The following is a 176404-nucleotide window of genomic DNA, read 5'->3' on the forward strand; positions in this document are numbered from 1 at the left end:
ATCGCGGCGCAGTCGCTGGCGGGGCAGCGCATCACGGCGCTGCGCCGGCGCGGCAAGTATCTGCTGCTGCACACCGAGGCGGGAGTGCTGATCGTGCATCTGGGCATGTCGGGCTCGCTGCGCTGGACGCCAGCGGCACAGGCACCCGCGCCACTGGCGCCGCACGAGCATGTGGAACTGCAGACCGACCGCGGCGTGCTGCGGCTGCGCGATCCGCGCCGCTTCGGCGCAGTGCTGTGGCATGCTGGCGCCGACGTGCAGACGCACCCGCTGCTGCGCACGCTCGGGCCGGAGCCGCTGGACGCCTGTTTCGACGGAGCCGCGCTGTACCGGACGTTGCACGGGCGCAGTGCGGCGATCAAGCCGCTACTGCTGTCGCAGCAGATCGTTGCGGGCGTCGGCAACATCTACGCCTGCGAGGCGCTGTTTCGCGCCCGTATCGACCCGCGCACCCCGGCCTCGCTGCTGCGGCCCGCTGACTGCGCGCGGCTGGCGGCCGCGGTGCGCGACACCCTACGGCAGGCGGTCGCGCTGGGCGGCAGCAGTCTGCGCGACTTTGCCCACAGCGACGGCGAGCTGGGCTATTTCCAGATGCAGGCGCAGGTCTATGGTCGTGCCGGGCAACCCTGTCGCGTCTGTGCAACACCAATCCGTCTGCTGACCCAGGCACAGCGCAGCACGTATTTCTGCCCCAAGTGCCAAAAAATGCGCAAAGTCCGGCCGCGCTAGGCCGCGGTGCGTCCAAATTCGGCGGAGGCTGTGCTTTACTTTGGGCGTGTCCGTCTTCCCAAGCAACGCCCGCCGCGATGAATCCACAGGTCGAAGCCCCCATCCTCACCACCGGTCTGTTCGACTATGCCGAGTGGCGCAGCGAGCGCGTGCAGCGCGTCAAGGCTGTGCTGGCCTGGCTCGAGGACAGCGGACTGCAGCTCGAACAGGCGCGCGCGCTGCTGCAACAGCAAATCGCCCGCCTGGAAAACGACCGTATGACCCTGGCCTTCGTCGCCGAGTTCTCGCGCGGCAAGTCCGAGCTGATCAACGCCATTTTCTTTTCCGGCCACGGCCAGCGCATCCTGCCGGCAGGCGCAGGGCGCACCACCATGTGCCCGATGGAGTTGTTTTCCGACCCCACGCAGCCACGCGGTCTGCGGCTGCTGCCGATCGACACCCGGCTGCAGTCGCAGACCCTGGCACAATGGAAAGCTAGCCCGCAGGTGTGGACGCAGTTTGATCTGCCCAGCCAGGATGCGCACGGCCTGGCGCAAGCGCTCACCCATCTGTCGGACACCCAGCGCGTGCCGCTGGCCAAGGCCCAGGAACTGGGCTTTTTCCAAGACACCGACGAACTTGCGCAGATCGATCCAGGCGCAGATGGCGAGGTCGAGATTCCGCTGTGGCGGCATGCGCTGGTTAATTTTCCGCACCCGCTGCTCGACCAGGGGCTGACCATCCTCGACACCCCAGGGCTGAACGCGGTGGGCGCCGAACCCGAGCTGACCCTGTCGCTCATTCCCTCGGCCAATGCGGTGGTGTTCGTGCTCGCCGCAGACACCGGGGTGACACGCAGCGATCTGGACATCTGGCACCGCCACATCGCACCCACCAGCGGCGCGCAGACCCTGGTGGCGCTCAACAAGGTCGATGCGCTGTGGGACCCGCTGCTCAGCGCAGCGCAGATCGCCGCGAGCATCGCGCGTCAGGTGCAGTCCACCGCGCAGACCCTGCACCTGCCGGTGGAAAAAGTCTTTCCAGTGTCGGCGCACAAGGCGCTGCTGGCGCGCATCCAGTCCGACGGCGCGCTGCTGGCGCGCTCGGGCATGGGGCAGCTGGAAAGCGCGCTCAACCGCGCCGCCAATATCGACCGCCGCAGCATGCTGCAGGGCGCACTGCGCGAGGCGGTGCAGCAGGTGCGCAATGACCTGTCGCAGCAGCTCGGCCAGCAGCTCGCCGACGCCCAGGGCCAGCTCGACGAACTGCTCGGCCTGCGCGGCAAGAATGCTGGCATGGTCGTGCTGATGCTGCAGCGCCTTGCCGCAGAGCGTAGCGAATTCGATGCTGGCATGGCGCAGGTGCTGGCGCTGCGTGCGGTGAATCACCGCATGCTGGAACAGCTGCGCGAGCGCTTCGACGCTAAATCGGTGCTGCGCGACCTCGAGCAGCTCGAAGCCCGCATGGGCAGCGCGCTGCTCAAAGTCGGCCTCAAGGGCGAGCTGACCCGCATCACCGCCGAGCTGCGCACCCGACTGGTGGACGCAGAAACACAGATCGAGGAAATCCGCCAGATGCTCGCTGCGGCCTTCATGCGCGCCAACAGCCAGTTCGGCTTCACCGTCTCGGCCCCGCGCGTGCTGCGGCTAGCCGGCCTGATCCAGGAGTTCGACCGCGTGGCCGCCGCCTACACCGCGCATTTCTCCGGGGTGAACTGGCTCAAGCTGCAGAACAATGCCTACATCCGCCGCACTCTACGCGCACTGGCCACCCGGGTGCGCGATGTGTTCGAGCGTGCGCTGCGCGACATCGAAAACTGGGATCGCTCCTCGATCGCCCAGCTCGACAGCCAGGTGCGAGAGCGCAAGAAGCAGCTCAACCGCCGCCTGACCACGCTGCAGCGCATCGAAGACACCAAGGACAGCCTGCAAGACCGCATCGACGAGCTGCGCGCGCAGATCGCACACATCCAGTCGCTGCAGCGCGGCCTGGCCGAACAGATGCAGCGCCTGGACGCCTGAGCAGCTGCCGTCTGCGCCACGCGCACGCCGCCGTGTCCACAACATCGCCCGCCACCGCCGATCCGCCCGCCGAGCAGGGGCCGGCGGATTTTGCGCGCCGCCTGGTGCAGTGGCAGCGCCAGCACGGCAGGCACGACCTGCCCTGGCAGGTGCGCGACCCGTACCGCGTGTGGCTGTCCGAAATCATGCTGCAGCAAACACAGGTCGCGGTGGTGCTCGACTACTTTTCCCGATTTCTCGCCCGCTTTCCCACGGTACAGGCACTGGCTGCAGCCCCGCTGGATGCGGTGCTGTCCGCCTGGAGCGGACTGGGCTATTACCAGCGCGCGCGCCATCTGCATCGCTGCGCACAGATGGTGGTCGAGCACCACGCAGGCACCTTTCCGCAGACCGCACGGGAGCTGGCCACGCTGCCGGGCATCGGGGCGTCCACCGCGGCGGCGATCGCGGCATTCTGCTTTGACGAGCGCGCCGCCATCCTCGACGGCAATGTGCAGCGCGTGCTCTGCCGCACCCACGGCATCGACGACCCGGTTCCGGCCGCCGCTACCACCCGTCGGCTGCAGGCGCTGGCAGACAGGCTGTTGCCCAAGGCCGTGCACATGCCCGCCTACACCCAAGGGCTGATGGATCTGGGCGCCACGGTGTGCAAACCGCGCCAGCCGTCGTGCCTGCTGTGTCCGTTCGAGGCCGACTGTCGCGGACGGCTCGGCGGCGATCCGCAGCGCCTGCCGGTGCGCAGGCCAGCACGCGCCGTCCGCCCGCGGCGCAGCACCGTGATGTTGTGGCTGCGCCACGCGGATGACGGCCGAACCTGGCTCGAGCAGCGGCCACCGCAAGGCGTCTGGCCCGGACTGTGGAGCCTGCCACAGTTCGACACGGTCGAGCAAGCAGTGGTCCATGCGGCCCGGCTCGGCCGGGTGCGCGCGCAGTGCGCGCTGCCGGGTTTCCGTCATGTGTTCACCCATTTCGAGTTGAGCGTGCAGCCGGTCCTGATCACCCTCGACCCCGCGCCGCATGCCGCCGAGCAGGCCGGAAGGTGGCTCGGCCCGGAGCAGATTGCGCAACTGGGCATGCCCGCACCGGTGCGCAAACTGCTGTTGCAACCTGCGCCGCAGGGAGCTGCAGCCTCAGCCAAGCGTGCCTTGTACGAGACATGGCGCCCGCCGATCTGACACTGCACGGTATCGACTTCACCAGCGCGCCGAGCCGGCGCAAACCCATCGTCATCGCGCATGGGGTACGGCACCCGGACGCCTGCGGTGACGTGACCCTGAGCGGTTTTACCTGCATCGACTCTCTGGACGGATTCGCCCGGTGGTTGGCGCAGCCCGGGCCGTGGCTCGGCGTATTCGACCTGCCTTTTGGCCTGCCGCGCGAACTGGTCGACACCCTGCGCTGGCCCGGTCACAGCGGCGACACCGCCCCGCAGCCCTGGGCGCGGCTGATCGCGCATCTGCGCGGGCGCAGCCGCGAGGAGTTGCGCGCGGTGCTGCGTCGGTTTTGCGCCGCCCGCCCGGCGGGAGCGAAATTCGCCCACCGCGCCTGCGACCGGCCGGCCGGATCGTCGCCGTCGATGAAGTGGGTCAACCCGCCGGTGGCCTGGATGCTGCACGCAGCCACGCCGCTGCTGCTTGACGCCGGCATCGATCTGCCCGGTCTGCACCGCGGCGATGCGCAGCGCGTGGCGCTTGAAGGCTATCCGGGGTTCATCGCGCGTGCGGTGCTCGGGCGGCGCAGCTACAAGAGCGATGCGCACAGCCGGCAGACCGTCGAGCGCGAAAACGCACGCAACACCCTGCTGCAGGCGCTGCAGGCAGGCCGGCATCCGCTTGCGCTGCGGCTGCAGTGCAGCCCGGCACTGCGCCAGACCATGCTGCAAGATACCCGTGGCGACCATCTGGACGCCGCACTGTGCCTGCTGCAGGCCAGCTGGGCCAGCGCGCGGCGCGCAAGCCGCTGGGGTCTGCCGCCGCGGATCGACCCGGTAGAGGGTTGGATCGTCAGTGTGCCTCAGGAGGTAGGCTGCTGAGCCAGCCCGCGCACTTCGGTCAGCAGCCCGCCCATCCCGGCCTCCGCCGCAAGCGGGGGCATGGTGCGGGGTGAGCGGGCCGTCAGGCGGGGGTTGCAGGGCGGGCTTCAGACGATGGCCAGATGGCCGGTGTCGCTGCCGAGGTCGGCATTGCGGGCGCGCTTGCTGTCGAGCTTGATGCGCAGCCGTAGATCGTTGACCGAGTCGGCGTTGCGCAGCGCGTCCTCGTAGCTGATTTTGTCGGCGTCGAACAGGTCGAACAGCGACTGGTCGAAGGTCTGCATCCCCATCTCCCGCGAGCGACGCATCACGTCCTTGATCTCGGTGAGCTTGCCTTCGAAGATCTGATCGGCGATCAGCGGCGAGTTGATCATGATCTCCACCGCAGCCACCCGGCCCTTGCCGGTCTGCAGAGGAATCAGCCGCTGCGACACCAGCGCGCGCAGGTTCAGCGACAGGTCCATCAACAACTGCGCGCGGCGTTCCTCGGGGAAGAAGTTGATGATGCGGTCCAGCGCCTGGTTGGCGTTGTTGGCGTGCAGCGTGGCCAGCACCAGGTGGCCGGTCTCTGAAAACACCACCGCGTGCTCCATGGTCTGGCGGTCGCGGATCTCGCCCATCAGAATGACATCGGGCGCCTGGCGCAGGGTGTTTTTCAGCGCGGCTTCCCAGCTCTCGGTATCCAGCCCGACCTCGCGCTGGGTGACGATGCAGTTCTTGTGCGGGTGGACGAATTCAATCGGGTCTTCGACCGTGATGATGTGGCCGTGCGAGTTCTCGTTGCGGTAGTCGAGCATCGCCGCCATCGAGGTGGACTTGCCCGAGCCGGTGGCACCGACGAAGATGATCAGCCCGCGCTTGTGCATCGCCAGCGTCTTGAGCACCTGCGGCAGACCCAACCCGTCGATCGACGGCAGCTCCTGCGGAATCTGCCGCAGCACGATGCCCACCTTGCCCTGCTGCAAGAAGGCATTGCAGCGAAAGCGGGTCAGCCCCGCAGGGGAGATGGCAAAGTTGCATTCCTTGGTGCGCTCGAACTCGGCGGCCTGCTTGTCGTTCATGATCGCGCGCGCCAGCGCCAGGGTGTGCTGGCTGGTGAGCGCCTGCGACGACAGCTTGGTGACTGCGCCGTCCACCTTGATCGCCGGCGGAAAGTCGGCGGTGAGAAACAGATCCGAGCCGCCGCGGCTGACCATCAGCTTGAGCAGATCGTTGATGAATTTGGATGCCTGATCACGGTCCATGTCGTCCCCCGTTTGCCGTGTGTTGTGCGCCAGTGCCGCAGGCCCAGGCCGGGGCGGTCTCAGCCGCCGGGTGTGGTGGCGGCCACGCGCGCACTGAGCTTGCGCAGCCGCAGCGACAGCCGTCGCGCCAGCGAGCCGATCAGCCGGCAGGCCGCAGCCGGATCGTGCGCGATCATGCTGTCGAGATCGGCGGCTTCGAGCACCGCGATCTCGCAGTCGGTCAGCGTGGTGCAGTAGGACCAGCGCGGCGCCGCATCGACCAGCGACATCTCGCCCAGCATGCTGCCGGCACGCACCTCGGTCAGACGCAGACGGTCGCCCCAGGGCTGCAGCCGGTCCACGGCCACCGCGCCGCGCAGCAGCACAATCATGAAACTACCGGTCTCGCCCTGCGCGATCAGGTCGGCAGCAGCCTTGACCGTGTAGTAGTGAAAATACTTCGCGCAGCGCTGACGGTCGACCTCGGTGAGCCCGGCCATGTACTTGTCCTGCTGCCACAGTTCGAGCAGGCGCTGCGCCCCAGCGCTGCGCGACAGCTTGGTCGCACCGATCTCGCTGGCACGTTGCGCCCAGCCCACCACGGTATCGAGGCTGGCGACCTCGGCATCATGAAAGCCGGTGGTGAAGAACTGCGATTCCGGTGCGTCGTCCACCGTGTCCTTGCGCGAGGCGCCGATGAGTTTGTCAAAGAGTTTCATGGCCGGGGCTGGGATGAGACAGAGGCGTTCTGCGCTGACGGTCAGGCGCCGGGGAAGTTTTCGGGCTGCTTGGCCTTGGCGCGCGCCTCGGATGCGGAAATCACGTTGCGGCGCACCAGATCGGCCAGGTTCTGGTCGAGGGTCTGCATGCCGAAGGCCTGGCTGGTCTGGATCATCGAATACATCTGCGCCACCTTGTTCTCGCGAATCAGGTTGCGGATCGCCGGGGTGCCGATCATGATCTCATGCGCCGCCACCCGCCCGGAGCCGTCTTTTTTCTTGCACAGGGTCTGCGAAATCACGCCGACCAGCGCCTCCGACAGCATCGCGCGCACCATCTCCTTTTCTTCCGCCGGAAACACGTCGACGATGCGGTCGATGGTTTTGGGCGCCGACGAGGTGTGCAGCGTGGCGAACACCAGGTGCCCGGTCTCGGACGCGGTGAGCGCCAGGCGGATGGTTTCCAGATCGCGCATTTCGCCCACCAGAATCGCGTCCGGGTCTTCGCGCAGCGCCGAGCGCAGGGCGTTGGAAAAGCTCAGGGTATGCGGACCGACCTCGCGCTGGTTGATCAGCGCCTTCTTGGACTGGTGGACGAATTCGATCGGGTCTTCGATGGTGAGAATGTGCCCGTACTCGGTTTCGTTGTAATGGTTGATCATCGCCGCCAGGGTGGTGGACTTGCCCGAGCCGGTCGGCCCGGTCACCAGCACCAGCCCACGCGGCTTGAGCGCCAAGTCGGCAAAGATCTTGGGTGCGCTCAGATCCTCGAGCGTGAGCACCTTGCTCGGAATGGTGCGGAACACCGCTGCGGCGCCGCGCGCCTGATTGAAGGCGTTGACCCGAAAGCGCGCCAGTTGCGGAATCTCGAACGAAAAATCGACTTCGAGAAACTCCTCGTAGTGCTTGCGCTGCGAGTCGCTCATGATGTCGTAGACCATGGCGTGCACCGCCTTGTGGTCCAGCGGCTCGACATTGATGCGCCGCACGTCGCCATGCACCCGGATCATGGGCGGCAGCCCTGAAGACAGGTGCAGATCGGATGCGTCGTTCTTGACGCTGAAGGCCAGAAGTTGCGTGATGTCCAAGCGTCCTTTCCCCCGAGCAGACTTGTGCGTGAATGATTCGGCTATCTTAAGGTCAGAACGCCGTTTTCCGACAATTCGCCGTCCGTGCACGGCCGGTTTTGTTGCAGCCCGTCCCTTCGATGCCTTCGATGACCCTGAATGATCGATTCGCCGCGGTGCGCCAGCGGCTGGCCGCCGCCGCTGCCGCTGCAGGCCGCGACCTGCAGTCCATCACCCTGCTGGCCGTATCCAAGACCTTCCCAGCGCAGAGCGTGGCCCAGCTGGCCGCGCTCGGCCAGACCGCGTTCGGTGAGAACTATGTCCAGGAAGCGCTGGACAAGATCACCGCGCTGCGTCCGGACTGGCCTGCGCTGCAGTGGCATTTCATCGGCCCGTTGCAAAGCAACAAGACCCGCGATGTCGCCGCCCAGTTCGACTGGGTGCACAGCATCGACCGGCTCAAACTCGCCCAGCGCCTGAGCGCCCAGCGCCCACCCACCCTGCCGCCGCTGCAGATCTGCATTCAGGTCAATCTGGACGGCGAAGCTACCAAGAGCGGTGTGGCACCAATGGAGGCCGGCGCACTGGCCGCCGCGGTGGCCGCGCTGCCCAATCTGCGCCTGCGCGGGCTGATGTGCATCCCCGAACCCAGGGTCGGCTTTGCCGCGCAGCGCGAACCCTTCGCCCGGCTGCGCGAGCTGCGCGATGCCATCGCTACCGAACACGGTTTGACCCTCGACACCCTGTCGATGGGCATGAGCGCCGACCTGGAAGCCGCCGTGCTCGAGGGCGCGACCATCGTGCGCGTCGGCTCGGCGCTATTCGGCCCGCGCACAGCCGCCAGGCCGAACCCCGGCGCGCAGGGAACCGTCTGCCGGCGCTTTCGCGTGCGCGGTCGGGTGCAGGGCGTGTCCTACCGCGCCCACACCCAGGCCGAAGCACTGCGCCTGGGTTTGCAAGGCCACGCGATCAACCGCGCCGACGGCACGGTCGAAGTGCTCGCCTGCGGTGCACCCGCCGCGGTCGCCGCGCTGCAGCGCTGGCTGTGGCAAGGCGCACCCGCCAGCCGGGTCGAGTCGGTCGAGGCCGAGGACACCCCGGCTGCGGCGTGCGGCAAGGGGTTTCGGGTCGGGTAAAGCACCCCACCCCAGCCCTCCCTACGCGTGGGGAGGGAGAAAACCCTTCTCTTTCCTTGCCCTGCCGTGCCTCTCCCGCGCAGCGAGGGAAGCCGGGAGGAGGCGGCAAGCCGAGTCAGAGCAACCGCCGCAAGTCCGGTAACGAAACGCCCTGCGCGGCCAAGCGCGCCGCCTGCTCCCGCGCCGCGGCGGCGTCGAGCGCGGCCAGTTGGTTGATCAGCCGCAGCCACAGCGCAGGCTGCTGCGGCACGGTGGCGCAGTACAGCAGATCGCCGCCGCGCTGCACCGCGAGCACCGGAAAGTTGTCCGGCTCGTAGTCGCCAAGCAGATCGGCCGCGTCCTCCACGTCCACCCAGAGCAGATGCACCGCGGGAAGCTGCGCGGCCAGCGCGTCGAACCCGGCGTGCCACAGGCGGCACACGCTGCACCACTGCGCACACAGACAGGCGACCAGTAGCGGCTCCATTTGACATCCTCCCCGGCCTGAAGGCAGAAGATTCCTACTGCGCCCAGGCACGGCATGAGACCGTCCCTGAGTCGCTTCGGTGGGTTCCTGCTCCCGACCGCCAACGCGGTTCGATCCATAGGCCATCCGGGCTGCTTTGCGGCCCGGGCAAGCGTCGCCCGCGTCCAGCGCGGCTCATATTCTGCGGCGGCACAGCAATGAGCCAGCCGCCCCGCCATGCCAGCTTGTCATCCAGTTGGCGGCGGAACTCGAACCAGCCTTGATCGAGGATGGACTTGTTCAGGCCGGACTTGGCTCGAACGTTTCTTCCCGGCTTCTCGGTCGTGCCCGCCGCCCACCTGGACATGTTCCGCACCTGCAAGTCCTCGATACACACGAGCGCGTGGTTTTTGCTGATTGCAGTCGAGATCTTGTGCAGGAAGTCGCGGCGGGCGTTAGCGATGCTGGAATGAATGCGCTGAACGCCGTTTACACTGCCACTTTCAACCCGGTCAACCTGTATGACGATTGATGCCAAACCAGCTTCGCTTCAGGCTCATACCTGAATTGGAAAATACTCACGTCTCGCGCCGACCTGCTGGATGGATTTCGACACACCGGTTTGCGATTCGACAAGGATCAAGCTTGATTTTTGTGTGATAATTTCCCACACCTCAACGCATCGGCTTTTCCTGTCCGTTGCATTACCCTTAGTCCACCTCGCGCGAGATCCGTCCAATATGGTCCTTCGTCCCACCATCATCGCCACACTGCTTGCTCTGGGGAGCGCTTGCACCGCACAAGCTGAACCCGCACTCACGGTCGGCAACACGCTGTCCTTTTTCCAGGGCAAATTCGGCACCAACAACAACATCAACATCCGCTACGACGCCACCGACATTCAATACGGCAATAGCAACTGGCGCGTCAAACTCACGATACCCTATGTTTCTGAAAGCGGGCTGCCCGTCGGTTCCACTATAGCCGGAAATACGGTTGTAGGCGGCTCCAGTTCCACGCAAACCCGTTCCGCCAGCGGTCTGGGCGACGTGTGGCTGGCTGGGCATTACAAGATTTTCCAGGGCGGCGGTCTCACGCCCTCCATCACACCCTACGCCAAAGTCAAATTCGGCACTGCTTCTTCCGACAACGGTCTGGGGACGGGCAAGAACGACTACGAGCTGGGGGTCGGCCTACAGCAGATCGTGGGCAAAAGCTGGTTTCCGTTTGCCAATCTGGGCTACCGCTTCGTGGGCAACCCAGCCGGACAGAATCTGCGCAATATCGCCATCTATCAGTTTGGCGCCAGCTATGCGGCAAGCCAACAGCATATTTTCACCTTGATGTACACCGGTCAGCAGTCGATGGTGGCCGGGGCGTCCGCTCCCTCAGACCTGATTGCGGCGTGGAATTACAACCTCACCTCAAATGGCAGCGGGTTCCAGGTCTATGTGGACAAGGGCCTGAGCAACGGCAGCGCCAATTTTGGCGTCGGCATAGGCGGCCAGATCGTGTTCTGACCTCCGTTCTCACCTCGCCATCTGATGAAAAAGGCCTGCGCAAGCTGGCCTTTTTTCATGGATGCGGCACAGTGGGAATCTGCAGTCCGCTGGGCAAGGCGGGCGTCGTCACGCCGGGAGGGTTCACAACCGGCGGGGCCACTACTTGTGGCACTTGCGGCACTTGCGGCACGGCGGGCGCTGCGGGAATCGGAGGTGCCGTGAACCCCGGCTGGATCACCATAGGCACTGTCGGCGCAACAAAGGCCGGACTCGACAGGTTCAGCCTCGCACCGTTCGACATGAACTGGGGCGCCGTTCCGGTCATCGAGCCCATATCACCGGCTTTTGCGGGAGGCGTCTGCGCACCGGCCAGGGGCGGCAGCGCAAATTGCAGCGCGTTCACATTCGGGATCACTCGCTCGACCGTCACCGTCTGTGCCGCTGTCAAGGTGCCGACGATGAACACCGGCGCGGCCTGGGACCGGGCGGCAGACTGCAGTTGCGCCTGCACCAGCGCGTCTGCGCCCCTGACCTGTAAGCCTTGTAACTCCCAGCCTGGCCTGCCCTGAGAGCCGGCCTGCAAAAAACCCACCATCGCCACGCGCGTGCCGATGGGTGCTGCCAAGGGCGCTATCGCCCGAAGAGAATCAATCACATTTCCCTGGCTCTGCTGACTGCCGCGCACCACGACCTCGGCGCCGACCGCCAACCCGGTTTGCGCCGCATCGCTGCGTACCGATAGCCAGACGCCATTGATCTTGACCCGCTGCGGTTCAGCGCTGATCGCCTCGACTTTGCCGCGCAGCAAGAACGGCGAACTGTGTCCCCCAGGCGGAGCCGAGAGCAGGGTCAGCCGCATCGCCTGCCAATGCCCCTCGCCTTGATCGAGCGCGCTAATGCGCACCTCGTCGCCCACCTTTAGGCGCGATAGCGGCAAAGGCTGATCTTTAGCGGTGCGCAACAAAGTGCCCGGCAGGATTTGCACGGTCTGGCCCAGCACCACCAGTCGCCCCTGAGATTGATCGATCTGCGACACGCGACCGATCACCGCATGGCTGATGTCCACCGCGAGCGCATGCAGCTGCCCGCCCTGCTCTACGGCATGAACACGCACCAGATCGCCCAAATGCAGGCTGTTCTCGGACACGGGCTGATCATCCGCGCGATAGCGTGTCTGCGCGGACAGTTCATATTCGCCGCCGTTGACGAAAATGCTGCCGAAGCGCTGAACCGGGCCGATGGCCACGATTCCCGTTCCGCCGATTCCACCAGGGCTGATGCCGGTGCCTCCGATGCCGCCGGGGTCGATACCCGTACCGCCGATCCCGCCTGGCGTCGCTGCAATCGAGCCCGCCAAACCCAGCATCAACCCTAAGCAGGCCACGCCCACGAAGCGCAGCCCCGGAAACCAGGTACGAACGACTGCTTTCAAGGCGGCTTTCACGGCTGTTCCCCGGCTGAGTTCGAAGCGGGCATATCGTCCTCGTAGTAATACACCCCAAGGCGCAGGCGCTTCTTGGTGGTTTGCGGCGCACCGAGACCTTCAGATTGCGCGGATTGAGCCGTCTTTTCCGCACGCGCGACGCGCTGGTAAGCCTCTTGCAAAACCTGTTCACCAAACTGACGCAGATCGTCGCGCACCTCTCCCGGCACGATGGGTGGCAGGTCGTCGAAATAGACCGATTGCTCTAGATAAGTCGGCGTGCGACCTTCAAGGTTGTGCACCGCGGCCCGCAGATGATCGCCGATATGCGCACCCATGAAAGCCAGCCTGTCCTCGGGCAGATCGGAGACATAGCTGCCGCGAACCAGCCTCACCAAGTCATCCTGCTGCTCTACAACGCCAGCGCGCAGCAGTTCATCCAGCACGGTACGCGGCCGCATGTCGGCCTTCACCAGCCGCACCAGATTTTCAAAACTGGCCGAGCCGCCCGCAGCGCGCAGCGGCAGGGCAAGCGGTTCACCTTGCGGGTCGCGATACGCCTCGCAAGCCACCCAAGCCGCCACCACCTGCGCCGACATATTGGCGCCATGCCGCAGGGCAATCTCACCCGATCCGCTCTGCAATTCTTCGCGCAGACGCCGCACTTCCTTGCGATGGATGCCGCTGAGCAGACTCACACGGCTATCGGTCGGTGCGGGTTTGCCGTCGCGCTGATCGAGCGCAATGACTTCGCCCACATAGACAAATTTGAGCAGCTCGGCCAGAGCGCCATAAGTCCATCCTTGCGTAATGAGATAGCGCACGAATGGGCGCAAGATGGACAGGGCGGCAGATTTGAGAGCGGCGGACATGGCGAAAGGATAAACGAAGCGATTCAGCTTGACGTGGGAAATTTTTCCACTATCATACACGCAAGCGCTTCTGTGGGGATGTTTACCACATCGCGTGAGTCATCCTTCCTTCTTTCAGGAGAAAATCATGTCCAAGACCCGTACCCTCGCCGTTCTGTCCGCCGCTGTTGCAGCCGCTTCGCTCTCCATCGGCCTCGCTTATGCCCAAACCGCCGTGAATGCCGCTCAGGACGGTCAACTCTCGGCGACAACCTCGACGCCGACACGCACGGACGATCAACAGGTCGAGACCACCACTTCGGCAAACGCCCGGGCTGAAAACCGCACCACCACCCAGAGCCACACACGCACATCAACCGGAGAATCGGTTCGTCATACATCCGGTCAAACCGGTAAGCAAACTCGCACCGAAGCGCAGCATCGCAACACGGCGCAGACACGTACCGCTACGCAAGGTCAGACGGACGCCGCCGGAAGCGCCGCCCCCGCGCTGCCCACACGAGACGCGGGCGTTGACCAAGGACTAGGCGCGCGCGCAGAGGCGCAAGTCAAGGCGCAAGTCACCACACAGGTACCCTCGGTGCAAACTCCTTCAGTGCAAATCCCCAATACGCCTGCCGTTGCCTCGCCTGCGGTCACCGTTCCCGTGATCAATAGCCCAGCGGTCAACGTGCCTTCGGTCAACACGCCGTCGGTCAACGTTCCCGCGGTGGCAACGCCGCAAGTCAACATCCCCGCAGTGGCAACGCCCTCGGTCAACGTGCCGGTGGTGACAACTCCGAGTGTGAATATTCCGGCAGTACAGACCCCCACGGTCAATGCGCCCGTGGTGAACGCCCCGTCGGTCAACATTCCAAGTGTGACGCGTCCGCAGATGTAAGTCGCTGCGGCAGTCGGCTACTCGCCGACTGCCGCGCTCATCCGTGCTGGGCGAGAAATTCCTGCAGTTCCGCGACGGAATGCACTAGGGAACTTCTGCAAAACTTATCCCATTGACGGGCTCATGCGTTGACAGGTACGGCTCGTGTTCTGCGGCGGCACGGCAATGAGCCAGCCACCCCGCCACTGGAGCTTGTCATCCAGTTGGCGGCGGAACTCGAACCAGCCTTGGTCGAGGATGGATTTGTTCAGGCCGGACTTGGCCCGAACGTTTCTTCCCGGCTGCTCGGTGCTGCCCGCCGCCCACCTGGACATGTTCCGCACCTGCAAGTCCTCGATACAAACAAAAAGCGTGGTTTTTGCTGCAACGCCAGCGCCTCATTGAACACCACCTGGCACGCGCCCGCGAAGCGGCGCATCTGTGCCACCGCTGTTCGCCGGTCGGCATGAGTTCAAATTTGAAAGCTTGGGGGCGCTGCATGCCTGGATGAATCTACGGCGTTATCAGGACGCTTTCAGCGCCCGCGCGCGCCAAACCCGCCCTGAACGGCGGGGCTTGTCGCGCACCGGGTCATGCAGCACCTGCCCCCGGCGTTTTCAGCGCAGCGGCTTGAAGCGCAGGCGGTGCGGGCGGGCGCCTTCCTCGCCGAGGCGGCGTTTTTTGTCTGCCTCGTACTCCTGGTAGTTGCCGGCGAAGAAGGTCCACTGCGAGTCGCCCTCGGCGGCGAGGATGTGCGTGGCGATGCGGTCGAGAAACCAGCGGTCGTGACTGGACACCATCACGCAGCCGGCGAACTCGAGCAGCGCGTCCTCGAGCGCGCGCAGCGTCTCCACGTCGAGGTCGTTGCTTGGCTCGTCGAGCAGCAGCACATTGCCGCCAGCGATCAGGGTCTTGGCCAGATGCAGCCGCCCGCGCTCGCCGCCGGAGAGCTTGCCGACGATCTTTTGCTGATCGGCGCCCTTGAAGTTGAACCGTCCGCAATAAGCGCGCGATGGCACTTGGAACTTGCCGACGTTGAGAATGTCCAGGCCGTCGGAAATCGCCTCCCACACGGTCTTGTCGTCGGGCAGCGCCTCGCGGCTCTGGTCTTCGTACACCAGCTTGACCGTGGGGCCGATGACGATCTCGCCGGCATCGGGCTTGTCCTTGCCCGCGATCATGCGAAACAGCGTGGACTTGCCCGCGCCGTTCGGGCCGATGACCCCGACGATCGCCCCCGGCGGCAGCTTGAAGCTCAGATCATCGATCAACAGACGGTCGCCATGCGCCTTGCGCACATGCCTGAACTCGATGACTTCATTGCCCAGGCGCTCGGCCACCGGAATGAAAATCTCGTTGGTCTCGTTGCGCTTCTGGTACTCGATGCTGGAGAGCTCCTCGAACCGCGCCATGCGCGCCTTGCTCTTGGCCTGCCGGCCCTTGGGGTTCTGCCGCACCCATTCGAGCTCCTGCTTCATCGCCTTGAGGTGTGAGGCCTCGCTGCGCGCCTCCTGCTCCAGCCGCGCCTCTTTCTGCTCCAGCCAGCTGCTGTAGTTGCCCTTGAACGGAATGCCGTGGCCGCGGTCGAGTTCGAGTATCCACTCGGCGGCGTTGTCCAGAAAATAGCGGTCGTGCGTGACCGCCACCACGGTGCCGGGAAAGCGGTGCAGATACTGCTCGAGCCACTCCACGCTCTCGGCGTCGAGGTGGTTGGTCGGCTCGTCGAGCAGCAGCATGTCGGGCTTAGAGAGCAACAGCCGGCACAGCGCCACGCGGCGCTTTTCTCCGCCCGACAGCGGGCCGATCTTCGCCTCCCACGGCGGCAGGCGCAGCGCGTCGGCGGCCACCTCCATCTGCAGATCGGTGTTCTCGCCCTCGCCCGCGGCAATGATGGCCTCGAGCTGCGCCTGCTCCTCGGCGAGTTTGTCGAAATCGGCCTCGGGGTTGGCGTACTCGGCATACAGCTCCTCCAGCCGCTTCTTTGCCGCAAGCACCCCGCCCAGCCCCTGCTCCACCGCCTGCCGCACGGTCTGCTCCGGGTCGAGCTGCGGCTCTTGCGGCAGATAGCCGATCTTGATGCCTGGCATCGGCGTGGCTTCGCCCTCGAAATCCTTGTCGACCCCGGCCATGATGCGCAGCAACGTGGACTTGCCCGAGCCGTTCAGCCCGAGCACGCCGATCTTCGCGCCGGGAAAAAACGACAGCGAAATGTCCTTGAGAATCTGTCGCTTGGGCGGCACGACCTTGCCGACCCGGTTCATGGTGAAAACGTATTGAGCCATCTGGATTTCAGACCTGTTGGAGTTAAATCAGCACGCCCACATCCCGTGGGGCAAGGCGCTATTGTCGCTGCAAGCACACCGCAGCAGCGCATGACGGCAGGAATTCCACTACCATGTGCGCTTGCGGCATTGTCCAGTCTCCCAGCCGCAGTCAATCCGACTCCTGCCGAGTCTCTCGGCCCACTCCATCTGTTGCAGACTGGCGCACTTCTCCAAGCGCGGTGGCAGAGTCCTGGGGCGGTTCTCACACCGCCCCTGAAAGTTCCTCACATGTCGTTTCAAGATCTGGGCTTGATCCCGCCCCTGGTGCGTGCCGTTGCCGAACAAGGCTACACCGTTCCCACCCCCATCCAGCAACAGGCCATTCCGGTGGTGCTGGCCGGCCACGACCTGCTGGCCGCCGCGCAGACTGGTACCGGCAAGACCGCCGGCTTCACCCTGCCGCTGCTGCAGCGCCTGAACGGCGGGCAGCCCGCGCGCAACGCCAAGGGCAAGGCCATTGCCCGCGCGCTCATCCTCACGCCCACCCGCGAACTCGCCGCGCAGGTGCATGAAAACCTCGCCGCCTACGGTCGGCACCTGCCGCTGCGCAGCATGGTCATGTATGGCGGCGTCGGCATGCAGCCGCAGATCGACGCCCTGGCGCGCGGCATCGACATCGTCGTCGCCACACCCGGCCGTCTGCTCGACCATCACGGCCAGCGCAACATCGACCTGTCCGCCGTACAGATGCTGGTGCTCGACGAAGCCGACCGCATGCTCGACATGGGCTTCGTGCACGACATGCGCCGCATCGTCGCCCTGCTGCCCAAACAGCGCCAGAACCTGCTGTTCTCCGCCACCTTCTCCGACGACATCAAGCGCCTGGCCGGCGACTTCTTGGTCAACCCGCAGCAAGTCTCGGTGGCGCGGCAAAACGCCACCGCCGATCTGGTCGAGCAGATCGTCTTCCCGGTGGACCGCGAGCGCAAGCGCGACTTGCTGGTGCACCTGATCCGCGAGCGCAACTGGCAGCAGACCCTGGTGTTCACCCGCACCAAACACGGCGCCAACCGCCTGGCCGAACAGCTCGGCAAGGACGGCATCGTCGCCACCGGCTTTCACGGCAACAAAACCCAGTCTGCCCGCCTGCGCGCGCTGGCCGACTTCAAGAGCGGCAAGCTGCAGGTGCTGGTGGCCACCGACATCGCCGCACGCGGCATCGACATCGACCAGCTGCCAGTCGTGGTCAACTACGAACTGCCCAACATCCCCGAAGACTATGTGCACCGCATCGGCCGCACCGGCCGCGCCGGCAGCAACGGTCAGGCCATCTCGCTGGTCTGCGTCGACGAACTCGGCTTCCTGCGCGACATCGAAAAACTGGTGCGCACCCCGATCACACAACAGATCATCCCCGGCTTCGAGCCCGACCCGAACGCCAAGGCACAACCCATTGTGATGGGCCGCACCGTGTTGCACGGCGGCGAGCGCCGCGGTGGCAGTGTGGGCGGCGGTCAAGGCCAGCGCCGGAGCAACACTGGTCACCGCAGCACCAGTCGAAACGGCGCCAACAGCGGCCGTCCCCACGCCTCCTCCAACGCCCCGGCCAGCGCCAAGCCCCCCGCGCAGCGCACCTCCGGCCGCAGCGCAAAACCCGCCACCGGCAACGCCGCCAAACTCCCCCCAGAACAACGCGCCGACGCCTGGCAAGGCACCTCCTGGGTCGAACTCGACCTGCCGCCGCACATGCGCAGCGGTCAGGGGAGGGGGCAGCGGACGGGACAAAATACGCTCGGCAGCTCCAGAACCGCAGCCGCTGGTGATCATGGCTTCAACACCAGCCAGCGACGCGGCAGTGGGCGACAAGGGCGATAAGCCCAAAGTCAACCACCCCGCCCTAACAGGCCGTTGAAAAACGTCGCGAGGATGGCCAGATGCAAGGCGCACGGCGCGCAGCGACCAAGACATATCAAATAGATAGGCGAGGCAGCGCGCACCGCGCAACGCCCCAGATGGCCCACCGCAGTAGTTTTTCAACGGCCTGCTACAGCCTGTTCGGTCTGGTGAATCTGGCGCTGGCCAAAAGAAAACTGTTGGTCCCCCAAGGCACACCTGCGCCCTGAAGACGCAAAACAACGGGGAAAACCCCACAACTTCGAGAAACACCGCACAGAAATCACCAAATCGACCGCCATTGCGCAAAAATCTTGCGCATCATGAAATGAACGCAACGGATGATCGATGCGGCGCAGAAGGCAGCGAGCTGATCAGCGGTTCTCTTGCGAGGTCTCTATGAAAATCATTCAATTCCTCACCCTCAATGCGCTTGTTTTGCTCTTGAGTTTGGGCTTGGCTAGCTGTGGCGGAGGCGGACAAGCGCCAGCATCAAGTGATTTCGGGCTCTTGGTGCCCGCCTATTTTGATCCCAATCAATCTCCGGCTGATTGGCAAAGTCTGAACGCTGCGGCAGCCAAAGTACCACTGGTCGCGATTGCAAATCCCAGTAATGGCCCAGGCAGCCAGGTGAATTCTGCGTATACCCAGGCCATCAGCGCGTTGCAAGCCAAAAAGGGGCGGGTGATTGGTTATGTCAGCACAGGTTATGGCGCCCGCCCATTGGCCAATGTCGAGGCTGATATTTCCAATTGGTATCGGTTCTACCCCAATCTCAACGGCATTTTCCTCGATGAGATGGCCGCAGCGGCAACTGCGGCGAATTTGAACTATTACCAACAAGTCGCGGCATTTATCCGTCAGCAATCGGCCTCATCTCTGATTGTGGCCAACCCCGGCGGCGCGTTTGATGAGGCATTCATCAAAAACGATGTGGCCGATGTCTTTGTGAACAATGAAAACCCGGCGACGACCGTCAACGGCACATCAGATCCCACTTGGGTTGCCAAATATCCGCGCCGACAATTTTCCCAAATAGCCACAGCGAGCGCCAATGACGTCAGCGAAGCGATCTTTTTGGCCCATCGACATGTCGGATGGATTTATGCCACCACTGCGCCCTGGCAACCAGAACCTTACCGCAAACTCCCCTCTGACTTTGCCGCCGAGGTGGATGCAGTCGCAAGCCTGAATGCAAAAACCATCAGCCCATCGACGAACAAAATGTGCTTTGGCTTGGGAGATCGCCTGAACTGGATGGTTGATCCCACAACACTCGTGTCCACGATGACTTTGGCGGCTGCGCAAGGCTTCTCTCCTGAGAATCAGATGAATGCCGTTTGGTTGACACAAGGTTGGGACAACAGCCATTTGCTCAACATTCAGAACGCGATCAACCAGGGCATCGTGCCAGTCATCATTTATTACTATGCAGGCGATCTCGCTCAATACGGCACCAGTGCATGGGCGCATGTGCAAAGCATCGAAGCCAATTGGCTTCATGACGCCCAGCGCCTAGGACAAACCTTATCGACCCTACAAGGGACGGTCATGGTGGTGCTGCAACCAGAGTGGAATATCCCCACCCTACAAGACAATCCTCAATTTGGGAGTTTGCTTGCGAAACTGGCAAGCACGATCAGGCAAAGTGCCATCACAAACAATTCCAACTTACGCTTGCGTATCGGCACAGCAGTGGGTGATTTTGGCACCTACACCCTGACTCAAGACCCTTACTGGCAGCAGTTCGACCCCGCCATGCAGGCTGCCGCACCGAACCTCGACTTTATTGGTTTTCAAGAAATGCGCGCAGCCCTTCGGCGCAATGCCCAAGGTGGCATGGATACGGTGAATGCTGCTCAGGAGGGCTTGAGTCAGATGCCTGTGCGGATGGTGAATTTGACAAAATACCTGAACTCCACCTACCACAAACCTATCCTCATTCCTTACATCACCATTGCGACCTATACCCCTAGTGGCGCTCCCGATAACTGGGAAACACTGAGTGCCTCAAGCTACAAGGCCGTGCTCGCTCAAGCGGGAAATCTGCAACAAGCTGGTGCTTTTGGCATGATGGCAATGAGTTTGTTCGATGACAAGTCGCACAACAATGGCAACACGGATTATTTCGGCGATGCTTCGACCACCTTTGGCCTGGTGTATTCCAACGGCGCGACTGGGTCTGCGCTGATTGGACAACCACCTTACCAAACCAAAGCCGCAGGTTTTGCCTGGATCAACGGCACGACATCGGCCGCCACTCATAACGCCGTGTGCGCTATCCCATAAATAGTCACCCCTGATTTATTCGTAACCATTTGATTTTGTTATATATTTCTTGATTTTCCGGGTAAAATTTCTCCCGATTTAACAGGCCGTTGAAAAACGTCGCGAGGATGGCCAGATGCAAGGCGCACGGCGCACATCGACCGAGACCTATCAAATAGATAGGCGAGGCAGCGCGCACCGCGCAACGCCGCAGATGGCCCACCGCAGTAGTTTTTCAACAGCCTGTTAATAGGCTTCACAGCCCTTTTTCCGGGAGTTTTTCGATGTTTGCCTGCCCCGCCACCGACGATTTCTTCCGCTCGCGCATCGACCACATGATCGACCTGCGCCATCCGCTGGCTGAACCGTACCGGGTTTTGAACCGCCCCGGGTTTCGCGGAGGCCTGTTGGCTTGAGTCAGACCGGATGGGTCTGAGGGTCAAGTGGGTTGCTTGGGTATTGAAATCATCTCTTTTTTTAGCCCCCCGCAGGGGCCGCCGGAGGCCCCCCGGTTGGGCCATGGACTCATGGCCCAACCCTCCGTTGCGCTGCATCCTGGGCACAAGGCCACGCCGGCGATCCGTGCGTCGATCCGGCGGAGATGCCCCCGCACAACCCGCAAGCAGGCACACCCAAGCCACACACCAAGATGTGTCGGCATCCAGATGTCTGAAGCTTTCTTCACATGAAATGAAGATGAAAAAGCACGCAACGGTTCATGTCGTTTCGACGCCTGGCATTCTCATGCCTCAAGCGCCCGCGAGGTGGATGCGCCTTGTAAGCGATCGGCGCGGTGTGCCCTTACACGCTCCGATACAGCGCCAGCGTTTCGCGAATGACCTTTTCCGACGAAAAGTCCTCGACCGCCCTGCGCCGCCCGTTTTCGGCTAGGCAGTGGCGCAGTGTTTCGTCGCGTAGCAACGCGACGATGGCTTCAGCCAACGCCGTTGCGTCTTTGGGCGGCACGAGCAGTCCGCTCACGCCATGTTGCACAGCTTCTCGACAACCGACGGTGTCGGTCGTGATCACCGCGCGCCCGCAGGCCATGGCCTCGAGGATCACCTTGGGCATACCCTCGCGGTACCAAGTTGGCAGGCAGAAAATCGTGCACAGCGCCAGCACCTGGGGCATGTCGTCACGATAACCCCACCATTCGACGACGCCTTCGGAAACCCAGCGATTCATCTGCTCCAAGGACACTGCGGTCGAACTGCAGTGGTCGATTTCTCCGACGATGAGAAAACGCGCCTGCACGCCTTTTGCCCTCACCTGTCTGGCGGCATCGACGAAGACGCCAACGCCCTTTTCCCAGATCAGCCGAGCCGCGAATAGGACGACCGGCGTACCGACCGGCTCCAGTCTGGGCACGAACTTGTGGACGTCCACGCCAGCGCCGCGGATCACCACCGCATCCGCGGCGCGAGCCGCGCCAAGGCGGATCATTTCGTCGCGATCCTCGGCATTCTCGAACACCACGCGGCTGCCGGGCGGATTTTGCACGACGCGCAGCAGCGCGAGCAACGGATAGCGAATCAGTCGCGCCTTCCAGCTCGACGACGCAAACGCGAATCCCATCCCGACCGGCGCATTGACGATCTTCGGCCCGGCCTTGAACCGGGCGGCCAGCGTCCCGACGACGATGGGCCGCAGACCGAAGTGGTGCACGATGTCGGGCCGGATCCGCCGGTACAGCGCGCGCATCGATCGGACTTCGGCCCAGAGCTGCAGCAGACTGGTGCCGTGGCGATTCATCGCCACCGGGACGTACTGCAGCCCGGCGGCTTCGATCGCCCTGCCCGCGCCGGTGTCGGGCGCCAGCACGACGACATCGTGCCCGGCGGCACGCACGCTTAACGCCCGCTCGAGGAAGTGCGACAGGAAGAATCGATCCCGATTGACGACGAATGCGATGCGCATGGATGTCAATGCGCCGCCGTGCCCGATTCGACGCCAGAGGCACCGAACAGCGCATCCATTCGCTGCAGGAACACGGCGCGGCCGAACTGCGCCGTCACGCGTTCGAACGCCGCTGCGGCGCGCAGCCGCCGCTGCTGCGGATCGGATAACGCCTGCTCAACGCGCGCCACGAATTCCGCGCCGTCGCGGGCGTCGGCGACGAGGAACGCAGTCTGCGCATCGACGAAATCGGCCAGACCGCCGACCGAGGCCGGCGCCACGATCGGGATGGCATCCCGCCCGGCGTATTCGGCCGTGCGCCCCAGCTCGACCAGGCAGACGCCCTCCGGTAGCCGGTCGGCCCAGGGCGAATCATGCGGGAGGGTAGTCACGACCGCCTCTTGGCGACCGCGGCTGCGGGAGTAGTTGGCGAATTGCAGGATGCCCTTGTCGGCACCGCCGGCGCGCACCCAAGGCACGATCAGCACGACGTCCACTCCGCCAGCTCGGCCGGCACCAGCGCAGCCGGGGCTTGCGGCGCCAATCTCCCATTCTCCATTTGCAGCGCGACAACCAGCGCATCCATGCCTCGTTCGAATCCCTGCTCGGAGAATTCCGTGGCAAGGCGAGCGCGGGCGTTTTCCGCAAGTTGCCGTGCTGCGCCGCGATCGGCGAGAAAGCGACCGATCGCGGCGACGTAGGCGTCGACCGAGCGGTTGTCGGCAACGCAAAGCACCGTCGAATCGTCGGCAAAATCGGACAGGCCGCCGACCGATGGCGGAGCGATGATCGGAAGCCCCTCGGCCGCCGCCTCGAGCAGTACGTTTGGCATGCCGTCGAACAACGTCGTGTAGAGAAAGGCGTCGAAGCGTTCGCGCTGTGCCAATTCGTGGAAGTTCCGGAACGTCCCGTGCATCTTCACGTTCGGCTCCTGCCGCAGCGCCCTTTCGATACTGGCCACCTTGGCATCGACCTGGCCGTACATGTGGAACTCGATTTCCGGCAACCGCCGCGCCACCGCTAAGACGATCTCGGGCAGTTTCTGCTCGCAGACCCGCCCCGCCCAGAGGATGCGCACACGTTCGCCGTTCCTCGCGCCGCTGCGCGCCGCATTGGCCACGCTTGCGGGAACATAGAAGTGAATCGGGAACAGTGCGCCCGGAGCAATGCCGTACTGGTGTTCAAGGTGGGCGGCCATTGGCCTGTTGTCGGTCACGATGGCGTTGAGCAAACTCCGGCAGTGCGGCACGAAATCGACGGCGTAGCCAAGGCGCTCGCCAGCAGTGGTGCGCTCCTCGCAAAACAGGCTCGCAGCCAGCCTGATCGACACCGATCGCAGCGCCTTGCCATGCACGCGGTAGGTCCGCCAGCAGAGTTCGGACTGGACGTTGTGGATCAGCGTCGGGCGCCACTGAAGGAACAGCCGCGTCAGCAGCAGCACCTGATCGTCTTGCTGCAGCCGCTGCACGCGGTGGCCGATCTCGAGAACCCGCACCTTCGGCGGGACGGCGTCGATCCACGACGAGGCCGTCGGATAGGTCGTGATCAGCAGCACCGACGCGAAGCGACGCGAGTAGTAGCCCAGGTACTGCAGGATGCCCTTATCCGCCCCGCCCTCGCGCAGCCACGGCGCCACGACGACGACATCCCAGCGCCGTTCTCCGGCCTGCGCCAGCAGTTCGGCGTACAGCGTGCCGAGCTCCGGGGCGACATGGGCAGACCAGTGGTGAAACTTCGCGTAGAAGTCGCCTTTCGGGAACAGCGCGGCCTCAATTTCGGCAAGATGACCGAGATCGGCGCGCAGCCACGCCGGGAAGTCATCCGCCCCGAGTCCGACTTGTCCGCACGTCGATGCCGCATCGACCTCGAGGAATTTCCACACCCCCGGCAGAACGTGCTTTCCGCGATGCAGCCTCAACACGTAGAACGCGCCGTAGATCCGGTAGCGAACCGCCATGGGCAGCAGCCGCAGCGGGAAATGCAACGCCTTCGGCGAGCGGGCGCGATCCACCAGCCACTGTTCGAGCTGGCCGCGCACCACGAAACGGTGAAACTCGTAGAAGGTCGTGAGCCATCGCGCCCGCAGGTTCGGTGCAAGCCATTCCGTTGCCCGCAGGGCAATTTTCTGCAATCGGTACTGCATATCAGCTTTCGGCGACAGGCATCCGCGGCGATTTTGCCTCGGTCGCCGGATCGATCTTTGCGTAAGTCTTCAGTTCGTCGATCAGAGAAAATCCACCGTTCCAGCATTCCGGCCGGTCGAAGAACGCCGTCGGCCGGATGACGGCGCGTTGCGCCGACTCGGACGTGAGCACCGAGGTTTTCTTGCGCCGGTAGTACAGCGCGGTGTCTTGCGCCAGCACATGCCAGACGCCTTTGGCCAGCACCTCCAGATTCCAATGCCAATCCTCGAAGCCAAATCCGGTTTCTCGGACATTGGTCGGAAGATAGGGCGTGGTCTTGAAAATCGCCGAATGGGCGATGGCGGCACAAACCCAAGGATGAACCAGCAGGCAGCTTGCCAGCGGGTAGGTGCCGTCGCGCTGGTCGACCAGCCGCGCCAGGACGTGCTGGGATTCGAACGAAACGACATATTCGGGATGGACCACGACGGATGCGCCGTACCGGCTTGCCAGCGCATGGCCAGCGGTGACCCAGCGTTCGCTGTAATAGTCGTCGCCGTCCGCTACGCCGATGTATTCGCCGCCAGCGTAGGCAACCCCGATGTTCCGGTTGGTCCCGGGATCGCCGGTTTGCGTTTTCAGCACCCAATCGTTGTGGACGAGGATGGAATGGTTGCAGACGAGCCCGAGCGTGTCGTCGTCGGGGTTGTCGAGGACTAGCACCAACTGCGTCCGGAGGCCAGCATTCTCGGCATGCGCCCGCACCCGCCGGAAGCCATCGAGCATCCATTTGGCGAGTAGGCCTTCGCGGTGAAAGGTGATCACGATCGAGACGTCGATGCTCGCCTTGCCGTCACCGTATCGAAGGATGGTCACGGCAGAGCGCTGGGCAGAGGGGTTTGTCATGATGCGCAGTTCGCTGTGGGAGAGACGCCGCCGTTCACCGTGCCCGGGCACGTCGCAGGAGTGCACCCAGGTAGCGCAGTGGCGCTGTTAACGTCCAAGACCGCGATTGCCGCATCGCAGCCAATTCGCGCAGCAGCTCGGGAAGCTGCGCGGAGGCGTCGCAGGCCTGGCGCAATCGGTCTTCCCAGCGATGTCCCGCCAGATTGGGCTGATCGGCGAGCAGGCGCTGTGCCAAGACCATTTCCTGGTAAGCCTGGGCCGCGCGCCGGACACGCTCTTCGACGTCCAGTCCGGGAATTCGATGGCGATCGAGCAGGTCGACCACGGCATTGCGCTGCGCGGCCTGCTGTGCAGCGACCCGGACACGCTCTTCGACGTCCAGTCCGGGAATTCGATGGCGATCGAGCAGGTCGACCACGGCATTGCGCTGCGCGGCCTGCTGTGCAGCGACCCGGATGCGCTCCAGCAAGGTGCGCCCGTCGATGTGGTTGGCATCGAGAACCGCAAACATCCATGGGACGCAGAGTCCATCGTAAATCACCTCGATCACGCCGCGTGACAAGGGATCCGTCATTGCTGAGACAAACGCCGCAAGGGCCGCTCCGGATAGTTCTGCTTGCCGCGCCGGCGACGCCGAATCGCCACGCGAAACAGGAATCCAACGCACCTCGGCCAAACTCAACGCCCCCCTGGCAAACAGTTCCAGCCATACCGCCCTGTCCGACGACCGCGACCCGCGCAGAGCGCGGGCCGTCAGCGCCGCGTCCAGCAAACCCCGGCGGAACAAGGCGAGTGGCGCATGGTTTGGATTGAGAAGCAGGCGCAATTCGTGGCGCCATTGCCGCAGCGGATCAGCCGCTGCCTCGTCAGGCGGCCCGTCGTCTTGCTGGCTGCGGCACAGCAACACAGCCGTGGCGGACGAGGGCGATTTCGTCAGCGTCCGGACGGCCTCGTCCACGGCGTTCGCAGGAATCACGTCGCCCGCGTCGAGGAAGAGCACCAGGTCACCCGCGATGGGTTGCGACCGTGCCGTCGTTGCCGCGCCCAGGTCGACGGGGCGCATCGGAAATCGTCCGCACCAAGGCGGAAGAGGCGGCTGCGACGCCTCGGCGGAACCCACGGCAACCACCACGACCTCGATCCGCCCCCAGGTCTGTACCGCGATGGAGTCGAGCGTGTCGGACAATCGCGACGCGCCGTCCGCGCAGCGCACAGCGACGCTGACCAGCGGCATCTCCGCCGGCGTCAGAATCAAGCCGGCGTCGCGTTGACGCCGGTATTCGGAATGGAAAAACTCCAGCGCGGCGTCATTGATCCTCCCGGCCGGGATGTACTCGAATGCCTCCGCCGCCTGCACATGGGGAGGCAGCGTATAGGTGCGGTAGCGGTTGAGTCCCTCCATCTGCAGGTCGTAGCGCTGCCGCCCGAGTTGCGAAGCAAAGCATGCGACGGCGCGCCGCTTGGCATCGAGGACGGGGGTAATGTCGACCAGGCGATTGGGCCGCAGCGGCGCGCCCACCTCGTATGCCATCAGGTCGCACGCGCCGTGGCGGCGCAAGGCCTCGATCGTCGCGAGAGCCGCCGCCCGATGGTCGGGATGGACCTCCCAGAGCGAAGGTGCGAGCAACACGGTCGCCCCGAAATACGAAACCGCCTCAACGATCTGCTCGACGAGACGTTCGCCGTATCGCACTTCGCGATCATCGAGATGCCAGCACACCGGCGGTGGGAGACCCAGGATTTCCGCTGCTGCCGCACTCTCCGCCAACCTGGAGACCTGATCACCGCCGGCACCTCCGGCAGTCAACAAGACGACATGTGCCTCGCCCCCGTGGGCCGTGTGCAGCGCGATCGTCCCACCACAGCCGAAAACCTCGTCGTCCGGATGCGGCGCGAGAACGAGGACAACCGCATCCCGAGGCAGGCTAAGGCATTCAAAAGGGACGAGTTGATGTTCCATAAAACAGCCAATTCTAAAACGCCCCTCTTGAATTCCGTGTGGATGGATTCGGTGGTGTTTTGGCTGGCGGACGGGGTCAATGGCGGGCGTAGCCCGGCGAAGCGAACCCTTGACGCCGGCTGCCAGCCCGTACGCTGGCCGTCATGGCCGATGCGGCATGCTGACGCATCGGCCATGACGAGCAGGAGCGATTGGTATGCATGACAGGTTGTTCGAAGCGGCACTGGGCATCGCGCCCCCTTGGTTCGTCGCCGGCGTTCGTTTCCACGAGGCCAGCAAGGTCTTGACGGTCGGCGTCGACTTCACGGCGGGGACCCGGTTCGCGGTCGAGGGCGCCAGCGGCGAGCATCCGGTCCACGACACGATCACCAAGACCTACCGGCACCTGAACTTCTTTCAGCACGAGTGCGTGCTCCAAGTGCGTACACCGCGCGTGAGGCTGCCCGACGGCACGGTGCACCTGGTCAAGCCGCCGTTTGCCGGCAAGCTCTCGGGCTTCACGCTGCTGTTCGAGGCTCTGGTGCTGATGTTGGCGCCCCAAATGCACGTTGACGGCGCTGCGTTCTGCTGACGCAGATGCCTGCAACCGTCTGGTGCCTTTCGTCGTCGCGCACCGGGTCTGGAATCGGGTGGCCTTGCACAACCTGGCGTACAACGCGCTGCGAGCGGCCACGCCGCTGGGCAGCCAGATGGGCTGCAATGCGATCTTCTCGGTGTGCAAAGCCGACAAGGCACAAAAGGCGCTGGGGCGCATCCGCAAAGATCAGCCGCCTCCCGCGATCCGTTTCGACCGCGCCAGCGTGCATTTCGACCAACGCACCTACACACTCAGGGGCGACGGCGTCTCGCTCTACACGGCTCAGGGGCGCATGACCATTCCCCTGCGCCTGGGCGCGCATCAGCGCCGCATCCTCGAATCCGGAAAGCCAAAGGAAGCGGAACTGGTCTTGCGGCAGGGCAAGTGGTTTTTCAACCTCGTCGTCGAATCCGGCGACGTGAAGCCGCTGGCATCCGGCCCGGTCATGGGCGTGGATGTCGGAGAAAACAACCTCGCCGCCGTGAGCACGGGCAAGGTCTTCGGCGGCGGGCATCTGCGCGATCGGCGCGACCGTTCCAAGGCGGCGGGCATCGTGGTCGAGTACGCCAACCCGGCCTACACGAGCCAGACGTGCGCGTGCTGCGGCGGCCTGGGCAAGCGGCTCAAGCATCGTTTCGTGTGTGACAAGTGTGGTCTGCGGGCGCACGCCGACTGCAACGCCAGTCGAAACCTTGCCCGCATCGGCAGCGGTGCCCCGCTGCCGAGGGCGGTCGTCAATGCGCCTGATGTTGGGGGTGTGGATAGGGGCAACCATGTCTGCGCTTCACAATAAAGCCTGCGACTGAAAAGTCGCGGGTGATTTACGCTTTTCACAGGCAGCCAGTCGCGCGTCTTCACCCTCAACGATAGTCGCTGTCCCCAGCCGTCAGCCACCAGCGATCCACGAGTTCCTGTGCCCGCGGAGAGCCGGTCCATCCGTCTGTCGGAATGTCGAGATCGATCTCCCGCTGAACTGCGCCGTGCACCTGGAAATGCCCGGCGTGCGCGTCGCCGATCCAGAGATAGAGCGAGCGGCGGCCGCGCAGGGCGCAGATGCGCCTGGCCTGGTCGATCAGCGTCGGGATGTCGGCGAGCCTGCCGATCAGGTCGAGCAGCTCGCATTCCTCGGGATGCAGCCGCATCGCGAGTACGCCCAGCAACCGCCCGGACCAGCGGGCGCGCACGGCCACGACCTCGTACTGGAAACTCGGATGTCGCAGATAGCGCCGCTGCAGCCATTGCCAGTCGCGCACGCAGACCGCAGCCTTACCGAGATCCGCGGCCATGGCCGACCAGAGCGCGTCGATCTCCTGCCCAATCGCAACCGCGTCAGCGTCAACAGCCTGCAGCCGCGTGCCGGCGCGCGGACGTGTCGATTCCGCAGGCGTCCAGCGGGATTCGAGAACCTTCCCGGCCTGCACGTAGATGCCGAGCTTTTCGGCAAGCCGCATACTGCGGCCTGACGGGAAGCCGAAATCGAGCGGACCATACATTTCCGCCCAGGTCGAGCAAGTCAGGAAGAACGCGCCCTGGCGCGTCCAGACCGCGCGCTGCGCCGGATGCACCATGACGTCGCCGACCTGCATCGCCCATTCGCGCTCGCCAGCCAGCAGGATGTCGCGATACATTCCGCCGTAATGTGCCACGAGTTCGTCGCCCTTGAAGGCAAGCACAGCATGGCCGCGCCCCTCGCCGTATTTCCACGCCCACAAATCGAGATTGAACGGCTGCCGATAGATCGTCTCGAATAACGTGCCGATCTGCGGCCAGTCGCGCTCGCTCGCCAACGCCAGCCGCCAGCGCGGTTGTGCGCCATCCAGTTTCAGGACCAGGTGCGCAGGCCCTTGGTCACGGACGGCGAAACCCAGCCGCAGCCCGATCGAAACCCAGAACTCGCGCCAGCGCGGCAGCCGTGGCGGCTGCGGCTCGACACTGAAGGTCACCAGCACGATGCCCCCCAGCGCGAGCCTGTCCCGCGCCCGCTGCAAGCATGCCAGTGTGTTGGCTGCCGGAGTCACACCGGTGAGCCAAAAGGCGTCGACGGTCTCGGTAATGTCCGTGGTCGACAGCGCGAGGCGAGAGATCGGCCAGCGGTCGGTGAGGACTTCGGTCGCCGCGATGCGCGCGGCGCGACCCCGGGCGCGCAACGACCGCTCCGCCTCCCTGCCGCCCGGGCTCCAGACGACGATGCGCGCGGGAGGCGGGGGCAAATAGAGGTCATCCGGCGCGACAAGCGCACCTGACTCCGCATCGGAAAGAGGAGCCGCAAAAGTCACCGACGACATGTTGGGGGCGACGTAGGTTCGAAATCAGCGCCTGCTCACCAAGCGCCAGGGTAAGGGGATAGGAAAGCGGCCATTGTGCCCTGTCTCAGAGCCTGGGCATCGGAATCAGCCGGCCGGTCCGACGAAATCCCAGTTATGCGGCAGACTGACCACGCCCTGTTGCAGGTCACGTTGCGAAACCCGCAACTCGGCGACCGCGCTGGCCTGGTCGTAAACATGCACCGCCTGTTCGCACAGCAGGAACACATGCACCCAATAGCTCCCTTTGAGCAAGGGCAAATGCGGAAACGTCAGTCGCGCCCCACCTGAGCCGTCGGCCTGGCGCTGCAACACGAGTCCGTCGTTGAGTGTGCCGGCGCTGCAGACGAAGCGCCCGTCGGCACCGACGATGGCCACGCCCAGCGTCGGCGTCGGAAGCGCGGGATCGGACGCGAAGTCGACATCGACATGCAGGTCGGACTCGCCGCACACCAGGTCGAGCACCGTGGCTGGTTCCGCACCCGCGCTCACTCGCACTTTGACCAGCCGGGCATGCCCCTTCATCGCGCCCAGGGGCACGTCGCCGGCCTGCGCGACTCCGGCGGCGAGATGCTGGATGTCGTCCTTGGCCGACTCGCTGCCGAGAAAAGCGTTGTATGCCGCAGTCACTTGCCCTGGGTCGCCGTCCATCATCACCCGCCCCTGGTGGATCCAGAGCACGCGTGTGCAGATCGCCTCGACCTGGTAGAGCGAGTGCGAACAGAACAGGATGGTCTTGCCCGCTTTCTTGAACCCCATGATGCGGTCAAAGGACTTGCGGGCGAATGCACCGTCCCCAACAGAAAGCGCCTCGTCGACGATCAGCACGTCCGGATCGACACTGGTGGCCACAGCGAAGGCCAGGCGCACGAACATCCCCGACGAATACGTCTTCACCGGCTGATCCATGAAGTCGTGCAGCCCGGAAAAGTCGACGATCTGAGCGTACAGCGCATCCATCCGCGCCTTGGGTATTCCCATGACCGCCGCGGCGAGGTAGACGTTGTCGCGCCCGGTCATTTCCGGATGAAACCCGGTGCCGAGCTCGAGCAGCGCGGCGATCCGCCCACGCACGGCGACCCGTCCGGTGCTCGGAGTCAGCGTCCCCGCGAGCAGCTTGAGCAAGGTGCTCTTGCCGGCACCATTCATGCCGATGAGCCCCACCACCTCCCCTTCGGAAATGCGCAGCGTCAGCGGCTGCAGCGCGACGAACTCGGTATGGCGCTTGCGCCCGAGCGCCGCTTCGAGCAGCCGGTCCACGCCGTGACGATAGAGGGCGTAGGTCTTGCCGGCGTGATCGAGTTCAACGATGACCGTCATTTTGCCGCCCCGCTGCGCGCGCCCCCTCCGCGAGGAGTTTCGTCCGTCTTCGGGCGGACGCGCGGCAGGCTCATAGCGCCTCCCGCATATGCGGTTGTGAACGGCGGAACAGCGCCAGAGAAGGGAGCAAAACCAACATCCAAATCGCGGCGGGTATAGCAAGGCTCGGCCATGTCCAGCCTTGCCCCTGCACCAAGGCATGGGCCAGCACCATCAAGTGCGCGAATGGATTGACCTGAAGCCACCACTTCAAACTTTCAGGAAAGGCCGAAGGCAGATAGAGAATCGGCGTGACATACATCAACATCGTCAGAATAAAGGGCGCCAGCTGCTGTAAATCGCGAATAAACAACCCGATGACTGCCAGCAAATAGCAAAACGGCAAGAGCCACAGCAACAGACCTGTCATGAACACGGCGGCGCCGAGCGCGCCCGTCCAGCCAGCGACAGCGCCGGCAACAAGAACGAAAATCGCGGTATAGATCGCTCCGCTGACGATCGCCGGAATCAGCGGCAGCAGGTACAAGGGAAACACCGCGCGCTGATACAGCGCCGCGTACTCGGGCATGACGCCGAGGCTGCGCTGGATGATTTCACTCATCATCAGCCAGGGCAGCATCCCGGTGAGGTAGTAGCCGACGAAGCCACCCTCCATGCCCGGGAAGCGCACTTTCAGCACGATGTCGAGCAGGAACCACAAGGCGGCAACCTGCAGTGCCGGCTGCACCAGCATCCACAGGCCACCGAGCACCGTGCCCGAAGTGCGCGCGGCAATGTCACGGCGCACCAGCAAGAACAGTAGTTCGCGGTGCCGCAGCGGCGCTCGCAGCAGATTGCCGAGATTCAAAGCCACGATGGCACCATCATGAAATGCGGGTGCGAGAGCCTTGCGCTCGCGTGTCTGGGAAGACGACGAAAACCGCCGACCGTGGCGAGACGGACCGGCGGCTGCCCGAGCGGGTCAATATTGCAGGTAAGGGTCGCCCATTGGTGGCTGATAGACCTGGTACCAATTATCGTAAATCCACACCCACGGCGTCTTGATGTCAGCGGTGGTTGGCGGGATCTTCACCTCTTGGCCCGCGATGAACGTTGGCTTGACCTCGTAGTTGACCTTCACGGTCACCTCGGCGACGTTGCCCTGGATGTCGATCTTCTCCGTCTTGGCCGAGTGGTAGATGAAGTTGCCTTGGTACTTGTTGAATTCCTTTTCTGGCGTGGCGTTTCTGAACGCGGGGTCGAAATAGGCGTAGGTCTTGGCGAAATCGCCGTCGGTGCGCAGCTTCCAGAACGTATTCACGCGATCCTTGAGCATGGCCTCCTTGTCGGCCGCGCTCTTGACTTTCGGCTCGGGTAATCCGGAAAAGCCGGTCTTCTCGTCCAGCTTGATGTCGCGCACCAGCGCCTGACGCGTCTTGTGGTCGTCGGCAGTGAAGCGCTCGTAGGTCAGCAGCACCGAGTTCTTGCGCGGCGTCAGGTCGGAGAACAAGCTGGAGTATTCGCCCGGTTGCTCGACGTCCTGCGGCGCAGTCCAGCTCTTGCCGTGATCGAACGAGGCGCTCAAGTAGATGTTCGGGCGGATGTTACGGAAGTCCGTCCAGGTGATGACAGCAGCGCCGGAACCGGTCACCGTCACGTCAGGTTCCAGCGACAGCGTCACGCCTTCGGGCTTGCCAATATCGATCTGCTGCGGTGTCGCCCATTTCCCGGTGGCGAGGTCGATCGCGCTGGCATATATCTTGGCTTTACTCTTGGCGTCCTTCTGCGCCATCCACACGACGTAGGCCGTCTGCCCTTGACCAGCCAGGCGGATCCCACTGTTATTGGTTGCCTGAGTGCCCGGAGCCGCACCGAGAGTCGTCCAGGTCTGGCCGTGGTCAGCCGACTTGAGCGCCACCACGCCCTTGAGGGTGTCCTGGAAGGTCACAACGACGTCATTGCCGATGGCATGTGCGTGGAGCGAGGACAGCATGCTCGGCCCCTGATAGATCACCTTTTCGGGCGCCCACTGCTTGCCGCCGTCACTCGACACACGCGCCAGAATGCGGCCGCTCACCTGACCGTCGACCTTGGCCGTGTCGGTCCACACGACGACCCAGTTGTCGCCGCTCTGCACCATGTCGGGGAACATCGCACTGCTTTGTTCCGGCGGCTGCGGCGCCGTGTCGAGCCGCTGATCCTGCTTGTCCCAGGTCTTCCCACCGTCGGTGCTGCGGTTGAAATAGATCTCGTATCTGGGCGTGCGCTCGTCCATGTACACCACACCGACAACGCCGTCCTTGTGGGTGAGCAGGGTGAACGGCGGCAACACGCCATGGTCGCTGTTGACGATTTGCGCCGGCGCGAAGGTCTTGCCGCCGTCGGTCGAGATCGCGCAATACAGCGCCTTGGCATTCTCGTGACTCCACCACAGCGCAAACACGGTATCGCCTTGCTGGTGGAGTTGGAAGAATTTGCCGCCCTTGACCTTGAGATTGGCGTCGAGCAGGGTCGTCTTGTCGCCCAAGCGGAAGGCAACCCGGTTCTGCGGCGTTGCGAACAGCATGGCGAGCTTGCCGTCAAGGTCAGCGAGCGCGGGCTTGGCGGAGAGGTCGCCCTGATAGATGCTGTCGATTTGCAGCGCAGGGCCACTGCTTGCGTAAGGGTTCGATGTGGAGCAAGCAGACAGGCCTGCGATCAGCAGGCCGATGGCAGCCAGGTGGAGCGTTTGACGGATCAGGCGCATAGGGTCAAGACGGAAAGGAAAAAACGGCCGGCGCGACACGCGCCGGGAGGGAGGACCAAAAGGTCGCGCAGGCGGTACGAGGCGCCTGCAGGCAAAAAATTCCCTTGGTCCGCCGCAGGCCGTCAACAACAGCGGCTCGCGGCGGCGAAAAGCGGAAAACAAAAAATGGCGCCGAAGCGCCATTTCGGGAAGAACCCCAAAACAAGCCTGGATTACCAGCCTTGACCGACAGTCGCCTTCTCGGGGGTAATGAAGGTATTGGTGCCCCCCAGGGCGGTCGTGGTTTCCAGCTTGGTCAGAATCACGCCTGTCGCGGGAGCAGCCGGGGTGAACGTGACGTTGACCAGTCCGCCGTTCGTCACGGACGCCATTTGCGCCGCGTTCATGAAAGAACTCGGAGTCAGCGATCCCGCGCACGTGACGGTGCCGGTCACAGCGCCGGAGTAGGCGTCTTCATCGCGGCCGTACACTTGGCCACCGTTGGTGTAGGTCGCCGTACCGCCCCAGTTGCTGCCCGCTGCGATTGCGCCGGACATGTCGCCAGTCACGACGGCATACCAGGCCGTGGGGTTGACCACAGACGAGGGATACCAGCTCAGGCGATACTGGGTGGCGTTCAGACCAGAGAAATTGCCCTCATTGCCCGCAGCGGTTTGCGGGATGCCGGAATAGGAGGTCACAATGCCGGCGGATGCCGATGCGATGACCATCTGGCCACGCAGGGTACCCAAGTTACCAGCAGCGGTACCAGCAGTGCCCACAATATCGCTAACGACCAGGAAGCCGTATGAACCGCCAGAGATTGGCGGGAAGTAGGCCGGGGTGGATTTGTCACCGAACAGCGGGGGGGTGCCAGCCGGAGCGGACACGAACTGCTGGATCAGGTCGTTGGAGGTCAGCGCGCCGTAGTTGTCGTAGTGGGTGCAAGAACTTCCGTAGTTCCACACATAGTGGATTTTGGCGCCGGGAGCAAGTGTACCAGCGCTCAGCGACAGAATGCTGGTCGTGCCGTTTTGGGTGCTCCAGTAGGGGAACAGCAGCGACTCGGCGTTGGCAGCGGTGATGCCGGCAGCCAGTGCAGCGCCCACAGCGACAGCCATCAGGCTTTTCTTCATTTGTTTGTTCATTGAGAACTTCCTTTCAGAACGGGTTGAAAACACAGATAGCGGTGATGACGAAGTTGTTGCGATCACTGCGCTGAAACCAATACTAGCATGTGAAGAAGTCAGATCGTCAAGAGTTTGAGCATTTGTGCGTGCGGTTGTTGGAAGGATGACTCAAAAGCCTTGACGCCTTGCCCTCCTTCGCGGCATTGACAGCGAACCGCAATGCCACTGCCTACCCCCTCATGCCCTCTCTTGCTGATGGTGACATTCCACCCAAGCAAGTATTGTGCCAAACTGTTGCATCCGCCCTGCTTCGGCTCGGGCTTCTGTAACAGGAAAAAGTATAGCCATCGCGGCAGACGCGGCCAGCGTCTTTGCGCGCCATCGCGGGTGAGTGTTGTTTTTTTTTAACGTCATGGCCTTGCGTGTTCAGGCTGCGAAGGCTTGATTGGCTCTGCGGCAATGGTTTTGGGCAGGACGCCCTTGATCTGTTGCCTGAGCTCATCCACTCGCTTGCGGTATTCCTGCGTCACGTCTGCGGCCTCTTCAGGGTTGTTGATGACGCGCGGGGTGATGAGCACCACCAGCTCGGTGCGCGCTTTGGTGACGCTTTGGGTGCCGAACAGGGCGCCCAGCACGGGAATGCGCGAGAGGAAGGGCAGGCCGGTGTTGCCACCGCCGTCCTGATCTTGAATGAGGCCGCCGAGCACCAGGGTTTTGCCGGACTGCACGGCCACATGGGTTTGAATGGAGCGCTGGCTGACGGTCGGCGAGTTGATGGCGGAGGTGGTGGTGGCGCCGGGGGTGCTGACAACCTGCGAAATGTCCATGGAGACGAGCCCCCCGGCGTTGATGCGCGGGGTCACTGTGAGCTGCACACCGGTGTTGATGTAGTTGACGCTGGTGATGGTGCCGGCCGTGGTGGTCTGGGTGTTCCCCAGAGTGGGAATTTGGTCACCCACCTGAATTTGTGCAGTCTGGTTGTCTGTGACCATCAACTGCGGCGTGGACAGAATTTTGAGATCGGAGTCTTGCGCCAGGGCGTTGAACAGCACGCGAATGTCACCGGCGCTGCCAAGTTTGTAGACCGAGAAACCATTGGCCAGGGTGCTGGGGGTGGAGGGGATGGCCCCACCCGCCGATGACAGGTTGCTGACGAGCTGGCCATTGACAGTGCTGTTGTTGCTGTTGAAAAACCACTCCAGCCCGTACTGCATATTGTTGTTGAGGGTGATCTGGGCAATGGTGACCTGGATGAGCACCTGGCGGGGGCTGGTGTCAAGACGACGTAGGGCGGCCTCGATTTTTTCGTACTCTTGCGCGGTGGCGAGAATGAGCAGGGAGTTGTTGTCTTTGTCGGCAATGATCTTGACGCCGCCCTCGGCCTTGAGGGTGACGTCCTGGTCGCCGCCAGTGGTGACGGCGCTGCCCTTGTCTGCCTGACTGCTGGTCAGGCTGGGCACGGTGAGCCCGCTGCCCAGGCCCGGCGCTGCGGCAGTGGAGCCTGTGCCCGTGGTGAGCGAAGACGTGGCGCCTCCGGTTGTGGTGTTGGAAAAAATGCTGCTGCCAGTCAGGCCCGGCGCCACGCTGGCCGGGCTGGATGAGGCCGCCGGTGTTTTGGAGGAATACAGTGCGCTCAGCACCGTGGCCAGCTTGACGGCATTGCCGTTTTTAACGGGGTAAACAAAGAGCTGGGTGCCACCGTAGCCCGCCTGGTCGATGCGGTGAATCCAGAGCTTGGCTTTTTCGAGGTAGTCGGGTTGGGACGTCACCACCATGAAGGCGTTGAGCTCCTGCAGCGGAATCACGCGCACCAAGCCGGTGAGGGGGCTGTTGGACTTGTCGCCAAAGAGTTTTTCTACCGCAGGCTCGGCGCTCTTGACATCCATGTTGGCGAGTTTGTATATGCCCACCGACATGCCGGCCATCCAGTCAACATCGAACATGTCGATGGTGTCGAGCATGTGGCGAAGTTCACCCTGCCCTCCGGCCAGGATGAGCAGGTTGCGCACGGGGTCGATCCGCACAATGCCGCCATCGGGCGTGAGAGGCTGCAGAATTTTGGCCATATCGGCCGCGCCGATGTATTTCAGAGGCACGACCAGCACACTGAAGCCGGGGCGCAGCGGGATGTTGGCCCCGCCTACCTGCGGATCAACCGAGCCTTTGATGGCCACCGAGAGTGGCACCACTTTGTAGAGGTTTTCGCGCGGGTCGTGCACCAGCGCGGCACCGTTCATGCGCAGGGCGGTATCGAGCGTCGCCACGAGCGCATCTTTGGGAATGGGGCTGCTGGTGCGGATGGTGATGTTGCCCTGCACCCTGGGATCGACGACATAATTGACCTTGAGGATGTCGCCCAGAATGACATGGGCGACTTCGCGGATATCTGCACCTTCGAGGTTGAGGGTGGTGCCCTCGGCCGTGGAGGCGTGGGTAGGCAGGGCCGATGAGGGTTGTTTGACAAATTGCCCGGTACCCGGATAGATGTAGGACTTGGATTTGTTGTCTTCACTGGCCTTTTTTTCTGCTGCACTGGCGCTGCTGGCCGGGGCTGCGGGTGCGGTCGCTGCAGACGCCGAGCTGGTAGGGAAGTGGGTCGGCAGCGATGAGATGTCGGGCATCAGCGGGCGACTGGATTGCGGCGAAGCGCAGCCGCCCAGGATCAGTGCAGCGCTGACAAGAGCCGCCAGCGGGCGAAGACGGGGAGTCTGTTCAAAACGAATGCTCATATTTGGTGCAATCCTTCATCTATCAAAGCTGCCAGTGCCCCACTTTGGTGACGGAGCAGCGGGGATGTCATCGGCTAGGCCAGCAAGCGAGCGCGGCATTTGCAATGGGCGTGCGGCACTGGGTATTGAATCTGTGCATTATCGTTGACGACCCTTGGCTGCCGTCCCAATGCGAGATGATCAACCGCATCTGATCATCAACAAGGAGTCAAGCTCTGGTACGCCCCAAAAAAACGGCGCACTTGCTGGGGCTCGCGCATCACTGCAATGGCGGCAGGCCTAGCTTTGCCCTCTGCAGGTTGAGTTGCTCCAACCCAGGATCGACCGTGGGCTTGGCTGCGCTTGCTTTTTTATCCCCTGCAGGGGGGGGCGGCGCTTGCGCAGGCTTGGCTGCAGACGCAGGTTGAGGCGGCTGCACTGGCGCCACAACGCGATTGCCACTCAAAACGACATTCAGATCAAGCGTGACTTTCTGACCATTTTGGTCGATCGTCGCACTGTCTGGCTTGGCGGAATCGAGCGCCAGGCCGTCTTTGGTCTTTTCGCCCGTTTTTAGCCGTTCGGTCTTGCCGGTTTGGGCATCGCGCAGCAATACGACGGACTCTTTTGAAGTTTGCGCTACGCCGGTGAGCGCAAATTGCCGCGGCGGGGGGGCAGTTGCCGTTGCATCCTGCTTGGTGGGGGTGCGTGAGGCCACGAACAGGGGCTGCTCGGTAATGGCCGAATAGCTTGACAGCGTTTGCAGATGAAACGGCGGCGCAAGTTTCAATGCGGGAGGCGTGGCCGATGGGCGGGTTTTGAGGGCCAAAACACTGTCTCGCAGGGCGATGCCCTGCTGCGTCTCATAGGCCAGAAGACCGACGAGTGCCGCCGCGCCAATCAGCAAAAGTGCGCTCAGGCGTTTTTGCCCATTGATCTGAAGTGCACTCATGCAGCCCCCTTCTTGCGCACATAGCCAGTGAGGTCGAACTGCACCTGAAGTTGCAAGGGGGGCGCCGTACCGTTGGGCGGGGTATATGCGTTGATGGAACGGATGTTGAGGTTGTTGATAAACAGGTAGGGAACGGCGGTTTCTAGGCTGTAAAGCAGATTGACCACGCCATCGAGCCCACCGGTGAGCTGGACGTTGATGCCCACACGGGTGAGTTGGTTCTCGTCCTTGGGCGGGAGGATGTTCATGCTGAGGAGCTTGCCACCATTGGCGTCAATCAGGCGCTTGGCATCCTCTTGGATTTCGGCAGCAGCAAGGACGGGGTTGGGGTTGCGCAAATAAAACTGCGCCGGGTTGAGGCGCTGGAGTTCGAGCATTTGCTGCTGCAGCTTAGGCGCCATGGAGATAATGCGTTGTTCACGGGTGAGGCGATCGACACGTTGGTCAATGGCCGATTGATAATGAGCGTTGAGCTGCAGGGCGGGAATGGCCACAGCGACCACGCCAACTGCCAACACGGCCAGCAGCAGCAGGAGGGCCAGGAGCCGGCTTTGCCTGGGCGTCATGGGTGCCAGGGTGAGGTTCATGGGGTTTTGGGTGCAGAGGAGGCGGATTGAGGCGCGCTGGCTGAAGGCACTTTTTTCGGGTTTGCAGTACTTGCAGTGGAAACGGGGGGAGAGACCGCAGCGCTTGCGGGCACAGCGGGCTTGGCAGGTTGCGACGCGGCTGGCTTGGGGGGCTGCGCCTTAGCGGCAGCAAGCACCTGGGCCTGCTGAGTTGGCACCAGAGCGGCGGTATCGACTTGCGCGCTGAGCTGGAAATGCTCGGTGTTTTCGCCTGCGCCTTTGGTCAGCGGGGCGGTGAAGCTGGCGCCGCTGAGCACGCGGGAATTTTCGATCAGACCGATGAGCTTGGAGGCCGATCCGGTGTCGCCCTGTATCTGCAGGGTGTTGCCGTTGAGATCGATCTGCTGCACCCAGGTGTCTTTGGGCAGTAGGCGGGTGAGTTCATCGAGCAGGAGAATGACCGATGGCTGGGTGCGTTTTTTTTCGCTGAGCAGGTTGTAGGTCTGTTGCTCTGCCTGAACGCGGCCGCGGAGTTGTTCGACTTTCTCTGTGGCCCTGGCCGCCTGTTCCACGATAGGAATCAACCGTATAGATACCTCGCGCTTGATCCAGATGGGATACAGAATGGCGGCAAAGCCGAGCACGGCCACCAGAACAAGGAGCACCATATTGGTTTTGCTCAGACGCAGGCTACGCTTGGGCCGCGCGGCATCTGGCAAAAAGTTGAGCGGTGTGACGTTAGGCGAAAGATCGTCTAGCGTGACAGCTGCTGCAGGCTTGATCCCCCATTGGCGCAGGTGTAGCACAGCCTGGTCGACAACCTCGCGCGGCACCACCCCAACGAGCAGGGTGATTTTCCCCAAGGCGGCATCTTTGTGCAGCACACGGTAATCCACATAAACCTGATCAGCCCGAAACGGGGTGTAGCGATCGATTTCGTACTGAAGGACTGCTCGCAGGTTTTCTTCTGCAGCGAGGGGCAGAGCGATTTTTTTACGCAGCACCTGCCGGGGCGGCAGCGCCAGCAGGTAAGGCTGATCAGGCCGAAGATGTGCCGCCTTGAGCACCGCATTGATGGCCTGCTGTTGCGTGGGTGAGTCGCCCCCTTCCAGGCTTTTGCGAGCGACTTCAACCCATCGTCCCCCCTGATGCCGACGCACCGAGAAAACGCCCTCATCGATACTGCACAGGCAGGCCTCGAAAGGATCGATCTCGCCAGGCCGCCATGAGGCCGGCAGGAGCGCGACCAGTTCAGTGCCCCACCAATTGAGAAAGGCGCGCCACTGCACGGAAAACGTTTGCCGAAAATCGACCGAACGAGGGGATGTTGTTGCCATCAGGGAGTTGTTCAATGCGAGCGGGAGACTTCCGCCAAACGTAGAAGTGTATTGGATCGATGCGCTCCAGAAGTCCTTGACCACCGAGCTCGCCTGCGGCTTGCAGGCCGCGGATCTGGCGCTCGCCTCAGCCTGGGGAGTTGGCCGGGGTCGATGCCGGGTATACCTCGCGCCAAGACAGAATCTGATAGGGCTTAGCTGGCTGGCCGGTGATCCGCACAACGGCTTCCCGGGAAAAACTCACCCCGTTGGCCAGACTGGCTTGGGCAAGCACGCCGACCACACCCGAAAGGGTGGCTACGTTGTAAGTGCCCGCTTGCGCCAGGGCAGGAACGGCCTGCCTGGTTTGCCATAGGGCCACCCGCTGCTGTGCATACGCACTCGCGATTGCGGGGCTGACTCCGGGCAGGGCTTGCAGCACCGCTTCAGAAGCAATTTGCGTGTTGACACCTGGCTGCCCGGTATAAACAGTGACCAAAGGGGCGAGACGCTGGAAGAGCTGCGGTGTCACTCCGGGCACTTGTTGCAGCTCCTCGATGCTGCGAAAAGGGCCATGTGCGGCGAGGGCGCCTAGCTGGGGCTGCAAGCCTGCCCCTGTGGGAGGTGAGGCGCGCCAGCCGACCAATGTTTGAGCAAGCAACCCGGCATGATCGGGATCCACGCCGACGGACTGCAGCATGCTGGCAAGAAGGGCGGGAGGTGCGCCGTTGAGGTCAATCTTGCCGGATTCGTCGGTGAGGGTCACGGCGATGTCGTGGCCGTCTAGCTGCATCAGGTGCGTCTGTCCATTGGCCTTCCAGGCTGTCGATGCGGCCTGCCCGCTCAGCAGTTCGAATATGCCACGAGACACTCCAGCATCGGCGAGAGACTGCGCCTGGGCTGTTTCGATGGCGTTTGCTGCCATCAGGGTGCTACTGTGCACACTGTAGGCGAAGCTGCCCGCAATAATTGTGAGCAGCACCAAAACCCAGAGCACGAGAATCAGTGCAATGCCGTGCTGCCGGGTTTGGGGGCCATGAGCCGATTTGTCGGTCATTGCAGGTTTGACGCAGCGGCCATGTCCACGCGCGGCGCCACGACAAGATCTGGCCAACGGGTGCCTCCATCAAACGCTATTTTCATTTTGATGAGCTGAGGAGCGTTATGGCTGTCCGGCCAGTCTGGAAGCCAGGTTGCGGGCTGACTGCTGCCCGTAGGTACGCCGTAGTAGGAAAACTCGAGCTGCGACACGTGACGCGCCAGAATGACCGGGGCATTGGTGGATTCATTTTCCGGATTTGCCAGCGATGAGGAGCCCGCCTTGTCAGTCGGCTCGCGCCACAAGGTGAGTGCCTGCCCCCCCCCTTCTTGCTGTGACAGCCCAAAGGTCAGAACATATAAGCCGCCCTTGGCGGCAGCCTGCGGCATGGGAGCGACAAAACGTAGGCGGTGGACGCTGCCCTTATAGCCCAGCAAGACCGCTTTCGGGTCTTGAGGGTCTTGTTGCAAGCGGTAGGCTACGGCCTGAGAAATTTCGCGGCGCATAAAGTTCTCGACCAGTTGCATCTGAGAGACTTGGTCGGTAAAGGCGCTGCCTCGATCCCAGCTGCTGGATGCCAGGCGCAAACCGCCAAACAACAGCATGAGCAGCATGCTCAGCAGGAGCAGGGCGATCATCATTTCCAGCAAGGTCAGGCCGCGCTGCGTGACGTGGGTTTTTTGCTTCATGAAGTTGGCGGGCCGATCTTGAGTGTCTGAAGGCGAACGGCTCGCGCTGCGCTTGCCTCGCCCCATTTGACGGTGAGGTCAACCTGGTAAAGCGTGACCAGCCCCCCTGGCGACAGGGCAAGCGGACTGATGCGCGCTGACCAGCGATAGCCATCGTCAATTTCGCCGGAAATCTCGCCCGGCACCAGCGGCTGCGAAACGCCAATTTCAGCAAGTTTGGACTGTGCATCGAGCAAGGCGCGGGTGTAGTGCTGGCCATCACCGAGGTTGCGCAATCCCCCTGAGAAGATGTTCAACAGCACACCCAAGGTCAGGGCCAGGATGGCAAAAGCGACGAGCACTTCGAGCAGAGAAAATCCGCGCATGGATGCGGGCGTCGGCATTCGGCGAAGACGCCTTTGCGGTCGCAGGGAAGGCCTTGTAAAAACTCTGGAGGGCAACATTTCAGTGCGCGGTTTCATGCTGATCCAGAAGGCGGGCCACACCGGTCAGCCAGTCGACATCGATGGTATTGGTCTGCCCATCGAGCGAGACCGCCACCCTACCGCCCGTGGAACTTCCGTCGGGGTAAAAAACGAAAGACCCCAACTTGCCGTTGTCTTCGACAGCAGCGACAAAAAGCCCGATCTGCAACTTGCCGGGCAACTGAAAAGCGCGCTTGTTGCCAGAAATCTGAAACCTGCGATCGTCGACGTTGATGGTCAACGTGGCGGGCTGTCTTGTGACGATGGCTTGCTCGCGCGCCTGTCTCAGCCCGACCAGCAACTCCCGGGTGGCGGCCTTGATCTGCGCGCCAGGCGTACCGGCTGAGATCAGCGGAATGGCCAATCCGGTCATCAAGGCCATCAGTACGAGCACCACCAGCAACTCCAGCAGAGTAAAACCAGCGTTGCTGCGCTGCTTGTTTACCAACTTTTTACATCCTCGTTCTCGCCGGTACCGCCCGGCTGCCCATCGGCGCCATAAGACTCAATGTCGTAAGCGCCGTGTTTACCTGGACTGGTGTAGACGAACGGATGCCCCCAGGGGTCCTTGGGCACATCGGGGCTCTTGAGGTAGGGGCCATGCCAGTTGGTTACACCGGGCGGGGCTTTGATCAGCGCCTCTAGCCCCTGTTGCGTGTTGGGATAACTACCGACATCAAGACGATAAAGGTCGAGCGCAGCTTCAAAATGTTTGATCTGCAGACTCGCCGTCTCGGTTTTGGAAGTGGAGAGATAATGAATGACCCGCGGAGCAACCAGGCCAGCCAGCAAGCCAAGAATCACAAGGACGACAAGCAGTTCGATCAAGGTGAGACCACGCATGGTCGTCGCACGTCGTTGTTTGACTAAAACCATTGAAAACTCCTATTAATTCAGCTGAATCAATCAACTGAAGGCAAGATTGTTGACGCTGAGAATGGCCAACAGAATCGACATGATGATGCCACCGATCATCAGGCCCAAAGTAAGAATCAAAATAGGCTCCATCAAGGCCAGAAGGCGCTTGATTGTGGTCTGCGCCTCACGGTCATAGACGTTGGCGACCTGGATCAAAAGTTCTTGGAGACGCCCAGTTTCTTCACCCACCATCACCATGTGCACGGCCAGTTTGGGAAACAGGCCGGTCTGCATGAGCGGTTTACCCAGTCCTTTGCCTTCGCGCAAGCTGGCGGTCACTTGGTCAAGACTCTCTCGCAAAACCGCATTGCCGACGGTTTCTTTCGCAATGGACAAGCCCGACAGCAGAGTGACACCATTCTCAATGAGCGTGCCCAAGGTGCGGGTCAGTCGGGCCACATCCAACTTGAGAATCATCTCGCCAAACAGGGGCAGCCCGAGAAACCAGCGATCCCAGCGCAGACGGCTCACGGGGTGACGCAGTTGGGCGCGCATCAGCCAGACAACAGCCGTGATGCCGATCAAAATCATCCACCAGTCTTTGCGCACAAAGTTCCCGGCAGCAATCACCACCTGCGTAGGCACCGGCAAAGATTTTCCTGCCTGATCAAACATTTGTGTAAACTGCGGCACCACAAACATGAGCAGCAGAAGAACCGACAGCACCGAAACGCATGCGAGGATGATGGGGTAGATCATGGCCGAGGTGATGGTTTCACGCAATTCCTTGGCGCGCTCCATGAAGTCGGCCAAACGGAACAAGACCACATCCAACGCCCCCCCTGCCTCGCCTGCTCGGATCATGTTGAGATAGAAGCGGTCAAACAGATTTTTGTGTTTTTCCAGGGCAACCGACAAAGGCGCCCCGCTGCGCACCTCTGCCTGGATGCTGGCCAAAAGCTGGGCAACCGGCGCCCGGGACGCCATGCCAACCATGATGTCGAGACACCGATCCAAAGGCAATCCGGCGTGAAGCAAAGTCGCCAGTTCGCGAGTGAGTTCCATGACTTCGCCGCGATGGACGCGCTTGCTCTGAAGCAAACCACCCGATGACTTTGCGGCAGCTTGTGCACCGGCGACCGACTCCGTCACACGGATGGGCAAGTGACCCGTACTTTGCAAGCGCTCGATCACAACGGAATCTGTGCGAGCGTCCATCGTGCCTTCGACGACCTCGCCCGCGCCGGTCACCGCCTTATACGCATAGATCGGCAAATCTCACTCCTCGCGCGTGGCGCGCAAAACTTCTTCGAAGGTGGTCAGACCCGCCGCAACCTTGCGCAAACCATTTTCATACATCGTTTCCATGCCCTGCTCCACCGCGACACGACGAATTTCCCCGGAGGTGGCATGCGTCATCACCTTTTGGCGCACCGTATCGTTCATGAGCAACACTTCGACAATACAGCTTCTGCCTATGAAGCCCGTGCCACCACAAAGTTCACAGCCTTTAGGACGGTACAGCACAGAATCAGGCTCGGGAAGATAGCGCTGGAGGCCGGTTTCTTCGAGGAGTTCCGGTGTTGGAGTGTAAGGTTGGCGGCAGTCCATGCATAAATTGCGCACCAAACGCTGCGCCTGCACCCCGACGATCGTGGAGGTGAGCAGGTAGTCTTCTATCCCCATGTCCAACAACCGGTTGATGGTGCTCGCCGCATCATTGGTGTGCAGGGTTGAGAGCACCATATGTCCGGTCAAGGCAGACTGAACAGCAATCTGAGCCGTTTCCAGATCGCGAATTTCTCCCACCATGATGACATCGGGGTCTTGCCGGACGATAGAACGCAGCGCATTTGCGAAAGTCAGTCCAATCTGCGGCTTGACCTGAATTTGATTGATGCCGTCTATCTGGTATTCAACCGGATCCTCGACGGTCAATATTTTTAAATCTGGCTTATTGATCGTTTGCAGCGCGGTGTAAAGCGTGGTGGTCTTGCCGCTACCGGTAGGGCCCGTCACAAGCAAAATGCCGTGTGGTCGCATCAACGCCGATTTAAATGCCGACAAATTTTGGGCATCAAAACCCAAGCGATTGAAATCCAGCAAGGTTGATGACTTGTCAAGGATCCGCATGACCACGCTTTCCCCGTACAGAGTCGGTACGGTGGAAACTCGCAGATCCGCCTCCTTGCCATGAATCCGCAGTTTGATGCGCCCGTCCTGGGGCAAGCGGCGCTCCGCGATGTCGAGGCTCGCCATGATTTTTATGCGAGAAATGACCGCTGCGGATAATCTCCGGGGAGGCGACTCGACCTCATGAAGGACGCCATCGATACGATAGCGAACGATCAGCCGGTTCTCGAAAGGCTCGATATGGATGTCAGAGGCCCGCGCTTCCATCGCACGGCTGATGATCAGACTCACCAGACGAATGACAGGCGCCTCGCTCGCCAAATCTTTCAACTGCTGCAGATCTTCATTGCCCGTATCGTCTTCCAGCATTTCGATATCGCCGACGATCTGATCCATCGACGACTTTCCGGTACCGTAGAGCCGATCAAATGCGGCCCGTAGTTCACCCGGTGTGGCAAGAACGAAATCGACAGAGCGCCCCGTGGCCAGACCTAAGGATTCCTTCAAAAAGGTGTCAAACGGGTCTGCGACGGCAACCGTCAGGCGCTTGCCGTCTTCCCTCATAGGCAATGCATTGGCGTCGCGAAGGTACCTGTGAGACAGTTGCTGGGCAAAAAGTGGCAGCTCCGGATAATCCGAGGCCTTTGCTACAGGTATGCCGCTTTGTGCGGAGAGCGCCTGAACAAGGTCGACCTCGGTCACAAGGCCAAGCCGTAGAAGGATCTCGCCTATGCGCCCAGACTGTTCGTCTTGTTGCAACCGCAAGGCACGATCGACTTGCGACTGATCGACTTTGCCTTGCTCAATCAGAATTTCGCCTAGACGCTGCTTCACGAAGCAATCCATCAATTTTTTAGGTAACAGACCATTATAGCAGGCGACTTTCCCGACAAAGCCCATCTCTTGATCGCCCCCGCACTTGCATCAAGAGTCGGCACTCACCATGGAAGCGCCCTGATTTGGACACGAGGCCTACACCGAAGCTGACGCGGGAATTGCAATCAGGCAATTCCTCGGGACTCGCTCGGTCGCATTTGCGACGTAGGGGATTTTTCGGGACCTGACAGCCCGAGCGTTTTCCTCGCCTCACTCATTCCATTTGGCGGTCTGTGGCCGCACCGCATGATGCGCTGCCAACTCGACAAAGCGCCCGCGGCAGCAGTCTGAGCGACTGCGCTACTGCAAGGGCTATCAGGCCGTTGAAAAACTACTGCGGTGGGCCATCTGCGGCGTTGCACGGTGCTCGCTCCCTTGCCTATCTATTTGATATGTCTCGGTCGCTGCGCGCCGTGCGCCTTGCATCTGGCCATCCTCGCGACGTTTTTCAACGTCCTGCTATTGCAAGATCAATCGCACCGCCCCACTGTGGGTGAAGGGAATCTGCAGCATCGTCTGACCGATCTCGGCCGTCCCCTGAATCACGTAGCTCACCGTGCCGTCCGCCGGCAAGATGGCGATGAGACCAAGCAGCGTGGTGCTGTTGACCTCGACCTGCACAGGAACCTGCGCCTGCTGCTGTGCGGCGATGGTGACTGGCGCGGTACTCACGCCCTGGGCCACGTCCAGGCCGTTGAACTGGATCTGAAACTGCAGTTTCTGCAGCGGCAAGGCCAGACCCCCGGTGTTGCGAATACTGAGCGTGAGGCCGAGGATGGCGGTTGCGCCGCGCAGGGCGATGCTGTCCACGCTGCGAATCGACACCTCCGGCGCCACAGCGGCCTGCTGGGCCTGCGCAGACGGCGAGGCGAACAGGGTCGCCGCCCATATCAGTGCAGACAGCAAACCTCGCCAGTTTCTGATCAGCCGCAGTACCATCAATGTCCGGCGAAATCTACCAAGGTGAACAACGGCAGCCCCGCCTCGCGCAGCAGCCGGGAGCCGCCGAGCTCGGGCAGATCGACGATGGCTGCGCCTTCCACCACGATGGCCCCGAGCTTTTCGAGCAGACGCTTGCCGGCCATCATGGTGCCGCCGGTGGCGATGAGGTCATCGATCAGCAGCACGCAGTCGCCCGGGCGCACCGCGTCGGTGTGGATTTCGACCGTGGCGCTGCCGTATTCCAGCTCGTATTCCTCGGACACGGTGGCAAACGGCAGTTTGCCTTTCTTGCGGATGGGCACGAAGCCGATGTTGAGCTCGTAAGCCACCACCGCGCCGAGGATGAAGCCGCGGGCGTCAATGCCGGCGACCACGTCGGGGCGCAGATCGGGCGCCATGTAGCGGTGGACGAACTGGTCGATCAGCACGCGAAACACCCGCGGGTTCTGCAGCAGCGGGGTGATGTCGCGAAACTGCACGCCGGGAGACGGCCAGTCGGGGACGGTGCGGATGTGCTGGCGCAGGTAGTCGACGACATTCATAGTTGGTACGAGTGGAATCAGGCGGGGGTTTCGGTACCGAACACGTCGAAGTATGACGCGGCGGAGGCGCCGGACAGCACCGGAAACAGCACCAGCAGCCCCAGGCCCATCGGCAGCATGGCCAGCAGCGAAATGGGCAAGAGCAGGAGAGTGAACAAGGTGATCGGCGCCAGGTTGGCAAAGCCGGCGCGCACCGACAGGCGCACCGCATTCCACGGGCTGAGCCCACCGATCGCCACCAGGGTGTTGACGAACCAGAACGCCACGCTGAACAGATAGAGCACCAGCAGCAGGAGCAGCATCAGGGTCATGATCGACCCGGCCAGCGCACCCATGCCCGCGGCCATGCCCATGCCGGGAGTCATCATTTTGGCGAACGCGCCGAGGCTGGCCAGGCCGATGCCGAACAGCGCACCCAGGCCGATCACGATCACCGCACCGACCACCCCGCCCAGCGCCAGCACCAGCAGCGAGGCCAGCAGCAGCGGGCCGATGCGCTGCGTCCACACCCTGCTCGATGCACTGAGCGCTCCGTCGTTGTCCGGCTCCAGCGGCATGCCGCTGGGGGTGATGGTGCGCGCCCGGCCGAGGCGACGGCGCAGCGCGGCGGCGAACAGCACGCCAAGCGCCAGCAGCGGCAGACTCAACCATTGCGACAGCAGACCACCCAGCGGAAAACGGCCCAGCAGCCACATCAGCACGAAAAAGCCCAGCGCCAGTCCCACCCAGGGCAGCGGCGCCTGCGTGAATGCGCGCCATCCCTCTGCCCACCAGCGCAGGCCGGCGCCGGCAGGCACGCGGCGAAAGACAGGATCTGAGGGGATGACATCGATGGTGGACATGACGGGCCTCCCGGAAAGAACACCCGCATTATCCGCCGCCGGCATGTCAGTGCGCGACGCCCTGCAGCCGCCCGCGGCCCCATGATGCCAATGACCCGCGCCACACCGGCCATCGCGCGGCGATGAAGGTGAACACGTCGACATCGCCCGAGGTCTTGAGCAGGTCGGCAATGATGAAGCTGCTGATCACCGCGCTGATGCGGCTGAACGAAGAGACGAAGCCCACCGCCTGCGCGCAAATGCGCGCGGGATAGAGCTCGATCTGGCAGGCATGAAAGGCATGGCTCATGATGTTGCTGAACCCAGAAACGCCTTGGTCGTGAGGGGGAAACCCCGCTCTTGCACAGGCCAGGGCGATGGTGGGTGCACCAGCTTGCCCCGGCTGCCACACGGCAGGGGGCTGCGCATCTGCCGCAGAGATCGATGTGTCCATGCTCCTCGTCGTTTTGCGCGCATCATGGCGCCAAAACCCGGCACACGGGGCGTCTATTTGTATCGACCTGAGCGCGCGCGTCGGCGCCGGTTCACCTCATCTGCACGACCGCACCGGGCTGGCGCAGCAGCTGCGCCCATTCCTCGAGCTCGCGCGGCTCGCCAAACAGATAGCCCTGCATGTGCTGCAGCCCCAGGCTGTGCAGCGCGGCGGCGCATTCGCGGGTTTCCACACCCTCGGCCACCACATTGATCGACAGCCGCCGGGAGAACTCGATCAGCGCGCGCACGATTTCGGCGTTGCGCACGTCGCGGATGACGTCCGAGGTGAAACTGGCGGGGATTTTGATGTCGCTCGGGTCGAGAATCTTGAGGTATTCGAACGAGGCATAACCCTCGCCGAAGTCATCCATCGCCACACGCACCCCGCCCCGGCGCAGCGAGTGCACATTGCGCGCCACACTGGGAAACGCCGGAATCGCGCGGCGCTCGGTGACCTCGACCATCAGGCGCTCTGGCGCCCAGGCATAGCGCTGCAGCGTGGTGTTGATGTGCTCGATCAGCGCCGGGTCGCCCACCTGGTCGGCCTCGATGTTGACCGAGACATAGCCGTTCCAGCCGGTCCAGTTCGACAGGACCCGCGCCTCGGAAATGGCCTGCTCCATCACCCAGAAAAACAGCTCACTGGTCTGCGCCGGAGTGAGCTGCGGCAGGAACATGAGCGGGGAGTGGCGCTTGGGCGCGTCGTCCGCGCGCCAGCGGAACAGCACCTCCAGCCCGACGACCAGTCCGGATGGATAACTGACCTGCGGTTGATACACCAGTGCCGGGGCCCCCGCCCCCGCATGTGCGGCTATTTCAGAAAAAACGTCGCGTTCCACATTGCCTTTGCCGCCGAATGTAAGTTGTATGCGTGAATCTTTTGCTTACCGCAGGTTAGCATGGCTTTTTAATTTTTCCTCAATGATTTTCACGCGGCTGGGCGACGCCCGCGCCGCACCCTGGTCCGATCGCACCATGTCCCGAACCGCCGCAACGCAGCGCAAGGCGCGCGCCCATCCATCCAGCCCGGCCGGGCCGCACTACCGGGTCGAGATCGACGATGCGCAGGCGCATCGTTTTGCCGTCGAGCTGGTGCTGCACGACCCTGCGCCCGGGGGGCAGGAATTCTGGCTGCCAGTGTGGATTCCCGGCAGCTATCTGGTGCGCGAGTTCTCGCGGCATGTGCTGCAGGTGCAGGCCTGGTGCACGGACCGGCCGGTTGCGGTGCGCAAGATCGCAAAAAACCGCTGGCATGTCGCGCCGTGCGGCGGTTTGCTGCGGTTGCGCTACACGGTGTATGCGTTCGATCTGTCGGTACGCACCGCGTATCTCGACCACAGCCGGGGATTTTTCAACCCCAGTAGCCTGCTGCTGGCTGCAAGCGGCCGGGAGGAGCAGGCGCATACAGTGGACATCGTCTGTCCGGACGTCGCGCCGCACTGGACGCTGGCCACCACCCTGCCCGCGCTGCGCTGCGATGCCAACGGCTTTGGCAGGCGGCAGGCATCCAGCTATGCCGAGCTGATCGACCATCCGGTGGAAATGGGCACGCTGCTGCGGCTGCAATTCAGCGCAGGCGGCGCGCAGCATGCCGTGGTCATCGCGCATGCCGACCAGCTGCAGGGCGCGGTGGACACCGAACGGCTGGCGCGCGATCTGCAGCGCATCTGCCGCGCGCAGATCGCGCTGTTCGAGCCGGGCAGCAAGCGCGCGCCGTTCAAGCAGTATCTGTTCCTGGTTGCGCCCACCGCAGACGGCTACGGCGGACTGGAACATGCCGACAGCACCGCGCTGATGTGCGCACGTCGCAACCTGCCGCATCCGCGCATGGACGCGCCCAACAGCGACTACCGCGACTTTCTCGGCCTGTGCAGCCACGAGTATTTCCACGCTTGGAATGTCAAGCGCATCAAGCCGCAGGCATTCACGCCCTACGACCTGCAACGTGAAAACCCCACCGGGCTGCTGTGGCTGTTCGAGGGCTTCACCGCGTATTACGACGACCTGATGGTGCTGCGCGCCGGGCTGATCACGCCACAGCAATACCTCGACGCTCTGGCGCGCACCCTCTCGGCGGTGCAGCGCACCCCGGGCCGCATGGTGCAAAGCGTGGCTGAGGCAAGTTTCGACGCCTGGACCAAGTTCTACCGCCCCGACGAAAACACCGCCAATGCCACGGTGAGCTATTACCAGCTCGGCGCGCTGATTGCGCTGTCGATCGACCTGCGGCTGCGCCGCGAAACACGCCTCACCCTCGACGATCTGATGCGCCTGTTGTGGAAGCGCTACGGTCGAGACGACGCGCCGCTGCGCGCGCAGGGTGTGGCCGAAGACGATCTGCCCGCCCTGCTCACCGAGCTGAGTGGGCTGGACTGGCGCGGCTTTTTCCGCCGCCATGTCCACGGCACGCAACTGCCGCCGCTCAAGACCCAGCTGGCGCAGTTCGGCCTGGCCTGGCGCACGCAGCAAGACCCCGCGCTCGAAGCCCTCGGCCTGGGCGTGCAGGAACAGCCGGGCGGCTGGCTGGCGGTGCAGCAGGCGAAGAACGGCGGCTGGGCCGAGCGCGCCGGGCTGGCTGCGGGCGACCTGCTGGTTGCGCTCAACGGCGAGCGCGCGCGCAAGAGTCTGATCGAGCGCAGCCATGCGCTGGCGCGCCGCGGCGATGTCTGGCGCATCGACGTTCTACGGCAGGACCGGCTGATGCAGGCCGAGGCGCCGTGGTTCGCGCTGCCAACGCGCGGGGTGGCATTGGAAATCGCCGGCGGACTCAAGCCCGCGCAGCGACAGCGGCTGTATGCCTGGCTGGGCCGGAACGGTTGACGCAACCCTCAAGCTGCCCTCAAGCACAATCGCCTCAACACTTTTGCAAGGAGGCCTCTGATGCACCCCCCCGAAGACACCCCCATCCTCACCGAAACCCGCGGCCCGGTCGGCCTGATCACCCTCAACCGCCCCAAGCAGCTCAACGCGTTGAACGACGCGCTGATGGATGCGCTTGGCGCGGCGCTCAAGACCCTCGACGCCGACCCGGCGATCGGCTGCATCGTGCTTACCGGCAGCGACAAGGCGTTTGCTGCCGGAGCCGACATCGCGGCGATGGCGCAAAAAACCTTTCCGGCCACCTACGGGGAAAATTTCATCAGCCGCAACTGGGAGACCATACTGCAGATCCGCAAGCCGGTGATCGCCGCGGTGCGCGGCTACGCCCTGGGCGGCGGCTGCGAGCTGGCAATGATGTGCGACCTGATCGTCGCTGCGGACAACGCCCAGTTCGGCCAGCCCGAAATCAAGATCGGCATCATCCCTGGCGCCGGCGGCACGCAGCGTCTCACCCGCGCAGTGGGCAAAGCCAAGGCAATGGATCTGGTGCTCACCGGGCGGATGATGGACGCGATCGAGGCCGAGCGCAGCGGACTGGTGGCGCGCGTGGTGCCGGCAGACCGGGTGGTCGACGAGGCGGTGGCGATGGGCGAGACCATCAGCGCCTACTCGCGGCCTTCGGTGATGATGGCCAAGGAAAGTGTCAACCGCGCGTTCGAGACCAGCCTGAGCGAAGGACTGGGCTTCGAGCGGCGGCTGTTCCAGTCGCTGTTCGCCACCGCCGACCAGAAAGAAGGCATGGCGGCGTTTCTGGAAAAGCGCAAGCCGCTTTTCACCCACCGCTGATGCGCTATACTGCGCGGCTTGTTTTCACGGGGCGCTTTAGCTCAGTCGGTTAGAGCGACGGAATCATAATCCGCAGGTCCGGGGTTCGAGTCCCTGAAGCGCCACCACCATTTTCAGTCCACACTGCCGGTTCGCACCGCGTGCCTTGCGCCACAGGGTGTGGGCCCTGCCAAAGCCCATGCCGCAGCGCCTGGGCTTTTTGCTTTGCGCCGCGGCGTGCCGTATCCGAGGAGTCTGCGATGAATGCGCTCGCGTCGATCCGCCTGGCCGCAGCCAGTGCTGCACTGGCCGCAGCAGCCTGTCTGGGCACTGCGCAGGCGCAGACCGTCTACCCGATAGGCAGCCTGCAGGGCATGGCGCAGTTCGGTGACTTTCCGCAGGTGAGCATCAACTGCACCGACTACACCCTGGGCCCGGGCGTGCGGGTGATCAGCCCCGAGCAGCGTCTGGTGCCACTGCAGCAGCTCGCCGGCGTGCGCAGCCCGGTGGTGTTTCAGCGCGACGCCAGCGGTAATGTGTTTCGCATCTGGCTGATTCGCCCCGAGGCGGTGGCCCAGCTGCAGGTGCCCAAGGCGCCAGGGCAGTGCGGTCTGTTTTTCAGCAATTGAACAGAACACGGCGTGACGTGATGAAAAAGGTCTACATCAAGACATTCGGCTGCCAGATGAACGAATACGACTCGTCCAAGATGGCCGATGTGCTCGCTGCCGCCGAAGGCTACACGCCCACGACCAGCCCGCAGGACGCCGATCTCATTCTGCTCAACACCTGCTCGATCCGCGAAAAAGCGCAGGAAAAGGTGTTCAGCGACCTGGGGCGGCTGCGCGAACTCAAGGCCGCCAACCCCGAGCTGCTGATCGGCGTGGGCGGCTGCGTGGCCAGCCAGGAGGGTGAGGCCATCGTCAAGCGCGCGCCGTATGTCGATCTGGTGTTCGGACCGCAGACCCTGCACCGCCTGCCGCAGCTCATCCATCAGCGCCGGGCGCAGGGCCGCGCGCAGGTGGACATCCGCTTTCCCGAAATCGAAAAGTTCGACAACCTGCCGCCAGCGCGGGTGGAGGGCCCAAGCGCCTTCGTCTCCATCATGGAAGGCTGCAGCAAATACTGCAGCTACTGCGTGGTGCCGTACACCCGGGGCGAGGAGGTGTCGCGTCCGTTGGTGGACGTGCTGACCGAAGTGGCCGAACTCGCTGCTTTGGGTGTGCGCGAGGTGACCTTGCTGGGGCAGAACGTCAACGCCTGGCGCGGTGGCGAGGGCGAGGATTTCGCCTTTCTGCTCGAGTGCGTGGCCGAGATCGACGGCATCGCGCGCATTCGCTACACCACCAGCCACCCCAAGGAATTCACCCAGCGGCTAATCGACGCCTACGGCCGCATTCCCAAGCTCGTCAGCCATGTGCACCTGCCGGTGCAGCACGGCAGCGACCGCATTCTGGCGGCGATGAAGCGCGGCTATACCGCGCTGGAGTTCAAGAGCATCGTGCGGCGGTTGCGCGCGGTGCGTCCCGACATCTGCATCGGCTCGGACTTCATCGTCGGCTTTCCCGGTGAGACCGAGGCCGACTTTGCGCAACTCATGAAGCTGGTCGAGGAGGTGCGGTTCGACGCCAGTTTCAGTTTCATCTTCAGTCCGCGCCCCGGCACTCCGGCGGCCAATCTGCCGGACGACACGCCGGCCGAGGTCAAGCTCGCCCGGCTGCAAAGGCTGCAGGCGCAGATCGATGCGCAGGCTGGCGCGGTCAGCACGGCGATGCAGGGCACGGTGCAGACCGTCCTGGTGGAGGGACCGAGCAAAAAGAACCCGGCCGAGCTGCAGGGCCGCACCGAAAACAACCGCATCGTGCATCTGGCCGCACCGGCACGGCTGATCGGGCAATTGGTGCCGGTGCACATCACCACGGTCTACCCGCACGCGCTTCGTGGCGAGGTGTGCATGGCGCAGACCGAACAGGCCCTGACAGCCTGATCGGCGCCATCCCCAGACTTACTTGATCATCAGCCGCAGGCTGTCCCAAGCGCGGCCCAGGATGCCGGCTTCGGGCACCGCCTTGATCACCTGCAGCGGATAGGTGGCCAGCGGCTTGCCGCCGATGCTCACCTCGAGTTGGCCGATGCGCTGCCCGGCTGCCAGCGGAGCCACCAGCGGGTCGGGACGCACTACCTTGGTCTGGATGTCCTTGCCCATGCCGCGCGGCACCGAAATGACGATCGGCACGGTTGAGCCGAGCTCCGCCTTGTCGGCCGTGCCCTTCCACACCGTGGCGGTGAGCACCGGCTTGCCCGGAGAGGCCAGCACGATGTCGTCGAAATTCTGGTAACCCCAGTTCAGCAGCACCTGGCTTTCCTCGCCGCGGGCGCGCTCGGTGGGCGTGCCCATGACCACGGTGAGCAGACGGCGCGGACCGTTCGGAAACTGGCGCAGCGCCGAAGTGATCATGCAGTAGCCTGCTTCGGCGGTGTAACCGGTCTTCATGCCGTCGACCGACGGGTCGGTGAACAGCAGGCTCACCCGGTTGGGCTGGGTGATGTGGTTGTAGGTGAATTCCTCGACCTTGAAGTAGCGCGCGTAGTCTTGCGGGAAGTCGCGGATGATGTGCGTGGCGATCACCGACAGGTCATACGCCGTGGTGTAGTGGCCAGGATCGGGCAGGCCCGTGGGATCCATGAAGTGCGTGCCCTTCAGGCCCCACTGCTGCGCCTGCCGGTTCATCATCGCGACAAAGGCGCTGACCGAGCCGGCCACGGTCTGCGCCAGGGTCATCGCCGCGTCGTTGCCCGACTGCACGATCATGCCCAGCAGCAAATCGTTGACCGACACCGGCACGCGCGGGTCGATGAACATGCGCGAGCCGCCGGTCTGCCAAGCCTCCTTCGATTCGGTGACCTTCTGATCGAGCTTGATCGTGCCTTCCTTAAGCGCCTTGAAGGTGAGATAGGCGGTCATCAGTTTGGTCAGCGAGGCCGGGGCCTCCTGCTGGTGCGCATTGTGTTCGGCCAGGATCTGGCCGCTGGTGAGATCGACCACCAGCCAGGCACGGGCATCGAGTTTGGGCGGAGGAACGGTGGCCAGCAGCGCCTGCATGGGAGTCAGCGGTGCCGCAGCGGCACTTGCTGCAGGCGCAGGGGTTTTGACCGCGGCGGGCGCGGCCTGCGCCACGGCGGAGACGGCGAGCAGGCCGGCCATGCTGCAGGCGATGATGCGAAGTCGAAGGGACATGGGCAAATCCTGATGCAAACAACCGAAAAGCAAACACCCTAGCAGCACATCGCGTGTGCAGGGGTGACGAAGTTTTGCCACGCGGCGCAGACCGTGCCGCGCATGCGGGTCTGAGCCTTGAGACGCAAGAAGGTTCTGTTGCAGCTCAGCCCAGCCCGGCCCCATGCCAGCGGCAGACCCAGTCGCGCAGTGGCAGCAGCAGCCCGTGAAAGAAATGCCCGGCACCTGGGAACACCACCACCGGCAACTGCTGCGGCCGCGCCCAGTCGAGCACCGCGGGCAGCGGCACCACATCGTCCTGCTCGCCATGCAGCACCAGCATGGTTTGCGCCAGCGGCGGCGCACCGGGCGGCTTGGGCTGCGGCACTGCAAAGCGACTGACCGCAGTGCCGACCAGGGTGAGGTGCTGCAAGGTGGCGCCCTGCTGCTGCAGGGCGTGCGCGCAGCGCGCCGCCACCGCCGCACCGAAAGAAAATCCGGCCAGCGCCAGCGGCACCGCAGACATCTCCACGCCCATCTGCGCAGCCAGTTCAGCGCGGAAATGCGCCAGTACCGCAAGCAGGTCGTCGGTTTCACCGATGCCGTGGTCATGCGTTCCCGCAGTCTGTCCGACGCCGCGGAAATTGGGGCGCACGCTGACGAACCCCAGCTGCAGCCAGGCACGGGCCAGGGTCTGGGCGACCTTGTTGTCCAGCGTACCGCCGAACAGCGGGTGCGGGTGCGCCACCAGCGCCAGGCCGCGCGGCGGTGCGGTGGGCACGTCCACCGCCACCTCGATCAGGCCGACCGGGCCGGGCACCAGCAGTCTGCGGGTCTGCGCGTTCATGTTCGTTCCCCCAGACTACGCGTCGGGCGCATCAGGCAGCCGCAGCCGCTCGACCACTTTGCCCTGCACCAGATGCGATTGCACGATCTCGTCGATGTCGCTTTGATCGACATAGGTGTACCACACGCCCTCGGGATAGACCACGCAGATCGGCCCCTCCTCGCAGCGATCCATGCAGCCTGCGCGGTTGACCCGCACCTGGCCCGGGCCTGCCAGACCGAGCGCCTTGACCGCCGCCTTGCAATGCTCGAACGCCGCCTCGGCGCCACTGGCGGCGCAGCAGGGGCGGGCCGCGCCCGGATCGCGCTGGTTCAGACAGAAAAAGATGTGATGGGTGTAGTAACTCATGAGCTGACAGGCAGAGGGTTCAGGGTGCGCGCCGCGCGGGCCTGACCGCGCGCGCCACAAGAAAAATTAACGCAGCGAACGGCCACAGCCAGCTCAGCCACTGCGGCAGGCCGTATAGCCGGATGAACAGGCCCTGGCTCCAGGACTGCAGATTCAGCGCGTCATATGGCCCGGGGCCGGACAAGTTGATCCATGCCAGCCCGAGCACCAGGCTCAAGGCCCCCATGCCGGCGCACCAGCGCGGTGGCAGCAGGGTCAGCGGCAGGCCGATGATCAGCCCGATCAGCACTCCGCGCAGCGTCGGCGCCGTGGCCCAGGACAGTGCATGCTGCGGGCCAAAGCTCAGCGCTGCCGACAGGCTCACCGCAAGCAGTCCCGCCACGGTGAGCGTCAGCGCCAGGCGCAGCCGGGGTGCCCCCGGGCGCAGCAGCGTAGCCAGCAGCAGCAGGTTGCCCACCAGCATCGCCGCGGTGATGCCGGTCTGACGCGGTGCACCGATGGGCGCGAGGTCGGCAAGACGCAGTCCGCTGTCCACATACCAGGCCGAAAGCACCTGCCAGGCCTGGCGGTCGAACACCGGCTGCAGCAGCGTCGGCCCGATCTGCCCGGTGCCGAACAGCACCGCCGCCGGCCACAGCAGCGCCACCGGCCACAGCGCGAGCAACAACAGGCCATAGCCCGCATGCGGCGCAAACCACCGCTCGCGCCACAGCCGCAGCAGCGCCGCCAGTCGCAGCCGCGGCAACAGCCAGGTACATACCGCCGCACCGAGCATGCCGCCCAGACTGTTGGTCAGCCAGTCCAGATTCGACGACACCCGCATCGGCAAAAACGCCTGCGTCGATTCCATGCAGAACGACAGCGCACTGGCCAGCAGGCTGGCCGCCAGCCAGACCCCAGCGCGCGGCCAGCGCGCCGGCAGGGTGCGCGCCAGCAGATAGCCCAGCGGGAAATACCCCGCAACATTGATCAGCAGATCGCTTGCGGTGAGGTAGCGCGGCAGCGGCGCCAGCACGAAATCGAAGGGCATCAGCCCCTGCCAACGCCACCCGGAAAACGGATACAGACTGGCGTAGACGATCAGCAGCGCATACCCCGCCAGGGCGTAGCGGGAAAACCGGGAGACCGGGCGAATGGGGTGATGCGGCGACGGCATGACACTTGACGCACGCCGCTGCGCGCGAGGCCGCGCCGCCAGGCGGGGCGCCTCGGGGCGTTCAGAACGGCTTGATGACAACCAGCGGAATGATGATGAACAGAATGATGGTGGGAATTTCGTTGAACCAGCGATACCACTTGTGGCTGCGGGTGTTGGTGCCCTGCTCGAACTGGCGCAGGATGCGCTTGCACCAGAACATGTAGATCACCAGCAGCACGACCAGCGTGACCTTGGTGTGGATCCAGCCATTGCCCGGGCCGCGCAGGCCGACGCCGTAATACAGCCACAGCACCAGCCCGAGGATGATGGCCGGCCACATCAGGATGTGGGTGAAGCGGTAGAGCTTGCGGCCCATGAGCAGCAGCCGGTCGCGCTCGGCGATGCTGCCCTCGGGCACCATCGCCAGGTTCACAAAAATGCGCGGCAGATAGAACAGCCCCGCATACCACGCAATCACAAAAATGATGTGCCAGCTCAGCACCCATTGAAACGCCATGGCAGACTCCCTGGATCGGACATCTGGTCAGTGTAAGAGAGCCGCCTGGGCGGATTGTTTAGCGGGGACAAAATCGGGACAAAATCGGGCCAGATCGAAGACATGACGGACAAAAAAATCCCCGGCAGTGCCGGCCGGGGACACAAGCCTTTCATCAAGGCCCCGCTCAGGGAGGAAAAGCGGGGAATGGCGCGCCTTGCAACGCACCATCCGCTTGAAAAAGATAGCATTGACGGCTTCAAGTTCCTGTTTCGCGCCGCCCGAAGATGAAAAACTTTGTGAATCCGCCCGGCTTTCCCGGCAACCGCATGCGCCGTCTGCGTCGCGATGACTTCAGCCGACGGCTGGTGCGCGAAAGCCGCCTCGGTTGCGACGATCTGATCTACCCGGTGTTCGTCCTCGATGGTGAACGGCAGCGGCAGCCGGTGGCGTCGATGCCCGGGGTCGAGCGGCTGTCGGTCGATCAGTTGTTGCCGGTCGCCGCCGAGTGCGTCGCGCTCGGCATCCCGGTGCTTGCGCTGTTTCCGGTGATCGACCCCGCGCTCAAGACCGCTGACGGCGCGCAGGCGACGAACCCGGACGGTCTGGTGCCGCACGCGGTGCGCACATTGAAAAACGAGTTCCCGCAGCTGGGCGTGATGACCGATGTCGCGCTCGACCCTTACACCTCGCACGGGCAGGACGGCCTGCTCGACGACAGCGGCTACATCCTCAACGACGAGACGGTGCAGGTGCTGGTCAAGCAGGCGCTGGTGCAGGCGGCAGCGGGCGTGGACATCGTCGCGCCGAGCGACATGATGGACGGCCGCATCGGCGCGATCCGCCAGGCGCTCGAGGCCGCAGGCCACATCCACACCCGCATCATGGCCTACAGCGCCAAATATGCGAGCGCCTTCTACGGGCCGTTCCGCGACGCGGTGGGTTCGGCAGCCAACCTCGGCAAGGCCGACAAAAAGGTCTACCAGATGGACCCGGGCAATTCGGACGAGGCGCTGCGCGAGGTCGCGCTCGACATCGCCGAAGGCGCCGACATGGTGATGGTCAAGCCCGGCATGCCGTATTTGGACATCGTCCGCCGCGTGAAGGATGCGTTTCGCATGCCGACCTTCGCCTACCAGGTCAGCGGCGAATACGCGATGCTCAAGGCCGCCGCGCAAAACGGTTGGCTCGACCACGACGCGGTGATGATGGAAAGCCTGCTCGCGTTCAAGCGCGCCGGCGCCGACGGCATCCTCACCTACTTCGCGCTCGAGGCCGCGCGCAAGCTGCGGCAAGCATGAATTGGGGAATCTGGCAATGAAAGTCCGCGTCTGGGATTTGCCGCTGCGCCTGTTCCACTGGGCGCTGGCAGTCTGCGTGACCACCTCGATCGTCACCGGCTTGATCGGTGGCAACGCCATGCAGTATCACTTCTGGAGCGGCTACTGCCTGATCGCGTTGCTGGTATTCCGGCTGGTGTGGGGGCTGATCGGGCCATACCACGCACGGTTTTGGAACTTTGTGCGCGGCCCGCGCGACGTGATGCGCTACTTGCGCGGCGACGACCCGCGTCCGCCGCATCTGCGCCTTGGTCACAACCCGCTCGGCAGCCTGTCGGTGATCGCGTTGCTCGTGATCATCACGCTACAGGTCGGCAGCGGCCTGTTCGCCAACGATGAAATCTTCAACGAAGGGCCGCTGACGAATCACGTGACCAGCCGCACGAGCGAAATCCTCACCTACTACCACACGAACATCGGCCTGCCGCTGGTCTATGCGCTCGTCGGACTGCACATCGTGGCAATCGCCTACTACGCGATTGTCAAACATCAGAACCTCGTCCGCCCGATGCTCACCGGCGACATCGACACCGTCGCCGGCGCGCCGCAAGCGCGCGACACCTGGGCGCTGCGGCTGCTCGCGATCGCGATCCTGGCCGCCGGCGGTGCGCTGGCCTGGTGGATCTCGACGCTCGGCAGTGTCGGCAGTTATTGAAGCCTCTTCGATGGCCTGCTTGACGCTGTCGATCAGCTTCTGGTTCTTACGCGACCGGCTGCCATACAACCGCGCACTGAATACGGTGGCGATCTCCAGCACATCTTTCGCCAAATCCTCTTCGAAGGTCGTGTCCTCGCCTTGGTTGAGGATCTGGGCATCAGATTCCGTACGGAACAGTTCTGGTTTGAGTTTGGCAAGGTCGTAGCGGCGATGACCGGCCGCCGTGTGCTTGGCTACCAGTTTTCCCGAAGCTTCCCATCGGCGCAGCGTGGTGATGGATACGCCCAACGCCTCCGCCAGATCGAGGCACGCCTTGTTGCTCCAATAGCCGGAGCGCACCCAATCGACGGGCGTTTGTGGCGTGCAACCGAGATTCGTGGGGATCATGCTGAATTGCAGACTTGATCCGCCCTGCAAGAACAGAACATGCCGTCCGCGGCAAGCCCGAGAAGGTCGCGGATAGACTTCTCAGCCTCATCGACGACGGCACGGAACCACGCCGAGCGGTGGCAGACTGCCCAGGCACTCCCCTCCCCGCTGGCGGGGAGGACTGGGGTGGGGCGGCCAACGGCCGAGCACCTCGTAGCGCCCCGTACCGAGCACAGACTGCACCAGCACGACGTCGCGCGCCGGCCAGTGCAGCGGCGCGAAAGCGGTTGGCGCGGTCAAGCCGCCTGCGCGGCGGCCCAGGGTGACATGCGGCGCGTAGGCACGTGCATCGAACGGCAGACCGCGCTGCCCCGCCCCTGCAGCCAGCGCCGCGTGCAGATCGCGCAGGGCTGCCGGCATCCGGCTGGGCGCTAAATGCGCGATGCCGCCGCGGCTCCACACCGCGGCGCGATCGAGCAGCAGGTCGAAGTTCTGCCAGACCGGCGCAAGCGCCTCGCCGAGCGCGCAGGCGCTGTCGAGCGCTTGCACAGGCACCCCGTCCATGAACAGCAGGGTCAGATGCAGCTTGTGCGCCGGCGTCGGACGGGCGGGCGGCGTCCACTGCCACAGCGCCTGATGCCGCACCAGCTGCGCACGCACCGCGTCGTTCGGCCACAATGCGAAAAAAAGGCGCAATCCGGCGGTCTCGTGCTCTACTGCTGACATGTCCCGGTGGCTGCGCGGGCTTGCCGCGCTGGAGTAAGTTCGGTGCATTCATGCTAACGTCCTTCCTGCCATGAGCCACTCCCGACCTCACTGCGGCGCACAGCCGGCTCCGCCCAACCCCACCCGGCGCCGCCTGAACCTGGTGGCGCTTGGACTGACCGCGGGAGCGCCGCTGCTGGGCGCGGGTCTGGCTGCTGCGGCCGGCGCGCTGCCGGAGCTGCCGCGCTACACCCAGCCGGTGTGCGCCGACTCGACACTGGTCGGGCGCATCCTGCAGGCAGACCGGCAATTCATCTCGCCGCAGCAGCTGGTCGATGACTGCGCGCGCGCCACGCTGTGCCTGCTCGGTGAGCAGCACGACCATCCGGATCACCATGCCGTGCAGGCCTGGATCGTCGGCGCGCTTGCCGCACGAAGCCAGCTGGCCGCGCTTGCGCTGGAAATGGCCGATGCCGGCAAGCGGTTCGACGGACCGCGCGACGCCAGCGAGGATGCGGTGCGCGCCCGGCTCGCCTGGAACGATGCCGGCTGGCCGTGGCGGCTATACCGCGGCCCGGTGATGGCTGCGGTGCGCGCAGGCGTGCCGGTGGTCGGGGTCAACCTGCCGCAGCAGAGCATGCGTGCCACGCTCGAGCAGACGCGCTGGGACTCGAGTGTGCCGCCTGCCGTGCGGCAGCGCATCATCGACGATGTGATCGACAGCCACTGCGGCCTGCTGCCCGCCGCGCAGGCGCCGGCGATGGCGCGCATCCAGTTCGCGCGCGACGACAGCATGGCCGCCGGCTGTCTGCGGCTCGCCATGCCCGGCAAGACGGTCGTGCTACTGACCGGCAGCTTTCACGCCAACCGCACCCAGGGCATTGCGCTGCACCTGGCGGCGCATGCGGCGCGCGTGCCACTGGGCGTGTCGCAGCCACCCGCCGTGTTCAGCCTGCTGCTGCAGGGGCTCGGCCCTGACACGCCGGCCGAGTTGCCCGACGGCTTCGACGCCGTCTGGTTCACCCCAGGAACACCGCCAGTCGACCACTGCGCCGAGCTGCGCGCGCAGTTGCAAAAGACGCAGATGCCGCAACGCCGCTGAGCGCTCACACCCGCTGCCGCACGAGCCGCACAATGCCCTGCAGCAGGTCCTGCGGGCTAGGCGGACAGCCGGGGATGGTCAGGTCCACCGGCAGCACGGCGGCCACGCGGCCGCACACCGCATCGCCACTGCTGTGTACCCCGCAGCCTGCGGCGCAATCGCCCGCGGCAACCACCAGCTTGGGTTCAGGCATGGCGTCATAGGTGCGGCGCAGCGCGAGTTCCATATGACGTGACACCGGGCCGGTGACCAGCAGCAGGTCGGCGTGGCGGGGACTGGCGACGAGCTGGATGCCCAGCCCTTCGATGTTGTAGTAGGGATTGGACAGGGCGTTGATTTCCAGCTCGCAGCCGTTGCACGAGCCGGCATCGACCACGCGGATCGCCAGCGCCCGCCCGAGCAGCCGCAGCACCTCGGCCTGCAACCGATCGACCGTCGCATCAGGCGTGTCGGCAGGGACGGCAGGCGGCGGCTCGGTGATGCGGCCCACTCGGGCGATCTGGCGCAGGGTCTTCCACATGGCTTACAGGTCGTGCCCGGAGTACGACAAATTGAACGATTTGTTGATCAGCGGAAAGTCGGCGACGATGTCGCCGATTACCGCCCATTCCAACGCCGGCCAGTTCTGCCAGGACGGGTCGTGCGGATGGCAGCGAACGATGCGCCCGTCCGCACCGGCTTGCAGCGCCACGATCTGCGGCCCGCGCCAGCCTTCGATCAGGCCGATCGCCAGCCCCGGCGCGGCGAGGCCGTGCGGCGGATCGACCCGCACGGCGCCCGACGGGAGTGTGTCGAGCAGCGCATCGCACAGCCGTAGACTGGTGGCGATTTCGGCAAAGCGCACCGCCACGCGCGCGGCCACGTCCCCGTCCTGCGCGAGCGCGATCTCGACCGACAGCGCGGCATACGGCGCGAGTCCCGGCGCAGTGCGCAGGTCCAGCGCCTGGTCGCTGGCGCGCGCAGCCAGACCGAGCAGGCCCAGACGTTGCGCGAGCGCCGGCCGCACCCGGCCGGTGGTGCGCAGCCGGTCCTGCAGGCCCTCGTGATCGTCGACAATGGCCTTGAGCCGCTGCACCTCCTGCCGCAGCACGGCATGGTGGTTGCGCAGCATCGAGACGCCGTCGGCATCCAGATCGACCGTCACGCCGCCCAACTGCACCGCGTCGAACGGGTAGCGCGCAGCGAACAGCCGCGCATTGGCACGCAGCAGGTCTTCCTTCAGGCGACCGAACTGCGCCAGCGCAAAGCCGAAGCCGCCGTCGTTGGCGATTGCGCCGATGTCGCCCAGATGGTTGGCCAGCCGCTCGCGCTCGAGCAGTAGCGCGCGCAGGTGCAGCGCACGCGGCGGCACAGCGATGTCGGCCAAGGCTTCTGCCGCCATACAGTATGCCCAGGCGTTGGCCACCGCGCTGTCGCCCGACAGCCGCGCGGCCAGCCGCACGCCCTCGGCCAGGGTCATGCCGGCAAAGCGCTTTTCCACCCCCTTGTGGGTGAAGCCCAGGCGCTCTTCCAGTCGCAGGATTTTTTCGCCGACCACGGAAAAGCGAAACTGCCCCGGTTCGATCACCCCGGCATGCACCGGGCCGACCGGCACTTCGTGCACGCCCTCGCCATCGACCGCGACGAAGGCATAGTCATCAGGCGCGAGCGCGCCGCACGGCGGCACCGCAACGGCCGTATCAACCAGCGGATACGCGTCTGCGGCCCAGGCGGTATGCCTCAGCCAGGGGCGCGGGTCCATGCCCAGCGCGTGCAGGCCGCTGAGATCGCGCAATGCGCGCTGCAGGCGATCGGCCACAGGGAACAGTTCGTGCAAGCCGGGATAGTGCACCGCGCCATGCGGCAGATCGTGCTGTGCGAGCCGCAGCGCAGCAGCGCCATCGAGCCACAGCGCGTACACCGCCTGCGCGCCCACGCCGGCCCAGAGCGCGAGCAGCCGCGCGCCGCGCTGGTGCAGTTCTTGCGCCAGTGCCTGCCATTGCAGGGCATCGACCCGGCGATGATCGAGCGGGAGCACGGGACAGACCGCACGCATGACTAGCCTCCGATCATCGCCGCCGCGCTGTGCCACCAGCCAACCAGCACCGGCGGAATCCAGAATCCGAGCAACAGCACCAGCGCCAGATGGACGAACACTGGAAGCATAAACGGCGCGTGCGGCAGGCGCTGTAGGCTGCTGCGGCCAAACACCATGCCCTGCGTGCGCAAAAACAGCGCGCCAAACGCCACGCCCAGGCCAAACAGCAGCACCGGCGCGGCCCACGGCTGCTGCTGCATCGCTGTGGTGAGGATGAGGAATTCGCTGGCGAACACGCTGAACGGCGGCATGCCGACGATGGCCAGCACCCCCATCATCAGCCCCCAACCCAGCGGTGGCGAGACCTCGCGCAAGCCCTCGATCGCGTCGATGCGCTGCGAGTGCGCTTTTTGCGCCGCATGTCCGGTGGTGTAGAAGATCGCGCTCTTGGTCAGCGCGTGCCCGGTCATGTGCAACATCGCGGCGAAGTTGGCCACTGGCCCGCCCATGCCAAAGGCAAAGGTGATGATGCCCATGTGCTCGATCGACGAGTACGCGAACATGCGCTTGACATCCTTTTGCCGCCAGACCAGCAGTGCGCCGATCACCACCGACAGCAGGCCGAAGGCCATGAGCATCTGCCCCGGCCAGGCGGCATGCAGGCTGCCGTCCACCAGCGCCTTGCCGCGCATCACCGCATACAGCGCGACATTGAGCAGCAGCCCGGAGAGCACGGCAGACACGGGCGTGGGCCCTTCGGCATGCGCATCGGGCAGCCAACTGTGCAGCGGCACCAGGCCGACCTTGGTGCCGTAGCCGACCAGCAGGAACACGAAAGCGATACTGATGATGCCGGGTTCGAGCCGGCCCTTGACCGCATCCAGATGCGTCCACAGCAACGCGCTCATGCCCTGTGCGCCCAGCACCCGTTCGGCAGCGAAATACAGCAGCACGGTGCCGAACAGCGCCAGCGCAATGCCCACGCCGCAGAGGATGAAGTATTTCCACGCCGCTTCCAGGCTGGCCTTGGTGCGGTAGATCGACACCAGCAGCACGGTGGACAAGGTTGCCGCCTCCATGGCCACCCACAGCAGGCCCAGGTTGTTGGTGGTCAGCGCCAGCAGCATGGTGAACATGAACAGCTGGAACATGCTGTGGTAGAGCCGCAGCCGCGCGGGCGTGAGGCGGCCACGATCCTGCTCGATGCGCATGTACGGCGCGGAGAAGATCGCCGTGGTCAGACCCACGAACGTGGTCAGCGCCACCAGAAACACATTGAACGGGTCGAGGAAGAACTGCTCGGAGAGCAGCTGCATCGGGCCGTGCGCGACCACCAGCGCGGTGAGTGCAGACGCGGCGGCGAAGGTCGCGGCGCTGGCCGCAATATTGATCCAAGGAGCAAACGACCGGTGACCGAAGGCGGCCAGCAGCGCGCCGCCGAACAGCGGGAAAAGCAGTGTGGCGAGCAGCGCGGGCATCAGTCGTCCTTGAGCGATTCCATGTGCTGCAAGTCCAGGCTGTCGAACTGTTCGCGGATCTGGAAAAAGAAAATGCCCAGCACGAACACGCCCACCAGCACATCCAGCCCGATGCCCAGTTCGACCACCATCGGCATGCCGCGCGTGGCGCTGGTGGCGGCGAACAGCAGCGCGTTTTCCATCGACAGAAAACCCACCACCTGCGCAATGGCGGCGTGGCGCACGATCATCATCAGGAACGCCAGCAGCACCAGCGCCAGCGCGATGCCCAGCACCCCGCGCATGTTCGCCCCGGTGAACTGCGCTATCGGCTGCGCGACGACAAAGGCAAAAATCACCAGCACGATGCCGATGAGCTGCAGGCTGGGAATGTTGACCAGCGTTTCCACGTCCCACTCGGCATGCAGGCGGTGGATGAGCTTGAACAGCACCCACGGCAGGATGATGACCTTGATCAGCAGCGTGAACACCGCCGACTGATACAGCTCGACCTGCTGCGTCGAGTAACCCACCACCACCGCGCTGGCCACCAGCAACACCCCCTGCGCGGCAAGCAGGCTCACCAGATTGGCCACCCGCCGCTGCGCCAGCATCGCAAACGACAGCAGCAGCAAAAGCGCCGCGCACAGATGGATGATCTGCACCGAAAGCGGCAGGTTCACCAGCGGCACGACCGCCGGCGCGGCTGCGGCAGGTGCGGATGCGGTCAGAACGGCAGCGGCGGTCATCGGTCTGTCCTCACTGCGCGAGCATCAGCCGCACCAGCAGCCCGAGCACCGCGAGCAAAAACGCGGTGGCGAGAAATTCCGGCGCGCGAAACAGCCGCAGTTTGGCGCTGAGCGTCTCGATCAACGCGATGGCAAAACCGGCAGCGGCCAGCTTGAGCAACAGCGGCGGCAGCGCGGGCAGCAACCACAGCAGCCCGTCGGCGCGCCCGGCCATGCCCCAGGGCAGAAACAGCGCAAAGCCGATGCAGGCGTAGTTGAACAGCTTCAGGCTGCTTGCCCATTCGACCAGCGCCAGATGCCGCGCCGAGTATTCGAGCACCATGGCCTCGTGGATCATGGTCAGCTCCAGATGCGTGGTCGGGTTGTCCACGGGAATGCGCGCGTTTTCCGCCAGCAGCACCATGACGAATGCCACCCCGGCAAACGCCAGACTGGCGTGCAGCGCGAGCTTTTGCGACTGCAGCGCCTCGGCAATGGTCGGCAGCAAAGTGCTGCCGGTCATGATCGACGCGGTGAACACCACCATCAGCAACGCCGGCTCGGCCAGAAAGCCCACCAGCATTTCGCGCCGCGACCCCAGGCTGCCGAACGCGGTGCCGATGTCCATACCAGCCAGCGCGATGCACACCCGCGCGAGCGCGAACAGGCCGACGAGCGCGATCACGTCCGCCGCCTGCGCGAACGGCAGATCGGTCGATAGCGACGGGATGATCGCCGCTGCCGCCACCATGCTGCCGAACAGGATGTACGGCACGGCGCGGAACAGCGCGGTGGCGTCATCCGCTAGCACCGCATCCTTGCGCAGCAGCTTGGCGATGCGCGCATACGGCTGCCACAGCGGCGGCGCGCTGCGGTTGGACAGCCAGGCGCGGCACTGCGCCACCCAGCCGGAAAACAGGGGAGCGAGCGCCACCGACAGCAGCACCGCGACGAGCTGGACGAACAAGGCCGCTGGACTGATCGACAGATTCACCGGATCACCACCATCAACAGCACCAGCAGGGTGACGAAGCTGTAGAGCAGGTAGATCGCAATCTTGCCCTGCTGCAGCCGGGCCGCCTGCCGCGTCAGCCACAGCACGGCGGCTGCCGCAGGCTGATACATCTGCGCCCAGAAGCGGTCTGCCACCTGCACGCGGTAACGCGGCGCGGTGTCATCCGGCTGCGGCAGATCGACATGCGTCTGGAAAAACGGCTCGAAAATCCGCCGGATCGGCTGACCGAAGCCTTCGGCCGTGTCCTGCATGCGCGCGGTCAACCCCTGTGCGCCGCAGTCCCAGGCCGGAGCGCGGCGGCTGCGGCCGTGATACAGCCGGTGCGTCGCCAACACGGTGAGCGCAATCACGAGGGCTCCGACCAGCAGCACGACCAGCGGACCGTACGCCGCGCGCTGCGCCGAGACCGGCACCAGCCACAGCCAGTTGCCGGTCTGTGCCAGCGGCTGCTGCAACAACAGCGCGCCGACCTGGTCGATGCCAGCGAGCACCAAACTGGGCAGCAGCCCGAGCAGCACGCAGCCCGCAGCCAGCCAGAGAAGACCGACGCGCTCGAGCCAGCCGGGGTCGTGGGATGCGGCCAGCTGCGCCTCGCGCGCGCGGCCGAGAAAAATCACCCCGTAGAACTTGACCATCACATACCCGGCCAGCGCGCCCGCGAGCACCAGCACCGCCGCGCCCAGCGGAATGATGAGGTTGAAAAACGACTGCGGAATCTGCGGCGTGACCAGAAACGCCTGCAGCAGCAGCCACTCGGCGACAAAGCCGTTGAGCGGCGGCAGGCCGGCAATCGCCAGGGTGCCGATCAGCGCGGTCCACCCCACCCACGGCATTTGCCGCAGCAGCCCGCCTAGATGCCCCAGGCTGCGCTCGTGCGTGGCGTGCAGCACCGCGCCGGTAGTCAGAAACAGCAGACTCTTGAAAAACGCGTGGTTGAGCACGTGGTAGAGCAAGGCGGCCAGCGCCAGCGCGGCCATCAGCGGCATGCCCACGCCGCGAAATACCAGCGCCAGCCCCATCGCGGCAAAGGCGATGCCGATGTTCTCGATGGAGGAATACGCCAGCAAGCGCTTCATGTCAGTCTGCACCGTGGCGAACAACACGCCAAACAGCGCGCCGAACAAACCAAGCGCCAGTAGCGGCACACCCCACCACCACAGCGGCGCGTGCAGCAGGTCGAAGCTCACACGCAGCAGGCCGTAGATCGCGGTCTTGAGCATCACCCCGCTCATCAGCGCCGACACCGGCGAGGGGGCTGCCGGATGCGCCTCGGGCAGCCAGATGTGCAGCGGCACCAGCCCCGCCTTGGCGCCGAAGCCGATCACCGCCAGCCCGAAAGCCAAGCTTGCCCACAGCGGCGAGAAGTGCGCCTGCCGCATCGCGGCAAAGGTCAGCCCGCCCGCGCCGCCTTGCATCATCACGCCAAAGCACAGCAGCAGCGCGATCGCTCCGATGTGCGCAAGCAGCAGATAGACATAACCGGCGCTGCGAATCTCACCGATGCGGTGTTGCGAAATGACCAGAAAGTACGAGGCCATCGCCATGACCTCCCACGCCAGCATGAAGCTGTAGGCGTCGGCGGCGAGCAGCACCAGGCTCATCGCGGCGAGAAACACGTGGTACTGCATGCCGAGTAGCCCCGGCGCCGTGCCCTCGCCCTCGCGGAAATACCCCGCGGAAAACAGCGAGATGCCCGCGCTCGCCGCACCGAGCAGCAGCAGAAAAAAGCCCGACAGCGCATCGAGCCGCAAATGCATCGGCAAGCCCGGCAGGCCAAAGGGCAGCACCAGATGCTGCGGCGGAACGAACAGCGCCTGCATCCCGACACCAGCGATGACCACACTGCCCACCGCGCCGAGCGGGAAGATCACCCGCGCCACCCAGCGCACCGAGCGCGGGTAGATGAAACCAGCCAGCCCCATCAGCACCCAGGCCACGGCCACGCCGAGCGCAGCGGGCAGCAGCATGGAGGCAGAGCCGATTTGCATGATGACTCAATTCACATAAGATGTGCGTCACATGTTAATCCTGTTCGCATCCAAATGGAACAACGCACCAGCCGTCTGACCGTGCTCATCGACCCGCAGAAAAAGGCGGTGTTCGAGCACCTGTGCGCGCGGGAAGATCAAACCCCGTCGCAGGTGGTGCGGCGGTTGATCCGCGAGTACATCGAGGCTCAGCTCGGCCGTCCCTGGCAGCCGGGCGAGTCGGTGGACGAGGTGCTGCGCCGCTGAACCCAGCCAGCCATGCGCGCGACAATGCCGCATGGACTTTCTGATCTTGCTGCTCGGCGGCGCGGTGCTGGGGCTGGCCGGGGTCTTCGTGCGGCTGGCCGACACCACCGCCAACCTCGGCCCGTTTGCCAGCGCGTTCTGGCGCATGACGCTTGCTGCGCCGTTTTTGCTCGCCTGGGCGGCGGTGCAGTGGTCGCGCACGCCCAGGCCCGCGGCGATGCCGCAGCCAGCGGTGACCAGGCCACGGCGGTTCACCAAGCGACCTGCGCCGCCCGCGCTGCTGGCGCACTGGCCGATGTGGGCACTGGCGCTGTTTGCCGCGGCGATGTTTGCGCTCGATCTGGTGTTCTTCCATCTCGCGGTGATCGACACCACGGTGGGTAATGCCACGCTGGAGTCGAACTTCGCGCCGGTGCTCATCACCCTGGCGTTCTGGGTCATCACCCGCAACGCTCCTCGTGCGGTGTTTGTCGCCGGGCTGGCGGCGGCGCTCGGGGGCGCTGCGCTAATGATCGGCCCCAACTTCGGACACAGCAAAGCGCTGCTGGGCGATGCCAGCGGGTTGGTGTCGGCGGTGTTTTACGCGGCGTATCAGGTGGGCATCCAGCAGGCGCGGCAGCGGCTGCCCACCGCGCCACTGATGGCGGTGGTCACGCTGCTGGCCGCGGTGGTGCTATGGCCTTTCGCACTGGCCGAGGGGCGGCTGTGGCCGACTGCGGCCATCGGCTGGCTGTGGGTGCTGTTGCTTGCGCTGCTGGTGCAGATCGGCGGGCAGGTGGTCATCGCCTATGCGGTGCGGCGTCTCAACCCGGCGCTGTCGTCTGTGGGCCTGCTGGTGCAGCCGGCAATGGCGGTGGTCTACGCCTGGGGGCTGCTCGGCGAGGCGCTTTCGAGCACGCAATTGCTCGGCGCCGCTCTGGTGCTCGCCGGCATCTATCTGGCGCGTCGGGGCATGTGAGCGGCACTGCCACGATGGACACGGTGGCTACACTGAATCAGTCCTTGTGATGCTGCGCGCAGGGGACTTGCTCAGCGTTGCCTTAGCAGGCCGTTGAAAAACGTCGCGAGGATGGCCAGATGCAAGGCGCACGGCGCGCAGCGACCGAGACATATCAAATAGATAGGCGAGGCAGCGAGCACCGTGCAACGCCGCAGATGGCCCACCGCAGTAGTTTTTCAACGGCCTGTTAAACGGGCAGTACCATCGCGCCAGCCGCCAGCCCCTGCCCCTGCGATGCCCCACGCCGTCCGTCCCAACCAGCTCGCCCTGCTCGGCCAGCGCCGATTCGCGCCGTTTTTCTGGACGCAGTTCGGCGGTGCGGCGAACGACAATCTGTTCAAGTTCGCGTTCACGGTGATGGTGGCCTATCGCGCCGAGGGCCAGAGCGCGTTGTCGGCCGGGCTGATGGTCAACCTGATCGCCGGACTGTACATCCTGCCGTTCGTGCTGTTTTCGGCCACCAGCGGGCAGCTGGCCGATAAATTCGACAAAGCGGTGCTGATGCGGCGGGTCAGGGCCTTGGAGATCGCGATCATGGCGCTTGCGCTGTGGGGTTTCGTTGCGGGCAACATTGCTGCGCTGCTGGCCTGCACCTTCGGCATGGGGCTGCATTCCACTCTGTTCGGCCCGGCCAAGTATGCCTACCTGCCGCAGCACCTGAGCACCGCGGAACTCACCGGCGGCAACGGCATGACCGAGATGGGCACCTTCGTCGCAATCCTGCTGGGCAATCTCGCCGGCGGGCTGCTGATGAGCGTCGAGCGCGGACCGCTGCTGGCAGGACTTGCCTGCGTGGCGGTGGCGCTGTTGGGGTGGGTCGCGGCACGCTTCATCCCGGCCACCGCGCCGGTGGACCCGCAGCTGCGCATCAACTGGAACCCGTTTTCCGAGACTGCGCGCAATCTGCGTCTGGCCGCGGCCGACCGCACCGTGCTGCAGGCGCTGCTGGCGATTTCATGGATGTGGTTCTACGGCGTGGCGTTTCTCACCCAGTTTCCGGTGTTCGCCAAGGACGTGCTCGGCGGCGACGAAGCAGTGGCTTCGCTGCTGCTGGCGGTGTTTTCGGTCGGAATCGCCTTCGGCTCACTGGCCTGCGAGTGGTTGGCGTGCGGGCGAGTGGAGATTGGCCTGGTGCCGCTGGGGGCGATCGGCATGACGCTGTTTGGCGTCGATCTGTATTTTGCGGTGCAGGGTCTGCCGCATGCGGCGGCGCTGCAGGGCGTGGCGGCCTTCGTGCAGCAAAGCGCGCACTGGCGGGTGATGCTCGACTTGTTCCTGCTGTCGGCCAGCGCCGGGGTGTACAGCGTACCGCTGTATGCGCTGATCCAGCATCACACCCCGATCACGCACCGCTCGCGGGTCATCGCGGCGAACAACATTCTCAATGCACTTTATATGGTGGTGTGCTCGGGCTACTGCGCTGCGCTGTTGGCAGCCGGGGTGAGCGTGCCCGCGCTGCTGCTGAGCGTGGCGCTGCTCAACGCGGCGGCGGCGCTGTGGCTGATCTGGCGCCAGCCGCTGTATGGGCAGCGCTTTCTGGCTTGGGCGCGGCAGCGGGGGTAGCGGTGGGCTGATGAGGGGCTTGGCTGCACTTTGTGGGCGCTGACGGCTTACCCGCTGCGCACACAATGCAGCTGCAGGCGCGTAGGGACAAGCGCGGGCCGGTGGCGGGCGCTGCGGGCGGCTGTGCGAACATTCGGCGGTTTGTCCCATTGCCTGCGCATGTCGTTCGCCTCTCCGCCCCCGCCGCAAGATCCGCCGCTGTCGGTCAACCAGTTCAAGCTGCTCACGCAGCGCCGGTTTGCGCCGTTTTTCTGGACGCAGTTCACCAATGCCGGCAACGACAACCTGCTCAAGTTCGCCTTCACCATGCTGGTGACTTACCGCGCGCAGGCGCAGACCGGACTGCCTGCCGGGCTGATGGTCAACCTGATCGCCGCGCTGTATGTGCTGCCCTTCGTGCTGCTGTCAGCCACCGCCGGGCAGCTGGCGGATAAGTGCGACATGGGCGTCATCATGCGGCGGATCAAGACTTTCGAGGTGATCATCATGTTGGCGGCGCTGTGGGGCTTCGTCACGGTGAATGTGCCGCTGCTGCTGGTGTGCGTGCTCGGCATGGGGCTGCATTCCACCCTGTTCGGCCCGGTGAAGTTTGCCTATCTGCCGCGCCACCTGCACACGGCGGAGCTGACTGGGGGCAACGGCATGACCGAGATGGGCGGTTTTGTCGCCATCCTGCTGGGCAGCCTGGCCGGCGGCGTGCTGATGACCTACCCGCAGGGCCCGGTGCTGGCCGGAGTGGCCTGCCTGATCATCGCGCTCATCGGATGGGTGATGGCGCGTTTCGTGCCGCACACCCCGCCGCTCGTGTGTGATGCCGCCATCAACTGGAACCCGTTCAGCGCAACAGTGCGCAGCCTCAAGCTCGCTGCGGCCGACCGCGCGGTGCTGGTGGCGCTGGTCGCCATTGCCTGGATGTGGTTCTACGGCGTGGCGTTTCTCACCCAGTTTCCGGTGTTCACCCGCGAGGTGGTGCATGGCAGCGAGGCAGTGGCCTCGCTGCTGCTGGTGATCTTCGCCGTTGGCATCGGTCTGGGGTCGGTGGCTTGCGAGTGGATGGCGCATGGCCGGGTGGAAATCGGTCTGGTGCTGCTCGGCGCCATTGGCATGTCTGTGTTCGGTGTCGATCTGTACCTCACCACGCAACATCTGCCGCACGACGGACAGCTCCAGACCCTCTCCCTGTTCCTGCGCAAGGGCGAACACTGGCGGCTGATGGGGGATTTGCTGCTGATCTCGGCCAGCGCCGGCATCTACAGCGTGCCGCTGTACACCTTTATCCAGCACCGTATCACCGAGACCCACCGCGCCCGCGTGATCGCTGCCAGCAATGTGCTCAACGCCCTGTTCATGATCGCCTGCGCCGCCTATTGCGCCACGCTGCTGACCGCGGGCGTGGGCGTGCCGATGCTGCTGCTGAGCGTGGCGGTGTGTAATGCACTGGTCGTGGGCTGGCTGATCTGGAAACAGCCGGAGTACGGGCAGCGCTTCGTCGCGTGGGTGCTACGTCGCTAGGGCTGCGCTGAATCAGCCCTCGTGCTGATGCGCACCGGCAGAACGGCTACGATCGATCGCATCCACCGCCGAAAGGAGCCTTTCCATGGCCACCTCCAAGCCCGTGTTCCGCTGGGACGACCCGCTGCAACTCGATGACCAGCTCACCGTGGAAGAGCGCGCGGCACGCGATGCGGCCCGGGCCTATTGCCAGGAGCAGCTCGCGCCACGTGTGCTCAGCGCGTTTCGGCACGAGACCACCGATCCGTCGATCTTCCGCGAGATGGGCGCGCTCGGTCTGCTGGGCCCGACCATCCCGGCCGAGTATGGCGGCGCCGGGCTGGGGGAAGTGGCTTACGGCCTGATCGCCCGCGAGGTGGAGCGGGTGGACTCGGGCTATCGCTCGATGATGAGCGTGCAGAGCGCACTGGTGATGCTGCCGATCTTCACCTTCGGCACCGAGGCGCAGCGGCAGAAATATCTGCCGCGTCTGGCCAGCGGCGAGTGGATCGGCTGCTTCGGCCTGACCGAGCCCGACCACGGCTCCGACCCCGGCGGCATGCGCACCCGCGCGCACGCCGTGCCCGGCGGCTACCAGCTCACCGGTAACAAAATGTGGATCAGCAATAGCCCGATTGCCGATGTGTTCGTGGTCTGGGCCAAGGACGACGCTGGCGAAATCCGCGGCTTCCTTCTCGACCGGGGGATGAAGGGGCTGAGCACACCGGCCATTCACGGCAAGGTCGGGCTGCGTACCTCGATCACCGGCGAGATCGTGATGGACAAGGTGTTTTGCCCAGAAGACAACGCCTTCCCCGCGGTGCGCGGGCTGAAAGGGCCGTTCACCTGCCTGAACAGTGCGCGTTACGGCATCGCCTGGGGCGCGATGGGTGCGGCCGAAGACTGCTACGTCCGCGCGCGGCAGTATGTGCTCGACCGCAAGCAGTTCGGCCGTCCGCTGGCGGCCAATCAGCTCGTGCAGAAAAAGCTGGCCGACATGGTCACCGAAATCAGCATGGGTCTGCAGGGTGCGCTGCGGCTCGGGCGCATGAAGGAAGCGGGTCTGGCCGCCCCCGAGGTGACAAGTCTGCTCAAGCGCAACAACTGCGGCAAGGCGCTGGACATCGCCCGCACCGCGCGCGACATGCTCGGCGGCAACGGCATCTCCGACGAATACGGTGTGGCGCGGCATCTGGTCAATCTCGAAGTGGTCAACACTTACGAAGGCACGCACGACATCCACGCGCTGATCCTCGGCCGCGCAATCACCGGCATCGCGGCGTTTTGAGTCGGCACGCCGCTGTTCGAAGGACACCGCCCAAAAAGCATTTCATCCCCACCCCAGCCCTGCCCATGGGTGGGGAGGAAGCGAAGTGAGATTGGTGCTATTCGACCCAGCCGCTCACACTGGCCAGAATGACCAGGCGTCCATGCTGAGATGGCCGTAGTGCACCCCGCCGCGGTGGTGCTGCGCGATCGCGCCCGGACCGGCGGCGCCCAGCGCCCAGAACAGCGGCAGCAGATGTTCGTCGGTGGGGTGAGCGCGGGCTGCTTGCGGTGCGCGGTGACGGTAGTCGAGCAGCGCGGCCAGGTCGCCGCGGTCGATCATGCCGCGCATCCAATCGACAAAGGACTGCACGTAGGGCGCGGGCGGGTCATCGGTGCGGGCTGCGGGGTGGAACTCGTCGAGGTTGTGCGTCAGGCTGCCGGTGCCCAGCAGCAGCACGCCTTCGTCCGCCAGCGGTGCCAGCGCCGAGCCTAAGCGATAAGCCGCAGCGGCGTCTAGTGGCCAGGGCATGGCCAGTGGCACCACCGGCACATCGGCCTGCGGGAACATCAGCCGCAGCGGGATCCACACACCATGATCGAGGCCGCGGCGCGGGTCTTCGTGCACGGTCCAGCCGCCGTTCTGCAGCAGCGCGGCAAGGCGCGGAGCCAGTTGCGGCGCGCCCGGCGCGGGGTAGCGCAGGGCGTACAGCGCCGGGTCGAAGCCGCCGAAGTCGTGAATGGTCGGCGGCTGCGCACTGGTACCGATGATGGGACGGCGCGCCATCCAGTGCGGTGACAATGCCACGATCGCCGCCGGACGGGGCAGCAACTGGCCCAGGCCGCGCAGCATCGGCCCGGCGGTGCCGGGCTCGAGCGCCAGCATCGGCGCGCCGTGCGAGACGAACAGGGTGGGCAGGCCCGGTGCACTCACGACGTCGCCTTCACACCCTCGACCTGCACCTTGACCGCATGGCTCAGGCCCAGCGTGAGGTTTCCGTACAGCGTGCCGCGATCCATGCCGTGCGGGACATACCGTGTGCTGACGAAACGGATGTCCGGATGGGCTTGTGCATCGAAAAACGGCGCGGCCAGCAGGTCGGTGTCGCGCTGCGGCAGGAAGGTATCCAGGCTCTTGACCGGGATGGTGATGTCGGCCTTGTCCTTCTTGGGGTCGGCCGGATCGAAGGTGTAGCTTCCGCTGATCTGCTTGAACACGCCGGTGAAGCGACCCACCCCGGCATGGCCGATGGTGAACTGCACGCCGGAATGGTCAGGGTCGATCCGGTAACTGCCTGCCGTGTTGGCATGCAGATACGCATAGGCCTGCGGCGCTGCACTGCCTGCCGCCCAGGCGGGCGCAGCGCACAGCGCCGCAGTCAGGCAGGCGATCTTGAGCCAGGCGGAAGAACGGCGTTTGGACATGATGGACCTCTCAGAGTGTGAGTGTGGTTGTCATTGAGGCGAAAGCACGAGATGCGCCTGTACAGGGATGGCTGCAGCCACCACACAGCTCGATCTTTAGCATCGACAGCGGCAGGTCGTGCATGTACAGCCCCAGCGGAAACAGGCCGAAGATCAGCAGCGCAATCAGCCAGTGCAGCAGCTGCGCCGTCAGCGTGTACTGCACCGGCTGTGGGTGAAGCCCTGCGTTCATGCGTCTACCTCCTCGGTGCCGGCCTGTTCCAGCGCCTGGCGCAGGCTTCGCAGCGCCTGCTCTGCAGCACTGCGCTGCGCTGCATTCAACCGTCCAAAAGCGCGCACCAGATGCGTGCCATGCGCGGGGAACACCTGCTCGAACAGGGACTGCCCCTGTGGTGTGAGCCGCACGATCTGCCCGCGTCCATCGTTAGGGTCGGGCAGGCGCTGCACCAGCCCCTTGTCCTGCAGGCGATCGACCACCCCGGTGAGGGTGCCTTTGGTGATCAGGGTCTTGCGCACGAGCTGTCCGGGGCTCATGCCCTCGGTCTTGCCCAGCGTGGCCAGCACGTCGAACTGCGCGGGCGTCAGCCCCATGCTGCGCACATGCGCCGCGGAGTAGCGCTCGAATGCCTGATAGGTGCGCACCAGCTCGCGCAGCAGCGGCAGGAAGGAAGCGGGCAAGGAGCTCGGTCGGGACATGGGCGTGGCATGGCCGGCAAATGAGGGCATATTAGTTCGTATTAGAACTATGACTCACGACATGGGAATCTCCACCGCTGGAACAGCTGGCCGCCGCGCCGGAGCCGAATACCCTGCCCGGTAGATGGGCAACACATTTTGTCACTGCAATCCGTTGATCCAGATCAGACAATTTGCGGAAATTCAGAAATTCCTGAAACTTCAGATCAAACTCCCGATGCAACTCCCCGAACTCAACCAGCGCTTCGTGCTGCACTTTGGCGAAATGGGCAGCCGTTGGGGTATCAACCGCACGGTCGGGCAGATCTACGCCCTGCTGTTCATCGCCGAGCGCCCGCTCAACGCCGACGAGATCGCCGAAACGCTGAACTTCTCGCGCTCCAATGTCAGCATGGGGCTGAAGGAGCTTGGTGCGTGGAACCTGGTGCGCATGCAACACCTGCCGGGCGACCGGCGCGACTACTTTTCCACGCCCGATGATGTCTGGGCCATTTTCCGCACCCTGGCCGAGGAGCGCCGCAAGCGCGAAATCGACCCCACGCTGTCGATGCTGCGCGAGGCCCTGCTGCACCAGCCCGACAGCCCCGCCGAACGGCATGCGCTGGAGCGCATGCGACAGATGCACGACCTCATCGAGCTGGCCACCCAGTGGTTCGACGACATCCGGCGCATGCCCAGCGAGGATATGCGGCAGTTGATGAAACTCGGCGGCGCGGCGCAAAAACTGCTGGCCTTCAAGGGGCGGGTCAAACAGGCCACCGCGCGCAAGCGCCCGCAGCAGCCGGCGCTCAAGGCCGTGGAGAACTGAACCATGTGCGCCAGCATCCATTGGACTCTGCGCAACGATCTGCCGCCGCCGCAGGCCGCGCACAGGTGCCCGCACCGCATCTGCCGGGTGGCCTGCTCGCTACACAGGTTTGATCGATTCTGATTCTTTGACTGGAGTGCATCATGGACTGGCTGCAAAACCCGGAATTTCTCGCCCGGGCGCAATTTGGCTTCATCGCGATGTTCCACATCATGTGGCCGCCGCTGACCATCGGCCTGGCGCTGATTCTGTTCGGCATGGAAGCCGCCTGGGTCAAGACCCGCAACATCTTCTACTTCCACCAGACCAAGTTCTGGACCAAGCTGTTCCTGATCAACTTCGGGGTCGGGGTGATCAGCGGCATTCCGATGGAGTTCTCCTTCGGCACCAACTGGGGTCCGTTCTCCACCTCGGCCGGCGACTTCATGGGCAACATCCTGGGCTTCGAAACCGCAATGGCCTTCATGCTCGAAGCCGGATTCCTCGGCATCATGCTGTTCGGCTGGAACCGCGTCGGGCCGAAGATGCACCTGTTCGCCACGGCGATGGTGGCTTTCGGCAGCACGCTGTCGGCGTTCTGGATCATGGTGGCCAACTCATGGATGCAGACCCCGACCGGGGTGAAGCTGGTAGACGGCAAGTTCGTCATCACCAACTGGTTACATGCAGTGTTCAACCCCGACCTGCCGTACGGCTTCGGCCATATGTTTACCGCCGCGGTCGAACTCAGCCTGGTGGTCATGGCCGGGGTGAGCGCCTACTACCTGCTGAAAAAGCGTCATGTCGACTTTTTCCGCCCGGCGTTCAAGTGGGCGGTGGTGGCGCTGTGCATCGTCGCGCCGCTGCAGATATTCATCGGCGACTCCGCCGGCGGCGCGCTAGCCGAAACCCAGCCGGCCAAGCTGGCTGCGATCGAAGCGCACTGGCACACCAACAAGCCGGGTGAAGGCGCACCGTGGGCGCTGCTGGCCATTCCCAACCAGAAAGCGCAAAAAAACGACTGGGCGCTGGAAATCCCGGACGCGCTCAGCCTGATCGTGACCCACTCCCCCACCGGCAAGGTGGTGGGGCTCACCGACTTCAAGCCGCAGGACCAGCCGCCGGTGTGGATTCCGTTCTACGCCTTCCGCTTGATGGTGGCTGCCGGGGTGTTCGTGGCGGTCATGGCATTGTGGACGCTATGGATGCTTTGGCGCAGGCGTGAACGCATGACTGCTGCGCGCATCAGCGAAAACAAATGGCTGCTGCGCGGCTGGCTGCTGGCGATTCCCGCCATATACGCCGCAGTGGAGGCCGGCTGGATGACGCGCGAGGTCGGCCGCCAGCCGTGGATCGTCTACGGCATGATGCGCACCAGCGAAGGGGTGAGCAATCTGCCGGCAAGCACGGTGCTGTGGTCGTTCGTGATGTACATGCTGTTCTATGGGGTGATCGGCGTGGCCGCGCTGGTGTTCATGGTTCGCACCATTCGCAAGGGTCCGAGCTTCGAGCCGCCGCCGCACCCGCCCGGTGTCAAGGGGCAACCGGTTGCCCCTGCCGCGCCCAAGCCTGTGCCGTTCACCCCTGCGGCGGCACCCGCTGCAGTGAGCACCAAGCTTGCGGTCGAAGGAGGACAGTGACATGGACCTCAACAACCCGCAGGAACTGCATCACATCCTCGCCACGGTTTGGTTCCTGATCATCGGCCTGTTCATGGTGTTTTATGTGGTGCTCGATGGCTTCGACCTCGGCGTGGGCGTGCTGTCGCTGTTCGTCGGCGAGCGGCGCCGCAAGGTGATGATGGCCAGCCTGGGCAGTATTTGGGACGCCAACGAGACCTGGCTGGTGGTCATCGGCGGTACGCTGTTCGGCGCGTTCCCGCTGGCCTACGGCACGGTGCTGCACGGGCTGTACATCCCCATCATCCTGATGCTGCTGGGCTTCATGCTGCGCGGGGTGTCGTTCGAGTTCCACGAGCTGTCTCGGCGCAAGACCTTCTGGGGGGCGATGTTCGGGGTCGGCAGCCTGCTGTCGGCCATTGCCCAGGGGTTTGCGCTGGGTGGGTTGCTCAACGGCGTGCGGGTGGAAAACGGCGTGTTCGTCGGCAGTGTGTGGGACTGGCTCTCGCCGTTCAGCCTGATCGTGGCGCTCGGCGTGGTGGCCGGGTATTCGATGCTCGGCTCAACCTATCTGATCATCAAGACCAAGGACGACATCCAGGCCGGCTGCTACCGGCGCGGCCAGTTGCTCGCCTGGATCATGCTGGCGGTCGGTGCCGTGGTCACGGTATGGACGCCGCTGCAGTTCCCGCAGATCTTCGCCCGCTGGTTGACCACGCCCAACATCTACTTTTTCGCCCTGTTGCCGGCGCTGGCCGTGTTCAGCTTCGTGATGCTGCTGCGTGCGCTCAAGCGGCAGGCCGAAGTGGCGCCGTTCGTCTGGACCATGATGATCTTCCTGTTCTCCTTCGCTGGGCTGGCCGCGACCTGGTATCCGTATATCGTGCCCGGCTCGGTCACCATCGATCAGGCCGCCTCGGACAGCAGCACCCTGGTGTTCATGTTGCTGGGCATCGGCCTGTTGATTCCGGTAATGATCACCTACAACGTCTATCAATACATCGTGTTCCGCGGCAAGATCGACCCCGACGCGGAGCATGCGTACTGAAGCCGGCGGCAATACTCAACCGGAGCGTCGCCCCCGGCTGCGCACGACACTGACGATCAGATAGCCCGAAATCAGCACGAACAGTGCGGCCAGCGCAGCCTGCCCGTCGCCGGCAAGGCCGGCGGGGGTTTTCCAGCGCTGCTCGAGGATGGACTGTGTCAGGCTCTGCACCTGCTGCGGCGGTGCAAATGACAGCGCCGGGTCCAGCCGGCGTGCCTGCTCCAGCTCCTTCTCGGCCAGCGGCCACTTGCCCTCGCGCGCCAGCAGCCTGGCATCCAGATAGTGCGCCTGGGCGGACTGTGGCTGCGCCGCAAGCGCCTGGGCGATGATTTGGTCGGCCTGGTGGAATTGCCCGGCGTCGAGCAGCGCCTGGGCCTGCTGCAGCGGAGCGGTCTGGGCAGCGGCGCTGCAGGCCAGCGCGGCACCGAGCAATAGGGTGAGAAACGGGCGGGGAAACAGGGCAAACCGGCGCATCGGGACACACCAACTGGGTCGTGGATCGGATAGCCTGACCCTAACACAGTGCCCGACGATGCGGCTGGCACAAAATGTATTCACGTCCCACGCGCGCAGCGTGGCGGGAAGTGTCGAGGGATAGTTTTGCTCAGCCCACCGCCTTGCGCAGCAGTTCGCTGACCTGCTGCGGGTTGGCGCGGCCGCCAGTGGCCTTCATCACCTGGCCGATCAGGGCGTTGAGCGCCTTGTCCTTGCCGGCGCGGTATTCCGCGACGTTCTTCGGATTGGCCGCAAGCACGGCGTCGACCGCGGCCTGCAGTGCGGCGCTGTCGTTGACCTGCGCCAGACCGCGTGCGGCGATGATGGCATCGACATCGCCCTCATGCTCGCCCGCCCACAGCGCACCGAACACGTCCTTGGCAGTCTTGCTCGACAGTGTGCCGTCGTCGATGCGGCGCGTCAGTGCGGCAAGCTGCGCCGCGCGGACCGGGCTGTCGCCGATGTCGCGCTCGTCGCGGTTGAGCTGCGCGGCGAGTTCACCCATGATCCAGTTGGCGGCCAGCTTGGGTGCTGCACCCGTGGCCACGCAGGCCTCGAAGTAGGCGGCGTGCGCGCGGGTTTGGGTCATCTGCGCGGCCGCCTCGGCGCTCAGGCCGTGCGTGCGCTGGAGGCGCTCGGCCATCTGGCCGGGCAGCTCGGGCATGGAGGCGCGCACCTGCTCGATCCACTCCGCCGAGATGACCAGCGGCGGCAGATCGGGGTCGGGGAAATAGCGGTAGTCATGCGCGTCTTCCTTGGTGCGCATGGTGCGGGTCTCGCCCTTGTCCGGGTCGAACAGCCGGGTTTCCTGCACCACCTTGCCGCCGTCTTCGATGAGCTCGATCTGGCGCCGTGCCTCGAATTCGATCGCCTTCTCCAGAAAGCGAAAGCTGTTGAGATTCTTGATCTCGCAGCGCGTGCCCAAGGGTTCGCCGTGGCGACGCACCGAGACGTTGGCATCGCAGCGAAACGAGCCTTCCTGCAGGTTGCCGTCGCAAATGTCCAGCCACACCACCAGTGCATGCAGCGCGCGGGCGTATTCGGCCGCTTCGCGGGCGCTGCGCAACTCGGGTTCGGTGACGACTTCGAGTAGCGGTGTGCCCGCGCGGTTGAGGTCGATGCCGCTGGCCGGATTGCCCGCCCGGTCGAACAACCCGACTTCGTGCAGCGACTTGCCCGCGTCTTCTTCCAGGTGGGCGCGGGTCAGGCGCAGACGGTGTGACTTGCCATCCACGACAAACTCGACCACCCCGCCCTGCACCACGGGGATTTCATACTGGCTGATCTGGTAGCCCTTGGGCAGGTCGGGATAAAAGTAATTCTTGCGCGCGAACACCGAGCGCGGCGCGATGGTGGCGCCCAGCGCCAGACCCAGCCGGATCGCCCGCTCCACCGCCGCCCGGTTGGCCACCGGCAGCACCCCGGGCAGCGCCAGATCGACCGCGCAAGCCTGGGTGTTGGGCGGCGCGCCAAACGCCGTGGACGCGGCGGAAAACATCTTGGACCGGGTGGAGAGCTGCACATGGGTCTCCAGCCCGATGACCACTTCCCATGACATATTGCGATTCCTCAGTGTGAGCGGCGAAACGCCGACAGCAGCAGCGCGGCGCCAATGAACAGGGCACCAAAGCCGCGCTGCAGCCAGCGCTGATGCTGCGGTGTGCGCAGAGCGCGCAGCACGCGCGCGGCCAGCAGGGTGTAGCCGTTCATCACCACGATGTCGGTGATGAACAAGGACAGCCCGCACAGCAGATATTGCGGCAACTGCGGCCGGGCCGGATCAATGAACTGCGGCAGCACCGCCAGCATGAACACCAGACCCTTGGGATTGCTCGCGTTGATCAGAAAACCGCGCAGCACGAGCTGCTTGCGGCTGGGCGGCGGTGCGCTTTTCGCATCGCCGTCGGCCTCGAGCACACCCTGCGCCGGGGCGCGCCATTGCTGCACGCCCAGCCACAGCAGATAGGCCACGCCGAACCATTTGATGACGCTGAATGCAGCCTCGCTCGCCGCCAGCAGCGCGCCCAGTCCCGCAGCCACCACCATCAGAATCGCGGCAATGCCCAGTTGCAGGCCAAGGACGTTCCACACCCCCAGCCGCCAGCCAAAACGCAGCCCGGCGGTCATGCAGGCAATCGCCCCCGCCCCTGGCGACAGGCTGATCAGCCAGCTTGCGGCAAAGAAAGTCAGCCAGGTGTGCCAGTCCATCGCGTCACACCGGGCTGCGCCGATGCCAGTCGGTGACCTGCTGGTACTGGTGCGCGACCTGCAGCAGCAGACTTTCGCTGAAATGCGCACCGATGAGTTGCAAGCCCACCGGGCGGCGGACGTTGGCGCCGGCGCCAAAGCCTGCGGGCACGCTCATCCCAGGCAGCCCGGCCAGGCTGGCCGACAGGGTGTAGATGTCGGCCAGGTAGTTGGCTAGCGGGTCGGCCTTGTCGCCGCGGTTCCAGGCCACGGTGGGCGACACCGGCCCGGCGATCAGGTCGCACTGGGTAAAGGCGCGGGCGAAGTCGTCGGCGATTAGGCGGCGGATTTTCTGCGCCTGCAGGTAGTAGGCGTCGTAATAGCCATGCGACAGCACATAGGTGCCGATCATGATGCGGCGCTTGACCTCGGGGCCGAAGCCCTCGGCGCGGCTTTTGGCGTACATCTCGGCCAGATCACGGTACTGCGCGGCGCGGTGGCCAAAGCGTACGCCGTCGAAGCGGCTGAGGTTGGAGCTGGCCTCGGCCGGGGCGATGATGTAGTAAGCCGGGATCGACAGTTCGGTGCGCGGCAGCGATACCTCCACCAGCATCGCGCCCAGGCGCTCGAGCTCGGCGAGCGCGGCGCGCACCGCGGCTTCGACATCGGCGGCCAGCCCAGCGCCGAAATACTCGCGCGGCAGGCCGATGCGCAGCCCGGCCAGCGGCTGCGCAGCGGTGGCGCCGGGCAGGAGCGCATCGATCTGGGCGACATAGTCGGGAACCGGGCGATCGATACTGGTGGCGTCGCGCGGGTCGAACCCGACCATTGCCGACAGCAGCGCGGCGCAGTCCCAGGCGGTCTGCGCCATCGGCCCGGCCTGGTCAAGGCTGGAGGCGAAGGCGATCATCCCGTAGCGCGAGCACAGACCGTAGGTCGGCTTAATACCGGTGATGCCACACATCGCCGCGGGCTGGCGGATCGAGCCACCGGTGTCAGTGCCGGTGGCGGCAGCCACCAGCCGCGCGGCGACCGCCGCGGCCGAGCCGCCGCTGGAGCCACCGGCAATGGCATCCGCATCCCAGGGGTTGCGCACCGGGCCGTAGGCGGAGTTTTCGTTGGCCGAGCCCATCGCGAACTCGTCCATATTGGTCTTGCCGACCGTGACCATGCCGGCGCCGTCAAAGCCGTCGGCCCCGGCTCCCAGGCGGGCGACCACCGTGGCATCGAACGGGCTGATATAGCCCTGCAGCATGCGTGAGCCTGCGGTGGCGGGCATCGCGCGGGTGACGAACACGTCCTTGTGCGCCAGCGGCACACCAAGGAGCAGCCGGGTATCGCCTGCGGCGCGGGCAGCGTCGGCAGCGCGCGCAGCCTGCAGCGCCCCCTCGGCATCGACATGCAGGAACGCACCCAGATCGGTGTGGGCCTCGATGCGGTCGAGCGCGGCGCGGGTGAGTTCGACGCTCGACACCTGCCTGGCGGCGAGTGCGGCGCACTGGGTGCGCAGGTCGGCAGTGACGACATCGTTGGAAGTCGCGCTCATTCCACCACCCTCGGCACGAGGAACAGCCCGTCCTGCGCGTCGGGCGCGTTGCGCATCGCGGCGTCGCGGATGTCGCCCTCGGTGACGACGTCGTCGCGCAGCCGCAGCGGCATGTCCTGCACCGCAGACAGCGGATGCGCCAGCGGCTCGACGCCCTCGGTCGGCACCGCGCGCATTTGCTCGACCACGGCAAAGAACGCGTTCAGGTCAGTCAGCATGTGTTCGCGTTCACTGGCGGAGAGATCCAGCCGGGCGAGCTGCGCCAGGCGGTCGATATCAGGGAGGGACAGGGACATGTTGGGGGGACAGTGATCGAGCAGAAGTACTGCAGGGGAAGCCGCCCGACTGCCGGGCCGGCACGCAGCCCAGACCCTTGCGGCACGCTGAGGAAAAGGCATTTTATGCACATGCATCGGTTATGATGCTGTGATTTGGCGCAAGGGATTTGTCAGAAAAATCAAGTCCGTTTGTTGCTTTTTTCACACATCATCAGCAAGCCTGGCCCACGGCTGGCGCCCCACATTCCATGTTCCGAAAATTCCGGCAGTATTTTTCGACGGATCTGGCGATCGACCTCGGCACCGCCAACACCCTGATCTATGTGCGCGGCAAAGGCGTCGTGCTCGACGAGCCGTCGGTCGTCGCGATCCGCCACGAAGGCGGCCCGAGCGGCAAGAAAACCATCCAGGCCGTCGGCCGCGAGGCCAAGCAGATGCTCGGCAAGGTGCCTGGCAATATCGAGGCCATCCGGCCGATGAAGGACGGCGTGATCGCCGACTTCACCGTCACCGAGCAGATGCTCAAGCAGTTCATCAAAATGGCGCACGACACCAAGTTGCTGCGCCCCAGCCCGCGCATCATCATCTGCGTGCCGTGCGGCTCGACCCAGGTCGAACGCCGCGCGATCCGCGAGTCGGCACTGGGCGCCGGCGCCAGCGAGGTGTACCTGATCGAGGAGCCCATGGCCGCGGCGATCGGCGCCGGGCTTCCGGTGTCGGAAGCCACTGGCTCGATGATCGTGGACATCGGCGGCGGCACCACCGAGGTCGGCGTGATCTCGCTGGGCGGCACCGTCTACAAGGGCAGTGTGCGCGTGGGAGGCGACAAGTTCGACGAAGCGATCATCAACTACATCCGTCGCAACTACGGCATGCTGATTGGCGAACCCACGGCCGAGGCCATCAAGAAGCAGATCGGTTCGGCCTTCCCCGGCAGCGAGGTCAAAGAGATGGAGGTCAAGGGCCGCAACCTGTCCGAGGGCGTGCCGCGCAGCTTCACCATTTCCAGTAACGAAATCCTCGAAGCGCTGACCGATCCGCTCAACCAGATCGTCTCGGCGGTGAAAAACGCGCTTGAGCAGACCCCGCCCGAGCTTGGCGCCGACATTGCCGAGCGCGGCATGATGCTCACCGGCGGCGGCGCGCTACTGCGCGACCTGGACCGGCTGCTTGCCGAGGAAACCGGGTTGCCGGTGCTGGTGGCCGAGGAGCCGCTGACCTGTGTGGCGCGCGGCAGCGGCATGGCGCTGGAACGCATGGACCGCCTGGGCACCATTTTCACCTCCGAATAACCCGCTTGCCGCAGCCGCGCCCACTGCGTAGGCCCGGCTGCGGCATGTCGGGTGATCTGCACGCAGTTCACCTTCGACCTCATGGCCTACGGCACCCTCGAGCGCTCTCCGCCGCCGTTTTTCCGGCAGGGGCCATCTGCGCTCACGCGGCTGCTGTTGTTTTCTGCGCTGGCGGTGCTGCTGATGGCACTGGATGCACGCTTTCAGGTCACACCACGACTGCGTCAAGGGCTGGCGGTGGCAGTCTATCCGCTGCAGCGGGCGGCGCAGGCGCCGGTGGACTGGGCGCGCAACATCAGCGGCTATCTGCAGTCGCCGGTGCAGTCGCAGCGTGAGATCAGCCGGCTGCAGCAGGCCAATGTGGCGCTGTCGCTGCAGGCGCAGATGGCCGCGCAGCTGCGGGCGGAGAACGACCGCCTGCGCGCGTTGCTGCATCTGCAGCAAAGCATGCCGCCCAGCGCGGTGGCGGCGCAGATCAGCGCGCAGGCCAGCGATCCATTCAACCGCACCGTGGTGATCGACCGCGGCAGCCTGCAGGGGGTGGAACTGGGCGCGCCGGTGATCGACGAAACCGGCCTGCTCGGGCAGGTCACGCGCGACTATCCGTGGAGCGCCGAAGTCACCCTCATCACCGACCGCGACGCGGCGGTGCCGGTACAGAACCAGCGCACCGGCGAGCGCGGGGTGCTGTACGGCGATCCGGGACTTGGCCAGGGCGGGCTGGAGCTGCGCTGGATGCCGGCTTCAGCCGATGTGCGAGTGGGCGATGTGCTGGTGACCAGCGGCGTCGACGGTATCTACCCCGCCGGGCTGCGCGTGGCGCGGGTCATCGCCGTGGTACGCCAACGCGACACCGCGTTTGCCCGGGTGATCTGCGCGCCTCTGGCCGATGTAGAGGGTGGCCGGCATGTGCTGGTGCTCAAGCCGCTGACCCCGCTAGTGCCCGCGCCGCCCGCGCAAGTCGCCAGGTCCGCCGGGGCGCGGCACAAGCCGCAGGCTGCCTCGGCCCCTGCGACGGGACGCGGGCGTTGAACGCGACCTGTCGGCTCTTCATGCTGCGCCGCCGCCCCACCCGCTCCGCCATGCCTGCCGCCCGTGCGCCGGCCGGCGGGCCGCGCGAAGTGCTGCTGCTGCCGGTCAAGCCGTGGTTCATCGCGCTGACCCTACTGATTGCGCTGCTTCTGGACTTTGTGCCCCTGGGGCGGCTGGGCTGGATGCCGGACTTCGTCGCGCTAACCCTGGTGTTCTGGAATGTGCATCAGCCGCGCCGCGTGGGCATGACCGTGGCCTTCGTGCTGGGCTTGATGGTCGATGTGCAGCAGGGTGCAGTGCTCGGTCAGCATGCGTTGATCTACACCGTGCTGAGCTATTTCGCCATCAGCCTGCACCGGCGTCTGCTGTGGTTCTCGCCGCTGCAGCAGGCGCTGCAGGTGCTGCCGCTGTTCGTCGCCGCGCAGGGATTGTGGCTGTTGGTGGGCATGTGGTCGGGCGGGAGCTTTCCCGGCTGGGGGTTCCTACTCGCCCCGCTGTTGCAGGCAGCGCTGTGGCCGCCGCTGTCCTGGCTGCTGCTGGCACCGCAGCGCCGCGCACCCGACGCCGACCGCAACCGCCCGCTGTAGCTAAGCCGCGCTGAACCTTGCCCGCTGCCGCTGCTCCAAAGTCGTCTGCACCCGCCCTGCGATGAACGAACTGCGCAACATCGAACGCGAGCTGTTTCGCTTTCGCCGTCGCCTGATCCTGGCCGGCGCAGCGGTGGTGCTCAGCTTTGCGCTGCTGGTCGGGCGCTGGCTGTGGCTGCAGGTGGTGCGGCACCGGCAATACTCCACGCAGGCGCAGGACAACCGCATCGCGCTGGTGCCGATTCCGCCGCAGCGCGGGCTGATCCTCGACCGCAACGGCATCATCCTGGCGAGCAACTACGCGGCCTATACCCTGGAGATCACGCCGTCGAAGGTCCAGGGCACGCTGCAACAGACCATCGATGCGCTCAAGGCGCTGGTGCCGATCACCGCATACGACGAGCGCCGGTTCAACAATCTGCTGGCGCAGTCGCGGCGGTTCGAATCGCTGCCCATCCTGAACAAACTCACCGACGACCAGGTCGCACGGGTCATGGCGCAGCGATTCCGCTTTCCCGGGGTGAACGTGCGGGCGCGGCTGTTCCGCAGCTATCCGCTGGGTGCGCTGGGCTGTCATCTGCTGGGGTATGTCGGCCGCATCAACCAGGCCGAGCAGCAGCGCATCGACGACAGCGACGACGCGAGCAACTACCTCGGCACCGACCACATCGGCAAGCTCGGGGTGGAGCAGGCGTATGAAAAGCAGCTGCATGGCATCACCGGCTATGAGGAGGTGGAGGTCAACGCCGCCGGCCGTCCGGTGCGCAAGATCAAGACCGTGCCGGCCACGCCGGGACAGAACCTGGTGCTGGGGGTGGACATCCGGCTGCAGAAGCTCATCGAAGACCTGTACGGCAAGCGGCGCGGCGCCTGCGTGGCCATCGACCCGCGCAATGGGGAGGTGTTGGCCTTCGTGTCGATGCCGACCTTCGACCCCAATCTATTCGTCGACGGCATCGATCAGGCCAACTGGGACGCGCTCAACACCTCGCCCGACAGGCCGCTGCTCAACCGCGCGCTGCGCGGCACCTTTCCGCCGGGCTCGACCTACAAGCCCTATCTGGCGCTGGGCGCGCTGACCGAGGGCATCCGCACCGCGCAGTGGAGTTTCCGCGATCCCGGTTTCTTCCTGTTCGCCGGCCACCGCTTCCGCGACGACGTGCCGGGCGGCCACGGTATCGTCGACATGCGCAAGGCGATCCAGGTGTCGTGCGATGTGTACTTCTACATGCTGGCGCATGACTGGGGTGTGGACGGCATGGCCCGCTGGACGCAGCGCTTTGGCTTTGGCGAGGTCACCGGCATCGACCTGCTCGGCGAGGCCAGGGGCGTGCTGCCCTCGCGGGCCTGGAAGCGCAAGGCGTTTCGCGCCCCGGCGCAGAAGGTCTGGTATCCGGGCGACACCATCAGCTTGGGCATCGGCCAGGGCTACAACACCTTCACCCCGCTGCAGATGGCCACGGCGCTGTCCACCCTGGCCAATCAGGGCACGCGCTATGCGCCGCGCGTGGTGCGCGCGATCGAGGACATGGCCACGCGCCGCTTCACTCCGGTCCATGCGCCGGTGGCCGAGCGCGTCGACATGCACCCGGCGTACTGGCAGGTGGTGCACGACGGCATGATCGCGGTCAACCAGACCGGCGGCACCGCGGCAGATGCGTTCAAGGGCGCGCCCTACACCAGCGCAGGCAAGACCGGCACCGCGCAGGTGTTCACCGTCGGCCAGAACCAGACCTACGACGCCAAGGACGTGGCGCACCACCTGCGCGACCATGCACTCTACACGGTTTACGCCCCGGCGGAGAACCCAGTGATCGCGCTAGCGATGATCGTCGAGAACGCCGGTTTCGGCGGCATGGCGGCGGCGCCGATTGCACGCAAGGCACTTGATTACCACCTGCTCGGACTCTATCCTAGCGACGACGAGATCGAGAAAATCAGCGGCACTCGGCCGCAGCCGGTGCAGTTCACCTACGCCGGGCAGCGCGAAGGTGTGCCGCCGATCCCCGGCGCCAAGCCGCCGCCCGCCGCTGCAGCCTCCGCGCCTGCGGGTGCAGCCACGGCAGCCGCACCTGCGGCATCCTCTGCGGCCCAGGCCAGCCCCACCGCCTTCGACCCAGATGCGCTGGGCAATCACCTGCGCGTCGCCTGCGCCGCCGAGCTGCGCGCGCCGCTGTTCACCCGCTTTGGCGCGCGGCCCGATGTCAGCGACGCATCGGAAGGAGTCCGGCTATGAATGCAAGCTTTGGGCGTCCGCCGTTATGGCGGCGCCTGCGCCCGTATCTCACCGGCTTCGACGGCCCACTGCTCGCCGCACTGCTGTGGCTGGTGGCCATCGGCTGCATCGTGCTGTTCTCCGCCCTGCAAGATGCGCATGTGCCGTTTGCCGATCATCTGCGCAATCTGGCCATCGGCTTTGTGGTGCTGTTCGTCGTGGCACAGGTGCCGCCGCACCGCTTGATGCAGATCGCCGTGCCGATCTACACCGCGGGCATTGCCCTGCTGCTGGCGACCGCGATGTTCGGCCTGGTGCGCAAGGGCGCGCGGCGCTGGCTCGACCTGGGCGTGACCGTGGTGCAGCCGTCTGAGGTGATGAAAATCGCCGTACCGCTCATGCTGGCATGGTATTTCCAGAAGCGCGAGGGCCAGATCCGACTGAAGGACTTTGTCATCGCCGCGGCCATCCTGCTGCTGCCGGTGGCGCTCATTGCCAGACAGCCCGACCTCGGCACCGCACTGCTCGTGCTGTTCACCGGGGCGTTCGTGATCTTTTTTGCCGGGCTGTCGTGGCGGGTCATCGCGCTGCTGCTGGCGCTGGCGGCGGCGAGCGCGCCGGTGCTGTGGCATTTCATGCACGACTATCAGCGCCAGCGTCTGTTGATGCTGCTCGACCCGCAAAGCGACCCGCTGGGTAAGGGCTTCAACATCATCCAGAGCATGATCGCCATCGGCTCGGGCGGCGTGTTCGGCCAGGGCTATCTGCGTGGCACGCAGGCGCATCTGAACTTCGTGCCCGAGTCGCACACCGATTTCGTGTTCTCGGTGCTGGCCGAGGAATGGGGGCTGGCCGGCAATCTGGTGTTGCTGGCGGCCTACACTTTTTTGATCCTGCGCGGGCTGGTGATCGCCGCAGGCGCCCCCACGCTGTTCTCACGGCTGCTCGCGGCGTCCATCACCATGATCTTTTTCATCTATGCCTTCGTCAACATGGGCATGGTTTCGGGCATCCTGCCGGTGGTCGGGGTGCCATTGCCGTTCATCAGCTATGGCGGCACTGCGCTGATCACCCTGATGCTGGGCGCGGGCATGCTGCTGTCCATCGCCAAGTCCAAACGGCTGGTGCAGAGCTGAACTGCCTGCCAGGCGTCCATCGAAAATTTCGATGACTGTCAACCAAACAAATCCCTGTTGTCGCTGATCCCGCTCAGTCCATAATCGCCCGCCGGTTTCATCACAACAAGGAGGAGGGCATGAAACGATTGGACATGGGCCCAGCCAAAGGCTGGCTGGGTGCGCTGCTGCTGGCAGCGGGGGTGGGTCTGGCGCAGGCAGCGGTGCTGCCCGGGCCGCTGGTGACGCCACCCTGGCTGCACGCGCATGCCCAGGAGGTGCAGATCGTCGACATCCGCGACAACCTCAATTCGCTGACCAACGATCCAAAGTTCAGCACGGTCAAGGGACACAAGGTGCTCGACGAGGTCGGCGGGCATATCCCAGATGCGCTGTCGGTCAACTTCTGGGGACTGCGGGACAAGCATGTGATCGACGGCAAGACCATCGACTTCATGCTGCCGACGGCCAAGGAGTTCGAGCAGAGCATGCAGGCCGTGCAACTCCAGCCAGACAAACCCATCGTCATCGTGCCCACCGGGGACGACGCCACTTCGCTGCAAGAGGCGGCGTTCTTCGCCTGGGAATTGCAGGTGTTCGGCGTGCCGGCCGACAGCATCGCCATTCTCAACGGCGGCATGCACGCCTGGATTGCCGCCGGGTATGAGGTGGATACCGATGCCATTGCGCCGATGCAGTCGAGCAAATGGCAGGCCAAAGAACCCAATCCGGCACTGCTGGCGACGAACGCCGAGGTGCAGGCGGCGCAGCGCGCGCACAAACTGCTGCTCGATGCCCGCCCGCTGGCGCAGTTTGCTGGGTTGGAGCACACGCCGGTCATCCCGGTCGGGGGCAGGCTGGCGGGCAGCACGGCGCTGCCGGCCGAGCTGTTCTACCGCAATGCGGATGACGGCTCATGGCGTTTTCTGTCGGCGCATGTGTATCGCAAGGTGTTGGCTGGCGCAGGTGTGCACCGGCTCGCACCGGGCATCATCTACTGCAACACCGGACAGTACGCGGCGGGTGCCTGGTTCGTCGTCGACCGCATCCTGGGCAAGAAGGGCCTGCGTGAATATCCCGGCGGCATGAATGAATGGGTGCAGCGCGAGCTGCCGATCGTGCATTTCTGATCCGTCGCCAGACGATACAAATTGCTGCATCCCGCTGGGATCGGGGTGCTAAAACTTAGTTTCCACCAAAATCGAGGAGACCCACATGCAAACTCACACCATGGCTGTCGTGTTGCTGCGCCTGCGCGCTGGCGCTTTGGCCCTGCTGCTCGGTCTGCTGGGCAGCGGGCTGGCACAGGCTGCCAACCCGTCGATGCTCCAGAACTTCGAGTTCGACAAGCCGACATTCATCCACGACCTGCCATTCGCCGAGCACAAGGTAGTGCTACAGGTCAGCGACAACAGCATCGAGCGCTGGCAACTCGTCCTTAACAACGCGCAAAACCTGCTCGATTATTTCGGTCAGGAAAAGGTGCGGGTGGTGGTCGTGGCCTACGGCCCCGGCTTGCTGATGCTGCTCAAAGACAGCCCAGTGGCCCAGCGCATCGCCGCAGAAAACGCCGAAGGCGTGGAATTCGACGCTTGCCACAACACCATGGAAGGCATGGCGAAAAAGCTCGGCCACCTGCCTGTGCTGGTGCCGCAGGCGGTGATCGTGCCGGCTGGCGTGGCACGCATCATGCAGCTCGAGCACGCCGGGTTCGCCTACATCAAGCCCTGAACTCCACGGGTCGGGCGCGGGTTCAGGCGCTGCGCAACGCGGTGAGGGTTGCATCGAAGGCGCGGATCAAGGTCTCGGCGTCTTCGGCGGTGTGCGCCGGGCTGGCCAGCACCATGTTGTGAAACGGCGTGAGCAGCACGCCGCGGTTGAGCAGTGCGAGCTGCAATGCAGATTCCAGCGCGTCGTCGAAGCCGGCGCGGGCTTGGCTGCCGTTGCGCGGGCGGGTCGGCGCGAACTGCACTTCGCAGCGCGCACCGATGCGCGTGACGGTCCACGGCAAACCATGGCGCGCAATGATGGTTTCCAGGCCGTTTGCCACCCGGGTTGCGATGGCGAACATCTGCGCATACGCCGCGTCGGTCATCACCTCGGCCAGCATGGCGCGCATCAGTCGCAGGGTCAGCAGCCCGGCGGACAGCGTGGTGCCGATGCCGGAGTGTCCGGGCGGCGCGGCGCTCTTGACAGCCTGCATGCGTGCGCCGACCTCGGCAGTGAAGCCGTAGGCCGCGCCGGGCGTGCCGCCGACAATCGGTTTGCCCAGGATGAGCACATCGGGCTGCAGCCCGTGTTCGCGGCAATAACCGCCGGGGCCGCAGGAGATGGTGTGGGTCTCGTCGATGACCAGCAGGGTGCCGTATTGCCGGGTGAGTGCGCGCACCGCGTCGAGAAATCCGGGGTCGGGCATCACCATGCCGATGTTGGTGAGCACCGGCTCGGTGAGCACGCAGGCCACATCGCCTGCGGCGAGTGCGGCGCGTAGGCCGTCTAGGTCGTTGAACTCGACCACACGGGTGGTGGCGTTCAGGTCGTGCACCTGGCCGAGCAGGCTGCGGCGGGCATGGGTGGAGCCGTCTGCGGCCAGATCGACGAACACGTCGTCGACCGTGCCGTGGTAGCAGCCGTTGAACACCACGATGTGCTTGCGCCCGGTGACCGCCCGCGCCCAGCGCAGCACGAAGCGGTTGGCATCGCTGGCGCTGGCGGTGAACTGCCACATCGGCAGGCCGAAGCGCCGCTCGAGCAGCTGCGCCACCTCCAGCGCCACCGTCGACGGCAGCATGGTGGTGGCGCCCTCGCCGCCATGCTGCGCCTGCACGCGCGCGACCGGCTGCGGGCTGTGGCCGAACATGGCGCCGGTATCGCCCAGACAGAAGTCGATCACCACATGGCCGTCGACATCGAACAGCCGCGCGCCCTGCGCTCGGTCGACATACAGCGGCACTGGCGACGGCGCGTCGGCCATCCAGTGCAGCGGCACGCCGAACAGGAAGTGGCGCTGCGCCTGCGCATGCAAGGCCGCGCAGCGCGGATGTTCATCGAGAAACCGGGCGGCTTCAGCCGCATGGAAGCGGGCGATGCGGTCGGCTGCAATCGCGGTCTGGGTCATGGCGACGTCCCTGTCGAGATACACCTTTTTGCAGTATGCAAAGACGCGACGGAACTTGGCAAGCGGCGCCAATGGCCCTGCGGCAGGGCGGCAAAGTGGCACTATCGCCCTTGCGATTTTGCAGATAGGCTGCAGTCCGCTTGCAAGGCTTCATCGGCGTGACCGAACGCCTCAGCCCGTTCACAACCACCACCATGGTTCGACACGCGTTTGCCTACCTCTCGCAGCAACGGTTTCTCGGTGCAGCCGCATGCAGCGAGACAGTGCCGGCCACCCGCTTCGGCCTGGCCGGCGTGACCTGGGACGGGGCGGTGACCCACCGCCCCGGCGCCCGCTTCGGCCCCGGCGCGATCCGGCAGGCCAGCCAGATGCTGTGCGATGCCACACACCCGCTGTTCGATCTCTCGCCCACAGCGCAGCTGTGCGACCACGGCGACCTGCGGCTGCCCAACACCGGCCTTGCCGACCTGCGCGCCGCGCTCCAAGCGCAGGCGCAGCCGTTGATCGCGCGGCAGCACATGGTGTGGCTGGGCGGCGATCATTCCATCACTCTGTCGCTGCTGCGGGCACTGCGCGTGGTGCACGGTCAGCCGCTGGCGCTGCTGCATTTCGATGCGCATTGCGATGCCTGGACCGACCATTTCGGCGAACCATCGGGTCACGGCACCTGGGTGTATGAAGCGTTGCGGGAGGGGCTGGTGGTGCCGCAAGGCGTGGTGCAGGTGGGCATCCGTTCGGCGGCCGAGCGCGCGGCGCGCGAGTACGTCAACACCCTCGGCGGCCGGATCATCACCGCGCGCGAACTGCGCGGGCTGGAGAGTCCGTCGCAGCTGGCGCCGATCACCGCCGACATTCGCGCGCGGCTGGCTGCGGTCGGCGCGCCGGTCTATGTCACCCTCGACATCGACTGCCTCGACCCCGCATTCGCACCCGGCACCGGCACACCCGAACCCGGCGGTCTGACCAGCGCGCAGCTGCTGTCGCTACTGGAAGAGCTGTGCGCGATGCAACTGCCCTTCGTCGGCATGGATTGCGTGGAAGTCTCACCGCCCTACGACCATGCCGAGCTCACCGCGAACATCGCCGCGCATTGTGTGTGGACCTACTTGTGCGCGCGCGTAGCGGCGGCGGGTTGAGCAAGGAAGACGCTTCGCATCATGCGACTGGAACGACAGGCACAGGCCCTGGTCGAGCGCTCGTTCTACATCGACACCGCGCACTGCGCACCGCGCCACGCGCCGCTACTGGGCGAAGTGCACACCGATGTGTGCATCGTCGGTGGCGGTCTGGCCGGGCTGTCGGCTGCGATCGAGTTGCGTAAGCGTGGACTGCAGGTGGTGCTGCTCGAAGGGCGGCAGATCGGCTGGGGCGCCTCGGGGCGCAACGGTGGGCAGGTGTTGGCGGGCTATGCCAGCGAGATGGCGCCGTTCGAGCGCCAGCTCGGCACCGCCGCGGCGCGCGCGGCCTGGGACATGTCGCTCGAGGCACTGCACCTGCTGCGCAGCCGCATCGCACAGTATGCGATCGATTGCGACTGGACCCCTGGCGCGATGACGGTGGCGGTCACACCCAGAAAAGCCCGTGCGCTGTTGGCCTGGGCCGAGCACATGCAGCGCGACTATGGCTACACCCATCTGCAGCTGTTCGACACCGCGCAGACCCGCAGCCTGATCGCCAGCCCGCGTTATTGCGCCAGCGTGCTCGACGACCTCGGCGGCCATCTGCACCCGCTGAACTACACCCTGGGTCTGGCCCGCGCCGCGCAGCAGGCTGGAGCTGTGCTGCACGAGCAGTCCGAGGTGATCGCGGTCCAGCCGGCGGCACAGGCCGGCGGTGGCAAGGCGCTGGTGCGCACCGCGAGGGGCCGCGTGCGCGCAGGCCATGTGCTGCTGGCCGGCAATGTGCATCTGGGCGCCGTGGCGCCGCAGCTGGCGCGGCGCATCATGCCGGTAGGCACCTACATCATTGCCACCGAGCCGCTGGGCCAGCAGCGCGCCATGGCGCTGGTACGCAACCGCGCATGCGTGTGCGACACCCAGTTCGTACTCGACTATTACCGCCTCACCGGAGACGACCGCCTGCTGTTTGGCGGGCGGGTGAGCTACTCCACCGTCAGCCCGCGCAACCTCGCTGCCGCCATGCGCCGCAGTATGCTGGCGGTCTATCCGCAGCTCGCAGACGTGAGAATCACCCACGCCTGGGGCGGGTTTGTCGACATCACCATGAACCGCGCACCGGACTTCGGCCGCATCGCCCCCGACGTGCTGTATCTGCAGGGCTTTTCCGGGCACGGCCTGGCGCTCACCGGCCTTGCCGGGCTGCTGGCGGCACAGACCATTGCCGGGCAGGCCGAGCGCTTCGACCTGTTCACCCGGCTGCGCCACAAGCCCTTTGCGGGCGGCGATTTTCTGCGCACCCCGGCGCTGGTGCTAGGGATGTTGTGGTACCGGCTGCGCGATCTGCTGTAACCCGCGAGGCCCTGCCTGCATTGCTGCGCGGACGTGCAAAACAGCATGGACAAATCCGTTGTACTTGCGGGTTGACCCTGAGGTTTTTGCCGCAGGCGCTGGCGCGTCCTGACACGATGTCACGGCGCTTACATGGCGTTGCACTTGAGTCGCGATCGTCCCCTATCTCTTTTGATTTGCCCTGCCTATAGTCGCCTTGCATCACAAAACAGGTCATTTCAGTGACACCACAGGAGACAGGCATGGACAAGGACGACGCATTGGATCGGGTTCAGATAGATCGCCGCACGCTGATCAAGGCGGGCGGCGCAGCAGGGCTGTCCGCGCTGCTGGGTACCTCGCTGCCGCCCAGCTGGGGAGCGAGCGAGACACCGGTGAAGATCGGCATGATCGACCCGATCACCAGCACCTTTGCCGCACTGGGCCAGAGCGAGATCAAGGGTGCGCAGCTCGCCGAGGCCGAGATCAACAAGGCTGGCGGCATCCTGGGCCGGCCGCTGCAGCTCATCGTCGAGGATGGCGCGGGCAACCCCGGCACCTCGGTGGACAAGGCTGCGCGGCTGGTGAGCCAGAACAAGGTGGATTTCCTCATGGGCACGGTCAACTCGGCGTCGTCGCTGGCGGTGTCGCAGTTCGCCAACCGCCATGACAAGCTGTTCGTCTGCACCGGCGGCCACGTCGACAGCCTGACCGGCAAGGAATGCAAGACCACGACCTTCCGCACCTGCTCGACCACCTGGATGCTGACCGCAGGCGACTTCGAGACGCTCTACAAGAAGTTCGGCAAAAAGTGGTACTTTCTGACCACCGACTATGCCTTTGGCCAGTCCGAACAGGCCGACTACACCACGCAGCTCAAGAAGGTCGGCGGCACCGTGGTCGGCGGCGCGCTGGTGCCCGTGGGCACGACCGATTTTTCGTCGTACCTGATCGACGTGAAGGCCAAGTCACCCGATGTGCTGTGCCTGCTGCTGGTGGGCAACGACCAGGTCAACTGCATGAAGCAGATCGCGCAGTTCGGCATCAACAAAGGCATGGCAGTGGGCGGTGCGCTGTTCGAGCTGGAGCAGGCGCAGGCGTTGCCGGAAGCTGCGCGCTATGGCTGGTGGACCATGGAGTGGTACTGGAAACAACCCAACACCCCGCATGTGGCCGACTTTGTCAAACGCTACAGCGCCGCACACAAGGGCGAGTACCCCACCGCGCGGGTGTGGTTTGGCTATGCCACCACGCATGCGATCAGGCTCGCTGTGGAAAAGGCCAAGTCACTCGATACGGCCAAGGTGGTCAAGGCGATGGAAGGGCTGGCGCTGCCGCCCGAGATCGCGCTGCAGCCGGGCAATGTGTACTACCGGGCGCAAGATCATCAGCTGATGTTGGGCATGTTCCCCGGTCATGTCATCCAAACCGGCACCTATCCCAATCTGTTCGACGTGAGCTCCATCGTGCCGGGCGAGAAGATCGCATTGCCGCCATCGGAAACCGGCTGCGTGCTGCCGCACGCCTGAAGGGCTGTTTCGCATCTGGGCGAACCCGTCGGCTGGCGGGTTCGCGCCTGATCCTGCTGCCGCTGCGGAGGCTTCGCCTTGAACATCGTTCTGGTTTTCAACACCTTCAACGGCCTGATCACCGGCGCGTTCTATGCCCTGCTGGCGCTGGGCCTGGCACTGATTCTCGGGCTGAACAACACCATCAATTTTGCGCAGGGCGCGTTCATGGCGCTGGCGGCGTATTTCGCCTACACGCTCGAACCGCACCTGGGATTCTGGGGCGCGCTATTGGTGGCGCCGCTGCTGGCCGGCGTGCTGGGCCTGGTGGTCGAGGTCTTGCTCATCCGCCGCCTGTACGGGCGCGACCCGCTGTATTCGCTGTTGCTGACCTTTGGCCTGGCGCTGATCATGCAGGACATGATCCGCACCATCTGGGGCGCCATCGGTGTGCCGTTGTCCATCCCCGAGGCGCTCGGCCACCCGCTGAGCCAGAGCTACTTTTTCCTCACCGGCTACCGTCTGTTCGTGGTCGCTGTGGCGCTGGTGGGTACGGCGGTGCTGTTCGGTGTGTTGCGCTATACGCGGCTGGGCATTCGCATCCGCGCCGGGAACGCCGACCTTGAAACAGTCTCGGCGCTCGGCGTGAACATTTACCTGCTGCGTACCGCGAACTTTGTCATCGGCATTGTGTTTGCTGGCGTGGCGGGCATTCTGGCCGCCGGGCAGCTCGGCCTGGACCCGACCATGGGCGATGGGCTGTTGATGCCGGCCTTTGTCGCCATCGTCGTCGGCGGGGTGGGCTCGCTGCTGGGCTCGCTGCTGGGCGGGTTGATCATCGGCGTGGCCTCCGGCATCACCACGGCCTATTTTCCCGCGGCGAGCGAGGCAGTGATCTACCTCATCATGGGGCTGATGCTGGTGGTGCGGCCGCGCGGACTGATGGGACAGGAAGGATTGTTCGAATGAATGCACCTGCCTCACTCTTGACCCGACCGCGCCCTGCCATGCACACCTCTTCCCGCAAACAACGGTTTGGCACCGCGATTTTGGCGCTGGTGCTGCTCACCGTCCCGGCCTGGCTGCACTATGTCGGCGGCTACAACGATATCGCTTCGCGGGTGCTGATCTATGGCCTGGCCGCGATGGGGCTGAACCTGCTGCTGGGCTATACAGGGGGGCTGTCGTTCGGCCATGCCGCCTACTTCGGCCTGGGCGCGTATGGCGTGGGGCTGATGCTCAAATACATGACGCACAACGTGCTATTGGCGCTGCTGGGTGGCATGCTGCTGGGCGGCATCGTCGCCACGGTGCTGGCACCGATCGCGGTGCGCCGGCGCGGCATCTACTTTGCGATGATCACCATTGCCATCGGCCAGATGTTCTATTTCATCGCCATCCGCTGGCAGGCGGTGACCGGCGGGTACGACGGCCTGACCGGATTTTCGCGCCACACCCTGCATCTTCCCGGGCTCGACTGGACCATGGGTTCGCTGGGCTTTTACTACCTGGTCGTCGCCTGCTTTGCACTGGGCGCGCTGGTCCTGTGGATCGTGCTGAATTCGCCGCTAGGCCACACCTTCGTGGCAATCCGCGAAAACCAGAAACGCCTGACTTTCCTCGGCCTGCCGGTGCAGCGGTATGCGGCCATCTCGTTTGCGCTGTCGGGCTTCATCGTCGCGCTGGCAGGTGGCCTCAATGCGCTGCTGGACAACTTCACCTCGCCGAACACGCTGAACTACACCTTTTCGGGCGATCTGGTGGTGATCGCGGTGCTGGGCGGGATGCGCAGCTTCTGGGGACCGCTGGTGGGCGCGGCGATTTTCGTGCTGGTGCGCGACTACGCCAGTACCGTGACCGACAACTGGATGTCGGTCATCGGCCTGATCTTCGTGCTGTCGGTGCTGTTCTTCCCGCTGGGCATCATGGGCTTTTTACAGCGCAGGGGAGGGACGAAATGAGCCTGCTCGAGCTGCACAACGTCTCACGCCGGTTTGGCGCGATCAAGGCGCTGACCGATGTCTCGCTGACGGTGCAGCCGCGCGAGCTGCGCGCAGTCATCGGTCCCAACGGTGCGGGCAAGACCACGCTGTTCAACCTGATCAGCGGATTCTTCCCGCCCAGCGAGGGTCAGATTCTGTTCGACGGTCAGCCCATTCAGACCGTCAACCCATCCGAGCTGGTCAAGCGCGGCATCATCCGCACCTTTCAGATCACCGAAATCTTCCAGTCGCTCACGGTATATGAAAACCTGCGCATCGCCGTGGAAGTGGCGCAGGGCGTGAATCTGCGCCCGTGGATGAGCCGCGCGCTGCGCAAGCGCATCGACGACCAGGTCGAGGAATTGATGCACCTGGTCAAGCTCGACGGCAAGGCCGATCGCATCACCGGTGAAATGTCGCACGGCGACCAGCGTGTGGTCGAGGTAGGCATCGCCCTGTCGCGCAATCCCAGGCTGCTGCTGCTCGACGAGCCGACCGCGGGCATGGGCGATGAGGAAACGCACCACATGACCGCGCTGATCCGCGACCTCAACAAGAACCGGGGCATCACCATCCTGTTCGTCGAGCACGATATGGAGATCGTGTTCGGCATCGCTGACCGCATCACCGTGCTCGACAACGGCAGCCTGCTGGCCGAAGGCACCGCCGACGACATTTCCCGCAACGCCAAGGTGCAGGCCGCCTATCTCGGGCAGGCCGCCTGATGCACAGGACACAGCAGCCATGACCGCCGTTCTCGAACTCGACGCGATTCACACCTATTACGACAAGAGCCACATCCTCAAGGGTGTGTCGATGACCGTGGGCGAAGGCGAACTCGTCGCTCTGCTCGGCCGCAACGGCGCGGGCAAGACCACGACCATGCGCTCGGTCATGGGGCTGACACCGCCGCGCCAGGGCCGCATCAAGTTTTTCGGCCAGGACATGACCGGCGCCTCGCCGCACCGCATCGCGTCTTTGGGCGTGGGCTATGTGCCCGAAGGCCGCAAGATTTTTGGCCACCTCACGGTGCACGAGAATCTGCTGGTGGTGCAAGAAACCCCGGGGCGCTGGACGATCGACGCGGTGTACAAGCTGTTTCCCCGCTTGCATGAGCGTCGTAGTAGCAAGGGCGGGCGGCTTTCCGGCGGCGAGCAGGAGATGCTGGCCATTGCGCGCGCGCTGCTACTCAACCCAAGGCTGCTCATCCTCGATGAGCCGTCGCAGGGCCTGGCACCGGTGATCGTGCAGGAGGTCATGCGCACGGTCGGCCGCATGAAAGAAGAGGGCATTTCCGTGCTGCTGGTCGAGCAGAACGCGTTTCTCGCGCTGCAACTGGCCGACCGCGCTGACGTGTTGGCCGAGGGCGAAATCATCTACAGCGGCGACGCCGCTACCCTGCGCAACGACAAGGCCCGGATGGAACAGCTCGCCGGCGTGGCGCACGCGGCGGTGTAGCGGCGTTTTTGCGTTTGCGCCGCAGCGGGCTGCTGCCCCAATCCACGCTCTGTCGGGCGGGGGTGACTCATTGCGGCAGCTGACTGCGGATGAGTTCGCACAGCTTTTGCGCCCAGGGTGGCACGCGCTCATTGGGCACGTAGGCATAGCCTAGGATCAACCCGCGCCGCCGAGGCGCACCGAGGTAGTAGCGTGACAGTGGCCGCACGGTCATGCCCTGTGCCGCGGCGGCGCGGGCGATGGCCTCATCGTCGACTGCCTCCTGGTCGCGAAACAGCAGGCACAGATGCAGCCCGGAATCCTGCCCCGAGATCTGCACCCGATCGCCCAGGCAGCGCTGGATGCGTCGCGCCAGTTCGTCGCGCCGTGCCTGGTAGGCCACGCGCAGGCGGCGGATCAGGGTGTTGAAATGCCCCTCGGTGATGAAGTCGGTCAGCGCCGCCTGCAGCATCAGCTGACCTGGGCGATACAGGTCGTACAGCCCGGTGTTGAACGCGGACAGCAGATCGGTCGGCACCACCAGATAGCCCAGGCGGATGCCGGGGTACATCACCTTGGAAAAAGTGCCCGAATACAGCACCTGCGCGTGTTCGTCCAGCCCCTGCAAGCTGGCGAACGGGCGGCCGCCGAAACGGAATTCGCTGTCGTAGTCGTCCTCGAAAATCCAGCAGCGCTGCTGCGCGGAGAACTGCAGCAGCGCGCGGCGGCGCTGCAGGCTCATCACATGGCCGAGCGGGTATTGGTGCGAGGGGGTGACATAGATCAGCCGCGGCCTCCCCTGCTGCCAGTCAGCGGTCGAAGGGGCCATGCCTTCCGGATCGACATCGATGGGCTTGAGACTGAGCCCCGCAGCCTGCAGCGCGCGGCGGGCGCCCCAGTAGCAGGGGTTTTCTACCCAGGCTTCGTCGCCGTGATCGGTGAGCAGGCGTGCGGCCAGATCGAGCGATTGCTGCGTGCCCGAGGTGATGAGCACCTGCTCGGGCGTGACCCGGACCGAACGCGACAGGCTCAGGTAAGCCGCGATCGCCGCGCGCAGCGGCATATAGCCGCCTTCCTGCCCGTAGTCGAGCAGGTTGCGGTCGAGGCTGCGCCAGTACTTGGCCTGTAGCTTCTGCCAGGTCTGGATCGGGAATTCCGCAAATTCGATGGTGCCCGGCGCAAACGGCTGCACCTCGAATTCGGCGCAACCCGATTGCGCCGTGAGCAGACGGCCGCGCTGCGATAGCTCGCGTGGCGATTCGCCCGGCGCAATGGCAAGCGGCGTCGGCTTGCGTCCGCGCACAGGCGGGCTCAGCGGCCCGAGTTCGGGCAAGGTGTCAGAAACGAAGGTCCCGCTGCCCTGCCGTGCGATCAGGTAGCCCTCGGCCGTGAGCTGGTTGATCGCCGACATCACCGTGTTGCGCGACAGACCCAGGTCGCGCGCCAGATCGCGGGTGGAGGGCAGTTGCACCCCGGCGGTGACGCGGCCGGACAGGATGGCGCCGCGCAGCGACAGATACAGCCGCCTGTTCAACGGGGCTGCGGCGGCATCCGACGCCTCGCGCTGCAGTTCGGTGAACAGAAGTTCGGACAAGGCGTGAAGTCGCATCAGGATGTGTCAGGCCATACTGGCCCCATGGCAAAACCCAAGAGTGGCACTTCCGAGAGTACCAATCGGCAGCTAAATTGACAGCATCAAACCCACCTAACCTATGGAAAACCCTAGTCTTTTGCAGACTTTCCGGGTCATCTTGAAAGCGTGTTGCAGTGTTGTGGCGCACCAAAGCTGGGCACAAGCCAGGTCGTGCCGGACCGGCCTGCCGGGGCAGCCTATGTTGCAATGCGCTGCTATCGGCGGTCTGTGCCTGCCGGTATGCCCCCGCCTGTCCTGCCGTCTGTCCTGAATTCGTACCACATCGACCATGTCCCTTTCCGCCCCGTTGCCGCGCGTTGCCGTCACCACCGACCTGAAATGGCTCGGTGGGCACCCCACCTACACGGTCACGCAAAAATATGTCGACCCACTACTGCCACTGTCTGGCGTGATGCCATGGCTGCTGCCGTCGCTGGGCAGCAGCCTGCCGCTGGAGGCGGTGCTGGACGACCTGGACGGGCTGGTGCTAACCGGCTCGCCGTCGAACATCGAGCCGCACCACTACGGCCAGGCGCTGAGCAATCCCGAGTCCCCGGCCGACCCGGCGCGCGATGCCACGACCCTGCCGCTGATCCGCGCTGCCATTGCGCGCGGCATTCCGGTGTTCGGCATCTGCCGCGGGTTTCAGGAAATCAATGTCGCGCTGGGCGGCACTCTGCTGCAGGAGGTGCACAACACCTCGGGGTTTGCCGACCACCGCGAAGACGAAACGCAGGACGTGGCCGGGCAGTACGGCCCAGCGCACCGCGTGCAGGCGGTGCCCGGCGGGCGGCTTGCGGCTCTCGTCGGCACTGACTCCTGGGAGGTCAACAGCCTGCACGGCCAGGGCATCCAGACCCTCGCCCCCGATCTGGTCGCGCAGGCGCATGCACCGGACGGGCTGATCGAGGCCTACACCTATGAACCCGCCCACCGCAGCGATGCCGGCTTCGTGCTGGCGGTGCAGTGGCATCCCGAATGGCAGGCTGCGCAAAACCCCGTCTCACGTGCGCTTTATGCCGCATTCGGCAACGCCTGCCGGCAGTTCGCCGCGCGCAAGCGCGGCGGTGTGCTGGCGTGCGCTGCCTGAGCAACAACCCGTCCGCCCTTGGCGTTCAAAGCGGACGGGGCCATTGACATCATCACGGAAACGCACACTGGAATCTCACCATGAGCAGCACCAGCGACAACCGCAAGTACTGGACCTTCAACGACCTCGAAGGCTGGCTCAATAGCCAGCGCATCACCGAGATCGAATGCCTCGTGCCCGACCTCACCGGGGTGGCGCGCGGCAAGATCCTGCCGCGCAGCAAGTTCACCGAAGACCGCGGCATGCGTTTGCCCGAGAGCATCATCGGCTTGACCGTCACCGGCAACTGGCCCGAGGATGAACGCCTGCAGACCCTGATCGCCGACACCGACCGCGACATGAACCTGGTGCCCGATCCGTGCACCGCCCGCGTCGTGCCCTGGGCCACCGACCCCACTGCGCAGGTGATCCACGACTGCTACTTCAAGGACGGCGAGCCAGTCGACTATGCGCCGCGCACCGTGCTGAAGAACGTGCTCAAGCTCTACGCCGAAAGAGGCTGGCAGCCGGTGGTGGCGCCCGAGCTCGAGTTCTACCTTGTCGACAAGAACACCGACCCCGACCAGCCGCTGCGCCCGCCCATCGGCCGCTCCGGCCGCGCCGAAACCTCGCGCCAACACTACAGCATCGACGCAGTCAACGAGTTCGATCCGCTGTTCGAGGACATCTACGACTACTGCGAGGCGATGGACCTCGACGTGGACACGCTGATTCACGAAATCGGCGCCGGACAGATGGAAATCAACTTCCTGCACGGCGATCCGCTCAACCTGGCCGACAAGGTGTTTTTCTTCAAGCGCACCCTGCGCGAGGCGGCGCTGCGGCACAACATGTTCGCCACCTTCATGGCCAAGCCCATGGCCGGCGAGCCCGGCAGCGCCATGCATGTGCACCAGAGCCTCGTCGACCGCAAGACCGGGCAGAACATTTTCAGCAAGCCCGATGGCAGCGCGTCCGAGCTGTTCTACCACTACATCGGCGGCTTGCAGAAATACATCCCGCACGTCATGGCGCTGTTTGCGCCGTATGTGAACTCGTATCGCCGCCTGGTGGCCAACACCGCGGCGCCGACCAATGTGGAATGGGGCGCGGACAACCGTACCGTGGGCATCCGCGTGCCGTTTGCCAATGCGCAGAACCGCCGCGTGGAAAACCGGGTCATCGGCGCCGATGCCAACCCCTATGTCGCACTGGCGGCCACCCTGGCATGCGGCTACCTGGGCATGGTGAGCGAGATTGCCGCGCTCCCGGAGATGACCGGCAACGCCTATCAGGCACCGAACGCCACACCGCTGCCGCAAAGCCTGTCCGAGTCGGTGCGCCTGCTCGACGAGGTACCGGAAGTCGAGGCCGTGCTGGGCAAGCGCTTTTGCGGCATCTACAAGGCGGTGAAGATGAGCGAGTACGCCGAGTTCATGAAGGTGATCAGCCCCTGGGAGCGCGAGCACCTACTGCTGCATGTCTGACGCACCGCTTCACCCGCACGACAGACACACCCCCGAGACGGAGACGCGCATGAAGCCCAACGATCTACCCCCCTTCGACACCGCCGCGCTGCGCGCCAAGGACGCCGCGCATCACCTGCACCCCTTCAGCGACACCAAGAGCTTGAACGCCGCAGGCAGCCGCGTGATCGTGCGCGGCCAGGGCGTGCGCATCTGGGATTCGGACGGCAACGAGATCATCGACGGCATGTCTGGGCTGTGGTGCGTCAACCTCGGCTACGGCCGGCAGGATCTGGTCGATGCCGCGATGCGGCAGATGCAGACCCTGCCGTTCTACAACGCCTTTTTCAAGACCACCACGGCGCCCGCCACGGAGCTTGCGGCGCTGCTGCCGCAGGTGGCGCCGCCAGGCTTCAACCATGTGTTTTTCACCAGTTCCGGATCGGAGGGCAACGACACCGTCATCCGCCTGGTGCGGCGGTACTGGGATCTGATGGGCCAGCCGCAGCGCAAGACCCTCATCAGCCGCCACAACGCCTATCACGGCAGCACCCTGGGCGGCGCATCGCTGGGGGGCATGCGCGGCATGCATGAACAGGGCGACCTGCCGCTGCCGGGCATCACCCACATCGACCAGCCCTACCAGCTGCAGCACGGCAGGCCGGGCGAAAGCGCGCACGACTTCGGCCTGCGCGCGGCAAGCTGGCTGGAAGCCAGGATCCTGGAGCTGGGCGCCGACAAGGTGGCCGCGTTCATCGGCGAGCCGGTGCAGGGCGCGGGCGGGGTCATCATCCCGCCCGCGAGCTACTGGCCCGAAATCCAGCGCATCTGCGACAAGTACGGCATCCTGCTGGTGTCCGACGAGGTGATCTGCGGCTTTGGCCGGCTGGGCACCTGGTTCGGCTGCCAGCATCCGCACATCAATATTCGCCCTGACCTGATCACCTTCGCCAAAGGCGTGACCTCGGGCTATCTGCCGCTGGGCGGGGTGCTGGTGAGCGACCGCGTGGCCCAGGTGCTGATCGAGCAGGGCGGCGACTTCAACCACGGCTTCACCTACTCGGGCCACCCGACCTGCTGCGCCGTGGCAATTGCCAACGTCCGCGCGCTGCGCGACGAGGACGTAGTCGAGCGCGTAGCCACCGACACCGCGCCGTACCTAAAGGCGCGGTTCGCCACCCTGGCTGACCACCCACTGGTGGGCGATGTCGATTCGCTCGGCATGGTGGCCGGGATGGTGCTGTACAAGGACAAGGCGAGCCGCACCCTGTTTCCAGCCGATCTAGGCGTGGGCTATCTCTGCCGCGACCACTGCTTCAACAACGGCGTGGTGATGCGCGCGGTCGAGGAGCGCATGATCATCGCCCCGCCGCTGGTCATCACCCATGCCGAGATCGACGAGATGATTCGCCGCATCCGCCGTAGCCTAGATGACACACTTTCTGCCCTACGAGCCAAGGGATTGGTATAAATCGCCATTCTTGTCTCAGTCCAGCACTGGATACTGGCACGGGAATTGCATAGGGGAGTTTGTTTCACCTGTCGTTTTCCACTCGTCTTCACACAACTTGAGAAGTTTTCATGTCACACAATCTGCAGAAGAAGAAGTCGTTCAGCGGTAAGCTGCTGGCGGCGTGTCTCGCGAGTGTTGCGGCTCTGACCTTCGGCGCGGCTGCACCGGCGCGTGCCGCCGGGGTGCTCAACATCTACAACTGGTCGGACTACATCGCCCCGACCACGGTGCCCAACTTCGAAAAGGAAACCGGCATCAAGGTGCGCTACGACACCTTCGATTCCAACGAAACCCTGTTCGCCAAGCTGGTGGCCGGCGACACCGGTTACGACATCGTCGTGCCCTCGTCCAACTGGGCAGCGATCGACATCAAGGGCGGCCTGCTGCACCCGCTGGACAAGTCCAAGATCCCCAACTACAAGAATCTCAACCCGGGTCTGATGAAGCAGCTCGCAGAAGTCGATCCCGGCAACAAATACCTCATTCCCTGGATGTGGGGCTACACCACCGTGGGCATCAATGTCGACAAGGTAGAAAAGGCGCTGGGTTCCACGCCCATGCCGGCCAACCCGTGGGACCTGGTCTTCAATCCGACCTACGCCGACAAGATCAAGTCCTGCGGCATTTCCATGCTCGACTCTGGCGGCGACATCATGGAGGCCGCGTTCAACTACCTGCACATTCCGCAGAACACGCAGAACCCGGCCGATTTCGAAAGAGCCTTTGCGATGGTGCAGAAGGTGCGCAAGGACGTGACCCTGTTCTCCTCCTCGGGCTATATCAACGACCTGGCCAGCGGCTCGATCTGCATGTCGCTGGGCTGGTCGGGTGACATGGGCATTGCCGCGGCGCGCGCCAAGGCGGCAAAGAATGGGGTGAACATCAAGGTGTTCCCGCCCACCCACGGCGCCGTGATTTTCATCGACACCATGGCGATTCCCGCCGATGCCAAAAACATCGACAACGCCTACAAGTGGATGAACTATGTGCTCGAGCCTAAGGTGGCCGCAGCCGACACCAACACCGTGACCTACGCCAACCCGGTGCCGGCCTCGCTGCCCTACGTCGACCCGAAGATCCGGGACAACGACTTCGTGTTCCTCAAGCCCGACATGTTGGCCAAGCTGATTCCGCCCAAGGTCTACACCCCGGAGCAGCGTCGTCTGGTGACCCGTCTGTACACCAAGTTCAAGACCGGCCTGTGATCTGAGAAGTTGTGAAGATTTCGTCGCGAACGGGCTGTTGCCCATGCGCACGGCGCGCAAGGCCCAGACAGATCAACCAGATCGGCGAGGCCCGAGCACCGCGCTTTGCGGCCAGCGGGCCGCGCAGCAGAAAGATTCACAACTTCTGACCCGGCTGCCGCAGCGCGCGCCCTGCCGCGCGTGCTGCAGGACCTCACCGAATCCAATCCCACCCAATCTGTTCGACCGAATGATGGAGTTCGCGACGTGACGCTCCCCACCCCGAGTGCCAAACCTTTTCTGCGGATCGACGGCATCACCCGCCGCTTCGACGAAATCGTCGCGGTCAACGACATCCATCTCGACATCGAGCAGGGCGAAATCTTTGCGCTCCTCGGCTCGAGCGGATGCGGCAAGTCCACGCTGCTGCGCATGCTTGGCGGTTTCGAAACCCCGACCGCCGGCCGCATCTATCTGGAGGGACAGGACATCACCGAGCTGCCGCCCTATGAGCGGCCGATCAACATGATGTTCCAGTCGTACGCGCTGTTTCCGCACTTGACCGTGTTCGACAACATCGCCTTCGGCCTGAGGCGGGACGGCATGGCCAAGGCTGACATCGCCGCGCGGGTCGAGCAGATGCTCGACCTCGTGCAGCTCAAGCCGTATGCCAAGCGCAAACCGCACCAACTCTCCGGCGGGCAGCAGCAGCGCGTAGCGCTGGCGCGCAGCCTGGCCAAACGCCCCAAGCTACTTTTGCTCGACGAGCCGCTGGCCGCGCTGGACAAGAAGCTGCGCGAGCGCACCCAGTTGGAGCTGGTCAACATTCTGCGCAAGGTTGGCGTGACCTGCGTGATGGTCACCCACGACCAGGAGGAGGCGATGACCATGGCCGACCGCATCGCGGTGATGAAGGATGGCGCGTTTCTGCAACTGGGCACGCCGATGGAGATCTACGAGCACCCGCAATCCCGTTTCATTGCCGACTTCATCGGCAATGTCAATCTGTTCGACGGGCGGCTGGTCACCGACGAACCCGACCATTGCGAAGTGCAAACCGAAGATGCGCTGTTCCATATTGGCCACGGCATCAGTGGCACCCTGAACATGCCGCTGAGCATTGCGTTGCGCCCGGAAAAGATGATCCTCACCCAAGGCCACCACACCCACCCCTACAACGCGGTGCAAGGCACGGTATCCGGCCGCTCGTACATGGGCAGCTATACCGCCTATGAAGTGCTGCTGCCGAGCACGCGCCGCGTGCGCGTGACCGTGTCGAACGCCGATCGGCATGCCGATCCTTTTGAGCTGGGCACGCCCGTGACCGCGCACTGGGCGCCCAATGCGCCAGTGGTCATCGTCGACTGAGGCAGGGGAGGCGATCATGCCCAGCAGCATCGACACCCCCGCGCCGCGCAAGGTGCGCAAGCCCTTCAACTGGGGCCGCAAAGTCGTGATCGGCATTCCGCAGATCTGGCTGCTGGCCTTTCTGCTCGCGCCGTTCTTTATCCTGCTCAAGATCAGCGTATCGCAGACCGACGCGCTGGGTATCGGCTTTGACCCGCTGGTCAGCTATGTCAACGATGCGCTGCAGATCCATATCCGCTTTTCTGCGTATCTGGCGCTGGTGCGCGACAGCCTCTACATCGTCACCTACCTGTCGTCGCTTTGGTATGCGGCTCTGACCACGGTGCTGTGCCTGGTCATCGGTTATCCGTTTGCGTATTTCATCAGCCGCGCCAGGCCCACGGTGCGCCCTGCCCTGCTAATGCTGGTGATGCTGCCGTTCTGGACCTCGTTCCTGATCCGCATCTACGCGTGGAAAAACCTGCTCGACATCAACGGCCTGGTCAACCAGGTGCTGATGTGGACTGGCATCATCCACACCCCGCTGCGCATGATGTTCACCGAGTTCTCGTTCATGGTGGGCATGGTGTATGGCTACATCCCGTTCATGATCCTGCCGCTGTACGCCACGTTGGTGAAAATGGATCATCGCCTCGAAGAAGCCGCCGCCGATCTGGGCGCCACGCCGCTGAAGACTTTCTGGCTGGTCACGGTGCCGCTGTCCAGGTCGGGCATCGTCGCAGGCAGCCTGCTGGTGTTCATTCCGGCGGTGGGGGAATATGTCATCCCTGAGCTACTGGCCGGACCATCGACACTGAACATCGGCCGGGTGATGTGGAACGAGTTTTTCCTCAACCTCGACTGGCAGCGAGCCTCGGCGGTGGCCATTGTGATGATCGTGCTCATTCTGCTGCCCATTGCGGTGTTCAACCGCTACCAGACCAGGGGCCTGGAGGGCATGCGATGAAAAAGAACGCGGTACTGCCGCTGACCTGGATGATCCTGGTCTACCTGTTTCTCTACCTGCCCATCGTGGTGCTGGTGGTGTATTCGTTCAACGACTCGCGCATGGTCACCATCTGGGGCGGCTGGACCTTCAAGTGGTACGGCGCGGTGGTGCACGACCAGGAGGTGATCAGCGGCCTGATCCTGTCGCTCAAGGTGGCACTGGCCACCGCCACCACGTCGGTTCTGCTGGGCACGCTGGCGGCCTTCGCGCTGGTGCGTTACCAGCGCTTTTTCGGCAAGGGCCTGCTCAACTTCATGATCAACATTCCGCTGGTCATGCCCACGGTGGTGATCGCACTGGCGCTGCTGCTGTTCTTTGTCAGTATGCAAAAAGCGCTGGGCTTTCCGCAAAAAGGCTTTTTCACCATTTTCATCGGCCACACCGTCATGGCCATCTCGTATGCCGCGGTGGTCGTCCAGTCGCGGCTGAAGGAAATGGATCGCTCCATCGAGGAAGCGGCGATGGATCTGGGCGCACGGCCGTTCCAGGTGTTCATGCTGGTCACCCTGCCGTCCATTTCGCAGGCCCTGGTGTCGGCCTGGCTGCTGGCGTTTTCGCTGTCGCTCGATGAGGTGGTGATCTCCGCCTTTCTCTCCGGCCCGGGCAGTACCACCTTGCCGGTGGTCATTTTCTCGCGCGCCCGGCTGGGCCTGAGCCCGACCATCAATGTGGTCGGCGCAATCACGGTCTATCTGGTCATCATCGCTGTGGCGGTGAGCAGCCTGTTGATGGCACGCCGCGAACGTCTACGCGCCAAGCAGGCGGCGCAGGCCTTGCGGATAGATGCCGAGCCGCAGCAAACAAAGGAATTCGGCGTGGGATTCATGACAGCCGAGGGAAGGTGAAAAAGTAGGCGCCCTGGCGTTGTTGCGACGACCTGCTCGCTGCGTTGGCGATGGTCAGTTTCTGACTGATCTGCCGTTTTAGACCAACCCACAGGCCGGCCGAAAACCGGCTGCTTTTCTCCCGGAGATTCGCATGACCGACAACTTCAACCGCATCTGGCATCAACACGCGGCCGATCTGATCCAGCGCGGCATCGACGGCCGCATGGTCATCGACGGTCGGCGCTGGAATGCGGCGGACGGCAGTCTGTTCGACTGCATTTCGCCGATCGACGGCAAGGTGATCGCCCGCGTCGCCCGCGGCAAGGCGGCGGACATCGACCGCGCCGTGGCCAGCGCCCGCGTCGCATTCAACGACCGCCGCTGGGCCGGGCAGCCGCCGGCCGCGCGCAAGAAGGTGATGGTGGCATTCGCCGATCGTGTGCGCGCCACGCGCGACGAGCTGGCGCTGCTCGAAACCCTGGACATGGGCAAGCCGATCAGGAACAGCCTGTCCACCGACGTGCCGGCCACGGCGCGCTGCCTGCAGTGGTTCGGCGAAGCGGTGGACAAGGTCTACAACCAGATCGCCCCCACCGCCGACAGCGCGCTAGCGCTGATCACCCGCCAGCCCGTCGGCGTGGTCGGTGCGATCGTGCCGTGGAACTATCCCATGCTGATGGCGGCGTGGAAACTCGGCCCGGCGCTGGCTGCGGGCAACAGCGTGGTGCTCAAGCCGTCGGAAAAATCGCCGCTCACCGCGCTGCGTCTGGCCGAGCTGGCACTCGAGGCCGGGCTGCCCGAAGGTGTGTTCAACGTCGTGCCGGGCTATGGCCATGAGGCTGGCGAGGCGCTGGCGCTGCACATGGATGTGGACGTGATCGGCTTCACCGGCTCGACCCGCACCGGTCGGCGCTTGCTCGAATACGCCAGCCGTAGCAACCTCAAGCGCGTGTATAACGAGCTCGGTGGCAAATCGGCCAATATCGTGTTCGCCGACTTCGACGATCTCGACCGCGCCGCCGCCACCGCGATCGACAGCATGTTCTACAACCAGGGCGAAAGCTGCAACGCGCCGTCGCGCCTGCTGGTGCAGGACAGCATCGCCGATGCCTTCGTCGAAAAGCTCGCCGCACTCACCCCGCAATACCACCCCGCCGACCCGCTCGATGCCAGCACGGTGCTGGGTGCGCTGGTCGATGAAACGCAGACGCAGACCGTGCTGGGCTACATCCAGGCCGGTATCGACGAAGGGGCGCGCTGCGTGACCGGCGGCTGCCGCGCACTGCAGGACACGGGCGGGCAATATGTCGCGCCCACGGTGTTCGACGGCGTGCGCAACAGCATGAAAATCGCACGGGAGGAAATCTTCGGCCCGGTGCTGTCGGTCATCCGCTTCAAGACCGAGGCGGAGGCCGTGGCGATCGCCAACGACAGCACCTACGGCCTGCACGCCGGGGTGTGGACCCGCAACCTCGACCGCGCGGTGCGGGTGTCGCGCGCGCTGCAGGTCGGCACGGTGCATGTGAACCAGTACGACGAGGACGACATCACCGTGCCGTTCGGCGGGGTGAAGCAGTCGGGCAACGGCCGCGACAAATCGCTGCACGCCTTCGACAAATACACCGAACTCAAGACCACCTGGATGCGCATCGACGGCGCGAACTGACCCACACAACACTCCCTGTCAACCTGGCCCACGGTGTCGTGGAGGAGCAAGGTTCTGCTCCCTGCGCACGCGTGGGGAGAGTTGGGGGGATTGTGAACCCCGCGGAGACTCGCGATGAACCACGCGCTCAACGAACAACTGCAGGCCCGCCGCGCCGCCGCCACCCCGCGCGGTGTGGGCGTGATGGCCAGTTTCTACGCCGACCGCGCCGAAGGCGCCGAGCTCTGGGACGTGCAAGGTCAGCGCTACATCGACTTTGCCGGCGGCATTGCCGTGCTCAACGTCGGTCACCGCCACCCGCGCATCGTCGCCGCACTGCAGGAGCAGCTGCAGCGCTTCACCCACACCTGCTATCAGGTCGTGCCCTACGAGAGCTATGTCGCGCTCGCCGAGAAGCTCAATGCGCTGACGCCGGGCAGCCATGCCAAGAAAACCGCGCTGTTCTCCACTGGCGCAGAAGCCGTGGAAAACGCGGTCAAGATCGCCCGCGCCCACACCGGACGGCCGGGGGTGATCGCCTTCGGCGGCGCGTTCCACGGCCGCAGCCTGTTCGCCGTATCGCTCACGGGCAAGGTGCAGCCGTACAAGGCAGGCTTTGGCCCCTTCCCGCCCGAGATCTACCACGCCCCATTTCCCTGCCACTGCGCCAGTCTGGACGAAACGAAGAAGGCGGTGGAGCGGCTGTTCAAGGCCGACATCGAACCCTCGCGCGTGGCCGCGATGATTTTCGAGCCGATTCAGGGCGAGGGCGGATTCAACGTCATCCAGGCCGAGGCGGTGAAGTGGCTGCGCGCGCTGTGCGACCAGCACGGCATCGTGCTCATCGCCGACGAGGTGCAGACCGGCTTTGGCCGCACCGGCAAGCTGTTCGCGATGGAGCATTTCTACGCGCAGACCGGCGTGCTGCCCGATCTGATGACCATTGCCAAGTCGCTTGCCGCGGGCATGCCGCTGTCGGCCGTGACCGGCCGTGCCGAGATCATGGACGCGCCCGCGCCCGGCGGGCTGGGCGGCACCTATGCCGGCAACCCCATGGCCGTGGCTGCGGCGCTTGCCGTGATCGATGTGATGCATGACGAGCGCCTGCCCGAGCGCGGCCAGCGCCTGGGCGACCAGCTCAAGACGCGGCTGACCGCCCTGCGCGCGCGGGTGCCACAGATCAGCGATGTGCGCGGCCTGGGTGCGATGGTCGCAGTGCAGTTCAACGATCCCGCCACCGGCCTGCCCGACGCCGCATTCACCCAGGCGGTGCAGACTGCTGCGCTGCAGCGTCACCTCATCCTGCTGACCTGCGGTGTGGACTACAACGTGATCCGCTTCCTGTTTCCGCTGACCATCTCGGACGCCCTGTTCACGCAGGCGCTGGACATCCTGGAGGCCGCGCTGATGCAGGCGGCAGCAGCCTGAGCGCAGCATGTCACCGCCTGCCACGCCGGATGCGGTTGCGCCGCGTCATGCCGTGGCAGGGCGCGCAGTCGTCCTTGCGCGGCTTGCGGCCGTAGCGTGCGGCGAAGCGGTCGAACACGGCGCGCGGCACGATATGCAAAAACTTGGACAGAATCGCCATCTGCCAGGGAATAGTGGCGTAGGCCCGCCCGGCGTCGATCGCGCTCAGCGCACGGCGCGCGAACACCGTCGGCGGAATGAGAAACGGCATGCGAAAGCGGTTGCCCTCGGTCATCGGGGTCTGGACATAACCGGGACTGATGGTGACCACCTTCACGCCGCTTGTGCGCAGTTCGACCCGCAGGCTCTCGAGCGAGCGGATCAACGCAGCCTTGCTCGCGCAGTAGGCCGCATGGCAGGGCAGGCCGCGCACCCCGGCCACGCTGGCAATGCCCACCAGCGTGCCGCTGCCGCGCGCGCGCATCGGCGCGATGAACGGCGAGAGCGTCGCCAGCGCTGCAGCCCAGTTGATGTCCATGATGTCGATGGCCACATCCAGATCGTCCGCCTGCGACAGATCGACACCGTGGCTGATGCCGGCATTGGCGATGACCACCTGCGGACAGCCCCAGTCGCGCAGCAGGCTGCGCGCCTCGGTGTGTAGCCGGTCGGTGTCGCGCACGTCCAGCGCGATCAGCCGCAGCCGGGCGGTGTCGTGCGGTGCCAGTCCGCAGTCGCGCGCGACCTGCTCCAGCAGTTCGGCGCGACGGGCGATGAGCACCAGCCGCCAGCCGCGCGCGGCATAGGCCGCAGCCAGCGCGGCACCGATGCCACTGGAGGCACCGGTAATCAGCACGGTCGGGGCGTGCGGCGCGGCGGTCATGGTTTGGCAGGCGGCACGACGCCGGGAGAGAAGAGCACAGCGTTCACCCTGCCCTGCATCGACGCTGTGCCCGCGATGCCGTTGAAGTCGAGGCTGTCGCCGGAAAACCGGGTCTGGCCCTGCTGCACCAGGGTGGGCCGGTTGGACTGCACGATCTGCTGGTTGGGGAAGATGTTGAGAAACTCGCTGCGCACCACGATCGGCGGCTTCCCGGCCGACCCGCTGCGCTGCACCACGGCGTTGCCCAGAAGCTGCACATTGCTGCCATCCTTGTTCGCCAGGCCGCGCAAGGCGCTGGCGGTGGTGACCCCGCCCAGCGGGTTGATCGACCGCAGCTGTGGGGCGGTGATGTCGAAGGTGTCGGTGGCGGGCAGGTGCACCATCTGCACGCCGCGCAACACCGCGCGGAGCTGGCCCTGCGCGTCATAGCTGGCGGCGGAAAAATCGCGCAGCAGGTAGTCGGGCAGGTCAGAATGCGCCGGGCCGATGCGCGCCGGCTGCTCGGCCCGCATCACCACCTGCGCCACCCACCAGCTGAACGCCGCGGCAATCGCCAGCAGCACGATCGGAATCCACGCGCTCAGGCGCAGCCAGAGATGGCGCAGGTTGGGGCGCATTACGCAACGCCTCCGGCAGCGCGCGGCGGGGTATGCGGCTTGCCGTCGAGCGCGTCCTGCAGCAGGGCGGCGTAGGCGCCGCGCGCGGTCAGCAGCAGATCGCAGACTTCGCGCACCGCGCCCAGGCCGGCGGGGGCGCGGGTGACATGGCGCACCCGGGCGAGCACCTCGGCATGGCTGCCGGGCGGCGCGGCGCTGAAAGCGGCGCGGTCGATCAGCGCCAGATCGGGCCAGTCGTCACCGATGACGCCCACCTGTGTCCAGCGCAATTGCAGGCGGTCGAGCAGAGCTTGCGCTGCGGGCAGCTTGGCGCTGCTGCCCAGAATGCTGTGCCGCAGGCCGAGTTCGGCAATGCGCGCCCGAAGCGCGGGACTGTCGCGGCCGGAGAGGATGACCGGCTCGACACCGGTGCTCATGAGCAGCTTTAAGCCGTGACCATCGATGGTGGAAAAGCGCTTGAGTTCCTCCCCCTGCGCGCCGTAGAGCAAATCGCCGGGAGTGAGCACCCCGTCCACATCGAGCAGCAGCAGGCGCACGTCGAGCGCGGCAAGCACCAGCTCGGGATCGAAGACGAGGTGGGGCGTGGCATCCATTGGGGCAATCGTCCTGGTTCAGATGACCTTGGCGGCAAACAGGTCGTGCATGTTGAGCGCGCCCACCGGCCGACCCTGCGCATCGACCACCAGCAGCTGGTTGATGCGGAACTGCTCCATGCGCTGCACCGCTTCGACCGCCAGCGCGTCCGGGCCGATGGTGCGCGGCTGCGGGTGCATGGCCTGCTGCGCCTGCAGGGTGTTGAGGTTGGCGCCCTTTTCGATCAACCGGCGCAGGTCGCCGTCGGTGATGATGCCCTCGAGCACGCCCTGCGCGTCGACCACCGCGGTCATGCCCAGGCCCTTGCGGGTGATTTCCATCAGCGCCGCGGTGAACGGCGCCTCGCCCGGCACACTCGGCACGGCGTCGCCGCTGCGCATCACGTCGCGCACATGGGTGAGCAGCTTGCGCCCCAGGCTGCCGCCGGGGTGGGTGCGGGCGAAGTCTTCCGGGCCAAAGCCGCGGGCATCGAGCAGCGCCACCGCCAGCGCATCCCCCAGCGCAAGCTGTGCCGTGGTGCTGGCCGTGGGCGCGAGGTTGAGCGGACAGGCCTCTTGTTCCACCGCGCAGTCGAGCAGGATGTCGGCATGCCGCGCCAGCGTGGAATCGGTGCGGCCGGTCATGCTGATGAGCGTGGCGCCTAGGCGCTTGACCAGCGGCACGATACGGGTGAGTTCCTCCGTCTCGCCCGAGTTGGACAGGGCGAGGAACACATCGTCGCGCGTGACCATGCCGAGGTCGCCGTGGCTGGCCTCGGCCGGGTGGACGAAGTAGGCCGGCGTACCGGTGGAGGCCAGCGTGGCGGCGATCTTGCGCCCGACATGACCCGACTTGCCCATGCCCGAGACCACGACCCTGCCGCGGCTTTGCAGCATGCACTGCACCGCCTGCGCAAACGCCGCGGCCAGCGGCGGCGCCTGCAAGCGCTCGCGCAATGCGCGCAGCGCACGGGCCTCGATGTCGAGGGTATCGCGCGCCAGCTGTGTGGCGCGGTCTGGCGAGAAGGCGGGGTGCATCCGCGGCAGTATAAAAAGGCAACGCTGAGCACGTCGCCCGCGCTGCGCATCCGGTCAGCGGACGGGCCGCACGCTGTCAGTGCACGATGCCCTGATGTATTGCATACCGCACCAGATCGGCGTCGTTGCCGAGCCCGAGCTTTTTCATCAGCCGGGTCTTGTGCGTGCTCACGGTCTTGCAACTGATGTGCAGTTCCTCGGCCACCTGGTTCAGCGACTTGCCTGTGACCAGCCGCAGGAAGACCTGCATTTCCCGGTCGGACAGACGGGCGTGCGGCTCCAGCGCCGCGTCGCCCTCGTGCATGTATCTGGCCAGTTGCTCGGCCACGCCCGGGGTGAGGTAGCGCCCGCCCTGCGCCACCTTGTGAATCGCCTCGACCAGCACATCCGGGCTGCAGCCCTTGGTCAGATAACCTGCGGCGCCGCCGCGCAGCGCGCGCAGGGCGAATTGCTGCTCCGAGTGCATGCTCAGGATCAGCACCGGCAGATCGGGATGCGCAAGCTTGATGCGCTTGAGCAGATCCAGGCCATTGCCCGCAGGCAGCGACAAATCGAGCAGCACCACGTCCCAGACCTGCTCACGGACGCACTGCATGGCCTGGGCCGGGTCGCCGCACCACAGTGCCCGCATGCCGCTGGAGCCGAGGAACCGCGCCAGACTCTCGCCCAGCAAGGCATGGTCGTTGATGATGAGCACGCGCCGTTCAACCACCTGGTTAGCCCTCGACCACCGGCAGGCATACCCGCACCCGCACGCCGCCGTGGGGCGAGCGGTCGAGTTCGAAACTGCCGCCAAACACCACCGCGCGTTCGCGCATGCCGCGCAGACCGAGCGAGAGCCTGCGGTCGGCCTGCGTCTGTGCGGTCAGGCCAACGCCGTCTTCCCCCGAGATGCAGACTTGCCCGTCTGCGGCACATCGTTCAGAATTTTCTGACAGCCAAACCAGTGAATTCCGACACCATGTCCCGGCGCGCGCCGATCGACTGATCACCGGGAAAATTCGACAATTCGATGGCTCAAACCGGTCATTTGGCCACCTGCCGGGACATGAATGACGGGCAACGACCCACTGGCCCGTGTGCGTTCGATCCGCTTGGACGCGGCAAAACAGGCAGGAGCTGCGCGCCGTCTGTAACAGGACGTTCATCTGTTTTCGTCGTGTGTCGACGCCAGGCGGGTGCTGGCTTCGACACACATCATTTTTCTCGGTGCCCGCCAGTGTGCTCGAAAAGCACCCGCAGGTGCAGTACCCAAGTCAGGGAGTTGGCATGAAATCATCCTTTCCAAAGACCAAAGCGACAGCCATCGCGTTGGTGGCGTCGCTGTTTGTTGGCGCATGCGGAGGTGGGGGAGCTGCCGTCGTGAACACTGATCCGATTTCGACCTCCACGGCAGCACCCGTCACAATCACCTGCGGCACCGCCTCTGCCAACCCGGCCTCGGGCCTGGTCGACTACGGCAAGGCACCGCGTCCGTACACGGCGCTGGCCAAGCCAGCCAAGGGTGTCAGCCTGGCCGATCCGGACTTTCCGGGCAACACCCGCATCGTGCGCATCACCGACGTGGCTGCGGACTTCAGGGCGCGTGTGGCCGTGCCGGTCTATCCGACCATCCAGTCCTGGAACTGCGACGAGTCGCTGCTGTTTCTCTACGTCACCTCGCCGATGACGGGCGGGCAGGTCGGGCATGCGCTGTATGACGGCAAGACCTACCGGTTCATCAAATTCCTCGACATCAACCCGGCTGATGTCGAGCAGGTGTATTGGGATCCGACCAACCCGGCATTGCTGCGTTATGTCGACAACCGCGACGCGGGCGGCACCTATGTGCGGGAACTGGTGGCCTATAACGTCAACACCGGGCAAAAAACCGTGCTCAAGAGTTTCACCGGCAACACGCAGCTGGCTCCCACCAATGGCAAGATCGGCGGCGGCGGCGATCCGTTTGCACCCAGCGCCGACGGCGACCTGTTCGGGCTGGGCGTGTACCAGCAGAAAAATGGGCCGGGCGGTGCCGCGTTGCAAGGTCAGTTCAGCTACCGGCTGAGCACCAACAGAATCTCCACGTACGGCACACACGAAGGCAATGTCGCCCAGGCAATGCCCAGCGGCCGTGGCCTGATGCTCGGCGACGACACCAAGGTGAGCGTGCTCAGCGAGACCGGCACGGTGCAGCGCACCCTGCCATTCAACGGCATCGAGCATGGGGACATGCTGCGCAACGCAGCGGGCGACGATGTATTTGCAGCGGTGCAGTTCGACGGACCGTCGGGCAGTGGCAATCTGATGATCGCCAATCTCACCACGGGCACGGTGTCCACAATCATTGGCGAGAAGACGGGCGATGGCTATCCGCGCACCGGCGCCCTGCTGTCGGGACGCAGCCGTGCCGCAGGCTGGGTGGCGCTAGCGATCACCGGCTGTCCTGCGGGCAGCACCGGCAACTGCAACGGCGACCAGCCCACGGTCTCCGGCTCCCCCCAGACCTATCTGGATCAGGAAATCGTGCTGGCCAATATCGATACCGGCAAGGTGTACCGCGTGGCGCATCACCGCACCGCAGGCAACTACAGCAACGCGCGCCAAAACAACTATTGGGCGCAGCCCAATGTGGTCATCAGCCCGAGCGGAACCCGGCTCCTGGTGGCCAGCGACTGGGGCGCCGGCAACCCCGGCAATCCGGTGATCGACCCGAACGCCGCGGTAGACACTTACGTCATCGAACTGCCAGCCTACCGGGGCAAATGACGATCGGACACCAGCAGCACCCGCCCGATCCTCCCCCACCGCGTGGGGGAGGCTGGGAGAGGAAGAAATTCAACCCGTTTTCGCCGGATCGAGAGCGGAAGGACGTTGCCCGCCGCCGCCCGGCGGCGGCTCGCCTGAACTGCGCACACAAAACACCGCTTCGGTGCCCAGCAGGCCCGGCGCAAGGCGGACACGGCGGCCGTTGCGCAGGCCGAAGGCATCGACCACGGTCAGACCGCAGTGCGCGGCCAGGCGCTCGAAATCGGCGTAGGTCGCCACGCGCAGGTTCGGGGTGTTGTACCACTCGTACGGCAGTTCGGGCGTGACCGGCAGGCGGCCAGTGAGGATCTGCAAGCGGATGCTCCAGTGGGCGAAATTGGCAAAGCTCAGGATGCCCAGCCGCCCGACCCGCGCGGTTTCGCGCAGCGCGTTTTCGGTGTGGCGGATGTTGGGCAGGGTGTCGATCTGCAACACCACGTCGAAACTGCGGTCGCCAAACAGGGCCAGACCCTGTTCGAGGTCGTACTGCAGCACGTCCACGCCCCGGGCGGTGGCGGCGATCAGCTTTTGCGGGTCGATTTCCACCCCCAGGCCGGTGCAGCCGCGGGTATCGCGCAGATGCGCGAGCATGCGGCCGTCGCCGCAGCCTAGATCGAGCACCCGGCTGCCGTGCGGCACCAGGTCGGCAATGACGGACAGCGGCGTGCTCATGGCGCGATCTCCTGCGCGATGCGGTCGAACCAGGCGCGCACCACGCCGTGGTAGTGCGGGTGGTCCATCAGGAAGGCGTCGTGACCTTGCGGTGCATCGATTTCGGCGTAGGTCACGGCGCGGCGATTGCTCACCAGCGCCTGCACGATTTCGCGCGAGCGTTGCGGCGAGAACCGCCAGTCGGTGGTGAAGCTCACCAGCAGGAAGCGCGCAGTGGCCGGGGCCAGCGCGGCGGCCAGGTCGCCACCGGTGGCGCGCGCCGGGTCGAAGTAGTCGAGCGCGCGGGTGATGAGCAGGTAGGAATTGGCGTCGAAATAGCCGCTGAACTTGTCCCCCTGGTAGCGCAGATAGCTCTCGATCTCGAAGTCCACACCAAAACCGTAGCCGAGCGCGCCGTTGCGCAGTGCGCGGCCGAACTTGGTGGCCATCGCATCGTCGCTCAGGTAGGTGATGTGCCCGATCATCCGGGCCACGGCCAGACCCTGCCGCGGCACGACGCCGTGGGCGTAATAGTCGCCGCCGTGGAAGTCGGGGTCGGTGATGATGGCACGGCGCGCGACCTCGTTGAACGCGATGTTCTGCGCCGAAAGACTTGGCGCGGTGGCGATCGCCGCGCAATGCGCCACGCGATCGGGGTGGCGCAGCGTCCATGACAGCGCCTGCATGCCGCCCAGGCTGCCGCCGATCACCGCCGCCAGCCGGGTGATGCCCAGGCGGTCGAGCAGCCGCGCCTGCGCATCGACCCAGTCTTCCACCGTCACCACGGGAAACCGGCTACCCCACGGACGGCCGGTCTGCGGGTCGATGCTCATCGGCCCGGTGGAGCCGAAGCACGAACCCGGGTTGTTGATGCAGACGACGAAAAAGCGCTCGGTGTCGAGCGGCTTGCCTGGGCCGATCAGGTTGTCCCACCACCCCAGGCTCTTGGGGTCGCCGCCGTAGGTGCCGGCGGCGTGATGGCTGGCGTTGAGCGCATGGCAGACCAGCACGGCGTTGCTGCGCGCGGCGTTGAGCGTGCCGTAGGTCTCATACACCAGCTCGTAGGCGGGCAGCTGCGCGCCGCTTTGCAGCGGCAGCGGCGCGTCGAATGTCATGCGCTGCGGCGTGACATCGCCGACAGCGGAGGGCGAGGCACTCATGCGTGTTCCTGAAAACAAAACCGGCGGTGCTGGCAATGCAGCGAAAACCGCCGGTGGTCTGCGCTGTTTTAGCTGGATTTGTTACGCGCCCGCAAGCCCAGGGCAAATCGGCGCGATGGCAAGTATAGGAGCATCCCCAAACGGATTCAGCCCATCGCCCCGTGCGTTGACCAGTGTGGTGCCAGCAGGGTGCGTTCCAGATGTTGCGCGGACAGACCGTAAAGCCGGGCGAGTTGATCGCGGTCGATGCATTGCGCCGGACCGCCCTGGGCGATGAAGCGGCCCGCCTGCATCAGAATGACGCGCGAGGCCACGACAAAGGCGTGATCGGGGTGATGGGTGGTGAACAGCACGGCGCGCCCGTCGTCGCGCAACTGCGCGAGAAGTTCGAGCAGGCGTAACTGATTGCCGTAATCCAGGCTGCTGGCGGGTTCGTCGAGTAGCAGGTAGGGGGCATCCTGTGCCAGGGCGCGGGCGATCAAGACTTGCTGGCGCTGTCCGCCCGACAGCGTCGCGTAGTTGCGTGAAGCCAGGGCTTGCAGGCCGAGCCGGTGCAGGATGGCGTGCACGGCGGCGAAGTCGTCGGCTGCGGGCCGAGCGATCAGCCCGCGGCTGGCCAGCCGCCCCATCATCACCACGTCGATGACGCTGTAGGCGAACACCAAACGGTGCTGCTGAGGCACATAGGCGATGCGTCGGGCACGCTCGGGCGCGGAGAGGGTGAAGAGGTCTTGACCATCGACCTGCACCGACCCAGCATGTGGCGCATGAATGGCGCACAGGGCTTTGAGCAAGGTGGTTTTGCCGCAACCGTTGGGGCCGAGCAGCGCCAGCGTCTCACCCGGGGCAAGGCGGAGCTGCACGCCCTTGACGACCTCTTCATGCCCATAGCGGACGTGGAGTTGTTGTGCGTCGATCATTTCCAGCTCCTCAATCGGCCCAGCTCACGGCCGTGCGCCGCAGCACCACGGCGAGCAGCGGCAGCCCGACTAGGGCCGTGAGAACGCCCAGCGGCAACTCCACGGTGAACACCGTGCGCGCCACGTCGTCGAGCAGCAAAAGGTAGAGCGCCCCTAGCAAGGCAGAGGCGGGCAACACGAGGCGGTTGTCCGCGCCCCAAATCAGCCGGGCAATTTGCGGAATCAGCAAGCCGACCCAGACGATCATCCCGGCCAGAGTCACCGACAGCGTGCCGAGCAGGGTGGCCAGGGCGATGACCCAGGCGCGCGTAGCGCGCACCGGCACGCCCAGCGTGGTCGCCTCCTCGTCGCCCATGCTCAGCACGTTGAGCGCATGGCCCAGGCCGATGAGGGCAGCGGTGGCCAACGCCATCAGCGGGGCGGTCAACCACACGCTATGCGCCGACACGCTGGAGAGCGTGCCCATCAGCCAATAGGTGATGGCGGGCAGCTTGTCATAAGGGTCGGCGACGTACTTGGCGGTGGACAGCAGCGCGGTGAAAAACGCGCCAGTGATCAAGCCCGCCAGCAACAGCACCACAATGCCACCCAGGCCGACCAGACGGGCGAGCAGCAGGGTCATGCCCACGGCCATCAGCCCAAAGACAAAGCTGGACAGCTGCACCTGCCAAAGGGCGTAACCGAGCAGAATGCCCAGTGCCGCGCCGAATGCGGCGCCGGCCAAACCGCCGAGCACTTCCGGTGAGGCCAGCGGATTGCGAAACAGCGCCTGGTAGGCCGCGCCCGAGGTTGACAGCGCGGCGCCGATGCTCATGGCCGCGACGATCCTGGGCGCGCGCAGCTCCACGATCACCGTCCACAGTTCGGAAGGATGGCCTGCAAGGCCCTGCCACAGGCGCACGGTCGCTTCAAGGGGCGATGGCTGATAGCGCCCGAGCAGCAAGGAGATCGCGGCGCAAAGCCACAAGGCCGAGCCCAGCAACCAGAAGCTGCGCATCATGGATGGCCGTGCATTGCGGCGTCCCCCCGATGCGGCGCGGCAAACCAGGCGGGCAAAGATGCCGGCGAGGACGCGGCTAAGGATGAGGACACCAGCGGCAAGACCTGACGCAACAGCCGCTGCATCTGCTCAAGCTGTCGCTCAGTGCGGTCGTCGAGCGGGTTGAACGCCAGGCGCGGCACCGCGCGTTGCGCCAGCAGGTCGGTGAGCTGCCGGGCGCATTCCTCGGGCGTGCCGACGATGGCGCGCGCCAGGCTTTCGCTCTCGTCCATGTCGGCCATGGGGCCGCGAAAGCCGACCTTCCATTGAGATTGTTTGTTGCGCCGAAAAGCGGCTAGCCACGCCAGGGCATGGCGTCTTGCGGCGTCGCCATCCTCATCGATCCACAGACCGCGCGACAGCAGTGCGTCGGCCGGACGTTGTGCAACGATGCCCCAGTTGATGGCCTGGGCGTCATAGGTTTGCAGCGGCCAGAACTGCGCGCTCATCCAACCCAACCCGCGCGAAGCCGCCCAAGCCAGGGTGTCGGGCTCGCGGCTGGCGACGAACAGCGGCAGCGGAGTTTGCGCCGGGGGTTGCAGCGCGGCCTTGCCGCCATCCTCGACCGACTGGAGATGCAGCCGGTCGAGGACGCCCTCCACGACCTCGCGCATCTGCACGCGCGCCGCATCGCTGCCCCAGCCGAAAGCGCGCATTTGCGCCTCGAACGGCCCACCTTTGGCAAAGCCGATAGCGATGCGCCCGGGCGCCAGGTTGGACAGCAGCGCGATTTCCTCGGCGAGCAGCGCGGGGTTACGGCCTGCGGGCAACACCGCGGCGACGCCGAGCTGGATGCGCTTCGTCCGCGCCGCCCAGTGGGCCAGCAGCAGCAGCGGCGAGGCGCTCAAGCTTTGCGGATCGAAGTGGTGTTCGGTGACCCACACCGCTTGTACGCCGATCTGCTCGATCTCCTGCACCAAGGCGGCGCGCTGTTGGAAAAAGGCGGGGATGGGCTCGTCCGCGGCAGGCTGCATGTGCAGCATCATGCCGATTTGCGGCAGGGCAGAGGCAGGCATGGCGAGTCAATACTTGGTGGGATAGTCGGCGGGGTCTGGCGCCAGGATGGCGCGCGCCTGCGCGGCGGAAAGCGTGCGGTTGAAGTACAGCGCGAAAAAAGCGACGGTGCGGGCTTCGATCGGGGTCTTGAACACCGCGCGGTAGTCTGCGGGGACAACCCGGCTCGCTAGCCAGGGCGCGGCCAGCAGCCGCATGAACGACGGCGGCCGGTCAATCCAGCGAAACGGCACTTGCGGCGCGAACAGCACATGGCCTTCGCGCACCGCGCGCAGCAGCTTCCACCGCGGCTCGGTCTGGATGGCGCGCATCGCAGGACCATCTTGGGTGAGGATCCAGTCTGGGTCAGCGGCCAGGATTTGCTCGAAACTCACCCGCACCATGCCGAAGTGGCTGCCGTCGGTGCAGTGCAAGGCGTTGTGCGCACCGATCGCGGTGATGACCTCGGCATGGATCGAGCCGCTGCACTCGCTCGCCAGGCCGTCTTCGCCTTCGGCGTAATAGATGCGCACAGGCTTTTGTGTGGACATGCGCTGGCGTAGCGCGGCCAGATCGTCCAGCGTGGTCTGCGCGTCGGCGGCCAGCGCCTCGCCGCGCGCGGCGATCCCCAGCGCCTGACCCACCTGGCGGAAGGCCGCGGGGTAGTCCGCCAGGCTGTCAAGCCGCACCGGGCAGATGGGCACCCCGAGCTTGCGCATGGCCGCCGTGCTGGCCTGCGCACCCACCGTCGCCCCGGAGACCAGAGACAGCGTGGGGTGCACGCGCAACACCTGCTCCAGATTGGCCGTTTTGCCTTGGCCGAACCAGCCGCCGAGCACTGGCAGATCGAGCACCTGTGGCGGCAGGATTTGCCCCGCCTGCTTGCTCCAGGGAAAGTTCAGCCCGGCCATGCGTTCGGGCGCCAGCGCCAGCAGCAAGTAATTGTTGACTGGGTTGCTTCCATACACCGGGCCGCTCGGAGTGCTGGGGCAGGGCGCAGGAATCTGCGCCAGCGCGAGCGCGCCGTGCAACAGGAGCGCGGCGCCAATCAAAGGAGCGCGCAGCCGAGCGAGAAATCGGCTCATTGCTTGTACTGCAGTTGCACCCGCAGCTCGCGTCCGGGCATGGGAAAGCCCTCGCTCAATTGATAGTTGCGGTCGAAGGCGTTGTTCAGATTGGCGTAGAGCGTCAGTCGCGGAGCCAGGCGTTGCGTCCAGCGCAGGTTGACCACGGCGAACCCGGCCACCGGCTGCTTGCCGTTGGTCGTGGTCTGGCGGCTGCTGGCCGCCATCACATGCGCTGACAGGGTGGTGGCGTCGCCGGGCAGCCAGGACACGCCCAGATCGGCCCAGTGGCGCGGCGCGTTGGTGGCGACCAGCCCAGGCGCGCCCAACGTGGCGTTGAGATAGCTGTACGCCATCGAGGCGATCCAGGCGCTGCCGATCGGCGCCTGCACACTCAAGTCCAGCCCTTTGTTGGTCGCCGTGCCGACGTTTTGCGCCTGGCTGATGCCGGGAGTGGAGGTGGCGACACTCTCGATCGCGTCCTTGATCGAATCCCAATACACCGCGGCGTCGTACTTCACCCCGCCCAGCATCACCCCGGAGACGCCGACTTCACGGTTGAGTGCTTGTTCCGGCCCCAGCGCCGGGTTGGGAATGGCCTGGCCCAGGCGGTAGGAATACACCTCCTTGATGCTGGGAAAACGGGTCTTCCGCCCGATGCCCGCGCGCAACTCGGTGTGCGCCGAGAGCTTGTGCCGCCAGACGATTTGCGCATTGTTCGCTCCTACGCGCGGGCTGGTGGGCATCGGCCCGATCTGGGTCTGCGCCTTGTTGGTGTATTGCTCGGCCTGATCGAAGCGGTGCTCGTCGCGGCGGTAGCCGAAGGTGAGGGTGTCGGCCGCGGTGGGCTTGTAGGCATTCTCGAAGCCCAGCGCGTAGGTGTGCGCCTCGAAATGCAGCCACGGCGTCTGGTAAGGCCGCGCCTGGGTGGCGAGGTTGGATTCGCGGTGCACGTCTTGTTTGTAAAACAGCCCGAGTTTGAGGAAGTTCTGCGGGCCCAGCGGTTGGCCGAGTTCGACCGTGGCGCCGTTGGAAAAATCGCGGTACTGGCTATTGAAGGCGTAAGGTTTTTGGGTCGAGTTGTAGCGGGCGTTGTCGAACGAGATCAGTTCGTTGTCGAAGGTGTCGTGGTAGAGCCGAGTCTTGAGGTAACCCGCGCCGAGGGCGGTGTTGCCGATGTAGTAGTAGCTCTGCTTGTTCCACTGCGGCCACTGCCAGTAGCGCACCGGCTGGCCGGTTGCCTTGGTGTTGCCGGTGTAGGGCGGCGAGTCCTTGTCGGAATTGACGGTGTAGAGGCCAAGCGCGTAGTCGTCCGTGGCGTTCGGCGTGAAGCCAATCTTGAGGTTGGCGTTGACATCATGGCTGACGGCATTTAGCCGGTCGCCGCCCGGCTGTGCCGGCACCGGCCGGAAATCGCCTGAGAGCGGAAAACCGTCGCGGTTGACCGTGGCCACGCCGCCCTGGACATACCAGCGGCTGTCGATGCGGCTACCCAGTTGCACCGAGGCATCGTTGCCGTAGAGCTTGCGCTGGTTGCCGCTCAGCCCGCCGGTGAAGCTGCCTTCGAGCCCTCTGGTCGGTGCCTGCGTGACGATGTTGATCGAGCCGCCCATATTGTTCGGCCCGTACATCAGCGAGCCCAGCCCCTTGGTGACCACGATCTCGGCAATGCCGGGGGTCAGCAGGCGGCTCAGATCGACATTGCCGTCGTACGGCACGTAGATCGGGATGCCGTCGATATTGAGCGTGATCTGCCGCGAGTCGAAGCCGCGGATGTTGACCTGCGTCTCGCCGCGCTGCCCGAGCGTGATTGGGGTGACGCCTGGCAGATTGGACAGCGCTTCGCCCACATTGAGCGCGCCGCGCTCGAGCATCTGCTGCTGCGTGACCACGCTGCTGCTCGTGCCTCCCGGCGGCGGGGCGCTGACGCCTTTGGCCTGCACATCGACCTCGCCCAGCTGGAACACGGGCTGTGCGGTCGAGGTCTGCGCCGCAGCGCCTGTTGCGTGCAGCAGGGCGAAAAGGGGCAGCAAGGCCGGTCGGGCGAGGCCCAGGGGCCGCAGACTGCGGGCCGAGCGGGAAGGGATCATCGAGCATCTCCATGAAATACACTGCGTCATATTCTTTAGGATACACTGCGCAGCGCTTATTCGACTCTTCATGCCGCGATGACTGTACCGGATTTGCCCACCGTCAAAGCCCCTATCCCGTGGCGGGCCTCGCCGCCGCACCTGGTCGCCGTGCTCGGCACGGGTGACGTGGGCTCCGCGGTCGCGCATACGTTGTTTTCTGCAGGATATGGCGTATTGCTCTTCGAGGACGAACAGCCGACGGCGCCGCGCCGGGGTATGTGCTGGGTCGATGCAGTGTTTGACGGCAAAGCTACGCTCGCAGGGCTGACCGCTGTGCGCGTGTTCCAGCCGGATGAGGCAGCGCAGGCGGCAGCGCAACGCAACTGGCTGCCACTGGCGGTCGGCGCCGATCTACCGCGCTGGCTCGAGGCGCTCGGCGCCGACCTGCTCGTCGATGCCCGGTTACGCAAGCACGCCACCGCGCAGCCGGATTTGCGCGCGTTCGGTCCGGCCTCGATCGGCATCGGGCCGGGCTACAGCGCAGGCGAGCAGGCCGATCTGGTCGTCGAATCGGCCTGGGGCGAGGATCTCGGCCGTGTGATCGAGCACGGCGCGACGCGCGCCCTCGCCGGCGAGCCCCGGCCCATCCTCGGCGTTGGCCGCGAGCGCCTGATTTACGCGCCAGCAGCCGGCGTGTTCGCTTCCGGGCTGCGCATCGGCGATGCGGTTCGCGTCGGCGACCAGGTCGGGCAGCTGCACGGCGCGCACGGGCAAACCATCGCCCTGTATGCGCCACTGCCTGGTGTGCTGCGCGGCCTGACCCGGCCGGGCGTGACCGTGCAGCGCGGCACCAAGCTGGTCGAGATCGATCCGCGCGGCGATCCGGCGCTGTGCTTCGGCCTCGGCGAGCGCCCTGCCCGCATTGCGCGCGGCGTGCGACAGGCGGCCGACAGGCTGCGGCACACCGCCCTGCAGCGAAAACAAGCCCGCCAGGCGCGTGCGGCATGAGCGCGCCCACCTGCCGCCCATCCCCGCAACGCACGCGCGCCGAATATCGACCGCCGGCGCAGGCCGCAGTCAGCCGCCGGTTGCGCGTGCGCACAGCCCGCGGCAAGCCGCATCACCGCGCGCCGCTTTCCGCCCGAAAGCACTGTCAGGCGATTTTTGTGTTGACACGCACCCCGCTCGATCTCTATATTTATAGAAACACATCGGTGAGACGGTGCGTAAATGGAGACAACCTCCCGCTGCGCCGAAAGATTGATGCAAGATACTCTTTTCCCAGTTGGTTTTTGTAAGACGGCGGCTGCGCGCAGTTTTTTGCGTGCATTCTGAAATGTCTGACCCAACACATCGCAACCCATCTTCACACCATCTGGAGAATTCGCCATGCAAACCAGCGCCCGCAACCATCTCAAAGGCCGCGTCCATGCCGTGCATGACGGCGCGGTCAACTCCGAAGTCGTGCTCGACCTGGGCGATGGCCAGCATCTGGTGGCCATCATCAGCAAAGACAGCGCGCACCGCCTAGGGCTGGCCGAGGGAAAGACCGCCTGGGCGCTGATCAAGGCGTCCTGGCCCATCCTGGTCAAAGGTGCGGCGCCTGCGACCTCGGCACGCAACACCCTGTGCGGTACGGTGAAATCCATCACCACCGGCGCTGTGAACACCGAAGTGGTGCTCAGCCTCAAGGGCGGCACCGAGCTGGTGGTGATGATCACCACCGGCAGCGAAAAGACGCTCGGCCTGAACGTCGGCGACACCGCCTGTGCGCTCATCAAGGCCACCCACGTCATCCTCGGGGTGGACTAAACGTCCCATCTCGCTTGCCGGCTCCGGGCGCACCCCGGAGCCGCTTTTTTGCCGCGTTGTGACAAAACCTGACGGAGTATGAGATGACACGATTGACCCAGATCCTGCGCCGCGCTGCGCTGTTGCTGACCCTGCCGCTGGCCTTGGCCGTGCAGGCGCGTGCCGAGACCATCACCGTGGCGGTTGCCGCCAACTTCAAAAAGCCTGCCGAAGAGATCGGCGCGCTGTTCAAGGCCCAGACCGGCAACGAGGTGAAGTACGCCTTCGGTGCCACCGGCCAGTTCGCCGCGCAGATTCGCAACGGCGCGCCCTTCGACATCCTGCTGGCGGCCGACGACACCACCGCTCCGGCGCTGGCGAAAGACGGCTTTGCCGTGGCGTCGAGCAACTTCGTTTATGCGCGGGGCACACTCATCCTCTACAGCACCACCCTGCCGGTGAAGGAGCAAGGCGAGCAGATCCTGCGCAAGGGCGATTTCGCCCACATATCCATCGCCAACCCCAAGACTGCGCCGTACGGTGCAGCGGCCATCGAGGCGATGCAGAAAATGGGCGTTTACGACGCGATCAAACCCAAGATCGTCGAAGGGTCGAACATCGGCCAGACCTTCGATTTCGTCGCCACCGGCAATGCGCAGCTCGGCTTCGTCGCGCTGTCACAAGGCATCGGCGCGGGCAAAGGGCAATGGTGGGTCGTGCCGCAGGCGGACTACACCCCGATCGACCAGAGTGGTATCTTGCTCAAGCCCGGCGCCGACAAGCCCGCGGCCAAGGCCTACCTCGAGTTCCTGCGCACCAGCCCCGAGGTCCGCGCGGTGATCACGAAGTATGGCTACTCGATCCCGAAATAACCGGCTTCTGCCAGCGCACCAAGCCAGGCTTGTGATCCATCGCCGTCGTCGCCTCGATCGATGACCCTCTTCGGCCAGCCGCTCGACCTCGGCCCACTGTGGCTCACACTGCAGGTGGCGGGCATTTCCACCGCCATCCTGTTGATCCCCGGCATGGCGCTGGCGTGGTGGCTGGCGCACTGGCGCTCGCCGCTGCGCGCCGTAGTCGAGGCGGTGGTCGCGCTGCCGCTGGTGCTACCGCCGGTGGTGCTGGGCTTTTATCTGCTGGTCTTCCTCAACCCGCAGGGCTGGCTGACGCAGACGCTGCATAGCCTGGGCTATGAGGGGCAGCTCACTTTCAACAAGATCGGCCTGATCATCGGCTCGGTGGTGTATTCGCTGCCATTCATGGTGCAGCCGCTCTTGCGCGCGTTCGAGGCGCTGCCGCAAAACCTGCTCGATGCCGCCGCCACGCTGCGCGCCCGTTGGTGGGACCGGTTTTTCAACGTGGTGCTGCCGCTGTCGCGCGGCGGGCTGATCGTCGCGCTCACCCTCACGTTTGCGCACACCGTAGGCGAATTCGGCGTGGTGCTGATGCTCGGCGGCAACATTCCGGGCAAGACCCGGGTGGTATCGATCGACATCTACAACCATGTCGAGGCGATGGAATATGTGCAAGCGCACATCCTCTCCGGCTTGATGCTGGTGTTCGCGGTCATCGTGCTCACCATTGTCTACGGCCTCTACCGGCAGGGCAACCGGGAGCACGCAGGATGACGCAGACATCGAGCGATGCCGCAGTGCGCGGCGAGCTTGCCGTGCGGCTCGGTGCGTTCACGCTGAACACCGGCGCGTTTTCCTGGCCGCTCGACGGCATCACCGCGATCTTCGGCCGCTCTGGCTGCGGAAAGAGCACGCTGCTGCGCGCCTTCGCCGGGCTGATTCCGCGGGTGCGCGGGCGGCTGCAGGTCGGCGGCGCGGTCTGGCTCGACGGCACGCGACAGACGCCGCCGATGGCGCGCGACGTCGGCTATGTGTTCCAGGATGCGGCGCTGTTTCCGCACCTGAGCGTGCGCGGCAATCTGGAGTTTGCCGCGCGCCGCGCCCCCGGCGGCTTCGACGCGGCGGCGGTGCAGGTGCAGGCCGAGGCAGTCGGCATTGCGCATCTGCTGGAGCGGCGTATCGGTGCGCTGTCCGGCGGCGAAAAGCAGCGTGTGGCCATCGCGCGCGCGCTGCTGTCGCGGCCGCGGCTGCTGCTGCTCGATGAGCCGCTGGCCGCGCTCGACTGGCGTGCCAAGGACGAGCTGCTCGATCTCATCGCCGAGCTTGCGCAAAGCCGCGGCCTGCCGATGCTGCTAGTCAGTCATGCGCCGGAGGAGATCGAACGGCTGGCGCAGCGCGTGGTGTTCATGGACGCCGGGCGCATCCTGTGCGTGGAACCTCTGGCCCAGGCGCTGATGCGCGCCGACTCGCCGCTGTTCGACCGTCTCGGGCCGGTGGCGATCATCGAGGGACAGGCGCGTCGGCGCGCACCAGGTTTGGCCGAGCTCCAGATCGACGGCAGCTCACTCACCTTCCCCAGCGAGCCGCGCGCCGAACGGATGCGGCTGCGCATCTACGCACGCGACGTGGCGCTGGCGCGCCGCGTGCCGCCAGACATCAGCATGCTCAATCATTTTCCCGCGCGCATCTGCAGTTTCGCCCCCAGCCGCGCAGGGCATCTGCTGGTGCGGCTGTGCCTAGCCGATGGCCAAGGGCTATGGAGCGAGATCACCGAAACCGCCCGCGCGGCGCTGCAGCTCAGAGAAGGCGAGGCCGTGATCGCGCTGATCAAGGCCGCGTCAGTGGAGCGCTGACATGTCTCCCACAGCAACATCATCGTCCATCACGAATTGCCCCGCTGCGTGCGCCGCCAAGAGGTTTGCGTCGGCGCTGGCCATCGGCCTGCTCGGCGGCCTGGTCGGCTTGGGCGGTGCTGAATTCCGCCTGCCGGTTCTCGTCGGGCTGTTCAAACTGGATGCGCTGCAAGCGGTAATTGCCAACAAGGCGCTGTCTCTTCTGGTGGTGGGTATTGCCATCGTCGCGCGGATGCATGCCATACCGCTAGAGGCGCTGCTGCCGCACTCGATGGTCGTTGCCAATCTGCTTGCCGGCAGCCTGCTCGGTGCCTGGTGGGCAGCGGGCTGGGCCATGCGCCTGCCGCGCAAAACCCTCGATACCGTGCTGCTGGTGTTGTTGATCTTGCTGGCCGGCACGATGGCGGCAGAAAAGGTGTTCGGACTGCAGGCGCTTCCCGACCTGCAGCTGGCGATTCCCGCCTGGGCGCATGCGCTGCTGGGCATCGCCGCGGGGCTGCTGATCGGCATGTTTGCCGCGGTGATGGGTGTGGCCGGCGGTGAACTGCTGATCCCGGCCATCGTGCTGCTGTGGGGGCTGGACCTCAAGCTTGCCGGCAGCCTGTCGCTGCTGGTCTCGCTGCCGACCATGATCATTGGCTTTGTCCGCTACCGCGAGAGCGCGGCGTTTTCGGTGCTGCGCACCCATCGCGCGTTGCTGCAGAGCATGGCATCGGGCTCATTGCTTGGTGCGCTGCTCGGCGGATTGTTGCTCGGCGTGGTGCCGACAAGCGGCCTTGGCCTGATCCTTGCGCTGATTCTGGCGATCTCGGCCTGGAAGGCGTTCCGTCATCGTCGCTCCGATTGATCAAGACGAAAGTTGGTCATGCATTCGATATCTCTGTCTCGACGTCACCTTGTTCTGGCGGTACTGGCCGTCGTCCTGCCTGCGGCGCGCGCCGTTGCCCAAGGCCCAGCGGGCCTGCTCATCATGGCCGGCGCCGGCTACAAGCGCCCGGTCGAGGCTCTGTGTGCGGAGTTCACGCAGCAGACCGGGATTGCCGTGGAGCGCAGCTATGGCAATCTGCAGCAGATCTTTGCGCAGGCGCGCGCCAGCGGGCGGGTGGATGTGATCATCGGCGATGTCGATTTCATCGACCAGGCGCGGGACCTCGACCTGCCGCAACGCATTCCGCTCGGCCAGGGCAAGCTGGTTCTCGCCTGGCGTCGCAAGCTGCTCGGGCGCTACAGCCCCGCGCCGATCACCGATCCGGTGCGCGATCTGCCGCAGATGCAGTCGATCGCCCTGCCCAATCCGCAGCAGGCGATCTACGGTCGGGCTGCGTCGCAGTGGCTCAAGGCCAAGGGCCTGTGGGAGCCGCTGCAGGACAAGCTCAAGATCGTGCAGACCGTGCCGCAGGTCAGCGCGTATCTGACCTCGGGCCAGATCGACGCTGGGTTCATGAATCTCACCGAGGCGCTGGCGGTCAAGGGGCAGCTCGGCGGCTTTCTCGTGCTACCGGCCGGGGCGGGCAGTTACACGCCGATCGACATCGTCGCCGCGTTCGCGCCGGAGTCCGCTCACCCGGCCAGCGCCGCGGCGCGCGCGGGGTTTGCCAGGTTCCTGCGCTCGCCACAGGCGCTGGCGGTACTTTCCCGCGCCGGGCTGTGACGCGGCCATGCCGCCGTGGAACGGGCAGGACTGGGCTGCGCTGTGGCTGAGCCTGAAAATCGCCGCGCTGGTCGTGCCGGCGTATGCGCTGGCGGCCATCGTGCTGTGCTATGCGCTGCAGTTTGGGCTCAGGCGACCGGGCTGGCTCGATGCCCTGGTGACTCTGCCGCTGATGTTTCCGCCGGTCGTCATCGGTTTTGTGCTGCTGTGGCTGCTCGGCAGGCAAAGCCCACTCGGGCAGGCGCTGGGCGTGATTGGCATCGAAGTGGTGTTCAGTTTCTGGGGCTTGTGGCTGGCGGCGTTCATCGCCGGGCTGCCGCTGGCGGTCAAGACCCTGCAGACCGCGCTGCAGACCCATCCGCGCGACTGGCACGAGGTGGCGATCACCCTCGGCCGCAGTCCGCGCAACGTCTACCTGACGCTGCACCTGCACGCCGCCGCGCCGGCGCTGCTCGGCGGGCTGATGCTGGCACTGGCGCGCGGCATGGGCGAGGTCGGCATTTCACTGATGCTCGGCGGCAACATCATCGGCCGCACCGAAACCCTGTCGCTGGCCATCTTCAATACCGTGACCACCGGCGACTACGCGCAGGCGGCGTGGCTGTCTGCGCTGCTGGGCGGGTTCAGCCTGCTGTTGTTTGTCGCCGTGCGCTGGTTGCAATCGAAAGAGCTTGCCAAACATGATGTACTTCACCCAGTCTGAGATCGACCAACTCATCACCGAAGACCTGCCGCTGCACGACGAAACCACTCGCGCGCTCGGTCTGCCCGATGTGGCGGGCAGCCTCACCTACACCACGCGGCAGCACGGCGTGCTTGCTGGGGTGGTGCCGCTCGTCCGGCTTGCTGCGGCGCTCGGGCTGCGGGCCGAGCCGCTCGCCGCGGACGGCGAGACGATCGCGCCGGGGCAGGAGGTGCTGCGGCTGTATGGCACGGCGCACGCCCTACACGTCGCCTGGCGACAGGGAATGAATCTGCTCGAATACCTCGGCGGCATCGCCAGCGCCACCAGGCGGATGGTCGAGGCGGCGCGCGCCGGCAATCCGAAGGTGCAAATCGCCGGCACGCGCAAAGCGCACCCAGGCGCGCGCAAGCTGCAGCATTACGCTGTGCTGTGCGGCGGCGGCATCATTCACCGCGCCGGGCTGTCGGAGACCATCCTCGTGTTCGCGCAGCACCGCGCCTTCCTTCCCGGGCTGGATGCCGCGCAACTGGTCGCGCGGGCCAAGGCACACAGCTCGGAAAAATTCGTCCTGATCGAGGCCGAAAGCGAGGATGACGCGCTTGCCGCCGCCCGCGCCGGGGCCGATGGCGTGCAGCTCGACAAAATGACGCCCCCGCAGCTCGGCGCACTGGTGCCCAAGCTGCGCACAGTCGCGCCGCAGCTCGCCATCAACGCCGCAGGCGGCATCCGCGAGGACAACGCCGCGCAATACGCGGCCAGCGGCGTCGACATCCTAGTCACGTCCAGCCTCTACAACGCCAAAGCGGCGGATTTCGGTGCGGTGATGCAGCGCATTTGATCCGGCGCAAACCGGATGTCGATTGCCACACTCTGCTCGATACGTCGCGCAGAATACAACGCAATGATCGCCTGCAAAAGGAGATGACGATGCAATCGACGTTGTTGCGACATGCGGTTTGCCGGGTGCTCTTCGGCGCGCTGCTTGCTTGGTGGATGCTGGCCGCAGCGGCGGCAGCGGTGCTGCCGGGGCCGGTGGTCAGCGCGCAATGGCTCAAGGAGCACATGCGCGAGGTGCAGGTGGTCGATGTGCGCGAGGACCTCAACACCCTGACCGACGATCCGAAATACCGCACCGAAGGCGGCAAGAAGGTGCTGGTGCGCGTCGGCGGGCACATTCCGGAGGCGCTGTCGGTCAATTTCTGGGGCCTGCGTGAGAAACGCGACGTGCAGGGCAAGACCATCGACTTCCTGCTACCGAGCGCCGAGAGCTTCCAGCAACGGATGCAGGGCGTGCAGTTGCAGCCCGGCAAGCCGATCGTCATCGCAGCCACCGGTGACGATGCAAGCTCAATGCAGGAGGCTGCGCTCTTTGCCTGGGAGCTGCAGGTGTTTGGCGTTCCGGCCGATCAGATCGCGATCCTCGACGGCGGCACGCATGCCTGGATCGCTGCTGGCTATCCCATCGACACCGACGCGATCGCGCCGATGACGCCGAGCCAATGGAGCGCCAAACAACCCGACGCCAGGCTGCTGGCCAGCACCGCGCAGGTGCAGGCGGCGATCCGCGCGCGACAGCCGCTGCTCGACGCCCGGCCGCTGGCGCAATTCGCCGGGCTCGAGACCTCGCCTGTCGCGCCGCACCCGGGGCGGCTGCCCGGCAGCGTACCGGTCGCCAGCGAAATCCAGTTGCGCGAGGCCGATGATGGTTCGTGGCGCTTCCTCGACGCGCGCGACTACCGCGCCATCCTTACCGCCGCGCGCTGGACGCCGCCCAGACACGCCTCAATCATCTATTGCAACACCGGGCAGTATGCGGCAGCGGCCTGGTTCATCCTCGATCGCATCATGGGCCTGCGCGGGCTCAAGGTCTACCAGGGCAGCATGAACGAATGGCAGGCGCTCGGCCTGCCGGTGATCTGGCCCTGAACCGGCGAATTTACTCGCAACTCGTCACATCTGCTCACCGCACACCACCCTGCCCCGCCGCACAATCGGTCGGGTTGTGGGTCTGACCTCCAAGGAGACGAGCGATGCGAACCGAGCATTTGATTTCACGCGTGTCACGGCTGACCAGTGCCGTCGCGCTGGCAGCGATTGCATGCGGCGCCTCGGGCACAGCCTGGGCGGCGACGGCTCCGCCGGGCAAATTCACTGCCACGGCCAAGGTGTCGTCGGTCGACGAAGCCGCGGCGCAGGGCGCGCAGATTTTCGCCAACGACACCTTCGGCACCAAGCAGACCTGGGTGCCTCCCAATGCGTTCAACAGCCACCTGATGACCTGCGCCGCATGCCACACCGACGGCGGCAAAACCGAAGGCACCACGCCAGCGGGCGCGCACCTGCCCAGCCTGATCGGCGCGGCAGCCAAGTACCCCAAGTACAAGGCCAAGAAGCACGCGGTCTACACCCTGGAGCGGCAGATCGTCCACTGCGTGCGCGCCGGCATCATGGGCAAGCCACCGGCCTACGACAGCCCGGAAATGGTCGATCTGGTGGCCTATCTGACCCTGCTCTCCAAGGGTGCAACCATGGGCCAGCAGTTCAAATGAACAGATGGCACGGGCGGCTCGCCGCGCTGCTGCTGTGTGCCGCGCTGCCCGCAGCAGCCCAGGCCGCAGACGACCGCGCCGCAGACATGGTGCGACTGGCGCGCAGTGAAGGGTGTTTTTCCTGCCATGCGATCGACCGCCGCAAGGTCGGCCCGGCATACACGGCGATTGCGCAGCGCTACGCGCACGACCCCGATGCGGCGCGCATTTTGCAAGACGCCATTCTCAATGGCCATCAAGGCAGCTGGGGTGTGATTCCGATGCCGGCGTATGCACCCGACGGCGATTTGAACGCCCGGCAGGCGCACGACCTCGCCCATTGGATCCTCGGTCTGAAACCGCCGGTTGGCGGCAGGGGGAAATAAATCGGGATAGGGGGCGACCAGACCATCCTAGTCGATCCCCTCCCACACCACCCGGCATGCGGGTCCGCACCGGGCGGTTCGAGTCGTTGAGGTGATGACAGGCGTGGCACGCCGAGCCGCTCGAAGGATGCGTTGTTCAGCACACGATGTATTTCCGACCGGCTGGCACGCCACCAGTGCCGGCCGTGGCCGGCGATTTTCGCAGCCAGATCCTTGCTTGCACCGAGAGCGCGCAACTCACGGAACAGGGTGGTGCCACGCCGCCACTGTTTCAATTGCAGCGCGCGCAACCTTCGTCGCAGCCATTCGTCCAGAGAGCGAAACACCTTCGGTGTCTGCGCCAGCTGGAAATATGCCTTCCAACTCCCCACGGTCGGTCACCCTTGCGCAGTTGCGCTTGGCTTCGCTCGCTGTGGTCAGCTCGCGGAGGGACTTGCACCCTCAAGAGGGCGCCCATGCTGGGGGCACAAGAAAAAAGCCGCCCGAAGGCGGCTTTCAAAGCAGGTGCTAAGCAGCTTGCGCCGATTAGAACTGGTGACGGATGCCCAGGGCGAAGCCGCTGGAGCTCATGCCAAGGCCGCCAGCCGGCGCGCTGTTGTTGCCAGTCGCGTCTCCAACCGCCCTAAACACGCCGGCATCGTTGGAGATATGCGCGTACGAGGTGTACAGGTTCGTCCGCTTGGACAGGGCGTAAGTGTAGCCAATGGCGTACTGCTTGCTCGTCGTTGCGCTCACATCCTTGTTCTTCGCTTGCGTGTAAGACAGCAGGACAGCGCCCGGGCCAACCGGAACGGTGCCGCCCAGCATCCAGGCCTGGTAGTTTCCGCCACCAAAGGCGGCGTCTGGCTTGTTCTGGGCGTACATGGCGGCCAGCTTGGCCACGCCCAGGTCATAGGTGCCGACCAGCATGGTGTGCTTGATCGATGCGTCGCCGGCAGTGTTGCCGTTGGCACGCAGGTAGTCCAGGCCGACCATCAGCGGGCCATTGTTGTAGCCGGCATGCAGGTTGTATGCACCAGTCGTTTTGGTTGTTGTCGGGGTAGTCAGACCAAGACCGTCACCGAATACATACCCGCCCCCAAAATTAAAACCCATGAAATTCGGGGACACGTAGGCGACCATTTGGCTGGCGCGAGCCGGAGCACCGAGCGTGCCGATGTTGCTGATGGTGCCCGTCAGGCCATAGCCGAAGGGATCGACCGCGACTTGATCATTAAAGGTGAAGGTGTACATGCGACCTGCGGCCACGGTACCAAAGTCGCCTTTCAGGCCGACCATGGCGGTGCGACCAAAGAGGCCACCACCCGTGCAGGTGCTGGACCCGGGAGTTGCTCCGCTAGCATTTGCTCCACCGGAGCCGTTGGCGCAGAAGCCGGTTTCCGCCTGGAACAGCGCGGACAGGCCGCCACCCAGGTCTTCAGTCCCCTTCAGGCCGATGCGCGAGCCAGACTGGATGCCGGTACCGAGCTTGGTGACACTGCCGTTGCCATTGCTGTAGTGGGCCACGCCCAGGTCGATGATGCCGTACAGCTGCACGCTGTCAGCGGCTTGGGCTGCGCCCATGCCGAGTGCGCCGATGACGGCGAGGGCGAGTAGTGATTTTTTCATTTGGTGCATCTCCAGAAGATTGTTGGACAAAGGGGGTAGCCGTTTGGAACCGCTACTTGGCAGGATGACCAGGCTGTTTGCCTGACACCATAACCGCCAACTCCGGGATGGGAGTTGCGATCATTTCAGCATCGCCAGCCCGGGCATGCAAGGTTTACCCCAATACGCCCTGCGATTTCCCGGGTTTGAGTTGCAAGGGCGCAACAGACCCAAGGCTGGGGCGGCTCCCTGCCGCTGGCGCAGGCAACCGCCCGGCAGACCTGTGGTCATCCTGCCTGTCCGGGCGCGCTTGTGAGGATCTCGACGCCGAAGGTGATCTCTGCGGTCTTGCCCAGCATGGCACTGGCGGAGCAATACTTGGTATGCGAGAGTTCGACCGCGCGGTGCACCATGTCGGGACGCAGGTCCTTGCCGCTGACGATGAAGTGCATGTGGATGCGGGTGAACACCTTGGGATCTGTGCTGGCGCGCTCGGCATCGAGCCGCACGGTGCAGCCGCGCACGTCCTGCCGCGCTTTTTTGAGGATGTAGACCACATCGTAGGCGGTGCAGCCTCCAGTGCCGGCCAGCACCAGTTCCATGGGCCGCGGCGCGCGGTTGTGGCCACCCGGTTCGCCCGGGCTGCTGGCCGGTGCGCCGTCCATGCGCACGGTGTGGCCGGATTCGGTCTGCGCGGTGAAGGCCATGCCGTCGTTGCCTTCCCCGTCTTTTCCTTCCCATGTCACGGTGCATTGCATCGCTGCCTCTCTGTTTGCTGTTGATGGAGTCGCGATTGTCGGGGGTTCTGTAGGCGCCTACAACGATCTGGGTATGACGACTGTGATCTTCGATCCGCACAAATTCATTCGCAAACTGCGCGAATCGGGCATGCCCGGCGCACGGGCCGAAGCGGGGGCTGATGCTTTTCGCGAAGCGCAAGGGGAGGCGGATCTGGCCACCAAGCGGATTGACGCGAGCTCGAACTGCGGCTGACGATCAAAATTGGCGGCATGCTTGTGATCGCAGTCGGTGTGCTGGCGGCTGTGCTGAGATTGCAGTGAGGCAAGCCGCGTCATTTTGTTGATCTAGGTCAATTTCAAGTCGATCAACATCGTCTCCGCCATGCCGAAGAACGACCCAGCCCTGGAACAATTGAATGGATTTTCAATGACTTGGGCGCTCCATCAGCACATGCTTATTGAGCAATGCCATGCTATGCGGATGGGTTATGCAAAGTCTATAAGCATGCTCTAATATTGCTTCATGCGTTGGGAGTAACGCACCGCTTGTCTCCTCCACCTCCTCCTTTGGTGGATTCTTACCCGGGCCGATGCCGTCATCCGCCCGGGTATTTTTTTGCCCGGTGTCAGATCGCCAGCGCTAGGCCGGCGACTGCGAGGTAGCGCAGGCTGCGGCCGAGCAGCATCCAGAATGCGCAGGCCCAGGCGTTGATGCGCAGCCAGCCGGATGTCACGACCAGCGCATCGCCAATGCCCGGCACCCAGGCCAGCACGGTGATGGGCGCACCCCAGCGCTGCACCTGCGGTGCCCAGCGCCAGGCGTCGGGCGTCTGCCAGCGTCGGGCCCAGCGCCCGAGGGCATAGGTGGTCATGCCGCCCAGGGTGTTGGCGGCGGCAGCGACCAGCACCGCAAGCAGGGTGTGCTGCGGTTGCGCGGCGATCACCACCAGCAGCACGGCTTCGGAGCTGAACGGAATCAGCGTTGCGGCGGCGAAGCTCAGTGCGGCCAGCACGTACAGGCCGCCCGGCCCGCAGGCCGATTGCAGGAGGGCTTGCCACAGGCCCAGGGCGCCGCCGATCCAGTCTGCGAGCCATGGCGGGGTCACGAGTGCGGGCCCGCGGTGGGGCGGTTCATAGAATCGGTTCTTTCGACGGAGAGTTTGCCAAATGGCCGCAAAGCATACCGACTATCTGCAACGCATCCTGAACGCCCGGGTGTATGACGTGGCCATCGAATCAGCACTCGAGCCGGCGCGCAATCTGTCGCGTCGACTGCACAACAAGGTGCTGCTCAAGCGCGAGGACACGCAGCCGGTGTTCAGCTTCAAGCTGCGTGGGGCGTACAACAAGATGTCGCGACTGAGCACCGCCGAGCGTGAACGCGGGGTGATCTGCGCGTCTGCCGGCAACCATGCGCAGGGCGTGGCGCTCGCCGCGCACCGGCTGGGCTGCAAGGCGGTGATCGTCATGCCGGCGACGACGCCGAAGGTGAAGATCGATGCGGTGCGGGCTTTTGGCGCTGGTGCGGTCGAGATCGTCCTGCACGGCGACAGCTACAGCGACGCCTACGCGCGCGCGCTCACCTTGCAGGAGCAGCAGGGTCTGACCTTCGTCCATCCGTTCGACGATCCGGATGTGATCGCCGGTCAAGGCACCATCGGCATGGAAATCCTGCGCCAACATCAGGCGCCGATCCACGCGGTGTTCTGCGCCATCGGCGGCGGCGGGCTGATCTCGGGTGTCGCGGCGTACATCAAGGCGGTGCGGCCCGAGATCAAGGTCATCGGGGTGCAGACAGTCGATTCCGACGCCATGCTGCGCAGTGTGCAGGCCGGCCGGCGGGTGACGCTGGCGGAGGTCGGGCTGTTCTGCGACGGCACCGCGGTCAAGCAAGTGGGCCGCGAAACCCTGCGTCTGGTGCGCGAACTGGTGGACGATTTCGTCGTGGTCGATACCGACGCGGTCAGCGCCGCGATCAAGGACGTGTTCGAGGACACGCGCAGCGTGCTCGAGCCTTCCGGGGCGATGTCGGTCGCGGCGGTCAAGGCGTACTGCGCGCAGCACAAACTCAAGGGTGAGACGCTGATCGCCGTGACCTGCGGCGCGAACATGAACTTCGACCGCCTGCGCTTCGTCGCCGAGCGCGCCGAGGTCGGCGAGGCACGCGAGGCGCTGTTTGCCGTGACCATTCCCGAAAAGCCGGGCAGCTTCCGCCGCCTGTGCGGGCTGGTGGGGGCGCGCAACGTGACCGAATTTACCTACCGTATCAAGAGCCTGGATGCGGCGCACGTGTTCGTCGGTCTGACGATCAACGGCCGCGAGGATGCGCAGAAAATGGCACAGACTTTCGAGCGCGCAGGCTACGAGGTGCTCGACCTCACCGACAACGAACTGGCCAAGGTGCATGTGCGCCACCTGGTCGGCGGCCCAGCACCGCGCGATGCGCACGGACAGAGTCTGGCGATCAACGAACGGCTGCTGCGGTTTGACTTTCCCGAACGTCCCGGCGCGTTGCTGCGCTTTCTCGACAGCCTGAATCCGACCTGGAACATCAGCCTGTTCCACTACCGCAACCAGGGCGGCGACAGCGGCCATGTGCTGGTCGGTATCCAGGTACCGCCTGCGGACAAGAAGGCGTTCAGCCAGTTCCTGCAGCAGCTGGGCTACCAGCACACCGAGGAAACCGACAACCCGGTGACGCGGTTGTTCCTCAACTGATTTTGCCCCTCCCAGCCTCCCCCACCCGTGAGGGAGAGGGGCAAGCGCGTCGCCCACTTGCCCCCGCCCCGCAGGCGTGGAGGGCTGGGGAGAGGCTGGGATGGGAAGCGGTGAGCGCTCAGCGCGGAAACAGCACCTTGTGCTCGCCGTATTCAGACGGAAAACCGCGCAGCGCCGCCTGCGCCAGCGGCACGGCGACAGACGCTAGATCGCGCTGGTAACCGCCGGTTTGCGCGTGCGACTGCCAGATCAGTGCGCCCGTGGCGGTGTCGCGGATTTCGATGTTGAGGCTGCGCTCGTAGTAGTTAGGCGGAGGCATCCAACCGAACAGGCCGCCGCCCCAGCCCCAATAGCCGCCAGGAAAGTAGACCGCGCCGTTGGGCAGCAACACCGGGGGCGGCCACACCGACGGGCCGTAGGTGGCTTCGAGATCGATGCGCACGGTGTAGGCGTAGCGCGCGGTGTACGGCGCAGGCTGGCCGAGCACGGGCACCATGCCGGCCTGCGCCATGGCGTCGACCACGGCGGACTGCAAGGTGTAGGCGTCGGCGCTGTCGGCATTGCCGGGGGCGGCCTGCACCTGCACCTTGGCACCCACGAGGGCCTGCGGCGCGGGGTGCGGCGTGACCACGGTAGTGCGCAGATCGGTCAGGGCGGCGCAGCCGCCAAGCAGCAGCGCGGGAACCAACAGCAGGCCGATACACGCGACATCCCACAGGCGGGGCAGACGATGGGGTGTGCGCATGGCAGTGCCTCCAATCAAAACCATTGGACAGATTGTGCGCGCGAGAGTTCGCCCGTGCTGCCGCAGGGTTCGGGGTCGAACGCAATGTCGCCTTGCGGGTCTGGCCGGCCGGTGGCGCGCAAGCTGGCGAAGTCGAACAGCGTACGGTCTGCCAGGTGCGACGGCACCACCTGCGACAGGGCGCTGAACATGTTCTGCGTCCGGCCTGGGTGTTCGCGCTCCCACTGCCGCAGCAGGGCCTTGACCTGCTTGCGCTGCGCGTTGTCTTGGCTGCCGCACAGGGTGCAGGGGATCAGTGGAAATTCGCGCACCTGCGCCCAGCGCTGCAGATCGGCCTCGTTCACATAGGCCAGCGGGCGGATGACGACATGCTTTCCGTCGTCGCTGACCAGCTTGGGCGGCATGGCCTTGAGCTTGCCGGCGAAGAACAGGTTGAGGAAAAAGGTTTCGAGTATGTCGTCGCGGTGATGGCCGAGCGCGATCTTGGTCGCGCCCAACTCGCCCGCCACGCGGTAGAGAATGCCGCGCCGCAGTCGCGAGCACAGGCCGCAGGTGGTCTTTCCCGGCTCGACCACGCGCTTGACGATGGAATAGGTGTCCTGCTCCTCGATGTGAAACGGCACGCCGCGACTCTTGAGATAGTCAGGCAGCACCTCTTGCGGAAAGCCAGGCTGCTTTTGGTCGAGGTTGACCGCCACCAGGTCGAAGTCGATCGGCGCGCGTTCGCGCAGATTCAGCAGGATGTCGAGCAAGGCGTAGCTGTCCTTGCCGCCGGACATGCAGACCATGACTCGGTCGCCGGGCTCGATCATGTTGAAGTCGACGATGGCCTGCCCGACCAGACGGTGCAGGCGCTTGGCCAGTTTGTTGTCCTCGAACGCGGCTTTCTGCGCCGCACGGCGAATCGCAGCGGCCTGGGGATCGCTCACGGCTGCATGTCCTTCACATGAAACACTTCCACGCCGACGCTCTGGCAGTCGGGGTAGACATCGGGCTTTTCGGTGGAGACGCGCACCGCCTTGACCCGCGGGTGTTCAAGCATGATGCGCGCCACATCGTCGCACAGGGTTTCCTGTAGGTGGATGTGACCACGGGCGATGCGCGCGGCGATGACACTGCGCATGAAGTCGTAATCGACCACCTCGTCGAGCTTGTCCTGCAGCGGAGTGGACAGGGCCAGCGGTACGAACAGATCGACATTGATGAGCACGCGCTGCTCGCCGCGCTTCTCGAACTCGTGCACACCGATATTGATGTTGACCTCGTAGTTCTGCAGAAACAGGCGGCGACAGCCGCGCAGTGCGGGGTGCGACAGGGCACTGAACATGGTGGAATTCCTAGTTTGAAAAGAGGGACTGCTCGCGCACCGCAAACAGCACGTCGCGCCCGGTGCCCGCAAGATGCTGGCCGCCGTCGACCAGCAGGGTGGTGCCGGTCATCGCACGCGCCTGCAGCGCGAAATACACCGCCTGCGCCACGTCCTGCGGGGTGCTGCCGCGCTGCAGCGGGGTGCGGCTGTGCACGCGGGTGAATTCGTCCTCAGTCATCGGGCCGGAGGGCAGCATCAGCCCGGGGGCCACGCCGATGACGCGCAGCACAGGGGCAAGCGCCTGCGCCAGCGCCACGGTGGCCGCTTGCAGCGCGGCCTTGGACAGGGTGTACGACAGGTAATCGGGGTCGGGATTGCTCAACTTCTGGTCGAGCAAATTGACCACGCAGCCCTGCGCGCCGCGCGCGCTGAGGTGCGCATGCAGCGCCTGCGCCAGCAGCACCGGCGCAATGGTGTTGACCTGGTAATGCTGCCGCGCCGCGTCCACGCTGAAATGCCGTGCGTCGTCGAACTCGAACAGCGCGGCGTTGTTCACCAATGCATCCACCTGGCCCAGCGCGTGCGCCGCCTGCGGCAGCAGCGCCTGCACGGCGGCGGCGTCGGCCAGATCGGCGCACACCGCAGCAGCCCGCGCACCCGCAGCTTGCGCCGCGCTGCACACTTCGGCCGCGGCCTGCGCCGAGCGGTGGTAGTGCACCGCAACATCCCAACCGTGCGCAGCCAGATGCAGCACGATCTCGCGCCCGAGCCGGTGCGCGCCGCCAGTGACCAGCGCGACGGGTCGGGAACCGGGGGCAGCGGGGGTTGTGGGCTGCATGCTTTTTAGAATGCACTGATGAACGAACAGCGTCCAAGTCTACCGGCCCCAGCCCCGATGGCGCTGGAGCGCAGCGCGCAACTCCTTGCGCAACTGCGGGCTGCCCTGCATGCCGGTGGCGGCTGGCTGCCGTTCGACGCCTACATGCAGCTGGCGCTGTACACCCCGGGGCTGGGTTACTACACCGGGCAGGCCGGGCAGTTTGGCGACTTCGGCAGCGACAGCGACTTTGTTACCGCGCCCGAACTCTCGCCGCTGTTTGGCCGCACCCTTGCGGCGCAAGTGGCGCAGGTGCTGCAGCACACCGGACTGCAGACGGTGGTGGAATTTGGCGCGGGGTCGGGCAAGTTGGCGGCGCAGGTGCTCGCCGAACTCGATCGCCTGGGCTGCGCACCGCGGCAGTACGCGATCGTCGAGGTGTCGGGCGCGCTCAAGCATCGGCAGATGGACACGCTGCAGCGCTGCGCGGCGCACCTGGCCGACCGAGTGCAATGGTGGCACCACCTGCCGGACGCATTCGAGGCCGTGGTCATCGGCAATGAAGTGCTCGACGCCATGCCGGTGAAGCTGCTCGCGCGGCATGACACCGGCTGGATGGAGCGCGGCGTGGCGCAGGAGGGTGACGATCTGGTGTTTGCCGACCGTCCGACCCTGCTGCGGCCGCCCCACCCCGAGGAGCAGGCGCTGCCAGTGGGCAGCGTCACCGAAATTCACCCGCAAGCGCTGGGCTTCGTGCGCACCCTGGCCGAGCGGCTGGCGCGCGGCGTGGCGCTGTTCATCGACTACGGCTTTCCGCAGCACGAGTACTATCACCCGCAGCGCCACATGGGTACGCTGCGCGCGCATTACCGTCACCGCGCACTCGACGACGTGCTGCTCTGGCCGGGGCTGGCCGACATGACCGCGCACATCGACTTCACCGCAGTGGCGCTGGCCGCGCAGGACGCCGGAATGGACGTGCTGGGCTACACCAGCCAGGCGAACTTTTTGCTCAACTGCGGTTTGCTCGACCTGGTTGCCGAGGAATTTGCCGCCGGACCGCCGCCGGTCGCGCCCAGCAGCGCCGCCGCACTCTGCGCCGCCACCGCCGCGCCGGGTGGATCGCACTATCTGCGCCAGACCGCCGCAGTCAACAAGCTGCTGGGCGAGAGCGAGATGGGCGAGCTGTTCAAGGTCATCGCGCTGGGCCGCGGGGTGAACGATCTGCCGCTGCGCGGCTTTGTCCGCGGCGACCGCACCCACACCTTGTGAGACGATTCGGCGATGCGCTGGCTGATCGTGTTCATCCTGGCGTCGATCGTGTTCTCGGCGCTGCTGCCGCACCTGCGGCGCTTGGGCATCGGCCGCATGCCGCTGGATTTCACCATCCGGCTGTTCGGCCGCGAGTGGATTTTTCCGTTTGGATCGAGCCTGCTGCTGTCGTTTCTGGCCTACATCATCGCGCGGCTGGTGTAGGGCAACACTGAACAAGTCCCATGCGCGCCGCGCATCCGGCCTGCGGGCGGTCTGCGGCGCAGCCCTCGCTCGCCATAGCGACGGCTATTGTCTGGGTGTGCGCCTTGCATCCCATCCCGCAGCATCACACAGACTCATTCAGTGTTGCCGCAGGCACGTCCCAGATGCGCCACGCCGCTGCGCCGATAGCCAGCTGCACAAGCAGCACCAGCGTCACGCACCCGGCCCAGCCGGCGTGCGTCCATATCCAGGCCGGGCCGAAGGCGCCGACGCTGCCGCCAATGTAATAGCACAGCACATAGAGCCCGACCGCCGAGGACCGCGCCTGCCCGGCGAGCGCGGGCACTTGTGCGGTGGCCATCGACTGCGCGATGAACACCCCGCCCGAACTCAGCGTGAGTCCTGCCACGATGGCCCACACCGGGCCGAGCAACGTCAGCAGCATGCCGCATGCGCCCAGCCCTACCGCAGTGACGAAAACCCGGCGCTTGCCGAAGGTCCACGCCAGCTTGCCCGCCAGCGGTGTGGCGACCATGCCCACTAGATAGACCGTGAACAGCAGGCTCAGATCCTTCAGGTCGAAGTGGTACGGCGCGCCGGCCAAGTGAAAGCTGACATAGGTGAAGGTGCAGACCTGCGAGAACAGAATGCCAAAGCCGATGGCGTAGGTGCCCAGCAGCCGCGGGTTGCGCAGGTGCGGCGCAAAGCCCGCAAGCGCCGCGCGCAGCCCGCCCGAGGCGGCCTGGAACCGACGCGATGCCGGCAGGCCGCGGGCGATCAGCAGCAGGAACAAAAAATTGACTCCGCCCAGCACCACGAACGCTGCCTGCCAGTCGGCATGCGCGGTGACCATGCCGGCGATGAAACGCCCGAGAAATCCCCCGGCGACCGAACCGGAGATGTAGAGCGCGGTCACCGCAGGCACATCGGACGCCGCCCATTCCTCGCTGATGTACGCCACGGTCGCGGTGAACACCCCGGGGATGCATAGCCCCTCGATCGCGCGCCAGACCAGCAGACCGTGCAGGCTATGGGCCGTGGCCGCCAGCAGGGTGGACAGCGCCAGCCCGGCGAGCGAGGCCAGCAGCACCCGCTTGCGACCGAAGCGGTCTGCCGCAATGCCGGAAAACGGCGCCGCCATCGCCACCGCCAAGGTGGTGACCGTGATGGTCAGGCTGAGCTCGGCCACGCTGGCATGAAACACCGCCTGCAGACTGGGCAGCAGGCCCTGCGTGACATACATGGTGAAAAACGCGCACATTCCGGCAGCGCTGACCGCGGCGCGGCGCAGCCACTCGGGCGGGCGTTCGGACGCGGGCATGGTCACGGGCAGGAGGGTGGCGGACATGGGAATCAGGACATGGTCGGGCCGCCAGGCGCGGGCGCGGCGACACTTTCTTGAGCGTAGATGCGGCTATTCGATATGTGAAATATCATTTTCTAAACGTTTGAGATGTTTTCGATATGGATCTGCGTCATCTGCGCTATTTCGTGGCCGTGGCCGAGGAACGCCATTTTTCCCGCGCGGCACAGCGGCTGCATGTGTCGCAGCCGCCATTGAGCCAGCAGATCCGCGCACTCGAAGCCGAGCTCGGCGTGCCGCTGTTCACCCGCGGTCGCGGCGGCGTGCAGCGCACCGTCGCGGGAGACGCCCTGCTGCCGCTGGCCCGCGGCATTCTCGACGCGGTCGAGCATGCGATCACCCAGACCCGGCAGGCGGGACGCGGCGAGGCCGGGCGGCTGCGCATCGGCTTTGCCGGGTCGATGCCCTTCACCGACGTGATGCCGCGGCTGCTGCGCGACTTTCGCGCCGCCTGGCCGCAGGTGACGCTCGATCTGCGCGAGCAGCCCTCGCAGGCGCAGATCGACGATCTGCTGGCGGACCGGCTCGACCTGGGTTTTTTGCGCTACACCGCGTCGGTCGACGATGCGCGGCTTTCCACTCTGGTGGTGCAGCGCGAGCCGCTGCTCGTAGCGATCCACGCCGACCATCCGCTGGCGGCGCAGTCCGCGGTGCAACTGGCCGAACTGCGCGAGCAGCCCTTCGTGCTCTACAGCGCCAGCCTGGGATCGGGCCTGCGCGCGCAGGCCCTGGCGCTGTGCGCGCAGGCCGGGTTTACCCCGCGCATCGCGCAGGAGGTGCACGAAATGCCCACGCTGATCGGGCTGATTTCCGCTGGACTGGGTGTGGGTATCGTCGCCGCGTCGATGCAGCGTGCGCAGCTGCCCTTCGTCGCCTACCGTCCGCTGCGCGGCGTGCAGGCCAGCACCGAAGTGTTGCTGGCGTGGCGACAGGGCGATGCGCAGCCGCCGCTGCACAATTTTCTCGCGCTGGCAAGCGCGGTGCCGTCCGAGAATGAACCCGCTCCCGGCCCTCTCCACGAGTGGGGGAAGTGAGAGCAGCGTGGCGCGTCTGCTGCGGATGCCCCTCACAGCCCTCACGCCCTCTGCATGCAGCATCAACTGGGCCCGATCAGCACCGCGCGGAAGTCGTTGACGTTGGTGTAGGTCGGGCCGGTGACCAGTAGGTCGCCGGTGGCGGCGAACAGCGAGTAGGCGTCATGATGGTCGAGCATGGCGCGCGGGTTCAAGCCGGCGGCGCGGGCGCGCGCGAGTGTGTCAGGGGTGATCCAAGCACCGGCGTTGTCCTCGCTGCCGTCGATGCCGTCGGTGTCGCCGGCCAGCGCCCAGACGCCCGCCTCGCCGTCGAGGGCCAGCGCCAGGGCGAGCAGAAACTCGGTGCCGCGCCCGCCCTTGCCGGGCGTGCTGCCTTTGGCCACGGTCACGGTCGTCTCACCGCCGGAGAGGATGACGCAGGGCTTGGCGAAAGGCGTGCCGTGACGCGCCACGCTGCGGGCCAGCGCCGCATGCGCCAGCGCGATGTCGCGCGACTCGCCCTCCATGTCGTCGGCCAGGATGTGGGCGGACAGACCGACCTGCGCACAAGCGTCGGCCGCGGCTTGCAGCATCTGCCGCGGGGTGGCGATCAGCGCGACATGGTGGCCGCGAAACACCGGGTCGCCGGGCTTGGGAGTTTCCAGCGCACCGCTTTGCAGCGCGGCGCGCACCGGGGGGGGGATGTCAATGCGGTAGCGCGCGAGGATAGCGAGCGCATCCGCGCAGGTGGTGGGATCGGGCACGGTGGGGCCGCTGGCGATCACCGCCGGATCGTCGCCGGGCACATCGGAAATCAGCAGAGTGAACACCTGCGCCGGGGCGCAGGCCGCCGCCAGCCGTCCGCCCTTGATCGCCGAGAGATGCTTGCGCACGCAGTTCATCTCGGCGATGGTCGCACCGCTCATCAACAGATCGCGGTTGATGCGCTGCTTGTCGGCCAGGGTGAGCCCTGCGGCGGGCAACGACAGCAGCGCCGAGCCGCCGCCGGAGATCAGGCAGATCACCAGATCGTCGGCGGTCAAGCCCTGGGCGAGCGCGAGCATGCGCCGCGCCGCGGCTTGACCAGCGGCGTCGGGCACGGGGTGCGCGGCCTCGACCAGTTCGATGCGCCCGGGCGCATCGCGCAGCGCGGGCGGCACGTAGCCGTAGCGGGTGACCACCAGACCGGACAGCGGCGCGTCCGCCGGCCACGCGGCCTCGAGCGCCTGCGCCATTGCGCCACCGGCCTTGCCCGCGCCAAGCACCAAGGTGCGGCCTTTGGGCGGGGGCGGCACAGACGCGGGCAACACGCGCTCAGGCTGTGCGCGGGCCACGGCGCGGTCGAACAGCGCGCGCAGGAAGGGGATCGGATGATGGGTCGCGGGGGCGGGCAGGGTCATGGCGGCAAAGTGCGGGTTGGACGTTGCGCGGCGTTGTTCATTTTCTGCACCCAAACCGTCGCCGAGCGCACGGCAGGGAATTTCTCTCCCCCCAAAGGTGGGAGAGGCTGGGAGGGGGAACGCACGTCAGCAACCGCCCCCCAACCCTCCCCGCGAGCGGGGAGGGAGCACAAAGCTGACGCGCCGGTGAGCGCGTTTCACGCCTCAGGCGCAATGGTGTGGTGGCTCATCAGTTCCACCGCACGGCACAGCGCGGAATGGTCGAGCGCGTCCAAGCCGTTGGCGGCACAGGCCGACATGAGCTGCTGCGCCACGGCGGTGTTGGGCAGCGTCACGCCGAGCTGCCTGGCCCCGGACAGCGCAAGGTTGAGATCCTTCTGGTGCAGGTTGATGCGAAAACCCGGCTGGAAGGTGCGCTTGATCATGCGCTCGCCGTGCACTTCGAGAATGCGCGAGGCGGCAAACCCGCCCATTAGCGCCTGGCGCACCTTGGCCGGGTCGGCACCGGCCTTGCTGGCAAACAGCAGCGCCTCGGCCACGGCCTGGATGTTGAGCGCAACGATGATCTGGTTGGCGACCTTGCAGGTCTGGCCGTCGCCATTGCCGCCGACCAGGGTGATGTTCTTGCCCATGAGCCGAAACAGCGGCAGCACCTTGTCGAAGGTCTGTTGCCTGCCGCCGACCATGATGGTGAGTGTCGCTGCCTTGGCACCGACCTCGCCACCCGACACCGGGGCGTCGAGGTACTCGCACCCCAACGCGTTGATCTGCTGAGCGAATTCCTTGCTTTCCATCGGCCCGATCGAACTCATATCGACCACGATCTTGCCCTGGCTCAGTCCCTGGGCCACGCCGTCTTCGCCAAACAGCACCTGCTGCACATCGGGCGTGTCGGGCACCATGGTGAAAATGATGTCGGCGTTGCGCGCTACTTCGGCGCCGTTGGCGCAGGGCTTGGCCCCAGCGTCGATCAGGGTCTGCGGCGGCTTGCTGCGGGTGTGGACATACAGCGTGTGCCCGCCGGCGAGCAGATGCCCTGCCATCGGCGCACCCATGATGCCCAGCCCGATGAATCCAATGGTCGCCATCTGAGTCTCCGTTTGGTTGTGAACGTGTGGTGTGTTCAAAGCGCGTCCAGCCAGCCCAGACCCGCAGTGGTCGTGGTCTTGGGCTTGTATTCGCAGCCGATGTGGCCGGTGTAGCCGATGCGGTCGAGATGCTGGAACAGGAAGTGGTAATTGATCTCGCCGGTTCCTGGCTCGTTGCGCCCGGGGTTGTCGGCGAGCTGCACATGCGCGATGCGCGGCAGGTGTTTTTGCATGGTCGCGGCCAGTTCGCCTTCCATGCGCTGCATGTGATAGATGTCGTACTGCAGGCACAGGTTGTCGGCGCCGACCTCGTCCATGATGTCCAGCGCCTGCTGCGTGCCGTGCAGGTAAAAGCCGGGAATGTCGAGAGTGTTGATCGGCTCGATCAGCAGCTTGATGCCATGCGCACCCAACTGCCCGGCGGCGTAGCGCAGATTGCTCACCAGCGTGGCGCGCAGCGCGGCGGGGTCGGCCTCGGCGGGCACCTTGCCCGCCAGGCAGTTGAGCTGGGACACGCCTAGGGTCTGCGCGTAGTCGATCGCCTGGGCCACGCCCTCGCGGAACGCGGCCACGCGGTCGGGCAGGCAGGCAATGCCGCGCTCGCCCGCGTCCCAGTCGCCCGCGGGCAGGTTGTGCAGCACGATCTGCACCCCGGCTTCCATCGCGGCGTTGCGCACCTGCTGCGCGTTGTGGGCATAGGGAAAGAGGAACTCCACCGCCTTGAAACCGGCCTTGGCGGCGGCCTCGAAGCGGTCGATGAACGGCTCTTCGGTGAAGAGCATGGTGAGGTTAGCGGCGAATTTGGGCATGGTTCAGGCCTCAAGCAGGTTGCAGGTCGATGACCGGGTCGAACTCGGTGATGGCGTCGATTTCGGCGCCCATCGCGATATTGGTCACGCGCTCCAGAATGATCTCGACCACTACGGGGACGGCATATTCCTTGATCAGCCTGCGCGCCTGCGCCAGCGCGGACTGGATCTGGTTGGGGTCGAACACGCGGATGGCCTTGCAGCCCAGCCCTTCGGTGACCTTGACGAAGTCGATGCCGTAGCCGCTCACCTCGGGCGAATTCACGTTGTCGAACGACAGCTGCACGCAGTAGTCCATGTCGAACTGGCGCTGGCCCTGGCGGATCAAGCCGAGATATGAGTTGTTGACCACGATGTGGATGTAAGGCAGCTTGAACTGCGCCCCCACGGCCAGCTCCTCGATCAGAAACTGGAAGTCGTAATCGCCCGAAATCGCCACCACATCGGCGGTCGGGTCGGCCACCACCACGCCGATCGCTGCCGGCATGGTCCAGCCTAGCGGGCCGGCCTGGCCAGCGTTGATCCAGTGCCGCGGCTTTTCCACCTTGAGGAGTTGCGCCGCGGCAATTTGCGACAGGCCGATGGTGGTGACGTAGCGGGTGTTGGCGTCGAAGAACTCGACCATTTCCTTGTAGACCCGGTGCGGCTTGATCGGGATCTGGTCATAGTCCCACTTGCGCAGCATGGTCTGCACGCGCTGCCGGCAGGCGCGCGCCCAGACGGTGCGATCCTTGAGCCGGCCCGCAGCCTTGCGCTCGCGCGCGAGCGCGATGAACAGCTCGAGCGCCGCCCGGGCGTCGGAGACAATGCCGTAGTCGGGCATGAACACCCGGCCGATTTGCGTGGGCTCGATGTCCACATGAATGATTTTGCGTCCCTTGGTGTAGACCTCGGGCGAACCGGTGTGGCGGTTGGCCCATCGGTTGCCGATGCCCAGCACCAGATCGGAGGCCAGCAAATTGACGTTGCCGCCACGGTGCGCGGTCTGCAGCCCAACCATGCCGGCCATCAGTGGATGGCTGTCGCCGATCGCGCCCCACCCCATCAGCGTGGGGATCACCGGCACGCCGGTGAGTTCAGCGAACTGCACCAGCAGATCGCTGGCATCGGCGTTGATGATGCCGCCACCGGCGACGATCAGCGGACGCTCGGCGGCATCGAGCATGTCCAGTGCGTGCTCGATCTGCGCCCGGGTGGCCGCCGGCTTGTAGAGCGGCAGCGGCGCGTAGGTGTCGGGGTCGAACTCAATGTCGGCCAGCTGCACGTCCAGCGGCAGGTCGATCAGCACCGGGCCGGGGCGCCCTGAGCGCATCACATGGAAGGCCTGCTGAAACACCCGCGGCACCAGCGCAGGCTCGCGCACGGTCACTGCCCATTTGCACACCGGCTTGGCGATGGATTCGATGTCCACCGCCTGAAAGTCTTCCTTGTGCAGCCGCGCGCGCGGGGCCTGGCCGGTGATGCACAGAATGGGAATCGAATCGGCAATCGCCGAATACAGCCCAGTGATCATGTCGGTGCCCGCCGGGCCGGAGGTGCCGATGCACACACCGATATGGCCGGGTGCGGCACGGCTATAACCCTCGGCCATATGCGACGCGGCCTCGACATGGCGCGCCAGCACATGCGCGATGTGGCCGTTGCTGCGCAGCGCGGAGTACAGCGGGTTGATCGCCGCACCCGGCACGCCGAAGGCCTGATGCACGCCTTCCTTTTCCAGCACCAGCACCGCGGCATCAACCGCACGCATTCTTGCCATGACACCTACTCCTTGAATTCTCCCGCACCGGGCGGAAGGCGTACATGGCAGTCTATTGGCGCGGTATCTGTTTGTTAATTCCAATCAAAAGCGAATGATTTGATCCTTTTAGACCACTAATCGCGCGGTTCGCTCCACAGCTTGCCGCCCGTCGCCCAGTGCGACTTGGGCACCTCAAAGAGGATGATGTCCACCGCGTCGGGCGAACACTTGAGCGTGTCAACCACGGCCTGGGTGATGTTCTGGATCAGTTGCTTTTTGACCTCGGGGCTGCGGCCCTCGAACAGGTCGATGCGGATGGCGGGCATGGGTTCCTGCAAGAAACGACAAAGCACCTATTTTGCCGCCTTGCGCTTGCGCCGGGCCTTGACGCCGTCAGCCAGTACCTGCATCAGTTCGACTGAATCGTCCCACGGCAGGCAGGCATCGGTGATGCTCTGACCGTAGACGAGCTTGGCCGGATCGTCCTTGCCCGGGGTGAATTTCTGCGCTCCGCCGACCAGGTGGCTTTCAGCCATCACACCGAAGATGCAGCGCTCGCCCGCGGCGAGTTGCGCGGCGATGTCGCGCGCGACCTCGAGCTGGCGCATGTGCTGCTTGGCGCTGTTGGCGTGCGAGCAGTCGATCATCAGCCGGCAGTCGAGCCCGGCCTCCTCGAGCGCAGCACAGGCGGCGCGCACACTGGCTGCGTCGTAGTTCGGCGTCTTGCCGCCGCGCAGGATGACGTGTGTGTCCTTATTGCCGCGGGTCTGCACGATCGCCACCTGCCCGTTCTTGTGCACCGACAGAAACGAGTGCGGCCTGCGCGCGGCGTGGATCGCGTCAATCGCGATGCGCAGGCTGCCGTCGGTGCCGTTTTTGAAGCCAATCGGCGCCGACAGCCCCGAGGCGAGCTCGCGGTGCACCTGGCTTTCCGTCGTGCGCGCGCCGATCGCCCCCCAAGAGATGAGGTCGGCGATGTATTGCGGCGAGATCACGTCGAGAAATTCGCTGCCCGCCGGCACGCCCAGGCGGTTGATGTCGATCAGCAGCTCGCGTGCGATGCGCAGCCCTTCGTCGATGCGAAAGCTCTCGTCCAGATACGGGTCGTTGATCAGCCCCTTCCAGCCGACCGTCGTGCGCGGTTTTTCGAAGTACACGCGCATGACGATCTCGAGTTCATCGGCATGCTTGCGGCGCAGCTCGGCGAGCCGTCCGGCGTAGTCGAGCGCGGCCTTGGGGTCGTGGATCGAGCAGGGGCCGATGACGAGCAGCAGCCGGTCGTCGTCGCCGTGGATGATGCGGTGCAAGGCCTGCCGGGTATCGGCCACCAGCGTCTCCACCGGGGTGTCGGCAATCGGGAAGAAGCGGATCAGATGTTCGGGCGGCGGCAGCGGCACGATGTGCCTGATGCGGGCGTTGTCGGTGCGCGAAGTTTTATCTTCCTGCGGCTTGTGTAACGGGTCGGCGACGGATTTGGACTGCATCGGATGGTCTCCTGCGGGCAGGCTGCTGAGGTGGGTTGGCGAGATGTCGAACATGGTGGCTGGAGCCGCCTCCCGCCCGAAAAAAAACCGCCGGGCGGGGCCGGCGGTTTTTTGAGGTTTGATCTGGCTGCGCGTCAGCCTCCCCCTCCGCCGGTGCGGTGCGAGAAAAACCAGAAACCAAAAAAGTAAAAGCGGGTTGCGGTCATTGCTGTGCGCGTCAAGTCACTGCATTGAACCAGAACCGCAATGAACAGGCAAGACACAGCCACTAGGTTTGTCGCAGCGCAAGCACCATGGTCAGACATTGCGCACCAAAGAAAGAGGCTGCTTATGATGCGCGCTTGCCGCACCACCCACCGCCCGCATGCCCTCCTTCGCCTCTGCTGCCCCCTCCCGCCGCCTGCGTCGCCTGCTGTGGCTCGTGGCTGCGCTCGTCTTGCTCGGCGCGCTGCTGTGGTGGCGCAGCCAACCACCGCTGGTCGCGGCCTATCGCGTCACGCCGCATGCCCTGGTACAGAACGTCGTCGCCACCGGCTATGTCATCACCCCGTCGCGCGTGCAAGTCTCGAGCGAAATCACCGGCACCGTGGTCAAGCGCCTGGTCGAGCGTGGCGATGTGGTCAAGGCTGGTCAGGTGCTGCTCGAACTGCGCGGCGATCAGGCCAACGCGCAGCTCGAGCAGGCGCATGCGGCGCTGCAGCAGCTGATCGAGCAGACGCGCCCGCAGGCGGCTGCGGCGCTAGCGCAGGCCAAGGCACAGCTCGAGCAGGCCGAGCGCGATGCGCGCAGGGCGCAGGGCGTATTCGACAGCGGCGGCGGCTCGGCGCAGCAGCTCGAGCAGGCGCAGACCGCACTGCGCAACGCGCGGCAGGCGGTGGCAAGCGCGCAGGCGGCATTCGACGCGGTCGCCCCCGGTGGCGCGCAGGAGCGCGCACTGCAGGCTGCGGTGCAAGCCGCCAGCGCGGTGAGCGCGCGCACGCTGATCCGCGCCGGCGTCGATGGCGTGGTGCTGTCGCGCAATGTCGAGGTCGGCGACACGGTCACGCCGGGGCAGCCCTTGCTGACGCTGGCGATGTCCGGGCCGACGGAAATCCTGCTGCCGGTCAACGAGCAGAGCATCGGCCAGTTGCAGCCGGGGCAGCCGGCGCAGTGCGTCGCCGACGCCTACCCCGACCGGCGCTTTGCGGCGACGGTGCGCTTTCTTGCACCACAGGTCGACCGTGCCACCGGCACGCTCGAGGTGCGCTTGCGCGTGCCCGACCCGCCGGCCTGGCTGCGGCAGGACATGACGGTCTCGGCCGATATCGTGACCGCCCGGCGCGAGCGCGCGCTGGTCGTGCCGAACGATGCGCTGCGCGAGGTCGACGGCGGGCGCGCGACCGTGCTCATCGCAGACGACGGACGCGCGCGGCCGCGCCGCGTCGAGCTCGGGCTGCGCGGACTGACGCTCTCCGAGGTGCGTTCGGGGCTGCGTGCCGGCGACGAGGTGATCGCCACACGCGACATCGCCGTCGGGCAGCGCGTGCGCGTACGGCTGCAGCCCTTGCCGAGCGCTGCGGCGAGCGCGGCGGCGGTCAACAACGAACTGCCGCTTCCACCAGGGCGCTAACGCATGCGCCTGTCCTGGAACATCGCCCTGCAATTCCTGCGCGACGGCCGCGCGCAGACCGCACTGATCCTGGTCGGCATCGCGATGGGATCGGCGGTGATCGTGTTCATCACCGCCCTGGTGACCGCGCTGCAGGGCAATATCGTCACACGCACCCTCGGCAGCCAGCCGCAAATCGTGGTCAAGGCGGCCGATCTCGTGCCGCTCACCCCGCCGCCAGCGGCGGACACGGTATATCTGTCGCGCATCGACCCGCGGCCGCAACGGCTGCGCGGCATCGACAACGCCGCCGCGGTGCTGCAGGCGATCCGCGCCATGCCCGATGTCAGCGCGGCCACGCCGGTGATCTCCGGCCCAGCGTTTGCGCAGCGTGGCAACGCGGTGCGCGCCGTGGCCATCACTGGAATCGACCCGCAGAGCTATGTGCGCATCATCCCGGTCGATCGCGATCTGGTTGCCGGGCGCTTTGCCGTCGGCGCGGAAAAAATCCTCATCGGCTCGCGTCTGGCCTCAGACCTGGGGCTGGCCATCGGCGACACGCTGAGGCTCACCGGCCCGTCGGGGCAGGTGCAGGCGTTTCGCGTCGCCGGGATTTTCACCCTCGGCGTGCGAGACATCGACGAGCGCCAGGTCTACCTCGGGCTGCGGCAGGCGCAGACCTTGCTCGGGCTGCCCGGTGCGGTCACCGAAATCGACCTCAGCGTGCGCGAGCTGTTCGCCGCTAAGGGCATCGCTGCGCGGCTGGCGCGCACCTTCGGCGTGAAGGCCGAGAGCTGGATGACGACCAACAGCCAGTTGCTCAACGCGCTGCGCTCGCAATCGCTGTCGACCAACATCATCCGGCTGTCGGTCGCGCTGTCGGTGGCGCTGGGCATCGCCAGTGTGCTCGCGGTCAGCGTGGTGCAGCGCACGCGGGAGATCGGCATCCTGCGCGCGATGGGCGCAACCCGCCTGCGCATGATGAGCGTGTTCCTGGTCCAGGGCGGCTTGCTCGGGCTGGTGGGATCGACTGCGGGCGCGCTGCTCGGCGTCGGCGCGGTCATGCTGTTCAACACCGCCGGGCCGCGGCTGTTTCCGGTGACGGTCAGCCCCTGGCTGGTGCCGCAGGCGATGCTGATCGCCACCGCCGCCGGGGTTCTCGCCGCCTTTGCCCCGGCGCGCCGCGCCGCCCGCCTCGACCCGGTCGAGGCCATCCGCACGGTCTGAGCGATGCCTGCCGAACCTGTCCCGCAAGCAGCCACGAGCGAACCGGTGCTGGTGCTGCACGGCCTGCGCAAGGCGTATGGGCTGGGCACGCCGCACGAGGTCGAGGTGCTGCACGGCATTGACCTGCAGCTTGCCGCCGGTGAGTTTGCGGCGCTGATCGGCCCCTCCGGCTCGGGCAAAAGCACGCTGCTCAATCTGATCGGCCTGCTCGATACGCCGACTGCCGGCGAGGTCATCGTGCAGGGCCAGCCCACCGGCACGCTCGATGACCGCGCGCGCACCGCGCTGCGCGGGCGCACGCTGGGCTTCGTCTTCCAGTTCCACCACCTGATCAACGCCTTCAGCGTGCTCGACAATGTGATGATGCCAGCGCTGCTCGGCGGCGCGCCGCGCAACACGCGTACCCGCGCGCACGCACTCGAGCTGCTCGACGCCGTGGGGCTAGCCGCGCATGCGCACAAGCGGCCGACCGAGCTATCCGGCGGGCAGCAGCAGCGCGTGGCGATCGCGCGCGCGCTGATGATCCGTCCGCCGATCCTGCTCGCCGACGAGCCGACCGGCAACCTCGACAGCCGCGCCGCCGACGAGGTGTTCGCGCTGTTCCGCCGCTTCAACCAGAGCTTCGCCTGCGCCGTGCTGCTGGTCACGCACGATCCGCGGATCGCCGCGCGCTGCGACCGGGTGCTGGAAATGCTCGATGGCCGATTGGTGGCGGATCGTGTCCAGACGGCTCAAGCATAATCACAAATAAGAGTTGTTCTTATTTGTGAATCTCGCTGATGAACTGTTTGCGCTTTTTTCCAGTTGTCGGGGTCGTCGCCGCCGCTGCACTCGCTCCCGTTCGGGCGCAGACCACCGACAGTGGTCTGCAGCTTGCGCCCTATACCGCCCCTATCACGCCCCCGAGCCAAACCTGGAACCAGGGTTTGAGCACGTCTTTGCACCTCGACGCGGAAACGCTGGGGGTCATCGGCGGCAAGGGCGCGCGCCAGGCTATCTCGGTGGCCGCCTTTCAAGCTGCACTCACTCTGGACACAGCGCAGGCTGGCTGGTGACAGGGCGGCCAGTTCGACCTCATGCTCATGGGCCTGCGCAGCCATGGCAATCTGCAAACGGTGACCAACACGGTGCAGTTGCCGAGCAACCTCTGGGCGCCCAATTTCCTTCGTGTCTATCAGCTCAGCTACCGCCAGCAGTTCGGCCCGGGCTTTGTGCAGGGCGGCATCATGGACGTGAACAATACGTTCGACACCACAGGCGTGGCCGGCCATTTGCACAATGCCTCATTCGGCATCGCCCCGACGCTGACCTCCAATGCCAATATCGCCACCTACCCCAATCCCGGCCTGGGGCTGATGGGCGGGCTCGCCTTGGGCAACGGCTGGTCGGCGCAGGCGGGCGTGTGGCAGGGCGACCCTCCGGGCATGACGGGCGCACTCCATCGCGGCGCGCTGTGGATCGCCGAGGCTGATCGATCCTGGGGCGAGGCCGAACACACGCAGGGCACGCTGAAACTGGGCGCCTGGCATCTGCAGCAAAGCACTTTAGCCTACGGCCCCGATAGCGACGGCTTGTATGCGGTGAATGAATGGCGCTGGAAAGACACCGACCGACGCGATTGGGCCGCTTTCCTGCAAGGCGGCTGGAGCCCGGCGGCGTCCAATCCGGTACAGGGCTATATCGGCGCGGGCGTGCGGATTCAGGGGCTGAACGCCGCCCGCCCTGCCGACGTACTCACCTTGGGCGTCGCACAGGCGCGTTTGCAGGCGCGGCCCAGCGAAACCGTGGTCGAGGCGGTGTACTCGCTGCAACTCGCCCGCCATCTCTACCTGCAGCCCGACATCCAGCACATTCAGAACCCCGGTGGCGAATCCGGTCATCAGTGGGTTGCTGGGCTGCGGGTGCACATCGAACATTAGGCGGCCCCCTACAATCCTTGGCTTCGCGCGCGATCCTGCGCGCTCATCCATCCCCACACCATGAGCCTGAAATGCGGCATCGTGGGCTTGCCCAACGTGGGCAAGTCCACCCTCTTCAATGCGCTGACCCAAAGCGCCATTCCGGCGGAAAACTACCCGTTCTGCACCATCGAGCCGAACACAGGCATCGTCGAACTGCCCGACCCACGGCTCGATCAGATCGCGGCCATCGTCAAACCGCAGCGCGTGGTGCCCGCGGTGGTCGAATTCGTCGACATCGCCGGGCTGGTGGCCGGCGCCAGTCAGGGCGAAGGACTGGGCAACCAGTTCCTCGCCCACATCCGGGAAACCGACGCGATCATTCAGGTGGTGCGCTGTTTCGACGACCCGAACGTGATCCATGTCGCCGGCCGGGTAGACCCGATTTCCGACATCGCCGTGATCCAGACCGAGCTGTGCCTGGCTGACCTGGCCACGGCCGAAAAGGCGCTGCACCGCCTGCAAAAGCAGGCGCGCACGGGCGACAAGGACGCCAAACGCCTGGCCGACCTGCTCGAACGCATCACAGCCTCGCTCAACGAGGCCCGTCCGGTGCGCGCTCTGGGACTGAACGAGGAAGAGCGTGCATTGCTCGCGCCGCTTTGTCTGATTACGGCAAAACCGGCGATGTACGTCGGCAACGTGCCCGAAGATGGCTTCGAGAACAATCCGCACCTAGACCGCCTGCGCGAACATGCCGCGCAGGAGAACGCCCCGGTCGTGGCCATCTGCGCAAAACTGGAGAGCGAACTCGCCGGGCTCGATGCCGAAGAAAAGCAAGCCTTCCTGGCCGATCTCGGTCTGGAAGAGCCAGGCCTGAACCGTCTGATCCGCGCCGCGTTCAACCTGCTCGGGCTGCAAACCTATTTCACCGCGGGAGTGAAGGAGGTACGCGCGTGGACGGTGCGCATCGGCGCCACCGCACCGCAGGCAGCTGCGGTCATCCACACTGACTTCGAGCGCGGCTTCATCCGCGCGCAGACCATCGCCTTCGACGACTTCATTCGCTACGGCGGCGAGCAGGGGGCAAAAGATGCCGGCAAGGTGCGCGCCGAGGGCAAGGACTATGTGGTCAAGGACGGGGACGTGCTGCACTTCCTGTTCAACGTCTGAGTCTGCAGGCGACTGCGTTCGCGGTGACAGTGCCTGAACTTAGGCAGCGCTCGCAACAGCTGGGCGCTGCACCCCATCACCATTACAAACCGTTCACATGAATCCCGGCGTTGTCTACGCACTGGGCGCCTACATCATCTGGGGGCTGTTTCCGCTGTACTTCAAGGCACTCGAGCAGGTGCCGTCGTTGCAGATCCTTGCGCATCGCATGGTGTGGTCGCTACTGGTTGTGGTGCTGCTGCTAGCCGCGCTGCGGCGCTGGGCGTGGCTGCGCGTCCTGCGCGAGCAGCCCGCGGTGCTGGCGCGCTTTGCACTAAGCGCCCTACTGCTGTCGAGCAACTGGGGCATTTACATCTGGGCCGTCAACAGCAACCATGTGGTCGATGCGAGCCTGGGCTACTACATCAATCCGCTGGTCAACGTGGCGCTGGGCTCGCTGCTGTTGCACGAGCGCCTGCGTCCGCAGCAATGGGTGGCGCTGCTCATCGCGGCTGTCGGAGTGTCGGTGATGGCGCTGGAGGTCGGACATGTGCCGTGGATCAGCCTGAGTCTGGCAGTGACCTTCGGCGGTTACGGCCTGCTGCGCAAGACCGCGCCGCTGGGTGCGCTCGAAGGGCTGGCGGTCGAGACCGTTGTGCTGTTTCCGCTGGCGCTGCTCTATTTGTACTGGCTGGGCACGCAGGGACAAAACGCGTTTGTCACCGCCGATACGTCCACGCGCTGGCTGCTGGTGGCTGCCGGTCCGGTCACCACGCTGCCGCTATTGCTCTTTGCTGCCGGCGCCCGTCGCATGTCCATGACTCTGCTCGGCGTGCTGCAATATGTGACCCCTTCGCTGCAGCTCGCGCTAGGAGTGTGGCTGTTTCACGAGCCGTTCGCCGCCGCCAAGCTCGTCGGCTTTGCGCTGGTGTGGCTGGGCATTGCAGTGTTCCTGTTCGACGGACTGCGCACCACCTGGGGCCGGCCGCAGGCGGGGATTGCCTCGGTCCTGCCGGAAGAAGGCGCCGCAGCGCGCAAACCCTGAGACCGCCGCGGCGGTGGCACGCCTTCAAGGATACAGTCCGCGCTCCTCGCGCGCCTGCAGGACCCGTTCGCAGGCGACGACAAAGGCCGCGGTGCGCAGGCTGATGCGAAGACGGTCTGCAGTCTCCCAGATGCGGGCAAGCGCGTTGCCCAAAATCTTGTCGAGCCGGGCGTTGATGTCGTCCTCGTCCCAGAAAAAGCTGGAAAAGTCCTGCACCCACTCGAAGTAGGACACGGTCACGCCGCCGGCATTGCAGATCACGTCGGGTACGACCAGGATGCCGCGGCTGGCCAGCACATCATCGGCCGCGGGCAGCGTCGGGCCGTTGGCGCCTTCGAGCACCAGCTTGGCCGTGGTGATGTGCGCACGCTCTGCGGTGATCTGGCCCTCGAGCGCTGCAGGGATCAGCACATCGCACGGCACGGCCCAGAACTCCTCAGCCGCTGCCGCCTGCGCTCCTGGAAAGCCGGCCACGCCTCCGTGCTCGGCCACGTGACGCTGCAGCGCCGGCACATCCACGCCCGTGTCGTTCATAATGGTGCCGCTGTGATCCTGCACGGCGACCACGCGTGCGCCGCTTTGCGCAAACAGCTCCGCCGCGGTGCCGCCCACATTGCCAAAGCCCTGCACCGAGATGCGCAGGCCCTTGATGTCGAGCTTGAGCCGGCGCAGCGCTTCGCTTCCGGTGACGAACACACCGCGCCCGGTGGCCTTCACGCGCCCCAGCGAGCCACCCAGCTGGATCGGCTTGCCGGTGACCACGCCGGTGGCAGTGGCGCCGATGTTCATCGAGTAGGTGTCCATCATCCATGCCATGATCTGGCTGTTTGTGTTCACGTCCGGCGCGGGGATGTCCTGCTGCGGGCCGATGATGATGCCGATCTCGCTGGTATAACGCCGAGTGAGCCGCTCCAGTTCCTTGCGCGACAGCCTGGAAGGCTGCACCCGGATCCCTCCTTTTGCGCCACCATACGGCAGCCCGACCGCGGCATTTTTGATGGTCATCCACGCCGCCAGCGCCATGACTTCCTCAAGGGTCACGTCTGGGTGATAGCGTACCCCACCCTTACCTGGGCCTCGCGACAGGTTATGCTGCACGCGGTACCCCTCGAAGTGCTGTACCGTGCCATCGTCCATTTCGATCGGCACATCCACGATCAAGGCCCGCTTGGGCCGCTTGAGCGTTTCCCCCCAACGCGCCAGCGGTCCTAGATGCGGCAACACGCGATCGACCTGCGCCAGATAGGTCAGCCAGGGGCTGTCGCCCTTGGGTTGAATGTAGGACAGCGTGCAGACCGGATCGCGGCCTGCGTCAGACAAGGTGGTGGTCATGTCGTCTCCTGTGAACGTCTTTTCTGTTGCCAGCCTTCGCCCGCAAAGGCCGAACCGCGGCGCCTGTGATCACGCTCACCACACTGTAGCCCAGCCAGCAAAGCGCACTACGCTGCGTGCGGTATATACCCGCAAGAGTTGCAAGCAGTCCTGACCTGCTTGCCGGCATGCAAAAAGGCCCACCCAGTCTGCCTCGTCAGACGAGACAGACCGGGCGGGCCTAGTCAGCCCTGACATCTGCCCTTGCGAGCAAATGCCGGGGGCAGTCAGATCACTTCGCCTTTGCTAATCAATCGCCTGACCACCCAGGACTTGGTCTTGGAAATCGGGCGGGATTCGGCAATCTCGACCACATCGTTCAGGTGATACTGGCCGTCTTCGTCATGCACGCTGTATTTCTTGGAGCGGGCGATGAACTTACCGTAGATGGGATGCTGAATCCGACGCTCGACCAGCACGGTCACGGTCTTCTGTCGCTTGTCGCTGACCACGCGCCCAACCAGGGTGCGCTGCACTTTTTTCTGTTCCGTCATGGCTTTAACCCTTGGCCTTTTTCTCTTGGATCAGGGTCCGCACCCGTGCGATCGCACGTCGGGTGTTACCCAACTGAGCCGTATTCTGCAATTGCTGCGTGCCTTTTTGCATCCGCAGATTGAAATGGGCCTTGAGCAGGCTGTCGAGCTCGGCCTGCAGGGCTGGGATGTCCTTGGCACGCAATTCAGTGAGCTGAGCGGTGGTTTTCAAGTCGCTCTCCTTAGGCGCCCAGCAGGCGCGAGACAAAAACGGTACGGAACGGCAGCTTGGCCGCCGCCAGCGCGAACGCCTCGCGGGCCACTGCCTCGGGCACGCCCTCGATTTCATAAAGCACGCGTCCGGGCTGGACTTCCGACACGTAATACTCGGGATTGCCCTTGCCATTACCCATGCGCACTTCGGCCGGCTTGATCGAAATCGGCTTGTCCGGAAACACCCGGATCCAGATGCGACCACCCCGCTTGACATGACGCGAAATGGCGCGACGAGCCGCTTCAATCTGGCGCGCAGTGATGCGGCCGCGGGTCGTGGCCTTCAGGCCGAATTCACCGAACGCCACGGTGGCGCCTCGCGTAGCCAGGCCAGTGTTGCGGCCCTTTTGCTCTTTGCGGTATTTGCGACGAGCAGGTTGTAGCATGTTCGTTCTCCTTAAGCGCCAGCGCCGGTCGTGCCGCCAGACCCGGCCGGTTTGCGCACGCGCTTGACTGCAACGGTCTTGTCGCCATCGGCAGACGGTGCAGCAGCCGCCTCTTCCCGGCGCGGTGCAGCGCGGCGGGTACCCGCAGGCCGCGCAGCGCCAGGCCGGCGATTGCGGCGATCGTCTTCCGGCGTGCTCGCAGGCTCGGCCTTGGCCTGGCCGGCCAGCGCCCCCTTGGCCGGAATGTCGCCCTTGTACACCCACACCTTCACACCGATCACCCCATAGGTGGTCTTTGCTTCGGATGTGCCGTAGTCGATGTTCGCACGCAGGGTCTGCAGCGGCACGCGGCCTTCGCGATACCATTCCCGACGGGCGATCTCGATGCCGTTGAGCCGACCCGAGGACATGATCTTGATGCCCTGCGCGCCCATGCGCATGGCGTTTTGCATTGCGCGCTTCATGGCGCGGCGGAACTGAATGCGCTTTTCCAGCTGCTGGGTGATCGAATCGGCAATCAGCTGCGCATCGATTTCGGGCTTGCGCACCTCCTCAATGTCCACTGCCACCGGCACACCCAAGCGCTTGGACAGCTCGGCTTTGAGGTTTTCGATGTCCTCGCCTTTTTTGCCGATGACCACGCCCGGGCGAGCGCTGTAGATGGTGATGCGGGCGTTCTTGGCAGGACGCTCAATGAGCACGCGCGAGACGGAAGCGTTTTTCAGGCGCTTGGCCAGATACTCACGAACCATGATGTCTTCGCTGAGCATCTTGGCGTATTGCGTGCTCGGCGCAAACCAGCGCGAGGCCCAGCCCCGGGTGACAGCCAGACGGAAACCGGTCGGATGAATTTTCTGTCCCATGGCGTCCTCAGTTTCCGACGTGAATGTAGATATGGCAGGTGGGCTTGCTGATGCGGTTGCCACGACCCTTGGCGCGGGCACTAAAGCGCTTGAGCGTCGAGCCCTCCTCCACCATGATCTTGGTCACCTTCAGTTCGTCCACGTCAGACCCGTCGTTGTGTTCAGCATTGGCGATGGCCGACTCCAGAACTTTTTTGATGATGCCAGCCGCCTTTTTTGGTGAGAACTCCAGGATGTTCAGGGCGGAGTCCACTTTTTTGCCACGGATCAGGTCCGCCACCAACCGGCCCTTTTGGGCCGAGAGGCGGACGCCGCGAAGGGTTGCACGAGTTTCCATGTGTCTGCCTTACTTCTTCGCCTTTTTATCGGCGGGGTGTCCTTTGAATGTCCGCGTCAGGGCGAACTCGCCGAGCTTGTGACCCACCATCTGGTCGGACACATAGACCGGCACATGTTGCTTGCCGTTGTGCACGGCAATCGTCAGACCGATGAACTCGGGCAGGATGGTCGAGCGGCGTGACCAGGTTTTCACCGGACGCTTGTCCTTGCTGCTGACCGCGGCCTCGACCTTTTTCAGCAGATGATGGTCACAGAACGGACCTTTTTTGAGTGAGCGAGCCATGTGCTATCCCTTACTTCTTGCGACGCGACACGATCATGTTCTGTGTGCGCTTGTTGTTGCGGGTGCGGTACCCCTTGGTTGGCGTGCCCCACGGGCTCACCGGCACACGTCCCTCGCCCGTCTTGCCCTCACCACCGCCATGCGGGTGGTCGATCGGGTTCATCGCTACGCCGCGAACGGTCGGACGAATGCCGCGCCAACGAGTCGCCCCCGCCTTGCCGTACTGCCGCAGGTTGTGCTCTTCGTTGCTGACCTCACCCAAGGTCGCACGGCAGTCGATATGAATTTTGCGGACTTCACCGGAGCGCATGCGCACCTGGGCATGGGTACCCTCGCGCGCCAGCAGCACGGCAGAAGCGCCCGCAGAACGGGCGATCTGCGCGCCTTTACCGGGTTGCATCTCGATGCAATGGATGGTCGAGCCGACTGGAATATTGCGGATTGGCAGTGCGTTGCCGGCGCGGATCGGCGCCTCTGCACCGCTCATCAGCGTGGCACCCACTTCGAGGTTGCGCGGTGCGATGATGTAGCGCCGCTCCCCGTCGGCATAGCACACCAGCGCGATATGCGCGGTACGGTTCGGATCGTACTCAATCCGCTCGACCTTGGCCGGAATGCCGTCCTTGTCGCGGCGGAAATCGATCACGCGGTAATGATGTTTGTGACCACCACCGCGGTGGCGTGTGGTGATGTGACCATGATTGTTGCGACCCGCCTTCTGGATCTGAGGCTCGAGCAGCGATCGCTCGGGCTCACCCTTGTATAGATGCGGGTGCGTGACCTTGACCACCGCACGGCGGCCAGCCGATGTCGGCTTGACTTTGACGACGGGCATTTAGATACCCTCCTGCGCGAAGTTCAGCTCCTGTCCGGCCTTCAGGCAGACATAGGCTTTTTTGACATGATTGCGACGGCCAGTGCCACGCGCGGTCCGCTTGACCTTGCCTTTGAGATGACTGACCTGCACCGACTCGACATCGACCTTGAATAGCAGCTCGACCGCGGCCTTGATTTCGGGCTTGGTGGCGTCGCGCAGCACGCGAAAGACAACCTGATTGCGCTTTTCCGCCACCATGGTGGCCTTTTCCGAAATCACAGGGGCGCTCAGAACCTGCATCAGGCGCTGAGGATTGATCACAGCTTGCTTCATGACAGCATCTCCTGAAGTTGGCTGACTGCGCCCTTGGTCATCACGACCTTTTTATAGAACAACAGCGACAATGGATCGGCATAACGCGGCTCGACGACCAACACATTGGGCAGATTGCGCGCTGCCAGATACAGGTTTTCGTCGGGTTGATCCGCGATGATCATCACCGAGTCCAAGCCCATGGCCTTGCATTTCTCCGCAACCAGCTTGGTCTTGGGCGCATCCACGGTGAAGGAATCGACCACCACCAGGCGCCCTTCGCGGGCCAGTTGCGACAGCAGTGAACGCATTCCGGCGCGATAGGCCTTTTTGTTGACCTTATGGGTGAAATTCTCGTCGGGCGAGTTCGGGAAAATCCGCCCCCCCCCACGCCACAGCGGCGAAGAGGTCATCCCCGCACGCGCACGCCCGGTTCCTTTTTGCTTCCAGGGCTTGCGGGTCGAATGTTTGACCGTGGCCCGATCTTTCTGCGCACGGTTGCCGAGCCGGGCGTTGGCCTGATAAGCGACGACGATCTGGTGCACCAGATCTTCATTGAAGTCGCGGCCGAAGACCTCGGGGCTGACTTCGAACTTGTCGGCAGGCTGGCCCTGCACATTGATGAAATCAAGCTGCATCACTGACCTCCTGCCGCAGATTTGACCGCGGGACGCAGAAACACATAGCCGGAGCGCGCACCAGGCACCGCCCCCTTGACCAGAATCAGCTGGCGCGCCTCATCGATGCGCACGATCTGCAAGTTCTGCACCGTGACGGTCTCATTGCCCATCTGCCCGGCCATACGCTTACCAGGGAAAACTCGTCCGGGATCCTGCGCCATGCCAATCGAGCCCGGCGCTCGCGTGGTCACAGAGTTGCCATGCGAGGCGCGGTTGGACGAAAAATTGTGGCGCTTGATCGAGCCTGCAAAACCTTTGCCGATCGACACGCCCTGCGCATCGACCAGTTGCCCGACCTGGAACAAAGACACGGGCACGGCAGCTCCCGGCGTATAGCTCGCCGCCTTGTCCGCCGGCAGATCGAATTCCTTGAGGATTTCGGCCGGCTCCACTCCAGCCTTGGCCAGATGTCCTGCTTGTGCCTTGGTCAGCCGCGACGGCTTGCGCTTGCCAAAGGCTAGCTGGACGGCGCTGTAACCATCCACCTCCGGCGTGCGCACCTGCGAGACCCGGTTACCGGACGCGTCCAGCACCGTGACCGCGATGGATTCCCCATCATCGGTGAACACGCGAGTCATTCCGACCTTGCGCGTGACAAGGCCCATCGAATATGAGCTCATTGTTTTCTCCTGCCCGGCTACGATTGGCCAGGCCCGTTGGTTGAGTTGCGCTCGCCAAAGTCTCGCGAACCGGCGATACGCGATACATCAAACAGTCTTGCGCAAGCCGCAGCAATCAGCCGCGAAAAGCGAAAGCATTAAATGATACACAACGCACCTTGCTCTGAGCAAGGCGCAAAACTCACTGCAGCTTGATTTCCACGTCCACGCCGGCGGGCAGGTCGAGCTTCATCAGCGCGTCGACCGTCTTGTCGGTCGGATCGACGATGTCCATCAAACGCTGATGGGTGCGAATTTCCAGCTGGTCACGCGAGGTCTTGTTGACATGCGGTGAACGCAGGATGTCGAAACGTTGCAGCCGCGTGGGCAGTGGCACAGGCCCCTTGACAATGGCGCCTGTACGCTTAGCGGTGTCGACGATCTCCATCGCGGACTGATCGATCAGCTTGTAATCGAATGCCTTGAGGCGAATGCGGATTTTTTGACTTTGCATGATGTTCCTTCAAAGAGCGAGGGCCGGCGCCACCATAAGTAGCACGCTGGCGTCGGCAACTGCCGGTCAGGTTTACTCGATGATCTTCGACACCACGCCGGCGCCGACGGTGCGGCCGCCTTCGCGGATGGCAAAGCGCAGACCTTCTTCCATCGCGACCGGGGCGATGAGCTTGACGGTGATCTGCACGTTGTCGCCGGGCATGACCATCTCCTTGTCCTTGGGCAGCTCCACCGCACCGGTTACGTCGGTGGTGCGGAAGTAGAACTGCGGACGGTAGTTGTTGAAGAAGGGGGTGTGACGGCCGCCTTCGTCCTTTGAGAGGACGTAGATCTCGGCGGTGAAGTGGGTGTGGGGCTTGACCGAGCCGGGCTTGCACAGCACCTGGCCGCGCTCGACTTCTTCGCGCTTGGTGCCGCGCAGCAGAATGCCGACGTTGTCGCCAGCCTGGCCTTGGTCGAGCAGCTTGCGGAACATTTCCACGCCGGTGCAGGTGGTTTTCTGGGTGGGGCGCAGACCGACGATTTCGATTTCTTCGCCGACCTTGATGACGCCGCGCTCGATCCGCCCGGTCACCACGGTGCCGCGGCCGGAGATGGAGAAGACGTCCTCGACAGGCATGAGGAAGGCGCCGTCAACGGCGCGCTCGGGCGTGGGGATGTAGCTGTCAAGGGCGTCGGCCAGACGGAAGATGGCTTGTTCGCCCAGCTCGCCTTTGTCGCCTTCGAGGGCAAGTTTGGCCGAGCCTTTGATGATGGGGGTGTCGTCTCCAGGGAAGTCGTATTTGGACAGGAGTTCGCGCACTTCCATCTCGACGAGTTCGAGCAGCTCGGCGTCATCGACCATGTCGCATTTGTTGAGGAAGACAACGATGTAGGGCACACCCACCTGACGGGCCAGCAGAATGTGCTCGCGCGTCTGGGGCATGGGGCCGTCGGCCGCAGAGACCACCAAAATGGCGCCGTCCATCTGGGCAGCCCCGGTAATCATGTTCTTGACGTAGTCGGCATGGCCAGGGCAGTCGACGTGGGCGTAGTGCCGGTTGGCAGTCTCGTATTCGACGTGGGCGGTGTTGATGGTGATGCCACGAGCCTTCTCTTCAGGAGCGGCGTCGATCTCGTCGTACTTCTTGGCCGAACCACCATACTTGGCCGACAGCACGGTGGTGATGGCCGCCGTCAGCGTGGTCTTGCCGTGGTCGACGTGACCAATCGTGCCCACGTTGACGTGCGGCTTGGTCCGCTCAAACTTTTCCTTCGCCATGATGCGTTCCTTCTGTGTATCTGGTGGATATGGAGGGTTTACTTGCGGAGGGTTTACTTGCTCGCCCGCGCATTGATGATGGCATCGGCGACGTTCTTCGGCGCTTCGGCGTAGTGCTTGAATTCCATCGTATAGGTGGCACGCCCCTGAGACATGGAGCGCAGTGTGGTGGCGTATCCGAACATCTCAGACAGCGGCACTTCCGCCTTGATGGCCTTGCCACCGCCCGGCAGATCTTCCATGCCCTGCACCATGCCACGACGGGACGACAGATCCCCCATCACATTGCCCGCATAGTCTTCCGGCGTCTCCACCTCGACCGCCATCATCGGCTCAAGGATCACGGGGTTGGCTCTACGGCACCCTTCCTTGAAACCCATCGACGCGGCGATCTTGAACGCCTGCTCAGACGAGTCCACGTCGTGGTAGGAACCGAAGTGCAGCGTGACCTTCACGTCCACGACTGGATAGCCCGCCAGCACTCCGGAGTTCAACGCCTCTTCCACGCCCTTTTGCACGGCTGGAATGTACTCGCGCGGCACCACGCCACCCTTGATCGCGTCGATGAACTCGAAACCCTTGCCGGGTTCGTTCGGCTCGATCTTGAGCACAACATGACCATACTGACCCTTGCCGCCAGACTGGCGCACGAACTTGCCCTCGGCATTCTCGACCGTCTTGCGGATCGTCTCGCGGTAGGCCACCTGCGGCTTGCCTACGTTGGCCTCGACCCCGAACTCACGCTTCATGCGGTCAACGATGATTTCGAGGTGCAACTCCCCCATACCGGAGATGATGGTCTGACCGGACTCTTCGTCTGTCTTGACGCGGAACGAGGGGTCCTCCTGCGCCAGCCGCTGCAGCGCCAGACCCATTTTCTCCTGGTCGGCCTTGGTCTTGGGTTCGACCGCCTGGGCGATCACTGGCTCAGGGAACGACATCCGCTCGAGCGTGATCACCGCATCCGGGCTACACAGAGTGTCACCGGTCGTGACCTCTTTCAACCCGACGGCCGCAGCAATGTCCCCCGCACGCACTTCCTTGATTTCCTCTCGATTGTTCGCGTGCATCTGCAACAAACGACCGATGCGCTCCTTCTTACCCTTGACCGGGTTGTAGACCGTATCGCCCGTAGTCAGCACGCCCGAGTAGACGCGGATGAAGGTCAGCTGGCCGACATACGGATCGGTCATCAGCTTGAAGGCCAGTGCCGCGAATTTCTCGCCATCGTCTGCCCGACGGACGACCTCCTTGTCGTCCTCACCATGGCCGACAACCGGCGGAATGTCCACCGGAGAGGGTAGAAATTCGATCACCGCATCCAGCATGCGCTGCACCCCCTTGTTCTTAAACGCGGTGCCGCACAGCATCGGCTGGATCTCGGTGGCGATAGTGCGTGCGCGAAGGCCCTGCTTGATTTCGGCTTCACTGAGTTCACCGGTTTCGAGGTAGCGGTTCATCAGCTCCTCACTCGACTCCGCCGCAGCCTCGACCATCTTTTCCCGCCACTCTTTGCAGGTATCGAGCAGGTCGGCCGGAATGTCTTCATAGGTGAACTTCATGCCTTGCGACGCCTCATCCCAGATGATGGCCTTCATCTTGATGAGATCGACCACCCCGCGGAAGTTGTCCTCCGCACCAATGGGCACGACGATGGGCACCGGGTTGGCCTTCAAACGGGTGCGCATCTGCTCGTACACCTTGAAGAAATTTGCCCCAGTCCGGTCCATTTTGTTGACGAACGCCAGACGCGGCACCCTGTATTTGTTGGCCTGACGCCATACCGTCTCGGATTGGGGCTGCACACCACCAACGGCGCAATACACCATGCAGGCGCCGTCGAGCACCCGCATCGAGCGCTCGACCTCGATGGTGAAATCCACGTGCCCCGGGGTATCGATGATGTTGATGCGGTGATCCGGCAACGAGCGATCCATTCCCCTCCAGAAGCAGGTGGTCGCCGCGGACGTGATCGTGATTCCGCGCTCCTGTTCCTGCTCCATCCAGTCCATCGTGGCGGCACCGTCATGCACCTCGCCAATCTTGTGATTGACACCGGTGTAGAACAGGATACGCTCGGTCGTCGTGGTTTTGCCAGCGTCGATATGCGCGGAGATACCGATATTTCGGTAACGCTCGATCGGGGTAGTTCGTGCCATGATGGAATCCAGTTGGGTATTCAGAAGCGGAAGTGCGAGAAGGCCTTGTTGGCCTCAGCCATGCGATGCACTTCATCACGCTTCTTCATTGCGGCGCCACGGCCTTCTGCAGCCTCGAGCAATTCATTCGCCAGGCGCAGTTGCATCGATTTTTCGTTACGCTTTTTGGCGGCCTCGCGGATCCAGCGCATCGCCAACGCCATGCGGCGCGAAGGTCGCACTTCGACCGGCACCTGATAGTTGGCCCCGCCGACACGTCTCGATTTGACCTCGACCATCGGCCGCACGTTGCTCATCGCCGCGGAAAAAACCTCAAGCGGATCCTTTCCTGATTTTTGTTGGATCGTGTCGAATGCACCATAAACGATGCGCTCTGCTACGGCCTTTTTGCCGGAGAGCATGACAACATTCATGAACTTTGCAACATCTACGCTACCGAATTTTGGATCCGGCAGGATTTCTCGTTTCTCTACTTCGCGACGACGAGGCATGATTTCTCCATTTCAGTTGGGTTGACCCCGAGCCCTATCTGGGCCGCTTACTCCGCATATGCGGACGGAAATCGTTTGGTGAAAATGAGTTTATTTCTTTGGGCGCTTCGCACCGTATTTGGAGCGCGCCTGTTTACGGTCTTTCACCGCCTGAAGATCCAGCGCGCCTCGGACGATGTGATAGCGCACCCCGGGCAGATCCTTCACACGGCCACCCCGCACCAGCACCACCGAGTGCTCTTGCAAGTTGTGTCCTTCGCCACCGATGTAGGAAATCACCTCAAACCCATTGGTCAGGCGGATTTTTGCGACTTTCCGCAACGCGGAATTCGGTTTTTTCGGAGTCGTGGTGTAGACACGCGTGCAGACACCGCGGCGCTGCGGACAATTCTCCATGGCAGGGCTCTTGGATTTGACCCGCTCGCTCACTCGCGGAGAACGAACCAATTGATTGATCGTCGGCATAGATCTTCCTCACTCCTGCTGGAGTACGGTAACAAGAACAAAACAACATGACAAAAGCCCGACCATCAAG

At 64.9% G+C, this 176404-nt stretch carries 173 protein-coding genes, 1 tRNA gene and 7 pseudogenes (1 of these 181 cut by a window edge); 78 read left to right on the forward strand and 103 right to left on the reverse strand.

Going from position 1 to position 176404, the window contains the following annotated elements; all coding sequences use genetic code 11:
- From mutM to ACZ47F_RS02410, 4 genes are all read left to right on the forward strand, one after another.
- Positions 1-729 carry the 3' portion of a bifunctional DNA-formamidopyrimidine glycosylase/DNA-(apurinic or apyrimidinic site) lyase gene (mutM, locus tag ACZ47F_RS02395; RefSeq protein WP_464925715.1) on the forward strand. The gene continues 111 nt to the left of window position 1, outside the view, so the window shows 729 of its 840 coding nt (coding positions 112-840); its start codon lies off the left edge, out of view; its stop codon occupies positions 727-729.
- 77 nt (positions 730-806) lie between these two features.
- The gene (locus ACZ47F_RS02400; RefSeq protein ID WP_464925716.1) at positions 807-2729 is read left to right on the forward strand and encodes a dynamin family protein; all 1923 of its coding nucleotides are present in this window, start codon (positions 807-809) and stop codon (positions 2727-2729) included.
- A 32-nt stretch (positions 2730-2761) separates the two neighbouring features.
- The gene (gene mutY, locus ACZ47F_RS02405; RefSeq protein WP_464925717.1) at positions 2762-3904 is read left to right on the forward strand and encodes an A/G-specific adenine glycosylase; all 1143 of its coding nucleotides are present in this window, start codon (positions 2762-2764) and stop codon (positions 3902-3904) included.
- Positions 3886-4761, forward strand: coding sequence for a DUF429 domain-containing protein (locus ACZ47F_RS02410; RefSeq protein ID WP_464925718.1), 876 nt, complete (start codon positions 3886-3888; stop codon positions 4759-4761). Before mutY ends, ACZ47F_RS02410 begins: the two co-directional genes overlap by 19 nt.
- 107 nt (positions 4762-4868) lie before the next feature.
- Here the strand turns inward: ACZ47F_RS02410 and ACZ47F_RS02415 are convergent, their stop codons facing one another.
- Genes ACZ47F_RS02415 through ACZ47F_RS02425 form a run of 3 tightly spaced genes read right to left on the reverse strand, consistent with a single transcriptional unit; the run spans position 4869 to position 7791 of the window.
- Entirely contained in the window at positions 4869-6005 is a 1137-nt protein-coding gene (locus tag ACZ47F_RS02415) for a PilT/PilU family type 4a pilus ATPase (RefSeq protein WP_464925719.1), read from the reverse strand.
- A 59-nt stretch (positions 6006-6064) separates the two neighbouring features.
- Complete coding sequence (locus tag ACZ47F_RS02420) at positions 6065-6703, reverse strand: Crp/Fnr family transcriptional regulator (RefSeq protein ID WP_464925720.1); 639 nt, start codon at positions 6701-6703, stop codon at positions 6065-6067.
- Positions 6704-6744: 41 nt separating this feature from the next.
- Positions 6745-7791: a type IV pilus twitching motility protein PilT gene (locus tag ACZ47F_RS02425; RefSeq protein ID WP_464925721.1), complete on the reverse strand. Its 1047-nt coding sequence runs from the start codon at positions 7789-7791 to the stop codon at positions 6745-6747.
- Positions 7792-7910: 119 nt separating this feature from the next.
- Here ACZ47F_RS02425 and ACZ47F_RS02430 point away from each other — a divergent pair.
- A pseudogene (locus ACZ47F_RS02430) lies at positions 7911-8615 on the forward strand (YggS family pyridoxal phosphate-dependent enzyme); the annotation flags it as partial.
- A 63-nt stretch (positions 8616-8678) separates the two neighbouring features.
- The gene (locus ACZ47F_RS02435) at positions 8679-8906 is read left to right on the forward strand and encodes an acylphosphatase (protein ID WP_464926559.1); all 228 of its coding nucleotides are present in this window, start codon (positions 8679-8681) and stop codon (positions 8904-8906) included.
- A gap of 115 nt (positions 8907-9021) precedes the next feature.
- On the opposite strand, the gene ACZ47F_RS02440 is transcribed toward ACZ47F_RS02435, so the two are convergent.
- Positions 9022-9372: a thioredoxin family protein gene (locus ACZ47F_RS02440; RefSeq protein ID WP_464925722.1), complete on the reverse strand. Its 351-nt coding sequence runs from the start codon at positions 9370-9372 to the stop codon at positions 9022-9024.
- A 169-nt stretch (positions 9373-9541) separates the two neighbouring features.
- Positions 9542-9835, reverse strand: a pseudogene (locus ACZ47F_RS02445) (transposase); the annotation flags it as partial.
- Between the two features lie 118 nt (positions 9836-9953).
- On the opposite strand from ACZ47F_RS02445, the gene ACZ47F_RS02450 reads away from it, so the two are divergent.
- The gene (locus tag ACZ47F_RS02450; RefSeq protein ID WP_464925723.1) at positions 9954-10871 is read left to right on the forward strand and encodes a hypothetical protein; all 918 of its coding nucleotides are present in this window, start codon (positions 9954-9956) and stop codon (positions 10869-10871) included.
- A 55-nt stretch (positions 10872-10926) separates the two neighbouring features.
- On the opposite strand, the gene ACZ47F_RS02455 is transcribed toward ACZ47F_RS02450, so the two are convergent.
- Positions 10927-12297, reverse strand: coding sequence for a DUF5666 domain-containing protein (locus ACZ47F_RS02455; protein ID WP_464925724.1), 1371 nt, complete (start codon positions 12295-12297; stop codon positions 10927-10929).
- Entirely contained in the window at positions 12294-13148 is an 855-nt protein-coding gene (locus ACZ47F_RS02460; protein ID WP_464925725.1) for a DUF6502 family protein, read from the reverse strand. The genes ACZ47F_RS02455 and ACZ47F_RS02460 overlap by 4 nt, the downstream gene beginning before the upstream one ends.
- 127 nt (positions 13149-13275) lie before the next feature.
- Between ACZ47F_RS02460 and ACZ47F_RS02465 the strand changes: the two genes are divergently transcribed.
- Complete coding sequence (locus ACZ47F_RS02465) at positions 13276-14028, forward strand: hypothetical protein (RefSeq protein ID WP_464925726.1); 753 nt, start codon at positions 13276-13278, stop codon at positions 14026-14028.
- A 131-nt stretch (positions 14029-14159) separates the two neighbouring features.
- On the opposite strand, the pseudogene ACZ47F_RS02470 reads toward ACZ47F_RS02465, so the two are convergent.
- Positions 14160-14391 (reverse strand): annotated as a pseudogene (locus ACZ47F_RS02470) (zinc ribbon domain-containing protein); the annotation flags it as partial.
- A gap of 233 nt (positions 14392-14624) precedes the next feature.
- Positions 14625-16289, reverse strand: coding sequence for an energy-dependent translational throttle protein EttA (gene ettA / locus ACZ47F_RS02475; protein ID WP_464925727.1), 1665 nt, complete (start codon positions 16287-16289; stop codon positions 14625-14627).
- A gap of 270 nt (positions 16290-16559) precedes the next feature.
- On the opposite strand from ettA, the gene ACZ47F_RS02480 reads away from it, so the two are divergent.
- From ACZ47F_RS02480 to ACZ47F_RS02490, 3 genes are all read left to right on the forward strand, one after another.
- Complete coding sequence (locus ACZ47F_RS02480) at positions 16560-18146, forward strand: DEAD/DEAH box helicase (RefSeq protein ID WP_464925728.1); 1587 nt, start codon at positions 16560-16562, stop codon at positions 18144-18146.
- 417 nt (positions 18147-18563) lie between these two features.
- Complete coding sequence (locus tag ACZ47F_RS02485) at positions 18564-20453, forward strand: spherulation-specific family 4 protein (protein ID WP_464925729.1); 1890 nt, start codon at positions 18564-18566, stop codon at positions 20451-20453.
- A gap of 263 nt (positions 20454-20716) precedes the next feature.
- Entirely contained in the window at positions 20717-20848 is a 132-nt protein-coding gene (locus ACZ47F_RS02490; protein ID WP_464925730.1) for a hypothetical protein, read from the forward strand.
- Positions 20849-21233: 385 nt separating this feature from the next.
- Here ACZ47F_RS02490 and ACZ47F_RS02495 read toward each other — a convergent pair whose 3' ends face one another.
- The 5 genes from ACZ47F_RS02495 to ACZ47F_RS02515 are packed head-to-tail and all read right to left on the reverse strand — an operon-like array spanning position 21234 to position 27317.
- Entirely contained in the window at positions 21234-22349 is a 1116-nt protein-coding gene (locus tag ACZ47F_RS02495) for a glycosyltransferase family 4 protein (protein WP_464925731.1), read from the reverse strand.
- Positions 22350-22354: 5 nt separating this feature from the next.
- Positions 22355-22825, reverse strand: a complete 471-nt coding sequence (locus tag ACZ47F_RS02500; protein ID WP_464925732.1) for a glycosyltransferase — start codon at positions 22823-22825, stop codon at positions 22355-22357.
- Positions 22810-24471 carry a glycosyltransferase family 4 protein gene (locus ACZ47F_RS02505; protein ID WP_464925733.1) on the reverse strand — a complete coding sequence of 554 codons (1662 nt, stop codon included), beginning with the start codon at positions 24469-24471 and terminating at the stop codon, positions 22810-22812. The genes ACZ47F_RS02500 and ACZ47F_RS02505 overlap by 16 nt, the downstream gene beginning before the upstream one ends.
- A gap of 1 nt (position 24472) precedes the next feature.
- Positions 24473-25357, reverse strand: coding sequence for a glycosyltransferase (locus tag ACZ47F_RS02510; protein WP_464925734.1), 885 nt, complete (start codon positions 25355-25357; stop codon positions 24473-24475).
- A gap of 34 nt (positions 25358-25391) precedes the next feature.
- Positions 25392-27317 (reverse strand): PIG-L family deacetylase, encoded by a 1926-nt coding sequence (locus ACZ47F_RS02515; protein ID WP_464925735.1) that lies wholly within the window; start codon positions 27315-27317, stop codon positions 25392-25394.
- Between the two features lie 196 nt (positions 27318-27513).
- Here ACZ47F_RS02515 and ACZ47F_RS02520 point away from each other — a divergent pair.
- Both ACZ47F_RS02520 and ACZ47F_RS02525 read left to right on the forward strand, forming a co-directional pair.
- Positions 27514-27861 (forward strand): annotated as a pseudogene (locus ACZ47F_RS02520) (ISL3 family transposase); the annotation flags it as partial.
- 49 nt (positions 27862-27910) lie between these two features.
- Positions 27911-28687, forward strand: a complete 777-nt coding sequence (locus tag ACZ47F_RS02525; RefSeq protein WP_464925736.1) for an RNA-guided endonuclease InsQ/TnpB family protein — start codon at positions 27911-27913, stop codon at positions 28685-28687.
- A gap of 67 nt (positions 28688-28754) precedes the next feature.
- On the opposite strand, the gene ACZ47F_RS02530 is transcribed toward ACZ47F_RS02525, so the two are convergent.
- The 21 genes from ACZ47F_RS02530 to ACZ47F_RS02630 form a co-directional block, all read right to left on the reverse strand.
- On the reverse strand, positions 28755-30179 hold the full coding sequence (locus tag ACZ47F_RS02530) for a GNAT family N-acetyltransferase (RefSeq protein WP_464925737.1): 1425 nt from the start codon (positions 30177-30179) through the stop codon (positions 28755-28757).
- A 105-nt stretch (positions 30180-30284) separates the two neighbouring features.
- Complete coding sequence (locus ACZ47F_RS02535) at positions 30285-31517, reverse strand: ABC transporter ATP-binding protein (RefSeq protein ID WP_464925738.1); 1233 nt, start codon at positions 31515-31517, stop codon at positions 30285-30287.
- A 70-nt stretch (positions 31518-31587) separates the two neighbouring features.
- Positions 31588-32370, reverse strand: a complete 783-nt coding sequence (locus ACZ47F_RS02540; RefSeq protein ID WP_464925739.1) for an ABC transporter permease — start codon at positions 32368-32370, stop codon at positions 31588-31590.
- 108 nt (positions 32371-32478) lie between these two features.
- Positions 32479-34242 carry a hypothetical protein gene (locus tag ACZ47F_RS02545; RefSeq protein WP_464925740.1) on the reverse strand — a complete coding sequence of 588 codons (1764 nt, stop codon included), beginning with the start codon at positions 34240-34242 and terminating at the stop codon, positions 32479-32481.
- Between the two features lie 212 nt (positions 34243-34454).
- Complete coding sequence (locus ACZ47F_RS02550; protein ID WP_464925741.1) at positions 34455-35369, reverse strand: hypothetical protein; 915 nt, start codon at positions 35367-35369, stop codon at positions 34455-34457.
- Positions 35370-35761: 392 nt separating this feature from the next.
- Complete coding sequence (gspD, locus tag ACZ47F_RS02555; RefSeq protein ID WP_464925742.1) at positions 35762-38080, reverse strand: type II secretion system secretin GspD; 2319 nt, start codon at positions 38078-38080, stop codon at positions 35762-35764.
- A gap of 259 nt (positions 38081-38339) precedes the next feature.
- Complete coding sequence (locus ACZ47F_RS02560; protein WP_464925743.1) at positions 38340-39011, reverse strand: hypothetical protein; 672 nt, start codon at positions 39009-39011, stop codon at positions 38340-38342.
- On the reverse strand, positions 39008-39598 hold the full coding sequence (gene gspM, locus ACZ47F_RS02565; RefSeq protein ID WP_464925744.1) for a type II secretion system protein GspM: 591 nt from the start codon (positions 39596-39598) through the stop codon (positions 39008-39010). Before gspM ends, ACZ47F_RS02560 begins: the two co-directional genes overlap by 4 nt.
- Positions 39595-41136, reverse strand: coding sequence for a PilN domain-containing protein (locus ACZ47F_RS02570; protein WP_464925745.1), 1542 nt, complete (start codon positions 41134-41136; stop codon positions 39595-39597). Before ACZ47F_RS02570 ends, gspM begins: the two co-directional genes overlap by 4 nt.
- A complete protein-coding gene (locus tag ACZ47F_RS02575) occupies positions 41042-41950 on the reverse strand; it encodes a type II secretion system minor pseudopilin (RefSeq protein ID WP_464925746.1) in 909 nt (302 codons plus the stop codon). The genes ACZ47F_RS02570 and ACZ47F_RS02575 overlap by 95 nt, the downstream gene beginning before the upstream one ends.
- Positions 41947-42621, reverse strand: coding sequence for a prepilin-type N-terminal cleavage/methylation domain-containing protein (locus ACZ47F_RS02580; protein WP_464925747.1), 675 nt, complete (start codon positions 42619-42621; stop codon positions 41947-41949). The genes ACZ47F_RS02575 and ACZ47F_RS02580 overlap by 4 nt, the downstream gene beginning before the upstream one ends.
- Positions 42618-43004, reverse strand: coding sequence for a type IV pilus modification PilV family protein (locus ACZ47F_RS02585; protein WP_464925748.1), 387 nt, complete (start codon positions 43002-43004; stop codon positions 42618-42620). The genes ACZ47F_RS02580 and ACZ47F_RS02585 overlap by 4 nt, the downstream gene beginning before the upstream one ends.
- 61 nt (positions 43005-43065) lie before the next feature.
- Positions 43066-43533: a GspH/FimT family pseudopilin gene (locus ACZ47F_RS02590; RefSeq protein ID WP_464925749.1), complete on the reverse strand. Its 468-nt coding sequence runs from the start codon at positions 43531-43533 to the stop codon at positions 43066-43068.
- Entirely contained in the window at positions 43527-43928 is a 402-nt protein-coding gene (gspG, locus tag ACZ47F_RS02595) for a type II secretion system major pseudopilin GspG (protein ID WP_464925750.1), read from the reverse strand. Before gspG ends, ACZ47F_RS02590 begins: the two co-directional genes overlap by 7 nt.
- 63 nt (positions 43929-43991) lie before the next feature.
- Positions 43992-45218 (reverse strand): type II secretion system F family protein, encoded by a 1227-nt coding sequence (locus tag ACZ47F_RS02600; protein ID WP_464925751.1) that lies wholly within the window; start codon positions 45216-45218, stop codon positions 43992-43994.
- 3 nt (positions 45219-45221) lie between these two features.
- Positions 45222-46910: a type II secretion system ATPase GspE gene (gene gspE / locus ACZ47F_RS02605; RefSeq protein WP_464925752.1), complete on the reverse strand. Its 1689-nt coding sequence runs from the start codon at positions 46908-46910 to the stop codon at positions 45222-45224.
- 501 nt (positions 46911-47411) lie between these two features.
- Positions 47412-47858 carry an LEA type 2 family protein gene (locus tag ACZ47F_RS02610; RefSeq protein WP_464925753.1) on the reverse strand — a complete coding sequence of 149 codons (447 nt, stop codon included), beginning with the start codon at positions 47856-47858 and terminating at the stop codon, positions 47412-47414.
- A gap of 32 nt (positions 47859-47890) precedes the next feature.
- Positions 47891-48436: an adenine phosphoribosyltransferase gene (locus ACZ47F_RS02615; RefSeq protein WP_464925754.1), complete on the reverse strand. Its 546-nt coding sequence runs from the start codon at positions 48434-48436 to the stop codon at positions 47891-47893.
- Between the two features lie 17 nt (positions 48437-48453).
- A complete protein-coding gene (locus ACZ47F_RS02620) occupies positions 48454-49278 on the reverse strand; it encodes a DUF2189 domain-containing protein (protein ID WP_464925755.1) in 825 nt (274 codons plus the stop codon).
- A 46-nt stretch (positions 49279-49324) separates the two neighbouring features.
- The gene (locus ACZ47F_RS02625) at positions 49325-49711 is read right to left on the reverse strand and encodes a hypothetical protein (RefSeq protein WP_464925756.1); all 387 of its coding nucleotides are present in this window, start codon (positions 49709-49711) and stop codon (positions 49325-49327) included.
- A 91-nt stretch (positions 49712-49802) separates the two neighbouring features.
- A complete protein-coding gene (locus tag ACZ47F_RS02630; protein WP_464925757.1) occupies positions 49803-50591 on the reverse strand; it encodes an EAL domain-containing protein in 789 nt (262 codons plus the stop codon).
- A gap of 136 nt (positions 50592-50727) precedes the next feature.
- Between ACZ47F_RS02630 and ACZ47F_RS02635 the strand changes: the two genes are divergently transcribed.
- The 5 genes from ACZ47F_RS02635 (at position 50728) to miaB (ending at position 55384) form a co-directional block, all read left to right on the forward strand.
- A complete protein-coding gene (locus ACZ47F_RS02635) occupies positions 50728-52572 on the forward strand; it encodes a M61 family metallopeptidase (RefSeq protein ID WP_464925758.1) in 1845 nt (614 codons plus the stop codon).
- A gap of 60 nt (positions 52573-52632) precedes the next feature.
- Positions 52633-53418 (forward strand): enoyl-CoA hydratase, encoded by a 786-nt coding sequence (locus ACZ47F_RS02640; RefSeq protein ID WP_464925759.1) that lies wholly within the window; start codon positions 52633-52635, stop codon positions 53416-53418.
- A 30-nt stretch (positions 53419-53448) separates the two neighbouring features.
- Positions 53449-53525, forward strand: a tRNA-Met gene (locus ACZ47F_RS02645).
- A 132-nt stretch (positions 53526-53657) separates the two neighbouring features.
- On the forward strand, positions 53658-54026 hold the full coding sequence (locus ACZ47F_RS02650; protein WP_464925760.1) for a hypothetical protein: 369 nt from the start codon (positions 53658-53660) through the stop codon (positions 54024-54026).
- Positions 54027-54043: 17 nt separating this feature from the next.
- Positions 54044-55384 (forward strand): tRNA (N6-isopentenyl adenosine(37)-C2)-methylthiotransferase MiaB, encoded by a 1341-nt coding sequence (miaB, locus tag ACZ47F_RS02655; RefSeq protein WP_464926560.1) that lies wholly within the window; start codon positions 54044-54046, stop codon positions 55382-55384.
- Positions 55385-55402: 18 nt separating this feature from the next.
- On the opposite strand, the gene ACZ47F_RS02660 is transcribed toward miaB, so the two are convergent.
- The 5 genes from ACZ47F_RS02660 to ACZ47F_RS02680 form a co-directional block, all read right to left on the reverse strand.
- Positions 55403-56635 (reverse strand): D-alanyl-D-alanine carboxypeptidase family protein, encoded by a 1233-nt coding sequence (locus ACZ47F_RS02660; RefSeq protein ID WP_464925761.1) that lies wholly within the window; start codon positions 56633-56635, stop codon positions 55403-55405.
- Between the two features lie 145 nt (positions 56636-56780).
- Entirely contained in the window at positions 56781-57461 is a 681-nt protein-coding gene (locus tag ACZ47F_RS02665; RefSeq protein WP_464925762.1) for an alpha/beta hydrolase, read from the reverse strand.
- 15 nt (positions 57462-57476) lie between these two features.
- Positions 57477-57809 (reverse strand): (2Fe-2S) ferredoxin domain-containing protein, encoded by a 333-nt coding sequence (locus tag ACZ47F_RS02670; protein WP_464925763.1) that lies wholly within the window; start codon positions 57807-57809, stop codon positions 57477-57479.
- A gap of 19 nt (positions 57810-57828) precedes the next feature.
- Complete coding sequence (locus tag ACZ47F_RS02675) at positions 57829-58965, reverse strand: VanZ family protein (protein ID WP_464925764.1); 1137 nt, start codon at positions 58963-58965, stop codon at positions 57829-57831.
- A 61-nt stretch (positions 58966-59026) separates the two neighbouring features.
- A complete protein-coding gene (locus ACZ47F_RS02680; RefSeq protein ID WP_464925765.1) occupies positions 59027-59464 on the reverse strand; it encodes a CopD family protein in 438 nt (145 codons plus the stop codon).
- 102 nt (positions 59465-59566) lie between these two features.
- On the opposite strand from ACZ47F_RS02680, the gene ACZ47F_RS02685 reads away from it, so the two are divergent.
- From ACZ47F_RS02685 to ACZ47F_RS02695, 3 genes are all read left to right on the forward strand, one after another.
- Positions 59567-59734, forward strand: coding sequence for a hypothetical protein (locus tag ACZ47F_RS02685; protein ID WP_464925766.1), 168 nt, complete (start codon positions 59567-59569; stop codon positions 59732-59734).
- Positions 59731-60744, forward strand: coding sequence for a porphobilinogen synthase (gene hemB / locus ACZ47F_RS02690; RefSeq protein WP_464925767.1), 1014 nt, complete (start codon positions 59731-59733; stop codon positions 60742-60744). The genes ACZ47F_RS02685 and hemB overlap by 4 nt, the downstream gene beginning before the upstream one ends.
- A 76-nt stretch (positions 60745-60820) precedes the next feature.
- Entirely contained in the window at positions 60821-61438 is a 618-nt protein-coding gene (locus ACZ47F_RS02695; protein WP_464925768.1) for a cytochrome b/b6 domain-containing protein, read from the forward strand.
- Between the two features lie 9 nt (positions 61439-61447).
- On the opposite strand, the pseudogene ACZ47F_RS02700 reads toward ACZ47F_RS02695, so the two are convergent.
- The 3 genes and pseudogenes from ACZ47F_RS02700 to ACZ47F_RS02710 form a co-directional block, all read right to left on the reverse strand.
- A pseudogene (locus tag ACZ47F_RS02700) lies at positions 61448-61606 on the reverse strand (IS607 family transposase); the annotation flags it as partial.
- Positions 61607-61684: 78 nt separating this feature from the next.
- A pseudogene (locus tag ACZ47F_RS02705) lies at positions 61685-61828 on the reverse strand (MerR family transcriptional regulator); the annotation flags it as partial.
- 87 nt (positions 61829-61915) lie between these two features.
- A complete protein-coding gene (locus ACZ47F_RS02710) occupies positions 61916-62584 on the reverse strand; it encodes a 2'-5' RNA ligase family protein (protein ID WP_464925769.1) in 669 nt (222 codons plus the stop codon).
- Positions 62585-62606: 22 nt separating this feature from the next.
- On the opposite strand from ACZ47F_RS02710, the gene ACZ47F_RS02715 reads away from it, so the two are divergent.
- Positions 62607-63617 carry a ChaN family lipoprotein gene (locus ACZ47F_RS02715; RefSeq protein WP_464925770.1) on the forward strand — a complete coding sequence of 337 codons (1011 nt, stop codon included), beginning with the start codon at positions 62607-62609 and terminating at the stop codon, positions 63615-63617.
- A gap of 4 nt (positions 63618-63621) precedes the next feature.
- Here ACZ47F_RS02715 and ACZ47F_RS02720 read toward each other — a convergent pair whose 3' ends face one another.
- The 6 genes from ACZ47F_RS02720 to hyfB are packed head-to-tail and all read right to left on the reverse strand — an operon-like array spanning position 63622 to position 70822.
- On the reverse strand, positions 63622-64137 hold the full coding sequence (locus tag ACZ47F_RS02720) for an NADH-quinone oxidoreductase subunit B family protein (protein WP_464925771.1): 516 nt from the start codon (positions 64135-64137) through the stop codon (positions 63622-63624).
- Positions 64138-64140: 3 nt separating this feature from the next.
- Positions 64141-65652 carry a hydrogenase large subunit gene (locus ACZ47F_RS02725; protein WP_464925772.1) on the reverse strand — a complete coding sequence of 504 codons (1512 nt, stop codon included), beginning with the start codon at positions 65650-65652 and terminating at the stop codon, positions 64141-64143.
- A gap of 2 nt (positions 65653-65654) precedes the next feature.
- A complete protein-coding gene (locus ACZ47F_RS02730) occupies positions 65655-67112 on the reverse strand; it encodes a hydrogenase 4 subunit F (protein ID WP_464925773.1) in 1458 nt (485 codons plus the stop codon).
- A complete protein-coding gene (locus ACZ47F_RS02735) occupies positions 67112-67840 on the reverse strand; it encodes a formate hydrogenlyase (RefSeq protein ID WP_464925774.1) in 729 nt (242 codons plus the stop codon). Before ACZ47F_RS02735 ends, ACZ47F_RS02730 begins: the two co-directional genes overlap by 1 nt.
- Positions 67841-67850: 10 nt before the next feature.
- Positions 67851-68801, reverse strand: a complete 951-nt coding sequence (locus ACZ47F_RS02740; protein WP_464926561.1) for a respiratory chain complex I subunit 1 family protein — start codon at positions 68799-68801, stop codon at positions 67851-67853.
- 8 nt (positions 68802-68809) lie between these two features.
- Complete coding sequence (gene hyfB, locus ACZ47F_RS02745; RefSeq protein WP_464925775.1) at positions 68810-70822, reverse strand: hydrogenase 4 subunit B; 2013 nt, start codon at positions 70820-70822, stop codon at positions 68810-68812.
- Positions 70823-70876: 54 nt separating this feature from the next.
- Here hyfB and ACZ47F_RS02750 point away from each other — a divergent pair, with 54 nt between their 5' ends.
- From ACZ47F_RS02750 to ACZ47F_RS02770, 5 genes are all read left to right on the forward strand, one after another.
- Positions 70877-71068, forward strand: coding sequence for a ribbon-helix-helix protein, CopG family (locus ACZ47F_RS02750; protein WP_464925776.1), 192 nt, complete (start codon positions 70877-70879; stop codon positions 71066-71068).
- 31 nt (positions 71069-71099) lie between these two features.
- On the forward strand, positions 71100-72026 hold the full coding sequence (locus tag ACZ47F_RS02755) for a DMT family transporter (RefSeq protein ID WP_464925777.1): 927 nt from the start codon (positions 71100-71102) through the stop codon (positions 72024-72026).
- A gap of 276 nt (positions 72027-72302) precedes the next feature.
- Positions 72303-73631, forward strand: a complete 1329-nt coding sequence (locus ACZ47F_RS02760; protein WP_464925778.1) for an MFS transporter — start codon at positions 72303-72305, stop codon at positions 73629-73631.
- Between the two features lie 159 nt (positions 73632-73790).
- Positions 73791-75143 carry an MFS transporter gene (locus tag ACZ47F_RS02765; RefSeq protein WP_464925779.1) on the forward strand — a complete coding sequence of 451 codons (1353 nt, stop codon included), beginning with the start codon at positions 73791-73793 and terminating at the stop codon, positions 75141-75143.
- Positions 75144-75228: 85 nt separating this feature from the next.
- Complete coding sequence (locus tag ACZ47F_RS02770; protein ID WP_464925780.1) at positions 75229-76410, forward strand: acyl-CoA dehydrogenase; 1182 nt, start codon at positions 75229-75231, stop codon at positions 76408-76410.
- 114 nt (positions 76411-76524) lie between these two features.
- On the opposite strand, the gene ACZ47F_RS02775 is transcribed toward ACZ47F_RS02770, so the two are convergent.
- From ACZ47F_RS02775 to ACZ47F_RS02790, 4 genes are read right to left on the reverse strand one after another with little or no spacing between them, the layout of a single operon-like run.
- Positions 76525-77274, reverse strand: coding sequence for a DODA-type extradiol aromatic ring-opening family dioxygenase (locus ACZ47F_RS02775; protein WP_464926562.1), 750 nt, complete (start codon positions 77272-77274; stop codon positions 76525-76527).
- 44 nt (positions 77275-77318) lie between these two features.
- Positions 77319-77813 carry a YceI family protein gene (locus ACZ47F_RS02780; RefSeq protein ID WP_464925781.1) on the reverse strand — a complete coding sequence of 165 codons (495 nt, stop codon included), beginning with the start codon at positions 77811-77813 and terminating at the stop codon, positions 77319-77321.
- Between the two features lie 10 nt (positions 77814-77823).
- Positions 77824-78045 (reverse strand): hypothetical protein, encoded by a 222-nt coding sequence (locus ACZ47F_RS02785; RefSeq protein ID WP_464925782.1) that lies wholly within the window; start codon positions 78043-78045, stop codon positions 77824-77826.
- Entirely contained in the window at positions 78042-78509 is a 468-nt protein-coding gene (locus ACZ47F_RS02790) for a MarR family winged helix-turn-helix transcriptional regulator (RefSeq protein ID WP_464925783.1), read from the reverse strand. The genes ACZ47F_RS02785 and ACZ47F_RS02790 overlap by 4 nt, the downstream gene beginning before the upstream one ends.
- A 217-nt stretch (positions 78510-78726) precedes the next feature.
- On the opposite strand from ACZ47F_RS02790, the gene ACZ47F_RS02795 reads away from it, so the two are divergent.
- From ACZ47F_RS02795 to cydB, 3 genes are all read left to right on the forward strand, one after another.
- Complete coding sequence (locus ACZ47F_RS02795; RefSeq protein WP_464925784.1) at positions 78727-79317, forward strand: GbsR/MarR family transcriptional regulator; 591 nt, start codon at positions 78727-78729, stop codon at positions 79315-79317.
- Positions 79318-79460: 143 nt separating this feature from the next.
- Entirely contained in the window at positions 79461-80936 is a 1476-nt protein-coding gene (locus ACZ47F_RS02800; RefSeq protein ID WP_464925785.1) for a cytochrome ubiquinol oxidase subunit I, read from the forward strand.
- 1 nt (position 80937) lies between these two features.
- On the forward strand, positions 80938-81963 hold the full coding sequence (gene cydB / locus ACZ47F_RS02805) for a cytochrome d ubiquinol oxidase subunit II (protein WP_464925786.1): 1026 nt from the start codon (positions 80938-80940) through the stop codon (positions 81961-81963).
- Positions 81964-81978: 15 nt separating this feature from the next.
- Here cydB and ACZ47F_RS02810 read toward each other — a convergent pair whose 3' ends face one another.
- From ACZ47F_RS02810 to gatC, 5 genes are all read right to left on the reverse strand, one after another.
- Positions 81979-82437: a prenyltransferase gene (locus ACZ47F_RS02810; RefSeq protein WP_464925787.1), complete on the reverse strand. Its 459-nt coding sequence runs from the start codon at positions 82435-82437 to the stop codon at positions 81979-81981.
- A gap of 130 nt (positions 82438-82567) precedes the next feature.
- Entirely contained in the window at positions 82568-84016 is a 1449-nt protein-coding gene (gene gatB, locus ACZ47F_RS02815) for an Asp-tRNA(Asn)/Glu-tRNA(Gln) amidotransferase subunit GatB (RefSeq protein WP_464925788.1), read from the reverse strand.
- 11 nt (positions 84017-84027) lie between these two features.
- Positions 84028-84666 (reverse strand): LysE family transporter, encoded by a 639-nt coding sequence (locus ACZ47F_RS02820; protein WP_464925789.1) that lies wholly within the window; start codon positions 84664-84666, stop codon positions 84028-84030.
- A gap of 4 nt (positions 84667-84670) precedes the next feature.
- Complete coding sequence (gene gatA, locus ACZ47F_RS02825) at positions 84671-86191, reverse strand: Asp-tRNA(Asn)/Glu-tRNA(Gln) amidotransferase subunit GatA (RefSeq protein ID WP_464925790.1); 1521 nt, start codon at positions 86189-86191, stop codon at positions 84671-84673.
- Positions 86188-86487 carry an Asp-tRNA(Asn)/Glu-tRNA(Gln) amidotransferase subunit GatC gene (gene gatC, locus ACZ47F_RS02830; protein ID WP_464925791.1) on the reverse strand — a complete coding sequence of 100 codons (300 nt, stop codon included), beginning with the start codon at positions 86485-86487 and terminating at the stop codon, positions 86188-86190. The genes gatA and gatC overlap by 4 nt, the downstream gene beginning before the upstream one ends.
- Before the next feature lie 230 nt (positions 86488-86717).
- On the opposite strand from gatC, the gene ACZ47F_RS02835 reads away from it, so the two are divergent.
- The 7 genes from ACZ47F_RS02835 to ACZ47F_RS02865 all read left to right on the forward strand — a co-directional run bounded on the left by ACZ47F_RS02835 (position 86718) and on the right by ACZ47F_RS02865 (position 94441).
- Entirely contained in the window at positions 86718-87761 is a 1044-nt protein-coding gene (locus ACZ47F_RS02835) for a rod shape-determining protein (protein ID WP_464925792.1), read from the forward strand.
- A gap of 81 nt (positions 87762-87842) precedes the next feature.
- Positions 87843-88793 carry a rod shape-determining protein MreC gene (gene mreC / locus ACZ47F_RS02840; RefSeq protein WP_464926563.1) on the forward strand — a complete coding sequence of 317 codons (951 nt, stop codon included), beginning with the start codon at positions 87843-87845 and terminating at the stop codon, positions 88791-88793.
- A 50-nt stretch (positions 88794-88843) separates the two neighbouring features.
- Positions 88844-89380 (forward strand): rod shape-determining protein MreD, encoded by a 537-nt coding sequence (mreD, locus tag ACZ47F_RS02845; protein WP_464925793.1) that lies wholly within the window; start codon positions 88844-88846, stop codon positions 89378-89380.
- A 61-nt stretch (positions 89381-89441) separates the two neighbouring features.
- On the forward strand, positions 89442-91616 hold the full coding sequence (gene mrdA / locus ACZ47F_RS02850; protein ID WP_464925794.1) for a penicillin-binding protein 2: 2175 nt from the start codon (positions 89442-89444) through the stop codon (positions 91614-91616).
- Complete coding sequence (gene rodA, locus ACZ47F_RS02855; RefSeq protein WP_464925795.1) at positions 91613-92731, forward strand: rod shape-determining protein RodA; 1119 nt, start codon at positions 91613-91615, stop codon at positions 92729-92731. Before mrdA ends, rodA begins: the two co-directional genes overlap by 4 nt.
- A gap of 119 nt (positions 92732-92850) precedes the next feature.
- On the forward strand, positions 92851-93840 hold the full coding sequence (locus tag ACZ47F_RS02860) for a sulfurtransferase (RefSeq protein WP_464925796.1): 990 nt from the start codon (positions 92851-92853) through the stop codon (positions 93838-93840).
- Between the two features lie 85 nt (positions 93841-93925).
- Complete coding sequence (locus ACZ47F_RS02865) at positions 93926-94441, forward strand: DsrE family protein (protein ID WP_464925797.1); 516 nt, start codon at positions 93926-93928, stop codon at positions 94439-94441.
- Positions 94442-94463: 22 nt separating this feature from the next.
- On the opposite strand, the gene ACZ47F_RS02870 is transcribed toward ACZ47F_RS02865, so the two are convergent.
- Complete coding sequence (locus ACZ47F_RS02870) at positions 94464-95828, reverse strand: aspartate aminotransferase family protein (RefSeq protein ID WP_464925798.1); 1365 nt, start codon at positions 95826-95828, stop codon at positions 94464-94466.
- A gap of 194 nt (positions 95829-96022) precedes the next feature.
- On the opposite strand from ACZ47F_RS02870, the gene speB reads away from it, so the two are divergent.
- The 7 genes from speB to ACZ47F_RS02905 all read left to right on the forward strand — a co-directional run bounded on the left by speB (position 96023) and on the right by ACZ47F_RS02905 (position 103223).
- Positions 96023-96964, forward strand: coding sequence for an agmatinase (speB, locus tag ACZ47F_RS02875; protein WP_464925799.1), 942 nt, complete (start codon positions 96023-96025; stop codon positions 96962-96964).
- Between the two features lie 21 nt (positions 96965-96985).
- The gene (locus tag ACZ47F_RS02880) at positions 96986-98296 is read left to right on the forward strand and encodes an NAD(P)/FAD-dependent oxidoreductase (protein WP_464925800.1); all 1311 of its coding nucleotides are present in this window, start codon (positions 96986-96988) and stop codon (positions 98294-98296) included.
- 242 nt (positions 98297-98538) lie between these two features.
- A complete protein-coding gene (locus ACZ47F_RS02885) occupies positions 98539-99804 on the forward strand; it encodes an ABC transporter substrate-binding protein (protein WP_464925801.1) in 1266 nt (421 codons plus the stop codon).
- Between the two features lie 78 nt (positions 99805-99882).
- Positions 99883-100752, forward strand: coding sequence for a branched-chain amino acid ABC transporter permease (locus ACZ47F_RS02890; RefSeq protein ID WP_464925802.1), 870 nt, complete (start codon positions 99883-99885; stop codon positions 100750-100752).
- Positions 100753-100790: 38 nt separating this feature from the next.
- Positions 100791-101744: a branched-chain amino acid ABC transporter permease gene (locus ACZ47F_RS02895; protein WP_464925803.1), complete on the forward strand. Its 954-nt coding sequence runs from the start codon at positions 100791-100793 to the stop codon at positions 101742-101744.
- The gene (locus tag ACZ47F_RS02900) at positions 101741-102490 is read left to right on the forward strand and encodes an ABC transporter ATP-binding protein (RefSeq protein WP_464925804.1); all 750 of its coding nucleotides are present in this window, start codon (positions 101741-101743) and stop codon (positions 102488-102490) included. Before ACZ47F_RS02895 ends, ACZ47F_RS02900 begins: the two co-directional genes overlap by 4 nt.
- Before the next feature lie 19 nt (positions 102491-102509).
- A complete protein-coding gene (locus ACZ47F_RS02905) occupies positions 102510-103223 on the forward strand; it encodes an ABC transporter ATP-binding protein (RefSeq protein WP_464925805.1) in 714 nt (237 codons plus the stop codon).
- Positions 103224-103290: 67 nt separating this feature from the next.
- On the opposite strand, the gene pdxR is transcribed toward ACZ47F_RS02905, so the two are convergent.
- Positions 103291-104811: a MocR-like pyridoxine biosynthesis transcription factor PdxR gene (pdxR, locus tag ACZ47F_RS02910; RefSeq protein WP_464925806.1), complete on the reverse strand. Its 1521-nt coding sequence runs from the start codon at positions 104809-104811 to the stop codon at positions 103291-103293.
- Between the two features lie 313 nt (positions 104812-105124).
- On the opposite strand from pdxR, the gene ACZ47F_RS02915 reads away from it, so the two are divergent.
- The 9 genes from ACZ47F_RS02915 to gabT all read left to right on the forward strand — a co-directional run bounded on the left by ACZ47F_RS02915 (position 105125) and on the right by gabT (position 116323).
- Positions 105125-105925, forward strand: coding sequence for a gamma-glutamyl-gamma-aminobutyrate hydrolase family protein (locus ACZ47F_RS02915; protein ID WP_464925807.1), 801 nt, complete (start codon positions 105125-105127; stop codon positions 105923-105925).
- A gap of 80 nt (positions 105926-106005) precedes the next feature.
- On the forward strand, positions 106006-107391 hold the full coding sequence (locus ACZ47F_RS02920) for a glutamine synthetase family protein (RefSeq protein WP_464925808.1): 1386 nt from the start codon (positions 106006-106008) through the stop codon (positions 107389-107391).
- Between the two features lie 49 nt (positions 107392-107440).
- Positions 107441-108841, forward strand: a complete 1401-nt coding sequence (locus tag ACZ47F_RS02925; RefSeq protein ID WP_464925809.1) for an aspartate aminotransferase family protein — start codon at positions 107441-107443, stop codon at positions 108839-108841.
- A gap of 110 nt (positions 108842-108951) precedes the next feature.
- Complete coding sequence (locus ACZ47F_RS02930) at positions 108952-110088, forward strand: extracellular solute-binding protein (protein WP_464925810.1); 1137 nt, start codon at positions 108952-108954, stop codon at positions 110086-110088.
- Positions 110089-110334: 246 nt separating this feature from the next.
- Positions 110335-111435 (forward strand): ABC transporter ATP-binding protein, encoded by a 1101-nt coding sequence (locus ACZ47F_RS02935; RefSeq protein WP_464925811.1) that lies wholly within the window; start codon positions 110335-110337, stop codon positions 111433-111435.
- A 16-nt stretch (positions 111436-111451) separates the two neighbouring features.
- Complete coding sequence (locus ACZ47F_RS02940) at positions 111452-112381, forward strand: ABC transporter permease (protein WP_464925812.1); 930 nt, start codon at positions 111452-111454, stop codon at positions 112379-112381.
- Complete coding sequence (locus tag ACZ47F_RS02945; RefSeq protein WP_464925813.1) at positions 112378-113268, forward strand: ABC transporter permease; 891 nt, start codon at positions 112378-112380, stop codon at positions 113266-113268. The genes ACZ47F_RS02940 and ACZ47F_RS02945 overlap by 4 nt, the downstream gene beginning before the upstream one ends.
- Before the next feature lie 133 nt (positions 113269-113401).
- Positions 113402-114916: an aldehyde dehydrogenase gene (locus ACZ47F_RS02950; RefSeq protein ID WP_464925814.1), complete on the forward strand. Its 1515-nt coding sequence runs from the start codon at positions 113402-113404 to the stop codon at positions 114914-114916.
- 114 nt (positions 114917-115030) lie between these two features.
- The gene (gene gabT, locus ACZ47F_RS02955) at positions 115031-116323 is read left to right on the forward strand and encodes a 4-aminobutyrate--2-oxoglutarate transaminase (protein WP_464925815.1); all 1293 of its coding nucleotides are present in this window, start codon (positions 115031-115033) and stop codon (positions 116321-116323) included.
- Positions 116324-116333: 10 nt separating this feature from the next.
- Here the strand turns inward: gabT and ACZ47F_RS02960 are convergent, their stop codons facing one another.
- The 5 genes from ACZ47F_RS02960 to ACZ47F_RS02980 all read right to left on the reverse strand — a co-directional run bounded on the left by ACZ47F_RS02960 (position 116334) and on the right by ACZ47F_RS02980 (position 120109).
- A complete protein-coding gene (locus ACZ47F_RS02960; RefSeq protein WP_464925816.1) occupies positions 116334-117185 on the reverse strand; it encodes an SDR family oxidoreductase in 852 nt (283 codons plus the stop codon).
- Positions 117182-117802, reverse strand: a complete 621-nt coding sequence (gene lptC / locus ACZ47F_RS02965; RefSeq protein ID WP_464925817.1) for an LPS export ABC transporter periplasmic protein LptC — start codon at positions 117800-117802, stop codon at positions 117182-117184. Before lptC ends, ACZ47F_RS02960 begins: the two co-directional genes overlap by 4 nt.
- On the reverse strand, positions 117802-118395 hold the full coding sequence (locus ACZ47F_RS02970) for a KdsC family phosphatase (protein ID WP_464925818.1): 594 nt from the start codon (positions 118393-118395) through the stop codon (positions 117802-117804). The genes lptC and ACZ47F_RS02970 overlap by 1 nt, the downstream gene beginning before the upstream one ends.
- An 18-nt stretch (positions 118396-118413) precedes the next feature.
- Complete coding sequence (locus tag ACZ47F_RS02975; protein ID WP_464925819.1) at positions 118414-119412, reverse strand: KpsF/GutQ family sugar-phosphate isomerase; 999 nt, start codon at positions 119410-119412, stop codon at positions 118414-118416.
- 76 nt (positions 119413-119488) lie between these two features.
- Positions 119489-120109 (reverse strand): response regulator, encoded by a 621-nt coding sequence (locus tag ACZ47F_RS02980; protein ID WP_464925820.1) that lies wholly within the window; start codon positions 120107-120109, stop codon positions 119489-119491.
- Positions 120110-120774: 665 nt separating this feature from the next.
- Here ACZ47F_RS02980 and ACZ47F_RS02985 point away from each other — a divergent pair.
- The gene (locus ACZ47F_RS02985) at positions 120775-122160 is read left to right on the forward strand and encodes a hypothetical protein (RefSeq protein WP_464925821.1); all 1386 of its coding nucleotides are present in this window, start codon (positions 120775-120777) and stop codon (positions 122158-122160) included.
- 69 nt (positions 122161-122229) lie between these two features.
- Here ACZ47F_RS02985 and metW read toward each other — a convergent pair whose 3' ends face one another.
- The 7 genes from metW to ACZ47F_RS03020 all read right to left on the reverse strand — a co-directional run bounded on the left by metW (position 122230) and on the right by ACZ47F_RS03020 (position 130116).
- Complete coding sequence (metW, locus tag ACZ47F_RS02990) at positions 122230-122871, reverse strand: methionine biosynthesis protein MetW (RefSeq protein ID WP_464925822.1); 642 nt, start codon at positions 122869-122871, stop codon at positions 122230-122232.
- Positions 122868-124010 (reverse strand): homoserine O-succinyltransferase MetX, encoded by a 1143-nt coding sequence (gene metX / locus ACZ47F_RS02995; RefSeq protein WP_464925823.1) that lies wholly within the window; start codon positions 124008-124010, stop codon positions 122868-122870. The genes metW and metX overlap by 4 nt, the downstream gene beginning before the upstream one ends.
- Before the next feature lie 146 nt (positions 124011-124156).
- Positions 124157-124930 (reverse strand): ABC transporter ATP-binding protein, encoded by a 774-nt coding sequence (locus ACZ47F_RS03000; RefSeq protein WP_464925824.1) that lies wholly within the window; start codon positions 124928-124930, stop codon positions 124157-124159.
- Between the two features lie 10 nt (positions 124931-124940).
- Complete coding sequence (locus tag ACZ47F_RS03005; protein ID WP_464925825.1) at positions 124941-125930, reverse strand: FecCD family ABC transporter permease; 990 nt, start codon at positions 125928-125930, stop codon at positions 124941-124943.
- A complete protein-coding gene (locus tag ACZ47F_RS03010; protein WP_464925826.1) occupies positions 125927-126985 on the reverse strand; it encodes an LLM class flavin-dependent oxidoreductase in 1059 nt (352 codons plus the stop codon). The genes ACZ47F_RS03005 and ACZ47F_RS03010 overlap by 4 nt, the downstream gene beginning before the upstream one ends.
- A 6-nt stretch (positions 126986-126991) precedes the next feature.
- Entirely contained in the window at positions 126992-128047 is a 1056-nt protein-coding gene (locus ACZ47F_RS03015; RefSeq protein WP_464925827.1) for an ABC transporter substrate-binding protein, read from the reverse strand.
- Positions 128044-130116 carry a TonB-dependent receptor plug domain-containing protein gene (locus ACZ47F_RS03020; RefSeq protein ID WP_464925828.1) on the reverse strand — a complete coding sequence of 691 codons (2073 nt, stop codon included), beginning with the start codon at positions 130114-130116 and terminating at the stop codon, positions 128044-128046. The genes ACZ47F_RS03015 and ACZ47F_RS03020 overlap by 4 nt, the downstream gene beginning before the upstream one ends.
- 78 nt (positions 130117-130194) lie before the next feature.
- On the opposite strand from ACZ47F_RS03020, the gene ACZ47F_RS03025 reads away from it, so the two are divergent.
- The 12 genes from ACZ47F_RS03025 (at position 130195) to ACZ47F_RS03080 (ending at position 139846) form a co-directional block, all read left to right on the forward strand.
- Entirely contained in the window at positions 130195-131106 is a 912-nt protein-coding gene (locus ACZ47F_RS03025; RefSeq protein WP_464925829.1) for a hypothetical protein, read from the forward strand.
- Between the two features lie 381 nt (positions 131107-131487).
- Positions 131488-131910 (forward strand): TOBE domain-containing protein, encoded by a 423-nt coding sequence (locus ACZ47F_RS03030; protein ID WP_464925830.1) that lies wholly within the window; start codon positions 131488-131490, stop codon positions 131908-131910.
- An 83-nt stretch (positions 131911-131993) separates the two neighbouring features.
- Positions 131994-132761, forward strand: coding sequence for a molybdate ABC transporter substrate-binding protein (modA, locus tag ACZ47F_RS03035; RefSeq protein WP_464925831.1), 768 nt, complete (start codon positions 131994-131996; stop codon positions 132759-132761).
- A gap of 60 nt (positions 132762-132821) precedes the next feature.
- Positions 132822-133517 carry a molybdate ABC transporter permease subunit gene (modB, locus tag ACZ47F_RS03040; protein WP_464925832.1) on the forward strand — a complete coding sequence of 232 codons (696 nt, stop codon included), beginning with the start codon at positions 132822-132824 and terminating at the stop codon, positions 133515-133517.
- Positions 133514-134596 (forward strand): molybdenum ABC transporter ATP-binding protein, encoded by a 1083-nt coding sequence (modC, locus tag ACZ47F_RS03045; RefSeq protein WP_464925833.1) that lies wholly within the window; start codon positions 133514-133516, stop codon positions 134594-134596. The genes modB and modC overlap by 4 nt, the downstream gene beginning before the upstream one ends.
- 1 nt (position 134597) lies before the next feature.
- Positions 134598-135443: a TSUP family transporter gene (locus ACZ47F_RS03050; RefSeq protein WP_464925834.1), complete on the forward strand. Its 846-nt coding sequence runs from the start codon at positions 134598-134600 to the stop codon at positions 135441-135443.
- A gap of 18 nt (positions 135444-135461) precedes the next feature.
- Positions 135462-136247 (forward strand): molybdate ABC transporter substrate-binding protein, encoded by a 786-nt coding sequence (gene modA, locus ACZ47F_RS03055; RefSeq protein ID WP_464925835.1) that lies wholly within the window; start codon positions 135462-135464, stop codon positions 136245-136247.
- Positions 136248-136254: 7 nt separating this feature from the next.
- Positions 136255-136950 carry a molybdate ABC transporter permease subunit gene (locus ACZ47F_RS03060; protein ID WP_464925836.1) on the forward strand — a complete coding sequence of 232 codons (696 nt, stop codon included), beginning with the start codon at positions 136255-136257 and terminating at the stop codon, positions 136948-136950.
- Positions 136928-137770: a ModD protein gene (modD, locus tag ACZ47F_RS03065; RefSeq protein ID WP_464925837.1), complete on the forward strand. Its 843-nt coding sequence runs from the start codon at positions 136928-136930 to the stop codon at positions 137768-137770. Before ACZ47F_RS03060 ends, modD begins: the two co-directional genes overlap by 23 nt.
- A gap of 89 nt (positions 137771-137859) precedes the next feature.
- Positions 137860-138858, forward strand: a complete 999-nt coding sequence (locus ACZ47F_RS03070; protein ID WP_464925838.1) for a sulfurtransferase — start codon at positions 137860-137862, stop codon at positions 138856-138858.
- A gap of 104 nt (positions 138859-138962) precedes the next feature.
- Positions 138963-139481, forward strand: a complete 519-nt coding sequence (locus ACZ47F_RS03075) for a c-type cytochrome (RefSeq protein ID WP_464925839.1) — start codon at positions 138963-138965, stop codon at positions 139479-139481.
- Positions 139478-139846: a c-type cytochrome gene (locus ACZ47F_RS03080; RefSeq protein WP_464925840.1), complete on the forward strand. Its 369-nt coding sequence runs from the start codon at positions 139478-139480 to the stop codon at positions 139844-139846. The genes ACZ47F_RS03075 and ACZ47F_RS03080 overlap by 4 nt, the downstream gene beginning before the upstream one ends.
- A gap of 290 nt (positions 139847-140136) precedes the next feature.
- Here the strand turns inward: ACZ47F_RS03080 and ACZ47F_RS03085 are convergent.
- From ACZ47F_RS03085 to ACZ47F_RS03095, 3 genes and pseudogenes are all read right to left on the reverse strand, one after another.
- A pseudogene (locus tag ACZ47F_RS03085) lies at positions 140137-140217 on the reverse strand (group II intron maturase-specific domain-containing protein); the annotation flags it as partial.
- A 154-nt stretch (positions 140218-140371) separates the two neighbouring features.
- Entirely contained in the window at positions 140372-141484 is a 1113-nt protein-coding gene (locus tag ACZ47F_RS03090; protein WP_464925841.1) for a porin, read from the reverse strand.
- 236 nt (positions 141485-141720) lie between these two features.
- Entirely contained in the window at positions 141721-142191 is a 471-nt protein-coding gene (locus ACZ47F_RS03095; protein WP_464925842.1) for an OsmC family protein, read from the reverse strand.
- A gap of 73 nt (positions 142192-142264) precedes the next feature.
- On the opposite strand from ACZ47F_RS03095, the gene ACZ47F_RS03100 reads away from it, so the two are divergent.
- Complete coding sequence (locus ACZ47F_RS03100) at positions 142265-142426, forward strand: hypothetical protein (protein ID WP_464925843.1); 162 nt, start codon at positions 142265-142267, stop codon at positions 142424-142426.
- Between the two features lie 373 nt (positions 142427-142799).
- On the opposite strand, the gene ACZ47F_RS03105 is transcribed toward ACZ47F_RS03100, so the two are convergent.
- Positions 142800-143279, reverse strand: a complete 480-nt coding sequence (locus ACZ47F_RS03105; RefSeq protein WP_464925844.1) for a YqaA family protein — start codon at positions 143277-143279, stop codon at positions 142800-142802.
- 61 nt (positions 143280-143340) lie between these two features.
- On the opposite strand from ACZ47F_RS03105, the gene ilvA reads away from it, so the two are divergent.
- Positions 143341-144891: a threonine ammonia-lyase, biosynthetic gene (gene ilvA / locus ACZ47F_RS03110; protein WP_464925845.1), complete on the forward strand. Its 1551-nt coding sequence runs from the start codon at positions 143341-143343 to the stop codon at positions 144889-144891.
- Between the two features lie 118 nt (positions 144892-145009).
- Here ilvA and ACZ47F_RS03115 read toward each other — a convergent pair whose 3' ends face one another.
- From ACZ47F_RS03115 to ACZ47F_RS03130, 4 genes are read right to left on the reverse strand one after another with little or no spacing between them, the layout of a single operon-like run.
- Positions 145010-145636, reverse strand: coding sequence for a DUF4136 domain-containing protein (locus ACZ47F_RS03115; RefSeq protein WP_464925846.1), 627 nt, complete (start codon positions 145634-145636; stop codon positions 145010-145012).
- Between the two features lie 14 nt (positions 145637-145650).
- Entirely contained in the window at positions 145651-146565 is a 915-nt protein-coding gene (ttcA, locus tag ACZ47F_RS03120; protein WP_464925847.1) for a tRNA 2-thiocytidine(32) synthetase TtcA, read from the reverse strand.
- Positions 146562-146963, reverse strand: coding sequence for a dihydroneopterin aldolase (locus ACZ47F_RS03125; protein ID WP_464925848.1), 402 nt, complete (start codon positions 146961-146963; stop codon positions 146562-146564). Before ACZ47F_RS03125 ends, ttcA begins: the two co-directional genes overlap by 4 nt.
- 10 nt (positions 146964-146973) lie before the next feature.
- On the reverse strand, positions 146974-147783 hold the full coding sequence (locus tag ACZ47F_RS03130) for an SDR family oxidoreductase (protein WP_464925849.1): 810 nt from the start codon (positions 147781-147783) through the stop codon (positions 146974-146976).
- A gap of 18 nt (positions 147784-147801) precedes the next feature.
- Between ACZ47F_RS03130 and ACZ47F_RS03135 the strand changes: the two genes are divergently transcribed.
- Both ACZ47F_RS03135 and ACZ47F_RS03140 read left to right on the forward strand, forming a co-directional pair.
- Positions 147802-149034, forward strand: coding sequence for a class I SAM-dependent methyltransferase (locus ACZ47F_RS03135; protein WP_464925850.1), 1233 nt, complete (start codon positions 147802-147804; stop codon positions 149032-149034).
- A gap of 12 nt (positions 149035-149046) precedes the next feature.
- Entirely contained in the window at positions 149047-149238 is a 192-nt protein-coding gene (locus ACZ47F_RS03140) for a DUF2905 domain-containing protein (RefSeq protein WP_464925851.1), read from the forward strand.
- A 124-nt stretch (positions 149239-149362) separates the two neighbouring features.
- On the opposite strand, the gene ACZ47F_RS03145 is transcribed toward ACZ47F_RS03140, so the two are convergent.
- Positions 149363-150586 (reverse strand): MFS transporter, encoded by a 1224-nt coding sequence (locus ACZ47F_RS03145; protein ID WP_464925852.1) that lies wholly within the window; start codon positions 150584-150586, stop codon positions 149363-149365.
- A gap of 116 nt (positions 150587-150702) precedes the next feature.
- On the opposite strand from ACZ47F_RS03145, the gene ACZ47F_RS03150 reads away from it, so the two are divergent.
- Positions 150703-151635, forward strand: coding sequence for a LysR substrate-binding domain-containing protein (locus tag ACZ47F_RS03150; RefSeq protein ID WP_464925853.1), 933 nt, complete (start codon positions 150703-150705; stop codon positions 151633-151635).
- A gap of 62 nt (positions 151636-151697) precedes the next feature.
- On the opposite strand, the gene ACZ47F_RS03155 is transcribed toward ACZ47F_RS03150, so the two are convergent.
- The 6 genes from ACZ47F_RS03155 to ACZ47F_RS03180 form a co-directional block, all read right to left on the reverse strand.
- Positions 151698-153014, reverse strand: a complete 1317-nt coding sequence (locus tag ACZ47F_RS03155; RefSeq protein WP_464925854.1) for a glycerate kinase type-2 family protein — start codon at positions 153012-153014, stop codon at positions 151698-151700.
- Positions 153015-153211: 197 nt separating this feature from the next.
- Positions 153212-154102 carry a 2-hydroxy-3-oxopropionate reductase gene (locus tag ACZ47F_RS03160; RefSeq protein WP_464925855.1) on the reverse strand — a complete coding sequence of 297 codons (891 nt, stop codon included), beginning with the start codon at positions 154100-154102 and terminating at the stop codon, positions 153212-153214.
- Positions 154103-154137: 35 nt separating this feature from the next.
- A complete protein-coding gene (gene hyi / locus ACZ47F_RS03165) occupies positions 154138-154911 on the reverse strand; it encodes a hydroxypyruvate isomerase (RefSeq protein ID WP_464925856.1) in 774 nt (257 codons plus the stop codon).
- Between the two features lie 10 nt (positions 154912-154921).
- Positions 154922-156670 (reverse strand): glyoxylate carboligase, encoded by a 1749-nt coding sequence (gene gcl / locus ACZ47F_RS03170; protein WP_464925857.1) that lies wholly within the window; start codon positions 156668-156670, stop codon positions 154922-154924.
- Positions 156671-156786: 116 nt separating this feature from the next.
- A complete protein-coding gene (locus ACZ47F_RS03175; protein WP_464925858.1) occupies positions 156787-156978 on the reverse strand; it encodes a 4-oxalocrotonate tautomerase in 192 nt (63 codons plus the stop codon).
- Positions 156979-157005: 27 nt separating this feature from the next.
- Positions 157006-158136 carry a 3-deoxy-7-phosphoheptulonate synthase gene (locus tag ACZ47F_RS03180; protein ID WP_464925859.1) on the reverse strand — a complete coding sequence of 377 codons (1131 nt, stop codon included), beginning with the start codon at positions 158134-158136 and terminating at the stop codon, positions 157006-157008.
- A 364-nt stretch (positions 158137-158500) separates the two neighbouring features.
- Between ACZ47F_RS03180 and ACZ47F_RS03185 the strand changes: the two genes are divergently transcribed.
- The 7 genes from ACZ47F_RS03185 to rarD all read left to right on the forward strand — a co-directional run bounded on the left by ACZ47F_RS03185 (position 158501) and on the right by rarD (position 165046).
- Positions 158501-159745: an efflux RND transporter periplasmic adaptor subunit gene (locus ACZ47F_RS03185; protein ID WP_464925860.1), complete on the forward strand. Its 1245-nt coding sequence runs from the start codon at positions 158501-158503 to the stop codon at positions 159743-159745.
- A 3-nt stretch (positions 159746-159748) separates the two neighbouring features.
- Positions 159749-160951 carry an ABC transporter permease gene (locus ACZ47F_RS03190; RefSeq protein ID WP_464925861.1) on the forward strand — a complete coding sequence of 401 codons (1203 nt, stop codon included), beginning with the start codon at positions 159749-159751 and terminating at the stop codon, positions 160949-160951.
- A 3-nt stretch (positions 160952-160954) separates the two neighbouring features.
- The gene (locus tag ACZ47F_RS03195) at positions 160955-161692 is read left to right on the forward strand and encodes an ABC transporter ATP-binding protein (RefSeq protein WP_464925862.1); all 738 of its coding nucleotides are present in this window, start codon (positions 160955-160957) and stop codon (positions 161690-161692) included.
- Positions 161693-161877: 185 nt separating this feature from the next.
- Positions 161878-162006 carry a hypothetical protein gene (locus tag ACZ47F_RS03200; protein ID WP_464925863.1) on the forward strand — a complete coding sequence of 43 codons (129 nt, stop codon included), beginning with the start codon at positions 161878-161880 and terminating at the stop codon, positions 162004-162006.
- 27 nt (positions 162007-162033) lie between these two features.
- Complete coding sequence (locus ACZ47F_RS03205; RefSeq protein ID WP_464925864.1) at positions 162034-162870, forward strand: carbohydrate porin; 837 nt, start codon at positions 162034-162036, stop codon at positions 162868-162870.
- A 60-nt stretch (positions 162871-162930) separates the two neighbouring features.
- Positions 162931-164022: a redox-regulated ATPase YchF gene (ychF, locus tag ACZ47F_RS03210; protein WP_464925865.1), complete on the forward strand. Its 1092-nt coding sequence runs from the start codon at positions 162931-162933 to the stop codon at positions 164020-164022.
- A 97-nt stretch (positions 164023-164119) separates the two neighbouring features.
- Positions 164120-165046: an EamA family transporter RarD gene (gene rarD / locus ACZ47F_RS03215; RefSeq protein WP_464925866.1), complete on the forward strand. Its 927-nt coding sequence runs from the start codon at positions 164120-164122 to the stop codon at positions 165044-165046.
- A 24-nt stretch (positions 165047-165070) separates the two neighbouring features.
- Here the strand turns inward: rarD and ACZ47F_RS03220 are convergent, their stop codons facing one another.
- The 16 genes from ACZ47F_RS03220 to rpsL form a co-directional block, all read right to left on the reverse strand.
- Positions 165071-166378: a Glu/Leu/Phe/Val family dehydrogenase gene (locus ACZ47F_RS03220; protein WP_464925867.1), complete on the reverse strand. Its 1308-nt coding sequence runs from the start codon at positions 166376-166378 to the stop codon at positions 165071-165073.
- Positions 166379-166644: 266 nt separating this feature from the next.
- Complete coding sequence (gene rpsQ, locus ACZ47F_RS03225; protein ID WP_464925868.1) at positions 166645-166911, reverse strand: 30S ribosomal protein S17; 267 nt, start codon at positions 166909-166911, stop codon at positions 166645-166647.
- Positions 166912-166915: 4 nt separating this feature from the next.
- Complete coding sequence (gene rpmC / locus ACZ47F_RS03230) at positions 166916-167122, reverse strand: 50S ribosomal protein L29 (protein WP_464925869.1); 207 nt, start codon at positions 167120-167122, stop codon at positions 166916-166918.
- A gap of 10 nt (positions 167123-167132) precedes the next feature.
- Positions 167133-167549 (reverse strand): 50S ribosomal protein L16, encoded by a 417-nt coding sequence (gene rplP / locus ACZ47F_RS03235; protein ID WP_464925870.1) that lies wholly within the window; start codon positions 167547-167549, stop codon positions 167133-167135.
- Between the two features lie 11 nt (positions 167550-167560).
- Entirely contained in the window at positions 167561-168412 is an 852-nt protein-coding gene (gene rpsC, locus ACZ47F_RS03240) for a 30S ribosomal protein S3 (protein WP_464925871.1), read from the reverse strand.
- A gap of 7 nt (positions 168413-168419) precedes the next feature.
- Entirely contained in the window at positions 168420-168749 is a 330-nt protein-coding gene (gene rplV, locus ACZ47F_RS03245; RefSeq protein ID WP_464925872.1) for a 50S ribosomal protein L22, read from the reverse strand.
- Positions 168750-168758: 9 nt separating this feature from the next.
- Positions 168759-169034 (reverse strand): 30S ribosomal protein S19, encoded by a 276-nt coding sequence (rpsS, locus tag ACZ47F_RS03250; RefSeq protein WP_464925873.1) that lies wholly within the window; start codon positions 169032-169034, stop codon positions 168759-168761.
- Positions 169035-169044: 10 nt separating this feature from the next.
- A complete protein-coding gene (gene rplB, locus ACZ47F_RS03255) occupies positions 169045-169869 on the reverse strand; it encodes a 50S ribosomal protein L2 (protein ID WP_464925874.1) in 825 nt (274 codons plus the stop codon).
- Positions 169870-170184, reverse strand: a complete 315-nt coding sequence (gene rplW / locus ACZ47F_RS03260; RefSeq protein ID WP_464925875.1) for a 50S ribosomal protein L23 — start codon at positions 170182-170184, stop codon at positions 169870-169872.
- Positions 170181-170801: a 50S ribosomal protein L4 gene (gene rplD, locus ACZ47F_RS03265; protein ID WP_464925876.1), complete on the reverse strand. Its 621-nt coding sequence runs from the start codon at positions 170799-170801 to the stop codon at positions 170181-170183. The genes rplW and rplD overlap by 4 nt, the downstream gene beginning before the upstream one ends.
- Positions 170801-171463: a 50S ribosomal protein L3 gene (rplC, locus tag ACZ47F_RS03270; RefSeq protein WP_464925877.1), complete on the reverse strand. Its 663-nt coding sequence runs from the start codon at positions 171461-171463 to the stop codon at positions 170801-170803. Before rplC ends, rplD begins: the two co-directional genes overlap by 1 nt.
- A 181-nt stretch (positions 171464-171644) precedes the next feature.
- Positions 171645-171956, reverse strand: coding sequence for a 30S ribosomal protein S10 (rpsJ, locus tag ACZ47F_RS03275; RefSeq protein WP_464925878.1), 312 nt, complete (start codon positions 171954-171956; stop codon positions 171645-171647).
- A gap of 72 nt (positions 171957-172028) precedes the next feature.
- Positions 172029-173219: an elongation factor Tu gene (gene tuf, locus ACZ47F_RS03280; RefSeq protein WP_464925879.1), complete on the reverse strand. Its 1191-nt coding sequence runs from the start codon at positions 173217-173219 to the stop codon at positions 172029-172031.
- Positions 173220-173272: 53 nt separating this feature from the next.
- Entirely contained in the window at positions 173273-175378 is a 2106-nt protein-coding gene (gene fusA, locus ACZ47F_RS03285) for an elongation factor G (protein WP_464925880.1), read from the reverse strand.
- 20 nt (positions 175379-175398) lie between these two features.
- On the reverse strand, positions 175399-175869 hold the full coding sequence (gene rpsG, locus ACZ47F_RS03290) for a 30S ribosomal protein S7 (protein WP_464925881.1): 471 nt from the start codon (positions 175867-175869) through the stop codon (positions 175399-175401).
- A 90-nt stretch (positions 175870-175959) separates the two neighbouring features.
- Positions 175960-176334 carry a 30S ribosomal protein S12 gene (gene rpsL, locus ACZ47F_RS03295; protein WP_464925882.1) on the reverse strand — a complete coding sequence of 125 codons (375 nt, stop codon included), beginning with the start codon at positions 176332-176334 and terminating at the stop codon, positions 175960-175962.
- Positions 176335-176404: the final 70 nt, after the last annotated feature.

It is taken from the genome of Thiomonas islandica, assembly GCF_055383445.1.

Coding starts and splice junctions, on each gene's coding strand:
- ACZ47F_RS02400 (WP_464925716.1), top strand. CDS start 807: ATGAATCCACAGGTCGAAGCCCCCATCCTCACCACCGGTCTGTTCGAC.
- ACZ47F_RS02410 (WP_464925718.1), top strand. CDS start 3,886: ATGGCGCCCGCCGATCTGACACTGCACGGTATCGACTTCACCAGCGCG.
- ACZ47F_RS02415 (WP_464925719.1), bottom strand. CDS start 6,005: ATGGACCGTGATCAGGCATCCAAATTCATCAACGATCTGCTCAAGCTG.
- ACZ47F_RS02420 (WP_464925720.1), bottom strand. CDS start 6,703: ATGAAACTCTTTGACAAACTCATCGGCGCCTCGCGCAAGGACACGGTG.
- ACZ47F_RS02440 (WP_464925722.1), bottom strand. CDS start 9,372: ATGGAGCCGCTACTGGTCGCCTGTCTGTGTGCGCAGTGGTGCAGCGTG.
- ACZ47F_RS02450 (WP_464925723.1), top strand. CDS start 9,954: ATGGATTTCGACACACCGGTTTGCGATTCGACAAGGATCAAGCTTGAT.
- ACZ47F_RS02460 (WP_464925725.1), bottom strand. CDS start 13,148: ATGTCCGCCGCTCTCAAATCTGCCGCCCTGTCCATCTTGCGCCCATTC.
- ACZ47F_RS02465 (WP_464925726.1), top strand. CDS start 13,276: ATGTCCAAGACCCGTACCCTCGCCGTTCTGTCCGCCGCTGTTGCAGCC.
- ettA (WP_464925727.1), bottom strand. CDS start 16,289: ATGGCTCAATACGTTTTCACCATGAACCGGGTCGGCAAGGTCGTGCCG.
- ACZ47F_RS02480 (WP_464925728.1), top strand. CDS start 16,560: ATGTCGTTTCAAGATCTGGGCTTGATCCCGCCCCTGGTGCGTGCCGTT.
- ACZ47F_RS02485 (WP_464925729.1), top strand. CDS start 18,564: ATGAAAATCATTCAATTCCTCACCCTCAATGCGCTTGTTTTGCTCTTG.
- ACZ47F_RS02490 (WP_464925730.1), top strand. CDS start 20,717: ATGTTTGCCTGCCCCGCCACCGACGATTTCTTCCGCTCGCGCATCGAC.
- ACZ47F_RS02495 (WP_464925731.1), bottom strand. CDS start 22,349: ATGCGCATCGCATTCGTCGTCAATCGGGATCGATTCTTCCTGTCGCAC.
- ACZ47F_RS02505 (WP_464925733.1), bottom strand. CDS start 24,471: ATGCAGTACCGATTGCAGAAAATTGCCCTGCGGGCAACGGAATGGCTT.
- ACZ47F_RS02510 (WP_464925734.1), bottom strand. CDS start 25,357: ATGACAAACCCCTCTGCCCAGCGCTCTGCCGTGACCATCCTTCGATAC.
- ACZ47F_RS02515 (WP_464925735.1), bottom strand. CDS start 27,317: ATGGAACATCAACTCGTCCCTTTTGAATGCCTTAGCCTGCCTCGGGAT.
- ACZ47F_RS02530 (WP_464925737.1), bottom strand. CDS start 30,179: ATGTCGTCGGTGACTTTTGCGGCTCCTCTTTCCGATGCGGAGTCAGGT.
- ACZ47F_RS02535 (WP_464925738.1), bottom strand. CDS start 31,517: ATGACGGTCATCGTTGAACTCGATCACGCCGGCAAGACCTACGCCCTC.
- ACZ47F_RS02545 (WP_464925740.1), bottom strand. CDS start 34,242: ATGCGCCTGATCCGTCAAACGCTCCACCTGGCTGCCATCGGCCTGCTG.
- ACZ47F_RS02550 (WP_464925741.1), bottom strand. CDS start 35,369: ATGAACAAACAAATGAAGAAAAGCCTGATGGCTGTCGCTGTGGGCGCT.
- gspD (WP_464925742.1), bottom strand. CDS start 38,080: ATGAGCATTCGTTTTGAACAGACTCCCCGTCTTCGCCCGCTGGCGGCT.
- ACZ47F_RS02560 (WP_464925743.1), bottom strand. CDS start 39,011: ATGAGTGCACTTCAGATCAATGGGCAAAAACGCCTGAGCGCACTTTTG.
- gspM (WP_464925744.1), bottom strand. CDS start 39,598: ATGAACCTCACCCTGGCACCCATGACGCCCAGGCAAAGCCGGCTCCTG.
- ACZ47F_RS02575 (WP_464925746.1), bottom strand. CDS start 41,950: ATGACCGACAAATCGGCTCATGGCCCCCAAACCCGGCAGCACGGCATT.
- ACZ47F_RS02580 (WP_464925747.1), bottom strand. CDS start 42,621: ATGAAGCAAAAAACCCACGTCACGCAGCGCGGCCTGACCTTGCTGGAA.
- ACZ47F_RS02585 (WP_464925748.1), bottom strand. CDS start 43,004: ATGCCGACGCCCGCATCCATGCGCGGATTTTCTCTGCTCGAAGTGCTC.
- gspG (WP_464925750.1), bottom strand. CDS start 43,928: ATGCGTGGTCTCACCTTGATCGAACTGCTTGTCGTCCTTGTGATTCTT.
- ACZ47F_RS02615 (WP_464925754.1), bottom strand. CDS start 48,436: ATGAATGTCGTCGACTACCTGCGCCAGCACATCCGCACCGTCCCCGAC.
- ACZ47F_RS02620 (WP_464925755.1), bottom strand. CDS start 49,278: ATGTCCACCATCGATGTCATCCCCTCAGATCCTGTCTTTCGCCGCGTG.
- ACZ47F_RS02625 (WP_464925756.1), bottom strand. CDS start 49,711: ATGGACACATCGATCTCTGCGGCAGATGCGCAGCCCCCTGCCGTGTGG.
- ACZ47F_RS02635 (WP_464925758.1), top strand. CDS start 50,728: ATGTCCCGAACCGCCGCAACGCAGCGCAAGGCGCGCGCCCATCCATCC.
- ACZ47F_RS02640 (WP_464925759.1), top strand. CDS start 52,633: ATGCACCCCCCCGAAGACACCCCCATCCTCACCGAAACCCGCGGCCCG.
- ACZ47F_RS02650 (WP_464925760.1), top strand. CDS start 53,658: ATGAATGCGCTCGCGTCGATCCGCCTGGCCGCAGCCAGTGCTGCACTG.
- ACZ47F_RS02660 (WP_464925761.1), bottom strand. CDS start 56,635: ATGTCCCTTCGACTTCGCATCATCGCCTGCAGCATGGCCGGCCTGCTC.
- ACZ47F_RS02665 (WP_464925762.1), bottom strand. CDS start 57,461: ATGAACGCGCAGACCCGCAGACTGCTGGTGCCCGGCCCGGTCGGCCTG.
- ACZ47F_RS02670 (WP_464925763.1), bottom strand. CDS start 57,809: ATGAGTTACTACACCCATCACATCTTTTTCTGTCTGAACCAGCGCGAT.
- ACZ47F_RS02675 (WP_464925764.1), bottom strand. CDS start 58,965: ATGCCGTCGCCGCATCACCCCATTCGCCCGGTCTCCCGGTTTTCCCGC.
- ACZ47F_RS02680 (WP_464925765.1), bottom strand. CDS start 59,464: ATGGCGTTTCAATGGGTGCTGAGCTGGCACATCATTTTTGTGATTGCG.
- ACZ47F_RS02685 (WP_464925766.1), top strand. CDS start 59,567: ATGACGGACAAAAAAATCCCCGGCAGTGCCGGCCGGGGACACAAGCCT.
- hemB (WP_464925767.1), top strand. CDS start 59,731: ATGAAAAACTTTGTGAATCCGCCCGGCTTTCCCGGCAACCGCATGCGC.
- ACZ47F_RS02710 (WP_464925769.1), bottom strand. CDS start 62,584: ATGCACCGAACTTACTCCAGCGCGGCAAGCCCGCGCAGCCACCGGGAC.
- ACZ47F_RS02715 (WP_464925770.1), top strand. CDS start 62,607: ATGAGCCACTCCCGACCTCACTGCGGCGCACAGCCGGCTCCGCCCAAC.
- ACZ47F_RS02720 (WP_464925771.1), bottom strand. CDS start 64,137: ATGTGGAAGACCCTGCGCCAGATCGCCCGAGTGGGCCGCATCACCGAG.
- ACZ47F_RS02725 (WP_464925772.1), bottom strand. CDS start 65,652: ATGCGTGCGGTCTGTCCCGTGCTCCCGCTCGATCATCGCCGGGTCGAT.
- ACZ47F_RS02730 (WP_464925773.1), bottom strand. CDS start 67,112: ATGCCCGCGCTGCTCGCCACACTGCTTTTCCCGCTGTTCGGCGGCGCG.
- ACZ47F_RS02735 (WP_464925774.1), bottom strand. CDS start 67,840: ATGACCGCCGCTGCCGTTCTGACCGCATCCGCACCTGCCGCAGCCGCG.
- hyfB (WP_464925775.1), bottom strand. CDS start 70,822: ATGCAAATCGGCTCTGCCTCCATGCTGCTGCCCGCTGCGCTCGGCGTG.
- ACZ47F_RS02750 (WP_464925776.1), top strand. CDS start 70,877: ATGGAACAACGCACCAGCCGTCTGACCGTGCTCATCGACCCGCAGAAA.
- ACZ47F_RS02755 (WP_464925777.1), top strand. CDS start 71,100: ATGGACTTTCTGATCTTGCTGCTCGGCGGCGCGGTGCTGGGGCTGGCC.
- ACZ47F_RS02760 (WP_464925778.1), top strand. CDS start 72,303: ATGCCCCACGCCGTCCGTCCCAACCAGCTCGCCCTGCTCGGCCAGCGC.
- ACZ47F_RS02765 (WP_464925779.1), top strand. CDS start 73,791: ATGTCGTTCGCCTCTCCGCCCCCGCCGCAAGATCCGCCGCTGTCGGTC.
- ACZ47F_RS02770 (WP_464925780.1), top strand. CDS start 75,229: ATGGCCACCTCCAAGCCCGTGTTCCGCTGGGACGACCCGCTGCAACTC.
- ACZ47F_RS02775 (WP_464926562.1), bottom strand. CDS start 77,274: ATGCTGGCGCTCGAGCCCGGCACCGCCGGGCCGATGCTGCGCGGCCTG.
- ACZ47F_RS02780 (WP_464925781.1), bottom strand. CDS start 77,813: ATGTCCAAACGCCGTTCTTCCGCCTGGCTCAAGATCGCCTGCCTGACT.
- ACZ47F_RS02785 (WP_464925782.1), bottom strand. CDS start 78,045: ATGAACGCAGGGCTTCACCCACAGCCGGTGCAGTACACGCTGACGGCG.
- ACZ47F_RS02790 (WP_464925783.1), bottom strand. CDS start 78,509: ATGTCCCGACCGAGCTCCTTGCCCGCTTCCTTCCTGCCGCTGCTGCGC.
- ACZ47F_RS02795 (WP_464925784.1), top strand. CDS start 78,727: ATGCAACTCCCCGAACTCAACCAGCGCTTCGTGCTGCACTTTGGCGAA.
- ACZ47F_RS02800 (WP_464925785.1), top strand. CDS start 79,461: ATGGACTGGCTGCAAAACCCGGAATTTCTCGCCCGGGCGCAATTTGGC.
- cydB (WP_464925786.1), top strand. CDS start 80,938: ATGGACCTCAACAACCCGCAGGAACTGCATCACATCCTCGCCACGGTT.
- ACZ47F_RS02810 (WP_464925787.1), bottom strand. CDS start 82,437: ATGCGCCGGTTTGCCCTGTTTCCCCGCCCGTTTCTCACCCTATTGCTC.
- gatB (WP_464925788.1), bottom strand. CDS start 84,016: ATGTCATGGGAAGTGGTCATCGGGCTGGAGACCCATGTGCAGCTCTCC.
- ACZ47F_RS02820 (WP_464925789.1), bottom strand. CDS start 84,666: ATGGACTGGCACACCTGGCTGACTTTCTTTGCCGCAAGCTGGCTGATC.
- gatA (WP_464925790.1), bottom strand. CDS start 86,191: ATGAGCGCGACTTCCAACGATGTCGTCACTGCCGACCTGCGCACCCAG.
- gatC (WP_464925791.1), bottom strand. CDS start 86,487: ATGTCCCTGTCCCTCCCTGATATCGACCGCCTGGCGCAGCTCGCCCGG.
- ACZ47F_RS02835 (WP_464925792.1), top strand. CDS start 86,718: ATGTTCCGAAAATTCCGGCAGTATTTTTCGACGGATCTGGCGATCGAC.
- mreC (WP_464926563.1), top strand. CDS start 87,843: ATGGCCTACGGCACCCTCGAGCGCTCTCCGCCGCCGTTTTTCCGGCAG.
- mreD (WP_464925793.1), top strand. CDS start 88,844: ATGCCTGCCGCCCGTGCGCCGGCCGGCGGGCCGCGCGAAGTGCTGCTG.
- mrdA (WP_464925794.1), top strand. CDS start 89,442: ATGAACGAACTGCGCAACATCGAACGCGAGCTGTTTCGCTTTCGCCGT.
- rodA (WP_464925795.1), top strand. CDS start 91,613: ATGAATGCAAGCTTTGGGCGTCCGCCGTTATGGCGGCGCCTGCGCCCG.
- ACZ47F_RS02860 (WP_464925796.1), top strand. CDS start 92,851: ATGAAACGATTGGACATGGGCCCAGCCAAAGGCTGGCTGGGTGCGCTG.
- ACZ47F_RS02865 (WP_464925797.1), top strand. CDS start 93,926: ATGCAAACTCACACCATGGCTGTCGTGTTGCTGCGCCTGCGCGCTGGC.
- ACZ47F_RS02870 (WP_464925798.1), bottom strand. CDS start 95,828: ATGACCCAGACCGCGATTGCAGCCGACCGCATCGCCCGCTTCCATGCG.
- speB (WP_464925799.1), top strand. CDS start 96,023: ATGGTTCGACACGCGTTTGCCTACCTCTCGCAGCAACGGTTTCTCGGT.
- ACZ47F_RS02880 (WP_464925800.1), top strand. CDS start 96,986: ATGCGACTGGAACGACAGGCACAGGCCCTGGTCGAGCGCTCGTTCTAC.
- ACZ47F_RS02885 (WP_464925801.1), top strand. CDS start 98,539: ATGGACAAGGACGACGCATTGGATCGGGTTCAGATAGATCGCCGCACG.
- ACZ47F_RS02895 (WP_464925803.1), top strand. CDS start 100,791: ATGCACACCTCTTCCCGCAAACAACGGTTTGGCACCGCGATTTTGGCG.
- ACZ47F_RS02900 (WP_464925804.1), top strand. CDS start 101,741: ATGAGCCTGCTCGAGCTGCACAACGTCTCACGCCGGTTTGGCGCGATC.
- ACZ47F_RS02905 (WP_464925805.1), top strand. CDS start 102,510: ATGACCGCCGTTCTCGAACTCGACGCGATTCACACCTATTACGACAAG.
- pdxR (WP_464925806.1), bottom strand. CDS start 104,811: ATGCGACTTCACGCCTTGTCCGAACTTCTGTTCACCGAACTGCAGCGC.
- ACZ47F_RS02915 (WP_464925807.1), top strand. CDS start 105,125: ATGTCCCTTTCCGCCCCGTTGCCGCGCGTTGCCGTCACCACCGACCTG.
- ACZ47F_RS02920 (WP_464925808.1), top strand. CDS start 106,006: ATGAGCAGCACCAGCGACAACCGCAAGTACTGGACCTTCAACGACCTC.
- ACZ47F_RS02925 (WP_464925809.1), top strand. CDS start 107,441: ATGAAGCCCAACGATCTACCCCCCTTCGACACCGCCGCGCTGCGCGCC.
- ACZ47F_RS02930 (WP_464925810.1), top strand. CDS start 108,952: ATGTCACACAATCTGCAGAAGAAGAAGTCGTTCAGCGGTAAGCTGCTG.
- ACZ47F_RS02940 (WP_464925812.1), top strand. CDS start 111,452: ATGCCCAGCAGCATCGACACCCCCGCGCCGCGCAAGGTGCGCAAGCCC.
- ACZ47F_RS02945 (WP_464925813.1), top strand. CDS start 112,378: ATGAAAAAGAACGCGGTACTGCCGCTGACCTGGATGATCCTGGTCTAC.
- ACZ47F_RS02950 (WP_464925814.1), top strand. CDS start 113,402: ATGACCGACAACTTCAACCGCATCTGGCATCAACACGCGGCCGATCTG.
- gabT (WP_464925815.1), top strand. CDS start 115,031: ATGAACCACGCGCTCAACGAACAACTGCAGGCCCGCCGCGCCGCCGCC.
- ACZ47F_RS02960 (WP_464925816.1), bottom strand. CDS start 117,185: ATGACCGCCGCGCCGCACGCCCCGACCGTGCTGATTACCGGTGCCTCC.
- lptC (WP_464925817.1), bottom strand. CDS start 117,802: ATGCGCCCCAACCTGCGCCATCTCTGGCTGCGCCTGAGCGCGTGGATT.
- ACZ47F_RS02970 (WP_464925818.1), bottom strand. CDS start 118,395: ATGGATGCCACGCCCCACCTCGTCTTCGATCCCGAGCTGGTGCTTGCC.
- ACZ47F_RS02975 (WP_464925819.1), bottom strand. CDS start 119,412: ATGCACCCCGCCTTCTCGCCAGACCGCGCCACACAGCTGGCGCGCGAT.
- metW (WP_464925822.1), bottom strand. CDS start 122,871: ATGAGCACGCCGCTGTCCGTCATTGCCGACCTGGTGCCGCACGGCAGC.
- metX (WP_464925823.1), bottom strand. CDS start 124,010: ATGAGTGCCTCGCCCTCCGCTGTCGGCGATGTCACGCCGCAGCGCATG.
- ACZ47F_RS03000 (WP_464925824.1), bottom strand. CDS start 124,930: ATGATCGACGCACAACAACTCCACGTCCGCTATGGGCATGAAGAGGTC.
- ACZ47F_RS03005 (WP_464925825.1), bottom strand. CDS start 125,930: ATGATGCGCAGCTTCTGGTTGCTGGGCTCGGCCTTGTGGCTTTGCGCC.
- ACZ47F_RS03010 (WP_464925826.1), bottom strand. CDS start 126,985: ATGCCTGCCTCTGCCCTGCCGCAAATCGGCATGATGCTGCACATGCAG.
- ACZ47F_RS03015 (WP_464925827.1), bottom strand. CDS start 128,047: ATGAGCCGATTTCTCGCTCGGCTGCGCGCTCCTTTGATTGGCGCCGCG.
- ACZ47F_RS03020 (WP_464925828.1), bottom strand. CDS start 130,116: ATGATCCCTTCCCGCTCGGCCCGCAGTCTGCGGCCCCTGGGCCTCGCC.
- ACZ47F_RS03025 (WP_464925829.1), top strand. CDS start 130,195: ATGACTGTACCGGATTTGCCCACCGTCAAAGCCCCTATCCCGTGGCGG.
- ACZ47F_RS03030 (WP_464925830.1), top strand. CDS start 131,488: ATGCAAACCAGCGCCCGCAACCATCTCAAAGGCCGCGTCCATGCCGTG.
- modA (WP_464925831.1), top strand. CDS start 131,994: ATGACACGATTGACCCAGATCCTGCGCCGCGCTGCGCTGTTGCTGACC.
- modB (WP_464925832.1), top strand. CDS start 132,822: ATGACCCTCTTCGGCCAGCCGCTCGACCTCGGCCCACTGTGGCTCACA.
- modC (WP_464925833.1), top strand. CDS start 133,514: ATGACGCAGACATCGAGCGATGCCGCAGTGCGCGGCGAGCTTGCCGTG.
- ACZ47F_RS03050 (WP_464925834.1), top strand. CDS start 134,598: ATGTCTCCCACAGCAACATCATCGTCCATCACGAATTGCCCCGCTGCG.
- modA (WP_464925835.1), top strand. CDS start 135,462: ATGCATTCGATATCTCTGTCTCGACGTCACCTTGTTCTGGCGGTACTG.
- ACZ47F_RS03060 (WP_464925836.1), top strand. CDS start 136,255: ATGCCGCCGTGGAACGGGCAGGACTGGGCTGCGCTGTGGCTGAGCCTG.
- modD (WP_464925837.1), top strand. CDS start 136,928: ATGATGTACTTCACCCAGTCTGAGATCGACCAACTCATCACCGAAGAC.
- ACZ47F_RS03070 (WP_464925838.1), top strand. CDS start 137,860: ATGCAATCGACGTTGTTGCGACATGCGGTTTGCCGGGTGCTCTTCGGC.
- ACZ47F_RS03075 (WP_464925839.1), top strand. CDS start 138,963: ATGCGAACCGAGCATTTGATTTCACGCGTGTCACGGCTGACCAGTGCC.
- ACZ47F_RS03080 (WP_464925840.1), top strand. CDS start 139,478: ATGAACAGATGGCACGGGCGGCTCGCCGCGCTGCTGCTGTGTGCCGCG.
- ACZ47F_RS03095 (WP_464925842.1), bottom strand. CDS start 142,191: ATGCAATGCACCGTGACATGGGAAGGAAAAGACGGGGAAGGCAACGAC.
- ACZ47F_RS03100 (WP_464925843.1), top strand. CDS start 142,265: ATGACGACTGTGATCTTCGATCCGCACAAATTCATTCGCAAACTGCGC.
- ilvA (WP_464925845.1), top strand. CDS start 143,341: ATGGCCGCAAAGCATACCGACTATCTGCAACGCATCCTGAACGCCCGG.
- ACZ47F_RS03115 (WP_464925846.1), bottom strand. CDS start 145,636: ATGCGCACACCCCATCGTCTGCCCCGCCTGTGGGATGTCGCGTGTATC.
- ACZ47F_RS03125 (WP_464925848.1), bottom strand. CDS start 146,963: ATGTTCAGTGCCCTGTCGCACCCCGCACTGCGCGGCTGTCGCCGCCTG.
- ACZ47F_RS03130 (WP_464925849.1), bottom strand. CDS start 147,783: ATGCAGCCCACAACCCCCGCTGCCCCCGGTTCCCGACCCGTCGCGCTG.
- ACZ47F_RS03135 (WP_464925850.1), top strand. CDS start 147,802: ATGAACGAACAGCGTCCAAGTCTACCGGCCCCAGCCCCGATGGCGCTG.
- ACZ47F_RS03140 (WP_464925851.1), top strand. CDS start 149,047: ATGCGCTGGCTGATCGTGTTCATCCTGGCGTCGATCGTGTTCTCGGCG.
- ACZ47F_RS03145 (WP_464925852.1), bottom strand. CDS start 150,586: ATGTCCGCCACCCTCCTGCCCGTGACCATGCCCGCGTCCGAACGCCCG.
- ACZ47F_RS03150 (WP_464925853.1), top strand. CDS start 150,703: ATGGATCTGCGTCATCTGCGCTATTTCGTGGCCGTGGCCGAGGAACGC.
- ACZ47F_RS03155 (WP_464925854.1), bottom strand. CDS start 153,014: ATGACCCTGCCCGCCCCCGCGACCCATCATCCGATCCCCTTCCTGCGC.
- ACZ47F_RS03160 (WP_464925855.1), bottom strand. CDS start 154,102: ATGGCGACCATTGGATTCATCGGGCTGGGCATCATGGGTGCGCCGATG.
- hyi (WP_464925856.1), bottom strand. CDS start 154,911: ATGCCCAAATTCGCCGCTAACCTCACCATGCTCTTCACCGAAGAGCCG.
- gcl (WP_464925857.1), bottom strand. CDS start 156,670: ATGGCAAGAATGCGTGCGGTTGATGCCGCGGTGCTGGTGCTGGAAAAG.
- ACZ47F_RS03175 (WP_464925858.1), bottom strand. CDS start 156,978: ATGCCCGCCATCCGCATCGACCTGTTCGAGGGCCGCAGCCCCGAGGTC.
- ACZ47F_RS03180 (WP_464925859.1), bottom strand. CDS start 158,136: ATGCAGTCCAAATCCGTCGCCGACCCGTTACACAAGCCGCAGGAAGAT.
- ACZ47F_RS03185 (WP_464925860.1), top strand. CDS start 158,501: ATGCCCTCCTTCGCCTCTGCTGCCCCCTCCCGCCGCCTGCGTCGCCTG.
- ACZ47F_RS03190 (WP_464925861.1), top strand. CDS start 159,749: ATGCGCCTGTCCTGGAACATCGCCCTGCAATTCCTGCGCGACGGCCGC.
- ACZ47F_RS03195 (WP_464925862.1), top strand. CDS start 160,955: ATGCCTGCCGAACCTGTCCCGCAAGCAGCCACGAGCGAACCGGTGCTG.
- ACZ47F_RS03205 (WP_464925864.1), top strand. CDS start 162,034: ATGGGCCTGCGCAGCCATGGCAATCTGCAAACGGTGACCAACACGGTG.
- ychF (WP_464925865.1), top strand. CDS start 162,931: ATGAGCCTGAAATGCGGCATCGTGGGCTTGCCCAACGTGGGCAAGTCC.
- rarD (WP_464925866.1), top strand. CDS start 164,120: ATGAATCCCGGCGTTGTCTACGCACTGGGCGCCTACATCATCTGGGGG.
- ACZ47F_RS03220 (WP_464925867.1), bottom strand. CDS start 166,378: ATGACCACCACCTTGTCTGACGCAGGCCGCGATCCGGTCTGCACGCTG.
- rpsQ (WP_464925868.1), bottom strand. CDS start 166,911: ATGACGGAACAGAAAAAAGTGCAGCGCACCCTGGTTGGGCGCGTGGTC.
- rplP (WP_464925870.1), bottom strand. CDS start 167,549: ATGCTACAACCTGCTCGTCGCAAATACCGCAAAGAGCAAAAGGGCCGC.
- rpsC (WP_464925871.1), bottom strand. CDS start 168,412: ATGGGACAGAAAATTCATCCGACCGGTTTCCGTCTGGCTGTCACCCGG.
- rplV (WP_464925872.1), bottom strand. CDS start 168,749: ATGGAAACTCGTGCAACCCTTCGCGGCGTCCGCCTCTCGGCCCAAAAG.
- rpsS (WP_464925873.1), bottom strand. CDS start 169,034: ATGGCTCGCTCACTCAAAAAAGGTCCGTTCTGTGACCATCATCTGCTG.
- rplB (WP_464925874.1), bottom strand. CDS start 169,869: ATGCCCGTCGTCAAAGTCAAGCCGACATCGGCTGGCCGCCGTGCGGTG.
- rplW (WP_464925875.1), bottom strand. CDS start 170,184: ATGAAGCAAGCTGTGATCAATCCTCAGCGCCTGATGCAGGTTCTGAGC.
- rplD (WP_464925876.1), bottom strand. CDS start 170,801: ATGCAGCTTGATTTCATCAATGTGCAGGGCCAGCCTGCCGACAAGTTC.
- rplC (WP_464925877.1), bottom strand. CDS start 171,463: ATGAGCTCATATTCGATGGGCCTTGTCACGCGCAAGGTCGGAATGACT.
- rpsJ (WP_464925878.1), bottom strand. CDS start 171,956: ATGCAAAGTCAAAAAATCCGCATTCGCCTCAAGGCATTCGATTACAAG.
- tuf (WP_464925879.1), bottom strand. CDS start 173,219: ATGGCGAAGGAAAAGTTTGAGCGGACCAAGCCGCACGTCAACGTGGGC.
- fusA (WP_464925880.1), bottom strand. CDS start 175,378: ATGGCACGAACTACCCCGATCGAGCGTTACCGAAATATCGGTATCTCC.
- rpsG (WP_464925881.1), bottom strand. CDS start 175,869: ATGCCTCGTCGTCGCGAAGTAGAGAAACGAGAAATCCTGCCGGATCCA.
- rpsL (WP_464925882.1), bottom strand. CDS start 176,334: ATGCCGACGATCAATCAATTGGTTCGTTCTCCGCGAGTGAGCGAGCGG.